The following is a 230,686-nucleotide window of genomic DNA, read 5'->3' on the forward strand; positions in this document are numbered from 1 at the left end:
CTTGTCATATTTATTAGTTTTGTATTCTCTAATGAAAGGATTTGTAAATCACCTGGAATACTTATACCTAAATCTAGTGCTTGTTGCATTATAGCTAGTGCTACTTCATCAAACATAGTAATTACTACTTCTGAATCGATATTACTTAATGCTTTATATAGTTTATTACTTTCTTTATATGTTCTATATCCATCAATTATGTTTTGTGGTTTAAACTCTACTTTTTCTGAAGCAAGGGCATCTTTGTATCCTTTTATCAGTCTTTGAGTTTTTTGGCTTTCGTATTTATCTATTACTAATGAAATTTTTTTAGATCCTTTTGCTAAAAATTCTTTCGTTACATCGTATGCTGCTTTTTCATAATCAATGTTTACTGCATAGAAATCAGAATCTGTTCCTAGGTTACCTGCTAAAACTACTGGTATTTGAATATCTTGTAAGTAATTTTTTGAACTATCTGATAGTGAATGACCTAAGTAAATAATTCCATCTACTTGTTTACTTACAAATGAAGCGAAGATATTTTTTTCAATTTCTTTATCATCACATGAGTTTGCTAAAATAATGTTATATTTATACATATTAGCTACTGATTCTATACCACTAACTATTTCTGCAGAAGATAAATCTGCAATATCTGGTAATACTATACCAATAGTTGTTGTTTTTTTACTAGCTAGTCCTCTGGCAACAGCGTTAGGTGTATATCTTAATTTTTTGATAACCTCTTGTACACGTAGTCTTGTATCTTCTTTTACATTTGGATTATTATTAACAACCCTTGAAACTGTCGCCATCGATACTTTTGCTTCTTTTGCTACGTCATATATCGTTATTGTCATAGTTTTTCTCCTCTACTTTTTTATTTTAAATTTCTTTGATAACTTTAAAAACCTTTTCATCCGTATATATTGTACCAAATTTTTTTCTATAAGTCTAGTATTTGAAAACATTTTTTTCTATATTTATTTATTTTCAAAAAACGTTTACTTCCCTTTAATATTAATATTCATTTTATTGAAATAATAAAAAAAAGAAGAGTTAAATTCTCCTTAAAAATTTAAGATTAGAATCTAACTCTCCTATAATTTTCTTTAAATTATGCTTCTAAAGATGCGTATGCTTTTTCTAAAGTTTCTTTTAATACTTTAGCAGAGTGTTGCATTTTAGCTGTTTCTTCTTCAGTTAAGTCTAATTCTACTACTTCACGAACACCTTCGCGTCCAACGATAGCTGGAGTTCCGATATATAATCCGTCGATTCCGTAGTGTCCATCACAGTATCCACTTACTGCAAGCTCAACGTTTTCGTCACGTAATATAGCTTTAACGATTGTGAATAATGCAAGTCCGATTGCATAGTAAGTAGCACGTTTACGGTTGATTACTTCGTATGCAGCACGCATAACTTTTTCTTCTACATCAGCGAAATCTTCTTTAGTGTATTTAGAAGTTTCTAAGAATTTATCGAATTGTTTTCCGTAAACATTTACGTTACTCCATGCAGCAAGTTGAGTGTCTCCGTGTTCCCCAATGATATATCCACGAACACTGCTTGGTGCTAATCCTAATTTGTCTCCTAAGATGTAACGGAATCTTGAAGAGTCAAGAGTTGTACCAGATCCAACGATTCTGTTTCTTGGGAATCCAGTGAATTTTTGTAAAGCGTTAGTTAATACGTCTACTGGGTTAGATGCAATAACGATAACTCCATCGAATCCAGAAGCAACGATTTGTTCTGACATGTCTTTAACAACTTTAATGTTTTTGTCAACTAGGTCAAGACGAGTTTCACCTGGTTTTTGTGGAAGACCTCCAGCGATTACGATAACGTCTGCATCAGCACATTGTTCATATCCACCTGAAGTTACTTTAATAGGTGGTACTAAAGCTCCACCGTGGTTAAGGTCCATTGCTTCACCTTCAGCTTTTTCAGCGAAGAAGTCGATTAATCCTAGTTCTTCACAAAGTCCGCTTGAATATAATTGATAAGCAAAGCTCATCCCTACCATTCCTGCTCCTATTAAAACAACTTTTCTATTTTTCGCTTTCATAAGAAAACCTCCATTAATATATATATAGTTTTAGATATTTTTTAAGTAATTATTTTTACTATTTTATTTTTATGGGATAAAATACTATAACAACTCTTATTAAAGTACGAATATCTCATTTCCCTTAGAATTATATCACACTATTGGAAAAAAAGAAAGTGTTTTTATTGCCTTTATTTATGCTATCTTGTTATTAATCTAAACAAATTTTCATATATTTTTTGAAATTTTTATAGTGTTTTATCTGCGAAAATTAAAGCGTTTTCCTTTTATTGTCTTTGTTTATGCATATACTTTTAGTACAAGATAATTTTCTAATTTTATTACAATTAGTACATTTTTTAAGGTTAAATTTTTTAAAAAAATTTTATTTATTTTCTTTATTTTTCTACTTGTACTATTTATATTTAATTTTCTGTATTTATGTTACATTTAAGTGTATTAGTTATTTACTATTATTTTTCTACTCTGTAATATTACAGTTTTACGTTTTTCTTCTTATATTCTATATTTCTCTATTCATTTTCATAGATAAAAGAGGCTCAAATCATTTTTGAACCTCTTTCTTAAGTTATTTTTCTATTATATTCCCTTTTGAACTACAGTGTACTAGTGTCACTAATAATACCGCAGCAGTTAAAATTAATACATATAATCCTTTATTCCAATCTGAAATATCTCTAATGTATCCTAATAATGGTGGGAATACTGCAGCTAATAAATATCCTCCTGATTGAGCTAACCCTGAAATATCAGCCGCTTCTCTTTCATTTCTTGATTTAGCAGAGAATAGATACATTACATAAGAGAATGATCCTCCTCCAGCTAAGGCAAAGATAATAATAAAGATTAACATTGTTGCGAAATTTCCACTTGTATATAACATTCCTACTAATGATACTAAGTATCCTATAGTAATAATTACAGGAATAATTAGTTTATTATGTAGTTTATCTGCTAAAATCGGTACGATAAATGTTGATGGAAATTGTGCAAATTGGCTTATTGATAATAATAATCCTGCAGTTTCTGGCGTGAAACCTTTACTAATCATTATTTCTGAAAACCAAGAAACACTACAATAAAATAGTGCTGATTGCAGCCCCATACTTAGCATAATAGTCCACACTTTCGAATGTTTAAAATATCCATGTACTTTCTCATGACTATCTTTCACTTCACTTACACGGCTATTTTTCGACATTGCTGTGTATACAAAAATATTAATTACAGCTATTACTAACCAAATATTAACAGCAAGACCTGTTGAGAATTTTTCTCCACCGATATTTGTACTTAAGATTGGGTAGCTAATACCAGCCGCAACTGCAGCTCCTACATTCATAACAACTGCATAAAAACCTGTCATAAGTCCTAATTTTTCTGGATAGTATTTTTTTACTAATCCTGGTAATAGTACATTACCTACAGTTATTCCTACTCCAATTATAAATGTCGTAAGAAAGAATACATACGTATTAATGTAAAATCTTAACGCTAATCCGATACTTATTGTAACAACAGCTAATAATAATGTTTTTTCTAATCCAGCTTTGTTTGAAAGTTTTGCTACCATAGGACTAAAAATTGCAAAAGCAATTAATGGGATTGTTGTAATAAATCCTGCCACTGTATTATTTATATCTAATATAGATTTTAATGGACCTAATATTGCCCCAACTGATGTTATAGGTGTTCTTAATATAAGACTTAAAAAGATAACACCAAGTATAATTAATATACTATTCGATTTTTTTGTCATTGTTCCTCCTTAGTTAACATAGAAAAAGGAGTGATTTTACTATTAAGAGTTTGGGATTAATTTAAAATCGATATTTTAGAAATATAATTTTATCGAATTTCCCTGTAAAGTTTATTAGATATCAATAAACTAATATATTTATGATTTCTCATATAAACTTTTCAGAAATTTAGTACTTTTATGTCAGCACCTTTCCCTTATTATGTAAAATCTCCCCTACACAGTTTATTAGATATCCAAAAAGTTGTTAAAAAACTTGTTGAATATCTAATAAATAACTACATTTTTATGTTTAAATCTAATTTTTATATATTATTAGTAAGTTCTTACTGGTAAAATTAATTCGATAATTTCTCTGTGGTAATCACTTGGTTGAATAATAAACGCTGTTAATTCTCCAGAGAACTTAACGATAATTTCTTCAGCTGCAACAGCAGATACCGCGTCTTTTAAATATTTACCAGATACAGAAATTTCAAATTTATCATCTTCTAACGTAGAAGAAACTTTTAATTCTTCTACAGCACTTCCTAAATCTTTTGATTGAGAAGAAACTTCTAATAGATTATCAGTAACTACTAATTTAATAATATCATCTTTATCTTCTCTACTCATTAATGCAACCCTATCTACAGCATTAAAGAATTCTCTACTATTAGCTACAAATGTACATTCAAAAACAGTAGGAATAAGTTTATTAGTATTTGGATAATTCCCGCTAATTAGTAATACTGTATAAACTACATTTTGGTAATAAAGAACTATTCTATTATTTTCATAGAAAATTTCTACTTGATCTTTTCCATTTTCTATCATTCTTTGGAAGTAAGTTAGAGCTTTTCTAGGAATAATTAAATTAAACTCTTTATTACTATCTTCATCATTAAGTGTAACTTGTCTTCTACTTAGACGATATGAGTCTGTAGCAGTCGCTGTTAAAATTTTGTTACTTAATGAGAAGTTAACTCCCTCTAAAATTGGTCTTTGATCATTAGGAGCTGTACAGAATACTGTTTCTTTAATAATATCATTAAAGATATTAGCTTCTAATTTAAGACTATTTTCTTTAGAAATAACTGGGAATTCTGGATAATCATTTGCATCATATCCTTTTACGTTAAATTCACTTTTTCCTGATTTAACTAATATGTTATTTTCTATTGTTTCAATTTCTATTAAATCAGTAGGTGCTTTTCTAATAATTTCTATAAAATTACGAGATGGTAATACTACTTGACCTTCTTCTTCAATAGTTATAATTTCTTTGTCATCTTCATAACTATTTATTGAATATTCAACAGATACTAAAGAATCACTTGCTTTTAATATAAGTTGATCTTTTTCTAATTCTATTTTTATACCTTTTAAAATTTCAAAAAGAGAATTAGGTGCTATTACTCTTGATACATGATTTAATCCATCAAGAAAATTTGATTTAGTTATAGTAAATTTCATTTTTTCTCCTTATATATAATATATATTTAATAAAATAATAATAATAATAAGGCCTGTAAAAACTGTGGAAAACTAAAGATAGCTCAAAAATATTGATTTTTTACTTGTTAATAACTTGTTAACAAAGTTTTGAATATCTATAGTAGAATTTAACAGGCTTCTAGATTTTTCCTAAACGTTCTTTTATCACTTCTATATCTTCAAAAATTTCAGGATTTTCATCTTTGCTAAGTTTTGCAATCTTATTAAATGAATAAAGAATAGAAGTATGATCTTTATTGAAGCAATCTCCTATAGAAGGGAATGATAAAGTAGTAAGTTCCCTACATAGATAGATAGCAATATTTCTAACCTGAACGACTTCCTTTTTACGAGAAGAAGATAATATATCATCAACCTTGATTTTATAGAAATCAGCACATACATTAATGATATTATCAGGTGAGATATTTTTTCTTGGTGAAGTTTTAGCACTTTTTAGTATTTCCTCGGCAATACTAAGTGAAGGTTGTTCATGTTTAGAAGTTGCTGTGAACTTAATGCGTTTAAGCACACCTTCAAGCTCTCTTATATTAGAAGAGACATTGCTAGAAATATAAGTAAGTGTTTCTTCATCTAGTTTAATATCGAACTGTTCGCATTTAAATTTAATAATAGCCATACGAGTTTCGAAGTCAGGTGGTGTAATATCTGCAGTTATCCCCTGACTGAATCTAGTAACCAATCTATCTTCCAAATCATTAAGTTGAGATGGAGAGCGATCACTTATAAGAACGATCTGTTTTTGATTCATTTGTAGTTCATTAAATGTATGGAAAAATGCGTTTTGTGTTTCTGTTTTCCCTGATAAAAATTGAATATCATCGATTAAAAGAGCATCTACATCACGGTATTTTCTTCTAAAGTCTTCATCCGCATTAGTATAATTGTTCTTGTCTTTCATCGGTTTAATAGAAGCAAGAAACTCATTTAAGAATTTCTCAGAAGATATACACTCTATTTTAAAATCAGGGAAATTAGCTTCCATTTCATTACCAATAGCGTGAAGTAAGTGAGTTTTTCCAAGTCCAACCCCTCCGTATATAAATAGCGGATTGTATATTCCACCAGGAGAAACAGCCACGTTCCAAGCTATATTATGTGTAAAAGCATTCCCTTCTCCTACTACAAAGTTTTCAAATGTATAGTTTTTATTAAGAGTAGGGTTTTTCTTACTTGCTATAATATTCTTATTTGGTTCAGGTTTTTTATAATCTTCTAGAGGGAAAGTTTGTTTTTGATAAAAATGTTGAGCTCCAGAAGGTTTGTCACCTTGAAGGAAATTCTGTCTAATTAAGTTTTCTGCTGCTGGTTTTTCATCTTCAACATGAGGAGTAATTAGAGGAAGACCATTATCAAGGGAAGTATATTCTATATTGAAATCAAATCCAGTATTTTTCTTTAGTATTTCTTTTAATTTTTGATCATAAGCACTTTGAATAAATTGAGAAATAAGAGCTTCTTTACTAGTAATAACGATAGATTTTTTCATAAAATCGACATTATCGATAGAAGCACTAGAAAACCATGTATCAAATACATGAGGATCTACAGTACTTTTTAGTTCGCGAAGAATTATTTCCCATAAGAAATTAGAATTACTCAATGAAATACCTCCTTAAAAAAATATATAAATAATTATAGCATAAACTGTTAATAAAATAAAATGATAGTTATTAACAAGTTGTTAACAGAAGTTTTTAACTATGTGAATAATATACTAGGAAAAAGCTGTGAATATGTTAAAAAGTAAAGAAATAAAAGAAGGAAGAATAAAATATCAATAAGTTTTTCACAAAGAGCAACATTGATATAAATATAGTTTATAAGTTTTTCACACACAATTAACAACTGTGGAAAACTTTTAAATGTGAAATTGTTAATAACGTTATAAATCTGTGAAAAACTAATAAGAAAGTAAAATTGAGATTTTAAAGTTATTTAAGTTATTCACAAAAAATTGTGGATAACTATTTAACAACTGTGGAAAAGTTAGTAGGAAATATACTTAAATATTTTTTTATAGTTTTTAAGTGATTATTAACAACTATATTATTTTTTTTGTACATTAAGGGGGATTTATATTAATAGGTTAAAAGAAATATTACTCATAAATAGTGCTAAAAAGACTGTCATTTAGAATATTTTTCTTTAAGAAAATATTTTTTTGAAAAAATAAGGTTTTTGCTTGATAAATTATTTCAGATATGTTAAACTAATTCAGTTATTACATCTATCTAAGTTAAAGAAAACTCGAGGAGGACAAAATGAAACGTACGTATCAACCAAATAAAAGAAAACATTCAAAAGTACACGGATTTAGAGCTAGAATGAGCACTAAAAACGGAAGAAATGTATTAGCAAGACGTAGAGCTAAAGGAAGAAAAGTTCTTTCAGCTTAATGTTTGCACTGAGGGTATCACGAAAGTGGTACCCTTTTTTTATTAGTCAGTCCTAAAAAATATGAAAGATAGTTGTAAAAAAGTAAATAAACTGTTAAAATATTAGTGTTAAGAAAGGTTTTAAAATGAAAAAAGAATATAGAGTAAAAAGAAGTCAAGATTTTGATAATATTATAAGAAAAAAACAATCTTTTGCGAATAGACAGTTTGTTATTTATTATCAAAAAAATAATTTAGACCACATGCGTTTAGGAATTTCTGTAAGTAAAAAATTAGGAAAAGCCTTCGAACGTAATAAAATAAAAAGATATATACGAGAAACTTTTAAAACAAGAAAAGAATATGTAAAAAACTATGATATAATAGTGATTGCAAGACCTGGTGCTAAAGAATTACCGTTTTTAGAATTTGGTAGTAGCATCGATCATGTTTTAAAAAGATCAAAACTTATGAAAGCGAAGAGGAGTTAAGAATGGAAAAAGAATATTATTATATTGGAGCTACTGTAGATGAGGCTATTAAAAAGGGGTTAAAAGACCTAGCTTTATCAGAAGATGCAGTGAAAATTGAAGTAATCGAAGGTGGTAGTACAGGTATCTTCGGATTATTCAAAAAAGAAGCAAAGGTAAAATTAATTCCATTAGATGAAGAATATAATAAAGATGAAGCTGTTGCTAAAGTTATTGAAGTAGAGAAAAAAGAAGAAAAAGTTGTTGAGGTTGAGGAAACAACTGAAAAAACAGAAGAAGTTTCAGTAGAAAAAGTAGTTGAACAAGAAGCTCGTGTTGAAAAAACAGAAATAGTTGAAGAAGAAACTGTTGTTGAAATTGAAGAAGCAGAAACAGCAGAAGAGCCGGTTAAAAAAGCTAAAAGAGAAGATTATATCGTAAAAAATCAAGACCGTATCGTAAGTTACCTACAAAATATCGTTATTGCGATGGGATATCCTGATGTTACTGTTGATTTTAGAGAAGATGGAAACCGTCACTTCACTTTAAATATTAAAACAGAAGAAAATACTAGCCTAATTATCGGGAAACGTGGTATAACTTTAAATAGTTTACAGTTTTTAGTTAATAACTTCGCTAAAAAATTCAGCTCACACTACTTCAGAATAGAAGTAGACTGTGACGATTATAGAGAAAATCGTAAGAAAACATTAGAAGACTTAGCATTAAACTTAGCTAAGAAATCTAAGAAAATTGGAAAACCAGTTGAATTAGAACCTATGACAAGTATTGAAAGAAAAATTATCCACAATGCTTTAACAGGTATTAAAAACGTTGAAACAGAATCACGTGGTGAAGAGCCACATAGATATTTAGTTATTACAGCTAAATAGGAGGTCTAATGAAGACAGTATTAATAGTTGATGATAGTTCTTATTATAGAAGCCGTGGTGCGGAAGTTGTTAGTCGTGCAGGATATGAGTATTATTTTGCAGAAAATGGAGAACAAGCTGTGCGAATGTATAGAAGAATAAAACCAGATTTCGTAACAATGGATATTTGCATGCCGATAATGGATGGCTTAGAAGCAACTAAAGAAATTTGTACGAAATTTCCTGGGGCGAAGGTACTTATCTGCAGTAGTGTTGGACATGTACCTGTGTACAAAAGACAGGCATTCGCTAACGGAGCATGTGGAGTACTACCGAAAGAATATGATTTAGATGATTTAGAATTCGCTATTTCAGAAATTGAAATTATGAATGAAGAGGGAGTGACTCAAAAATCGTGATTTCGTAGAAATCGATTTTGTCGAGTCACCCCCGCACAGTTTATTAGATATCTAAAAAGCTTTTATAAAGCGATTTTAGATATCAATAAACCACTGCGTCTATGAGTTCTCATATACACTTTGTTAAAATTTAAGTCTTTTGGGGGGCAATCCCTTTTCAATAAATAATAAAAATGAGTAGTTTGGAGATTTATCCAGGCTACTTATTTTTTAACGTTGAAATTTGATTTCAAGTAGTTAATAGTTAGCAGTATATAGTTCGGTCGTATATAGAGAAAATTTCAAAGGAATAGTGTATAATAAATAAGATATGAATTTTTTATTAATATAAAAATTTTAAAGGAGTTTGAACAATGAGTGAAACAATTTGTGCTATATCGACAGCTCTAGGAGAAGGAGCTATAGGTATTGTTAGACTTAGTGGTGACGAAGCATTTAGCATTGCCGAAAAAATAGTAAGACTACCAAAAGGAAAAACTGTAGAAAGTCTAGCTAGTCACACTATAAATTATGGAAATGTAGTTGATCCAACTACGAATGAAAAAATCGAGGAAATTATGCTTGTAAAAATGGTAGGTCCTCGTACGTACACTACAGAAGACGTTATAGAAATTAACTGTCACGGTGGTATTGTAACGATTCAAAAAGTACTGGCACTTTGCTTAGAACACGGTGCTAGAATGGCTGAGCCAGGAGAATTTACAAAACGTGCCTTCTTAAATGGTCGTATCGATTTAACGCAAGCAGAAGCTGTAATCGACTTTATTAAGAGTAAAACAGATGAGGCTAGTCAAATAGCTAATAATCAAATGCAAGGACGCTTATCAACGCTTATTAAACGCTTGCGAACTGAAATTTTAGATATCTTAACAGTTGTTGAGGTAAATATTGATTATCCTGAATACGATGACCTAGAAATAGAAACGACAAAAACTATTCTTGAAAAATCAACAAGTATTAGAAATAGTTTAGAAAGTCTATTAGAGACATCAAAACAAGGGAAAATAATTAAAGAAGGAATAAATACAGCGATTATTGGACGACCAAACGTTGGAAAGAGTTCGCTTTTAAATAACCTGCTGCAAGAAAATAAAGCTATCGTAACTGATATTGCAGGAACAACTCGTGACGTTCTAGAAGAGTATGTGAATATTAAAGGAGTACCTATTAAATTAATCGATACAGCAGGTATTCGTGAAACAGACGATATCGTAGAACAAATAGGTGTTAAACGCAGTAAAGAAGCTCTAGAAAAAGCGGATTTAGTATTATTCTTATTAAATAGTAGCGAAGAATTAACAGAAGACGATAAAGAGTTATTAAAACTAACAGAAGGCAAAACAACTATTGTAATATTAAATAAGCTAGATTTAGAGACAAAAATTGATATTGCAGAAGTTGAAAAATTAGCATATAACCACCCTATCATTAAAACATCTATGACAACATATAAAGGGATAGATGAATTAGAGAAAAATATAAGAGACCTATTCTTCGGTGGAGCTGCTCGTCCAAAAGATGCGACATATTTATCAAATACACGTCAAATCAATCTTATTCAACGTGCATTAGCTAGTTTAAACGATGCTATCGGTGCGGCTGAATTAGGATTAGAAGTAGACATGGTGTTAATAGACTATACGAATACATTCAATCTATTAGGAGAAGTTATCGGAGAAAACTCAGGTGATGAACTGATAAATGAATTATTCAGTAGATTCTGTTTAGGAAAATAAAATGTTTCACATGAAACATAAAATAAAAAGGAGAACGAAATGAAATGTATAAGTTTTAATGTCAATGGTCTTAGAGCGATTGTTGGTAAAAATTTTGAAGAAGATTTTAAGAAATTAGATGCTGATTTCTTTTGTTTACAAGAAACGAAGATGCAAGCAGGCCAATTAGACCTACAATTCAATGGATATTATAGCTATTTTAATTATGCTGAGCGTAAAGGGTACTCAGGAACTGCAATATATACTAAACACGAGCCGATAAATGTAACATATGGTATAGGAATCGAAGAACATGATACAGAAGGTCGTGTAATTACATTAGAATATGATAAATTCTTCTTTATTACAGTGTATACACCGAACTCAGGTAGTGAGCTTAAGAGATTAGAATACCGTATGAGTTGGGAAGAAGATTTTAAAAATTATTTATTAGAATTAAACAAAACTAAAGGTATAGTTGTTTGTGGAGATTTAAATGTTGCTCACACAGAAATAGATTTAAAAAATCCAAAATCAAATACGAAAAATGCAGGATTCACACAAGAAGAAAGAGAAAAATTCACGAAGTTATTAGATGCAGGGTTTATCGATACATTTAGATATTATAATCCAGATTTAACAGGTGCATACTCTTGGTGGAGTTATCGCTTTAATGCACGTAAAAACAATGCAGGATGGAGAATTGATTACTTCTTAGTAAGTCGTGACTTAGAAAAGTACTTAGAAAGTGCGGCGATTCACAATGAAATATTTGGTAGTGATCATTGTCCTGTTGAGCTTGTATTAAAAGACAATTTGTTGTAAAATAAAATATGCGTTATGGTAAATCATGACGTGTATTTTTAATGAACCAGATTCAAGTTTAATATTGTAAGCTGGTACTTTATAAATATTAAAGAATGAAAACAACAATTTAAAAAATATCATATAAAATGAACGGAGGCGACTTAATTAGAATAAACTATAATATTAGGTTGCATCCGTTATTAATTTTTTAGAAAAGAGGTAATTTATGGGACCAAAATTCTATATAGAAGACGTAAATGATTGTGATTCACAATATTCTATTGATTATATAAAATTCGATGAACTAGGAAAAATAGATATTGTTAGAGAAACATACGGACGAAATTATTTAGTAGAAAGAGATATACAGTTACCAATTTTTGAATCAGAATCTGAATATATCGATTATTTGATGGAAAAAGATATAATAGATCCATATTTAGCAGATGTATTGCATAGATTAGTTGGACATACACCTGAAAACATAGTAATTGATGAAGTATCTTTAAATAATGCATTATTTATAGGGGATGCCAGAGGCGCAGATAGACCTGGGGGATTTAAAGATGCCTTCGAACTACTTATGGAAGCTACGCTGATATGGGAATTTTCCGCTATAGAAGCGATGGAAAAAACTATGCAGGTAATAAGAACACTACTACGCGATAAAGAGCATAGATATCAAGAAAAACTAATTAGAATAAAATAGGTGAAACTATGTTAAGAACAACGAAAAAAGATGAATTAGAAGTTGTAATGAAGATAATAGAAGATGGTAGGGAGTTTTTAAAAGAACAAGGTGTGAATCAGTGGCAACATGGTGCACCTAGTCGAGATACGATTATTAATGATATCAACGAAGAAATATCATACATATACGATAAATCGGGTGAGATAGTTGCTACAGCTATGCTCACTATTTTTGATGCAGATTATGAAAACTTCCCTACTTTTTGGTCAGAAAATTTTAGTTATTTAGCTATTCATCGTTTAGCTACGGCTAAAAAATCTCGTCATCAAGGAATCGCTCGAGAATTTATGCAAGCTATTTATCTTTTTGCTAAGTCTCAAAAAATAAAATTTTTGAGAATAGATACGCATATAGATAATAAAATAATGAGAAAATTTTTAAGTCGATTTGGATTTGAAGAAAAAGGTATTATAAAATTAACTATGAAAAATATTTTAGATGATAAAGAAAGAGTTGCTTACGAATTAGAAGTAAGATAAAGAGCAATGTTTCATGTGAAACAAAAGTTTTAAAAACTACAATCTAGTTTCACATGAAACAATATACAAGGAGGAAAAACGATGAAATTTTATTCTTACGAATACTTACAAAGTAAAATAGAACAAAATAATATAGTAGGAATTGTAATAGTAGGATTACTACTTTTAGTATTGTTGTTCAGTTTAGTTAAATATTATAAGAATAAACAAGACACAAAATATAGAGAGTTATCAATAATACTTGTATTAGGAACAATATTAGCAGTAACCATAGGTATAGGAAATTATCAAGACAAAGCTATTTCTTCAAATCAATATAGGAGTTCGGTACAATTTATTGAAAAAATAGCGAAGCATTTAAATATAGAAAAAACACGTATCTATATTAATAGTGAAGCATCAATAGAGAATTCATTCGTAAAAATTGATGATACATATTATAGAGTAATAAGTAGTGGTAAAAAAGATGATTATCTATTAGAAAAAATTGATTTAGTAAATCCAGTAGTAGAAAAAGTGGAGGTGAAAAAATAATGCAACTTTCATACGTTGATATAGCAATTAAATTAGCACTTGGATTAATATCATTAGTGTTCGTAATTAATGTTTCTGGTAAAGGTAATTTAGCACCATCTTCAGCAAGTGATCAAGTGCAAAACTACGTACTTGGGGGGATTATTGGTGGTGTGATCTATAATCCAGCAATCTCAATCCTACAGTATATAAATATCTTATTAATATGGGTTATTTTAGTACTTATTCAAAAATGGTTGAAAACAAACAATATGTTCTTCAAAAAAATAGTAGATGGAGAACCGATTACTGTGGTGAAAAATGGAAAAATAGATGTAGAAGCTACAAGAAAGAGTGGTTTGACTGCTCATGATTTAGCGTTCAAACTAAGAAGTCAGGGAGTATATAGTATTAAAAAAGTTAAAAGAGCAGTGTTAGAACAAAATGGACAATTAATCATAGTATTAGAAGACGATGAGAATCCTAAGTATCCAATAATCACAGATGGTAACATTCAAATTAACACATTAGAATCAATGGATAAAACAGAAGACTGGCTAAAAGATACTTTATTAGAAATGGGATATGAAGACACCTCTAAAATATTCCTAGCAGAATACGACAAAGGGCAATTACATATTGTAGAATACTAAAATAATAATATTATTAAACAATATTACGTAAACATCTCTAGAATGTAAAATAAAGACAAAATATAAAAATAATAATATCAGTTAATGTTATAGAAAAGAAAAGCAGGAAATTGAAAAAATCAATTTCCTGCTTTTAAAAAACTATTTTTCAGCGTTAATAAAATCGAAAGAAGAATCTTCTTGGAATTTTTTAACGACATAAGAGCAAGTTGCGATAATTTTTTTGTTTTGCTCAGCCATATCTTTAACAAGCGCGTCTAACAGTTTCCCTGCTACACCTTGACCACGAAGTGATGAATCGACAAAAGTGTGATCAGCAACAACTACATTAGGATTGCTAGTAGTAGAATAAGTAATTTCAGCAATTACTCTACCCTGTTCATCATATTTAACGAAACCATTATTTGTTTTAGTAAATTCCATATAAACCTCCTAGAATAATCATATAGTAATATGAGTGTTATTACTGTTATTATATCATAAAAAAGAGGAAAAGATGTGTAAATTAATCGATGGAGAGACAGAGAATGTAAAAAAGGGAAAAGAGGTTTATGAAGAAGGGACAAAATGTATGTAGTTGGAAAGAAGCTTATTAAATAGTATTTTAGAGAAAAGGAGGTGCAATTTATGATTAAAGAAATAAAAGGAAATGAAGGAAAGTGTTAGAGTAGGAATAATATATTTCAATATCTAGTTAAAGCAACTTTTATCTGCTATCTTCTCATTTTTTCGCTCCTTGTGCAGGTATATATTCACTTTATTTTATATTCACCCTTTTTTTCTAGTTTTATATTGTTTTTTTTTGATATTTATATCCCCCCTTTTTCTTCACTCTTTTTCTCTTTATTTTTCAGTAAGTTTGCCCTTATTTTTAAATTTCACACGAAAAAATAAAAAATAATCATTTCTTAAATTAAAATAAATACTTTCACTAGATTTTTATTTTTAAAATAATAAATAAATTAAAATATTTTTATAAGATTTTTTGTTTAACATCTTTTTAACATCTTATAGAAGAAAAATAAAACGTTTTAAATTTTTAAAAAAAAGTTATTGACAAATATATAAAACGGGTGTATAATTAGTTAAATTTAATACACAAACGTTGAAAAGATAAGTAGATTAATACGTAGCTACAACAGAGAGTTGCTGTTTGGTGTGAAGTAACAAGGTGAAGATTAATTGAAAATGGTCTTAGAGTTTTGTTTATCTAATAGGTAAACACGTGAGCTGCACGATATAGCACACAGTATAAACATGTACTGAATAAGGTACTAATCGTAAGGTTAGTATAAACTAGAGTGGTAACGCGAATTAAGATACTCGCCTCTATTGCATAAGCAATAGGGGTGTTTTTTTATTATCTAAAACACAGAACTTATCAAAACGTAGAAAAGAGGAAATATATTATGACAAGAAAATTTAGTTTTGAAACATTACAATTACACGCAGGACAAACAGTTGGAGATACAAAAGCAAGAGCTGTACCGATTTATCAAACAACATCATTCGTTTTCGATGATATGCAAGATGCTGCAGATTCATTTGCATTAAGAAAAGCTGGGAATATTTATACTCGTATTACAAACCCTACTACGGCTGTTTTTGAAGAAAGAATCAATGCTTTAGAAGGTGGAGTTGGAGCATTAGCTGTAGCTTCAGGAATGGCTGCAACTACATATGTATTCTTAACATTAGCTCATGCTGGAGATCATATTGTATCTTCTAAAAATGTGTATGGAGGAACTTACAACCTATTAAAACTTACATTACCTCGTTATGGAGTAGATGCAACTTTTGTTGATCCAGACAACTTTGAAGAAATTGAACAAGCTATTACAGATAAAACTAAAGCATTATTTGTAGAAACTTTAGGAAATCCATTAGCAAACGTAGCAGATTTAGAAAAATGGGCTGAAATTGCTCACAAACACAAAATTCCATTAGTAGTAGATAACACATTTGCTAGTCCATACTTAATCAATGCATTTAGCCATGGCGTAGATATTATCGTTCACTCTGCGACTAAATTCATCGGTGGACACGGAACATCAATTGGTGGTGTTATCGTAGACAGTGGTAAATTCGACTGGGAAGGTAGTGGTAAATTCCCTCAATTAGTAGATGAAGATCCAAGTTACCACAACTTAAGTTATACAAGAGACGTAGGTGCTGCGGCGTTTATCACAAATGTAAGAACACAATTATTACGTGACACAGGAGCAGCATTATCACCATTCAACGCGTTCCTATTATTACAAGGATTAGAAACATTATCTCTAAGAGTGGAACGCCATGTAGAAAATACTAAGAAAGTATTAGACTTCTTAGCTAAACACCCTAAAGTAGAATCAATCAACTACCCTGGATTAGAAGGAAACAAATACTATGAATTAGCTAAAAAATACCTACCTAAAGGTAGTGGTTCAATCTTCTCATTCGATGTAGTTGGTGGAGAAGAAGCAGCCCGTAAAGTAATTGATAGTTTAGAAATATTCTCTAACTTAGCGAATGTAGCTGATGCGAAAAGTTTAGCAATCCACCCTGCTTCAACTACACACGGTCAATTAAGTCCAGAAGAATTACAATACACAGGAATTACTCCTGCGCAAATTAGATTATCAATCGGTCTAGAAAACGCAGATGACTTAATCGAAGATTTACGTTTAGCATTAGAAAATATTTAATACAGAAGAAACAAAAATGTTTTACGTGAAACATTTATAAGATTACTAAATACCGATTAACCTTAAAAAAATATATATTTATAGAGTATGTGCGGGGTTAAGACTCGACTTCTGATAATTTAATAACCGTTTATTTTTGTATTGTATATTTATAATAAACACGTCTTAACCCTCGCGAGTTTTCTCTTTTTGGAAGGTGATTAACAAAAGATAAATAATGATAAAAACAGTATCGACATTTATCTTTAGAGTTAATCACCTTCTTTTATATTCAGTTATAAAAAAGAGGGTATATAAAAAAAGTCTTTTTAGGGAAATATCCTAAAAAGACCTGTATAAAGGATAATAATTAAGTTAATAGGGTGAAAAAACTAACTTTTAGCTATTAACATATCACCTGAGGCAACTTCTTTACCATTTTCATCTTGAATCACAGCATTTACTCTTATAAGACTACGTAAACTAGACTGTAATTCACATATAATCTTTAATTGATCCCCAGCTGTTACTAGTCTTTTAAATTTAAAGTTTTTAACGCTAGCTAAATAACCAACATTATTTGTGACAGTTTCAAAATCAGTCTGTTCATTCACTTCTTCTACTCCTAAAGAGTCTAGAATACACAGTAAACCTGCAGATTGTGCTGCCATTTCAATCATTAAAACACCTGGTACAACAGGTTTTTTAGGGAAATGACCCTGGAAGTAAGGTTCGTTTATCGTTATATTTTTACGACATTCAATTGAGCCGGGTTTATAACTAATTACTTTATCTACCAATAAGAAAGGGTAGCCGTGAGGTAATAACTTCATTATAGTTTCAATATTAATCATGATAATAAAACTCCTTTTTGTGAAAAATTATTTCAATTCTTATTAAAAAATACCTTAAAATATTAAATATCTTTACTATATATAATAGAATTTTATTCCTCAATTGTCAAATTAAATAGAAAAATCGTTTGATTAAATAAACTATAATTTCTTAAGTTATTAAAACTAGTTAAAATATTTTTTTAGTGAATATATGCTGAAAGTAGAGTGAATTTAGAATAAAATACCTTATTTTCGTATACTCCCCTTCCCTTTTTTTTCTTTTTTTTTACATACCCTTCTCTTCCACCATTTTTTTAGGTGATTCCCCTCTTTTTTTACATAGATTTATTTCCTTTTCTTTAAAAATCACAATAAACTTTATATATTCATTTCTTTAATACGTATTTTACTACTAAATAATGAATAACCTCCCTCCTCTTTTTTACTTCTAGACTCTCTCCCCTCCCCTATCAGTATTTTATTATTTAAATTTTATTTATAAAAACAGTTAACTATAAGAAATATCGATTATAAAATATTAAGGTCAATTAATTTTATTATAAAAATTATAAATAACTTTAATATTTAAGGAAAATACTCCTCTTTTATATAAATTTAAGAATTAATTTCTGTTTGTTTACATTTTATGGTATAATTTTATTAAAGTTTTACAATAAGGAGGAGATAACGTGTATAAAGTAATGATAGTAGAAGATGATGAGATAATTTCTAACTCAATAGCTGGCTATCTTAATAAATGGCAGTACACTACATATGAAGTAAGTAACTTTCAAAATGTTATTACTGAATTTGTAGAAGAAAAGCCAGACATAGTGTTAATGGATATAAATCTCCCCTATTTTGATGGATATTATTTTTGTGAAGAAATAAGAAAAATATCTAAAGTACCTATTATATTTATTTCATCAGCTAGCGATGATATGAATATAGTTATGGCTATGAATATTGGTGCAGATGATTTTATAGAAAAACCTTTTAAACTAGTAGTATTAAAAGCTAAAATAGAAGCTCTATTAAGACGTGTTTATAATTTTAATAGTAGTAATTCGCTAATTGTTTATAAGGAAGTTATTTTTGATATAAATAAAGATGAAATTAAATACAAAGATAATATTGCAACATTAACAAAAAATGAAAGTAAAATTTTGACGATATTATTAGAAAATAGAGAAAAGATTGTTTCTAGAGAAGATATAATAGCCGCTTTATGGCAAAGTGATAACTTCATCGATGAAAACACCCTATCGGTTAACATAAATAGGCTGAGAGCTAAGTTAAAAAGTATAGGAATAGATGAATTTATTACGACTAAAAAAGGTAAAGGATACATCGTCTAATGGAAATATTAAAAAGTTATTTAAAGAAAAACATAAAAGTATATATTTTATTTATAGTTTTTATTCTAATATTTTTCATTATGTTTTATTTGTATAATTTACCACTTGAGGCGCTAATTTATACAGGAAGTTTTTGTTTTTTAGCAGCGCTTATAGCTAGCTTTTCTGATTTTGTTAATTATAAAGAAAGCTATAAGAAATTAAATTTCTTGGAGCAAAATATACTAAATGACCTAGAAGCTCTGCCGAAAAGTTTGGATATTAGAATAGACTATTATCATAAAATTATAGAGAAATTATATGAAGAGTTGGAGAAATTAACTCAGGAAAATCGACAAAAAAATACAGATATGGTCGATTACTACAGTATGTGGGTTCATCAGATAAAAACGCCGATTGCTGCGATGAATTTTCTATTGGATAATGAAGAAGTAGATCAAAAAATCTTACAGCAAGAACTGTTTAAAATAGAACGATATGTTGAGATGGTTTTAACGTACATAAGATTAGATAGCACGTCGTCGGATTATGTTATAACGAAGATTAATCTCGATGAAGTTGTGAAGGATACTGTAAAAAAATATGCAGCGTTATTCATTAACAAAAAGATAAAATTAAACTATGTTTCACATGAAACAATGGTGATTAGTGATAAAAAATGGTTGAGTTTTGCCTTTGAACAAATATTAGGTAATAGTGTGAAATATTCTAGCACGAATGGCGAGATAACTATTGAAACATTTGAAAACAAACTTGTTATAGAAGATAAAGGAATAGGTATTAAAGAAGAAGACTTACCTCGAATTTTCGAAAAAGGTTTTACAGGATTTAATGGAAGATATGAAAAAAAATCAAGTGGTCTAGGTTTGTATTTATGTAAAAAAACTTTAGATAAACTTGGTCATCATATAGAAATTTCTTCAACAGTTGGAAAAGGAACTAGAGTAGAAATTACATTCCCGAAAGAAGATACATTGAGGGATTAGATAAAGAACAAGGCAATAAAGAATCCTCTTTGGAGTTAGATTATAGATTTAACTTCTGAGGGGATTTTTTTATTTAAGGTGCATAGATATAAATTGACGGACTCCGAGCGTAAGTTAGCTATAAATTAGCTAAACCCTAAAAAACCTACTTGATATATATTATAATGTATATAAAATTATTTTCTAACTAATAAAAGAAATTATCTGAAAACTACCTTGTTTAAGTTTATTTTATTTGATAGAATAATAGTAAGGTGTAAGGAGGGAAAAGATGAAGCAGTATTTAAAGAAAAGATATTTAGAAAATAGTTTGTTACTTTTACTAATTATTTTTGGAGGAGCATGTAAGGTTGTCGCTGCGTATTTTATAGGGGATGGATTTAACGAATTAATTAAGTCAAATACCGATGGCTTTTTCTATAATATAGCCTATGCCGGTATAGTGTTTTTATTATATTTGGTTTCTCTTTATATAAAAATTCCGTATGAAAACTATGTGGTGCAAAAAATGATAACGGACATTCGATGTGATGTAGTCGATGCAATTTCTAAAAATAACTATGCTAATTTCAATAAGAAAAATAGCGGTGACTACATATCGTGGCTTAGTAATGACTTGATGATTGTTGAGGAAAAAGGATTTGGTAATTTTTATCAAAGTATTACAGCGATAATAGAGACTTTTTTAGCTATAGTTGGACTGTTTGCATTCCACTGGTCGATTATTGTCTTCTCGATAATAATGAGTGTTCTTACATTAGTTTTACCAGCTCTTGCGCAAAAATCTATCCAGAATAAAGCTCAGAGATATTCAGGTTCGTTAGAAAAATTAATAAGTAAAAATACAAATTACTTACAGGGATTTGATAGTTTACTATCGTTCAATAAATTAGGAATTTTGAAAAAAATTGTAGAAAGTTCTTCTAATGAAGTACTAAAAGAATCTGTGTCGCTAAGAAAAAGTGTCGGTTTAGCTGGAGTTCTAGGTGGTTTAGGTAACTTAGTAGGACAAGTTGGTGTAGTATTACTAACAGGAATACTAGCGCTAAAAAATATTGTTGGTTTTGGATCTATTTTAACGGTAGAATCACTAACCTCAACGATTTTCAACTCTGTAGGAAATATTATGAATATTACGGTAGAGTTAAATATCGTAGTGCCAATCTTTGAGAAATTTGAGAAATTTAAAGAAGAGGCTAAGGCAATTAATGAACAAGATACAAGTAAAAAATTATTAAATGAAGAAATTGAAACTATAGAATTAGAAGACGTTTCTTATAAATATGAAGAAAAAAGTATATTAAAAAATATTTCGTATTCATTTAATAAACATGGGAAGTACGCTATTGTCGGTGAAAGTGGTAGCGGAAAATCTACATTATTAAAATTATTGACTGGAAGAATAGAAAATTACGAAGGTTCAATTAAATTTAATGGAGAAGAACTAGAGAATCTTAATAAGTATAGCCTGTATGATAAGATGCTATATATTCCGCAAGAACCTTACATTTTCACAGAAAGTCTAAGATTTAATATTACGCTAGGTGATGAATATACTGATGAAAAAATCAAAGCTACCTTAGAAAGTGTAGAATTAGGAGAATTTTTAGCAGGTCTTGAGGACGGTTTAGATACTGAGCTTGTAGAAGGCGGTAAGAATTTATCAGGTGGTCAAAAACAAAGAATAGCCCTAGCTCGTGGAATTATTAGAGAGAAAAGAGTAGTACTGTTAGATGAGATAACGTCTAATTTAGATAAGGATAACGCAGAAAAAATAGAAGAACTTCTATTAACTAATCCAGAATTAACGGTAATTCTAATAACACACAGACTAGATAGCAATTCTGAACAAAGATTCACAGATGTATTGAGACTGTAATTTCCCAGGAAATAAAGTTGCTAGACATTCTTGAAATGAAATAAAAAGTAATAAATATCCCAATCTTACAAAAGTGTAAGGTTGGGACCTTTTTTGTAAGGAAAATCGATAGAATCTGTAAGAAAAGTAAGGTAGAATATAAATATAAACAACGAGGAAGTTGTAGAAAAGTTCGAACTAGGAAGATAAGATAAAAAGAATTCAGGAGTGATAAAAATGTTATTAGAAGTCAACAATGTAAGAAAAGTTTATACGACAAGATTAAGTACTCAAAGTACAGAAGCGTTAAAAAATGTAAATTTCGCAGTAGATAATGGTGAATATGTAGCGATCATGGGTGAGAGTGGAAGTGGTAAAACTACTTTATTAAATATTATCGCAACATTCGATAAAGCAACGTCAGGGAATGTGAATTTAAATAATTTAGATTTAAGTAAGCTGAAAGATAAAGATTTAGCGAATTTCCGCCGTGACAATCTAGGATTCGTCTTCCAAGATTTCAACCTACTTGATAATTTTTCTATAAAAGATAATATCCTATTACCGCTAGTACTAGCTAATAAAAAATATAAAGATATGGAAAAAAGGTTAGAGAAAGTAACTAAACCTTTAGGAATTGATAAATTAATCAATAAGTTTCCATATGAAGTATCTGGTGGTCAACGTCAAAGGGTTGCGGTAGCTCGTGCGATTATTACAAATCCAGCTCTAATCTTAGCGGACGAACCGACAGGAGCGCTAGATTCAAAATCAACAGATCAACTGTTAGAAGTATTTGAAAAACTAAATAATGCGGGACAAACAATTATTATGGTTACGCACTCTGTGAAAACAGCAGCTCGTGCAAAACGTGTATTATTTATTAAGGACGGAGTAGTTTTCCACGAACTTAGAAAAGGAAATGCGACTACTAGTGAGATGTTCCAAAAAATTAATGATACGTTAACTTTAATGCAGGCAGGTGAGTAAGATGAGCTTCTTTTATAGCAAATTTGCTTTAAACAACCTTGTAAAAAATAAAAAATTTATAATACCTTATGTGTTATCAGCAATTTTTACAATAATGTCATTTTACATACTATCATCTCTAGCCTTTGGGGATAATTTAGACAAACTTCCAAATGGTATCGATGCGACCAAACAGGTATTAAGTTTCGGGATTATTGTAATTGCGCTGTTCTCTGTAATTTTCTTATTTTATACTTACAGTTTTCTAGTAAAACGTAGAGTAAAAGAATTCGGATTGTATTCTGTTTTAGGTATGACAAAAAAACAAATAGCTAAAATCTTAGTGTTAGAAACAATTATTATCGCTGTAACTACAATAGTGTTAGGAATTGGATTAGGAATAATTTTTGATAAACTTATGCTGTTAGTATTATTGAAGTTATTCTCAGCGGGAGTTAGCTTTGGTTTCAGTATAACACCGATAGCTATAGTTTTCTCAGTATTATTATTTGGAGGAATATACTTCTTATTATTACTTTATACTGTTATAAAAATAGCTAGACTTAGAATTGTAGCCTTATTAAAAGATGAAAATAAAGGTGAAAAAGAACCAAAATCTAGATGGATTCTAGCGATAATTGGTTTAGCGTTAATCGGTTATGGATATTACACAGCACAAACTGTACAAAATCCTATAAAAGCAATATTAGTATTCTTTTATGCTGTAATTGCGGTAATTATTGGTACATATTTAGTGTTCATGGCAGTTAGTATAACAGTACTAAAAATTATGAAAAATAATAAAAATTTCTACTATAAACCTAAAAACTTCATCAGCGTTTCTGGTTTATTATACAGAATGAAAAGAAATGCAGTAGGATTAGCGAATATCTGTATATTATCTACTATGGTTCTTGTAACTATGGGATCAACATCGGCTTTATATGCAGGTATGGAAAAATCTTATAATGAGAGATTCCCAAGACAATTAATGATCGCAGGTTATCATTCTACTAGTGATAAACTAAAAGAAATCGAAAATAATGTAAAATTATCAGCTAAAGAAGCGGGAACTGAAGTACAAGATTTAGTATCATATAATTCATTACCTATGGTAGGAAGATTAGTTGAAGATAAATTTAATTTTGAATCATATGTAGGTGTAGACTTAAGTAATGTTAAAATGATAGTTGTTTTACAATTAAAAGATTATAATAAGTTCGCTAATAAAAATAAAACATTAGAAAGTAATGAGATTTTATTACATATCGATAAAAAAGGAAATTACAACTATAATAGTATTTCTCTAAATGGCAGTGAATATAAAATTAAAGAAAAATTATCAGAGTTTCCAGGAACAATAGGTTCAGATACCGCAAATATTATGGATACATATTATGCTGTTGTTAAAGATGAGAAAGAAGCAACTAAATTAGCTACAAAACTAACAGAGTTAAGTAGTAAAGAGTTAGAAAAAAGAGGGATTGGTTTACAATCAGGTGCTCCTACACTTCAAAACTACGTTGCATTCAATATTAAAGATACAGATAGAGAAGCTAAGGTAATCGAAAGTTTCAAAAAATTAGAAAAAGGAGAGAGTGTATCAATAGAAGGTAAAGAAGAAAACAAAATTACATTCAGAGGAGTATTCGCATCATTCCTATTCATCGGAGTGTTTATAAGCTTTATCTTCGTAATAAGCCAAGTGGTAATCATGTACTACAAACAAATCTCAGAAGGATATGAAGATAAAGGAAACTTTGAAATTATGAGAAAAGTAGGTATTACAGATAAACAGATTAAACAATCAATCAGATCACAAGTACTGTTAATCTTCTTCTCACCGCTAATTATAGCGACATTACACACGATAGTAGCATATCCATTTATTGAGAAAATATTAAGATTATTCTTAATAACAGATAGTAGCATATTTTTACAAGCACTCGCTGTGACAATTGTAGTCTTCGCAATCTTCTACCTAATAGTTTATGCGATAACATCAAAAATTTACTATAGAATTATAAAAGAATAGACAAAAATAAACTCCAGAGGAAAATTCTGGAGTTTTTTTGTTTTATCTACATTTGGACTTTTGTTCTTACAAAATGGGAGATGTAAGAACAAAAGTAAGCTAAAAAGTAGAAAGAAAAGCTATCTACTGTCTTTCTAAAGGAAACACAAAAATCAATAAATAGCGTCAAATTGTACATCTCACAAAAACAAAACTATGAAATACAAAGAGTTACCGAGAATAAGATGAAACTCCGTTTCCCGAACATTCTCTATATTTTTGAACATTTTCGTAACAATAAACAAGAAAGCTATCTTTTAATTTAGCTATATAGTATAATAATAATTGATAATATATATCAATAAAGGTAGCTAGAGCCTTTTTCTCAAAAAGAGTGAATGTTGGACTTTTATAAGAAACAACCTAGATCTGATACCATAATATTACTCTTTTTGTGTAAAAAATCTAAATTTGAAATTAAATAAGGAGATATTATGAAGATAGATGGTAGAGCGATGGCTCTCTTTAATATCAAAAGAGAAGTATATCTCGTAGCGATTCTTAAACTTGTTGCCTTTTGGTGCTCGCTATTTTTTATCTACAATTTCGTAGATTTTCTATTTTATTCACTAGGTGAAGAGAGTAGAAGCGGTGCTGTATTAGGGTTTATCTTGAAAACGGTAGTAGGTTTAGTAGTGTATTATGCAGCTACAACTGGGGATAATTACTTCAGTCACAAAATTTCTAAACAGGTTAGAAATACATTAAGAAAAGAAATTTACAACAAAGTAGAAAAACTTTCACTAAATTACACAGAAGCAGTAAATACTGGTAGTCTTCTTGTGATGAACTCTTCATCAATCGTGAATATTGAATTTTATTTCAATAAGTTTGTACCGCAGATGTTTGCGACATTGTTTATTGTGCTTAGCTCGTTTGTTATTTATGGGAAGATTCATATTCTGTTGTTTATAGCGATGTTATTACTATATCCGCTTATCCCTGTATCTATTATGATTATTATTAAGAAGTCGAAAAAGGCTAATAAAAAGAACTTCAGCGATTTCTTAAGCTTATCTGAAGTATTCTACGATAGATTATCAGGTTTCACAACGGCAAAAATTTATGGTAAAGAAGATAACGTAGCGAGTGATGTTGATACTCGTAGTGCAAAATATAGAAAATCGACGATGGCATTACTTCGTCACCAACTTAATTCTATTAATGTGATGGATGCTATTACTTATGTTTCTATTTTTATCTTATCAATTATTGCTATCTTTGCGGTGAAAGATCAGAAGCTTATAGTTTTTGTTATTGTTGCTACATTAGAATGTTTTAAACCATTACGTGCTTTAGGAGGATTGTTCCACATTTCGATGAAAGGGAATGTTGAGTTAGATAATATCTACAAACTTCTTGATCATCCGGAACAGGAAAAAGATGAAACTATCAAGGTTGAAGCTGGGAAAAATATTGTTCTGAACAATGTAAGTTTCTCTTATGGTGAGGAGACGACTTTAGAAAATATCAATATGCTATTTAAACCTGGTACGAAAACAGCATTAGTAGGAGAAAGTGGAAGTGGTAAGTCTACTATTATCAAACTAATCTTAGGTTTAAATTCTAATTATAGTGGAAGTATAAAATACGACAACTTCAATATTGATAGTATTCCTACTAGAGAGATGGCTAAAATTACGACACTTATTACTAATGATAGTTACTTAGTTAAAGGTACTGTAAGAGAGCATTTAAGTGTTCGCAAAAATATAACTGAAGAAGAAATGTATAATGCTTTAGAAAAAGTTAATCTTAAAGATTTTGTTGAAGAACACGGAGGTCTAGATTATGAGCTTGCGATAGGAGCTGCGAACCTTTCTGGTGGTCTAAAACAAAGGCTACTTGCAGCAAAAGCAATACTAAAAGATTCTTACTTGTATATACTTGATGAAGCTGTATCGAATATTGATGATTACAGTAAAGAAATCGTGCTTAATGCCTTCGATTCAATTAAAGAAGGAAAAATTATTATTGTTATTTCTCACGATTTAGAGACTGTGACAAATTCAGATAATATTTATGTTCTAAAAGATAAGAAAATTATCGAAGAAGGAACACATGCTGAGCTGATTGAAGAAAATTCTCTATATAGAAAATTATTCACAGATCAACAACAACTGAAATCAAAATTTTTAGCTAAGGAGGTAGAGTAATGACATCATTAAGAGAATTAAAACAACTTTTAGCTATCGCTCAAGAGTTTAAACGTCCATTACTTAGAGCGACTTTATTTGGAAGCTTAGGTCACTTAACACTTGTCGTATTTACCTACTTCATCTCGTTGTTCTTTTTAACAAAAATAACAACAATAGCAGCAATTTTATTTATCATAATTTTCGCTTTAGCTGTGTTAAAAGGATTATTTAGCTATACTGAGCAACTTTTAAACCATTATGTTGCGTTCAAAGTATTACATGCTTTACGTGTTAAAGTTTTAGAGAAATTCAAACGTATATCTGTCGATAGTTTTACAAAAAACACTTCAGGTGATTATATGACGATGATTACGACTGATATCGAATTATTAGAAGTTTTCTACGCGCACACGATAACACCATTTATGATCTATATCGTGCAAAGTTTAGTAGTTAGTATCTTCTTACTATTCTTTAGCGTGAAACTAGCGTTAGTAGCTTTAATAATCTATATCGTAATCGGACTTGTGTATCCACTAAGTTTTAGAAATGTCGGACAAGACGTTGGTGAAAATTATCGTCGTAAACTAACTCAAGTAAATAACAATTCATCAGAAGAAGCTTATGGAATTTTTGAAACATTACAATATGGAAAAATCGATGAGGCTAAACGTAATATCGATATGGAAACTGAGGAACTGACAAGAAGTTCGTATTTAAAAAACAAATTCTTAGTAGATTTAAATACTCTAAATGTTGTAACTTACAATATCGGGGTGTTGGCATTTATCTACGTTGCAGCTTCACTTGATAGTCAGTTCATAACTGTATCATTAGTTGCGATGTTTATCGTATCGTTTATTCCTATTTTATACATGGGGAATCTTGCTTCAACATTAAGTCAAACGATGGCTAGTGGGAAGAGATTTTTAGAACTTATGAATACGCCGGAAGAAGCGGAAAATAGAGGTGTAGTTGTTGATTTTAACGAACTTAAAGTTGAGAATTTAACATATCGTTACGCTGATAATACTGTAGTGGATAATTTAAGCTTTGATGTGAAAAAAGGCGAAGTTATAGGATTAAGTGGACCAAGTGGTTGTGGTAAATCTACAATAGCGAAACTTATTATGAAATTCATCTCAGATGAAAATATGGAAGGTAATATTACTATCGATGGTGTCGATCTAAGAGAGATAGATAATCGTTACTTTAGAGAAAATAGTTCGATAATACTACAAGATAGTTACTTATTCAATGCAAAAATTAAAGATAATATCACATTCTTCGAGAAAGATTTGGATAAAGAAGAGTTGGATGCATCATTAAGAAAAACTAATTTAAGAGGTTTTGTGGATAACTTGAAACGTCGTGAAAATGAAATCGTTGGTGAGAGAAGTTCGAATATAAGTTCAGGGCAAAAACAACGTTTATCAGTAGCGCGTTCATTCTACAATGACAGTAAACTTCTAATTCTAGATGAAGCAACAGCGAACATCGATATCTTCAGTGAAATCGAAGTGCTAAAAGCTTTAGAAGAAAGTAAAAAAGATAAGATAACAATAATAATTTCACACAATAAATCAACATTATCAATCTGTGATAAGGTGATTAGATTAGGTGAGTAAAAAGTGAGAGGAACTTGGAAAATACCAAGCTCCTCTTTTTTTATTATCGTGTTAAGTTTTTATAAATTTGTTGTTTAATAAATTGTAAATCATGCTCCTCAGTAGGACAAGGAACGTCTTCAAAAAGAATAAATCTTTGGACTGAGTAGGTACTGATAGGTCCTGCGAATGAACGAATAATTTCGGATGTTGATAAGTTCTCGTTAATTTCAGGATTAGTTTCTCTATATTTTTTTAATATAGCTTTGAAGTTTATTTTTTCAAATGTTATTTTTATAGAATCAATAAGTTGTGTTTTAAAATTTTCATTTGTTAATATTTCTGAGTATACTATTTTTATAGTATCCTTATTTTCTTTTAGGAAAACCATGCGATCTTCGACAACGTAACTGATTAATTCTTCAAGGGAGTTGGTATTTTGAGTTCTTTTTAGAAAATTTAAAAACAATTTAGGAATAACAGGGACTATTATTGAATATAATAAATCTTCTTTAGTTTTAAAGTATTTGAATACTGTTGCCTGACTAACGCCTGCTTCTTTAGCGATTTGAAGCGTAGATGTCCCATGGTATCCTTGTTTTGCGAATAATTTAATAGCAGCTTCTATTGTTTTTTTCTTACCGGGTGGGAAGGATTCGTCATGAGAAATGCTAAAGTAAGATTGTAAGATATTTTCAGTCATAAGGGTCTCCTATTGTTTTTTAAACTTTTCTATATCGTTTTAAGCCTAGAATATTAAGTATTATTAGAAGGATGCAAAGTGCAAGTAGAACAACGATATCAGTTTTAATTGCAAGAAGATTTTTACCTTCTAAAATTATTTTGCTTAAACCGTCACTAGCATACGTAACAGGTAGGATTTTACTAATATAAACGGCGATTTTCCCCATACTTTCAACAGATACTATTCCTGAAAAGAACATTTGTGGAATGATTATTACTGGAACGAACTGCATAATTTGGAATTCTGATTTTGCAATTGTAGAGATTAGTAAACCTAATGTTAAGGCAACCATTGCTAGTAATACATTAACTATTATAACATAAAATGGATTTCCAGCAACTTCAATATTTAATAAATATATAGATGATAAAGTGACGATAATAGTTTGAATTACAGCTAATGAGCTATAAGATAGCACATATCCTAGGACAACTTCACTTCTTTTTACAGGAGTAGCTAAAAGTCTATCTAGAGTTCCGCTAGTACGTTCTTTTAGTAGAGCCATACCAGATATTAGAAACACGAAGAAGAATAGGATATAGCCGATTAAAGTAGGTGCAACTTTATTGAAAAATGTTGAATCTGCATTACCGTAGTTATAATATTCTTTAACTTCAGGTTCTTGTTTGCTTTCACCTAATTTAGGATTTACTTTTTTAACAACTTCTACCAAGTTTTTTACTTCTGATGCTTTTATAGAACTTTTTAAAACTTGTTGAGCTTGCATAGTTTTAGTAGAATCTATGTTAGCATGAGTTACTGTATAAGTATTGTTATCGTAAGAAATTACAGTATCAATTTCATTATTTTTTAATTTTTCTTCAGCAACTTCTTTTGATTGATATTCCTGTAGATAAACGTTGTCGATATCTTTCATTACAGATACGACACTTTGAGGAGTATTTACAGAAGCTACAGTAATTTCAGAATTTGTATTTGCTGAAAAGACTATGCTGATTAACCACATTATAAAAATAGGAGCAACGAACATCATTGCCAAAGTTCTTTTATCTCTAAAAAACTCTTTAAAAACTCTTTTTGAAATAGTTAAAATTCTCATATTATTTTTCCTCCGCTTTTAAGAATACTTCTTCGATAGTAGCAACATTATTTTTTTCTTTTAGATTTTTTGGTGTATCAAAATCTATAATATCACCACGAAGAAGAAGTCCTACTTTATCGGTAAGTTCTGCTTCGTCCATTACGTGAGTCGTCACAAGGATTCCAACACCGTTATCCCTCTGCTTGAACAATTCTTTCCAAATGTTACGACGAAGGCTAGGGTCTATACCGACTGTAGGTTCATCGAGTATAAGTAACTCAGGGCTACCGATTAGCGCAATAGCGAGTGAAAGTCTGCGTTTCATCCCACCTGAATAATTCGATACTAATTTTTTTAAGTGATCGGTTAGATCAACAATTTTAGCTACATAAGCTATCTCTTCTTTTAGTTGTTTTGAAGAAACACCTTTCATTCTTCCAAAGAATTCTAAGTTTTCGCAGCCGGTAAGCATCTCATAAAGGGCATCGCTTTGTGCCATATATCCAATATTAGAAAGAATTTCTCTTTTTGGCATTTTGTTATCTAGAACAAGGGCTTCACCTTTATCCGCTTTTTCCATACCGAGCATTGTTTTTATTAATGTTGATTTTCCGGCTCCTGAAGGCCCGATAAGACCGATAATTTCACCTTTTTCTAGGTTGAAATCAATATTGTCCAGGACTGTTTGATCACCGAAACTTTTTGATAATGAAGTAATTTGTATTAATTTTTTCATAAGAATCACCTTTCTTCCTAAGAGTGAGTAAACACTCACTTTATAAATAAAAAAATATAGCTGAGATTATGTGAGAGATAATTGTCCCCCTAATTATTTTAGAACTAATATTATTAAAGAACAGTTTACGATAGGTGTAAGGAAATATCCCATTAGAAATATGATTTCAAACCTCTAGTGAGCAAACATTCACCTCACACTTAATATTATAGTGATTAATCACTCACTTGTCAAGAAGGAAAATTGAAAAGTTATAAAAAGGGGGATAAATGGCAAGTATTTTGACAAACCAAAATATTTGTTATAACATAAAAATAGAAGAAGTCTTATTGAAGTAGAAAAGGCTCTCTACACACTCTTTTATAGAGTACCTGAGATGATGGGTACGCCGTCTATCCTTTAAGACTCTTGTCAAAAAGTAAAAGAACATTCTTCGGAGTGTTCTTTTATTTTTTAAGATAAGTATTTCACAGATAATATGGTTTTGGAGATATTTATTAAAAATCTTATAATATAAACTTATATTAGAGTCACCTTAGTACAAGAAGTAATATATAGCATATAAATATGATATAATATTTATAAAATCAGAATAATAAAATATGAATCAAGTTTTTAGAAGATAAAAAGATAATAAATCATACGAGGGGGTTATTATACCTGGGGTATGTAGTAATTCAAGTGAAAAAAATTTTGTTAAGGGGGAGATACGTCATAATGAAAATACTTGAGGTTCTAAATGAGTTTTATGGTGATTTTGAATTCATTAAAGAAAAGTGGAATGAAAAATACGAAGGTATCCTTATCGAAATAAAGGAAGAGCAAGGCTATAAAAGATGTCGCTTGGCAAAAAAAACACCCAAAAAAGAAGGATATTTTACAGTCTTTTGGAAAAATGACTCAAGAAATAAAAACATTCCATATACTAATGAAGATCTAGGGAATGAACTCGTTATTGTTGTGATCGATAACGATAAAAGAGGACTTTTTATTATTCCAAATGATGAGGCTATCCGTAAAAAAATTCTCTCGACAAAAGACAGCAAAGGAAAAATGGCTATGAGATTTTATCCACCTTGGTGTACGGATTTAAATAAAACAGCTCTAGAAGCACAAAAATGGCAATTGAAATTTTTTAGAATAATTGAATCATAAGAATAATTTTTGGTGCTCTTGGCGAAAAATATTGATGAAATCTTTAGTGGATTCATATATACGCAAACGATTTGTTTTTTATGCTCGATAAGAATTTCACTGTTAATGTCATTTTTAAGATATTTATTATAAAATCTTATAATCTAAACTTAGTTTAAAGTCACCTGAGTAAAATAGTTAATATATATCACATAAGTGTGATATAATATTTATAAAGTCAGAATAATAAAATATCAACAATAAAGTCAGGAGGAATTTATTATGATAGATGGATTAAATAAAATATGGAATAAATTTCTTAATTTTTTAGAAGATAAAAAAATTTATAAATCATATGAAGGAGCTATAGTCTCTGGAGTATGCAGTGGTTTAAGTGAAAGATTTGGAATAAGTGCTAGTTTTTTACGAGTGCTATTCTTATTAGCGAGTATTTTCTCATTCGGTAGTCCGATATTGATATATATACTGTTATCGATAATAATGCCGGTAAAACCGATGAAAGAAAACTACAGAAAATCAAGCTACATCGATGGACGTGCTTGGGAAAAGTAATATAAAGAAAAGTTCTAATTGATCAAGTGTCAATTAGAACTTTTTGTTTATTTCACTGCATCGATAAATCTAGCTGCTATTTCTTTTGGACGGGTAATAGCTCCACCTACTACTACGCTGGATGCGCCTGCATCATAAGCTAATTTAGCTTGATTAGGGTAGTGGATGCGTCCTTCAGCTATGATTGGAACAGAAATAGTTTCAGATAATTTTTTGATAAGATCTAAATCTACTTCATTTGGTCTATCTTTTGTATTTTCTGTGTAACCACTTAAGGTAGTTCCTACAAAATCAACACCTATTTTTTCTGCATTTACACCTTCTTCGAAAGTAGCGATATCAGCCATTAAAATAATGTCAGGATATTTAGCTTTGATTTCTGCAACAAAATCATTAATAGTTGTTCTATCGAAACGAGGGCGTAAAGTACAGTCTAAGGCAATGATTTCACAACCTGTTTCTACAAGGGCGTCTACTTCTTTCATAGTTGCTGTGATGAATTGAGACATACCTTCATAACTTTGTTTGATAATTCCGATAACAGGTAAGTCTACTGTTTCTTTAATTTGAACTATGTCTGTAACACCTTGTGCACGAATACCAACGGCTCCAGCTTCTTTTGCAGCTAGTGCCATAAGTTTCATGATTCCACCTTCTTCAACATATAGTGGTTCTCCAGGTAATGCTTGGCAAGAAACGATAATGCCACCTTTTATTTGGTTTAAGATTTTTTCTTTTTTATCCATAGTTAACTCCAATCAGAGCTTAATCTTTAATGGTTAAGCTGTAGTATTTATAATTTATATATATTTTTACATATTCAAAAATTTTGCCGTCACCGAAGTAAGTGTACCTATCGAATTCAAAACAAGGTTCACCATCTTTTGCGATAAATTTGGCAATTTCTTCAGGAGTATCAACTATAACGTTCATAATTTTTTTAGATTTTTCTTGGTGAATATCTATACGATATTTTTTTCTAATCATAGTAGCAAGCTCTTTGAAACTATCTATATCATTAATATTAACGTCAGGTAAATATTTTATTGGAATATAGTTAGTTTGATGAGCCCATGCGATATTACCAATATATTTTATACGAGCTACTTTTAGAAGTTTTTGATTTTTTAATTTTAATTTAGAACAAAGTTCTTTATCTTGAATAATCTCAGCTTCGATAACTTCAGAGTGCTCAGATACTGATTCTTTAAAGTGTTTGTGGAAGTTGTTATTTTCTGTAACTAGAACTTTTTTGTTAACTAATGTTTTATTAACAAAACTTCCTTTACCTTGAATTCTGAAAATATAACCTGCAGACTCTAATTCATTTAGTACACGTACGGCAGTAGTACTACTAACATTATATATTTCTTTTATCTCTTTTTCTGTATAGAGTTGTTCACCTTCTTTAAAAATACCAGTTTGTATTTTTAAAATGATGTCATTTATAATCTTTTCGTATTTTTTCAAGTTGACTCCTCCTTGATTAATTAATATAAAAATAGACTTATTAAAATTTAATGTGTTAACTTAAACTTATATTATCACTTATCCTGAACTTTGTAAAGAAAAATTTTAATAATATTAGAAAAAAATTAAACGGTTGCATAAGTTGGAGTATTAGAACTAGAGAGATATTGATGAAAAAACAAGCCCCACCTTACTTTTTAGGTAAAGAGGGGATAAGTTTTAATATTTTATTTTTCTACAAATGGGCTGATTGCTCCATATAGAGCTGCATCGTTTCCTAGCTCAGCGGCTAAGAATTTAGTTTTGTTTATTTCGATTGGGTGTAGTTCACGTACTTTAGCTTCAAGTTTGTTTAATAAGTAATCACCTTGAGCAGATACGGCCCCACCGATTACGATGTATTTTGGATCTAAGATACATAGTAAGTTAACAATACCACGAGCAAGCTCGAATAACCATTCGTCTAGTACTTTTAATGCACTTGTATCTTCACGTTTACAAAGATCGAAGAATTCGATAACACTTAGACCTTCGTACATTTCAGATTTAATTTTTCTATCTAATGCAATAGTAGAAGCACGTTGTTCGTATGTAGTTTTAGTATCGAAATCGTAAACAGATTGTCCGATTTCCCCTACACCGAAGTTAGATCCGAAAGGAAGGCTGTTTAAGTAGTAAGCCCCACCGATTCCAGTTCCTAAAGCCATACAGAATACTTCATCAAGACCTTTAGCTCCACCAAGCCATTGTTCACCAAGTAAAGCACAGTTAACGTCGTTATCAGCATATACTGGAATACCTAGTCTATCTCCAAAATCACGTTTGAAGTTAGTTCCAAGGTAGTTTTTAATAGTTGGAGCAGCACGGATTACTTCCATGTGTACATTATCGATAACTCCAGCTGCAGAAATACCTGCTGCAGAGAAGTTGTAAGATTCACGGATTTTGCTTGCTATTCTGAACATTTCGTCAGTAATTTTTACAGTTACGTTGTCAGGTGTTTTACAAGTTTCGTAGTGGATGATTTTATAGTTATCATCAAATACAGCAAATTTTATACTTGTCCCACCGATATCAATTCCTAAATACATATTATACCTACTTTCTAAATAAAGACATATTGTTCTTTAAAATTTATTAATGTTAAAAAATCTTTACAACGATATATTACCATAAAAACGTTTTTTTGAAAATAAGTTATTGAAAAAAATATAAGGTATCTGTTATATAAAGTAACATACTTAGTGTATAATAAAAGCGTAGGTATATAATAAAAGGAGAAGAAAATGGATAAAATTATATTTTTAGAGCCTGTATTTTGTGAAAGAATATGGGGAGGACGCAATTTAGAAAGTTTTAATTTTTCTATTCCACAAGGAAATATTGGAGAAGCATGGGTAATTGCAGCTCATGATAATGGAAGTTCAAAAATAACAAATGGACAGTTGGCAGGATTGACACTAAAAGAGGCTTACGAGAAACAACCTACGTTATTTACAGAAAAAATTTATGATAAGTTTCCGTTATTGATTAAAATCTTAGATGCTAGTGATAATTTATCGGTTCAAGTGCATCCTGAAGACGACTATGCGCGAGTAAATGAGAATGGAGAGCTAGGTAAGACTGAATGTTGGTATGTATTAGATGCTAAAGAAGGTGCGAAATTAGTATATGGACATACCGCTAAAACAAAAGAAGAGTTTAATAGTAAAATAGACGCTGAGCAATGGAATGAGCTGTTTATTGAGAAAAATGTAAAAGCAGGAGATTTCTTCTATATTCCAGCGGGGACACTTCATGCGATTGGAGAAGGAATTTTAATTTATGAAGTGCAACAGAACTCTGATACAACATATAGAGTTTACGATTATGATCGTGTTGATAAAGATGGAAATGCTCGCGAACTACATATAGAAAAAACAAAAGATGTTACAAAAGTTCCTTTTGAAAAAGCTACAACAAGTCCTAAAGAGGAGAAGTTGGATGGAGCTACTATAACATACTTAGCAGATGAGAAGTATTTTTCTGTTTATAAAGTAGATGTTAAAGGTCAGGTTTCGCTAGATAAAACTGCGACAGGAAATTTATTTACTGTTCTTGATGGTAAAGGTAGAGTGGTAATTGATGGAACTAGTTATGATGTAAAAAAAGGAGATAGCTTTATTCTAACAACAGCTTGCTCATCATATACATTAGAAGGAAATATGTTCCTAATCGGAAGCTATGATAGATAGAATGTTCTAAAGAATGTGAATCTTAAAATAAGAGGGGCTGATCTAAAAGTCCTAGATTTTATAAAAAATTATATGAGAACGTATAGACGCAAGAGTTTACTGATATTTAAAGAAAGTTTTAATATCTAATAAACTTAGCGGGAGTGACTCGACAAAATCGATTTCTTTGAAATTATGATTTTTGAGTCGCTCCTTTTTTATATTTAAGAGTTTAATGCATTAATTAGATAATAGAAGACTAGACAAATACTAGATAAATAACGTATAAAACAACTCAACAATAATAATGATTGAATCATACCAGATATAGCTTAAAGGTTAACAGATAAAAGGGTTTCAAAAAATATTATAATTTTAATTTTTTCTATTGACAAACGATAGAAAACGTTTTACAATATAAGTGTGTTAAAATTTAATGTGTTAAATAAATACAAAAAATAAAAATAATAAAAACAAATAACGGAGGTTATAACAATGAAAGATTTAAAAGGACTTTATTCAGCTTTACTTATTCCATTTGACGAAAATGGTGAGGTTAAAGAAGAGGGACTAAGACAGGTTATTGAACATAACATCAATGTAAGTAAAATTGATGGTCTATATGTTAACGGAAGTAGTGGGGAGAACTTCTTATTAAACACTGCTCAAAAGAAACAAATTTTTAAATTTGTAAAAGAAGTAGTTGGGGACAGAGTTAAGCTTATCGCTCAAGTTGGATCTTTAGATTTAAATGAAGCTGTAGAACTAGCTAAATACGCTACAGAATTAGGATACGACTCATTATCAGCAGTTACTCCATTCTACTACCCACTATCATTCAACGAAATCAAACACTACTACAAAACAATCATCGATGCAACTGACAACAGCATGATTCTTTACTACATTCCATTCTTAACAGGGGTTAAAATTAGTTTAGATCAATTCGCTGAATTACTAGAAGATGAAAAAGTTATCGGTGTTAAATACACTGCAGCAGACTTCTATCAATTAGAAAGATTCAGAAAACGATTCCCTAACAAACTAATTTGGTCTGGATTTGATGAAATGTTAGTTCAAGCTGCTATTACTGGAGTAGACGGAGCTATCGGTTCTACATACAATGTTAACGGACAAAGAAGTCAAGAAATCTTCAGACTTGCTAAAGAAGGTAAAGTTGCTGAAGCTTATGAACTTCAACACGAAGCAAATGACGTAATTGAAAAAGTTCTTGAATTAGGATTATACCAAACACTTAAAGAAATCCTTAAAGTTAAAGGAATCGATGCAGGAACTTGTAAAAAACCTATGAAATCATTCGATCCAGCTAAATTAGCTGAAGTTGAAAAATTAGTTAAAGATTATAACCTATAATTTTTAAAAAAATAAGGGGTATATTAGGGGTAAGGAAAGAGGAGCCAAGCTCCTCCTTCCAAAATAAGAAGTAAATAAAATTAGGAGGAGAGTACCATGGACAAAATAGGATTTGGTACACTGAATAGTATAGTTTTAGCAGTTTATCTAATAGCTATGCTAGGTATAGGGGTGTATTTCACTAAAAAAGCAGGTGAAAGCACGGACGAATTCTTTAAAGCTGGTGGAAATATCCCATCTTGGGCAGTAGGATTCTCAATTTATGCAACAACATTATCAGCCATTACATTTATGGCGACACCGGAAAAAGCATTTAACGGTGACTGGACATATGCAGCAGGGAACTTTTCAATTATCGCGATTATTCCGATATTAATTCACTACTATGTTCCATTCTTTAGAAAATTAAATGTAACTACAGCGTATGAATATTTAGAAGAACGTTTTAATCCTAGTGTACGTGTAGTAGGAAGTGTGTTATTCTCACTATTCCATATTGGACGTGTAGCTATCGTTATTTATTTACCAACAGTAGCGATTACATCAGTATCGACACTTAATCCATTCTTAGTGTGTGCGGTAATCGGGTTACTTTGTGTAGTTTACTCATTCTTAGGAGGGGTAGAAGGGGTTATCTGGACAGACGTTATCCAAGGTATTATTTTACTTGGAGGAGCTGTTTTAGTAATAATCTTAGGAGCTTACCACGTAGGCGGATTTGGACACATTACTCAAGATGCTTTAGCAAATGGTAAAATTATAACTGCTGAGAAATTTAATTGGTCACTAACTGCATCTACTATTCCAATCATCTTCATTGGATCAGTATTTAACAGTTTACAACAATATACAGCTTCTCAAGACGTAGTTCAACGTTATAGTACTACTGAATCAGTTAAAGAAACTAATAAATCACTTTGGACTAACGGATTATTAGCATTCATCTCTATTCCAATTTTCTATGGAATGGGAACAGTTCTTTACAGCTTCTATAAAGGTAGCCACGCTGTAACTAAATTACCAGACTTCATGAATGCTGAAGTAGTAGGTAAAGCAGCTAACACAACAGCTTTAGTACCTTACTTCATCTTAACAGCATTACCAGCAGGTATCGCTGGATTAGTTATCGCAGCTATTTTAGCAGCTGCTCAATCAACTATCGCATCAAGCTTAAACTCAATTTCTGCTTGTATCACAGTTGATATTAAACAACGTTTCTTCGGACTAAGTAAAGATGCTAAACAAGACGTTCTATTAGCTCGTGTTATCATTATTGTAGCAGGGGTACTTGGAACAATTGCAGCATTATACTTTGTTAACACTAACCAAAAAGAAACTTGGGATTTATTCCTTAAATATATCGGACTTCTAGGAGTGCCTTTAGCTGGTACATTTGCACTTGGTATCTTTACTAAACGTGCAAACGGAGCTGGAGCATTATTAGGATTATTAGTAGCAGGTGTTGTATGTTGGTATATCCAAGACTACACAACTTATGCTAAACAAAGTCCATTTATCTTCTCAGGATTCTCATTCTTAAGTGCATTAGTATTCGGATATATCTGTAGTTTCTTCTTTAGATCTACAAAAAATATCACTGGACTTACTATTCATACTAAAGATCAAGAATACGTAAAAGAAGCAAAATAATAAGCAAAGACCTTAAATATAATATAACAAACTTACGAAGAACAACCCTCGATGTAAAAGTCGGGGATTGTTCTTTTTATAATAGTTTATTAGAGTTTTGAGACAGTGAGTTAGGATACTGTTTTTCTAAAGTTTGTTGATGTATAATTGTATTGAAATATAGGAGTTGGGAAGGTGAGAGAATGAAATTAGAGAAAGAACGAGAAGTAAATTATAAGGTTAGTATTTTAAAAGATTATGCTGAGATGCAATTATTGTCGATTGAATTTGATGCCATAGATAATTCAAAAATTTATGCTGAACTTGTTGTGAAAAAAGATAATAACAAAGGACTAATATTAGAAATTCCAGATTATGAGGAAGTGCCGAGTAGCGAGGTAAGTCTTATGAGGTACGGTGTGCTAGGATATAGTTGCGGATCGCTTCATGTGAGGGGAGACAGAGGGAGAAGTGAAAATAAGCAACCAGCTTCGATATATTTCCCATTTTTAAATAATAATAGTGAGGATGATTTATATTATAATTTTGCTTATCAAGATGGGATAGATTTAGTGAATATTCTTAAGAGGGAGTTTCCGGATTTGCAAGTGACGATTGTTGCTAAAGGTCAGGGGGCTGCTATCGGGATTGTCACAGCTGCAGTTGGTAAAAAAGTCCAAAATTTATTTATTTCAAATGTTCAAAATGCAGATTTCAAATTTATTTTTGATAATAATCTTGATGTAGGAGTTTATGATGGTATTCGAGAATATAATCGTAATTATCATGAAAAAGAGGAATACTTATTAGAGAAGTTAGGAAAAATTGATGTGTTAAATTATGCAGAGGATGTTGAAGCGGAAGTTAACTTCGGTTATTCAAGTTTAGATGATGAGCGAAATATTGTTATTAATAAAAAGTTAGCTAGTATATTTAAACGAAAGAAAGTTACAGTTTTTGAGTATGAAGATTTAAATATTCATAAGAAACTGATTGAAGAGTGGCTGATAAACTAGGATATGAACTAATAATGGATCTACGTATAAAATAAAATCCGAATCTAATAGTTACACAATCGCAAGGTTCAGGCTTGGGATAGTTTGTAACGTATTAGATTCAGATATTTTTATTATTTAAGTTTTTCTATTTCTTTAGTTAGTGATTCTTCAGTAACGCCTCCAGCGATTCTAGTTTCAAACGTACCATCACTATTGATTAAAATGTGAGTAGGGAATGAACGAATTGCGTAGTTTATGATGAAGCGGTCGTTAACATCGAAAAGAACAGGATAAGTTGCACCAAGTTCTTTTGCTTTTTTAAGAATTACATCTTTACTTTTATCCTGAGGACTTTTGTTTTTAAATTCTGCATCATTAGGTGAAGTCATTGACAGAAAGACAATATCTTTATTATCTTTATATTTTTGATAAACTTTTTCTAATTCTGGAATCTCTCTCATACAAGGTCCACACCAGCTTGCCCACATGTTAATATAGACTTTTTTACCTTTGAAATCACTAAGTTTTACAGTTTTTCCATCTTTATCCATTGCAGTAAAATCAAAAGCTTGAGTAGCTTTAGTTTCATTAGATGAAGATGTAGAAGTTTGTTTGTTTGTCTCTTCTTTTTTTTCAGAAGTGCTTGAGCATGCACTTAAAATTAAAGCACTACTAAGAAAAGTTGCGCTAAGTATTGTTAGTTTTTTCATATTAATTTCCTCCAGTTGAAATCACAAGTTTAAGTAAAGTATCTAGTTAAAGTGATAAATGATCCACTTAGGATTAGAACACCTATTAAGATAAGGATAATTCCTGAGATAACTTGTGTATATTTTAGAATGTTTGTATGTTTTTTGAATAGTTCTAATAATTTTGAAGCGAAGAATGCTACAAGGATGAATGGTAAGATAAATCCTAAGCAATAAGCAAGAATTAGAAGAACACTCATTATTCCAGTGTGACTAGATGCATATAAGAAAACACTAGCTAAGATTGGTCCAATACATGGAGTCCAAGAAAAGCTAAATGTGAATCCCATTAGAAAAGCAAGAATAGGAGTAGTTTTATTTCCTTTTCTCTTAACTTTATTTTTTATTGAGAATTCTTGTTTTAAAAATCCTATCTTGAAGACACCTAGTTGTAATAGTCCCATAAAAATAATTAAGACACCACTAACGATTTGTAAAGTTTTAATATTTTCGTTTAAGAAAATACTGATAAAACTAGTTGCAAAAGCTAGGATGAAGAAAGTTGAACAAATACCAAGTACGAATGAAAGTGTATTTGTAATAGTGTTACGTTTATTAAAAACTAGTTCTCCATGTTCATTCATTTCTTTTTTTCCAGCTAAAATACCGATATAAATAGGTAATATAGGTATTACGCAAGGAGAAAGAAAAGATAGTAGCCCTTCTAAAAAGACAAGGCCCATTTTTAAGACAGAACTAGCTGTATTAAAATCTGTCATAAACCCCCCTAAATATTAAATTTAAAATTACAGATTTACTATATTATAAAAACGTTTCAAATGCAATTAAATTGCTTGATAAAAGAATTAATATTACGATAATAATATAATGTAACAGGGAGTTATCGTTATTGTTACAAAACTGTTACAAGTATTGAAAAACCGATACATTCAACATATAATGGTATTACGTCGAAGTTATAAAGCAATCGAAGTGATTCGAAAGAAAATCTAGACGTTAGAAATTAGACATAAACATTAGAAATTAGACATAAACATTAGAAATTAGAAAATAGAAATTTAAATAGAATTTAGTAAAAAATGAGTCGCTTGACTCGAACTTAATTTTAAGGAGATTAGAATAGATGAGTAAATTACAAAAATTAGTAGCCGCTACGGCAATCGTATCAACAGTAGGTGTTGGTTTATCACAAATCGCTGATGCAGATACATATACAGTAAAAAAAGGTGATACTCTTTGGGATATCGCAATCAACAACGGAACAACTGTTGATCAACTTATGCAAGACAACAACTTAACAAGTTCATTAATTTTCCCTGGGGATAAATTAACTTACAACACAACAGTAGCTCAAGTAGCTCAAGCTAAAGAAGAAGGTTACTACACAGTAGTATTAGGAGATACTTTAGGGAAAATTTCTAACAGATTCGGTGTTTCAGTAGACCAACTTGTTAAATTAAACAAACTTGAAAATCCTAACTTAATTTATGTTGGAACAGTATTAAAAGTAAGTGAAAACGCAGCTACTAAAACTGAAGTTTCAGTACCAAAAGCAGAAGCAACAGTAGCAAAAGCAACTGTAGTAGAAAACACTGCAGAAAAAACTGTAGCTAAAGTAGACACAGTTCAAACTGTACCTGCAAAACCAGCAGCAGCTACTTCAAAAGTGGAAACTCCAGCAGTAGCACCAAAAGCAGAGGTTAAAAAAGAAACTCCAGCGGTAGCGCCAAAAGCGGAAGTTAAAAAAGAAACTCCAGCGGTAGCGCCAAAAGCGGAAGTTAAAAAAGAAACTCCAGTAGCAACAGCAGCACCGACAGTAGCAGCAAAACCAGCAGCTCCAGCGGCAGCAGCAACTACTCAAGCGGCTTCTTCAAACAAAGGAGCAGCAATCTACCAAGCGGCATTAGCTCAATTAGGTAGATACCAAGACTGTACAATGCTAGTAACAAATGCTCTTAAAGCAGTAGGAATCAACTTCCACGACTGGCCAGCAGGATATATGAGCTTAGGAACTGTAGTTCCAGCATCACAAGCTCAACCTGGAGACTTAGTTTACTACGCAAATGGTGGATTAGGAGCAGCTCACATCGCAGTTTATGCAGGTAACGGTCAAGCAGTTCACGGTGGATGGTTAGGTAACCAAACAGCGCTTAACTCTGCAAACGTTGGTAGTGGAGCAGTATACATCCGCGTTAAATAATTAAAAGAAATATAATAAAAAGTGATTGGAATTTTCCAGTCGCTTTTTTATTTTATGAGAATTTATCGTTTGAATAGATATGTAAAATAATCGGACTGATGGAAAAAATCAGTCCGATTGAATTATATAGATTTAAATCAATCTATAAATAATTATTCAAATTTTCCCCAGCTACTAGTTCTTCTATTTCCATCATGGGTTCCTGTAGCTAAGTAATGTCGTTCTTTTGAGTAAGAAATGTAGCTGATCCAAACAAAACCTTCCTTGATTACGTAGCTATCATAATATACTCGTTCACCTTCGTAATATGTATTAACAATTTTCCCTAGTTTGCTTGGTTTAACTCTGACATTTATTGACGAAACTCCTACAGTAAAATAACCGTTTTCTGGGATTCTAGACCATTCTTCACTGGAATCGTAACTAGGTCTTATGAACCCAACTAGATAAGTATCATCACGACTCATGATACGAGCGATACCTCCACGTTCTGGGGTACCATCAACATTTTGTTCTACAGAGGTAATAGTACTACCATTTACCTCAATAACTATTCCTACATGTCCGTACTTATCCCAATCTCCCCAGTGCCAGATTGCTATGTCTCCAGGAGCTACTTCTACATCCCCTTTGTAATATCTTTTCCAACCAGGAGGTATAGAGTTAGTTAGATAATCTATAGCGTTGCCGTATATTTGAAAGTTTGCAAAGTTTTTTACGTAGGCCATAGTAAGATCGACGCATTGTGCACCATACATACCATCCATATCAATCCATTTATATACATTATCTTTAGCCCAATTTACCATTGTTTGTTGACTTGTCATAATATTTACTCCCTTTATTTGTGTTATTTGTTGCTAATATCTAGATTTAATTTTGTTTCGATAATACGAGTAAGTTCGTTTAAATTTTTCCCTATGTTTTGCAGCGTATTGTCTAATTTCAATAAAAAGAATACTGCAACAAATATAGGAAATCCTACAGTATTAATGAAATTTAATATATCCATAAAAAAAGGTGCGGAATTAACCGCACCTCCCTCCCTTCTATTATTGAAGTTCGCTTGCTTCACGTGTAACGTAAGTAGCTTTTTTAAAACCTGTTAGAGTGTGTTTATCGTTGTTGAAAACTTTAGTATCAATAATTTTCTGAGCAACACCTTCCACAGTAGCTTTACTTAAGTTTTCTTTTGGATGTGATAAAGCGACGTGATAAGTTTTTTTGTTTTCTGTATTGAAATAAATGTTTAATTTTTTCTCCATAATGTGTTTTTCCTCCTAAATTATAGTGCCTCTTTTGTATTGGTTGTAATAGTATCAATATTTTTATCGATAAGTTTTTTTAATTCTTCCCCAACTTCTTTTAAAGTATTATCCTCAGTGTTTGGAGAAACCTCGAAGTTATAACTTTTAGTAACTTGTTTTTGGTTTTTTTCTTCACCATAGTTTAAATGTAAAACTTTTTTTAATATACTCATTTTGAAATCTCCTTTGTTGTTTGTTATTTGTCTTTGGCCGCTGACATTATATTTATCGAAATAACTGACCATGGTTTGTCAAAAATAATTCTTTTTCCTATTGATCAGTTTTAGTGAAAGTTTTAAGTACAATTTAATTTGAATAGAGTATAATAAAAAAGTAGTGGAAATATGCTAAAAATAGTATTATAATATATTAGTAACGAAGGAGGGGAATATAATGAAAGATAATAGATTGTTGAAAGTGTTATGGGGTATTGTATTAGCTATATTCTTATGTAGTGCGCTATTCATAGGGATAAGTTATTTTACTGGTGGAGATAGTTCGAGTAAGAAAAAGGATAATGATACTACAGATGTATCTTCATCGAAAACTAAAGACAAAGATGAGTCTAAGTCTAAATCAAAAGAGAAAAGTGATGAGGAGAAATATAGAGAAAACAAAGATTCTAATAATGGAAATAGTTCATCGTCTTCAAACTCTTCTAAATCAGAAAGTAACAAATCAAGTGATAATGACAGAGTTGTAAGTAATAGACCAACTAACAACAGTAATACAGCTTCAAATAGCAATGCTAATGTTACTAAGAAAGAAGAAGTGAATACTGAAAATAAAGAGGATAATAGTAGTTCATCTTCTAACAACACATCATCGCAAGGAACATATGGAAGTTCAGCTGATGCTAAAAAATATGCTAATGATGAAATAGCAAGATTAGCAAAAGAAAATAAAAAACACTATAGTTATACTGTAGATAGAAATAACAAAGGTGAATTTGTTGTAAATATTAAAGAAGGTTAGAATTTAAAAAGCACAATCTTTAGGAATACGTTAAAGATTGTGCTTTTATTGTGCGTAAAAAAGAGATAATAAATACCTGTTTATTTTAGCAAAATATTATAATAAGTGGTATAATATAGGGTAAGTATGAAAGAGGATATGAAAATTATGAAAAAAAATAAAATTATGATATATAGCATTTTATCATGTATTATTGCGATTATTATTTTTTTAACAATCAGTTATTTTGGTAAGGAGGAACCTGTTCAGAAAAAGGATTCATCACAAAGTGAAAAGAAACAAGAACAGGTGGAACAGACGAAAGACAATAAACATGATGAAGATAATAATCAATCTACAGAGGTAAAAAAAGAAGAAAACTCTGAAAAGAACGATGCTGAATCTAATAATGACAAAAAAGAAGTTATACAAAATAAGGAAAAAACAATAATTAGAAATAGTGGTAATGAATCTCAAAAAAATGCTAAGATCCAAGATTATAATGGGAAAAAACTTTCGGATTCAGAAGGTGTTGGAACGACTGGTAAAGTTTTTAATTCTCAAAAGGAAGCTTTAGATTTTGGAAAACAAGAGGTTAAGAAGTTAACTGAAGGAGATAAAAAACCTAGACAATTTTCTATAAGTAAGGTAACAGCGAAAGATGGAAGTCTTGTAGGATGGACTGTAGATATATTTGAAGATAATAGTGTTGAGAAAATAGTGTCTAATCCAACAGAGGACACTGAGAAGAACAAAGATAAAGAATAAGAAAAGCGAGGAGATTACTTAGTATTTAAAAGCATTAAGTAAAAAACTCGCTATCTTTATATTTATACAAAAATAGTAAAAAAGAGGTGGAAAAATGAGAATTGGAATAGTTGCAGAATTTAATCCATTACATAGTGGACATAGATATTTAATAGAATGTGCAAGGAAAATAGCTGATGAAAATAATGGAGAAGTAATTTGTGTAATGAGTGAATTTTTTACCCAAAGAGGTGAAGTTGCGATAGTAGATGGATATATTCGTGCTAAGGAAGCTGTTAGGTGTGGTTGTGATCTAGTCCTTGCGCTACCTTATCTCGGAAGTGTCGCGTATGGTGACGACTTTGCTAAAAAGAGTATAGAGATATTATTCGGTGCTGGGATAACTCATTTAATCTTTGGGACTGAAAATGAAGATGTAAGTATGTTTGAAGAAATTTACACAAAACAGCAAAATGAAAATGGAGAAGAATATAAAAAATTATTAAAAACTGGTAGTAATCACGCTAAGATTAATAGCATATTATATGGATTAGAAAATAATAATCCGAATTTCAGTTTAGCGTATAGTTATTATAAAGCTATTAGAGAAGCGAATTTAGATATTAAACTGATTCCTGTAAAAAGAGAAGGTCAAGGGTTAAATAGTGGTGACGTTTCTGAACAAGTGCATCTTAGTGCGACGGCTATAAGGAATAATATAAATGATGAAAAGATAGAAAAATATCTTTCAAGAGAGATGCTTGCTGATTTGAGGAAAGAAAATATAGCATCTGAAGCAGAGTTATTCCCATATTTAAAATATAAAATTTTAACCTTAGGTAAAGTGGGAATCGAGAAAATTTATGATGTTAGCGAAGGATTAGAAAATAGAATTTATGAAGCGGTGCTTAAGGCAGAGAATTATAATGATTTAGTAAATTTAATAGCGACAAAAAGGTATAGTAATAAAAAAATTCAGAGGGTACTACTTCATATTCTAACAAATACTACAAAAGAAAATTACAAAAAATATTTTTCTACTAATAATTTTAGAGTACTAGCTGTAAAAAAGGACAAAGCAGCTATTATTAGAGAGATTAATAGAGATGGTAAAATTAATCTTCATCCACTTTTGAATAGCAAAAATAGTATGAACTTCGAACAAGATATTAAAGTAGCTAGAATATACGAATTTTTGTTCAGTAAGAAAGATGTTTTTAGAGAAAATATACAAATAATATATTAATGATAAAGGGTTGACTCAACAAAATCAATTTTGCCAAGTCAGTCCCTTTCTTGTTGTAGATAATAAAAGTCTAATTTATGTAAATTCTAAAAAAGTTAACGCTAGTTTACATATATACTTTAACTAAAATTTATGTAACTATATTATAATATTTTATATTGGATTAATTATGATCGTTTTAACAAAACTATAATTGAAAAATATTTTTCAAATTATATGATTTATATAAACAAGTATAAAAGAAGTAAAAAAACATTAAATTTTAAAGAGAAAAGGATATTTTTCAAAGGTGATGAAAACTAATTTTTGTCATTATTTTTAAGTATTTTTGATAAAGTATATAAAGTGATAATGTTAATGATAATTTAGTTTGTTTATATCGGAAAATATATTTTGTAATTTAATATATATTGTACTATTTATGAGTGCCTATAATTTGAAAAAAGTTTTGGAACTTGATAAGATATTAGTTATAAAATAATGATTATAAAATAGGATAGTAATGCATATTTTTCTATGTTTTATTATTCACTAGAATAAAGAAAAAAGTTAGTTAAGTCGAAGCGATAAATTTTTAAGGAGGGATGCATCGGTGATAGGAAAAAATAATCAATATTTAAAGAAAACAAAAGAAGGAACGAAAGTAGAAACTTACTCGATCAAAAAATTCAAAATAGGTACTGCATCAGTAGTAATAGGTGCAAGTATCTTTTTTGGTGCTGGAGCAGTGGCACAAGCTAGTGAAGAAGTTTCAAAAAACACAACAACAGATAATTCAAAAAATGAAGGTGCGACATTAGGTGTCTCGATCTCTGAAAAAGTAGTTGGTAATTCAGTTGCCAAGGAAACAACAAAAGAGGAAGTAGCGGCAGGTGTAGCAGCAAAATTAGGAATAAAGGAAACTGAAAAAGTAGCTGAAAAAGATCTTGTAAAAACATTAGATAAAACACAACTATCAAGCTTTATTAGTGAAATCGAAGGAAAGATTTCAAGTGGGGCTTATGTGAACAAAACAGAAGAAAGTGTAGCTAATTTAGTAGCTGACTTAAATACAGCAAAAGTAACTTTAGAAAGTGCAAAAACACAAGAAGAACTAACTAAAACATATCAAAAGCTAGTGGTTTCTGTTAACTCGAAACTAAGAAATAAAACAGTTGAGAAAAAAGAAACTCCAGTAGTTGAATCTACAACTTCAAAAGAAACTGCAGGTAATAAAGAAGAAAACACGGAGAAAAAAGTTGAGAATAACTCAGCTGAAAATACGGAGAAAAAAGTTGAGAATAACTCAATTGAAAACACAGGAGCAAAAGATCCTGGTAATGGAAAAGAAATAGCGAAGAATACTGCATTCCGTGCAGCTGTTAACCAAGATCCAAAGGTAGATTTCACATTCTCGATTCCAGATGAGAAGAAAATCTATATCTATAACGAAGAGCACTTTTCATTGGAGATTCCAGTTTATTCTGAAACAGGAAAGATCCGTTATGCAACGATTAAGAAAGGATCAAGACAAAGATTCCCTAATGTTGCAGGTACGGATAATGACTTAGATGTTGAATTTGGATTTACAGCTACGGTAATAAATCGTGATGAAACAGCTGGTGTTACATCAAATGCGAGTCAAGCAAATCCTGCAAAAATCGTCATTACTGGTCGTCCAAATGACATACTAAAAAATATGCCGCAGTATACAAAACAAGAAAATCAAACATTAAACGTTGGTACTCGTTATGTACAGGTAGTTGATGATCAAGGAAGAGAGAATCTTAAAAAAGGTATGGATATAACAGATCCAGGATATTTCTACTTAGTATTAAAATCACAAGCGAAAAAGTATGCATTAAGATCTCGGGGTACTGATGAGAAAATTTCTGTAAGTAGTTTAACTAACCCAACAGCGGAAGATTTAAAGAAAATCAAAGATAGTATTCAATTAGAATATTCAACAACAAACGAAGATGCAAGGTTTGCAGATAAACGTGGAACTTTAGTAGAACATCCTGAGGATGTTATTCAATCGGTTAATATCGTTGGAAATAATATTGTTGTTACATTTACAGACGGTTCTACGAAGACAAAACCGGTAAGTGAAATTGTACAAAAGAATGTTCCTCCGGTCGTTAATCTGCCCTATTCAAACGAAGCGAACAGAAATATTTATATATATTCTGGAGAAGAGACAGATCTAACATTTACTGCAACGGATGAATCTAAGATTAAGGATCTAAAACTTCGTGGTCCTGGTGATATTAACTACAATAATGCAACTAGTTTTGGGTTAGCAGTAGGGAATATTGTTGATAGTGCAGTAACTAGTGGACAAGGTTCTGTGTCTGAAGATAAGAAAACAGCAACAATTAAAATGACTGGAACTACTAACTTAGGAGATGGTAAAAAGTGGACAAGTGTTATCGTTGCAAAAGATGACAACAATGGGGAAAGTGCACCTTTCAACGGAAGAATTAATGCAACTACTAATCCTGCAGAACGTCAAAAAATAGCGGGATATGTTGAATTCGTAGTGAAAAATCAAACTAAAAAATATGATATTAAAGCACCAGAAGGTACGGTAAGTGTAATAGATCCTGCGAATGTAACTGCAGAAGAATTTGAAAAAATTAAAGAAAAAGTAAAAATTGAATACTCTCAAACTAATGATGATGCAAATCTTACAAGTAAGAGAGGGCAAGCTGTAGACAATCAAGCGACAAGAATTTCTACAATTACAAAAGATGCTAGTGGAAATCTTGTTGTGACATATAAAGATGGTTCAACTGATACAAAACCTTTATCAGAATATGTAAGTTTAAATAAACAACCTGCAATTGATGCAATTAATACAGCTGCAAACAATAAAATTGCGGAAATTAATTCAAATACAAACGCAACTGCAGAAGAAAAAGCAGAAGCAATCGAAAAAGTTAATGCTGATAAGACAAAAGCTTTAACAGCAATTAATGATAACTCGGTAACGACAAAAGCTGCATTAGATAATGCAAAAACATCAGGAACAACTGCGATTAGCAATGATAACCCGGTAGTAACTAAGAAAGATACGGCAAAAGCAGCTATTGATACGGCTTTAAGAGAGAAAGAAGCTGCAATCGATGCGAATAATACTCTGACAACAGAAGAGAAGAATGCAGCCAAAGCAGATGCGCAGGCAAAAGCGAATGCAGCAAAAACAGCAATTGATAATGCGACAACAAACGCAGCTGTAGACTCAGCGAAAACGGCGGGAACAACGAGTGTAGGGTCAGTAAACCCAACAGCTGTAGCGAAACCAGCGGCTAAGAAAGCAATAGATGACGCACTTAAAACGAAAGAAGCACAACTTGATGGAAGAAATGATTTAACAACAGAAGAGAAGAATGCAGCCAAAGCAGATGCGCAAGCAAGAGCAACGGCAGCCAAAGCAGCTATCGACAATGCTACAACAGATGCAACTGTAGATAGTGCTAAAACAACAGGTGTTGCTGATGTTGAAAGTGTCAATCCACAAGCAAGTCAAAAGAAAAGTGATGCGAAAAATGCAGTTGATGAAGCGTTAAAAGTAAAAGAAGCAGCTATAGATGCGAATAACGACTTAACAGCGGAAGAAAAAGCAAAAGCTAAGGAAGATGCAAAAGCGAAAGCCGATGCAGCGAAGACTGCGATTGATAATGCGACAACAAACGCAGCTGTAGAACAAGCTAAGGCTGATGGAGCAACAAGTGTAGATTCAGTAAACCCAACGGCACAAGCGAAGCCAGCAGCTAAAAAAGCGATAGACGATGCACTTAAAGCTAAAAATGACGCGATTGATGCGAATAACGACTTAACTGATGAAGAAAAGACTGCGGCGAAAGCAGATGCAAAAGCGAAAGCCGATGCAGCGAAGACTGCGATTGATAATGCGACAACAAACGCAGCTGTAGAACAAGCTAAGGCTGATGGAGCAACATCAGTAGATTCAGTAAATCCAACGCCAGTAACGAAACCAGCAGCTAAAAAAGCGATAGATGATGCACTTAAAGCTAAAAATGACGCGATCGATGCGAACAACGACTTAACAGCGGAAGAGAAAGCAAAAGCTAAGGAAGATGCAAAAGTAAAAGCTGATGTAGCGAAAACAGCAATCGACAACGCTACGACAAACGATGCAGTTACTCAAGCTAAAAACGATGGAGCAACAAGTGTAGATTCAGTAAACCCAACGGCACAAGCGAAGCCAGCAGCTAAAAAAGCAATAGATGATGCATTAAAAGCTAAAAACGACGCGATTGACGCGAACAACGACTTAACTGATGAAGAAAAGACTGCGGCGAAAGCAGATGCAAAAGCAAAAGCTGATGCAGCGAAAACAGCAATCGACAACGCTACGACAAACGATGCAGTTACTCAAGCTAAAAACGATGGAGCGACATCAGTAGATTCAGTAAATCCAACGCCAGTAGCAAAACCAGCGGCTAAAAAAGCAATAGATGATGCATTAAAAGCTAAAAACGACGCGATTGACGCGAACAACGACTTAACTGATGAAGAAAAGACTGCGGCGAAAGCAGATGCGAAAGCGAAAGCCGATGCAGCGAAGACTGCGATTGATAATGCGACAACAAACGCAGCAGTAGAACAAGCTAAGGCTGATGGAGCAACATCAGTAGATTCAGTAAACCCAACGGCACAAGCGAAGCCAGCAGCTAAAAAAGCGATAGATGATGCACTTAAAGCTAAAAATGACGCGATCGATGCGAACAACGACTTAACAGCGGAAGAGAAAGCAAAAGCTAAGGAAGATGCAAAAGCAAAAGCTGATGTAGCGAAAACAGCAATCGACAACGCTACGACAAACGATGCAGTTACTCAAGCTAAAAACGATGGAGCAACAAGTGTAGATTCAGTAAACCCAACGGCACAAGCGAAGCCAGCAGCTAAAAAAGCAATAGATGATGCATTAAAAGCTAAAAACGACGCGATTGACGCGAACAACGACTTAACTGATGAAGAAAAGACTGCGGCGAAAGCAGATGCAAAAGCGAAAGCCGATGCAGCGAAGACTGCGATTGATAATGCGACAACAAACGCAGCTGTAGAACAAGCTAAGGCTGATGGAGCAACATCAGTAGATTCAGTAAACCCAACGGCACAAGCGAAGCCAGCAGCTAAAAAAGCGATAGATGATGCACTTAAAGCTAAAAATGACGCGATTGATGCGAATAACAACTTAACAGCGGAAGAAAAAGCAAAAGCTAAGGAAGATGCAAAAGCAAAAGCTGATGCAGCGAAGACTGCGATTGATAATGCGACAACAAACGCAGCTGTAGAACAAGCTAAGGCTGATGGAGCAACAAGTGTAGATTCAGTAAACCCAACGGCACAAGCGAAGCCAGCAGCTAAAAAAGCGATAGATGATGCACTTAAAGCTAAAAATGACGCGATTGATGCGAATAACAACTTAACAGCGGAAGAAAAAGCAAAAGCTAAGGAAGATGCAAAAGCAAAAGCTGATGCAGCGAAGACTGCGATTGATAATGCGACAACAAACGCAGCTGTAGAACAAGCTAAGGCTGATGGAGCAACATCAGTAGATTCAGTAAACCCAACGGCACAAGCGAAGCCAGCAGCTAAAAAAGCGATAGATGATGCACTTAAAGCTAAAAATGACGCGATTGATGCGAATAACAACTTAACAGCGGAAGAAAAAGCAAAAGCTAAGGAAGATGCAAAAGCAAAAGCTGATGCAGCGAAGACTGCGATTGATAATGCGACAACAAACGCAGCTGTAGAACAAGCTAAGGCTGATGGAGCAACAAGTGTAGATTCAGTAAACCCAACGGCACAAGCGAAGCCAGCAGCTAAAAAAGCAATAGATGATGCATTAAAAGCTAAAAACGACACGATTGACGCGAACAACGACTTAACTGATGAAGAAAAGACTGCGGCGAAAGCAGATGCAAAAGCGAAAGCCGATGCAGCGAAGACTGCGATTGATAATGCGACAACAAACGCAGCTGTAGAACAAGCTAAGGCTGATGGAGCAACAAGTGTAGATTCAGTAAATCCAACGCCAGTAGCGAAACCAGCAGCTAAAAAAGCGATAGAAGATGTACTTAAAGCTAAAAATGACGCGATCGATGCGAACAACGACTTGACTGATGAAGAAAAGACTGCGGCGAAAGCAGATGCAAAAGCAAAAGCTGATGCAGCAAAACAAGCGATCGATAACGCTACTACAAATGATGCAGTAACACAAGCTAAAAATGATGGAGCGACATCAGTAGATTCAGTAAATCCAACGCCAGTAGCAAAACCAGCGGCTAAAAAAGCAATAGATGATGCATTAAAAGCTAAAAACGACGCGATTGACGCGAACAACGACTTAACTGATGAAGAAAAGACTGCGGCGAAAGCAGATGCGAAAGCGAAAGCCGATGCAGCGAAACAAGCAATCGACAACGCGACAACAAACGATGCAGTAACTCAAGCTAAAACAGATGGAGCAACAAGTGTAGATTCAGTAAACCCAACGGCACAAGCGAAGCCAGCAGCTAAAAAAGCGATAGATGATGCACTTAAAGCTAAAAATGACGCGATTGATGCGAATAACAACTTAACAGCGGAAGAAAAAGCAAAAGCTAAGGAAGATGCAAAAGCAAAAGCTGATGCAGCGAAGACTGCGATTGATAATGCGACAACAAACGCAGCAGTAACTCAAGCTAAGACAAATGGAGCAACATCAGTAGATTCAGTAAATCCAACGCCAGTAGCGAAGCCAGCAGCTAAAAAAGCAATAGATGATGCATTAAAAGCTAAAAACGACGCGATTGACGCGAACAACGACTTAACAGCGGAAGAAAAAGCAAAAGCTAAGGAAGATGCAAAAGCAAAAGCTGATGCAGCGAAGACTGCGATTGATAATGCGACAACAAACGCAGCAGTAACTCAAGCTAAGACAAATGGAGCAACATCAGTAGATTCAGTAAATCCAACGCCAGTAGCGAAAACAGCGGCTAAGAAAGCAATAGATGATGCATTAAAAGCTAAAAACGACGCGATTGATGCGAATAACGACTTAACAGCGGAAGAAAAAGCTACAGCAAAACAAGAAGCACAAGCTAAGGCGACAGAAGCTAAGAACAACATCGATGCAGCAAGAACAAACGATGCAGTAACTCAAGCTAAGACAAATGGAACAACAGAAGTAAACAATGTAAATCCACAACCAGAAGCGAAGCCAGCGGCTAAAAAAGCGATAGACGATGCATTAAAAGCTAAAAACGACGCGATTGACGCGAACAACGACTTAACAGATGAAGAAAAAACTGCGGCGAAAGCAGATGCAAAAGCGAAAGCCGATGCAGCGAAACAAGCAATCGACAACGCAACAACAAATGATGCAGTAATTCAAGCTAAGACAAATGGAACAACAGAAGTAAACAATGTAAATCCACAGCCAGAAGCGAAACCAGCGGCTAAGAAAGCAGTAGAAGACGCACTAGCGGATAAGATTAAAGCAATTGATGCGAACAACGACTTGACTGATGAAGAAAAAACTGCAGCTAAAGAAGAAGCTAAAGCAAAAGCCGATGCAGCAAAACAAGCAATCGATAACGCAACAACAAACGCGGGAGTGGAACAAGCTAAGGCTAATGGAGCAACAGAAGTAAACAATGTAAATCCAACGCCAGAAGCGAAACCAGCGGCTAAGAAAGCAGTAGAAGATACATTAGCGGATAAGATCAAAGCAATTGATGAGAACAACGACTTGACTGATGAAGAAAAAACTGCGGCTAAGGAAGATGCAAAAGCGAAAGCCGATGCAGCAAAACAAGCAATCGATAACGCAACAACAAACGCGGGAGTGGAACAAGCTAAGGCTAATGGAGCAACAGAAGTAAACAATGTAAATCCAACGCCAGAAGCGAAACCAGCGGCTAAGAAAGCAGTAGAAGATGCATTAGCGGATAAGATCAAAGCAATTGATGAGAACAACGACTTAACAGATGAAGAGAAAGCTACAGCGAAACAAGAAGCACAAGCTAAGGCAACAGAAGCTAAGAATAACATCGACGCAGCGAGAACAAACGCAGAAGTAGAGACAGCTAAAACAAATGGAACAACAGAAGTAAACAATGTAAATCCAACGCCAGAAGCGAAACCAGCAGCTAAAAAAGCAATAGAAGACGCGTTAGCTGAGAAGATTAAAGCAATCGAAGCAAATAATGACTTGACTGACGAAGAAAAAACTGCAGCAAAACAAGAAGCACAAGCTAAGGCGACAGAAGTTAAGAACAACATTGATGCAGCAAGAACAAACGACGCAGTAACTCAAGCTAAGACAAATGGAACAACAGAAGTAAACAATGTAAATCCACAGCCAGAAGCGAAAACTGCGGCTAAGAAAGCAGTAGAAGACGCACTAGCGGATAAGATTAAAGCAATTGATGCGAATAAGGACTTAACTGATGAAGAAAAGACTGCGGTGAAAGCAGATGCGAAAGCAAAAGCTGATGCAGCAAAACAAGCAATCGATAACGCAACAACAAACGCTGGAGTGGAACAAGCTAAGGCTAATGGAACAACAGAAGTAAACAATGTAAATCCAACGCCAGAAGCGAAACCAGCGGCTAAGAAAGCAGTAGAAGATGCACTGAAAGCTAAGGAAGCAGCGATCGATGCGAATAACGACTTAACGGACGAAGAAAAAACTGTGGCTAAGGCAGAAGCTAAGAAGAAAGCCGATGCAGCAAAAGAAGCGATTGACAACGCGACAACAAACGCAGGAGTAGAACAAGCTAAGGCTAACGGAACAACAGAAGTAAAAGCTGTAGACCCACAACCGGTAGCGAAACCAGCGGCTAAGAAAGCGATAGAAGACGCATTAAAAGCTAAGAACGATGCGATTGATGCGAACAACGACTTAACAGACGAAGAAAAAACTGCGGCTAAAGAAGAAGCTAAAGCCAAAGCAGATGCAGCAAAACAAGCAGTTGATAAAGCGACAACAAATGCTGACGTTGAAAATGCAAAAACTACTGGGGTAGCAGATGTAAACTCATTGAATCCAGTAGCGGTTAAGAAACTAGAGGCTAAAAAAGCAATAGATGAGGCTCTTAAGGCAAAAGAAGCAGAAATTGATGCGAATAATGACTTGACAGCAGAAGAGAAACAAGCAGCTAAGGAAGAGGCTAAGAAAAAAGCAGATGCATCAAAAGAAGCGATTGACAATGCGACAACAAACGCAGAAGTAGACCAAGCTAAGGATAACGGAACAACAGAAGTGAAAGCTGTAAATCCACAACCAGTAGCCAAAACAGAAGCTAAGAAAGCGATCGACGATGCGCTTAAAGCTAAGAATGACGAGATCGGCGCACGTACAGACTTAACAGACGAAGAAAAAACTGCGGCTAAAGAAGAAGCTAAAGCCAAAGCAGATGCAGCAAAACAAGCAGTTGATAAAGCGACAACAAATGCTGACGTTGAAAATGCAAAAACTACTGGGGTAGCAGATGTAAACTCATTGAATCCAGTAGCGGTTAAGAAACCAGAGGCTAAAAAAGCAATAGATGAGGCTCTTAAGGCAAAAGAAGCAGAAATTGATGCGAATAATGACTTGACAGCAGAAGAGAAACAAGCAGCTAAGGAAGAGGCTAAGAAAAAAGCAGATGCAGCAAAAGAAGCAATTGACAATACGACAACAAACGCAGAAGTAGAGCAAGCTAAGACTGCAGGAACAACAAGTGTAGATTCAGTGAATCCAACGGCACAAGCAAAACCAGCAGCGAAACAAGCAATCGACGATGCTCTGAAAGCTAAGAACGATGAGATAGACGCACGTACAGACTTAACGGACGAAGAAAAAACTGCGGCTAAGGCAGAAGCTAAGAAGAAAGCCGATGCAGCAAAAGAAGCGATTGACAACGCGACAACAAACGCAGGAGTAGAACAAGCTAAGGATAACGGAACAACAGAAGTAAAAGCTGTAGACCCACAACCGGTAGCGAAAACAGAAGCTAAGAAGGCAATCGACGAAGCACTTAAAGCTAAGGAAGCAGCGATTGATGCGAACAATGACTTAACATATGAGGAAAAAGCAGCAGCTAAGCAAGAAGCGCAAGACAAGGCAGCTGCAGCGAAGACTGCGATCGACAATGCGACAACCAATGCAGCGGTAGAACAAGCTAAGGATAACGGAACAACAGAAGTGAAAGCTGTAGATCAACAATCAGTAGCGAAAACAGAAGCTAAGAAAGCAATCGATGATGCCCTAAGAGCTAAAAATGACGAGATCGATGCACGTACAGACTTAACGGACGAAGAAAAAACTGCGGCTAAGGCAGAAGCTAAGAAGAAAGCCGATGCAGCAAAAGAAGCGATTGACAACGCGACAACAAACGCAGAAGTAAACCAAGCTAAGACTAATGGAACATTAGACGTGACTTCAGTAAATCCACAACCAGTAGCGAAGCCAGAAGCTAAGAAAGCAATCGATGAAGTACTTAAAGCTAAGAATGATGAAATCGATGCACGTACAGACTTAACAGATGAAGAAAAAGTCAAAGCGAAAGCAGATGCGAAAGCCAAAGCCGATGCAGCGAAAGAGGCAATCGACAACGCGACAACAAATGCAGCGGTAGAACAAGCTAAGGCTAATGGAACAACAGAAGTAACTTCAGTAGATCCAGAAGCAGTAGCGAAGACAGAAGCTAAGAAAGCAATCGATGAAGCTCTTAAAGCTAAAAATGATGAAATCGATGCACGTACAGATTTAACAGAAGAAGAGAAAACTGCGGCTAAGGCAGATGCGAAAGCAAAAGCTGATGCAGCAAAAGCAGCAATCGATAAAACAACAACAAATGTAGAAGTCGATCAAGCTAAAACAACTGGAACAACAGAAGTAGCTGCAGTAAATCCAGAAGCGTTAGTAAAATCTGCTGCTAAGAAAGCTATAGATGATAAGTTAGCAGAACAACTTAAAGTTATAGCAAATACTCCGGACGCTACTGATGAAGAGAAAAAAGCAGTAGCTGACAAAGCTAAACAATTAGCAGAAGAAGCTAAGAAAGCTATTGATGCAGCTAAGACAAATGCAGATGTGAAAAAATTACAAGCTGACTCTGAAGCGGAAATTGAAAAAACGGTGCCGTTAGTAGAAGCTAAACCTAATGCAAGAAAAGCGATAGATGAAGAAGCGAAAGCTAAGAAAGCAGCTATTGATGCCAGAACAGATATTTCTGATAAAGTGAAAGAGCTTCTTAAGGCTGAAGTTGATGAAATTGTAACACAAGCTAAAAAAGCTATCGATGCAGCTTCAAGTGTTAATGAACTTAACAAGATAGAAGAAGCTAAGAAATCAGAAATCAAAGCTGTGGAAGAAGTTAGAGTTCCTGCAGAAAAAGTAATTGTAGCAGATCCAACTAAGTTAACGAATGAAGAAAAAGCTAAAGTATTAGCGGCTATTAGATCAGTAAATCCAGATGCAAAAGAAATAACACAAGATGAAAAAGGCAATGTTATAGTAGTGACTGCAAACGGTCATAAACAAGTTATTTCAGTTGCACAAGTAACAAAAACAGAAGCAGATCTTGTTAAAGAAAATGCTGGAAATGTAGTTAATACACCTGTAGCTAAGACGGCTGTAGCGGATGTAACAAAACTAACAGAAGCAGAGAAACAGGAAATCATAGCTAAAGTTAAGGCGGTAAATCCTGGAGCAACAGTAGCTATCGATGAAAAAGGTAATGTTATTGTAACTAATGGAGAAGGTTTAGTATTCGTACTTCCAGTTCTAGATTTAGTTATTCCAACGGATAAACTGACTGATATTACTGCGAATAGCAAGGTTAATACACCAGCAATAAGAACGTTAGTAGCGAATAAAGGAAGTTTAACATCAGAAGAAATAGCAAAAATTAAAGCAGCTATCAAAGAAATTAATCCTGGAGCGTTAGTTGTAGTAGATTCAAAAGGAAATGCCACTGTTACTACAAAAGATGGCAAGTCTACGACGATTTCTTCAGATGTACTAGTGAAAGATGCTGCAGATGTTAAGAATAATGGTGAAAATATTAATCTTGACTTTGATAAAGAGGTAGTTGCGGATATTAACAATCTAACTGAATCTGATAAAGAAAAAGGTAAGTTTAAGGTGTTAGGAGCTATAAGAGAAGCGGTAGAACTTGTCATTGATGAAAAAGGGAATGCTACTGTAATTCTTAAAGATGGTAGAATATTTACTATTCTAGCTAAAAATATCTTTGAACAACGTAAAGAAGTAACTGTAAACTTACCGGAAAAAGTTAAGGTAAAAGATGTTTCAAACCTTACAGAAATAGAAAAAGAAGCTGTTAAACAAGCTTTAATAACTACAAATCCAAATTTAAAAGATGCTAAAATTACTATTTCAAACACAGGAGAAGTGACAATTGTTTACCCTGATGGGCAAGTGGTAGTAATTTCAGCTGAAAACTTAGTAGTTGCTAAGAAAGTAACAAGTGTTATCGTTGAGGATAACGTAGGAACTTATACAAAAGAAGATAAGAAACCTATGGTAGATTATTCAAATGACAACACATCTAGATTCAATGCTAAAAAAGGTCAACGCCTAGCGAATACAGGAGAAGATGAGACTAATACTGGATTAGCAGGGCTAGGAATGGCGCTTTTAGGTGGATTACTTGTGGTAGCGAAACGTCGTAAGGAAAAAGAAGAATAAATATCTGAAAATCGATATCTAATAGTTTCGGTTATATACTAAATCCGGGGCATGGAAAAAATTCCAATCCCGGATTTTAATTTTATATGCCAAAAGACAAAGAGCAAAAAAATTCTAAGTAACAAATATTGATGTTACTTAGAATTTTTTATTAATGGCTTTAGCCAGTTGAGGAGGCAAAGTCTCCGAAACAAAAAACCACCCGCTATGCGGGTGCGAGATAAAAGTTAAACAATTGAAAAATCATCCTTTCTTGATAAAATAAGAGTAGTTCAAGCTCTAAAATAAAGAAAGGATGATTTTAATTATGGCAAACAAACATAATAGTTTATCGCATACAAAGTGGTTATGTAAATACCATATTGTATTTACCCCTAAGTATAGACGAAAAATAGAATTTAATCAATACAAACGAGATATAGTAGATATAATAAAAAGGTTATGTAAGTATAAAGGAGTGGAAATAATAGAAGGACATATAATGCCAGATCATATACATTTGCAGTTATCAATACCACCGAAATATAGTGTATCAAGTTTTATGGGGTATTTGAAAGGAAAAAGTTCACTCATAATATTTGATATGCATGCAAACTTGAAATATAAGTATGGGAATAGAAAATTTTGGGCAGAAGGATACTATGTAAGTACTGTAGGTTTGAATGAAAGTATAATAAGAAAATATATCAGAGAACAAGAAACTCATGACATTTCAATAGATAAATCGACAACAAAAGAATATACAAATCCATTTGGAAATAAGAAAAAGTAGATAAACCCGTTTAACGGGTAGCGGGCGTCAAAATACAATAGGGCTTAAACGAATGTGAAAGCCAGTGCCTTGAGGTGCGTGTTAGTAACAAAGGGTTATACCCGAAGAGAAAACCACCCCTTTTCAGGGGTGGTCATTATTTTTGTTATTTTGCTAAATTCACAACAGTTTTATTATTCTTGTTGTAAGAGATGTAAGTAAGAGTTAAGAATATTATTCCTAAAACAACTAAGATTAATATAGAGTTGTTGTAAATTCCATCAGTTAAACCACCAAGAACAGCGTGGCGAACTGCCATGTCACCGTAGTAAACAGGTGTGAACGGAATTAATCCACTGTATAGAGAAGGTAACATTTCTTTAGGGAAAAGTGGTGTAGTTAGAACGAATTGTAAAGCTACAAATCCGATACTAATAGCATTACCAACTTTTCCGAACGTGTATGATAAGAAGTGTGTTATTATCATAAACACGATACCTGAAAGTATTAATCCGAAGAAGTACATTCCGAAGTTTTGTATTCTAAAGTCGAATAATAATTTCATCGCTACAACTTCGATAAGTGTAGCTAATACTGCGAATGTAGACATTGATGCAAGTCTCGAAGTGAATAGACTATTTGTTGACTCTCCGTATTCTGCTTTACGAGCTGGGAATAGGATGTTAAATGCCGCAGCTGCAATTAGAAGTCCGAATACTAAGAAGAATGGAGCCATTGCGTTTCCGTAGCTAGTTTCTTCTGAGATGTCGCTAATATTAGTTTTGATTGGGTTAGACATCATGTCTACATTTTTGTCTCCAGTTTTAGCTGCTGATAGTTTATCAGCTCCGCTAGAAAGTTTATCTGCTAATAAACCAGACCCATCTTTAGCTTTATCTAATCCTGCGATTAACTCAGGAGCTTTAGCTTGCATGATTGTAAGAGCGCTGTAAAGTTTATCAGATCCAGCTTTTGCAGTGTTAAGTCCGTTAAGTAGTTCCGGAGCTTTAGCTTGCATAGCAGTAAGTCCGCCGTGAAGTTTGTTAGCTCCATCTTTAGCGCTATTAACTCCATTAATTAATTCTGGGGCTTTGGCTTGCATAGCAGCAAGTCCGTTAGAAAGTTTTTCAGAACCGTCTTTAGCAGTGTTAACTCCGCCTATTAATTCCGGAGCTTTAGCTTGCATTATTGTAAGAGCGCCAGAAAGTTTTTCAGAACCAACTTTAGCGTTGATAAGTCCGTTAAGTAGTTCCGGAGCTTTAGCTTGCATAGCAGCTAAACCGTTAGAAAGTTTTTCAGAACCATCTTTAGCAGTGTTAACCCCGTTGATTAATTCTGGAGCTTTAGCTTGCATAGCAGCTAAACCATTAGAAAGTTTTTCAGAACCCACTTTCGCAGCATTAACTCCATTGATTAATTCCGGAGCTTTAGCTTGCATAGCAGCTAAACCGTTAGAAAGTTTTTCAGACCCTTCTTTTGCAGCATTAACTCCATTGATTAATTCCGGAGCTTTAGCTTGCATAGCAGCTAAACCATTAGAAAGTTTTTCAGACCCTTCTTTAGCACTGTTAAGTCCGTTAAGTAGTTCTGGAGCTTTAGCTTGCATAGCAGCTAAACCATTAGAAAGTTTTTCAGACCCTTCTTTAGCACTGTTAAGTCCGTTAAGTAGTTCTGGAGCTTTAGCTTTCATATCTGTTAGTCCTTGATATAATTTTTTACCACCGTTATCAAGTTCTTTAATACCGATACTTAATTCTGGAAGTTTAGCTTGAAGTTTGTTAAGTCCTGCATTGATTCTTGCATTTCCGTTAACTAAAGCATCGATTCCACCAGCTAATTCTGGAAGTTTTTCATGCATTATGCTGATACCACCACCTAGTTTATCGAATCCGGCTTGTAGTTCAGATCCTTTAGCTGCAAGTGTTCCAACACCTTGTGCTAGCTCACCTGTAGTCATTGATGTAGTAAGAGCACTTACACCGTTAGTGTAATTTGTTACACCATCTTTAAGTTTTGGAGTAGCATTAGCAAGTTGGTTTAGACCGTTTGCTAAGTCCCCTGTTGTTAGAGAAGATACTGTAGCATCTACTCCACCTTTATATTGATTGAATCCTGCCATAAGGGTAGGAGTTTTTTCATTCATTATTGTTAGTCCAGCTTTTAATTGACCACTACCAGCAGAAAGTTTACCAACAGCGTCTTTGATGCTAGAAAAACCACTAATTGTTCCCTCAAGTTCAGAAGAAAGTGTATTTACATCGAATTTATCAAGTTGAGTTTGGATGTAGTTTAATCTTCCTACACGATATTTCATGCTTGAATATTTTGAGTTTGCGCTAGATACTGCTGAAGAAAGTTCAGCTTTAATCTGGCTATTGTTGTTACTGCTATTGTTTTGAACAGTAGTAGTTGGTTGAGCAGCAGGTGCTGGTGTAGCAGCAACATCGTTACGAGCGGCAGCAAGGATACTTGCTTTTTGCTCAGGTGTTAATTGCATTGATGATAATGTTTGCTCCAAGTTTGCAAAATTAGTGGCTGCAGGAGCTGGAGCAGGTGCTGCTGTAGTTGTAGTAGTCGTGGTAGATTGTGTTTCTATACGATCTACAAGAGCTTTTATAGATTCCAGTTGAGAACCTAATTCTGCAAAAGCACTGTTAAGTGGATTAAAATGTGTTCTATAAGTAAGTTTTAATCCTTTTAGTTTATCTAATGTAGAGTTTAGACTAGATTTCTTAGCTGCTAAATCACTACCACTAGGTAAGTTAGCGTTTAATGCGTTTAATCCTGTGTTTAGTTTATCAGCTCCATCGACAAGTTTTGGAGTATTTTCAGAAAGTTTAGCTACTCCATCACCTAATGCAGCTCCACCTGCAGTAAGTCTATTAAGATCATCTTTTTTAGCTGCAAGTCCAGAATTGATTTGTGAAATACCGTCTGATAATCTATCGATTCCATTGTTTAATGTAGCACTTCCGGCATTCAGTTTTTCTAAATCTTCTTTTTTAGCTAGTAATTTTTCATTAAGTGTAAGAACACCGTTAGTATATTTTAAAAGTCCAGCTTGGAATTCTTTACTTCCGTTATATAGAGAATTGAAACCAGAAGTAAGCATAATACTTTTAGCTTTAAATGTATCGAAACCGATAGTAAGTTTATTAGATCCTTCAGTAAGTTCATTTACACCGGAGATTAACGCGTCTTTTTTATCGTTTAATGAACTTAGTCCATCTGATAATCTTCCAGCTCCACTTTGTAATTGAGATACTCCATCACCAAGTTTAGCGCCACCTTCACTAAGACGAGAAAGTCCGTCAGTTAGGCGCTTAGAACCATCGGAAAGTTCGTTGACTCCATTGTTAAGTCTTTGCCCACCTTCACTAAGACGAGAAAGTCCGTCAGTTAGGCGTTTAGAGCCATCAGAAAGTTCATTAACTCCATTGTTAAGTCTTTGCCCACCTTCACTAAGACGAGAAAGTCCGTCAGTTAGACGTTTAGAGCCATCAGAAAGTTCGTTAACTCCGTTGTTAAGTCTTTGTCCACCTTCACTAAGGCGAGAAAGTCCATCAGTTAGACGTTTAGAACCATTAGAAAGTTCATTAATTCCATTGCCAAGTTTAGCTCCTCCATCGCTAAGGCGAGAAAGTCCGTCGGTTAGACGTTTAGAACCATTAGAAAGCTCGTTAATCCCGTTACCAAGTTTAGCACCACCATCGTTAAGACGAGTTAGTCCGTTAGATAGACGTTTAGAACCGTCAGCAAGTTCATTAATTCCGTTACCAAGTTTTATTCCACCATCGCTAAGACGATAAAGTCCAGCAGTCAGTCTCCATGATCCTTCAGATAGTTGGTTAATACCGCTGCTAAGTCTTATTCCACCATCGCTAAGACGAGTTAGTCCATTAGAAAGTCGACCAGAACCGTCAGCAAGTTGGTTAATACCACTGCTAAGTCTTTGCCCACCATCGCTAAGGCGACCAAGTCCATTTGAAAGTCGACCAGAACCATCGGCAAGTTGGTTGATACCACTACCAAGTTTTTGGCCACCTTCACTAAGACGACCAAGTCCGTTGTTCAGTGTATTTGAAGCATCGGCTGCTTTGTGAAGAGACTCTCCAATCTCAGAAAACTTACTGTATAAAGTAGCTGTATAAGTTTTTACAACTTGATCCTTAACTGTGTTTGTTAAGTTACTTGCTACAGTTTCCATAATTTTTTCACCATTTTTACTTTTTGTAAAATTGGTAGTAAAGTCGATGTTCATTTTTTCTGGGTTATCGTTTGATAAAGATGTAGCATTTTTAGAAAAGTTCTCTGGAATTGTAACTACCATGTAGTAGTCTCCTTCACGAAGTTCTTTATCAGCTGTATCTTTATCGACGAATTGCCAATTTACTTTTTTGTTTTCTTTTAGTTTATCGACCATTGAATTCCCGACTTCTAGAGTTTTTCCATTAAAATCTACTTTTTGGTCTAGATTAACAACCCCGACTTTCATGTTTCCAGTGTTGTCATATGGATTCCAAACGGATTTTAGGAAGGTTCCTGAATATAAAACAGGAACTAGAAGAACGGTAGCCATGGTAGCTTTTAAACCTTTGCTTTTTAAAAGGCTACTAAATTCTTTTTTTATCATAATTCCTCCTAAGAAATTTCGTCGGCGAAATTCCATTATATTGAATTTGGATGATATGAGTTCATATCACTTAAAATATTTTACAACCTTATAAACTAAAAGTCAAAATATTTTAAAGCAATAGTGAATTTATAATAATTAATATTGAAGTATATTATGTATAATGGGGATAGAAATTATAACTATTAAACAGGTGGTTCATCTGATAAAACCTTTTATTGTTGAGTTTATAGTGAATAATTTAATTATTATGTAACCTTATGAAAAAATATATATTAATTAAAATAATTTTGTTAATACATATTGTAAAAATCCTAATTAATGAAAAAATAAATTCACTAATAAAGAGAAAAATATTGGAGGATATTAAATTTAAAATGTGAAATTTATAGAAAAAATAGCTATAAATATTAAAAAAACAGCTATCTCTATTTGGTGGATAACTGTCTTTAAATTTAAATTACTGTTTATACTGTTGCGTGAGCTAGTTTATGCTCTAATAGATTACTAAAACAAATTTGTGCATCTTTTAAGTCTTTTGGATCTGGATGTTTTTTAGATTCTTTAACCATATCTACAAGATCTGGTGTAACCTTGTGAATGAAGTTAGGATCATGCCAAGTAAGAATTTTGAAAACTATCATAACCTTTGGATCAACTTTACCTTGACAAACAAATGTTTCGTGGATTCTATTGTTTCTTTCTTTCATAAATGCGATGTAATTATTAATAGAATCATCAGCGTGATAATGTTCACGAGGGACACCGCAAGTTAAGAATAGAGCGACATCTTTTCCGTGTATCTCTTGTTGATCTACAAAACGTTGCATATTTTTATTAGCATTTGTTTTATCTGTCCATGCTCCTAAAATATAAAAGTCGTATTCTTTCTCTAGTTTTTTTCGTTGTTTTTTTATGTCGAGTAGATCAACTTCCCCTTGATCTTTTATCTGTTCATAGATAGCCTCGGCTACTTTTTTAGTGTTTTTTGTTTTGCTAGAATAAGCAAGTAAAATTTTCATAATTTAGCCTCCTACTTAGGATGTGGAAATTATTATCCTATAAGTTGATTCCGTATTTATTAAATCTATACAATTATTATATCAAAAATAATTATTGATTTAAATAGCTAATTGAAAATCATAATCAATTATGATTCTGTCTTTAAAAAAAATCAAAAAAAATTGAAAACTTAACTTGAGAAAGTACTGTTCATAACGAAAAAATAAGAAAAAATTAATTGTTTGTGATAAAATACTTATTAAGAAATATTACGAGGATGGATAGAAATAGTAATGGATAGATTGTTTGAAGTGACAAGTTACGCATCGTTTATAGTGTATCATATAGAAGCGATGGATAAAATCAAAGTTCCCAAAAGAGTGATACGTGAATATGTAAATCTTCAAAAAACAGTAAATAACTTTCCGCAAGAGTTAGATTATATATGTAGTTTTTACGATGAAAAAACAGGGAGTAGCGGAACTTTGTTTGAAAATGTTGTAGAAGGGAATTATATTTTATCTTACACAGGCACGAATTTTTACTTTGATAGACAAAAAGATATGTATGCTGATGTTGTAGGGGTTTGTTTAGGTCAAGGGGAACATTTAACTCCGTGTTATAGATTTTATACAAGAATGAAGAAAAAATATGGTGATGATATCATACTAACTGGGCATTCTTTAGGTGGAAGTATTGTGCAGCGAGTTGCTATTGAGTATGATGTGAAGGAAAGTGTAGTTTTCAATGCTGCTCCTGTATATTTAATAAGTGGTATAGATATTTTTATGGATAAAGAAGTTGATGAAGAGTTGTACACTACGCGTATGAAGAAATATCTTAGAAATATGAAAAAAATTGCTATTAAGAAAGCTTTTTTTACAGGTTCTGTTAAAAGGGTTGTTTCGGAGTATGATATATTTACGCGTATAGCTGAGTTGCTTTCTATTGGTTATTATGTTGGTGATGAAATTATAGTTAAAGAAGCCGGAATGCACGGGATTAAGAGTTTTTTAGATATATATAAGAAGTCATTCGGAAGTTCTTTTGAGGGTGGAGAAAGTCAAGATGAGTATTTATCTTCAGAATATAAAGATTTTGGTTTGGCAGAGATAGGGATATTAAGTAATTTTTCTGAGGAACGAATAGTAGAGTTAGAAAAGCAATTGAATATTCTTCTTACTAGCGATACTGTAATCTCTAATTTGAATAAGAATCCATACAATGTTAACTTTGAATTTTTTATAAAAGCTATATTAAGAAATATTCAGAAAGCTAAAGAAAAACAATAATAGATTCCTTGTCTGACGTTTTTGTCAGATGAGGAGTTTTTTTGTATGTGTATAATGGCAGGTTTATGTGTTTTATAGGTTGTTATAAAAACTTTGTGTTTTCTCGTAAGTGATAGAGTGTTAATCGCTTGCTTAAAGTTGTAACTTATTGGAGAAAAATGATATAATGTAGATAGCTATATGCATTCTTGCGAACAAGTAAGAATATATAAAAATACTTAGTATTAATCTAAGGAGGAAGATGATGGCAGAATATAAAATACTAGTAGTCGATGATGAAGAACCGATTGCTAACATACTAGATTTTAATTTAAAAAAAGAAGGTTATGATGTAATAGTTGCTAATGATGGAGAAAAAGCGGTGGAACTTGCTTTTAGTGAAAATCCTGATTTGATTCTATTAGATTTGATGTTGCCGAAAAAAGATGGAATGGAAGTATGTAGAGAAGTACGTGCTAAAAAGAATATTCCAATTATTATGCTAACAGCAAAAAATAGTGAGATAGACAAGGTTTTAGGATTAGAATTCGGTGCTGATGATTATGTGACTAAACCTTTCTCAACACGTGAGCTTATGGCTAGGGTTAAGGTAAACCTACGTCGTGTTACTAAGCAACAAGAAGAAGTTGTAGAAGAGAAGAGTGGTAGTGACCTTGTAATCAAGGATATTGTAATTTATCCAGAAGCTTATGTTATTAAGAAAAATGGTGAAGAAATTGATCTAACACGTAGAGAATTTGACTTGTTCTACTATCTTGCTCAACACCGTGGCCAAGTTTTAACACGTGAGAACTTACTGCAAACAGTATGGGGGTATGATTATTTCGGAGATGTTAGAACAGTTGACGTGACTGTAAGAAGATTACGTGAAAAAGTAGAAGATGATTCATCACAACCAGAATATATAATGACACGTCGTGGTGTTGGTTACTTTATAGGTGAAGAGTAATGAGTTTTTTCGGTAAGAAATTAAAGAAAAGATTCTTTTCATCAATCCGAACTAAGTTCGTAATAGTATATGTATTAGTTAACATAATATCGTTACAATTAATCGGATTGTTCTTTACAACACAATTAAGAAACAGTAATATAAATACATTTGAACAAAATATTATCGAACAAGAAAAAATATTAAATTACCACATTCGTGAGGAGCTTGATAAGGATAGTACGAAGAGTGGAGAAGAGTCGACGGATGCGGAGAATAATCCTAGCCAAGATTCTACAAGCAATAATCGAGATTCGAAAAGTGGAATAGTAAAACTAGTTAGTGAATTTAATATCCAGAAATTATTACTTGTAAAAGTTATTGATAATAACTCGAAAATTTTAGCAAGTTCATCAAAAAATGGAAATGATGATTATCTTGCTAAAAGATCTTTTGATCCGCTTGTTAGTCAAGTTATAAAAACGGGTGAGAGTACTAAACAAATTCAGAACAATGCTGATAGTAATAAGCGTGTCTGGATTTATGTAAGTCCTGTGAAAAAAGATAACGAAGTTGTTGGTGTAATATCACTTATGGCAGATATAGAAAGTGTCTATCAAGAGGTAAGTAGTATTTCAAGATTGTTTATTGTAGGAACTATACTATCAATATTAATAACTACTGTGATAGGATTTGTCGCTTCTAAAACCGTAACGAGTTCTATTGAAAAAATGAGTTCTCAGGTTAAGAAGATGGCTTTAGGAAATTATGGTACTGTAGTTGGTATAGATACAGATGACGAGATAGGAGATCTTGCTAAAGTATTTAATCAGATTTCTAAGAGAATCGAAGAAGAGCAGGCTGTAACAGAGACGGAACGTAGGAAGCTTGCAACTATTATCGAGAGTATGATGGATGGGATTATTACCACTGATAATAATGGAAAAATAATCTTAATTAATACTAGTGCTGAAGATATGCTAGGCGGACGTGATGATGAAATTTTCATTGGAAAAGACGTTCTAAAGATTCTTAATATTACAGAATATGAAAGTATTGAGGAAATACTAGAAGCGGAAGACAGTCTTCTTGTTAATGCATCTAATGATAGTGATGAATTACTTTTACGAGCAGAAATCTCTAAGATAGAAAAAGAGGACAAAGAAGATCTAACTCAGATGTCAACTGAGCTAGAAGGATACATTATCGTTCTTTATGACGTAACAGATCAAGAGCGCCAAGAAAAAGAACGTCGTGAATTCGTATCGACCGTATCTCACGAACTTCGTACACCTCTAACGACTATGAATAGCTATATCGAAGCATTAGAAGAAGGTGTATTAGAAGATAAGGAACTGGCTCCTCAGTTTATTGACACTATTCATAAAGAAACTACTCGTATGATAAGAATGGTAAATGAACTTATGCAACTTGGGAAAATGGATATTAAAGAAGAGCATTATGAAAAAGAGTTCATCGATATAAATAAAATGCTTGAGCAGATTACAGATAGATTTGCACTAACGCATCCAGAGAAGAACTTTATAAAACATATTTCTAAAACGCCGATATTTGTCGAAGGAGATCAAGATAAACTTACACAGGTGTTTGACAATATTGTTAATAATGCTATAAAATATTCTCCAAACGGTAAGAATATTACTATAAGAGTTAGACAGAATTACCATCATAATAGGGTTAGTATTTCTATAAAAGATGAAGGGGTAGGGATACCTTTAGTTCACATTGATAAAATTTTTAATAGATTTTATAGAGTTGATAAAAGTAGACAAAGAAGTATGGGTGGAACTGGTTTAGGGTTAGCTCTAGCTAAGACTATAGTAGAAGCTCATAAAGGGCGTATTTGGGCACAAAGTAGAGAAGGTTATGGAAGTATAATTTTTGTAACACTACCTTGTGAACAAATAGATGATGAATGGTTATAGAGGTGAGTAATATGAGAAATAGAAAAAAGGAAACTGTAAAATCAGTTATTTTAGGTATACTTGTTTTACTAAGTTTAACTTTATCTTATCTTATTATTACTTACCAACCAGATTACGAAATTTTTACGAAAAGATCTACTCAGAAAACAGTTGATTCAAATAAAAATGATCTTCTGAACTTCCTTATTCCAGATAGTGTGGTGAAAAACCAAGAAGGAACAAGGGAAGAAGCTATAATTCAAAATACAATAACAAAAGTAGCTAGCGTAGAAGGAGTCAAAGATAAAAAAGTATTAAAAGAGTTATTGTCTCTTCTTTCAGATAGTGAGAGTACGGAATCAAGGGTTAGAAACCGTAACATAGAAGATATTACGACTAATAACGTTGAAAAAATATTGATAAATTATCAGGTTACTTTGGACTCGGCACTACTTAAACCGTTATTCTTTTCTGAAGACAATTCAAACGTAAGTTTAGAATTTGATACTATAGTTTTATTGAAAGATAGACCTAATATGATTTATCTATATAAAAAAGATGATAAAAACTATCTTCAAATTACTTTAAAACAAAATATATATGAAAAGATAAATAGTAAATTTAATGAGAAAAAGCAAAATTATGCCAAATATAGTTTAAATAATAAATTTATATACCTAAAAGAAGGTGATGAAGATAATGTTATTGATGAATATAGTGCTGAAGACGTTAGTTTAAATAAATTGGCGAGAGATATTTTTGAGAAAAAAGATAATCTTAGAATCAGTAATGAAGATGAAGTGACTGATGGTTATGGAATATTAAGATCTATAAATAACAGATTAGTATATACAAATCCATCTAATGAAGGTGGACGTGAAGTAGGAGCTACTATTGCTATAAATAATACTATTAGTTTCTTAGAGTTAGGTTATGTAGGAGATACTAATTATCAACTAACAACAGCTTTAGACGGGATTAGCATTTTCCAAGAAGCGTATAAGGACTCTATAGCCTTTAGTAAAGATGGTTTTGCTGATATAATATCAGAAGATAACAGTAGTGGAATATATAAACTGACATCACCGAAGAAATTGACTAAGACTTACCTTTCATCGAAAGAAGCGGAGTTATATTCTGTAGAAAAAACAGAGTACGTAATAAACTATCTTTATGAGAGGGTTAATCTAAAAGAAATTGGTGATATAGTTTTAGGTTATGATAAAACTTATAATAAAGACAGAAACAGTTTCAGTTATACTCCTGCATGGTATGTGAAGTATAATGATAGATATATGAGTTTTAAAAAAATAAAAGAAAAGATAGACAAGGGAGAGAGACTATGAATTGGGGCAAGATGAAAACATTATTTATTTATCTATTTGTCGCTTTAAATGCAGTCTTATTAACTTTTTATGTCTATACAGTTCAAAAGAATAAAACTGAAATAGTTCAAGAAAAAGAAATAATAGAACGATCTATGAAAAATGACAATATAACTGTAGAAGAAAACGCCACAAAACGTGATAATTTAGGTTATGTTAATGTAACTATTTCAGATTTGAAAGATTATAAAAAAGAAGAAAATGGATTGAGGATTGAAGTTGAAAATGTAGACAAAACATCAACTCTAAAGGTTAGTTCAGAAAATGCTATAAGTAATGTTAATAAAGGTAGTTATAGAGCGGAATTAGACTCATTTTTACTTGAAAAATTGAAGTTGAGTGCAAATTATGTATTCTCTAGTTATAATTCTAATAAAAATGAGGTTATTTATGAACAACAGATTGATAGTTTCAGAGTATTTTCAAATAAAAATGCTAGAATAGTTTTTGAAGTTGAAAGTAATGGAGATATCAAGCGGTTTACTCTAACAGGAGTTTCTAACATAAGAAAAGATAAAAACGAAACCTTAGTTACATCTAATCAAGCTATAAACAGGCTGTATCATGAAGACTTGATTCCAAAAAATTGTAGAGTTCGTACAACTTTAGGATATTATACTTATATTTCACAAACAGAAAATCAAGTATTAATACCGACTTGGAATGTTGAGATAAGTGATAAGGATGGACAGGTGATCAACTATTATGTAGATGCTATAAACCTAAACATCTTAAATAGAAAAGGTCGCAGTTCATAAACAAATATAAAAAGCTATCTATCGCAATAAAGCGATGGATAGCTTTTACTATATGTATTAGTCTGCTAGGTAAGAACGTAACATCCATACATTTTTTTCTAATTGAGTTTTTAGTCCTAATGCTAGGTCAGAAGTACCTTGATCTCCTTCATCTTCAGCTACACCCATAAGGTGAGTTAGATCGTTGATTAGTAATTCGAAATCGTGGAATACAGCTGCAACCATTTCTTTAGTTGTTTCTTTTTCAGTTGCTTCTTTGATTGTTGCGATTTCTAAAGCGCCTTTAAGTGTAGAAACTGGGCGTCCTCCGATAGCTAATAATCTTTCAGCAACTTCATCTAAAGATTCAGTTGTGTAGTTGTAATAATTTTCAAATACTTCGTGTAGTGTGTAAAAGCTGCGTCCAGTTACATACCAGTGGAAGCTGTGTAATTTTGTGTATAATACTGTTAAATTTGCTACAAGTTTGTTTAATTCTGTTGTACGTGTCATTTTAAATTCTCTCCTTTATTTTGTAATTTATGCTTAAATTATAGCACCATGAATACGTGATGTAAAGTTTATAGTCTTATAATAGTTATTGAGAATTATTATCTAAAATAAAGGTTGATTTATCAATGTTTTCCAAGGTGAAAAAATATAAACGATAATCATTATCGGTATATGTTTTTAATCTCATAGAGCAATAAGTTGAAATTGGGGAGGTGAATTGTTAAAATTAAATAGAAAGGAGTGCTTTTAATGGCGAAGTTATGTATATTTTTAATAAAATTGTATAGAAGGTATATATCTCGTTATACAAGACCGACATGTAGATTTTCACCGACTTGTTCGAGTTATGCAATGGAAAGTTATAAGAGATTTGGCTTTTTTCTTGGAACATACCTAACTATAAAGAGACTTTTGAAATGTCACCCTTTCTATAAGGGGGAGTATTTTGATAATGTTCCTTTATTTAAAAGAGAAATATTTAAATTTAATAGAAAAAAATAAAATAAAGAGGTAGCTGAAACGAGCTGCCTCTTTATTGGGCGAAATTGTTAATTTTGGATAAAAATTTGGAATATTGATTGATCTGTTGAAAAATAAATAAGGGGTTGTTTCAACAATATAACAATTAAAATATTATTTAATTAAAGTATTCGTAGATAAATCCTCATAATTATCCACAAATATTAATTTATATTGCAAAAGTGAGGTAAATCCTTATAATTATCCACAGATGCAATAGATAATGTTATTTATCAATGCTATTTCCAGCATCTAACCATGCGGCAATTCCGCCCGGGAATCTATAGACATTTTTATATCCTGCTTCTTTTGCTAATACTGCTCCGACGTGGCTTCTTTCACAAGCAACAAAACCACAATAGATAACAATTTTTTTATCTTTATCAGTACCTAAAGTTTTTAAGAATGCTTCTTTTTCTTCTGGTTTTAAATCTTTCATTTCCTTAGGTAAACCGGCATTTACAGCACCTTTGATTTTTGTTTTTTCAAAACGATCCGAAGGAATAGTGTTGATTAAAATCATATCTTCTTTGTTATCGATAGATTTTTTTAATTCATCAGCACTTATTAAGTTATAATCCCCAGTTTTTGTAGCTTTAACAAGTTTGATAGATGCTTTTTCCACTTCGTTTTCTTTTCCGTCTTTTGCAGAACGGTTAAGACCATCGCCACTACTGCAACCTACTAAAGATACAGAAAGTAATATGCTCGATAAAGCTAAAGTTATTTTATTTCTTTTCATAAATTTAATCCTCCTTTAATTTTCACTTTTATTATAACATAAAAAACGTTTGGTATAAACAAATTATATAATAAAATTTAATTATATTAAGATAAATGGTAACTGTTACTTCAATGTTATTTATATGTAAACTAAAAAATATACAATGGAATATATAAAAATTAATAAAAAATTAATATGTTTATTAATTTGATTTATAGAAGATGTAGATGGTTTTATTTATATTTTTTGTGTAAAAAATAACTCTATTACTAGCTAGTAGAAATAGAGTTATATCTTTTTACAGTATTTATTTATAAAATATTATTTTTAGCTGAATATACTTTTAACGAAATTAAGAATTTTAGCTTTACGGCTTGCTTCTTTATTGGCTAGCATTTTTTTAACGAAATCAGGCATTTCAGGTTTTTCGTCGTCTTTCTTGTTAGCCAGCATTTTTTTAACGAAGTCAGGCATTTCGGGTTTTTCACCATCTTTTTTATTAGCTAGCATCTTTTTAACGAAATCAGGCATCTCGGCTTTTTCTTTATCCATTTCGTTAAATGTTGTTTGTTCTGGATTATGATAGATAAAAGGATTATCTTTATTACCATTAACTGCAGAAACTAGAGCTTCTATTAAACGAGCGTCATAGTTTGGCATTGGTGGTCTATGATATGCTACTCCAAATTCTTCGCAAAGTTCACGACATTCAACATCATTGTCAAAAAGAACTTCAATATGTTCACTTATAAAACTAAGAGGTACAAATATATAGTGTTTTGGGTGTTCTTTTTGGTCTCTTAAATATTCTAGTACATCAGGTTTAATCCATGGCATACCAATATCGCTTTCACTTTGCCATGTGTTTGTATAGTTATCTTTATCAAGACCTATTTTCTCTGCAATTAGTTTGGTCATATCGAAGATTTGATCAACATAAGGATCGTTATATTTCAAAGCAATTTCAGGTACACTGTGTGCAGAAAAGATAACTTTAAAGCTATAATTTTTAACTTCTGTATCGATAATTTTTTTGATTTCATCAGCCCAAAATTCAATTAATTCTTCTTCTTTATACCACGATTTTATTATATTAAATTTGATTTTATCACTCTTAATAAATCTTTCATATCCCATAATAGAATAGAATGAATAATGAGGTTCTAAAATTAAACAAATACATTCTTCAATGTTGTCTTCTTCCATTTTTGAAATTACATTAGGGATATATGGAGAAGAGAATTTATTTGCGAAGTATACTTGATATTCATCTTGTACAGCGTCTTTTAACAAATTAACTTCTTTAAGTGTTATTTCTTGAAGGGGAGAACCTTCGATGCGAAGATAGTTTTTTAATAATAAGTTGATTTCATCATCGTTAGGACGAACTCCTCTTCTAATATTCGTGAAAAATTTAGCTACGCCTTCAAATGTATAATCCTCAGGTGTTCCATATGTCATAACCAAAATAGCTTTTTTCATTATTTAACCTCTCATAATTGTATAGTTATATACGATTATACCACTTTTTGTACTAAAACACACGTATTTTTATATTGTTACAGAAATTATTATCAATTACAATATCATATCGATTAAACTTAAATTGTTTAGACTGTTATAAATATGAAGAAATTATGACGAGATTGATGATAAAAGGAAGCAATGTATAAAGTACAAGAAAAGATTAAAATACTATTGCAAAAAACTCGGAAAAGTTATAATATATAAGATAACTAAAAAGTACACTAATAAGGGAGTTTTAAAATCTCCGATTGGTAGTTGTAAAAAGGAGGAAGTGTTTAAGTGAGAAAGAAAATATTAGGAGCAATAACATTTATGGCTGCTGTAGGTGGAGTTATTTATATGAAAAATAATCCTAAGTATAAAGAAATAGTTAGAGTCGTAAAAACTGCAGATGCACGTGGTTTTTATGAGAAAATAATTTTAGAAAAAGATAAATTGGCATTTACGGCGAAGTCGAAAATAAAAGATTATAAGATTGATTATGAGAGTATAAGAAGTGTTGGAGAAAAAATTTATGCTAGATTAATAGTTAATAATGATGAAAAATTAAATATTGATACGGTACTCGATGAAAAAGATGTGAATGTAGAAGAAGTAGCACATTCGGAAAAATTAGATGAACTATTGAGTGAATAAGATAATTGTAGGGTGTAAAAATAATTTTTGGAATAAAATATTCCCTAGGAAATAATAAAAAAGGAATCCTCCATTACAGTAAGGTGAATGTAATGGAGGAATTTTTCATGGTTAAATTAATTGTTTAGTTTTATTTTTATGCAAAACGACTGCGAATACTTGTTGGTATTGATTTATAAACACTCTTAGTAACGAAGAATAAGAATGTTATTAAAGCACCTTTAAGTAGGTTGAACGGAATAATACCAGCAGTTACAATAGTTTTCACGTTAGTTACGATATCAGCTAAATTCATGATGTATCCATATGCTGGAAGTAACACGAAGTAGTTAAGTAATGACATGAATAATGTAATAGCTAAAGTACCTAAGATACCACCGATGATTGTTTTTGCAGTACCTTTTTTGTAGAAGAATACGATAATGCTAATGAAAGTAAATTCTACAACGATATTAGCAATTGATCCGATTGGCTCATGTGATAATAATGCGAAGTGTAGGAAGTTTTTTAAGAATGACACTAAAAGTGCATCTTTATAACCTAATAATAACAACGCCATGAACAGCGGGATAAATGTGAAATCAAATTTTAGAAATGGTGGCAAGAATGGCACAGCAAAACTAAAAAAAGATAGAAGTAGAGCAATAACTGCAAGCATTCCACTTAAAACAAGTGAATGAACATTTTTTTTATACATATTAAATCCTCTTTCCTATCTTCATAGGCAAAAAATAACCGCAATACAATTTTTAATACGGTGAATTTCAAATCTATATCAGATATAAAAAACACCACTTTAAAAATTTTAAAGCGGGACTGAAAGGTATGAAAAATAAGCATTGCACAATACATTGTATGACAAATATACATACGTAGTAAGGTTATATGTGCAAGTTTATTAATTCTATATCTTCTATCATCCAGACTGTACTGTCGGTTTTGGAATTTCACCAAATCAGCTTGCGCTCGCGGACTTTAACCGCCGGTCGGGAATTTCACCCTGCCCCGAAGATAATTTAATTATTTATTATAGGTTTATTATAAACCTAAGACTAAAGTTTGTAAAGAGAAAAGGCTTAACTTTTTTGAATAGATAAAAGTAGCCCAGAAATAAATCTTCCGAGCTACTTAAATTATTTATTATTCTACTGTTACTGATTTGGCAAGGTTACGTGGTTTATCCACATCTAAACCTTTAGTATAAGCTGCATAGTATGCGAATAATTGTGTAACAACGATACTTGCGATTGGAGCAAGATCTTCGTTTACGTTAGGAATCGCATAGTCACCTTCACGTGCTAATTTTTCTAATGTAATGATTAGAGTATTAGCTCCACGGCTAGCTACTTCACTTACGTTACTACGTGTATTTAAGTCAAGTTTTGCACTTGTGATAAGAGCTACAACTGGTGTTCTTTCTTCGATAAGAGCGATTGTACCGTGTTTTAATTCTCCTCCGGCAAAACCTTCTGTTTGAATGTAAGAAACTTCTTTAAGTTTTAAAGCTGCTTCACATGCACTATAGTAGTCGATTCCACGTCCAATATAGAATGCATTACGTTCAGTGAATAAGTTTTTAGCTAAGTCTTTGATAGTTTTTGTATCATCTAAGATTGATTCGATTGCTGAAGTAATTACTGATAATTCTTGCTCGATATCAAATTTAGGTTGTTTTGAAAGTTGTTTTGCTACTTCGTAAGCTAGTATGCTTAATGTTGCGATTTGAGCAGTGTATGCTTTAGTAGATGCAACCGCAATTTCAACACCTGCGTGAAGTAATAATGTGTAGTCACATTCACGAGATAGAGTTGACGCATCAACGTTAGTAAGTACTAAGAATTTATAATCTTCATTTATGCTGCGTAATTTTGTTAATACTGCACGAAGGTCAGCTGTTTCTCCTGATTGAGAAAGGAAGATGAACATTGGTTTTTTAGATAATAATGGTACGTTATAAGCAAATTCTGATGCTAGGTGTACCTCTGTTGGGATACCAGCCCATTTTTCGAAGTAGTTTCTTCCTACTAAACCAGCGTTATAACTTGTACCACATCCGATGATGTATAGTCTATCCGCATCTTTTACGTTGTTAATAATTTCGCTGTCAATATTTACATCATGTCCATCAAAGTAGTGAGAGATGATATTACGCATAGCTCCTACTTGCTCATGAATCTCTTTAATCATGTAATGCTCGTGGATACCTTTATCAATTTCTCCAGCGTTTAAGTTAGTTGAGAAACTTTCACGTTCTACAACGTTACCTTCTTTATCTTCGATAGTTACGCTATCTTTTTTCACGATAACAATTTCACCATCGTTGATTTCTAAGAAGTTGTTAGTGTACTTAATCATTGCTAAAGCATCACTACCAACATAGTTTTTATTTTCTTCTCCTAGTCCAATAAGAAGTGGACTTTTGTTTTTTGCTACATATAAAGTGTCTTTATCTTCTGTGTCGATTAAACAAAGTGCATAAGATCCTTGTAATTTAGATACAGCTTTTTTGAAAGCTTCTTTAGTTTCAAGACCACGATCGCTGTATATTTGAACTAATTGAACGATAACTTCAGTATCAGTTTCAGAAACAAGTTCTACATCTTTGAAAAATCTATCTTTAAGTTCTTGGAAGTTTTCGATAACTCCGTTGTGAACTAAGATGAAACGTTTGTTAAAGCTTTGGTGAGGGTGAGAGTTAGTTACGTTTACTCCACCGTGAGTAGCCCAACGTGTATGACCAATACCTAATTCTAGGTGAAGATCTCCAGGGATTAGGGCTTCTAAGTTTTTAATACGACCAACAGCCTTTGTTACATTAGCCTTACCATCCACAACTCCTGCAATACCTGCTGAGTCGTATCCACGGTACTCAAGACTACTAAGTCCATCGATTAAAAATTTAACTCCATTTGCTTCTCCAACAAATCCTACAATTCCACACATATTAAAAATTCCTCGCTTTTTTCTTTATTTAATTAATCTCTCATAGAAAGTACTATGAAATTTATATTCACTCAAAAATATTATACTCCTCTTAGTTTATGTTAATCTAAAAGAAAGTAATATGGGTCTAATAGAGAGAGGATAATGATTTTAAGGGTTCTTATATCTAATACTGCGTTTCTCAGCTGTTGCATACGCTATATCTAAATATTTCATCGTCTCTTCGTTCCTAGAAATATTAAGATCTACCCCAGCAGTGGCAACTAAAGTTTTTTACGTCATTCTTCCTTAAAAACTAAGTTGCTGTTGCATACGCTGTAGCTATGAGTTAATCGTTAGGTTTCTTGAATCTAAAAGATGAAAAGAAACCTTATCGAGTAACTTAGACAACAGCTACTCAAAATATAAGGAATGTAATGACGAAATATTTTGTTAGTAGCCACTGTAAATATTTCGTCGTCTCTTCGTTTCTAGAAATATTAAGATCTACCCCAGCAGTGGCAACTAAAGTTTTTTACGTCATTCTTCCTTAAAAACTAAGTTGCTGTTGCATACGCTGTACCTAAGTATCTTGTCGTCACTGTGTTCCTAAAGATACTAAGGTGCACCCCATTGTACATTATCTAACGAAACTCTCTGGTTCCGAAAAAGCATCCGCCGAATTTTCGATAACTTTTTTCCTCGTCAACTAAGCTCAATTTAACCTTTAGAACTTAGTTCGGGCGCTATAATTATAAATTCAAATTACCTCCTAGTTATTTAATCGTCCATATTATTATACTAGATGAGAAGAGCGTTGTAAACTGAAAGGATATATTTACATAAACTCAAATATTAAAATAAAGTGTCTGAAAATTTAACTCTAATTTTTAGAATGATAGAAAAATAAGGTTCACTAATAAAAAAACCTACTTACTTTTACAGTAAGTAGGTTTTAATGTTATTAACGTCGAGAATTAGTAGCTACTTCTTTAGCGTTTTTCACTTCATCAGGAAGTTTAATTTCTTTAACGTTATTTACGTTAGAATATTTGATGATTTGTTTGATTTTCATTGTAGTTGGGTTTGAAGTATCTTTAGTTGCAAGTTCCATTGTCACTTCGTTGTTAACAGGTACGAAATCTTTAGTAACTACAAGTTTAATTGAAACGTTTTTGAAATCAACATTGTTAAATGCACTAGCAGTCACTTCGCTTCCTGAAGAAGCGTTAGCAACAGCAACCATAAGGTCTTTGAATTGCTCTCCATTTCCTGTATATGTTAGAACATAGTTTCCATTTTCTTCAGTTTTCTTGAAATCTTTAGCGATTTTTTTGTAGAACTCTAAGATTTGATCTGAATTAGCAATCTTTTTAAGATTTTCAAATTGTGCAGTTATATTGTTGTTTGAACTTTTAACCCACTCGTTTTGTCCTGTTGATTTTGCATAAGCTGTTCCATCTTTAATGTACAATTCTAATGTTTGGCTTTGTCCTTGAGCTTTTACATCAGTAGTTGCTTTCATTGCAAGTGGGTCCATGATTAATGAACCAGATACAGTATTTTCAATTGTTTGGTTTTGTTCACCAACTAAAATTTCAGATTGGCTTGTAGCTTCGAAATCTGTACTCTTAATATTTTTAGATGATTCTACTGATTTATTGACGATTTGTTCTGCAGAAGTTCCCATGCCACAAGCAGCAAGAGTAACCGAAAGAATAACCGTTGCAATAAGCAATAGATATTTTTTTAGTGATTTTGTCATGTGTCTCTCCTTAACTTTAATTAAAATAGATTGTTGTACAAATCTAGTTTCATAAATTTATTTTTATAGCATTATTCTATCATATTATAGCCAATATTACTACATTAATAAGTTATATTTTTAAAATATCTGTAATAAATAATATAGGCAATAAATAAGGAGATTACTTTTATTTAATATTTTTTGTGAAAATAATAAAAAATCTATTGACTTATATCAATGATTGATATACAATTATATTGAAGATAGATATATCAATGATGGATATAAATACAGAATATCTCTAATTAATTTAGGAGGGATAAAATGGCAAAGTTAAGCCCTTATGAAACGGGTGAATTAACGGATAGTATATTTTTTACACTTCTAGTTTTGACAGAACCTATTCATGGTTATTTAATAATGCAAAAGGTGGCAGAAATTACCGATAATAATATTATTATCGGCCCTGCGACAATGTATACGACTTTAGGAAAAATGGTTTCTGTTGGCTGGATAGAAGATAAAGAGATTGATAATTCGAAAAAAGAATATCATATTACTCCAAAAGGTATGGAAGTTTTGGAGAAAAATTTAAAACTTCGACAGTTTTTATTGGATGTAGCTAAGAAGTTTATAGGTGGTGGAAGTGATGAGTAAATATAAGGTGATACATACATTCGCTTTAACAAATAAAAGATTCATGAGAAAGTTAGAAAGATATAGTGCTAGGGGCTGGCATTTTAAAAAGTTTCTAGTATTCTTCATTTTATTAGAAAAAGGAGAAAAAATTAACTATAAATATGAATTGGTATATGATAAAAAGTTCGATGCTGAACGAGAAGATTTTTATAAGTTTAACGGTTGGAAAGTAGTTAGAAATAGTTTTTTCTGGCAAATATTACGCGGAGAACCTACGGCAACTACACTATATACAGATAATTTGAGTGAAGAATACATGTGGCTATATAGAATAAGATTTAATGGGAAAATCATGTTAGGATGCTTTTTTCTAGCTTTGATTACACATTTAATAAATAAATTTTTAATGCCATCTGAAGTAATTGATTTTATTACAGGAATGTCTTTTGGCTTTGGTCTAGGACTAGGTGCTGTAAATATAGCGTTCTTTATAAAATATTTATTTTTGAAGAGAAGAAAGGATTGAATTTATGAAGTATAAATATGTTCCTGTATTTATAAGTTATGATAAAGTAGCGGATAAAATGAATCGCTTTGCTGCTAAGGGATATGAATACGATAAAGAGGTTATAGTGGCAATTAGAATGAAGAAAGTCTCAGAGACTAGCGACAAGCAATACAAATTTATCTTTGATAAACAGTTTACACCTGAGATAGAAGAGTATTATAAAGCAACTGGTTGGAAGCTTCATAAGTTTCAATTTTATGATTTGTTTAGGCTAGCTGAAGGGACTTCTAGTTCGTATCCAATATATACTGATACCGAGACGGAATTAGAGTTTGTTAAGTATAGATTGTTAAGATTTATAGTTTTGTTTGTTTTAACAAATATAATAGGGGTATTGTATTTTACTAATATTAAATGGGTAATTAATAGTGGAATACCTGATTTATTAGCCATGTTAATAGGTGGATTAATAGGTGGTATATTTGGTTACTGTATAGGAGGACTTGGAATGTTTGTGTCGAAATATTTCAAGTTGAAAAAAGAAATAAAAAATAATGATGAATAAAAAAGGGATATAACTTTTAAAAAGTTAGGAAATGAGGTAAGGGCTATGATTTTAGAATTTAAAAATGTAGAGAAAAGCTTTGGGAATAAGAAGGTTCTTAAAGGTGTTAGCTTCACAGCGAAAAGTGGGGTAGCTAACGGATATTTAGGACGAAATGGTAGTGGTAAAACTACAAGTTTTAGAATTTTGTTAGATATATTTAAACCTGACAAAGGGGAGATTTTACTAGATGGGAAACCTTTAGATCACAATAAGGTAAAAATTGGGTATCTACCAGAAGAACGCGGAATGTACGATGGAGTTGGATTAGTAGATCAGCTTACGTACTTCGGAATGCTAAAAGGTATGAAGAAGAAAGCAGCACAAACAGAAGCGAAAAAATGGTTAGAGTACTTCGAATTAGAAGATAACAAACAAGCATTAAAAACATTATCTAAAGGTAATGCACAAAAAATTCAAATTATTCAAAGTGTTATGAATGATCCGGATATTCTTGTTTTTGACGAACCATTCAGTGGACTTGATCCGGTGAACGTATCAAAGTTAAAAGAAATAATTACAGACTTTATCAAAAAAGATAAACTAGTTATTTTCTCATCTCACCAAATGCCAGTTGTAGAAACTTTTTGTGAAGACATTAATATACTAGAAAAAGGGGAAATTACTTTAAGTGGAAATCTAGATTATATTAAAAAACAACTTGGGCATGGAAAAATGATTTTGAGTGTTAGTAATTTAGAAAAAGAAGAATTGCTTGCTAATCTAAGATCTATACCATTAGGTATCGAATACTCATTAGTACCAGAGGGAGTGCTTCTTGATTTTAAAGAAGAGGGATCTAAAAAAGAACTATTAGCAAAACTTGCAGGAAGTAGCTTTAATATAGAAGAATTTAAACTTTATAAACCATCGTTAGAAGATATATTCAAAGAACAGGTAGGTAAGTAGTTATGAAGAATTTTAGTACAGTATTTAATTTCGAGTTAAAACAATTTTTCGCAAAGAAAGCGACAAAAGTTATTATGGCAATATACTTCGTTATCGCTATAGGTATAACATTTGTACCATCGATTGCGAACAGTAATCTTTTCAAAGGTGATAGCAATGATAATTTCAATCGTAGTGCTTATGTTGTAAAAGATGTAAGTATAAAATTAGACGATTTGAAAGAAGCTAAAAAATACGACAATAAAGAAGCTTTAGAAAAAGATATTAAAGATAATAAACTTGATGAAGGTATCGTCTTAACAAAAGATAGTTATGAGTATTTATCTAAACAATCTATCTTTAGTAAAGGTGGTAGTGAATTCAAAGAAGCTTTTGGAAAAAATGTAGAAAAATTAGTCTATAAACAAAACGGTTTAGATTATGATAAAGTAAACAATGTGAAATCACATCTTCCTCAACCTGTACCTGTAAATGTAAGTGGAGATTCTGATGCTCAAACTCAAGCGGTGAATGTAGTAGTAGTTTATGTTCTTACATTTATCGTCTATATGACAGTAATTCAATTCGGTAGTGTTGTTGCGACAAACGTTGTTAAAGAAAAAAGCAATAGAGCGATGGAACTGTTAGTAGTTACTGTAAGTCCAAGAACACTTATCGTAGGGAAAGTACTAGCTTTATCAGTTGCGGTACTTATTCAAATGGGGTTAATAATTGGTGGATTATTCGCAGGTCTAAAAATTAATGGTTCTAAATATAGTGATAATATTAAACATATTTTACAAAATGTAGACTTAAAAGTTCTTGGTGTGGGATTAGCGTTCGCCTTAACTGGATTTGTGATGTTTATGTTTATGTACGCTGCATTCGCTTCACTAGTTAGTAAGATTGAAGATGTCAATGGAGCGATAACTGTGCCGATGTTACTGTTTATGGGAGCATTCTTCGTAAACTACTATATTATGGGTTCAACAGGAGATACTAAACTTGCAGAGATTTTATCATATGTTCCATTCACATCATACTTTGTAATGTTTACACGTTATGCGATAAGTCATGTTTCTATACATGATTTAGCAGTATCTTATGGTATTCTAGTCGCAAGTACATTAATAGTAGCCCTTCTTAGTGTTAGAGTATATAGACTAGCAACATTAAGATATGGTCAAAAATTAAACTTCTTCAAATTATTATTTGGTAAATAGGAGAATATACTGAAGAAAAGATTCAAATGTTGAGTCTTTTCTTTTTTCTTTTTACCTAATAAAAAGGTATAATATAAAAATAGAAAATTATAAAATAAGGAGGTTACTCTTATGAGTGAGTTGAAAAGAACGATAGGTTTTATGCCTGCCTTTATGACGGTTATAGGCTCGGTAATAGGAGCAGGTGTGTTTTTTAAAGCAGCTGTTATTTATAAGACTACAGGGACGATGAGTCTAGGGTTACTAGCGTGGATCCTTGCTGGTATTATTACGATTTGTGCAGGTCTTACAGTTGCGGAACTTGCAGCGTCTATTCCTGAAGTTGGAGGGATGGTCGTTTGGATAGAAAGAACTTATGGGAAAACTGCTGCGTTCTTATTAGGATGGGCGCAGTCGGTAATTTATTTCCCTGCGATGATTGCAGCACTTGCGGTTATTTTCTCTACACAAGTTTTAAACTTATTAAATTTAGATAAAGCATGGCATTTACCTATAGCTTTTGCAGCAGCTGCATCATTAATGTTTTTAAACTTTTTAGGTGGGAAAATTGGAGGGGTAATTCAGACAGTAGCTACTATTTGTAAATTAATACCGTTAATAGTAATTATTGCATTTGGATTATTCCAAAGCGATTCACAGCCGCTACAATTATTCCCTGTAGAAGCGGGGAAAGATATTTCATTTGCTAGTGGATTAGGTGGGGCTTTACTTGCTGCGATGTTCGCATATGAAGGATGGACTAACGTAGGAAGTATGGCAGGAGAGATGAAAAATCCTAAAAAAGATTTACCAAGAGCAATCTTCTTAGGTTTAGCTGTTGTTATGGCGGTCTATGTACTAATAAATGTAGCTTATCTTATGACTTTACCTTTAGATCATGTTGCAGGTAATCAAACTGTGGCTAGTGAAGTAGCTGCGAAGTTATTTGGTGGTATTGGTGGTAAGATTATCACTATTGGAATATTAATCAGTGTATATGGAGCGATTAACGGATTCTCAATGGCTGGGATTCGAGTACCTTATGCAATGGCGAAAAGTGAACAGATTCCATTTAAAAATGTATGGACGAAGTTAAACAAAGGTGCTGTGCCGGTGAATGCAGGATTATTACTTTTAGTAATAGCATTTTTAATGATGCTGACTGGTAGTTTTGATATGTTAACTGATTTATTAGTATTCGTAATGTGGTTCTTCTACACTGCAACATTCCTTGCGGTAATTATACTACGTAAAAAAGAACCAAAATTAGAAAGACCATATAGAGTACCTTTATACCCAATAGTTCCTATAATAGCTATTCTTGGTGGGGTGTATACTTTAGTAAGTACTTTAATCTCACAAACATCATTAGCTATGGGAGGAATAGCCCTAACATTAATAGGATTATTATTCTATACAGAATTACATAAGAAATTCAAAAAATAATAAAAAAAACATCGCATATTAGAGAACCTAGTATGCGATGTTTTGGAGTTATTTGTTTCTATTTTATGAATTTATTTTTTCAGAATATGTTTAATTTACGAATGAAATTTACTATTATTAACAAGTTGAAAACATTGATATAGCAACTCTCATAAATAGTTGATTATATATATTTAATTTGATATAATCAAAATCGGAGAGAGAAGTTAGGGAGCATTATAGTTTCCGATGAAGATGGTGGCTACTTCAATTTGAAAGGGGATGGTGCTATGTCCGCATACACTAAAATCTTGAAGAAAGGAGTAGCAAGTTGTCACCTTACGAAATAGTACAAACTATTATTGGTATAAATCTATTGATTGCAACAATAGTTGGAGTGTGCTTAACAGCGTTCAAAAATGACAATAAAAAATAACCATCTTTAACTTTAGCCGGTTAGATGGTTATTATTATAACTAACTAATTGAGCCACCGTCTTTAAAACGGCTCTCTCTTTTATGATTTTATTCTAACATAAATATCTAATAAGTTCAATGAATAAATAAGGTCATAGTTAAATTTATTGAAATTTGCTGAAATTAGTAATACTACTAAAGTAAATAATATAACATCGCATATTAGAGAACCTAGTATGCGATGTTTTGTTGTTATTTATTTCTATTTTCTAAGTAGTCTGCAATTGCGGCTACGTCTTTGTCTCCACGTCCAGATACGTTAACGATAATTATTTTATCTTTATCTAGTTTTGGAGCACGTTTGATTACTTCTGCAAGTGCGTGTGAACTTTCGATCGCTGGGATAATTCCTTCTGTTCTAGTTAATAGAAGTAAGGCATCGACAGCTTCATCGTCAGTTGCACTTACGTATTCAGCACGTTTTGCATCTTTTAGGAATGAGTGTTCAGGTCCGATACCTGGGTAGTCTAATCCTGGAGAGATTGAGTAAACAGGTTTTACTGAACCATCTTCGTTGAATAGTGCGTAAGTTTTCATACCATCAACAACTCCAACAGTTCCTAAAGTAAGTGTTGCTGCATGACGATCTGTATCAAGACCACGACCAGCAGCTTCAACTCCTAGTAATGCTACTTCTTCGTGAGGGATGAACTCAGCAAAAGCTCCGATTGCGTTAGATCCACCACCTACACAAGCTACTACTAAGTCAGGTAGACGTCCTTCTTTTTCTAGGATTTGACGTTTTGCTTCTTTACTGATAACTTTTTGGAAGTCTTTTACGATAGTTGGGTATGGGTGAGGTCCAACTGCTGATCCTAGTACGTAGAAAGTATCGTCGATATTTTCAATCCATGCTTTGAATGCAGCGTCAACAGCTTCTTTAAGAGTTTTTTCTCCTTCTTGAGCTGCGTGAACTTTTGCCCCTAGCATTTCCATTCTAAATACGTTTAGTCTTTGTCTTTCTACATCAAGAGCTCCCATGTAGATTTCACATTCCATACCGAATTTCGCAGCGGCAGCGGCAGTAGCTACACCGTGTTGACCTGCTCCTGTTTCAGCGATAACTTTCTTTTTACCCATACGTTTTGCAAGTAAAATTTGTCCGATAACGTTGTTAAGTTTGTGTGCCCCAAGGTGGTTTAAATCTTCACGTTTAAGGTAAATTTTTGCTCCACCAAGGTGGTTTGTTAAACTCTCAGCGTAGTATAGTGGAGTTTCACGTCCTGAGTAATCTTTTAAGTAGTGAGCGTATTCTGCTAAAAACTCTTCATCATCTTTATATTTGTCATAAGCTGCTTCTAGTTCATCTAGAGCTTTTTGTACAACTTCAGGTACGAAGCTTCCTCCAAATTCTCCAAAGTATCCTTTTAAGTTGTTTAAGTTATTTTCTAAGTTTGTCATAATTGTTTATTTCCTTTCGAATTGCCTATAAGATTTATTTAAATTTTTTATTTTACCCCAAAAAGAAAAGACCGTATAGAATTCTATACGGCCCTTTTGCGAAATTTAAAACGATTTTTCTACAGCCGACATAGACACTTTTTAGAGTACACTAAAGTTGTGTCTACGTCATAAAAACATACACACAACATTATCTACGCCAGTTTTGCCAAGATTTTAAAGTTGTTGTTTGTTTCATTTGTAGTTCCTCCTTTTCGTTTTTGTTGTTTTTATTATACACATGATTATCAGGAAAATCAATAATTATTTTAAAAATTTTCTGAAAATTATTAGAAAATCTTCTTGGGATAATGATAATTCTATAATAGGGTGTAGTATCTTGAATGAAATCTATATTATTGTAACAGATGTTTCAGTAAGTGTAATACAATATATATTTCAAAAAGATTTGTCTAAGAAATAGCGTTTTTATTATTTTTTTTATTAAAACAGCGATATTGTAATTTTTAAAACAGATTAAATAAGTTAAATTTATTACTATTTTAATGGTATATTTATTGATATTTCTTATTATTTATTATAAAATATCGATAGTGATAATTATTATCACAAAATAAAGAAAAGAGGTATGAATAAATGAGTAAAATTGTAGTAGTCGGAGCAAACCATGCAGGGACAGCATGTGTTAATAAAATTTTAGCAACATATGGTGATAAAAATGAAGTGGTAGTTTTTGACCAAAACTCAAATATTTCATTTTTAGGATGTGGAATGGCTTTATGGATTGGAAAGCAAATTTCAGGTCCAGAAGGATTGTTTTATGCTAGTAAAGAGTCTTTAGAAGAAGCAGGAGCCAAAGTATATATGAATTCTCCTGTTGAGTCTGTTGACTATGATAAAAAAGAAGTACACGTACTATTAGATGGAAAAACAAAACACGTTGAAGGTTATGATAAACTAATATTTGCGACTGGATCGACACCTATCTTACCTCCAATTAAAGGAGCAGAAATTGTGCCAGGGAACAGAGAGTTTAAAGCTACATTAGAGAATTTACAATTTGTTAAGTTATACCAAAACTCTGAAGAGGTAATTAATAAACTTAATGCTAATCCAGATATTAAACGTGTAGCAGTGGTAGGTGCAGGATATATTGGTGTAGAACTTGCAGAAGCATTTGAACGTTTAGGAAAAGAAGTAACTGTAGTAGATATAGTAGATACATGTCTTGCTGGATATTATGACCCTGAATTTTCTAATTTAATGAAGAAAAATCTAGAAGATCATGGTATTAAATTAGCGTTTGGACAAAAAGTAGAAGCTATTGAAGGTGATGGAAAAGTTGAAAGATTAATTACTGATAAGGAAACATTTGATGTAGATATGGTTGTATTAGCTGTAGGTTTCCGTCCAAATACTGCATTAGGTGATGGCAAAATTGAATTATTCCGTAATGGAGCATTCTTAGTTAATAAAAAACAAGAAACAAGCATAAAAGACGTATATGCTATTGGAGATTGTGCAACTGTATATGACAATGCAGTTGGTGATACAAACTACATTGCCTTAGCATCTAACGCAGTTCGTACTGGATTAGTTGCAGCTCTAAATGCTGGAGGTGATGGAGATGTAGTCGAATCAGCAGGTGTTCAAGGTTCGAATGGTATTTGTATCTATGACCTGAAAATGGTATCTACTGGTTTAACATTAGAAAAAGCAAAACGATTTGGTTATAATGCAGCTGTGACAGAATATACAGACTTACAAAAACCAGAATTTATAGAACATGATAACCATGAAGTAAAAATCAAAATAGTATATGATAAAGATAGTCGTGTAATTTTAGGGGCCCAAATTGCATCTAAAGAAGATATTTCAATGGGAATTCATTTATTCTCATTAGCCATCCAGGAGAAAGTAACTATTGAAAAACTTGCTCTTACAGATATTTTCTTCTTACCGCATTTTAACAAGCCGTATAACTATATAACTATGGCTGCTTTATCAGCAAAAGAATAGTAGATAAAAATTTTTAAAAAATAGTACCGTCTTAGAATTCTAAATTATAAAAAATTTATATAGGAATTCATAGATGTTGTGGTTTGTTGATATTTAAATTCGTTTTATAAAAACTGTATAGATATTTAATAAACTTTGAAGGGAGTAACTCGATAAAATCGATTTCTTTGAAATCGTAATTTTCGAGTTACTCCCATTTTTTTGATAGTAGGGATGATTTTCTCCATGAACTAGAGTCTTTATAGAAAAAAATATATATAGTAATTATAGAAAGTAAACTTTATATATGCTAAAGTATTTTTATCTTAAAAATTTTTTAAAAAAGTGATATAATGTAGCAGTACATAGTTAGATATGGAGGTGCAACTTGAAATTATCGGTATTAGCCAGCAGTAGTAGTGGAAATAGTATCTATATAGAGCATAATAATTTTAAATGTTTAGTAGATGCAGGACTGACTGGGAAAAAAGTAGTAGAGAACTTGGCGCAAATAGAGCGTGATATTAAAGATATCAATGCAATTTTTGTAACACATGAACATATTGACCATATAAAAGGAGTAGGAGTACTCGCAAGGAAGTATAATATTCCAGTTTATGCTAATAAACTTACTTGGCAAAACATGACTAAATGTGGTGAAATCAGCTCAGATCTTAAGTTTCATTTTGAAAAAGAAGAAAGCAAGATCTTTGATGATGTAGTTGTTAATAGTTTTGGAGTTAGTCATGATGCGATTAATCCACAGTTTTATACATTTGAATGTGAAGGAAAAAGGGTGAGTATTCTTACAGATACGGGTTATGTATCTGATAAGATGATAGATTATGTGAAAGATTCACATACTATTGTCTATGAGAGCAATCATGAAGAGAATGTTCTGCTTAGTGGGCCTTATCCATGGACGACTAAACAGCGTATATTATCAGACATGGGTCACTTATCAAATACAGATTCTGCTAATTATTTAACAAAAATAGTAGGAGATAGCACAAAAAATGTCTTTTTAGCCCACTTAAGTGAGCAAAATAATACGAAAGAACTTGCTCGTATGGCAGCTGACATGACTCTTAAAAATAAGGATATAGATTGTGTTCTAGAAGCTGATAAAACTATTGATTGTAATGATAAAATAATTATTATGGATACTGATCCAGTAGTTCCGACTAAGATAATAGAAATATAAAAATTAGTAAAAAAGCGACTTGATAAAATATTTTTTAGAAAATAAGATTTTGAGTCGTTTTTTTCGATATATTCAGAGGAAATTTTAGTAGTTTTATAGAGTGTTTTGATAAATATTCAGAAAATTCTAGATTTTTCTCTCTGAATTTTACTTTTTTATTGCTTTTTTTCTAAAAATTTTATAATATAGTATTATGCTGTTTTTATTTAAGGTTATGATTTATAAAAAAATCTGATTAGAAATAAAACAATATTAATTGAAAATGCAAAAGGAAATAAAGTTTAAATTTGTATTTATTATTGAAGTAAGTTATTTTTTGGAAGGAGATAGGTAAATGGAGAAACTATTAGAGATTAAAAATCTAGAAACAGCTTTTAGAATTAAAGACGATTACTTTAATGCTGTTGATAAAGTTAGTTTAGACCTATATAAAAACGAAGTATTAGCTATCGTTGGGGAGAGTGGTTGTGGTAAGTCGACATTAGCGACTACTATTATGCGTCTTCATAATGAAAATCTTACTAAGTCAACTGGAGAAATTATTTTTAATGGGAAAAATATTCTTGACTTAACAGAAGATGAGATGAATAAAATTAGAACAAAAGATATTGGAATGATTTTCCAAGATCCACTTTCTTCGTTAAACCCATTACACAGAATTGGAAAACAAATAGAAGAAGCCTTAATTTATCACACAGAATTAAGTGCAGAAGAAAGACAAAAGAGAGTTATCGAGTTATTAACACAAGTTGGTATCCCTAATCCTGAGCGTTGTGCAAAACAGTATCCACATGAGTTATCAGGAGGTATGCGTCAACGTGTTATGATAGCTATGGCGATGAGTTGTAAACCAAGTGTTCTTATCGCAGACGAACCTACAACAGCTCTAGACGTTACAATTCAAGCGCAAATATTAGACCTTATTAAAGGACTTCAAGCAGAGATGCATGCAGGAATTATCTTAATTACTCATGACCTTGGTGTAGTTGCTGAGATGGCTGATAGAGTAGCTGTACTGTATGCTGGAGAAGTAGTAGAAATTGGAACTGCAGAACAAATCTTCAAAAATCCAAAACACCCGTACACTCGTAGTTTATTACGTAGTATTCCTCAACTTGATGATGAAGATGCTAGTGATGACCTTTACGTTATTCAAGGGATGGTACCTTCTCTAAAAACATTAGACAGACAAGGGTGTCGTTTTGCTGATCGTATATCTTGGCTAAAAGATGAAGAACACGAACACAATCCAACTTTACATGAAGTAGAAGAAGGACATCATGTACGTTGTACATGCTATAAAAACTTTGAATTTGAAGGGGAGGAGAACAATGCTTAAAGTAGAAAATCTAAAAGTACATTATCCCATTCGCGGTGGATTTTTCAATACAATTAAAGATCATGTCTATGCAGTAGATGGGGTTGATATTGAAATCGAAGCAGGGAAAACTTATGGACTAATCGGTGAAAGTGGTAGTGGAAAAACTACTGTAGGTAAAGTAGTCTTAGGTTTAGAAAAAGCAACTGATGGACAAATTATTTACAAAGACGAAGATGTTACTAAAAAAGCAGCTCGTAAAAAACTAAAATATAATCGTGATGTTCAAATGATTTTCCAAGATGCAATGTCTAGTTTAAATCCTAAAAAACGTATTATAGATATTATTTCAGAACCTATTAGTAATTTTGAAAACTTATCTGAAGAAGATACTAGAAAGCGCGTATTAGAGCTTCTTAATATCGTAGGTATGGGTGAAGAAGCTATGTATAAATATCCATTTGAATTCTCAGGTGGACAACGTCAACGTATTGGTGTTGCACGTGCAATCGCGTGTAATCCACGTTTAATCGTAGCCGATGAGCCGGTATCTGCCCTTGACCTTTCAGTTCAAGCTCAGGTATTAAACTTTATGAAAAAAATCCAAAGAGATTTTAATATAAGTTATTTATTTATCTCTCATGACCTTGGTGTTGTTAAGCACATGTGTGATTATATTTATATCATGTATCGTGGTCGTATCGTAGAACGTGGAACTCGTGAAGATATTTACAATAATCCACAACACATTTATACAAAACGTCTTATTGCGGCTATTCCAAGTACTAACTTAGATAAAGCTAAAGAAGTAAAAGAAGTTAGACAAGCTGTTGAAGAAGAGTATCAAAAACATTATAATGATTATTTCGATAAAGATGGAAGAGTGTATCCACTTAAAAAATTAACAGATACACACTATGTAGCTATGAAAGGAGGAGAAGTATAATGTGGAAAGTAGTTTTAAAACGTTTTTTAGTAATGATACCACAACTATTCATCCTTAGTATACTAGTGTTTGGTCTAGCTAAACTTATGCCTGGGGATCCATTTAGTGGTTTAGCAGAAAATCCAAAAATATCTCAAGAACAAATTGAGGCGATTCGTCAAGCGAGTGGGTTCTATGAACCTTGGTATCAACAATACCTAACTTGGTTAAAAAACTTCATGCATGGTGATTTCGGATTAAGTTATACTACTGGTAAATCAGTAGGGACACTTTTAGGAGAAAGAATTTTCAATACATTCAACCTGTCATTATTTACTGCGGTAATTATGTATGCAATTGCTATCCCTATGGGGATGTATTCAGGTCGTTATAATGGTTCTAAATTCGATAAATTCGTAAACTTTTATAACTTCTTCTTCCTAGCGATTCCATCATTCGTATTATACTTATTCATGATTGCATTATTTGGTTTCGGTTTAGGATGGTTCCCAACAAGTGGATCTGTAGATGTTAACCTTGATCCAGGAACATTCACATACTATATTAATAAACTGCAACACTTAATCTTACCTGGTATCTGTTTAGCGTTATTATCAACAGTATCAACTGTTCAATATTTACGTAATGAAGTTATCGACGCGAAACAAAGTGATTATGTTAAAACAGCACGTGCTAAAGGTGTGCCAGTAAAAAAAGTTTATTCAGGACACATTTTTAGAAACTCTATCTTACCAATCGCAGCATTCTTCGGATTCTCTATTACTGGATTATTCAGTGGTGGTATCTTCGTAGAAACAATCTTTGGTTACCCTGGAATGGGACAATTATTCTATCAAAGTATTCAAGATAGAGACTACAGTGTTGTTACAACATTAATGTTATTCTCAGGATTCTTAACATTGCTTGGTAGTACTTTAAGTGATATTATCATGGCAATTGTTGACCCACGTATTAAATTAGACTAGGAGGAAGTTGAACAATGACAAAAGCAAAAGAAGAAAAAGTTATAACTAAAACTCCTTCTGGGTTTTCAGTTGTGGCTCGTGAATTTAAAAAGGATAAAGGTGCTTTTGCAGCTTTAATCACATTAAGTGCAATTTTAATTTTTGTAGTACTTTTCAATATTTACATTCGTGTGAGTGGAGTATATAGTACTTACTTTGATGTAGATTTATTAAATATTTTCTTAAAACCTGGTGAGGATGGATTCTTATTAGGTACAGACGTAGGTGGTCACTCAGTTTTTGGATGGCTAATGATGGGGATGCTTAACTCAATTCTTATCGCGGTTGCGGTAACAGCATTAACAATTGGGTTTGGTACAGCAGTAGGGTTAGTTATTGCATATTACGGAGGACGTGTTGATAATATTGTGATGCGTTTCGTAGACTTTATGGTAATTATCCCAACTCTTATGGTAATCATCGTATTCGTAAGTATTAAACGTGATTACGGACTTGTACTATTCATTCTGATTTTATCAGCGTTCGCATGGATGGGATCAACTCGTCTAGTACGTAGTAAAGCATTATCAGAATCACGTCGTGATTATGTTCTTGCTTCAAAAACTATGGGAACACCAGATTGGAAAATCATGTTACAAGGAATTTTACCAAATATCAGTTCTATCATTATCGTAGAAGCTACATTATCATTAGCTGCTAATATGGGTATCGAGGTAGGTCTGACATATCTTGGATTCGGTCTTCCAGCAGGAACACCAAGTATAGGTACAATGTTATCTTATGCAAAAGATGCAGACGTTCTTATTAACAAAATGTACATTTGGTTACCAGCAGCCCTTGCAATCTTAATCATCGTTTTATGTATCAACTCTATTGGTGGTGCATTAAGACGTAGTTTAGATGCTAGACAAAGATTATAATTTAGAGGTTGTATACTAAATCCGGGGCATGGAAAAATTCCAGCCCCGGATTTCAATTTTTATATACAAAAAGACAAATATCCAATATAATTAAGGTGTACAAAAATAATTAACTAAGAAAGGATATTTGTCATGTCTAATTTTATCACAAATTTACTATTAATAAAAGACCAAAATATAACTATGGATGATAAACTTGATTTAATTAATGTAGACGGTCAAGATACATTCGTATTTCATGGGACTTTATCATACAATCCAAAGTGTTGTACAAACTGTGGTTGTATAAAAGAAGGAAATAATATAGTTAAAAATGGATTCACAGATCCATTAAAAGTAGCTTTATTAAAGATGTCAGAATGCCCTACATATCTACGATTAAAGAAACAACGCTTTAAATGTAAAGAATGTAATTCTAAGTTTTGTGCTGAAACATCATTTGTACAAAAACACTGCAGTATATCTAAAAATCTTATATTCTACATTATGAAGAATCTTTCTAAGACAATATCATTTAAAGATATAGCTGAATTAAGTAATGTATCAGTATCTACAGTAGTAAGAGTAATGAAATCATGTAGAGAAGCCGTAGAAGTTAAGACTCATTCAACCCTACCAGAACACCTATGTTTTGATGAGATAAAGTCAACTAAAGACAGTAAAAATGGAATGAGCTTCGTATTCTTAGATGCTAAAACACATGATTTTATAGATATTGTAGATGGAAGAACTCAACATATATTAAAACAATACTTTATGAGATATCCAAGGAAAGTAAGAAAGAAAGTAAAAACAATCTGTATAGATATTTATCCTCCTTATATGAATATGATTAGAGAGATGTTCCCTAACGCTAAAATAATTATAGATAGATTCCATATGGTACAAAATATTAATAGAGAATTAAATAAAGCTAGAATAAAACTAATGAACCAATATAAGAATAAAAAAGGCTCTATTTACACTGTTTTAAAGAATTTTTGGAAAGTAATATTAGAAGATAGAGATAAAGTAAATTCAACAAAATCATTCTATTCTAGAAGCTTTAAACGCTATGTAACTAGAAAAGAAGTATTAGATTATATATTAGCTATAGATGATGAATTTACAGCTAGCTATGGGAGAGTGCATGAGATAAGAGAAGCTATTAAGGCTAAAGATTCTGTGGAATTAGAGAAGTATATAGATATGGATACTAGAGGATTATCTAAAGGTGTATCTAAAGCTATAAATACTATGAACAAGCACAAAGAGTATATGCTTAATGCTGTTAAATATAAGTATTCTAATGGTCCATTAGAAGGATTTAATAATAAAATAAAACTACTAAAGAAGGTATCATACGGATACTCTAGCTTTAGTAATTTCAGATTACGCATTTTAATTATGTCTAGATTATTTGTTTCTGAGTACAAAAATAATGTCAAACTTAAAGAAAACAAGAAAAAATCTAAGCAGCAAAATGCTGCCTAGATTTCATTTCCTATTTTTCTCCATGCCCCGAATTTGACAAAGAGCCAATTTAGAAAGTCATGTAGAAAGATTTCTACATGGCTTTTTTATTTTTTCTAATGAATTCTAGATTGGTATTTAGTTTGAAATAAATTATATAAATCTAATGGTATTCGTAATGAGTGTTATCGATAGATAATTAATATTTATATCCATTTCAGCGAAAATTAAAAAAATAGTGTAAAATTTTCTGACAATTACTTGACTACTATAAAATTCTCTGATATAATTGCTAAATATAACATTAAAGAAAGACTGTACAACGTACAGCATGGAGGATAAGATAATGGAAAAGAAAAAAATGTTAAAGGTAGTTAGTTCAGCTATGGCTCTCACAATGTTACTTGCAGGATGTTCAAGCGCAAGTAACAATTCTAAGGGAACAAAGGCAGCTGTAGAGTTTAAGACAGCCGTGGACAATGGTGGAAATGCGCTTAGTGGTCAACAACTTAAAGTTGGTATTGCTTCAGCAGATCCATTAACAGGGATGTTTAACCCAGTGTTTTATTTACAATCTACTGACAATGATGTAATGAAATATACAATGGCAGGAGCTTTCCCAACTGACGATGCAAACCGTTTAAAACAAGATGACAAAGAAGCACCAGTTATGTTCCACGTTGATCGCGATAAAAAAGAAGTTACATTAACTATTCATAAAGATCTTAAATGGAGTAACGGGGAAGACGTAAAAGCGGACGATATCGTTGCAACATATGAACTTATGGGTAATCCTAAGTACACTGAAAACGTTCGTTACAGTGATGAGTACGAAGTAATCGAAGGTATGAAGGACTATCACGAAGGAAAAGCAAAAAATATCTCTGGAGTAGTTAAAAAAGATGATAAAACTGTAGTACTTAAATATACAGAGATTAAACCAGCATTATTATGGGGTAATGGATTTATCGGAGAATTCTTAAACAAGGCTCAAGTAGAAGCTGCATCAAAAGACTTCACTAAATTTGTTGAAGCAGACTTAAACAAAAAACCATTATCTTATGGACCATATTACTTAGATAAAGTAGTAAATGGGGAAAGTGTATTAGCGAAAGCTAACCCTTACTTCTACAAAAAATCTGATGTAAAAATTCCAGAAATCCAATTTAAAGTTGTATCACCAGCTCAAGCAAGTGCTGTTCTTAAAAACGGTGATGTAGACTTAATGGATAGTTTGACTACAGGTATCTGGGACGGAACTAAAGATGCTAAGAACGGAACAATCTTAGGAGAATCTGACTACTATGTATCATATGTTGGATTCAAACTAGGTAAATTCAACAAAGAAAAAGGTGAAGTAGAAGTAGATCCAAACGCAAAAGCTGCAGATAAACGAGTGCGTCAAGCATTTGGATATGCGGTAGATTGGGATCAAATCAACGAAAAAATCTATAAAGGATTACGTTTCACACCAACTGGTTCTGGATTCTATCCACCAATCGTTAAAATGTTCCACAACAAAGATGGTGAGAAATATACTAAGAACGTAGAAAAAGCTAAAAAACTACTTGATGAAGCAGGTCTTAAAGATACTGATGGAGACGGATTAAGAGAAGATAAAAACGGTAAAAAACTTACATTCAACTTCGCTATCCGTAACACAGGTCAAGACTTCGACCAAACATTAGCAGATACATTCGTTAAATCTTGGAAAGAAGTAGGATTAGATGTTAAACTTGTAGATGGTAAACTTATGGCACCTAAAGATTGGTCTCAACGTGTGCAAGCAGATGATCCAGGAATCGACATCTTCCAAGGGGCTTGGGGATTAGGAAGTGATCCAAACCCAGGTGGATTAGTAAGTAAAACAACACCACTTAATTTACAACGTTACACAACAGAAGAATTAGAAAAATCATTAACTGCAATGGGAAGTAGCGATATGTTTGATGATGCTAAACTTAAAGAAGCATATCAAAAATTTGATAAACAATTCAGAGAAGAAGCTGCTTGGTTACCATTCAGTTGGCAACAATCTATGACATGGGTTAACAAACGTGTTAAAACACTTGACTTAGCGAAACTAAAAACTGGTGAACAAAAAGTTTACGGTTTAGAGTTAACTGCTGATGCACCAGCAAAAAATTAATTTAGTTTAGGATTGAGATTTAGCTAAGGGCACTTAGTTGAATTTCCCCCTAATAAACTTATATTTCATTTTATTTTCAATTAATTTTTGAGAGGGATGAAAAATTAGAATTTCAATAGAGGTTTCTAATTTAAGCCCTCTCATCTTTGAAAATATGAATATACTGTTTATATTATAGAAATATTAATAAAAAAAATAGATATAACTTTTAAATGAAAAATTAATTAACAAGGGTTGACTTGAAATTACGATTTTTGAGTTATTCCCATATTCTTAATAAAAATATGTAGAGCTACAAATTTACATAGATTTAAGGCGAAGTATCATGCTTTAATGTAGCAAAGATACCTCGCCTTAAATTTTGTCTTTATTAATTATTAATAAACTAGAGTTATATTGGAGGAAAAAATGAAGAAAAATAAATTTTTAAAAGTATTCAGTTCAGCAATGGCACTATCAATTATTTTAGCAGGATGTTCAACGTCGTCAAAATCATCAAAAGATGGAAAACCATCAGTAGAATTTAAAACATCAGTTGATAACGGTGGTAGTGCGGTAAGTGATTCTATATTGAAAGTTGGTATCCTTAGTGCCGATCCATTAACAGGGATGTTTAATCCAGTATTCCACCTGCAAGCAACAGATAATGCAGTAATGGAAGATACTATGGCACACACATTTGCTTTTGATCATTCATACAAATTAAAAGAAGATGATGAAGATGCACCGGTTAAGTTTCATCTAGATAAGGATAAAAAACAAGTAACACTTACTATACGTAAAGATTTAAAATGGAGTAACAATCAAGACGTAGTAGCGGATGATATTATCGCAACATACGAACTTATGGGTAACTCTAAGTATAAAGATAATATCCGTTATAAGAGTGAATTTGAAACAATAGAAGGTATGAAAGCCTACCATGAAGGTAAAGCTGAAAAAATCTCAGGTCTTACTAAAAAAGATGATAAAACAGTAGTAATTCAATACAAAGATGTAAAACCAGCTCTTCTATGGGGAAGTGGATTCATAACAACATTCCTTAACAAAGATCAAGTAGCTGCTGCATCAAAAGACTTTAGTAAATTTGTAGAAGCAGAATTAAATACAAAACCATTATCTTATGGTCCATACTATTTAGATAAAGTAGTAAATGGAGAAAGCGTACTTGCTAAGCAAAATCCATACTACTATAAAAAAGACGATGTAAAAGTAAAAGAAATCCAATATAAAGTAGTTGCGCCAGCTCAAGCAAGTTCTATAATTAAAAATGGTGAAATTGACTACATGTCACAAGTAACTCCGAATGTATGGAGCGCGGTAAAAGACTATTCAAACGGAACATTATTAGGACAGCCAGATTTCTATATTTCATATGTAGGATTTAAACTAGGTACATGGGACAAAGAGAAAAATGAAGTGAAAGTAAATCCAAATGCAAAAGCAGCGGATAAACGAGTACGTCAAGCATTCGGATATGCGGTAGATTGGGATCAATTAAATGAAAAAATTTACAAAGGACTACGATTCACACCTACAAACTCAGGTATTTACCCACCACGTTCAGAAGATTACTATGATAAAGATGGATTCAAGTATAAAAAAGATGTAGAAAAAGCGAAAAAACTTCTTGATGAAGCAGGACTTAAAGATGTTGATGGAGATGGATTAAGAGAAGATAAAGATGGTAAGAAATTAACATTTAACTTCGCAATCCGTAACACAGGTCAAGACTATGATCAAACTCTTGCTGATGCATTTATTAAATCATGGAAAGAAGTAGGTTTAGATGTAAAATTAGCTGATGGAAAACTAATGTCATCAAAAGACTGGACACAACGTGTAACAAGTGACGATCCATCTATCGATTTATTCCAAGGAGCATGGAGCTTAGGTACTAACCCTAACCCAGCACGTCTATTAAGCGATAAAGCTAAAGTTAACTATCAAAGATATATGAGTGATGTGCTTAAAAAAGACTTAGAAACAATCAATTCTAAAGAAATGTTAGATGATGCTAAGCGAAAAGAAGCATATAAAAAGTTCGATAAAGACTTTGCAGAAGAAGCGGCTTGGCTACCATTTAGCTGGAGTACAGATATTACATGGGTAAATAAACGTATCAAAAACTTCGATGTTAAAAAATACGCTTATGGTGAACAAAAACTATATGCATTAGAGCTTACTAATAAAGATAGTGCCAAAGGATAATCTAAAAATTTTATATTAAGTTTTAAAGAGGATTGGGAGTGACTCGAAAATCGTGATTTTTGAGAAAACGATTTTATCGAGTCACCTCCAGTCCCTTTTTTTGTATAAGAATAAATATATCGATTTAACAAAACTAAAATGAAAAGAATAGTAGGTTTTTGATATGAGATGTCACTGTTATGTAAGTAAAATAAGAAATATATATATTTGTAAAGTAATAAAGTATAATTTAGTTAACTAATATTAAATTTATATTTTTAAAATATCGAACAGAAATTTAAAAAGAGAATTTTGTTATTTTTATATTATTTTCTGAAAATTTACTTGACTTATCGTTAAAATGATGTTAGAATTATTTCATAAATAATTGAAAATAAGTTTTTATATATTATGGAGGAAATAAAATGAAAAAGAATAAGTTTCTAAAAGTATTTAGTTCAGCGATGGCTCTTTCAGTAATTTTAGCTGGATGTTCAACATCAAGTAATTCTGGAAGCAAAAACGCTCCTAAAGCAAAAGTAGAATTTAAAACAAGCTTTGATAATGGAGGATCAGCTGTAGATGGTGCTACATTAAAATATGGTATCTTATCAGCTCAACCATTAACAGGTCTTTGGAACCCAGTATTCTCTGATAAAGCAGAAGATCAATACGTAAACCAAGCTGTAATGGGTGGGACATTCCCTACTGATGAAGAAGGACGTGTTGTACAAGATGATGCTGATGCAGCAGTTAAATTCCACTTAGATCGTGATAAAAAAGAAGTTACATTAACTATCCACGATGGAGCTAAATGGAGCAACGGTGAAGCATTCACATCAAAAGATATCGTAGCTACATACGAACTTATGGGTAACCCTAAATTCACTACAAACACTCGTTATAATGATGCATACGAATTTATTGAAGGAATGAAAGAATTCCACGAAGGTAAAGCGAAAAATATCTCTGGTATCCAAGTTAAAGATGACAAAACAGTAGTACTTAAGTACACTGATGTTCGTCCATCATTACTATGGGGTGAAGGTTTAGTTACTGACTTCTTAAACGCGAAACAAGTTGAAGAAGCTTCTAAAGACTTCGCTAAATTTGCTGAAGCAGACTTAAACAAAAAACCATTATCATATGGTCCTTACTACATCACTAAAGTAGTAAACGGAGAAAGTGTTCTTGCAGAACAAAACCCTCACTACTACAACAAAGATAAAATGAAACTTAAAAAAATCGAGTTCAAAACAGTAGCTCCAGCTCAAGCTAGCCAAGTAATCAAAAATGGAGAAGTTGACTATATCGATAGCGTTACTCCAAGTGTTTACGAAGGAGCAAAAGACATCAAAAACGGAACATTCTTAGGTGATACTTCTCGTTACATGTCATATGTTGGATTCAAACTAGGTAAATTCGACAAAGCTAAGGGTGAAAACGTAGTTGATCCTAACTCTAAATTAGCTGACAAAAACTTACGTCAAGCATTCTTATATGCAGTTGACCGTGACCAAATCAATGAAAAAATCTTCAAAGGATTACGTTTCACTCCAACTGGATCTGGTATGTACCCAGCAGCTGTAGGTAAATTAGTAAACGAAAACGCAACTGCAGCTAAAAAAGATGTAGAAAAAGCTAAAAAATTATTAGACGATGCAGGATACAAAGATAAAGATGGTGACGGACTACGTGAAGATAAAAACGGAAACAAACTTTCATTCAACTTCGCAATCCGTAACACAGGTGCTGAATATGACCAAGCATTAGCAGACGTATTCGTTAAATCTTGGAAAGAAGTAGGATTAGATGTTAAATTAGTAGATGGAAAACTTATGTCTCCAAAAGACTTTGCACAACGTGTACAAGCAGATGATCCATCAATCGATATCTTCCAAGGTGCATGGCAATATGGAACAAACCCTAACCGTCAAGAGTTACTAGGTAAAAAAGCTCCATTAAACTTATACCGTTACACTACTGAAGCATTCGAAAACAGCTTCAAAGCTCAAGGATCAGCAGATATGTTTGACGATGCTAAATTAAAAGCAGCTTACAACAAATTTGACACAGAAGTAGCTGAAGAATTACCATTCTTCCCATTAAGCTGGGATACAAGTATCTCATTCTTCAACAAACGTGTTAAATCATATGATTTAGCTAAAGCTAAGAAAAATCAATTCAAACTTTATGACATTGAGTTAACAGCTAACGAAGGTGCTAAATAATAGAATTTAAAATGCGACATAGATAACTTAGGTTGTCTATGTCGTCAGATTGTTGACAAAACGACCAAAATATCAATGAACATATTGATGTTTTGGTCGTTTTTCAAAAAAAATAAGCCTTATGACTAAAGCATCAGTAGTATTAAGAGATGATTATACCTCTCTTAGTGCTATTGTTTTCATATTTTGAACGCAACAAGACAACCAAGCGTACGACTGTACTTTGGCTTTACCTCTATATTGTGCATATCTGTATCCATGATTTTGTTTTGAATCTGCAAAGCTACGTTCTATTGTTTCTTTTCTTCTCTTATACAATAGTTTTCCTTCTTTTGATATACGTCTTAATCTAGCTTCATCATAATAATCCGCATTTATATGGCGTCTTACTATTTTCTTCTCGTTTTTATCATCACTTTTATATTGTTTATATCCAGTTCTATCTATATTTCTGTATCTAAATATTTCTCCTGTTCGTTTATCCACATATATATCTTTTTCTGGTAAATATTTGAAATATTTTTTATCTTTTGATTTTGAGAATCTTCTATATCCTATTACTGAAAATATATTTTTTTTATCTAACTGTTTTAGTATGTCTAGAGAATAATATCCGCTATCTAACGCAACTTTTCCTGGTGTTAATCCGAAATTTTTTTCTATCTGATTTAATCTATCTATATATGGACCACTATCATGAACGTTTCCTGGAGTTATGTGACAATCCATGATTATATTATTTTTCCCATCTACTGTTCTATGGTCTAAATACATAAAACCTTCTTCTTTATGATCTCTGTGATAATAACCGCTATCCGGATCAGTTGTGTTAACTCGTTGTCTTTTTAGTTCTTCTTTTTCTTTATATTCAAAAGGCTTTTTTCCTATTTTTTCTCTCTCTTCGTTTATTTCTTTTTCTAAATCTAATTTTCTTTTTTTTATTTTTGTAGTTACTTCAACTTTGAATTTCTTTTTATTTGCGTTAGCTTTTATATGTGTTGAATCAGTAAAAAACTCAGTGCCTCCAACTAATTTTTTATCAATTGCTTGGTTCACTATATTTATAAATATTTGTTCGAATACATCAGTTCCTTGGAAACGTCGAATATAGTTTTGTGAAAATGTAGAGTAGTGTGGAACTGGTTTAGAAAATGGTATCCCTAAAAACCATCTAAATGCAGCATCTGTTTCTATTCTTTTTATTGTTTCTCTCATTGATTTTATTCCATAGAAATCTTTTAAAAACACTAATTTGAATAATACTACAGGGTCTAAACAATTTCTACCTGATGTGTGGCTATAGTATTCTTCTGTCAAATCATAAATAAATTTAAAATCAATAGCTTTATCTACTTTTCTTAAAAAATGATCTTTAGGTACTATTTCTGATAATGTCATTAGTATTATTTCATCTTTGATATTTTCTACTTTATTAAACATACTAAAACCTCCTTTGTATACTTATATTATACCATTTTAAGGATTTTATTTCAGTTAAAAAACAGGCTGTTGACCTATTTGTCAACAGCCTGAAAAAGTGTCTGAAAATATATTTTCAGACACTTTTTATATGCTATAACTTTCGTTAATATTATAACAAAGGAGAGCCTGTTAGTATTACTTTTTTTCATTATTAAAAGATATAAGAGAAAATTCAATTTTCATATCATTCTTAGTATCTTTATAATATAGTTCTGCTATATCTAATCCTATTTCATCTCTTGGCATCGGCTCTATTTGGGGCATATTATATAATGCTGTTGCCGGTATAAAATTATAGTATGAATTATACATTTCTTCAAATGCATTTCTATTGTTTATTTTATAATATCCATAGAAGCTTCCTATTAAAACTACTATTGTTATTATAAATATTTTCCATTTTTTACTTAGCTGTTTCATGAAAGCACCTACTTTTCATTATAGTAATCTTGTATGTCATTTTTATTATCTTCTAAACTTTTTATAAAGTTATAGGTTGGATGATGATTTTCTTTTATGTAATTTATATTACTTGGTACTCTTGCTATCCTTTTCCCCTCTACATCTACATATTTTTCACTAAGTTGATTGTAAATTTTATTTTTCATTTTTCAAGATCTATATTTTTTTAAATTCTTCTGCTCGATTGAGGATACCATTTTCAAGATTGTTGTAATATTCATTACTTACATTTATAAAATCAAGGTTTCTTTTTTTCATTATATTTATTATATTGACCGCATCTAAATCAGCCTTATAATCATCATTCCCTATACTTGGCTTAGTATCGGCTACATCTGTTGTATCACCTAACCACCCTGACATGTCATTTGTATTTTCATGTCCTCCACGCAAATCTGCAAGACGTGATTTTCCATACAGATGCGTAGCCATTGTAATATATTGATGAGAAAAGTCTGTTTTACCTTTAAACGCATCTATCTGTTTATTCCACAATTTTTCAAACTCATCCTCTGTTATTTCACGTCCTAATACCGTTTCCATAGTTTTTTTATATTGTGGAAGTAGTTCTTTTTGTATAGTATTATAGTAGCCATAATTTTCATGCTGTATTCTAACTTTATATTTTAAATATACGTATTCGCTTTCGGTTAGTTTGAAATTTATTGTCATTTGTTCCTTTATATCTAGATCTTTATACATTTGACCAGCTGTATTATTCCACATAAACCGTTTCAATAAACCGTTATCCTCATGACCATAACTCAACCCACCAAGTAATCTCGTAAACACATAGTCTTTTCTATCTTTTCTTATTTTAGGATTATTATAAATATTTCTTTTAAGCTTTACAATTATTCTTGCTGCTTTATCGTCAAAACCATATTGAACTTTTAAGGTCTCCTTATAGTCAAGCTCATCTTGGGTATAATCTCTTTCTTGCCATTTACCTTCTATTATATCCGTCCACTCCATCTCTTCTCTACTTGGTATTGAGAACGTTTTTGAAAAAGGACTCCATCTTTTTTCTGCTATTGCCATTCTTTGTTCAACTACATTCTCTAAAGCTTCTATGATTTTCCAAGTGTTATCCCCCCTATTAGAAATTGGGGGGGCATAGTTATTTTTTGACTCGAAAATTAAAAAATACAACGTCAATTTTCTTAACCGTGACCATTCTCTTTGATATGTTAATAGCCCTATTGTAGCATCTTACAACCATTTTGACTACTAAAAACAGGTCTTGTCTGACCGCAGATGACCGGCGATGACCGCATGGCTCCGATCATGCTATCGTCTATCTGCTAGACAAGACCTATGATTTTATATAAAGAGTTGATATTGCAATAATTTAACTTTTATGCTACAATGAGCATATACTAAATTTAGGAGGAGTCAAAATGAAAATACTAAATATTATCGTTGGTGTTTTTTACTTAATCTTCGGATTATTCTTATGGAATCATCCTTTAGATACAATTGCTACATATTCAATTGCATTTGGGATAACACAATTATTAGCTGCCAGTGCACTCTTAATTTATAGCTTATATAAAAAGGTAAAACCTATTCCTTGGGGAAATATATTAGTATCCCTTGCAATTGGACTAAGTATGTTCTTAGTACCATTTGTTTCATTAATAGTTATTTTATGGATATTTATTTTTAGTTTTTTAAGTATGTCAATATTTCACCTTCAAAGCCTACTTAGAAACAGGGACCAAAAATGGTATATGATACAGATAGCTCTAGCAGTTTTAGGTATCATTTATTCTTTTATTATGTTATTAAATCCTATTGTAGGATTTGCAACTATAGCTAAAATATTAGCATTTGGAGTCATAACAAACGGTTTATCATATATTTTTTCGTTAAATAAAAATTAGCATAAAAAGTGTCTGAAAATATATTTTCAGACACTTAGATTGTTGACAAAAATACCGAAATATCAAGCTAGTATTGATGTTATGGTATTTTTTTTCAAAAAAAATAAGCCTTAAGGCAAAAATCCAGTAGTATTTAGTAGTATTAAGAGGGTTTATACCTCTCTTAATGCGATTGTTTTCATATTTTGGACGCAACAAGACAGCCAAGCGTACGACTGTACTTTGGCTTTTCCTCTATATCGTGCATACCTGTATCCGTGATTTTGTTTAGAATCCGCAAAGCTACGTTCTATTGTTTCTTTTCTTCTCTTATACAATAGTTTTCCTTCTTTTGATATACGTCTTAACCTAGCTTCATCATAATAATCCGCATTTATATGGCGTCTTATTATTTTCTTTTCGTTTTTATCATCACTCTTATATTGTTTATATCCATTTCTATCAATGTTTCTGTATCTAAATATTTCTCCTGTTCGTTTATCCACATATATATCTTTTTCTTGTAAGTATTTAAAATATTTGTTATCTTTTGATCTTGAGAATCTTCTATATCCTATTACTGAAAATATATTTTTTTTATCTAACTGTTTTAGTATGTCTAGAGAATAATATCCGCTATCTAACGCAACTTTACCTGGTATTAATCCAAAGGTTTTTTCTATCTGATTTAGTCTATCTATATACGGACCGCTATCATGAGTATTACCTGGAGTTATATGGCAATCTATAATTATATTGTTTTTCCCATCGACAGTTCTATGGTCTAAATACATAAAACCTTCTTCTTTATGGTCTCTGTGATAATATCCACTATCCGGATCGGTAGTGTTAATTTTCTGCTTTTTTACAACTTGTTCCTCTTTGTACTCAAAAGGCTTTTTTCCTTTTTTGTTTCTCTCTTCATTTATTTCTTTTTCTAAATCTAATTTTCTTTTTTTTATTTTTGTAGTTACTTCAACTTTGAATTTCTTTTTATTTGCGTTGGCTTTAATATGTGTTGAATCAGTAAAAAACTCATTACCACCTACTAGTTTCTTTTCTATTGCTTGATTTACTATATTAATAAATATTTGTTCGAACACATCAGTTCCTTGGAAACGTCGAATATAGTTTTGTGAAAATGTAGAGTAGTGTGGAACTGGTTTAGAAAATGGTATCCCTAAAAACCATCTAAATGCAGCATCTGTTTCTATTCTTTTTATTGTTTCTCTCATTGATTTTATTCCATAGAAATCTTTTAAAAACACTAATTTGAATAATACTACAGGGTCTAAACAATTTCTACCTGATGTGTGGCTATAGTATTCTTCTGTCAAATCATAAATAAATTTAAAATCAATTGCTTCGGCTACTTTTCTTAAAAAGTGATTTGTAGGAACTAGTTCTGATAACGTCATTAATATTATTTCATCTTTGATATTTTCTTTTTTATTAAACATACTAAAAACCCCCTCTATATACTTATATTATAACATTTTCAGCACTTTTTCTCATTAAAATAGGCTGCTGACTCATGCAGTTTCTGCATTTGTCAACAGCCTGGCGACATAGATAACTTAGGTTGTCTATGTCGTTTGTTTTTTCTAAATTGAGAGAAAATTCAAAAAACTCTTGATTTTTTATACAATTAGTAGTAAAATAAATACAACAAAAGTACAAAAGATTTTTCATTATAACTAAAATGAAAAACTTAATGATTAGGAGGACTACCATGAGACAAAATTTCAATATTCAATCTTGGCAATGGCGTAGATAATATTGTGTGTATGTTTTAACGACATAGACACAATTTTAGCGTGCTCTAAAAAGTGTCTATGTCGGCAAGGTAGGAAATTTGTAATTATACAATGTACTAAGAATTCGATAGTGCCGCATAGTAAAGTAAACTATGCGGTATTTTTTTCTCTTTTTAGAGTAGGTTAAATATATAAACGTCTTAAAATTAACACTATTATTCAGGAGAAAATTAACTATGAAACAAAGAAAAATATTATCAGTATTCAGTTCTGTATTTGCATTATCAATTCTATTAGCAGGATGTTCTACAGGCTCAAACAGCAATAACCAAACTCAAACTAAAGCAAAAGTAGACTTCAAAGTATCTGCGGATAATGGAGGTAATACAGTTAAGGATGCTACATTTAAATATGGGATTCTAACAAATAGCCCATTTGTTGGATTATTCCATCCAGTACTGCACGCTAACAAGGCTGATGGAGTTATTACAGAAACAGTATTCGGAAAAACTTTCCCAGTAGATGATGCGTTGAAATATAAATTAGATGATAACGATGCACCTGTAAAATTACATATAGATAAAGATAAAAATGAAGCAACCTTAACGATTCACGATGGTGTGAAATGGAATAATGGTGAAGATCTTACATCAAAAGATATAATCGCTAGTTATGAACTACTAGGGAATCCAAAATACACAGAAAATGTAAGGTATAACGGTTCATTTGAGCTTATAGAAGGTATGAAAGATTATCACGAAGGAAAAGCTAAAACAATCTCAGGTATTCAAGCGAAAGATGATAAAACAGTAGTTATCAAATATAGTAAGTTATCACCTTCGATGTTATGGGGAGATGGATTTATCTACGCATTCTCTAATGCAAAACAAATTGCAAAAGTGACTGACTTTGCTAGATTTGGAGAAGCTGAATTAACAAAACGCCCATTATCATACGGTCCTTATGTAATAACAAAAGAAGTACAAGGTGAAAGTGTAGTAGCTGAAGCTAATCCATATTACTATAAAAAGGATGATATAAAAATTCCTAAAGTCGAATTCAAAGCAGTAGCACCAGCACAAGCTAGTCAAATACTTAAAAATGGAGAAATAGACTATCTTACTGATATCAATACAACAGTTTATGAAGGATTAAAAGATGCGAAAAATGGAGAGCTATTAGGACAACCATCTTCATTCATGTCATTTGTAGGATTTAAATTCGGTAAATACGATAAAGAGAAAAAAGAAAATGTACCTTTAGAAAATACTAAGTTTAATAATAAAAATGTAAGACAAGCCTTCTTATACGCAGTTGATCGTGATCAAATTAATGAGAAAATCTATAAAGGACTACGTTTCACACCAACAGGATCAGCTTTATACCCACCAACAGTAGGAAAATTAAGAAATGAAAAAGCGATTGTAGTTAAAAAAGATGTAGAAAAAGCTAAAAAATTATTAGATGAAGCTGGCTATAAAGATGTAGATGGAGACGGGCTAAGAGAAGACAACAAAGGTAATAAACTTGTATTCAACTTTGCCTTCCAAGGTGGAAATAACTACGACCAAGCGTTAGCTGATACATTTATTAAATCATGGAAAGAAGTAGGTCTAGATGTTAAATTACTAGACAATAAATTAATGGGTAAAAAAGAATGGGATCAACGTGTACTAGGAGATGATCCACAAATCGATTTATTCTTAGGTGCGGGTCATCACGGATCAGACCCAAGTCGTCAAGAACTATTTGGACGTAAGTCACAATTCAATTACTTCAGATATACTAGTGACAAAATCGATGAAGCATTCAAAGAGCAAAGGTCAGATGAAATGTTTGATGATAATAAATTAAAACAAGCATACAACAAATTCGATGACCTTATCGCAGATGAATTACCATTCTTTGGATTAAGCTGGGATACAGAAATCACTTATGTCAATAAGAGGGTAAAACACTTTAATGTTGAAGACTTCACAAAAGGACGTTTAAGTATAGAAAATCTAGAATTAACAAAAGAAGCTCCTGAAAAATAATACATAAATGATTGAATATGAAACTTGTTTTGAAAATAATAAATTAGATAAAAACTCATTTAAATAGATTTTTATGGCGTGTATAATTATTAAAATTAATAAATTGAGTTAGTATAATTTAGAGTGATTTAAAGATGGATATTTCTATGAAATTGAGGTCTTTAGGTCACTTTTTATTTATTAATAACTAAATAATTCAAGGATATTTCCAAGGAAATAGTGGTTGAGATAAGTTGTTCCTAAAATACATAATAAAAGGGTGCTAACAGTTGAATTTTTTAAGAATAACGTATAAAATTATAAAAGTATACTGTGTTTATTGCTACAATAATAAATACTTTTAGAATTTTAAATTCATAAAAATTTATAGGAAAGGTGTATTAATGAGAAAATTTATTTCGGAGTTATTATTAATAATTGTTACAATTATTTGGGGTCTGGCTTTTATTTGGCAAAATATAGCAAGTAAAGTTCTAGGACCGTTAACAGTTGTAGGTATAAGATCGATAATTGCAGTAGTCTTTCTTATTGTTATTGCATTGCTAGTGCCGAGTTTGTATAAGAGTCAAGCTCCGAAAGTGTTAGCTGAGGCTATAACAAAAAATAAAAGTTGGGTGCTTGGTGGTATTTGTGGAATTGTACTATTTTTTGCGATGTATATTTCGCAAATCGGTATTGGTATGACAACTGCAGGTAAAGCCGGATTTATTACAGTATTGTATATTTGTATAGTACCATTTATAGGTGTTTTCTTAGGGAATAAACTTAATAAATTCTTTATTATAGGATTGGTTTTATCTGTAATTGGTTTTTATTTCTTATCTGTAAAAGAAGAATTTTCTTTAGAAATGGGAGATATTATAGTCTTAATTAGTGCGGTTCTATTCGGGATTCATATAATAGTTATTGATTATTCAGCAGCTAGAGTTAATTCGATGTTCTTATCTATTGTACAATTAGGAGTAGTATCAATATTAAGTTTATGTTTAGCAGCATTTAAAGAAACAATAGTTTTTGCTGATATAATGAGTGTTATTTGGCCGTTACTTGCGATAGGTGTACTTTCGAGTGGAGTAGGTTATACTTTACAGATTGTAGGTCAAAAAGATGTTCCACCACACACAGCGTCTCTAATATTAAGTTTAGAGTCTGTTGTAGCAGCAATAGGTGGAGTGCTTATCCTTGGGGAACATATTGGGATAAGAGAAGGAATCGGTATGCTTATTGTATTTGTAGGGATTATCGTTTCTCAATTGCCCGATAAGAAGAAAGATAAATAGTATATAACGAAAAGCATTAGGGTGCGACTCGAAAATAGTTTTTTATCGAGTCCCCTTTTTTATGAGGTTAATGATGAAAAAAATATTAAAAATAGTTGTTAGTTTAGTATTAGTAGTGGCTTTAGGTTTTGCAGGATTAGTTGGCTATTTATGGGCGACAGAATATAGTCCTAATGGAGTGGAGAGCCTGCAGGTTACTAAGCAAGGTAACTCAGAAATAGCAAAAGTAGGAACAGAATATAGTGCCCTTAACTGGAATATAGGTTATGCAGGGCTTGATAAAGATGAAGATTTCTTTATGGATGGTGGAAAGATGGTGTTACCTCTTGATAAAGCTCATGTAGAGGAAAATCTAAAAAATATTACAGAAATAGTTAAAAATGAGAAAGCCAATGTTAATTTTATTCAAGAAATTGATGAAGATTCAAAACGTAGTTATAATATAAATCAAGTTAGAGCGTTTGATGAAACTCTTGGTTTAAACAGTATTTTAGCTTATAATTTCAAGGTTAGATATATACCATATCCATTACCACCATTAGGAAAGGTGAAAAGTGGTATATATACTGCGACTGATTTTAAAATAGAAAATGCAAGAAGATTCCAAATGGCAATTCCATTTACTTTCCCTGAAAGACTAGCTAATTTAAAACGTGGATTTTCTGTTATTTATACAAAAGTAGAAAATAGTGATAAACATTTAGTGTTAATCAATGCGCATCTTGATGCTTATGATAAAGGTAATTCTGGTAAAAAAGCTCAGATGAAGCAACTGCTTGAATTTATTGATTATGAGTATAAAAAAGGTAATTATGTATTGGTTGGGGCAGACTTTAATCAGTCGTTAAAAACTTTAACACAAGATGAGATTAACGTTGTTCCAAAAGAATTATGGCGTGCTGAGAATTTAGATAAGAGTTTATTACCAGTAGGATTTAAGTTAGTTTATGATGAAAGTAAAAATTCTGCCAGACTTAACAATAAACCTTATGTGAAAGATAGTGAAGGTACTTATGGCTTTATTATCGATGGGTATATAGCAAGTGATAATATTGAAGTACTTGGAGTAGAGACGCTAAATCAAGAGTATAGATATAGTGATCATAATCCGGTAAAATTAAGATATAAATTAAAATAGAATAAAAGAAGCGGCTCGGAGATTAGGTCAAGGAGCTGCTTTTTTGTTAAGTATTATTCGATAACCTACTGTTTTAATGTAGCTTTAGGAGCCTACAATTCTTTTGCTGTGCAAAAGGACTTTCCGGCTAAAATCAAAGCCTGTGGTCTTTGATTTTCTAAGTAAAACTATAAGTTTTACTGCAGCACTATAAACAGTAGGTGAATTTAATTATATTATATAGTTAAAAGGATCTTTGGAATTATAAAGAACAGATGAATATATAGTTATTTCTTTTTAACAAAGTAAATTCTATCGACACTTGTTCTTTTGATTGTGGTGCGAGACGTCTATAACCAATATTTTTTTAACAATGAAAAATCCCACAAACTTATGTTTGTGGGATAATTTTTTATGCTTTTTGTTCTTCGTCCTTTTTGAAGAATATTCTATTTAATCTATCAACAATTGCTGATAAAGCTCCATCTCCAGAGATGTTACATGCAGTTCCGAAGCTATCTTGAGTAATGTATAATGCGATCATTAGAGATAACATGATTTCGTTGAATCCAAGAACTGATTGTAATAATCCAAGAGCCGCCATAACTCCACCACCTGGGACCCCAGGAGCAGCTACCATTGTTACACCTAGTAATAGGATGAATTTAATCATTACTGCAGCTGATGGGAATGTAGCACCGTGTTGTAACCAGAATACTGCAGACGCACATGTAGTTAATGTAATTGTACTTCCTGATAAGTGGATAGTAGCGAATAATGGAATTGTGAAGTTTGCAATGTTTTTATCAACACCCATTTTTTTAGTACTTCTTAGTGTTACTGGGATAGTAGCAGCTGAAGATTGAGTACCAATCGCTGTCATGTATGCAGGTAAGATGTTAACAAGCATCTTGAATGGGTTTCTAGCGTTAAGTGTTCCAGCAACAAAGTATTGGATAATAATGATTACTACGTGCATAATAATAATTAATACGAATACCATTGCGAAGATTTTTAAGATTTTGAATACTTCACCAGAAGCTGTGATGTTCATGAATACACCTAGGATGTAGAATGGAAGAAGTGGAATAATTACTGAAGCAAGTAATTTTTCAATAATTTCTCCGAAGTCTGCGAATCCTTGTTTAAGTCCTTCTGATTGAGTTGCTGAAATTCCGATTCCTAAGATGAATGAGATAATAAGAGCAGTAGTAACATCAAAAATTGGAGTCATTTTAAACTCGATGAAAGGTTTTAATAATAAATCCTCTGGGTTTTTGAATGATTGTAATGTAGCGTTAGCTAAGATGTTTGGTAATACTGCTTCAGCTGTTAAGAATGCAAATGTTCCTGCAATAATTGTAGAAATATATGCAACTCCTGTTGAAAGTCCAAGTAATTTACCAGCGTTGTTTGAAACTTGGCTAATACCTGGTACGATAAATCCAACGATAATAAGTGGGATTGTGAATCCTAAGAATGAGCTGAAAATTGATGAGAAAGTAACGAAAACTCTAATAATAGACGTCGATAGAGTACTTCCTAAAACTATCCCTAATGTTACAGCGATAATAAGTTTTACTATTAATGGAATTCTTTTATATAAACTCATTGTTCGATCTCCTTTTTTTATTTTATTGTATTTTTTAAAAAGACATGTGTACATTATACAAGAAAACTGTTGCTTTGTAAAGGTATTGAGTTATATTTTTTCAATTATTTGAAAATTTTATATATTTATATAGAAGAAGTTCTAATAAAATAAATAAAAAAAGCTTAAAACCTCAAATGATTATTGAGATTTTAAGCTTTATGCAGTTATTAGATTAATTTGAATACATCATTTAAGTTTTCAGCCATTGTTGGGTGAGTGAAGATTTGATCTCTGATGTAAGTGTAAGGAATTTTGTTATCAATTGCCATTTTAATTAGGTTGATAGTTTCTTCTGAGTTTTTACCGAATAGAGTAGCTCCAAGAATTAAGTTAGTGTCTTTGTCTACAGTTACACGGAATAATCCACGTGGGTCTTGGTTAACAGCTCCTCTAGGCATGTTAGCAACAGGTAATGATGCTACTGCAACGTTAGGGTAAGCTGCCTCAGCTTCTTCTTTGTGTAATCCAACGTGAGATAATGCTGGAGAGATGAATGTTGAGTAAGGTACGTTTTTACGGTCAGCAGTTGTGTATTCTTTGTTACCGTGTAAGTATCCGTTAACTACTCTGAAGTCGTCTAATGATACGTAAGTGAATTGCAATCCACCGTTAACATCACCGACTGCGAATACATTTTCTACAGATGTTTGACAGAATTCGTCTACTACGATTGTTCCGTTTGGACGTAATTCGATGTCAGTGTTTTCTAATCCTAATCCTTCAGTGTTAGCACGGCGTCCAGTTGCGTGTAATACTGCTTCGAATTCTAGTGGACCATATTTTTCTGTATCAACTACAACAAGTTCTCCGTTGTTGCGGATTTCTTTTGTTGCAGTTCCTAATTTGAACTCGATTCCTGCTTCTTCTAAGTATCCTTGAGCAAGTTCAGCGATATCTTTGTCTTCTCTTCCTAAGATTCCAGGAGCGAAGTCGATTACTGTAACTTTAACTCCAAGACGAGCGTAAAGGTTAGCGAATTCTAATCCGATGTTACCTCCACCAATAATTCCTAGAGTTTTAGGAGCTTTTTCTAATTTTTGGAATTCAGTGCTGTCGTAAACATTTTTAGATGTTGTTAATCCTGGAATTGGTAATACATTGTTTTTAGCTCCAGTGTTAATTACTACGATTTCACCTTCAAGTTGTTTAGTTTCTCCGTTAGCAGAAATTTCTACTACTTTGTTAGAAACGAATTTAGCGTGAGCTGTATAAACATCAATGTTTGGACTATTGTCTAACATAGCGAAGTTTTTAGCGTTAAGTTTAGATACAACTGCGTCTCTTGTAGCTTTAGCTTCTGCGAAGTCTTTTTTGTTATCTGCAGCTACAATTAAAGTTTTAGTTGGAATACATCCGATGTTAATACAAGTACCACCGTACATTGCACTGCTTTCTTCAACTACTGCTACTTTTTTTCCTTCTTTAGCGAATGTTGCTGCTAAAGTTTTTCCGGCTTTACCGAATCCTACTACTAATAAATCATATTTAACCATAATTTAATTCCTCTTTTGTTTTAAATTTATATTGTTTATATTTTATATTTTTTAAATAAATATAAGATGAAAACTCTTTAGTTCATATTTTACTCCTACTTTTTCAAAATTTCAAGTACTTTGCCTACAAAAGTAGACGATTTTTTTAAAAAAATTTTAGGATGGAATATATTACGGTTAAAATCGTTATAATACCAACGTTTTCAAGAAAATAATTTTTGATATTGTTTTGATATTGCTTCTCATTATGGTATAATATCCTTTGTACAAATATGAAATTTTATGGAGGAAACAAATGACATTACCTAATTGTCCAGAATGTAAAAGTGAATATACTTATGAAGATGGAAACATGCTAGTATGTCCTATGTGTGCTCACGAGTGGTCACCAGAAGATACTAGTGGAGCAGAAGAGGAAAAAGTTTACCGCGATGCTAATGGAAATGTACTTCAAGATGGAGATACAGTTTCTGTAATTAAAGATTTAAAAGTTAAAGGTAGTTCTTCTACATTAAAACAAGGAACTCGCGTTAAAAATATCAGATTAGTTGACGGAGACCACAATATCGATTGTAAAATTGATGGTTTCGGAGCTATGAAACTAAAATCTGAATTCGTTAAAAAAATATAATACAAAAAGAGCTGACTCAATAGTATGATTTTGATGAAATCATTAAGAGTATAGCTCTTTTAATTTTTATATATATTTTTCATTTGTTCTTTATAGTGGTGGGAATAAAATGCTGTTGAATTTTATCGAGGAAAGGGAGTGATTCAAAAATCGTGATTTCGGAGAAATCGATTTTATCGAATCACCCCCGCACAGGTTATTAGATATCTAAAAAGCTTTTATAAAGCGAATTTAGATATCAATAAACCATTGCGTCTATGAGTTTTTATATAAACTATTTTTAAGAAATTTAAGACTTTTAGGTAAACCTTTTTAGTCGAAAAACAATCTTTTCTTTGAAAAGTTGGTTGAAGACGTCTCGCACCACAATCAAAAGAACAAATGTTTAAAAAATATACAGTGAGTAGATTAGAATAAATAAACAGTCTGTAAACCATAGTGATTTACAGACTTGTTTTTTATCTTCTTATTAATTTCAATATTTTTCTTCTTAATGGTAATCCGTAGTTGTACATTAAATTGAATACATGAGAGACTACTAAATCGAACTCTCCGTAGTATTCTACGATATTTGGAGCGAATTTTGATTTAAATCCAAGTAGACTATCGTTTAGATCTCCTTCGATTCCACCCATAGACACTTCTTTAACACCCATTTCTTGAGCTTTTTTCATCGTATCAGAAAATACCTTATATTGTGCAGGAAGTTTCGCGAAGGCTTCATTCATACCAGCGTAAATAATTTCTGCATGGTTACCATAAGCGATAGTAATCGCAGCGCTTATTACCTGATCCTTGCTCTTATCTTCGATCTCTAAGCTATCAAATAGAACGATTAGCTTTTCAATTCCAGCTACTTGTTCAAGAAGAGTACGTTTTTTCTTCGGAGATTTTTCTCCAAGAGCTTCAATTTCATTCTCAAGAGCTTCTTTTCTAGAATGGCATTCTTTTACAGCTTTTTCTACGTTTATATATGAAATGTATAATAAAGCATTGTCTCCAAAAGTATCTAGTAAGTTTTCAAAATACTCACGTCCACGAAGAGAGATGTTTTTTCTTTTTTCAGTACAAGCTAGGGCAAAAAGGAAGTCATCAAGATTTTCTTTACCACAACGTCTAACTTCAACGAATTTCTTCTCTGCATCACGAATTAAGCGACGTGTATCTTTCGGGAAAAGATCAGGAACTTCTTGTTCAAGTTTTGTAACTGTGTTAAAACGTGGTTGAATAGTACTGCTCATATCAAGGCTGAAACCTTTGTGCTTATAACCATTATCCTTGAATACTTTAATAAGAGTGTTGTTCTCTCTATTTACCTCAACATCCTTAAACACTGCAAGTTTTTCATCTTTTATCGCAGTTGGAATGTCTAGTTTAACCATTTTAGCACCTTTTTCTTTGGCGAATTTTTTAAGGTTAGTTAAAAAGAAGTTTAGTAGATTGGCATCAGTATAATCAAGAATTGGACCACGAGGAGCGTACCACAATCCTTGGCGAGTTAGTATTTGAACAGCAGCTATAATATTGTCATTGTCGTCTGCGACAGCTACTCTTACAGCCCCCCAAGTGTTTTTAATGTGAGACCACTCGATAGCTTGCATCATATTACCATGTTTGTGATTTTTTATAAATTCAGTATATTTTTCATCGTTAATATTTGTTAAAAATTTCATTATTCAATAATCCTTTAACTAAAGTACACTTAATAATAACAAATTATAGTAAAAAAATCAATTTTCAGAGGAGATGAGCGATAAATAAGTTAATTACACTTTAATTTTTTTCTGGAACTTACTTTGGGAATTTATCAATAACTTAATTAAAATGTTTACAACTGCATACAAAACTTATATAATTAATGTATAAAATAATTTAAAGGAAGTAATTGCGATGAACATGAATACATTGTACATCATGCTTGGATTTATATTTGTCTATGCGATGATTGCTAACGTGAGAGATAAAATAAAAAAACGTGATGAAAAGAGTAAAGAAGCATTTGAAAGACTTCAAAGTGCGTCTTATAAAAAAGAATTAGAAAAGGTTATAAACTTAAGCCAAGACGATGCATTTAATATTGCAGCATTAAGAAAAGCATACTTTTTAAATGGAAAAGATGCAAAAAAACTAATAGAAATTGTAAAAAAGAGTAAAGGAATTTAATTATGAAGATAGCATTAATTATTATTTTAGCAATAGCGATTTTTATGTTTTTTTCAACTAGGAACAGTAAGTCAAAAGAAGAATGGGCAGAAAAACAAAAAGTTAGTAAAGAAAAATTTAATGAACTTGTGAAAGATAGCAATAGAGAGGAAGTACTTTCAGTAGTCGATGCTTCTAAAGGAGATATTCATAATGTTAAGATGATAAGAGATAGATATACAGATCTAGTACTGTATGATGCAAAAGCATTATGGGAAGCTGTAAAAGAAGATGCTTTAAACAGACGCACATTACAAGTTAAAGAGCTAATTGCTAGTGATTATACTGATATAAAAGAAGTTGTTAATCCAGATGTTGGTGATATTGCAAATATTAAAATTATTAGAGAGCACTATGGTTTAGATTTAGTGCAAGCAAAAGAACTATGGGATAGCATCAGAGATGAGGTTAAACAATAATATTTCAAGATATGAATAAAAGTTAACCCCAAGAGTTAGAATACACTAACTTTTGGGGTATTTTATATTCTTTATTTTCCTTCGATTGTAATCATCCATACTTCACTACGAGCTGTAGTTTTGAAAGGTGGTCCCCAGAAACCATAACCTGCAGAAGTGAAGAAATGTTTACCATTAATCTTTGCGTAGCCATGATCTAGGGTATAAACTACATCTGTGATGAAGTTTAACGGCCATAGTTGTCCGCGGTGAGTATGTCCAGAAAGTTGAACATCTATAGGTAAGGTAGCGTGATAATCAACAGCATCAGGTTGATGATCGATAAGAACGATAGTCTTGTTTAAATCAACGCTCTTAAGCAGGTCATCTGTATCTAGTCTATCACGACTGACACTCTTATCTTTACGCCCTACTAATGTAATATCGTTATTAAGTGTAATACTTTCATCAAACAGTGGGATTATCCCTGTCTTTTTAACCTCGTTTACTATTTCTAGTGCGTCACGGTCGTGATTTCCCATTGTAGTGTAAACGCCTAGAGGAGCTTTTAGCTTGCTTAGGCTTTCTTGCATATTACGTTTCTTGTACATAACCATATCATCATCCATAAGGTCTCCTGCGATAACTACAGTATCTGGCTTCTCTTCGTCAACAATCTTATTCAGTTTTTCAAGTTGAGGATTTGAGAAAAATGTCCCAAGATGAAGATCGGATACCATGGCAATTTTAATAGGTTTTTCAATGTGTTTATCTACCTTAATAGTCTTATTAATCACAGTAGGTGAGTATGCCCAAAATAATCCTAGAGCAGTCATACCTAATAAATATAGAGTAGTTATACTTAAACTAATTCCTTGATTAAGGTTTAATTTGAAGATTTTCAGTAATAACTTAGCGATTAATAAGATAACACCTATGACTGTGCCATTCAAGAAGTAGAAGTACCAGATGTTCCCATAATTTACCCACGGTGCACCTAATCTTAGCATATAAGCTATAATAGAAAAGTTAGCAATGATAAATAGTGTGATAGCAATAGCTAATTTAACCTTAGCTGGAACGAAAGGTGAGATCATCCATTTTAAACCTAGACACATCAGAAATACTAGTATTTCATATACTGCGAATACCCCAATGAAGCCGGCTATAAGTTTCCAATTATTCAACATCAATTCTCCTTTAATCTATTTAATAACAAATGTAAGGGAGTGACTCAAAAATCATGATTTCGGAGAAACAAGATTTTGTTGAGTCACCCCTGCACAGTTTATTAGATGTCTAAAAAACTTTTACAAAGCGAATTTAGATATCAATAAACCACTGTGTCTATGAATTATCATATACACTTTTTTAAAATTTAGGACTTTTGAGTTAGCCCTAACAGAGTGCTTTTCATTATACATTATCTAGCTTAAATTGTCATTAAATTAGGTTGGGAAGGAGATGAGATAAACTAAAAAAACAAAAAGCCATCATACGACAGCTTTTTGTTTATCTATGTAATTATTTACCTAATTTTTCTAAGTGTTTAGCTAGGCGTTCGTTAACGAAATCCCAGTTTACAACACGGAAGAATTCTTTAATGTAGTCTGGACGACGGTTTTGGTAGTTTAGGTAGTATGCGTGTTCCCAAACGTCTAATCCAAGGATTGGAGTAAGACCTGTTAAGTATGGAGAGTCTTGGTTAGCTGTAGAAGTAACTACTAATTTACCTTCTTTATCTAAAGCTAGCCATGCCCAACCACTACCAAATCTTGTAGCAGCTGCAGCTGAGAAGCTCTTAACGAACTCTTCGTATCCACCAAGTTCAGCTTCAACTTTTTCTTTTACTAATCCAGCGAATTCAGAAGAATCTGCTTTAGTTAGAGATTTCCAGAATAGGCTGTGGTTGTGATGTCCACCACCGTTGTTGATAACAGCTTGACGGATGTCAGAAGGTACGTTATCAATGTTTTTTAGTAAACCGCAGATGCAGTTAGCTTCGAATTCTGGGTGTTTTTCTAAAGCTGCGTTTAAGTTGTTAACGTAAGCAGCGTGGTGTTTGTCGTGGTGAATTTCCATAGTTTTAGCGTCGATAACTGGTTCTAAGAAATCGAATCCATAAGGTAATTCAGGTAATTTAAATGTCATAGTAATAATCCTCCTAGGGTTTTTATAAATATATAATAATTATAAGAAAAATATTAAAAATAAACAACAAAAATGCTTACAAAAAATTTTTTTTCCGATAAAAAACTATTTTAATCGTTGTAATAACAACTAATTAAAACTAAATAAAAGTTAATAAAGTTTGAAATGGAAATAAGGTTGACCCAAAAGTCCAAAAATTTAACAAGGTTCATATGAGAACTCATGGACGCAGTGGTTTATTGATATCTAAATTCGCTTTAAAAAAGCTTTTTAGATATCTAATAAACTGTGCGGGGGTGACTCGACAAAATCGATTTTGATGTGTACCCAAAATTCTGGACACATATATATTTAGTTTAGACAAGTGGATGTTATCCTGTATTGTACAGGAGGCATCCATTTTGTTTTTGATTGAATTCTCTTGTTGTTGTAATAATTTATATATTCAGATACAGCTTTACTAAACTCTTCAAATGACATATAAACCTTTTCATAACCATAATATATCTCCGTCTTCATTCTTCCAAAAAGTGATTCCATGATACTATTATCATAACAATTTCCCTTTCTAGACATCGATTGAATGATTCCATGTTTTTTTAACTCACTTCTATAGTATGAATGTTGATACTGCCACCCTTGATCCGAATGCATAATTAATCCTTCTGTTTTTGGAAATTTATTAAATGCTTGTTCTAACATCCTTTTTATCTGATTTAAATTTGGATGTAAAGATAAATCATATGATATTATTTCATTTGTATGCATATCTAGAATCGCTGAAAAATAGCACTTTCCCCATGAAAAATTGAATTGTGACACATCTGTAGTCCATTTCTGTAAAGGAGCAGTTGTACTAAAATCTCGATTTATTATATTATTAGCGACTTTTCCTACTGTTCCCTTCTATGAATGGTATCTTTCTTTAGGAGTTTTCCCTTTCAATCCTTCTTTATGCATAAGACTTTGTACTCGTTTCTGATTTACTTTAAAACCTCTATTAATTAGTTCATTGTGAACTCTACGGACACCATATAGTCCTTTATTTTCGGTAAAAATAATTTTAATTTCTTTTAACACTGGTTTATTACGAATAGCCACAACATCTATTTCTTCCTTATTTACTAAATAATAATATGTTGATTTTGCCATTCCTATTTCTTGTAAAAGGCATTTTAATTGATATCCTTTTTTTCTAAGTTCTTTGATGATTGCTGCTTTTTCGCCTTGAGTTGCGCAGCCCATTTTTCTCGCCTCAAGGCTATTAATTTTTTTATTATTTCTTTTTCCGCTTTAATATTTTCGATTTCCGTTTTTATAAATTTATTTTCTGCACGTAATCTAATTAATTCTTCTCTTTCTGATTCTTTTAATGGTTTAGGACTACTGTTTTCTTTCATGATAGGTACCTTTCTTGGTCTTTCTTTCTTTTCATCTACAAGTCCATTATAACCTTTTTCCTTATATTTTTGAACCCATTTATACAGTGTCCTATAGTTAATTCCATTGTCTAGTGCAACGGAATTATATGAATAACCAGCTAAAATTTTAGAAACTAATACTAGTTTTTCTTCTGGATTCCACTTCTTATTTTTTGTTTTATGTCGCAAGACACTTACTCCTAACGAATCAACCATTCTTTTCCATTTTCTAATAGTATCTTTAAATTTTCTAGTGGTTATTCCGTTCGGTGTTTCTGGATATTCCCCTCTTTCATACATCTCAACACATTTTACTTTAAATTCAAAACTATAACGCATAAAAATACCCCTTTCACTGGTTTGTCCAGTAAAAGGGGTACATATCATTTCTACGAAATCACGATTTTTGAGTCACTCCCATTTATATTTTATAATTGATAGACCTAAGTTCTGTAATTTTTAATGGCTATCTATGGACTAATTCATGAAAATTTTATACAATAGTATTTGCATGAATTATTTTAATCATGATAGGAAATATATGGCTGTTAGACTTTAATTTTTAATAGTTTAATAGTATAATTATAGTTGGAAAAAATTGTATAGATGAATGATTCGAATTTTAATCGAAAGGAATTTGATAATGAAAATAGGAATAGATAAAATTGGTTTTGCAATGCCAAATTATTATTTAGATATTCGTGATTTAGCCGCAGCGCGTGGAATAGAACCAGATAAATTTACAAAAGGTTTATTACAACTTGAAATGAGTATTCCACCGGTATCTCAAGATATCGTAACTCTTGGGGCACAAGCTGCATATGAAATATTAGATAAAGATGATTTAGAAAAAATTGACATGATTATCGTAGGAACTGAGTCTGGAATCGACCAAAGTAAAGCTTCTGCGGTATTTATTCACGGTCTTTTAGATATTCAACCATTTGTACGTGCTATTGAGGTAAAAGAAGCATGTTACGGGGCAACAGCGGCATTAGATTTTGCAAAAAATCATGTAATGAATAATCCAGAATCAAAAGTACTAGTTATAGCTAGTGATATAGCGAAGTATGGAGTTAAATCATCTGGTGAATCGACACAAGGTGCAGGAAGTTGTGCGATGTTAGTTAGCAGTAACCCTAGAATATTAGAACTTAACAACGATAATGTTTGTTTAACTCGTGATGTTATGGACTTTTGGCGTCCTAATTACTCGCACTATGCCTTTGTAGAAGGAAGATTCTCAACAGAACAATACCTTGATTGTTTAACAACTACATGGGGAAGATTCTCTGAAAAGTCGAAACAGAATCTTAATGATTTTTCTGCAGTATGTCTACACTTACCATATCCTAAATTAGGATTAAAAGGTTTAAGTTTATTATTAGAACAAGCTGAAGAAGATAAAAAAGAAGAATTACTTGCTCATTTTAATGAGTCTATTTTATATAGTCAACGAGTAGGTAACATTTATACAGGATCATTATTCTTAGGACTGTTATCTTTACTTGAGAACAATACTACTTTAGAAGCGGGTAATAAGATTGCATTATATAGCTACGGAAGTGGTGCTGTTGCGGAAGTATTTAGTATGACTTTAGTTGATGGTTATAGAAAACAACTAAGAAATAATCGTTTTGACGATTTTGACAGTAGAACACGTATTTCAATTGATGAATATGAGAAAATGTTCTTTAGAGATACTACAGTTGATGAAGAAGGAAACTTAGATATTTCTGACATTCAAGATGAAAGCAGATTTGTTTTAGAAAAAATTGAAAATCACAAGAGAGTTTATAAAAAACAATTTTAATAGAGGGAACTATGGAAAAAATTTGGAGTGGATTTTATAAGAAAAATATTGATGAACGCTTAGAAGTTATTGAACAAGCTGATATTTTAAGTAAGGAGCATCTTGAACTTCTTAAAAATAATGAAGTATTAGACTTTGATACGGCTAATAACATGGTAGAGAATGTAATAGGAACTTTCTCATTACCTTTTAGCGTTGTGCCAAATTTTACTGTTGATGGAAAACAGTATGTAGTACCATTTGTTACAGAAGAACCATCGGTAGTTGCAGCTTGTAGTAATGCCGGGAAGATAGTAGCGAAATCTGGTGGTTTCAAAACGGAAATCCTTGATAGAAAAATGATTGGTCATGTTGCGTTATACGATGTAGCAGATACTACCTTAGCTGTAGAACGTATTTTACAGAGTAAAGAACTTCTTCTAAAAACAGCTAACGAAGCATATCCATCTATCGTAGCTCGAGGTGGTGGAGCTTGTGATATTGAGGTCAAAGTTCTATCAGAAGAAGGTGTAGATTTTGTAGTAGTTTACCTTATCGTCGATACTTTAGAAGCGATGGGGGCAAATATGCTAAATACAATGCTAGAGGCTCTTAAAGTTTCGTTAGAGTCATTAACTGAGGGTGTAGCTCTTATGGCGATTTTATCGAATTATGCGACACGTTCACTAGTTACAGCAGAATGTTCTATTCCATTTGAAGACTTAGGAGAAAATGGAGAGTATTTAGCTAAAAGAATTGAGCTTGCGAGTAAATTTGCCAAAGCAGATGTCTACAGAGCTGCTACTCATAATAAAGGTATATTTAACGGAATTGATAGTGTTGTAATAGCGAGTGGTAATGACTGGCGAGCTATAGAAGCGGCATGCCAAAGCTATGCAACTAAAGATGGTAACTACAAAGGGCTTTCTACTTGGCGTTGTGATGAAGCGTCTAAGGAGCTTGTAGGAGAAATCGCGTTACCGATGCCGGTTGCTAGTGTAGGTGGATCTATCGGAATTAACCCTACTGTAAAAGTTGCACGAGGATTACTAAATAATCCAGACGCGAAAACATTAGCGAGTATACTTGTTTCTGTCGGGTTAGCTCAAAACTTAGCAGCATTAAAAGCGTTGGTAGGAGACGGTATTCAAAAAGGTCATATGAAGTTACATGCTAAATCTCTAGCGATTTTAGCTGGAGCTACTAATGAAAATATTGAATCAGTCGTAGAAGAGTTAAGAAAAGAAAAACATATGAATTTAGCTAGTGCTAAAAAAATAGTAGAGAAATACAATAAATAACGTTTAAGAGAGATTAGGATTCCTAGTCTCTCTTATTTGATAATTTAAGTAAGTTCTACATACTCTATGAATAAATCTAAAATAGATTAATAAATTTAATCTCAATAAACTGTTAAAAAAGAATAGAAGAATCTGTTTATAGTAGAAATATTTAAAAAATAAATTTAAATTGCCGTTGTTATAAGATTTTTTATTATTGTATAAATATAGTAAAAATTCTGTTTCTAGCAAGTGTTTAGGCTGTTTCATGATAAAAAATAAAATTTTTTTAATTCTGTGAGCAATTAGATTGATTAATAATTTAAAATGATATATTATATAGTGTATAGAAATTAACAAATTAATATCTATAAAAAATATTTAAAGAGAAGTATATTTAATTTCGATTTATAGAAAAATTGATAGGTAATATACAGGAGGCAAGATTATGTCATTAGAAAACAAATTCGACGAAATCAAAGGATCAGTTAAAGAAGGTTTAGGAAAATTAACTGGAGATAAAACGTTAGAAGGTGAAGGATTAGCAGAACAAGTAGTTTCTAAAGTAAAAGAAGCTGCAGAAGGTGCTAAAGATGCAGTAGAAGGCGCTATCGACAGTGTTAAAGACAAATTAAAATAAGACGAATGTTTATTGAATTCTTTTGTTAGGATATGGATAAATTGAAGTAACGAAGGAAGAGATTCAATATTTTTGTACTATAGGTGATTGACGGAAGTAAAGAAAACTTGGCCAATCACCTATTTTTTTATACAGTTTTTTAAAGTGTGATAAATAATTATATTAATTACAAATATTTCTAAAAAATATTTATAAATTAAAATCAACAAAACTGTTCTATATATAGAGTTGGAATTTGTTTCTACTTAAAATATTAAAAATGATAATTTAAAATATGAATAAACTTTATTTTTATAACAAAATTTAATTTATTTTTTGAAATATATATTTATGTAAAAATCTGTGTTAATCATTGATTGATTAGTGATTTAACATAAATTATAAAACTTTTTTAAATTTTGTGAGCAGTTATATTGATTTAAAATTAAAAGTGATATATCATATCCATAATAAATATTTGTTATTAGTATATAAATATTTATATAAAATAATTAAGGAAAGGAGAAATAATTATGATTTGGTCAATTATAGTAGGTGGTTTCATAGGCTTTGTAGCTGGAGGAATCACAAAAAAAGGTGGAGCCATGGGTATCGTTTCTAATGTTATCGCAGGTTTAGTAGGTTCATCAGTAGGACAATCATTATTTGGAGCTTGGGGTCCAAGCCTAGGTGGAATGGCGTTAATTCCTTCTATCTTAGGTGCGGCAATTGTAGTAACTATAGTATCAATATTCTTTGGGAAAAAATCTTAAATAATTTTTTTCTAAAATGAATAGTCAATTTTTGAAAGGAGGTTTAAAATGTCTAAAACAAAAAAAATAATTTCTATTATTGTTTGTCTATTAGTTTTAACGGTTATGGTTCCTATTATGATAGAGTATCATAATGTTAGCGGATTAGATCCACAATTTTTAGATTTACAATTATTCGATTGGAAACAATTTTCTTTCTTAGAATTTTATCTTTCTAGATATATTTTCTGGGGAGCATTAGTATTATCAACATTGATAATTCTTTCAATATTAGTAATAGTATTTTATCCTAAACAACATTTAGAAGTAAAACTATCTGATAAAGGTGGTAAATTATCACTAACAAATTCAGCTATTGAAGGATTTGTTAAAAATTTAGTGATTGAGCAAGGATTAATTAATAATCCGTCGGTAAAAATAAATAATAGAAGAAATAAATGCCGTATTAATATAAAAGGAGAATCAGCTTCTTCAGAGAGTATTGTTCAGAAGAGTGATCAGATTCGAGATGGAATAAAAAATGGATTGGTTGAGTTTTTCGGTGTAGATAAAGCTGTAAAACTTAAGATTTCTGTTTCAGATATTCAGAAAAAAGTAACTAAAAAGAGTACAAGTCGTGTAAAGTGAGGACATAAATTATGGAATGGCTAAAAAAACATCAATACACTGTTGTATCAGGATTATTGGGAGCATTTCTAGCTTGTTTAATTCTGTTCTTAGGATTTTTCAAAACTATTTTTGTTTTGATTTTCGCTGCACTAGGAATTGTAACAGGATATTATATAAAGAATAAAATATAAAAATTTGTAATTAGGAGAAAAGATATATGTCTAATCCAAATGAAAATAATGTAGAAAAAAAAGAATTAACTACAAGTAATAGTGAAGCTAAAGGTGAATTGACATTTGATAATGATGTAATCAAAAAAATTATTGGTCAAGCTTTAGAAAATGTTCCAGGATTACTAGCAGTTGATGGTGGTTTTTTCTCGAATTTAACAGATAAATTAATTAATACTGATAATGTTACATCAGGTGTTAATATTGAAGTAGGTAAGGAACAAGTAGCTGTTGATTTAAATATCATAGTAGAGTATAAGAAAAATGTTCCTGAAATCTTTGAGGAAATTAAACGAGTGATTACAACTGATATTGATGAAATGACAGGGTTAGAGGTTGTAGAAGTTAATGTCAATGTAATCGATATTAAAACTAAAGAACAACATGAAGCAGACTCAGTAAGTTTACAAGATCGTGTATCTAATGTTGTTGAATCAACAGGAGAATTTGCATCTGATACCTTTACAGCAGCTAAAGCAGGTATAAGTGATGGATTTTCAACAGTTAAAGAGAAAGTTGGAGATGCAACTGAAGTAGTTGTAGATAAGGCTGTAGATGTGAAAGATGCAGTGGTAAACAAAGCTGTAGATGTAAAAGATGCAGTAGTGGAAAAAGCAGTAGATGTAAAAGAAGCGACTGCAGACAAAGTAGAAGAAGCGAAAGAAGTAGCATCGGAAGCTAAGGAAGCAGTAGTAGAAAAAGCAGAAGATGTAAAAGAAGCAACTGCAGACAAAGTAGAAGAAGCGAAAGAAGTAGCATCGGAAGCTAAGGAAGCAGTAATAGACAAAGCAGAAGATGCAAAAGAAGTGACTGCAGACAAAGTAGAAGAAACAAAAGAAGTAGCATCAGAAATTAAGGAAGCAGTAGTAGAAAAAACAGCAGATGCAAAAGAAGCGACTGTAGACAAAGTAGAAGAAGCGAAAGAAGTAGCATCAGAAACTAAGGAAGCAGTAGTAGAAAAAGCAGAAGATACAAAAGAAGCGACTGCAGATAAAGTAGAAGAAACAAAAGAAGTAGCATCAGATAAAGCAGCTGAAGGATTCGCAGGAAAACTATTTTCAAAAGTGAAAGAAGCCGCAGAGGATACTAAAGATGCCGTAGAAGATGCTTATGACGGCGTAAAAAACATGGTAAAAAAAGATAAATAAAAAGTAATATTTAGGAGGCACTATTATGTCATTAGAAAACAAATTTGATCAATTAAAAGGTTCAGTAAAAGAAGGATTAGGAAAATTAACAGGTAACGAGAAATTACAAGCTGAAGGATTCGCAGAAAAAGTAGTTTCAAAAGTAAAAGAAGCAGCAGAAGATGCATTTGATGGTGTAAAAAATGTAGCTAGTGTAGTAGCTGATAAAGCAGCGGATGTGAAAGATGCAGTAGTAGAAAAAGCATCAGAATTAAAAGATGCAGCAGCAGATAAAGCGGAAGATGTGAAAGATGCTGTAGAAGACAAAGTAGAAGATGCAAAAGAAGTAGCAGAAGACGTAAAAGACGCAGCAACAGACAAAGCAGAAGATGTAAAAGATGCTGTAGAAGATAAAGCAGAAGATGTGAAAGATGCTGTAGAAGACAAAGTAGAAGATGCAAAAGAAGTAGCAGAAGACGTAAAAGACGCAGCAACAGACAAAGCAGAAGATGTAAAAGATGCTGTAGAAGATAAAGTAGAAGATGCAAAAGAAGTAGCAGAAGACGTGAAAGACGCAGCAGCAGATAAAGCAGAAGACGTAAAAGATGCTGTAGAAGATAAAGTAGAAGACGTAAAAGAAGTAGCAGAAGATGTGAAAGATGCTGTAGAAGACAAAGTAGAAGATGCAAAAGACGCAGCAGAAGATGTGAAAGATGAAGCAGCAGATAAAGCAGAAGACGCTAAAGAAGCTGTTGAAGAAGAAGGATTCGCTGGAAAACTATTTTCTAAAGTAAAAGAAGTGGCAGGAGATGTAAAAGAAGCAGCAGAAGATGCTATTGAAGATGTAAAGAAAATGGTTAAATAATAAGACTAATATTTAGTAAATCCGTTCATTAGGAAACTAGTAAATCTAAATAATATTAAATAAAAATTTATATAGGCAACTGACTAAAGTAGAACTTAAGTCGGTTGCCTGTTTTTATATTAAGTAGCTCCGCTGGATATCGATTTTAGTTTAACACAAAAAAACATCGCCATGTGAAATGACGATGTTTTTATGTTCTTTTAATATAATTCAAATCTTTCTACGTAGTACATTGTTCTATTAGCTCCGCTAGTATAATTTTTATTGTTCAAGCGAAGAGTCATCATACCTACAGGTTTTCTTGTAGCAACATTTACGTATGGGATAAGAACTCTATCACCTTTAATATCCCATTTTTCTACTGGCATAAAGATTGCATCAGTAGCACCACCGTAGCCAATATCACTTTTTGCTAGGAATACTTGATCTTTTGCGAAGTACACTACTTTATTTTTGTGATTCATTAATTTTTCTAAGTTTTCTTTATTGTAATCAGCAACATGGTTGTTTAATTGTACAAATTCAATTTCTTTATCGTTTTGTAATCTTTGTAATACATCTTGTTTTTGGAATGTTTGAGCGTTATATGTATTTAGTAAATCTAATACTTTAGTTAAGTTTATTTGTTTTACTACATTATCGCTACCATCATTACTAGCGATGTATCTTACAACATTTGCAGTGCTGCTTCCTTGTAAGTTTAACATTCCATAAGCCATAGGTTGTAAAATTTCCCCAGCTTTAGCTAAATTATGTTTATAATCTTGAGTATTATTGTTTTGAATATTTTGTTTAGAAGGAGTAGTTACTTTTGTTGTAACTTTTTTATTTATATCATTATTAGTATTGTTATTATCTTTAATATTATTGTTATTATTGTTAACTTGAGTAACATGTTCAACTTCTTTTTGTAAATTAGCTAAAGAAGCTGGACTTTCCTCAGTAGTTTTTACCTCAGTAGTAATATTGTCATTAGTATCTACTTTTTTTGCTACTTTATCTGTGCATCCTGTTAATAATCCAATTCCTAAAATAAATATACCTGTTGTTTTTAGAAGTTTGTTCATGTTATTCACCTTCTTTTTGTATAACTTCTTTATATTTATATTATACATTTAAAAATTACAAAAATCAACCTTTTATTACAAATATATTACATTTACATTACAAATAAATTTAGGAAGTGTTACAAAATGAAAATTTCGATAAATATAGTCTAGTGTAGACAATATTTGAACAACGTTAGTTTTTATAGTAAAATATACTAGAAAATCAAATTAGGAGATAAAATACATGAATAGAGTTGCTATTGTAAGTGCAAAAAGAACTGCTATAGGAAGTTTTGGAGGGAGTTTAAAAGATGTTTCTGCTGCAAAAATCGGTGGAGAACTTGTAAAACAATCATTAGAAGGTATAAATCTTAATCCAAGTCTAGTTGATGAAATAATATTCGGTAATGTTTTACAGACGGGCTTAGGGCAAAATGTAGCACGTCAAATCGCAGTTAATGCAGGTATTCCAAAAGAAAAAAGCGCTTTTGTTGTAAATAAGGTTTGTGGATCAGGGCTGAAAAGTGTTGTTCTTGGGGTACAATCAATATTACTAGGGGATAATGATGTAGTAGTTTGTGGTGGTGTTGAGAATATGAGTGCAGCACCTCATTATACAAAGAATGCTCGTTTCGGACAAAAACTAGGTAGTTTTGAATTAGAAGATACTATAATAAACGATGGTCTTACAGATGCGTTCGAAAACTATCATATGGGTATTACTGCCGAAAATATTGCAGAACAATATAGTATAACAAGAGAAGAACAAGATGAATTTGCTCTTTCAAGTCAGAAAAAAGCAGCCGCAGCTATTGAAAACAATCAGTTCACTAACGAAATAGCACCGATAGTTATTAAAACTAGACGAGAAGAAATTATTTTTGATACAGATGAATTTGTTCGTCCGAATACAACATTAGAAAGTTTAGCTAAATTACGACCAGTCTTTAAAAAAGATGGAACTGTAACAGCAGGAAATGCATCGGGGATTAACGATGGTGCAGCATGTGTTATTTTAATGAGTGAAGCTCGTGCAAAAGAGCTAGGATTAGAAGTTCTTGCTTATATTGATGGTTATGCTTCGGCAGGATTAGATAATAAGGTGATGGGCTTAGGTCCAGTTCCTGCGACACAAAAAGTGTTAGAGAAATTGAATTTAAACATAGAAGATATAGATTTATTTGAAATGAATGAAGCTTTTGCTGCCCAATCAATAGCTGTAACTCGTCTATTAAATCTAGATCAAAACAAAGTAAATACGCGTGGAGGAGCTATTTCACTAGGACATCCAATCGGAGCTAGTGGATGCCGAGTTTTAGTTACTTTAGTTCATGCGCTAATAAATGATGATAAAGAAAAAGGTGTCTGTTCGCTTTGTATTGGAGGAGGACAAGGGATAGCTATGGTGATTTCTAGAAACTAATTATATGATTTATATAAATATATATTTCTAAGAAAAGCCTAATATTTCAATAAAATTAAAGTTATTTATGAAAATAATTGTTTATTAGTGAAGAAAGTGTTAAAATAGATAAGTGATTATTTTTAAGGGGAAATATTGTGAATAAATTCATAAAAGAACATGGACAAGTTATTTTGTGGTTTATCTTTCTAGTGTTTATGATAATATCACTTAGTATGGTTTTTACACATGGTATTAGATATGCAGTAATAGTCTTTGTACTAAGTTTAATATTATTATATCCACCTATTGTAAAATTAATTCAGCGTAAAACGCGATTGAAAAAAGTAGTATTGGGTGTTGTAAGTGCACTTGTAATGATGTTAACTATGTTAATGACGAATCATTTCAGTGAAGCTAGAAAAGAAGAACAAAGAAAAACTGTCCAAGAGAAAAAAGAAGAACGTGATAAAAAATTAGAAGAACAGTCTTCAGAAGAGAAAAAAGAAGATAATTCTGATGAGAATAAAGAACAACAACAAGTTCTTCCACCTCCTGCTTCTAAGAAAAAAATTGATGAACAGGATGGAACAAAAAATGAGACTGTTCAATTAACTCAAACTCAACAAAATAAACAACAACAACCTAAAAAGGTAGTAGTAAGAGCTAGTAAAAAGAGTGGAGTTTATTACACACCGACACATCCTTCTTATAACAATGTTGCAGCAAGAAATCTATTAGTCTTCAGTTCAGAAGAAGCTGCTCAAAGAGCAGGATATAGAAGAGCTGCATAAAAAAATCTCAGACATTTATTGTCTGGGATTTTTTGTTTAAACATAGAAATAATGTAAAATAAAAAAACGTGTTTGGGGAACACGTTTTTTTAGTGAACTAAATTAAGTTCTAAGCAATTTCTTGCTTGTTTATATCTAATCTTATATACTTATAGACGTTATTTAAAATACTATTTCTATACTTTCCAAAACGTTGATATTATTATATTTTGTTTTTTTACTCTTTTCTAGTTATAACCAAAATATGCTAACTTTTCGGAAAGTCAACGGAAACTATACAGCAATTTTAGTACCAGTGGTTTTATAAGTTAATAAGGTATGTGTATTTTTTGCACTAACCACTTTTAAGGACGTTTTTTTAACCGTCTTTTTTTAGGGGTTGGAAATGTTGGTATGTTCTTTTTTAGGGTCTCCAAAATCTCCATATTGTTATGATTATTTAAAATATACACACTGTATTTTACGTCCTAAGCGTTCTGATTATACTTTCCCTTGTGATTGTACCCTTGACCTCTTACAAAGCAAATAAACGCTTATATATGTTTACTGCATTAAGAAGCGGTATTCATGGTATTACTTTATAGGTTATAAATTTCAAGTTTTTTCAAGTTTTGTATGTTATTTCATCTTTTAAAAATAAATGTAGTAATTTGTAGTATCTTCTTATCACTAACTATTCAAATAAATTGTACAGTTACTTTCCTATCACTCTATTTTATTCTTATTCAGAAGCGGTACAATAGTTTTTGGTTTTACTTTCCTATACAGCTAATTTATTCTTATCAAAAACTAGCACAATGATTTAACTAAAGATAATGCTGTTAACCTTATATATTCTTATCTAAAATCATTACAACAAATTAGCTTCATTAATTCTTATTCCTGTTTTTTATTCTTGTTAAAATCTTTTGCAATGATTTTCGTTTAAATATTCTTATCTACGTTATTTTTTCTTATTAAAAATTGTCACAACGATTTCACTTATACGCTTCTTATCATCTCATTTTATTCTTATCACAATTTGTTACAACGATTATTAAACTAAACTTCTTATCATTAAATAATTTTCTTATCAAAAACTATAGCAATAATTTAGCGTTGTATCTTCTTAAACGTAACTTTTTATCCTATTAAAATCTTTCAGAACAGTTTTATAATTTACATTCTTATCTATATTATATTTTCTTGTTAAAATTCATTACAACAGTTTTATTAGATTTATTCTTACCGCTTCTTATTATTCTTATTTCTAATTGTGAAAAAAGATTATCCATTTACCGCTATATCAGTTTTTATTTTTCTTATCACAAATCATTAAAACAAATTTTAGTTTTACTTTCTTATCACTCTATTTTCGCCCTATCACATACTTTTATAACAAATATGCTTTTTGCAACCTTATAAACCTTATTTATTCTTAGCATAAATTGTTGTAATAAATTTAAGCTGCAGGTTGCTATCTTTGTAAATTAATCTGATTACAAATCTTCACAACAATTTTATCATTTTTCACCATATAAACTCTAGTTCTTCTTATTACAAACTATCTCAACAATATAGTTATATATATTCTTATACTTAATATTTCATCTTGTTAAAATCTCTTATAACGGTTTTTGGGTTTATATTCCTATCAATATAAATAATTGCTGTTAAAATCTTTTCTAACAATTTAACTAATTACTTTCTTCTTTATATATTTTCATCTTCTCAAAAATCATTACAACAGTTCTTGTATTATTATTCCTAACGCTTCTAATTCTTCCTATCATAAATCACTGAAACAATTTAGCTATTATACTTCTTATCGCTTATTATTATTCTTATTAAAATCTTTAACAACTATTTAGGGTTATTACCTCTTATCACGCTACCTTATTACTATAACGTTTTGTATCAGTTACCTATATATAAATTAATCTGAGGTTTTCTGAGGTTTTTAATGCTATATATCTTTAAATGCCACTAATTGCCACTAATTTATATATAGTTTTCAATGTAGTATTTTGTAGTAATTATATATAGGTTTTATACTCACATTTTCCAACATTTTTACTTATACAGAATTTTATTCCAACATTTTCCAACAATTTAACTTTCGCACGAAAAAATATGTACAGTGACGGCGTGAAGGTCGAACAACATAGTAGAGAGGTACTATCCCCCCTTTTAAAACTTCTTTTTGCTCTATATGTTTTTTTATCTAAGGTTTTATAAGGTTTTTGAAAACTCCTTTAAGACAGCCGAAACAGCCGATTTTAAAGATATATAGATTTTTATGCCAACATTTGCCAACATTTCTATATATGTTTTCATCTTAGGATTTCTTAGTAATTTTAATATCATATATGTTTTTATACCAACATTTACCAACATTTATAGGTTTTATTTTCAAGTTTTGTCAAGTTTTGACAAGTTGGTATATCTATATATAGAGTTTTATTCCCGTATTTTCCAGTATTTTACACTATACCTTATAGGATTTTATGCCACTAAAAGCCACTATCTCAACATTTACTATATATGTTTTTATACTCTCATTTTCCAACATTTTATGTAAAAAAACGTTATTTTTACCTCTAAAAATGATAGTTTTTGTTAGTAAAAAGTAGTTTTTTCATACTGCTGTTTAAAAGCTGTTTAACGTGTTTCAACTTAATTTAGTGTAATTATATCTATTTCCACACAGAAGCGGTCTAATAACTGCATATTACCGCTCATAAGGGAAAAGAAATAGTCACTGTTCATTATTATTGTTTTTTCTCTATATACATTTCAAACCTTAGCATTTCTTAGCATTCTACCTTAGTAATTTATACCTTTTACCGCTTCTAAAAATAGTGTATTTTATGAATTTTTTCACGCTTCAATATAATTTTATCGAGAAAAAAGACACCTAATCAATAGATGTCTTGGTTGTGTATATCAAGTTTTGTTCTTTGTTCATTCATTGTTCAATAGGTTTATATATCCAGTTTTTCAAGATACTCATTATGTAACTTCATACAGTAACGTTCACTTTTTAAACCTACCAGTCTTGCTACCTTTTGCCATTCTTCTAACATATAGTATCTCCACCAAAATATATACCTTATTCGTATATCTTCTATTTGGTCTATAACGCTTGATAGGTATTCTCTTTCTTTCTCTATTGCTATTTTGAGTTTACTTATCTTATTTTCAGTATCTTGTATTTTAGCTAATAGATTAGTACCTGTAAAATCATAGTTAGTTCTACTGCATGTTATTTTTACTTTTGTATAGTCCATGGTCTGAACATGTGATTTACTATGTTGTTTTTCTTGCAACTCTTCTACTAAGTCGTATAATCTATATAACTGTTCTGTTAAGGCTCTATACCTATTTAATTTTTGCTTTTTATCATTGTTCAATCTTTGTTCAACTCTTGGCTGGGTCTTAACTTTTATATATCCTTTATCAGATAGTAGACTGAACAACTTCACTTTATGTTCATTAATAATCTTGTTTTCTTCATCAGTTGCCTTACGTGAAAAATTAAAGTATACAGCTATCAATAATTCACGTTCTAAGCTGTCTATTTTGTTTAGGTAGGTTTCTATAGCTACCGCTTCTTTAGAGGTCGTATCGTCCACATAACGCTCTATTATAAGGTCTAGTTTAGATAGTTCTTCTCTTGATAACTGCATATTGTTTATTACTCCTTAATTAGTTTTGCTATGTGTAAGTAAGCTAAGGTAGGATATTTTGAAGAAAGCTCATTATCTTTAAAATACTCTATGTTTAATAAAAATTCATCTTCTTGTAATTCTTCATTGATGTATTTGTTAATATTAAAATTTATGGGGTTTAATGTGTTTCTTGATACTTCTACTACTCTAGTTATTTTATACATTGTTTTAACTCCTTTAATTAAATTCTACTGGCAACCATTGTTCATACGGTTTATAACGTTTATACACTGGTAGCAATAATATTTTCTTACGTTTATAATATAAAATCTCATCAGTTGGCTTCATATCTATTAATTCACTTTCTAGCAATTCTTGAATTATATCGCTTGCGGTTTCGTTCCAGTTATCCCAGATTATTATGTTTTCATTATATCCACATATCGTATAATTACCGTTATAGTTAAAGCCAATTTCATTAAAATAGTTTTCTATATCTACTAATGTAACGTTTTTCTTACGCTTAATTAATTTCACTAAGTCTAACTTTATTTTATCTATGTTCATTTTCTAACCTCCTAATTTAGATTTTTTGGTCGCTTGCTTTTATTTATTTAGTTCTTTTCAAATTTATTGCCGTAAACTGAAAAGATATATTGTGTATACCATACATTTTTCTTTTTTTTGGTCGGTGAATTTAGGTTTTTGTTATCTTAATTTTAATTTGTTATCTTAATGTTAAACTAATTTTTTGTTAGCGTAACAGGAAAAACTGCATAATGGCGTGGGTGTTTTAAATCTGTTACGTTGTTACGCTAATTTCGATGATTTTTCTTTTATATATGTGTATATATAGAATTATATATATTGTTACTTTTTTTATAAAAAATTTAATAAAATAACGTAACAACGTAACAAGGTACTATAAACACTTGATACAATAACCTCTTGCTGTTACGTTAATAGAAAAAATAACGTAACACAAGATAACATAAGATAACAAAGTTATTGTTGTTCATTTACTACTTGCTTAATGGCTCTACCAACATGTCCCTCTAACGGTTGAATATTTCTACCATAAATATTTAATTCATCTGTATTTTCTTTTGTGAACCTATGATTTTTTAATTCATATGAGTAATTACTGGTTGTTAGATTATCGTTTAAATGTTTAGTGAATGCATTACCTATCCTTTTTCTTGTATTATATCCATTCTCATAACAAAAATTCTCATAATCATCAGTTAAGTAGCGAACAGGAAAACAACTCACATGATGATAACCTTTATCTTTATAATAAAGCATAAAACTGAATACACTATCATTTTCTTGTTTGTAATTAAGTAATTGCTTTTTAACCGCTTCAGGTATTATAAATTTATCAAAATCAAGATGTAAAGCTGTATATAAGATATATTCCAGTATTATTTTATTGTTTAGCTTCTCATCTTTGATACTTTCATCTTTTACACCTTCAAAATTTGCTTTAAATGGAATTATTAATAACCTGTTTAGTACTGCGTCAGATTTATCTTTAATGGGTGGTATCTCATTTGAATTAAACATTAATAACGTTTTAAAATCATAGTTTCTTACATCTTTGTTTTTACGTTCATAGTTAACACTTTCACCACTTGAAATACTTTTTAATTTATCCATTTCATCTAGTGGCTTTGTACCTACCTCATCACCATAATTACATATTTTGCCCTCAAGGGAAGTCAAACCAAAACGGCTTTGTAATTCATGTGGTGTTGATACTGAAATATTAATATCACCTATTAAATTAATCATCATTTGCCTAAAGGTACTTTTTCCGTTTGTTCCATTACCTAACATTATAGCTATTTTTCTTCTAGTCTTATTTGGGTTTATCGCTTCATTGATTAATTGCCATAGCAACGTAACAATTTCATCATCATTACACGCTATCGACTTCAACCATTCATCAAAATTAAAATAGGTGTTTTTAATAAGTTCATAGTTTGTTAAAGCTTTAGTATTATAATTAGTATCTACTTTAGCTGTAATAAAGTGTTTAGGGTCGAACGGCTCTAATGTTTTAGTTTTAGTATTAAATAAGCCGTTACCAACTGCAATTAGATAATCTAACCTCTGTGGCTTCCTAAATCTTGTATTTGCTCGTAAGTCTTCTGTAACGTCCTTTAATTTAGTTAACTTATACCTTATTTCTATTTTCTTAATACAAGTCTTTATATAATCATCATTTGATGTATATATACCTTTTGAAAAATCATAGAAAAATAACAATGCTGTATCTTCATTCGCTCCACTTTTTATAATAGGTATATGAGTAAGTAAGAATTTAGCTATTACATAAAATGGTACTTGTGGAACAGTAACCTTACCAGTCTTTTCGTTTACGGTTGTGTTTTCTATTCTCCATTGTTCGCCTGCGGTGTATAACCTCCAGTGAAGCTCTCCAGTGTTTAAAATAGGTTTATTTAGCTTATATCGTACTAAATATGAAAAGTTTTTGTCTTTCTTATTTCCCACGATTTCAAACCTTTGTAACATTGAATAACTTTTCTCATTATCAAAATAATTAGGGTTATTTTCCCAACTCTTGATAGCGTGGTTTATTTTGTCTTGGTTCTCTTGGCGGTATTTTTCGGGGTTTTTTCCTATGTTTGCTAATAAGTCAGAACACTCACAAGCAACATCATAGCTTATTATGTTGTAACAAAAATCATAGGTTATTGATAACAATATCCCTAATGCTTTGTTATAGTTGTTTTCATCAGAGTTGATATTTTCATAATCTAACTCTAAATACCTTTTAAACATTTCTGTATATTCTTCATCAGTTAATAAGGTGTTAGTATCAGAAGCGGTATAATTAGTAATAACTTTCTTTTCTTCTTTAACCGCTTCTTGTACTGGATAAGGTAAGCCGTCTAGGTGTTTAATGAATATAAACTCATTATCACGTACAGCAATAGGTAAGCCTTGTAATTGTGACCATGTACAGCTACTTTTATCATACTTGATGTTCAGAAGCTGTATAACGTTCTGTATAGTCGGTTTATATTCATCTTTGACAATATCCCTACTAGGTTCTAATACAAGCCTTAAACGTGGGTTATTTGGCTTATGTGAGATAGTTGAGTATAAAAGGTATTTATAACTAGCTAACTTCTCTTGTATGATAGTTTGTACCTCTTGAGAACTTAAACCTGTATCTTCAATATCAATTACAATTAAATTTCTTGTTTTTAGGTTGCTATCATTCCTTGTATAGCTACCATCTTCATTAGGTGGAATATCTCCACTGATGAAATAAAGCATACTTTTATCTTTATATAGCTTGATGTCTTCATCATTGCTTATTGTTTGGGCGTTAGTGCTTGCTAAGGTTTCTAAGGCTGTTTTATCAGTATTAATAAGGTTTAATACATTGCTTTTAAGTCCTATTTGTCTATAAATCAATTTACATCACCTCTTTTACATTTCAATACGTAAAGTATTTTCATCTTTACTGTATGTATCTTTTAGTTTTTCTAGTACTTTAACCGTCATTTCTAAAGTACTTTTAATTTGCATTTTTAAAATTTGTAAGTCAGTAGGTTTTCCAGTAATTTTCCCAACGTCCAACATTTCGATATATCCTGTTAAGCCTTTTACTTCTCTATCAATGATTTTATTTCTAAAGGTTTCACTATCTTTAATTTTTTGATACTCTGTAACCATATCTTTAAAGCTTGGTGCTATTGTGAAATATGTTCCAACAAACGTTAGCAATAATTCATTATCTCGCTGTAAGGTTTCTAAGCTATCTGTATTGTTATTACCTTGATGTGGGTTTAAAGATACAGAACTATTACTCTTATCAACTATCTTACTTGCTATCTTCTCTAATAACTCTAAACCGTTATAAACCATTTCTTCTATTGTCCCGTCTTTTATTACCTTTATTTCCATTCTTATTATCTCCATTCTATTTTATTTTTTGTAGTGCTTCTTTCACTTCTTCTAGAGCGTCATATATTAAATAACCTAACTCGTTTGATGAATGAATAGCAAAGTCTTCTGTTAATAAGTGCAAATTTTTACCGTTTCGCACCTTATCCCAATATTTCAACAATTCTTCTTCCGTTATTTTTAAGGTTTTAAACTCATCTGTTGAGAGTGTTTGGATTGTTGTGCAATGCGTAGCTAATATTTGCAGTGAAACGTGTAAGCTTGCTAACCTTTGTCCTATTTCCTCTATACTTTTTATGATTTCTGATTTATCCATTCTTATTATCTCCATTCTGTTTTTATTTTAAGAAGCGGTACTATAACTGCCTTTATTAATTTATAAAACTACTGGTACTGTATTTTTATTATCTTGTTTTCAAAGTGTTTAGTATTTCGTTAACATCTTCAATATCAAATAGATGTTTATTACCTAATACTGCATATCGTAAACCGTGTTGCTTTAATATCTCCATGCTTGCTTTTCCTATTCCTAAGAATTTTTGTAATTCAACTCTTGTTAAATACCTTTTGTATGGCTCTATCTGTTCAATACGGTTTTTAATAACTTCATCAATTAAAATGTTTAATTGTTCTTTTATCTTTTGGCTTTGGGCTTCTGACAAAACTACTTCCATAACGTCCACGCCCCTTTAATAAATGCTATCCATTAGTCTGGCCACAAAATATATAAATGCTGTTATGATTGGTATAAATACCACTGCACAACAAAAACTATTAATGTATAATTCTTTGTTTTCCATTGTCTTAACCTCTCTTAAGTTTTTCATCTAGTATAGTTAAAGCTAGCTTTGTAGTTGCTCGTTTACGTTTTGGGTTCTTGTGTTGTTTTGCTATCTCCAGTAAGTGGTCGACTGTTTTTCTAATGATATGATTTTCTTTATCTATTAAGTCGTTATTTTCATCAATTGAATTATTAATATTATAATTTAAGATAATATCATCAAGTTTAGCTATATTTTCATGTGATGGGGTCTTTTCTCCTTTTTCCCAACGTGCTATAGTGCTTTGATTTACGTTCATCAAGTCAGCTAACTCATATTGACTTAAATTGTACTTTTCTCTAAAACTCTTAATGTAATTACTTTTAAAATTCATTTCTAGCATTCTTTTATACCTCTTTTTCCTTTAATTTATAATATTCAACTGCATGTTGATTATTTTCGTACTTATATTCACGTTGCCTTAATTCAATAGCTTTTAGCTTATCCCTTGTACTGGTAGCATTATTAAATATTAGCTTATCTAACTCATCAATGATTTTTAGATGTAAAAATATAGCGTTACGCTCCATTTCATAAGTAAGCTGTTTAGTATTTATCTTGTTTAAAAACTTCTTATCTATGATTTCAATATTAATAATATCTTGACCAACTCTTTCGTAATTGATTTTATTAGAGCGTTTAAACTTCAACATCTTTCTATTAATGCTGTACCAGTCTTCAAAGTCAATGTTTAATACCTCCAGTATTTCTCGTATAGAAGCGGTGGGGTTATCCTTTAACACGCTGTATATTTTTTCTAAAGTTAAATGGTTTTTCTTGTTTTCCATGTTATAAAGTCCTTTCTTATGTTATAATGAAAGAAAGTATTTTTGTTAAATACTTGTCTTTAAACCTTTTAAGTAGTAGTTGGTAGCTAGGAACTTGAAAGGTTTTTTTGTTTTTCTAAAGTTCACTTTTCTGAACATAAACATTAAAAAAATATTCTTGTACTTTTTCTAGTGGGATTTCTAGTAATTCACAAGCCTTTAACATCTCGCTATCAGAAAAATTACTTTTATTGTTTAATCTTTCCGACAATGCGGTTCTACTTATCCCTAATTCTCTTGAGAAGATAGTTAAAGTGCTATACTTTTCTTTAATCTTCCCTCTTAATTTAGCATAATTAAAAATGGTTTTTGTCATTATTTTATTTCCTTTCGCTTTATTTTAGGTTCACTTTTCTGAACTCCACAAGATTTAGTTTAACATTGTTCTTTTTTGTTGTCAATACTTTAGTTCAGAAAAATAAACAAAATGTATTTTATTTCTTTCAAATTGTTGTTTTTTCTGAACATTAATGATATTATATTATTAAGATTAAAACATTTAGAGGTAAATAAAATGGAAACTTTTGCGGTTAGATTAAAAAAATTATTAAAAGAAAAAAAGATTTCTCAATCTGAATTATCAAAAAGAACACATATCGGAAAATCTTCTATAAGTACATATTTAAAAGGTGGTTATATTCCTAAACAGGATAAAATATACTTAATAGCAAAAGTTCTCGATGTATCGGAAAGCTATTTAATGGGGTGGACTGATGAAAAAGAACGAAAACAAACGCCCCCACCGTCTTTTAATTTATCAGATATTAAACCAATAGTAAAAACTGTAAAAATTCCCTTAATAGGTGTGATATGTGCAGGTAATGGAATATATGCTGATGAAAACCTTGAAAGAATGTTAGTAGTCGATAGCAACACTATAACTGCAGATTATGCTTTAACCGTTAAGGGTGACAGTATGATTGATGAAAATATCCTTAATGGTGATATTGCTTTCTTTGAAAAAACTTTTAACTTTGAAAGTGGGAAAATATATGCTTGTATAGTTAACGGAGAAAACACTGGAGCAATTAAAAAAGTACATCAACAAGGTAATAAAATCATTCTAGAAAGTGCAAATAAAGACTATACACCGCAAATATATGATATAGATGATGTTCATATAGTCGGAAAGTATAAAGGCTTATTACGTACAGAATAAACAACACTATAAGTAACTATCAACTAATAGTTAACAGTTCAAAATGGAAAATTACACTATTTTTTCCACTTTGCTTACTGGTTATCAACTAATAGTTACCTACCACTCAAGAAGCGGTATACTGCATTGTTTTATAGGGATATTTAACAACTTAATAAAATATAAAAACTTGATAGTAAATATTTGATAATTATTTAAAATAATACTAAGATGTACATAAGAGATAAGCATATAGGTAGCCTACTTTTAACATGAAAAGGGGTTCTATGTGTGCAATACACCGTGTATATTTTAGATATATGCGGTGTTTTTGTTTTATTAGGGATAGAAAAAAGCACCAGTATATATTACCAGTGCTTTTAAGATTTAATAAAAATGAAAATTATATAAAATGATTTATTACATAGTTTCTATATTAAAGAATATAATAGTATTATACCATACAAATACTGTTATATCAAGGTTTCCGCTTCTTACTTAAAATTAAAAGCCATTTAAACCGCTTCTAAGCGTTCTAATTATTAAAAGGTGTAATTACATTACCTAACCTTTAAAAGTCTTACCACGTCCATTATATGAGGTGATTTTTACCTAATCATTTATTAATTTATAAAACTACTGGTACTAGTGAAAGGATTGATAAAAATGATTAAAGAATATATAGACAAAGACAATAAGAAGTATTATGAGGTGAAAAATCATTATATTGGTAAAGATGTTTTTACCGGGAAAGAAAAAAGGATATCAAAGAAAGGTTTCAGAACAAAAAGAGAAGCGGAAAACTACTGCATTAAGTTAAAAAGTGAGTTTTTAGAGGTTGGCTTTAAGTCTAATCAAGATTACACATTTCAAGATGTATATGACTTATTTGATGAGCAATATAAACGTAAAGTAAAAGATACTACTTACTATAGAAATACATTACATTTTAACAAACATATATTACCATTTTTCGCTTGTATGAAAGTAAAAGATATTAAGTTAGTAGTTTGTCAAAAGTTCATTAATGGTTTATCAGAAAGTTTTAAAAAAGCAACAGTTAAACATTATAGTATATTAGCTAGTATGATACTAGATTATGCTGTTAAACTAGAAATAATAGCTACTAATTACATGAAATATACTGAAATACCACGTATGAAAGAGGAAACAAAGCAAGACAACTATTATACAAAAAGTGAATTACTTGAATTTTTAGAGGTGGTAAAAAATAACTATTCTTTAGAGTTATACTGCACTTTTAGAGTTTTAGCTTTTACTGGTATTAGATGTGGCGAGTTATGTGCTTTAACGTGGAAAGACTTCGACTTAAAAAACAAAACTCTATCAGTAAATAAAAATCTAACTTATGTAAAAGGTGGTTATACTGTATCTGAAACTAAAACAAAATCAAGTAATAGAATTATCTACCTTGATAATGAAACAGTAGAGGTACTTAAACAATTTAGAAAACAAAGGTCTTTTGTTCCTTTAGATACTTCTGTTTTTAATAAAAAGCCTGAATTACTTAAATACTATTTAAACGGTATTTGTGCTAAGAAACCTAATCTAAAAAGAATTACATTACATGGTTTCCGCCATACTCACGCTACTTTATTATATGAAAGTGGTATTGATGTTAAAGATATTTCAAATAGGTTAGGTCACTCAAATATTAAAACAACATTAGATATATATACACATCTTACAGAAGATAAAAAGAAAGATGTTACAGATAAATTCAGTAAATTTATGAGTATGTAAGGATAACGGAAAGCCAACGGAAAGTAAAATAAATAGAGCCTTATATATCAAGGCTCTATACATATATTTTTATTTTATATACAAATAACAAAAGAGTCTCTTAACTCTTTAAAAGGGAGAATGGCTTGCCTAGGGAGCGACAAGCCACATTATGAAAAAAATTAAAAAGTTTTATTATCTGTTAATATCATAAAGAATTAACCGAAATATTGGTTTAAACAAAAATAATTTCAAACTTAAAAGGGAGAAACGACAAGTGTCGTTAAGAATGAAATATTATTACTTTTGTTCAGGTAATTATTATATACCTTGTACTTAAAATATACTTAAAATTTTTCTTGATTTTTAAAAAAATGAAATTTACTCGTTTGTTCTCATTTTTAATTCAAAATTTATAGTTTCTCTATCATTTTCAGCTAAATAACTGTTAATTTGAGAGAAGACTTTACTTCCAAAAAAGCCACGGTATGCGGATAGTGGACTTGGATGAGCTGATTCAATAATTTTGTGTTTTGAAGGATCAATTAGTTTATTTTTGCTTCTTGCATAGGCTCCCCATAAAACAAAAACTACATTTTCATTTTCTTCTGAAATTTTTTCAATTATGTAATCCGTAAAATCCTCCCAGCCCATTTTACTGTGACTTGCTGGAGAATTTTTTTCTACCGTTAGCACAGCGTTTAGTAAAAATATACCTTGCTTGAACCAAGATTCTAAGTTCCCTGTTTTTGCTGGTATAATACCTAAGTCATCATGTAGTTCTTTATAGATATTTATTAAACTTTTAGGTAGTGGAACATCATCGTTTACCGAAAAACTTAAACCACAGGCTTGATTAGGATTGTGATAGGGATCTTGTCCTAATATTACGACTTTAATATCTTCTAATGGTAGATCAAAAACTCTAAAAACTTGTTCTTTTGGCGGATAGATAGTTTTAGTAAGACGTTGTTCATCTATTTCTTTTATCATGTTATTTAATTCATCTATTTTTGGATAATTATTGAATATTTCTTCCCAACTGCTGTGCATATAAAACTCCTTTGAATAACTACTTGTTATAAAAGTATAACACAGTTAAATTTTTATTAAAATAGTTCTGATTGAACTTGTCTAAAACATAAGTGTTTGGAGTATGATATAATGTTATTAACAAATACTCAGGAGGAATATGTATGAAATTAGGTTTTATCGGTGTAGGAAATATGGGAAAAGCTATCTTAGAAGGACTACTTCGAAGTGGTAAAGTTAGTAGTACTGATGTTTTTGTGAGAAATTCTTCGGATAAAAGTACTAGAAATGTTGCTGAAGAAACAGGTGCTGTATTCTGTAAGAGTCTAGAACAAGTCGTAGAAAACAGTGATATTGTATTTTTAGGGGTGAAGCCATATTTAGTAGGGGCGGTGCTGGATCAAGTGAGCCTTAGTTTGAAGAATAAGATTGTTATTTCAATGGCAGCAGCTGTTGAAATAAATGATTTAGAAGAGAAACTTCCAGGGACTAAAATAGTTAGAATTATGCCGAATACACCCGTAAAAATAGGGAGTGGTGTAGTAGGTGTTGTATTTAATTCTTTAGTAAATGCTGAAGAAAAAACATTAGTATTAGACCTATTAAATAATTTAGGTATTTCCGAGGAAATATTGGAAAAAGAGATGGCAGCTTTAACAGCTTTAAGTGGTTCAGGTCCTGCGTATGGATATTTATTTATAGAAGCATTAGCTGATGGTGCTGTACTAAATGGATTAAAGCGTGATGTAGCTTATAGACTAGCTGCAAATACAGTTTTAGGTGCTGCGAAGATGGTTTTAGAGACTAAAGAACACCCAGGTAAGTTAAAAGATGATGTATGTTCACCAAGTGGAAGTACTATCGAAGCTGTGAGAGTTTTAGAAGAAAAGAATTTCCGCAGCGCAGTTATAGAATGTGAAAAAGCCTGTTTCAATAAATTAGATAGAATGAAATAGAATATAAGAGTATGATTAAAGGTTGACCAAAAAAGTCCTAAAATTTAACAAAGTTTGTATTAGAATTCATAGACGCAGTGGTTTATTGACATCCAAATTCGCTTTAAAAGCTTTTTGGATGTCTAATAAACTGTGCGAGGGTGACTCGACAAAATCGATTTCTACGAAATAACGATTTTTGAGTCACTCCTTATTTATTTAATTCATCTGTTAAGTTATAAAGTTCGTCTACTAGGTGACCAACATAAGCGATGGCTTCTTTAAGTGGTTCATCAGTGCTTACATCACAACCTGCAAGTTTAGAAAGATCTAGTGCTGACATGCTGCTTCCTTTAGAAAGAACATTTAACCAAGTGTCGGCATAAGAACTGTCATTATCGATCTTATTAGCAATAGCTGTACCGATTGTTAATCCTGCAGAGTAAGTGTATGGATATAGTCCCATGTAGTAGTGAGGTTGTCTCATCCAAGTAAGTTCCGCACCTTCATTAACAACTAAACTATCTCCGAAGAACTCTTCCATAATATCGCGTTTAACTTTAGAAAGAACGTCAGCGTTAAGCATTTCGTTGTTATCTACCATTTTGTAGATTCTATCTTGATAAACAGCTTCTAAGTAGTGTGTTACCATATTGTGGAAGTATGTTCTACTAATCATGTTGCTGATAACCCAACGTTTGAAACGAGCATCAGTGTTAGTTTTTAGTAGGTAGTTAGATACGATAACCTCGTTACAAGTCGATGGAGCTTCAACGAAGTAAAGTGGGCAATCGTTGTTTAACATTGTTTGGTGTTTCCCTGTACTCATGAAGTGATATGCATGTCCAAGCTCGTGAGCAAGAACGAAAACTTCATTCATTTTTCCAGTCCAAGAAAGTAGGATAAATCCAGCTACATTAGGAACTGTTGCGCAGAATCCACCAGTGCTTTTCCCGATATTTTGAGGGAAGTCAGTCCAACGTTTGTCATAACTTTCATCGATCATATTAACGTAGTCTTCACCAAGAACACCAAGTGCTTTTTTAAGGTAAGAACGAGATTCGTCGATAGTCATATCAACTTCGAAATCTGGATCAAGGTTAATTTTACAGTCTGCAAACTGCATATCTTCAATTTTGTGCTCGCGCGCTAGAAGTTTGATGTAACGGCGAATATGAGGTGCTAAATCTGTCATAAGAGTACGGATTTGACGGTCATATAATTCACGGTTACCATCTTGAGCAGCTAGTAGGTAGTCGATAACACTATCATAACCACGCATTGTAGCAAGCATTTTTTCTTTTTTGATTTGTGATATATATTCATTTGCTGAAGTGTTTTTATAAGTATTTAATGTTTTATAGAAGCTTTTCGCAGCATTGCGACGCACCTCAGTATCATTATCCATTTCGTGTAAGTTTTCATATAAAACAAAACTATTTTCGAAAGTTTTTCCATTTGCTTCAAAGCTGTCGAATTGCATATCTTCGTGCTTAGTTACCTCATATAGATTGTAGTAACCAGGAAGACTCTCGTAATTTGCGATTACTTGTTCAGCTTCTTTAGATAATGTATGTTTTTTCTCCTGAACGATTTTTTCAAAGTAGTATTCTAAATCAGGGCGATAGTTTTTCACGAAATCTTTAATGAATTGTTCATCTAGTTCTACAAGTTCAGTATCGAAGAAACTTAAATTCCCAGCCCATAAAGTAGAAACATCTTCAAATAGTGTTACATTTTGTACTACATTGTCATTAAATCTATCCACTGCCATCGGTAATTCAGCATAGTGAGATAGTTTATAATATTCTTCATAAAGTTCTTCGTATTTTTTAACAGCAGTATCTAAAGTAGTGTAATCAGCTAATTTACCTTCGTAAGTAGCCTTAAAATCTAAGATTTCTTTTTTAATATTCTCTAGGCTCGCTTTAAAATCTTCATCAGTTTTGTATAGAAGAGTCATATCCCAAGTATATTTCTCTTCGACTTCATTTCTTGGTATTAATTTCATTTCAGTCATAGTTTACCTCCTGTGTAAATAAGTCGAATTATATCGATTAATAGTTGCCTATAAGCAACTTAATAATAATTATAATACATAATAGTAGATAGGTAAAGCTAATTATTTGTTTTAGGATAGAATGAATGAAGTGTCGATAAATAGCGCGAGAGAAGTCGATACAAGGTGAACAGGAATAGCGTAAAATAGAACACTAATTTCAAATAATAAGTGAGTTTGTAGTTCTATCGTTTATGGCGAGAAGTATGGTATAATTGAAAAAGAATAATATATATATATAGAAATACAAAACATATTTCCACGCAATAATTATAAAGGGTGACTATGGTTAGAAAAGTTAGTAGAAAAGGAAGGATAGGAAAATGAAGAAAGTATTGATAAGTATAATATCGGTAATAGCAATAATAGTGATATTAATAACAGGTGAAAAATATTGGAATGAATATCAAGTGAAAAAACATGAAGATCAAGTAGAAAAGATGATACATGGAGAAGAGGTAAAAACAGAGCTAGAACATATCCTAAAATTATTGGATAAAAAAGCTCTGACACCAGAAGGGAAAATAAAAAGTTATAAAATAGATGAGGATTATTCAAGAGTAGATTCCGGAGATGATGTAGCTATAAAAGTGATAATAAATGATGATAAAGATCTTACTGTTAAGACAGCTCTATATAAAGATTCTAAAAGAGGTGCTTTAGAGCATAGAGCTATTCTAACATCTGAAAAATTATCAGGACTTTTATCGGATAATGGAAGGTAACAGAATAAAAAAAAATAAGAGTAAATAGAAAAAATATTCCTTAATAGATGAGAGTAGAGAGGGTGATATCTGTATTTACTCTATAAATTTTTTGAGTTATAATTTTAATTAGTAGATTTATTAAACAAAAAGCGAGGTATCTTATGAAAATAGCAGTAGTAGGTGGGGGAATAGTAGGAGCTACATGTGCTTATTATTTGTCAAAAGAACAACGAAATGAAATAGTAGTTTTCGATTATGGTGTAGGTCAGGCTACAAAAGCATCGGCTGGGATTATAAGTCCGTGGTTTTCTAAAAGACGTAATAAACCTTGGTATAAGATGGCTAGGTTAGGTGCGGATTTTTATTTGAAATTAGTTAAAGACTTAGAAGTTGATGGTTATAATACTGACTTTTATTCACAATGTGGAGTATATTTACTGAAAAAAAATGAGGATAAGTTACCTGAGTTAAAAGAACTTGCTGAAAGTCGTAAAGAATTATCGCCGATGATAGGAGACTTAGAGATAATCTCAAAAGAAGAAGTTCAAAAAATCATTCCTAGCTTTGATAACAATGGAGACGTACTGTATGCGAGTGGCGGTGGACGAGTAGAGGGGGAACGATTCGTTAATACTTTACTTTCTGCTTCGAAAGCCAATGTCGTTAAAGAAAAAGTTAGTCTAAAGGTTGTGGGAGATAAGTACGAGATTAATGGACAGGCTTTTGATTTAATCGTACTTGCAACTGGTGCGTGGTTAAAAGATATACTAGAACCGCTTGGCTTTGATGTTGATGTTCGTCCGCAAAAAGGTCAACTAAGGGATTACAAAGTTTCTGATGAAAATACAGGATCTTATCCAGTTATTATGCCTGAGGGTGAATTGGATATTATTCCATTTGAAAAAGGTGTTGTTAGTGTTGGAGCAACACACGAAAATGATATGGGCTTTGATTTAACTATTGATAAACAGCAACTCGATGCTTTTGGTGAAGAAGCGGAGAACTTCTTAGGTGAATTAAAAACTGCACAGATAATAAATGAACGAGTTGGAATTAGGGCTTATACTAGTGATTATTCTCCGTTCTTTGGTGAGGTTCCAACATTGAAAAATATTTATGCGATTAGTGGTCTTGGTTCTTCAGGGTTAACTACAGGTCCGATAATTGGCTATAGTGTAGCGAATATAATTTTAGGAAATGATATAGAATTAGACCCACAAGATTACAATATCGCAAATTATATAAAAATTAAAAATAATTAGAGCATTTTTTAGTAGTATATTATTGATTTTATAAAATCTGTAAATTAATTATAAGATATTTTACAATAATGATATTGTAATTTTGATATAAATGAAATAATAATTCTAAAAGTTTGAAGCAGATTCAAAAGTTCTAAATTTTTAACAAAGTTTATATAAAAACTCATAGACACAGTGGGTTATTGATATCTAAATTTGCTTTATAAAAGCTTTTTAGATATCTAATAAACTGTGCGGGGGTGACTCGACAAAATCTTGTTTCTTAAGAAATCACGATTTTTGAGTCACTCCCTTTTCTTTTATAAAAAAAAATAGCACAACGTTTGCATTTTATGATATAATTGAAAGTGGACTGTTGTACGCATTAGATGTTGTTTTGCGTGCTGACGATATTATTAATCAAAGGAAGGAGATTATTTATGATAGCTGAATACTTATCAGAAGTAAGTACTCTTACACTAATTATTCATTTATTGGATATATTATTAGTTTGGTTCTTAGTTTATAAATTACTAAGTTTATTAAAAGGTACTCGTGGTATGCAACTTGTTAAAGGTATATTAATCGTTATTGGATTGAAAATATTCTTTAACTTTATTGGATTCAAAACGATGACATATATATTTGAACAAGTGGTTACTTGGGGAGTACTAGGAATAATGATTATATTCCAACCAGAATTAAGACGTGCTCTTGAATACATAGGAAGGGTACAGCTATCGAATATCTTCAATATTAATTATAAAGATGTACAAAAAAATTCTACTGAACATATAATCAAAGCTGTTGTTGATTCATCAAGACATATGGCACGACGAAGAATAGGTGCACTTATAGTTTTAGAAAATAACACAGGACTTGATGAGTATGTAGAAAGTGGTATTACAGTTAATGCTGAGGTTACAAATGAACTTATAATTAATATATTTATTCCGAATACACCATTACATGATGGTGCAATGATAATTGATGAAAATAAAATTCGTGCTGCCAGTTGTGTACTTCCTCTATCGGATAATAGATCTATAGCTAGTAGCTATGGGACAAGGCACCGTGCAGCTCTAGGGTTATCTGAAGTGACAGATGCTATAGTAATTGCTGTGTCAGAAGAAACAGGAAAAATTAGTGTATGTCAAAATGGTGTTTTAACTTCAGATTTTTCGACAGAAGATTTAGCAAAATATTTAGCTAAAAACTGGAAACAGCAAGATAAAATAATTAAATAAGAGGTGATATTATGCAACTAAAAGAGAATAATAAGTTAAAGTTAATATCATTTTTAATAGCGATACTATTGTTCTTATCAGTTAATGAAAATTTCAAGAATTTCTCAGTTCTTGGAGGTGATACGAACGATAATGCTACTGCATGGGTTAGTGATATCCCACTTGAAGTTGATTATGATAAAGATAAATTGTATGTGGTAGGTATTCCTAATACAGTATCTGTTAAATTAACTGGATCACAGACGAAAGTCCAGAAAGAAAGTGTTGCTAAGAACTTCAAAGCGAAGTTGAATCTTAGAAATGCTCAAATTGGTGATGATCAAAAAGTTAAAATTGAAATAAATGGACTTGAAAAAGGTGTAGATGGGACTGCAGAACCTTCTACAATAACTATATCTATTAGGGAAAAAGCAACTAGAGAGTTTAGAGTTACGCCGATAGTTAAAAAAGAGAGACTATTGATTGGATATGAAGTAGATAAACTTAGCGTTACGAATGAAACTGTTAAGATTTCTGGAGCAATCGAAAGCCTTAATAGAATAAATGAAGTTCGAGCTGAGAGTGATACTCGTACGAAAATTAATAGAAACACTAGAGAAGAGGCTAAATTAGTAGCTTACGATAGTGATTATAATAAAATAGAGGATATTCAAATAGAGCCGAACTCAACTCTTATGAGTATTGAATTAAATAACATTGAAAAAGAAGTGCCATTAGAAGTAAATACTATAGGTAGCCTACCTTCAGGATATGAGTTAGTTAGTGCTACTGCCGATGTTTCTAAGGTAACTATTAGGGCGGAAGACGCTAATGAATTAGCAAAAATTAATGAAATGTTCGTTGATGTTGACTTGAGTGATGTTAAAGAAGAAACAGAAGAGCGTAGTAATCTAAAAATATATCCAAAAGAAAATATAAGAATAGCGACAGATACGCCGATTGTTAAAGTAACAATCAAGATAAGGAAAAAATAAAGATGACAGACAAAAAATTGATGTTTTTAGCTATTAATATGCTTATAACGGTTTTCAGCTTAGCTATAATAATAGGAACTATGTTTATAGAAAACCAAAGCGTCAAAAAAACAGCTATTTTTGTGGCGATAACGATATTAATAGTTCAGAAGTTAGTAGAGATAAAAGTAATTGAAGAGACCCGAAAAGTCAGTATTGTCATATTACTTATAATTATTGCAGCTGCAGGGTACTTCGGTTATAGATTATATTAAAATATAAAGAGCTTGGGGGAAGATTTGGAAACCTGATTAGAATTCATGTTTTTAAATCGCCCCCGCAAAGTTTATTAGATAAGTAAAAGCTATGATTTCGTAGGGTATTTATTTGTAAACTATTGCGACATAGTATGTAGTTAAGTTTTATCTTGATTATATAAATTAACCCCTTTGCTCATTTAAAGAATTAGTAGGAGATGTTATGGATAAATTATTTTCATCAAAAATATATATAAATCATAGATTTAAGCTAATTATGGCATTGGATTTATTGACAGTAATATTGGGAGTTGTAGCATCTATATTTTTGGGTAAGGCTTCGGATCCATTTTCTATGTTGAATGACCATCACGTAGAAATAGCCGAATTTTTAGTGATTTCACTTGTGGTTTATACAATTAGTTTTTATTTGTTTGGTACTAATAAATCACTATGGTCTTACTTAGGTGTAAATGAAATAGTAAATATCTGTTTTTCAGTAGTACTAGGGGATTTAATCACTAGTATTTTATACCAATATATGCTTCCTGATACATTTTCAAATGTTAGGTTTGCAATTTTTTCACCGTTATTAATAATCGCAGGAATGATGTTTATAAGAATGCTTTACCGTGCTTTACGAGAAAGAGAAGCGGGTAAATATGGTGCTAATTCTTATAAGAACACATTTATAATAGGCGCAGGAGATGCTGGGTATATCTTGTTAAAAGAACTATCTAAAAACAATATTTTCCGTGCCAATGTAGTTGGGCTTATCGATGATAACAGAAAAAACTCTGTAATTAGTGGGGTTACTGTTGTTGGAACAACATATGATATGCTAAAACTTATTCCGAAATACGAAGTAGAACAAGTATTTTTAGCTATTCCTTCAATTGGAGCATATGATAAAAATAGAATATTAAACGTACTAAAAGAAGCGAATGTTACTGTTAAAGTAATGAGCTCAGGTATTGCTGTAGAGGATGGAGAAAGTATTTCTAAACACTTAAAAGACGTGTCTATTGAAGATTTATTAGGACGTGGTGAAGTGAAACTGTCTCAAGGTGAGATTCGTTCATATATTAAAGGGAAGAGTATTCTTGTTACTGGTGCTGGTGGTTCAATCGGAAGCCAAATTGTTCGAGAAATATTTAAATTCAAACCTAGTCAACTCGTTTTAGTAGATGTTAATGAGAATGCATTATACATGCTGGAGCGTGATTTAGATTTTGAAAAATCACATAGTAAAGAATATAACGATATACAATATATTTCAGAAATAGTAAGTATTCGTGAGAAAGCAGCTTTAGCTGAGGTGTTTGATAAGTATAAACCGGATGTAGTGTTCCATGCGGCAGCACATAAACACGTTCCTTTAATGGAACGCCGTCCACAAGAAGCGATAAAAAATAATGTTTTCGGAACGAAAAATGTTATGGATGTGGCGATTGAAAAAGAAGTAGAAAGATTTATTATGATTTCAACTGACAAGGCTGTAAATCCAACGAATGCGATGGGAGCTTCGAAACGTTTAACAGAGATTATCTTACAATCAAAAGGTAATAAGTATAAAACAAAATTTGCTGCGGTTAGATTTGGTAATGTACTAGGTTCTAATGGTTCTGTAATTCCTATCTTTAAAGAACAAATTAAAAAAGGTGGACCTATCACAATTACTCATAGAAATATTATTCGTTACTTCATGACGATTCCAGAAGCTGCGCAGTTAGTATTGCAAGCTGGGTATTACGCAAGTGAAGGTGAGATTTTCCTACTAGATATGGGAGAACCCGTAAAAATAATAGATCTTGCGACAAACTTAATCAAACTATCAGGATTAGAACCATATAAAGATATCGATATCGAAGAAATCGGTCTAAGACCTGGTGAGAAGATGTATGAAGAGTTATCATTAGACTACGAAAGTAGTGAAAAGACTGATAACCAAATGATTTATAAAAATACAACTTTAGACATTGATGTAGACGAATTAGATAGAAAACTAAACGAATTAAAATCAATGTTAGGACATTCAACAAATGAAGAAATACGTAGCAAGTTGTTTGAGATAATAAATTGTTATAATGGATAAAAAAGAGAGCGATTCAAAGATGATTTTGAATCGCTCTCTCTAGCCATAGGAATGACTCGAAAATCAAGATTTCGAAGAAATCGATTTTATCGAATTCCCCACTAGCTAGTGGTAGAGAGTGGCATTTTTATTTTTCTAAGTTTTTAGTTTTTTTATCTATATAGTTAGTTAGAGCCCAAGATAATACTATAGGTAAGATTGAATAAACAAATTGGAACACTGATAATATGGTTTTATATTTTTGTGTAAAATCCGGACTAACTGCTCTATCTAATATTAATAATAGTACGATACCAAATAACAGATAGAATACTAGAAATATATAATATCTTTTTTTAATTTTTTCTGTGTTAAACATAAGATACCCCCTGAAACGCAATTGTGTTTTAATTACCAACAACATTATGAAAGAATTATCCTCCGCACTTTTAACATAACACAAAATATTAAAAAATAAAAGACTGATAAAATCATTGTTTTTATGGTATAACGAAAGTTAGTGATGTTATTTGAAGAGGTAGTCAACATAACGTTACTTAAAAGAAGATATAATGATTGAGCACTGATTTCAAAAGAGTAAACTTTTGAAGTTGGTGTTTTTTAGTTGTTTTAATTTGATATACTGTTTAAAGAAACTAATACTGTGTTGTAGTTGTTAAATTAATACTATTTAAGTTATAATAATATTGTAAGAGATTTAGAGGATGGGGGAGTATTTATGGAATTTAGACAGTTAAACTATTTTATTACAGTTGCGAATAAAAGAAGTTATTCTTTAGCGGCCAAGGAATTATTTGTCACACAGCCTACATTAACGTTGGCAATAAAGAAATTGGAAAAGGAATTTAAAACTACTTTATTTGAGCAAAATAATAGACGTTTAGAGCTAACAGAAAGTGGGCAAATGCTCTATGAGAAAGGTATTGTTTTATTGAAATCATATAATAATTTAATCGATGAAATGAATGCATCTAGTGAAGAAAGTAGAGAGGTGCTGAAGGTAGGTTTAACAGTATTATTTGCAATTCAATACATGGAAGAAATTTCAAGTTTTATAGCTAGACATCCAAAGGTTGAGTTGAGTCTAATTCAACATGGTTCGAAACAATTACAAAGGATGGTTGCTAATGGTGATCTAGATTTAGGATTACTTTCTTTTCCACAGTATGAGAAAGATATTGTTATGAAACCTATTGAAAGAAAAAAGGCTTCGTATGTTGCTGCGATTGTAGTTCCTTCTAATCATCCTTTGGAAAATAAAGAAGAGATTACTATTGAGGATCTAAAGGATGTGAGAATAAGTTCACTTACAAAAAATTATGTCCTAGGAAATGAAATTTGTGTGAAGTGTAGGGAGAGGGGTTTTGAACCGAACATTGTTTTTGCCGATGATAATTGGACTGTTCTTGTAAAGAGTATTTCGATTTTTGATAGTGTGGCTATATTGCCTGCTGAGTTCGAAGATATTAGTCAATTCCAAAATACGAAGTGGATACCGTTAGCGGAAAAGATGGAGTACAAGGTAGGAATTGCTCATAAAAAAGATGAAGATGTTTCTGATATAGGAAAACTATTTATAGACTATATACTCTCAGAAAATATAAAGAAAAAGTAGAAAACATAGAAAAAGGAAATGGGGTTGACCCAAAAGTCCTAGATTTTAAAAAAAAAGTTCACGAGCAAACTCATAGACGCAGTGGTTTATTGATATCTAAATTCGCTTTATAAAAGCTTTTTAGCTATCTAATAAACTGTGCGGGGGTGACTCGACAAAATCGATTTCTACGAAATCACGATTTTTGAGTCACTCCCACTACCCTTTTTATAGACCATACACATAGTAGTTTAAAGTATAGTAGTTCTATTTTTCGAAGATATTATATTTTTCTTCGTTATTAAGAACTCTCAGTGCGCCTGATGCTAGAGCCTGCATTTCTTTTTCACCTGGGATAATGAACAACGGAGCGATAAATGTAACTCTTTCTCTAACTTTATCTGAGATAAAATTAGAACGTGCTATTCCACCGGTAAGAATAATAGCATTCACTTTTCCTTTTAATACCGTAGCTAATTCACCTATAGCTTTTGCTATTTGATAAGCCATTGCTTCTAATACTAGTTTTGCTTTTTCATCACCATTATCCATAAGTTCATGGATTTTTCTGGCATCATTTGTTCCGAAGTATGAGACAAGACCACCTTTTTTACGTGTAAGTTCTGTCACTTCAGATTTAGTTTTTTCATAGCATAAGTTAATATATTGTTTAAGTGGGATTCCACCAGTACGTTCGCTAGAAAACATTACTTCGTCATCCGAAATAACATCGACCATACGTCCATTTTCATGCGCACTAGAACTAGAACCACCACCGACATGAACGACTATAAAGTTTCCCGATTCGTAAGGGATATTTAACTTATTGGCCACATCATGAGCAACAGCTCGCATATTAAGTGCGTGGCCGACACTTTTTCTATTGATTAGGTTTGAACCAGAGATACGAGCAACATCATTCATTTGATCGACGGTAACAGGATCATATATGAAAGAAGGTGCAGACTCAACACCAAATTTTTCCGCAACACTCTTAGCAAGTGATGCACCTAGATTAGAGGCGTGTTCTAATAGAGGTCTATTTTTTAAACAATCTATAAGATTCTCATCTACAAGAATAGCCCCAGCATCTACTGGTGGAAGAAGACCACCACGCCCCACAACTGCATCAAACTTATGATTAGGTATCTTCTCTTTAATTAGTAATTCAATATCAGTTAATCTAAGAGGTAGTTGCTCGAAAATATTATTAAATGGCTTTAGTTGTTCTAATGAATAGGTAATCTCATGTGAGAAGATTTCTGTAGTGTTTTCATAGTATGCAACCTTAGTAGAAGTTGCTCCTGGATTTATAACGAATATTTTTTTCATATTAATTCTCCTTATCTGCTAGTAGTGCTAGAATTAACGAGTATTTTTTTTCGGTATCAGAAGCGGAGCGTGATGTTAGTACGATTGGAACAGTTGCTCCAAGTATCAATCCAGCCATTTTGGCTTCTGCCATTAGTATTAGTGATTTAGAAATACCGTTACCAGAAACTATGTCAGGAACTACTAGAACATCAGCGTCTCCTTGGATATTCCCTGCATACTTTTTCTCTTGTGCAATATTTTTATTAAGTGAGATATCGAGTGATAATGGTCCCTCAACAATTAGTGTTTCATTATTTTTGAAGTGTTTAGAAATTTCATCAGCTTCTACCGAAGATTTTTGTTTAGGATTCACTACCTCTGCGGCAGATAACAGACTGAATTTTATTTTTTCATAACCAAGAGATGTAAAAATTTTAGAAGTTTCTTCGATTATTTTTATTTTCTGTTCTTCAGAAGGTTCAAGAATCATTCCGCCATCAGTTATACCTAGAAGTTTATTATATTTTGGAATATCTAGTAATGCTAAGTGGAAAAGGACAGAACTTTTTTTAATTCCTGTTTCTTTATTTACTACTTCTCTTAAAAGCGTTGAAGTAGGAAGATTTCCTTTCATAATAAAGTCAGCTTTCCCCTTTCTAACTAACTCTATACCTTTTTTTGCAGCAGATACATCATCTTCTATATCTATGATTTCAAAATTACTGTTTTTAGTATTTATATCTAGTAATAATTCATCTATTTTTTCTTTAGAATCTATTAGAATAGGCACTAAATAGCCTTTGTTAGCAAACTCAAAAACGCTATGAAGAGCATGATCTTGAGCAGCTTTTATAACGACGATTATTTTAGGTTTAGTTATTTTTGTTTTAAAAATGTCATCTAGTTGATTAAAACCTTCTAACATAATTTTCTCCTTTCTTTATGAAGAAAGAAACAGAGAAGTTAAACATCCCTGTTCTTTCTTTAAAAGTTAAATTTTAGGAATGAATTGCTTTTTTTAGAATGATATCGGCTGCTTCAACCACGACTTCATTAAGTGAAGGGTGTCCGTGGATAGTTAGAGAAATATCATCAACTGTCAGTCCTTGTTCTACCGCGAGAGCTAATTCTGCGATTAGATCACTAGCTCCTGGACCAACGATAGCTGCACCGATAATTTTATTGGTGTTTTTTATTGCGACTATACGGACGAATCCTTTACTTTGAGAAATCGATAAAGATCTTCCGTTATGTCCGAATGAATATTGACCAGTTACTACTTCATAACCTTTTTCTTGTGCTTGAGCTTTTGTATATCCTACGAGTGCTATTTCAGGTGTAGTAAAGCATACTGTTGGGATGGCAAAGTAGTCGACTATTGCCGATTTGTCTCCATTTAATGCTTCAGCAGCGATTTTTGCTTCATACATTGCTTTATGAGCTAATGTAGGGCCTTCTACGATATCACCAATAGCAAATATATGTTCTTTAGTCGTTCTACGTTGTTCATCAACTTTAATTAATCCGCGATCTGTAACTTCAACGCCGGCATACTCTAAGCCAAGTTCGTCGAATTTTGCTTTTCTACCAACAGATACCAAAACATAATCTGATTCTATAGTAAATTCTTTTCCATCAACAGAGTAGTTCGTGATGACAGAATTGTCAGTGCTTTTTGCGTTATTAGCAGTGGCATTCGTGATAATTTCTACACCTTTATTTTTTAGTTCTTCAATTACTACATTGGCTATATCGTCTTCAAAAACTCGTAAAATTTTTTCTGTTCCTTCAATGATAGTAACTTTTGAACCAAGTGAAGCATATGCTCCAGCTAATTCAATACCAATGTAGCCACCACCGATAACAACTAGTGATTTGGGTACTTCAGTAAGATTTAAAACTTCAGTAGAACTAAGTATGCGATCTTTGAATTTAAATCCTTTAATTTCTATCGGTTGTGTTCCAGTTGCGATAATAGCTTCTTTAAAATGATAAGTATTATTATGGAATTCGTCTAAAATTACGCTGATAGTTTTATCGTCTATAAAATTAACCTCACCATAAATTACATTAACACCATTCTTTTTCAATAAGCCTTGAACACCTTTGTGTAAAGTTTCTACAACTTCTTCATTTTTCCAATGTTGCGTCTCAACAAAGTCTATTTCTGCATTATCAACTTTTATTCCACGAGATGATTTTTTTATTTCTTCAAATTGATGTCCTACAGATATGAGAGCTTTTGAAGGGATACAACCACGATGTAAACAAGTTCCGCCCACTTTTTCTTTCTCGAATAGGGTAACTTTTTTACCTAGTTGAGCTAATTTAATAGCTGCGACGTAACCACCAGGGCCGCCACCAATGACAATAGTATCTAGTTCTTGAATAAAATTTCCTACTACCATAATTATCCCTCCACTAACAATAAGTCAGGCTCTGCTAAATATTCTTTAACAGTATTTAGTGCACGTTGTGCCGTACCACCATCTACGATTCTATGGTCAAATGAGAATGAAAGTTTAAGCATTGGGACAAGTTTTGGTTGTTTGTTTTCATCTGGGATGAATGTTTCTTCGAAACGACCAAATCCTAGTATAGCTACTTCAGGTTGATTGATGATTGGTGTAGCCCAGACCCCACTTGTAGCAATTGCTCCAACATTTGTAATAGTCATAGAACCATCAGTTTGTTTATCTCTGCCTAATTTTCCAGCATGAGCAAGAGCTGTGTTCTCATCTAATTCACGAGCTATTTTGAATAGACTCTTGAAGTTAGCGTCCTTAATGTTTGGTACGAATAAACCATGTTCAGTATCGGTTGCGACACCAATATTAATGTAATTCTTATATATTATCTCTAATTTTTCGTTATCTACAGAGGCGTTTAACTCTGGGAATTTTGCAAGAGTTGCTGCCACAGCTTTTATGAAGTATGCTGTGTAAGTAAGTTTAATATCTCTATCTTTTGCTATTTGTTTCATTCTATTTCTATGTTCAACAAGTTTTTCAACATTTACTTGGTCTAGAACTGTTACGTGAGGTGAAATAGCCTTACTGTTAACCATTGCACGTGCAATAGCTTTTCTGATGTTTGTCATAGGTACTCTTGTAGTATTGTTAGTACTATTTGAAGGAGAAGGTTCAAATTTTGGAACTGCTGCCACCTCAGTTTTTTCGCTAATAACTTCGCTCACAACTTGAGGTTGCTGAACTGGTTCAACTTCTTTAACAGTACCGTTATTAAGGTAATTTTCAATATCTTCGATTGTAACCAAACCGCGCTTACCAGTTGCAGGCACTAGTCTAAGATCGACACCTTTGTCTCTAGCATATTTTCTTACTCTAGGGATGGCTAATAATCTAATATCAACATCAGATGAATTATTTTGTTTTTCTACGGATTTAATAGTCTCGCCAGTTTTATTATCTTCAACTACGGCAGTTTCTTGTTCCTCATGTTTTTCTACATTTTGATCTGTTTCAATATCAACGATAACTGAACCAACCTTAGCCATTTCCCCAACTTTTGCATAAATTGTTTTGATTGTTCCAGAAACAGGAGACGGCAGGGCAACAACAGCTTTATCACTTTGAATTTCTACTAAAATATCATCTTCTTTTACAGTTTCTCCGACTTTAAAACCCCATTGAATAATTTCACTTTCATGAAGACCTTCTCCACTATCTGGTAAAATAAATGAATAAATCATATTAAGTCCCTCCATTCATTAAAAGTCATAGACTTCTTTAACTTTATTAACGATGTCTGCTGGAGTAGGTAGCCAATATTCTTCGGCTAAACCAAATGAAAATGTAGTATCGGGTGATGTAACTCTTCCAACAGGCGCATCTAAATACATAAATGCACGTTCAGAAATTTCTGATAGAAGTTGTCCAGCAACCCCAGCTTGACGTTGCGATTCTTGAACTACTATTACACGTCCTGTTTTCTTAACAGAAGATATAATAGTTTCCATATCGACAGGAGAGATAGTTCTAAGGTCAACAACTTCAACAGAGATACCTTCTTTTTCTAATTGTTCAGCAGCTTTTAAGCTATAGTGAACCATAAGACCGTATGTAATGATTGAAACGTCTGTTCCTTCTCTAACAACACTTGCTTTGTCTAATGGTACACGATATCCTTCGTCTGGAACTTCGCCTTTAATTGAGCGATACATTCTAAGATGTTCTAGGAATATAACTGGATCATTACTTTCGATAGAAGAAATTAGTAAACCTTTTGCATCATAGGGATTACTAGGAATTACTACACGAAGTCCAGGGATTTGAGCTAAAATTCCATCTAAACTATCTGAGTGTAATTCAGGAGTATGGACAGGCCCTCCGAATGTAGAACGTATAGTAACTGCCATGTTTCGAGTATTTCCTGAACGATATCTAAAACGAGCTAATTGAGAGTATACCGCATCGAAACCTTCTAAAATAAAACTTAGAAATTGAATTTCAGGGATAGGTCTAAATCCTTCAGCAGCTAATCCAATAGCAAGTCCCAAGATACCTGATTCAGCTAAAGGAGTATCTAATACTCTTTTATCTCCATATTTTGCCTGTAAACCATCTGTAATCCTAAAAACTCCACCGTTGACCCCGACATCTTCACCGAATATTAAAGTTTTTTCATCAGTTTTTAATTTGTAATCAAGTGCTTCTGTGACTGCTTGCGCAATAGTTTTCTCAGACATATTAGTTCGCCTCCCTTTGTTTGTATATCTCGATTTGTTCTTTAATGTTTTGGGTAGGAATTTCAAACATATTTTCTAAAAATGTTGAAACTTTTTGTTTTTCAGCTTTGTTTATTGCAACCATCGCTTCTTTAATTTGACGTTTTACATCATCGATGGTTTCTTCTTCTATTTCGCTATTCCATAATCCTTTTTTCTCAAGATATTTTCTTAATCGAATTAGTGGATCTTTTTTCTGCCATGATGATACTTCTTCATCAGTACGATAACGAGTTGGATCATCTGACATAGTGTGTGGTCCTAGACGATAAGTAAATGCTTCGATTAAAACTGGTCCATGCTCAATTGCGTATTCGCGTGCTTTAGTTACAGCGGCATACATAGCTAATGGATCCATACCATCTACTTTTATACTAGCAATACCAGCAGCAACCCCTTTTTGTGCTAGAGTTATTGCTTTAGTCTGTTTAGATATAGGAGTAGAGATACCATATCCATTATTTTGTAAAATAGTAATTAAAGGAGCATTATACACTCCAGCAAAGTTTAATCCTTCATAGAAGTCTCCTTGAGAAGATCCACCATCTCCACAAAATGCTAGTACAACATTATTTTCCCCTTTTAGTCGTTTTCCAAAAGCAACCCCAGCAGCATGTGGCATCTGTCCACCTACAATAACTTGAGGAGAGAAGGCGCATAATGATTCAGGATATTGGTTAGCTTTTAAATGACCTTTATACCATAAAAAAGCTTGTTCTATTGTTAAGCCGCGAATAAGTAGTGGCGGAATATCACGATAGGTAGGAACAAGAAAATCATTTTTTTCAAGGGCGAAGGTTGTCGCTAATTGACTAGCTTCTTGACCACCGGCAGGTGGGTAGTTACCTAGAGCCCCTTGTCTATTTAAAATAATTACTCTCTCGTCATATGTTCTACCAAAAACTAGAACTTTCATTAATTCCACTAGTTTTTCATCACTAATATCAGGAAATAAATCTGGATTAGTAACTTCACCATCTTCGTTTAGAACTTGATACATAGGGAACAATTCAGCTGGTTTCTTTATCGAATCTTCGAATGTAAATGGTCCTTGTTTAACAATTTTCATAATTTATCACTCCTTAAATTTCGTATTATTGAAAACGATTTCTATACTTTAATTATAATGGATTTATACAAAATTTACTAATTGTATTTTTTTATAGTAATATTAAAAAAATTTATATTAATTAATTGTTACTTAATGATACAGATTAATATTTTTGAGGATATAGCTTTGAATTATCTTTGATATTTCAATAGATGAATAGAGTGTGGTATAATATTTAAGTGAAACAAATAGGAATGATTTACGAGGTTTAAACTATTAAGATTATATAGTTTACATCTAAATTGATAGCGAGGTGATTGAATGAGTAAAGTTTCAGGAAAGGTAACAAAGGTTGAAAGTAAAGGGCTGTATATAAAACTAGAAAATGGTAAAGATGCATTTTTACCTAAGGAAAATATGTTTATAGGTAAAAAGAAAAAGTTAGAGGAAATTTTTTCAGTTGGTTTTGTTATTAAAGCTGAGGAAAAAAATACAAAAGATTCTTTAGTGATCTTAACACAAAAAGAGTTAAAACAAGTCGAAGGTGAAAAGAAAAAAGTAGAGAAAAACTCAAAAGAAAAACAGAATAAAAAGAAAAATAAGCTGAAGACGCCAATTAAAAAAGAAGTTAAAGAACAACCAGAGATTCAGAAAAAACAGGAAGTACAGGAAGAAAAACAGGAACCTAAACAGGAGACAAAAACTTTAAAAGACTTGAAAAAACTTCAATTCATAGGAAACATGAAGATTTCTGTAGGAAAAGGTAAGAAGAGTAATATTACCGAGCTGTCTGAGGAAAAAGAAGAGAAAAAAGAAATTCTACCAGCCCCAGAAGGGTTACTAGAAAATATAATCTCAACGACGAAGCAAGCTGAAGATAAGTTTGAAAAAATAAAGAAAGGTCTTCAAGAGAGAGGTTATCTAGATGGACATTAATATTTTATGGCGAAAAACTGATAAAATAGCACTAGGTCTGTCAGGAGGGGTAGATTCTATTGTTCTGTTTCATCTACTTGTAACGAAGTATAAAGAAAGCTATAAGGAACTGGTAGTATTCCATATAAATCATGGTTTAAGAGAGCAATCCTATGAAGAAGCTGAATTTGTAGAGAATTTCGTTAAAAACTATAACGTGAAGTTCTACAAAAAAGAGCTAAATATGAATGAACTGGCAAGAGATAGCCACACATCAGAGGAAATGCTCGCAAGGAAACTACGTTATGAAGCATTCGAGGAAATGTCTTCATTAGAGGGTGGAGTGAAGTTAATAACTGCGCACCATAAAAATGATCAGGTAGAAAATATTCTTATGAGACTCCTTAGCGGGCGTAGTATGGATTATAACTTAATGATAGAAGAACAGACTACTATTGGAGAGTTAGAGGTTTATCGTCCATTATTAAGTGTTTTAAAGGCTGAACTTGAGCAGTACGCTGATGAAAATAACTTGAAATACTACGTTGATTCAACAAACTTCGATACAGACTACACTAGAAATAATATAAGGCACAACATCGTACCTCTATTAAAAGATGTGAATGCTGCAAGTTTTGATAATTTAATCAATTTTTCTAGTTATTATCAAAATGTTAATACTGAATTAAGAAATAAAGTATTAGAAAACAAAGCTGACTATGTGATTTTTGAAGCAGAAGGTAAGGTCGCATTAAACAAAGAAAAATTATTAAAAAATACTAAAGAAGAAGTTTATTTCTTACTAAGAGATATATTAGCAAATAATTTTAGTATTTTCGATGTGAAACAAAGAGCGCTATTTGCAATAATAGAAGACTTAAAAAGTAGAAATAACAACAAAAGTTATGATTTAAAAAATAATTTAAAAATAATTAGCGAATATAATAGTATTTATATTCATAAAATCGAAAAAAAATGTTATAATGATAGGATAGAATTAATAATAGATGAAGTAGATATTAATAAAGTTTATACATTTCATCAGAGTAATTTTCTAATAACGACAACTAATAACTCATCAGAAGTAGGATTTAACAAGGAAGACTTACCGCTCGTAGTTACGACTAAGAGAGATGGAGATAGGATTCAAAGAGGTAAAGTTAGTAAAAAACTTTCCCGTCTTTTTATCGATGAAAAAATCCCTAAAGAACTTAGAGATAAACTTCCAGTAATTCGCAATAAAGATGGGGTTTTAGGAGTTTTAGGAATAAATACTAAAGTCAACAAAAATAAAAAATATGATTATTATATAAACATGAAAGGATAAAACAGTGGAAAATTTATTAAAAGATATCGAGAAAGTTCTATTTACACACGAGGAAATCGTAGTTGCTAGTAAAAGAATCGCTAAACAAATTGAAGAGGATTATAAAGATAAATGTCCTGTTCTAATTTGTACATTAAAAGGCGCATTACCTTTTATGGCAGAACTTATGAAGCATATTGATATTCATGTAGTTACAGACTTCATGGATGTATCTAGTTATCACGGAGGAACTGAATCTTCTGGTGTAATTAAAATCAAAAAAGATTGTGGAATGGATATCGAAGGTCGTCACGTAATTATCGTTGAAGACATCGTAGATACAGGAAGAACTCTTAAAGCTCTTATTGAAAACCTAAAAGGAAGAAATGTTGCTTCTGTAGCATGTGCTTCACTAGTAGATAAACCTGAAACTCGTGTAGTTGATGTTGAAGCTGATTACATCGGAATAGTTTCACCAAATGAATTCCTAGTAGGGTTTGGTTTAGACTATGATGAGAGATATAGAAACTTACCTTATATCGGTGTTCTAAAAGAAGAAATTTACTCATAATAATATTTTAATCAAAAAAGGTCAAAATATTAGTCAAACTTTAGTTACATATGGTAAAATAAATTATGTTTAGAAAAATGATAGGAGGAAAATTGTCTATATGAATAATAAAAAAAGACAAAACCCTATCCTTGGTATGCTTGCGTTAATCGTTATTGCGATTGGATTATTTGCTTATTGGCAGCAAGACTTACCTGGGACAACTGAAAAAATAGACTATGCTAAACTTGTTCAGACTATTAAAGATGACAAGGTTAAAGAAATAAGTCTACAAAGAAAAGATGAGAACTACAATGTTAAAGGTACATACTCAGAAGGAAATAAGAACTTCGAGAGTGTAGTTGCAGCATCTGATTCTGAAGTACAAAAACAAATTAATGAAAAAGCTAAAGATGGAAAATTAAGTGTAGTAGAATATAAACCAGCTGAAAAAACTGGAGCAATCTTATCATTCTTAGGTAATATTATTCCATTTATCTTAATGATGGGGCTATTAGTTTTCTTTATGTCACAAATGCAAGGTGGCGGTGGAGGTAAAGTAATGAGCTTCCAAAAATCTAAAGCTAAAAAAATCGATGGCGGAGAAGCAAAAGTTACATTCAAAGATGTAGCTGGAGCTGATGAAGAAAAACAAGAACTTGCAGAAATGGTTGAGTTCTTAAAAGATCACCGTAAATTCACTAAAATGGGTGCTAGAATCCCTAAAGGTGTCTTACTTGAGGGGCCTCCAGGGACTGGTAAAACTTTACTAGCTCGTGCTGTAGCTGGTGAAGCAAAAGTACCATTCTTCTCAATCTCAGGATCTGACTTCGTTGAGATGTTCGTAGGGGTTGGGGCTAGTCGTGTTCGTGACCTATTCAAAGAAGCTGAAAAAAATGCGCCATGTATCATTTTCATTGATGAGATTGATGCTGTAGGACGTAAACGTGGAAGCGGAGTAGGTGGAGGAAATGACGAACGTGAACAAACTCTTAACCAACTTCTTGTTGAAATGGATGGATTCGATGGTGAAAAAGGTATTATCGTAATTGCAGCTACTAACCGTGCTGACGTATTAGATAACGCCCTTAGAAGACCAGGTCGTTTTGACAGACAAATTAAAGTTTCTACACCTGATGTAAAAGGTCGTGAAGCAATTCTTAAAGTACATGCTAAAAATAAACCACTTGCTAAAGGTGTTGAACTTCGTTCATTAGCAGAAAAAACTCCAGGATTCTCTGGTGCGGATCTTGCTAATATCCTTAATGAAGCAGCGTTATTAGCAGCTCGTGAAAACAAATCTAGTATTGATAAAGAAGATCTAGATGAAGCTATGGACAGAGTAATCGGTGGTCCAGCTAAACGTAGTAGAGTATATACTCCAAAAGAAAAACGTTTAGTAGCTTATCACGAAGCAGGTCACGCAATCGTGGGTATGGTACTTGATAGTGCCGATAAAGTGCAAAAAGTTACTATTATCCCACGTGGTGATGCTGGTGGATACAACCTTATGATTCCGGAAGAAGAAAAATACTTCCAAACTCGTACAGATTTAATCGACAAAATTTGTGGATTACTTGGTGGACGTGCTGCAGAGCAAATCTTCTTTAACGAAGTGTCTACAGGTGCTCACAATGACTTTGAACGTGTAACAGCTATTGCACGTGCGATGGTTACAGAATATGGTATGAGTGAAGCTGTAGGTCCAATGCAAGCTCCATTCCACGATCCATATGGTGGACGTCAACTTTCAAGTATCGGTAACTATTCAGAAGAAATGCTGAAAGAAATCGATAAAGAAGTTCGTAAAATTATTAATGAATGTTACTCAAAAGTTCTTCACATTATTGAAACTCACAGAGAACAATTAGAACTTATTGCACAAACTCTTATCGAAGTTGAAACAATCGATAGAAAAGAAATCGTTGCTCTTTACCAATTTGGTAAAATGCCAAAAGACTTAGACGAAAGAGAAGCAGAACAACTAGATAAAGTAGTTAATAAGAAATATTACGAAGAACAAGCTCGTAAAGCCAAAGAAGAAGCTGAGAAAAAAGCTCAAGAAGAAGCTGAAGTAGAAAAAGAAAAAACTGACTCAAACGAGGATAAATCTTTAGAGGAAGAATAATAAAGAAACCCTAGATTTGGAACTAACCAAGTCTAGGGTTTTGTTATGTTCTTTTGAAAAGTTATTATATCAATGTTTAGGTGATATTCACAATCTAAAGTGAGCGATAAATGAGCGATAAAATTTCTATTTTCTTCTCGTAAAGAAGTGAACTGTTGAGATTACGAGCGCAAGTATGACTATATAAATTACTTGAGAAAATACTAATGGTGTAAAGTAATTTTTCAAGATAAATATATTAACTCCTACTCCTATAATTGCAGCTATACTCAACAGAGAAAGTAGTGCGATTTTATATTTATTAAGAGGTAGGCTAACTTTAGCAACCATACAAAGTCCGTTTATTAACGCAAGAAGGAAACAGATGAATTTCGCTTGTGAATTGTCTGTGATAGCAAAGTTTGTCAGTAGCACTGTAGCTACTAAAATACCACCACCGATTGCAGCGTTTGTCAGTATATCCTTCATGAAGTTATTGCTTACCTTTTCCTTATTCGCTTCAAAAGTCAGGAAGAAGGATGGAATACCGATTGTTATCGCTGAAATTATCGTGAACTGAATCGGAATAAATGCGAACTCCAAGGCGAAGATTACACTAAGTATTGAGAAGACAATCGAGAAGAATGTCTTTGTTAGGAATAGGGAAGCCACCTTTTGAATGTTATTAATAACACGACGACCTTCCATAAGTATATCGTAGAATACTCCGAAGTCATCTGTTAAAAATACGATGTTTGATACGCTTTTTGCGGCGCTGGTAGCACCATTCATAGCAAAACTAATATCAGCCTTTTTTAAGGCAAGAACATCGTTAACACCGTCGCCACTCATAGCGACAGTCTTACCAGCCTTTTGTAATACGGCTACCATTTTTTGTTTTTGTTCTGGAGTAACACGTCCAAAAATATCATTCTCAAGAACAGTTTTTTCGAACTCCGCATCAGTAACTTTAGTCATATCGATAGCCTTAGCATTTTCTTTGAAACCAGCTTTCTTAGCGACACCGTACACGGCTACATGGTTGTCTCCACTAATTATTTTTACTTCAACACCTTGAGATTCAAAGTATTTGAATGTTTCTTTTGTATTTTCTTTTATTTCATCCGATAGAACTACATGTCCTATAAGTTTCATATTAGTAGGGACGTTTGTACTGTCTTCAGTATAGGCTAATGATAATATTCGATAACCTTCTTTTTTCAGATTCTCGTAGTATTTATTCATTTCATCTGAGAAACCTAAAAATTCATATGCCCCGAAGAAATATGTTCCACCATTTTTTAGTTTTATAAATGAGTATTTATTTTTACTAGAAAAGGCTCCTAATTCCTCTACATCCCACTGTTTTTCACATGTTAAATAATTTTTTAAAGCTCTAGAAGTCGAATTTTCATCATCGAAGTATGCAAGATAACTTGATAATTTTTCTGCAACTTTATCATCAATTTCTACAACGTTCATATTACCTGTAGTAATAGTTCCTGTTTTATCGAAACAAAGAACATCTACTCTAGCAAGAGTTTCCACGCAGTATAGTTCTTGAACTAAAACTTTCTTTTTAGCAAGTTTCATCGCAGCAACCGCAAGAGAGACGCTGACAAGAAGTATTAAACCTTCTGGAATCATACCTACTAAAGCTCCAGCACTACGTAGGACTATTTCTACATAACCACGTCCTAGACTAGCACCACGGATGTATAGCATAATTGCGACAGGTACTAATAGAATAGATATAACTTTTAAGATCTTATCCATATAGTCACGAAGTTTCGATGGATATTTCTTAAATTCTTTAGTGCTTTTAGCAAGTTTGTTGATATAACTATCCTCTCCGACAGCAATAGCCTTTACTAAACAACTACCACTAACTACGTTACTACCACTCATTACTTTATCACCAGCAGTCTTAAAGATATTGTCACTTTCACCGGTTAATAGTGATTCGTCGACCTCGATACTACCTTCGATGATTTCAGCATCAACAGGAATCTGATCACCGAGATTTAAGTGTAGATATTCTCCAAGGACGATTTCTTCAGAATCTATATTTATTATTTCATTATCACGGTTTACTCGGTATTTACTTCTACCTAGCAAACTCAACTTCTCAAGGGCATTTTTCGAACGAACTTCTTGAAAAATACCAATTGCAGTATTTATAGTAATTACACCTAAAAACAACATATTTTCAAATCTAAGTGTCGTGGCTATAAATGCTGCTAAGACCAAGTTCATAGCATTGAAAAAAGTAAAGATATTAGAAAAGATAATCTCTTTAGTAGTTTTATAAGGTTTTATTTCACTAATATTTTTTTTCGCTTTAGTTACTTCTTCACTAGTTAAATATTTCATTCTACCTCCGCCATAACTATAATTTTTATTAGTTTCTATTTTATCACACTTTAGTATAGTTTGGAAAATTAAAGAATACTGTATTAAAGATTATAGTGTTTGTAAAATTTAATTGGGGTAGAGTAATGAAAACAAATTAGAAACGCAAGATCTATTAGTTAATTTTACTTGTATATCTGAATATTGATTTTGATTTTCAGAAATTATATGTTAAAATATAGAAATATACTTTAAATATATTTAAAAAGATAGGAGATGAAGAAATGAAGCTGGCTAAAAAAACAGCAGTAAGTGTGCTAAGTGCAGCATTACTACTAGGAAATATCAGTACATTTAATTATGGAGTATCATCAAAGATAACATTAGCTCAAGAAGAAAAAAAAGATGAGCTATCAAATGTTTCAAAAAGTGAAGAACATAAGTTCCAAAATGATGATAAGGTAAAAGTTATTGTTAAATTAAAAGGTGATGTTGATCCTAATAAGTTAAAAACTAAAGAAGGAATTAAAGAAGTTACGGAATCAACAAAAGCACCTAGGGAAAAGGCGTTAAAAGATATTAAAGATAAAGGTATCGATTATGAAAAACTGTTTGAGTACGATACATTGATGAATGGTTTTGCCTTAGAGACTACATTCTCGAATGCTAAAAAAATTCAAGAGTTAGACTTTGTAGATACTGTTGAAATGAGTGTCAGCTACAATAAACCAGAAAATGTAGCAAGCGAAGAGGAGAAGAAAGACAGCACTGAAGCTAATGATTTTTCTAAAGCTTTAGACAGTTATAATCTTATTAATATACAACCTCTTTGGAATAAAGGATATAGAGGACAAGGAAAAGTTGTCGCAGTATTAGATTCTGGACTGGATCCTAATCATCCTGTGCTTAGATTATCAGATAATTCAAAATCTAAATACAAATCTAAAGATAAAATTGAAAAAATAAAAAAAGAAGCGGGTATAGACTACGGTAAGTGGTATAGTGAAAAATTACCATTTGCATTTAACTATAACGACTGGAATAATGATATTAAACAAAGTGCTTATAAATCACATGGTATGCACGTTGCTGGGACTGCTGTAGGTAATCCTAAGGAGAAATTTACAAATGGTGATTACGTAACAGGTATAGCCCCTGAAGCACAGTTAATTTTTATGCGTGTATTCTCAGATACTAAAAATGCTGGAACAGAGTCTTATATTTATACAAAAGCGATAGAAGATGCTATTAAATTAGGCGCAGATACGATAAACCTAAGTTTAGGTTCACCAGCTGGTTCAGTAGTAGAAGTGGGTGATGGTTTAGTTCGTGCAATGGATGTTGCAAAAAAAGCCGGAGTTAATATAGTCGCAGCGGCAGGAAACAATGCATTCTTTGCTAGTGGACAAACAAATCCAAGTGCAGCTAATCCTGATTACGGAACTGTAGGAAGACCATCGGTTTCTGAAGATGCAATTTCTGTAGCGAATATTAGTAATAGTGTTCTTAACAGAGAAATAGCAAATATCGAGCAGCTTAAAGATAATGCTGATTTTGATAATGGAAAAATGCCAATTTTTAGTTATACTAAACAATTTGAGAAAAAAGCATATGATTATGTATATGTTGGAGTTGGTAAAGCTGAAAACTATGCTGACAAAGATTTAACTGGGAAAATTGCCCTTATCCAACGTGGTGGAAATAGCTTTGAAGAAAAAGTTAAACTAGCTAAACAATACGGCGCAGCGGGAGCGGTAATCTACTTCAATGAAGGAGATACTATTTATAATCTAACATTAAATGGTCAGGATAAAGATTTCCCTGTAGTAACAACATACTATAAATTTGGTAATGAACTTTCTACTCATGAAGGGGAATATAAAATAACATTTAATGGAACATGGGATAAACAAGATAATCCTAAGAAAAGTGAATTCGATGAATCTACTGGTTGGGGAATGAGTGTTGATGGATACTTAAAACCTGACGTAACAGCGCCAGGAGGAGATATCTTATCATCTTATAATGATGGAAGATATGGTCTAGATAGTGGAACAAGTATGGCTTCACCACACGTTGCGGGAGCTATAACTCTTGTGAAACAAGTATTATCAGAAAGATTCCCGAACTTAAGTGCAGAAGAAATTCAAGGATTAGCGAAGAGATTAATCATGAGTACAGCAAATCCTCAGGTATATTCTGATGGATACACAACAGCATATAGATCACCACGTCTTCAAGGTGCAGGTTTAATAGATGCGAATAAAGCAGCATATGGAGACCTTTATGTAACTGGAGAAAATAACTATGGAAGTGTTTCTTTAGGAAATGTTGGAGATAAATTTACTTTTAAATTAGTATTACACAATCTATCAGACAAAGCTCAAAACCTACAATATGCAGCTCACCTTACTACAGATAATTATTATGGTGAAGATGCAGGGGCTGACTGGAGTGGAAGACTGACAATGACACCTAAGAAGTTAGTGACAACTGATTGGGCTACAGTAGAAGTTCCAGCGAAAGGTGAAAAAGAAGTTGAAATTACAGTTGATGCTACGAACTTCAAAGAAGAATTGGAAAAAGTATTCACTAATGGATATTATCTAGAAGGATTTGTAACTTTTTATGATGAAGAAAGTGCATTAAAAGCAAGTATTCCATTTGTAGGATTTAAAGGTCAGTTCCAAAATCTACCAGTGTTAGAAAAACCAATCTACTCTATGAAAAATGGAGAAAAACCAACATATGAATATGGTTATACTTCAAATCCTAATAACTGGGATTCATTAACGGAAATGAACTTCACTGGAATGTTAACAACATACAAAGAAGATAAAAAAGATAAGAGAACACTAGCAGGAGCGTATGTAAATCCTGTTACTGGTGAAAGATTCTTTACTGATAAAATTTTCTTCTCACCAAATGGTGATGAAAATTATGATGAAATAGGAATGAGAGGGGTATTTTACCGTAACTTCGAAAACCTAAAACTTTCAGTATATGCTAAAGATGATGTAGAACGTAAAAATCCACTTTACCAAAATGGTAATGGTTCTGGTAACAAAAACTTCTACAATAACACAAGTAAAAAATACACATCATTAACTATGACAAACTGGAAAGGTGTTGATAATAATGGTAACCCTCTTCCAGATGGAGAATACCAATATGTAGTTTCTTATAGTGCAGCAGTAAGTGGTGCAGATATGCAAGAGACAACATTCAATGTAGTAATTGATAGAAAAGCTCCAAAAATCACAGGTGCTAACGGTGGTTACTACGATGAAGCAACTCGTAAATTCACACCATATCCAGTACTAGAAGATGGAAGTGGAGTATTCTACAAAAAATTAAGCTATGGTAAAAATACTATTGCAGCAAATGAAGACGGAAGTTACACAATTCCAGAAGGCGTAGAATTAAAAGATCTTACTTTTGAAGTAAAAGACTTCGCAGATAACAAAGATAGCATTAATTTATCAAATGTTGAAGGTAATGGTAAAGGAAGTCTAGAAGTAGAAGTTAAGAAAGGTGATGGAACTGGAAACAATTCACGTCGCTTACGTTACAAAATCACTAATGAAAAAGGTGAAATCGTAGGGGAAGACTTCTCTAGAAATAAACGTACATACCAGGCATTACCGTTTGGTAAATACACTGTTGAAGTAGTTATGGTTGATGGAGAGTACAAACTACTTACACCATCAAAAGTTGACTTTGAAATAACTAAAGATAAACCAACAAAAGAAGTTGAATTTAGAGTAGATGAAATTAGCAGAAATGCTACAGAAATCAGCTTTGACAAACAAGTTCCAGCAGGAACAAAAGTTTACGCAGTAGCTCAAGACGGTACTAAAGTATCACTTCCAAGAAGTTTATACGGAAAAAATGCCTTCCAGAAAAACTTAGAAAATGGAACATACACAATTCAAATAGTAACACCTGAAGGATATATTCCGGCAGAAAACAATTTTGAATTAGTAGTAAAAGATGGTCATAATAAGAAACAAGTTGTTCTAAATGTTGCAGAAAAAGTAGCAAGTGTAGGAAGTACTGAGAACTCTAAAGCACAAGGTACAGTAGATTTCACTGAGAAAAAACTTTATAATAATTACAAACTTGTCGTAACAGAACCAACTGCAGAAGAGAAAACAAATATCCAAAAACAATTAACAGAAGGTAATGTAGACTTAAGAAAATATGATGTTGAATACTTTAACATTCATATTGTAGATGAAACAGGAAAAGAAGTTAAAGTTCCTGGTGATAGAAGTGTAACTTTAGATTTAGCAAAAGCTCCAGAAAGATTCTTCCATGAAAAAGATGGAAAATTAACAGCTGTAAGCAGTGTTAATTATGCAGATGGTAAGCTAACATTTACTACTGATAGCTTCAGTAACTTCGTAGCATTAACTCCGAAAAATGCTCCAGTAGAAAAGAAAGCGGAAGTGAATAAAGCAGAGCTTCAAAAAGCAATAGAAGCGGATAAAGCGTTAGATGAAACTAAAGAGTATAAAAATGCAACTATCGAAGCTAAAGATGCATATAACAAAGCATTAGAGGCAGCTAAGAAAGTTCTTGAAAATGAAAATGCAACTCAAGAAGAAGTAAATAGCACAGTAGCAACTCTAAACGCAGCTAAAGTAACATTAGCTAATTCACAACAACAAGAAGTTAAGAAAGAAGTAGACAAAGCTAAATTAATTGAAAAATTAAAAGAAACTGAAAAACTTCAAACTGAGGTTAAATTCAAAAATGCTGGACAAGATAAAAAAGATAACTTCGTAAATGCTATAAAAGAAGCGACAGTAGTTCTTGATAACAAAGATGCAACTGTAGAAGAAGTTAAAGTAGTGTTAGAAAAATTACAACAAGCTGAAAACGCTCTTGATGGTAAAGAAGTAGAAGCTCCGAAGCCAGCAGTTGAGGCACCAAAAGAAGCTCCGAAACCAGCAGCTGAAGAACCTAAGAAAGAGGAGCCAAAACCAATGACTGAAACTCCTAAGAAAGAAGAAGGAAATAAACCTCAACCTGAAGGACCAAAAGTAGATAAGAAAAAACTAAATGAACAACTAGGTCATTTAGCAGAGGTTAAAGAGAAAGATAGTTTTGAAAGTGCAAGTGCAGAAGATAAGAAAGCTTATCTAGATGCAGTTCAAAAAGCACAAGAGCTATTAGCTTCAGCTACAGCTACTCAAGAAGAAGTAGATAAAGCATTAGAAACATTAAAAGAAGCGGAGAAAAAAGTCTATAAAAAATCAATTAAAGATATTCTAGGTGGTTTTGTTGGAAAAGAAACTAAGAAAGAAAATACATTTAATGTAGATGAAGATTTCGGAAAAGTTTCAAAATCTAATTCATTATTGGCGAAAACAGGATTAGATAATAATGCGACAGCTTACGCTGGAATTGCAGTTCTAGTTTTAGCAGGACTGACTGTTTATGTAAAACGTCGTAGACAAAAATAATATAACATATATCGACTTCAAAAGTTAGAGTTTATTCTCTAATTTTTGAAGTCGTATTTTTATATTAATAAATCATTACGACTATGAGTTCTTATATAAACTATTTTAAAATTTAGGATTTTTTGTTAGTCACAAAAAAGAATTATAGTATGTCTCAATTATAGACATACATCTAAGTAAGATATATAATAATAACAGGCGATACGGAGGAAGTATTTAAATTATGGAAAAACTAGATTATTTAATAAAAACACTAAATTTAGAGATAGAAATACCAGAGGGTAAACAACAGAAGAAAGATTTATTTAGAACACTGATGAATACATGGAAGGTGTCGGAGCTACCGAGTGAATTCTATGAAGTGCAAGACGAATACTTACAAGAAGTTCTAAAAAATAAAGGAATAACAAAACTAGAAGAATTAACTGAAATTGAAAAAGATATTTACGTGTGGCAAGGAGACATTACTACATTGGAAGTAGATGCGATAGTTAATGCGGCGAATAAAGCGTTACTAGGATGTTTAATTCCGCTACATAGATGTATCGACAATGCTATACACTCGCAAGCAGGATTACAACTTAGAAAAGAATGCGATGAAATAATAAAAGAGCAAGGAAGTTTTGAAAAAACAGGACAAGCCAAAATAACAGCGGGATATAATCTACCAGCTAGACATGTTATTCATACTGTTGGGCCGATAATTTATCGTGTTGTTGAAGATGATGATAAGGAACTACTCGCATCATGTTATAGAAATTCTCTAAAACTAGCTTTAGAGAATAATCTTAAAAGTATTGCTTTTTGTTGTATAAGTACGGGAGAATTTAGATTCCCGAATGACCTTGCTGCAGGAATAGCAGTTGCTGAGGTTAAGAAATTCTTAAGTGAAAACCCTAATGCTAATTTAAAAGTAGTATTTAATGTATTTAAAGATTTAGATAAAAAATTGTATGAGGACATATTAGGTTAAGAGAATCAAGAGATAACAAGATTTTTGATTTAAATGTAGATTTGTGTTAAAATGTGAATGTAAAAGTGACCGTTTGCACTGACTTTACTAATAATTTCTTGACTCACTACGTTCGTAGAAATTATAGTAGTCGTAGTATAAATTATTCGTAATATTTTTCTTCAGTCTTTGACTTTGAAAAATAAACGACTAACTTAAAAGACGGTAGCTCGTATTTAAGATTATATTAAATAACCATCTACTCGGCTAAAGTAAAGATGGTTATTTTTTATTGTCCTTTTTAAGTGCTGAGATGCACACGCCAACTATTGTAACAATCAAAAGATTAATTCCAATAATTGTTTGTATGATTTCATATGCAGACAACTTGCTACTCCTTTCGTCCAGATTTTGTTACTTATGAGCATAAGCACCATCTCCTTCCATAGAAAAGTAGCCACAGCAGTGGGAACTAGAAAAAGAAGATGCTAATTTTTAGCACCTTCTTTTTAAGTTCCTGTTGCATACGCTATTCGTAATATTTTTCTTCAGCCTTTGGCTTTGAAAAATAAACGACTACCGCAATCCTTATTAGAAGTATTATACCCCCTAACTTCTCTCTCCATCTTTGATTATATCAAAAGATAGATTGGGTTTCAAAGAAAATAAGGTAATTTTAAAGTATTATTTTAAGACTATTTCTAAGCAATCTTTTCGTATTCTGATATTCTATTCTTCCGCAAAAATCTGAGTTGCTTTTACCGCACGTTTCCAACCTTTATATAGTTTTTCACGTTCTTCTTTGTTCATAGTAGGAACGAATAGTTTTCCTGCTGTATTTAGATTCTTCAGTTCATCTAAGTTTTTCCAATAGCCAGTAGCAAGACCTGCTAAGAATGCAGCGCCTAATGCTGTTGTTTCTAAGTTTTCAGCACGTGCAACTTTAACACCTAGAATATTAGCTTGGAATTCTAGAAGGTAATCGTTGTTTGCAGCGCCTCCGTCAACTTTAAGAAGAGGTATTTCTACATTAGCATCAATCTTCATAGTATCGATAATATCGCGTACTTGGTAGGCGATAGATTGTAATGTAGCTTTAACCAAATCTTCTTTTGATGTGGCACGAGTTAAACCAAAGATAGTCCCACGAGCATTTGGATTCCAATAAGGAGCACCTAATCCTGTGAAAGCTGGCACTAGATATACTTCGTTGTTATTTTTAGAATTGTATGCTAATGATTCTGTTTCAGATGATTTTTTAATTAAACGTAAACCATCTCGTAGCCATTGAATGGCACTTCCTGCGATAAAAATAGAGCCTTCTAAAGCGTAATAAACTTTTCCATTTATTCCAAAACCAATAGTTGTTAATAGGTTGTTTTTAGAAAGTTCCATATTTTCTCCAGTATTCATAATAATGAATGAACCTGTACCGTATGTATTTTTTATCATTCCTTTATCAAAGGCAAGTTGTCCGAATAGAGCAGCCTGTTGATCCCCGGCAAGACCACTAATTGTAACTTCGCCACCGTAGAAATGATAATCTATAGTTTTTCCGTATACTTCTGAATTAGATTTTACTTCAGGTAGAAGAGATTCTGGTATATTTAGAATTTCTAAAATTTCTTTATCCCAAGCTAAATCTTTAATATTAAATAACATCGTTCTAGCTGCGTTTGTATAGTCAGTAATGTGAGTTTTTCCACCTGTAAGTTTCCAAACTAGCCATGTATCGATAGTTCCAAACAGTAGTTCGCCATTTTCAGCTCGTTGTTGAGCTCCAGGAACATTATCTAAAATCCAACGTATTTTAGTAGCCGAGAAATACGCATCAACTACTAAACCAGTCTTTTTATGAATCATGTCTTTGTAACCATCGCTAACAAGCTTATTAGCTATATCGGCACTTTGTCTACTTTGCCAAACTATCGCATTATAAATAGGTAGTCCAGTGTTTTTATCCCAAATTACAGTAGTTTCACGTTGGTTTGTAATACCGATACTATCAATTTGGTTAGGTTTTATTCCGCTTTCGATAAACACTTCTGCGATTACTGATTGTATAGAATTCCAAATTGCATTAGCATCATGTTCAACCCATCCAGACTGTGGGAAAATTTGCGGAAACTCTTTTTGACTACTCGCTATTATTTCTGCTTTCTTGTTAAAAATTATTGCCCTAGAACTAGTAGTACCTTGATCTATTGCCATTATGTATTTTTTCATACTCCACCTCGAAATAGTTATGTCACTAATATTATATCATTTTCTAATAATGTTTAAAAGCTGAAGACAATGGATAATTGTATATTGAAAGCAGGGATCTCAGTAAGAAGAGAATAGATTATTACATAGCGTATTATTAGCGTTTTTCGTGTTTTTTTTATAAAATAGAGAATGATAGTTTTTAAAATAATTTATTATAAAATAAAGGAGAAATATAATGGATAGTTTACACAAATCTTTAACAGTGTTACTAGAAAAATTAGAGGAAAATGGTGTTTTACAAAAAGAAAAATTTAATACAGTGGCTCTTAAAACAGAGGAGCTTGCGAAACATATTCGCGATCGTTTCGCTAAAGAACATGCCGATTTAGAAATTCGTAGACTTTTAGAAAAAGTACACTACGCGAATACTTATGAGGATAAAGTGCTTAAAGAAACAGCATTTTTAGTTGATGAAATTAGTGAATATATGTTCAAACTTGAAGTTGCAAATCGTGATTTCGTAGTAGGTTACTTCAATACTTTAATTATTAATCCTGCTATAGAAGCAACAGAGTACAACTTCGTGTTAATGGAAGTAGAAAGCTTAATCGAAAATAGCTTCTTAGAGTTACCTGAAGAAGAGGAATAATAATGAAAATTTTAATTCCGACAGCTAAAGAACTAAACAAAAAAGCAGCGCCGCAAGAAGCGTTAGAACTTAGTGAAAAAAGTAATGAAATAGTTGCTGAATTCGCTAATTTTAGTGCCCAAGATTTAGCTAAAGTTTATAAAATTAAAGAAGATAAGGCGATAGAAGAATTTGCTCGCTGGCAAGATATAAAAAACAACACAGCAAAAAGTTATAAAGCATTAGAATTGTTCAATGGTTTAATGTATAGAAACATAGATCGCGATAATTTTGATGAAGCTGATAAAAAGTATATAGAGAAAAATGTATTTATTACAACGTCGTTATATGGTGTAATTGGTGCTTATGATTTGATTCAAGAACATAGACTAGATTTTTTACAAAATGTAAAAATTTCAGGAGAGTCTTTAAAGAATTTCTGGCGAACTAGTTATGATGAAAGTGTAAAAGATGAAGACATTGTTGTTTCATTATTATCTAGTGAGTTTGAAGAAGTTTTTTCAAAGAACCAAAAAGAGAAATTTATTAAAGTTAGCTTTATGGAAGAAAAAGAAGGAAAGTTAAAAGTACATTCGACGATTTCTAAGAAAGCAAGAGGTAAATTTTTAATAGAACTCGTAAAAAACAAAGTCTCATCAATTGAAGAAATGAAAAAAATAAAGTTTGATGGATTTGAATTTAGTAAAGAACATTCAGAAGAAAAAGTATTAGCTTTTATAGCTAAGAGATAGAATAAATAAGGTAGAGTGTAATATGAAGGAAAAAATAAAGAGGATAGAGGAAGATGAAATTAGAAACTAAAACCAGTAAATTATATTACGGATTTCCAGTAATATTAATAGGATATAAAGATAAAAAATGGAGATACAATGTGACAGCTTGTAGTTCATCATATTCTTTAGGTGATATGATTACAGTTGGACTTTCGACAGATAGCAATGCGGTCGATAATATTAAAGAATATGGAGAATTTACCGTTAACGTACCGTGTCAACAAATACTTAGCAAGGTTGAGATTGCTGGTTTCCATTCAGGTCAAAATAAAATTGGAATGGCGGATATGACATATGATCCAGCAAAATACATTGATGCACCGATAATGGATGAGTGTATTTTATCGCTTGAGTGCAAAGTAGAGAGTGTTTTAGAATATGGGAAATATACGAATTTTGTAGCTTCTATAAAACGCAGAGTAGTTTGCGAGAATCTTTTAGACGAAGAAGGGAATATGAAATATACACAGTTTAACCCAATTTACTTTATGGGTGATGATAATAAACGAGTATATCGATATTTTAATGAACAAAGTAAAAATCATGGAGAAAATATGGGATGTTCTTCAGAAGAAGACGAATATAATCCACTTTGCGGATAATATCGATTAAACAGAATTAGAGAATATTGAGGAAAGGAGGATATTAGTATGTATTACAATTTGCAGGTGCATAGTGCCTATGATCTTTTGAACAGTACTATAAAGTATGAAAGTCTGTTTTTGAAATTAGCAAGAGATAATCAAAGGTCTGTTGTTATCGTTGATCCGAATATGTATGGAGCGATAAAAGCATATAAAGAATCTAAGAGAGCTGGAATTAACCTTATTCAAGGATTAGAAGTAAGCTTAGGATATGGAATTGGTTTTCTTAAATTTAACATACTGTGTAAATCTGAGAAGATGTTCTATAAATTATTAGAGATTTCTACTAAGTTTATGAATGGAGAAGAGTGGACTATAGAAGATTTTTCTAGTGAGATGAAAGAATACAGTGATGACTTTGTTTTAATAGTTGTTGATGAACTTAGAGATAGTATGGAATTTTCATACTTAAATAATCTTTTTAGCAATTATGATTTTTACTTCGGTTTTAATGAAAGTTTTCAAGTAAGTCCTTATAGTTTTTATGAAAATATTGTTTATACGAAACCTAGTTACTATCTTAATAAAGAGAACTATCAGCAAGTCATTGTTAGTCGTGCTATTCGAGATAATAAAAAGCTAAATATACAAGAACTAACAATAATTTCAGGAGATGAATTTGTAAGAAAGCAAAAAGACTTTGAAGAAATATTAGCACTTGGCGACGAAGAATTACAAATGATTTTTAAGAAGTCATTTGAAAATCAGCAAAATATTGTTGATAAGTGTCAATATGAGTTGAACTTTTCGGGTTATCATCTTCCTAAGTATGTTTATGGAGAAAAAGAAGACATATATTCTAAGTTTTCATCAAAAGAGTACTTGCATTTCTTAGTTCAAAAAGGTGTAAAAGGAAAGTTAGTTGGTAAAGATTTATATCCTTATAAAAAACGTTATAGTTATGAACTTAAGATTATCGATGAAATGGGCTTTAATGATTATTTCTTAATTGTTTATGATTTTGTGAAGTATGCGAAAGATAATGGCATTCTAGTAGGTGCTGGACGTGGTAGTGCTGCGGGAAGTTTAGTTTGTTATTTATTAGATATAACAGAAGCGGATCCACTAGAATACAATCTTCTGTTCGAAAGATTTTTAAACAAAGAGCGTATATCTATGCCCGATATCGACATCGACTTCCAAGATACTAGACGTGATGAAGTTATAAAATATGTAGAAGAGAAGTACGGTCAGGATAAAGTTGCGCAAATTATTACTTTTACAACATTTCAATCGAAAAGTGCTGCACGAGAGTCGGCGAGAATATTGCAGTTTGATGAACAGACTTTAAAATTTATTAGTAGTAATATTAGTTCGACAAGAACATTGAAAGAATGTTACGAAATGTCAGAAGAGTTAAGGGCATTTATTAATCAGAGTAATATTAATAAACGTTGGTTTAGCATAGCGCTGAGTTTAGAAAACTTACCGAAGAATCCATCGGTGCATGCAGCTGGGATAGTAATAAGTGATGATAAACCGCTGGTTAATTATGCTCCGCTTGCAGAATCAAATATGACGAAATATTTAACGCAATGGACGATGGATGATGTTGAGAGTGTTGGTTTATTAAAAATAGATTTCTTAGGTATTAGATATCTTACGATGGTATCGAGTGTTGTTGAAGAGGTAAAAAAAGAAAATCCAACATTTGATATAACGAAGATAAATTACCAAGATCCTAAAGTGTATGAACTATTTGCTAAAGGTAAGACAGAAGGTATCTTCCAGTTTGAATCTAGTGGGATGAAAGAGAAACTGAATCTCTTGAAACCTACTGAATTTAATGATATTGTTGCGATGAATGCTCTTTATAGACCGGGGCCAATGGCTCAGATTGAAGTCTACGTGCGAAGAAAAAATAAAGAAGAGCAAGTGGTATATCCGCATCCTCATTTAGAGAAAATATTAAAAGATACTTACGGGGTAATAGTCTATCAAGAACAGATTATGCTGATTGCGGTGAATTTCGCTCATATGAGTTTGAATGAAGCGGATAATATGAGAAGAGCTGTAAGTAAAAAGAAAAAAGAAGACTTAGAGTACTATGGACGTATCTTCGTAGAGAAGAGTGTTGCTGTAGGATATGATCTGCAAGTAGCTAAAAAACTTTTTGATCTTATCGTGACTTTTGCGAACTATGGTTTTAATAAGAGTCACGCGGTTGTATACAGTATGCTTGCTTATCGTTTGGCGTACTTAAAAGTTTATTATACTAAGTATTTTATGACAGCTTTATTAAACAACGTAATTAGTAGTGAGAAAAAAATTAACGAGTATAAGCAAGAACTTAATAACCTAGGAATAAATCTGGTAAAACCTGATGTGAATAGAAGTTTATCAAATTTTAGCGTTTATAAGAATGATATTGTGTTCGCTTTAACTGCGATTAAGAATGTTGGCTATAGAAGTGGGTATGAAATAGTACAAGATAGAATAAATTTTGGACGCTACTTAGATATAGATGATTTCTTAAAACGTATGAATAAAAAAGTAGACTATCAAGCGGCGGTTTCTTTAGTTAAGGCGGGAGCTTTGGACACTTTTGGATATAATCGTGCTACGTTAATGAAAAAAGTTGACGATTATTATTCAGATAATAGGCAGTATATTAATAATGTACGTGTTGCCTTATCTGCAGAAAGTGGTTTAACGTTAAAGGTAGAAGAAGTAGAAGATTATTCTATTACTGAAAAAATTCAGATGGAAAAAGAAGTAACGGGTACATACTTTTTAAAACATCCCGTTCAAGTTGAAAAAGAGAAATATTCTTATCTGCCATTACAGTATATAGGAGCTGAGCTTAGTGATAGTTATGTAGAGATAATCACAAGAAAAGAAATTAAGACTAAAAACGGTGATTATATGGCATTTTTAACTGTAAATGACGGGAAGAATGACTATGATGTTACTGTGTTCCCAAGTGTTTATAAGTACGCTAATGTATTTATAAAAGTAGGAAGTTTTGCGGTAATGACATTGAAAAAACAGCTTCGAAATGGAAGGGAACAGTATATCTTAGAAAAGATTGCAAGTCTTAGAAATTATAGAGAGTACTGCCTTAGTAATATAAAAATTATCTATACGATAGTTGATGAAGAAATACTTAAATTTTTAAATGAGTACAAGTCTGAGGTAGGTAGAGTAAAGGTTGTAGCTCTGCTGAACAATGATTCTAACAGAGGTAAAACGATATCAATAGAAAACGAACAGGAATTTGTTCAGAAATTTTTTGAAAATTTCCCAGGAAAACGTATCAAAATAGCATACTCTTAAAAAAACAAAAAAATTCGAACAAAAATTAAACAAAATTATGTTTTTACTAGAAAAAATAACAAAAATATGATATTGTTGATAAGTAAATTAAAAAATAATTAATAACAAATACGAGGAAGGTAAGACTACATGAAAAAAATAGCAGTTTTAACAAGTGGTGGGGATGCACCAGGAATGAACGCAGCTGTGCGTGCCGTTGTAAGAACAGCAATCTATAATGGATTAGAAGTTTATGGAGTATATCAAGGATACAAAGGATTAGTAGAAAACAACATTAAAAAACTTGAAGTTGGAGATGTTGGTAACATCATTAACCGTGGAGGAACAATGCTTTATTCAGCTCGTCTTCCAGAATTCGCTAACCCAGAAGTTAGAAAAGGTGCTATTAAAAACTTAGAAGCATTAGGAATTGATGGATTAGTAGTAATTGGTGGAGATGGTTCATACCGCGGAGCTATGGCTTTAAGTAACGAAATGAATATCCAAACTATCGGAGTTCCAGGAACAATCGATAACGATATTTGTTGTACGGATTACACAATCGGATTCGATACTGCGCTTAACACAATTGTTGATGCTATTGACAAAGTTCGTGATACAGCGTCAAGTCACGAGCGTGCATTCATTATCGAGGTAATGGGGCGTAATGCAGGGGACTTAGCATTATTCGCTGGTATAGCTGGAGGAAGTGAAAGTCTTCTAATTCCAGAGAAAAAAGAAGATATCGAAGAAGTTGTTGCACGTATTAAAGCTGGTGAAGATCGTGGTAAAAAACACTCAATCATCGTACTTGCTGAAGGTGTAATGGGTGGACAAGAGCTAGCTGCAAAACTTAAAGAACTTACAGGAGAAGAAGTAAGAGCAACTATTTTAGGACACATCCAACGTGGTGGTACTCCAACAGCTCAAGACAGAGTATTAGCATCTCGTCTAGGTAATTATGCTGTTCAACTATTATTAGCTGGAGAATCAGGACGTGCAGTAGGTATTCAAAATAACAAACTTGTAAGTACTAAATTCGAAGACGTATTTAGTGATGTTCACAACGTGGATCTTTCAATCTACGAAGTTTCTAAACAACTTTCAATTTAGTTTGAAAAACGTTTTCTTTAGATGAAAACAGTATTATTCAAGAAAATATTTGAAAACATAATGAAAATGAGTTAAAATATTAAAAGATAAAAAATTAAGAGGTATATTTATGATACAGAAAAAAACTAAAATAATTTGTACAATTGGACCTAAGTCTGAAGATAAAGCAAAACTTATTCAAATGGTAGAATTAGGGATGAACGTATGTCGTCTTAACTTCTCACACGGTGACTACTCAGAACACGGAGCAAGAATTCAAACTATTAAAGAAGTAAGAGAAGCTACAGGAACTAACTTAGCTATCCTTTTAGATACTAAAGGACCTGAAATCAGAACTAACAACATGGAAAATGATGCAATCATGTTAGAAACTGGAAAAGACGTTATCGTTTCTATGACAGAAGTTCTAGGAACTCCAGAAAAATTCTCAATCACATATGGAGAATTAGTACACGACGTTAAAGCTGGAGACACTATCTTACTTGACGACGGATTAATCGGATTAACTGTAAACAGCGTAGACGCTGAAGCAGGATTAATCTACACTACAGTACAAAACGGTGGAGTACTTAAAAACAAAAAAGGAGTTAACGTTCCAGGTGTATCTACAAAATTACCAGGTATTACTCCAAAAGATGAAGAAGATATCCGTTTCGGATGTAAAAATGATATTGACTTCGTTGCTGCTTCATTCGTTCGTACTAAAGAAAACGTACTAGAAGTTAGACGTATCCTTAAAGAAGAAGGATGCGAACACGTTCAAATCATCCCTAAAATCGAATGTCAAGAAGCTATCGATAACATCGATGAAATCATCGAAGTATCTGACGGTATCATGATCGCTCGTGGTGACCTTGGGGTTGAAGTACCAGCAGAAGAAGTACCAATTATGCAAAAAGATATTATTGCTAAATGTAATGCAGCTGGTAAATTCGTAATCACAGCTACTCAAATGTTAGACTCAATGCAAAAAAACCCACGTCCAACACGTGCCGAAGTATCTGACGTAGCTAACGCAATCTACGATGGAACTGATGCAATCATGTTATCAGGAGAATCTGCAGCAGGTGCTTACCCAATCGAATCAGTTCGTACAATGGCTACAATCGCTAAACGTACTGAAGAAATGCAAGATTACTCTCGTATCTTAAAAGATCGTTCTAAAAAAATTGTTTCTAAAGATATCACAAACGCAATTGGAGTATCTGTAGGATACACAGCTCTAAACTTAGACTTACACACAATCGTAACTTACACTGAATCAGGACAAACAGCTAGATTAATTTCTAAATACCGTCCAAATGCAGCTATCTTAGCTGTAACTCCAAGTGAAAAAGTTGCACGTGGATTAAGCTTAGTATGGGGTGTAGACGCTCAAATTTCTGAACAAGTTAAATCAACTGACGAAATGTTAGATACAGCTAAAAACATCGCAGAAACTTCAGGATACGCTAAAAAAGGTGATGCTATCGTAATCACTGGAGGTATCCCAGTAAACACTTCAAGAAGTAATGTTGGATCAACTAACTTCTTAAAAGTTTCAGTAATCGACTAATAGTAAATAAAATAAGAAGAAGTAGGATAAATTCTTACTTCTTCTTTTTCGTCATATAAAAAACTAAGATAATGAATACGATGTTGAATAAAAAAACAAAAAGTGGCCCGTAATGGACCGCTTTTCGTTATATGAACACAAAATAAGAATTTAGGGTAAATTGTTATTTTGTAGTAATCGGAATTTCTTCCGATATTAAATTAAAAGTTTTATTGTTAAATAAATTTAACAATCGAAAGGAAATTATGACTATAACTAGTATAGCCGTAAAAATGGAAGAATAATATACTTCCACAGTTTTAAGAACAATCTAGACGATTGTATGAGGCATATAGACATATCCTCTTCTATCTATTATCTCATATAATGCTTATCATATGCTATTAAGAAATTTTTCAAAATTTACGTTTAAGATGATGTGGATTTTTTGAAGAACTTCTGAAACGATATTTTAGTAATAATTAATATCAAAATGCAACAAATAGTATAATCGAAAAAAATATAAATAATATTAATTATACTAAGATATTTTAATGATAAAATTATCCTACTAACTGTTTACATCTTTATTGTAACAAAATGAGTGTAGTTGTCAAATGAAATAAGGTTTTACAAAAATAGTTGATGTAAATATATTTCTATATTTAAATATGTATATACAATATAGAATGTTATCATATAGTTAATAGATAAAAATATTTAGGTTATGCAAACTTACAGATAATATCATTTGAATAGTCACAAAAATATAAAAAGGAATAACCAATAAACATTATCAAGTATATTCCTTTTTATGAAAAGATTTAGAATCAATGAATATAATACAAACTATCTGTTGACAATATTAGGAGAATCTCCAGTAGTAATTACTTCTACTGCAGCGTTTAATGCACCTTCTACAAGATTTTTAACTGCTGTTTCTGTGTAGAATGCAGTATGTGGAGTATAGATGATATCATCTCTATCTATTAATTGTTGCATTAATGAATCATCGAATTCTTTATTTGAGAAATCTTTAGGAACATAATTTCCTTCGTTTTCATATACATCAAGGCTAGCTCCTAATAATTTTCCACTATCTAGAGCGCGAATAACAGCTTTAGTATCAACAAGAACACCACGAGCAGCATTCGCAAAGATAGATCCATCTTTCATTTTACTGAAGAAATCATCATTTACCATGTGAGTATATTCTTTTGTAGCAGGTACATGAATAGTTACAACATCAGATTGAGCTAGTAATTCGTCGATGCTGTCAACATACTCTAAAACTTCACGAGCAGCGTCAGAAGGATATAAATCATAACCAATAACTTTGCAACCTAGTCCTTTAAATAGAGTTGCAGCTTGGCGTCCAATGTTCCCTGTTCCTAGGACCCCTACAGTAAGAGTTTTTAGTTCTCGAGAAATAATATTTTTATTCCATGTGAAATCATGTTTCTCAACATTGTTAAGTATTTTTTTTATATTTCTACTAATATATAAGACAGTAGTGACAACATGTTCTGCAATTGCGTTAGGAGAATATCGAGGAACGTTAGTCATGCTAATTCCTAATTCGCGCATATATTTTATATCATAAATATCAAATCCTGCCATTCTGTTTGCGATAACTTTAACACCTTGTTCTTTTGCATAATCGTATACTTCTTTAGCAAATGGTCTATTTTGGAACATTACTGCTCCTTGTTTCCCTTCTAATAAGTGTTTTGTTTCTGCTTGAAGTTCTCCTTCATGAAGATCAATCTCTACTTCAGGATGTTCTTTTAACCAGGCATCAACAAATGGTCTTTCATCTTCTCTCAAGTTAAATAGTGCTAATTTCATAATATAATCTCCTTTTAATTTTTTTATATTCTAGATGAATAGTAGATTAAAATAACGTATTAAATTATCATTTTTGGCATCTAGTATTCATCTAAAATATAATATATAAATATAGTACAACAGATTATAGATAACGCTTACAAATATTATTTTAAAGAGAATAACAAAGTTTGTCAACAGTGTTAAATGTATAGTACAGATAATATATTCCATAAAATTAATACGCTTTTAAAGTTGTTGTTGTAATATTTGCTTGAAAATTTTAAATGAAAACGTGTTTGATGTAGAGTGTAATTGTATAATAGATATTAATTATAATATCATATAGATAAATATAATCTTATTATTTAAAAATATAATCATAAAAATATTGTAATTTATAGTACAGATGATAGGTTGTGTTTAACAAATTCTAGAAACTATTTAGAAAATTTTCTAAATAGTTATTGACTTCAATATGAAGTAGAGTTATAATCTATTTAGAAAGATATCTAAATAGAATTGCAGTTCAAATTTTAAATGGGGTGATATAAATGGGATGAGTGAAACTTTAAAAGCGATATCTGATCCAGTAAGAAGAAATATTTTGGAATTGTTAAAAGAAGAGAAGAAAAGTGCTGGAGAATTAGCTTCGGAATTTCATTTAACAGGAGCTACTGTATCGTATCATCTAACACAATTGAAAAAAGCGGGATTAATATTAGAATCTAGACATAAGAATTTCATATACTATGAATTGAACGCCAGTGTATTCGAAGAAGTACTAGTTTGGATCTATGGTTTAGGAGGAAAAAACGATGAGAGTAGATAAAAAAAGTTTGTTTCTAAGTGTTGCTATTTGTTTATTGCCGATATTGATAGGAGTTTATTATTATAATGTATTGCCTGAACAAATAGCTGTGCACTTCAATTTTAATGGAGAGCCGGATAAATTTGTAAGTAAAACACATGCGATCATCGAGCTTCCGATATTTTTTACGGTAGTACAGATTATAATTTCGCTAGTAGTGGATTTTGATAAAACACCTAAAAAAGGTGCGCTAATAATTAAGGGGATTACCCCTATAATAAGTGTCCTAGTTCAAGGTGGTCTAATAGCTTATGCCTTAGATAATAATTTTAATGTAACGAAATTAACAGCTCTTGTTATCGGGATATTGTTTATTGTACTTGGTAACTATCTGCCTAAAAAAGAATTTTGGGGAAAATACAATTTTAATCTTTTTGGTTTAGAAAAAGGTGTCAATGAGCAAAAAGTGATTAGAGCCTATGCATTGCTTATGACCTTTAGTGGAGTTGCTATATTTATTAGTGGATTCTTTAGTTCAACAGTAGCGTTAGTTTTAATAGTTATTTTTGCAATTGTCTCTACAGTTTTACCTTTTTACTTGGTTAAGAAATATAAAGATTAGAAACTTATTCTATTTTAGACTCTTAAAGTAGATTTTAGCTGAAAATTATTATTAGGTTAAATTCCAGTTTTTTATTTGAACTGGAATTTATTTTGGAGATTAACTTAAAATTTATTTTATGTTTAGCCGCTTAGGATATTACTTTTAGGGATTAGAGGTTTGTGTTATAATTGAAACTATAAAAATAATTTATGTAAACTTATTTTTGTTTTCAACAATTCTAGATTAGGAGGTACAAAGTGTTAGAACTTAAAAATATAGTTAAGAAGTATAATACTGGTGGTAGTGAAGTAGAAGTACTAAAATCTGTAAATATTCATTTTAGAGAAAATGAATTTGTATCGATTTTAGGTGCTAGTGGAAGTGGAAAGACGACGTTATTAAACATTATAGGTGGGTTAGATAAATATACATCTGGTGATATGGCGCTTATGGGACGTTCTACTAAAGAATTTAAAGATAGAGATTGGGATAGTTATAGAAATGGGACTATAGGTTTTGTCTTTCAAAGTTATAACTTAATATCGCACTTAAGTGTAATTGAAAATGTAAAACTAGCTTTGTCTATTTCAGGGCATTCTAATTCAGAAAATCATGAAAAAGCTAAGAAAGTATTAGAAGATGTTGGCTTAGCGGAGCATCTTTATAAAAAGCCTAATCAACTTTCTGGAGGTCAGATGCAAAGGGTGGCGATTGCTCGTGCATTGGTTACTGATCCAAAGATTATTCTTGCTGATGAGCCCACAGGTGCGTTAGATAGTAAGACTAGTGTTCAAATTATGGAGCTTATTAAAGAAATAAGCAAGACGAAGTTAGTTATAATGGTAACGCACAATCCAGAACTATCGAAAAAATATAGTGATAGAATAGTACGAGTTAAAGATGGTGAGATTCAAGAAGATACAAATCCTTACGTAGCTGAAGAGGTTTCTGAAAATGGATTTGCTTTGAAGAAAACTGCGATGGCATTTAGTAGTGCGATTAAATCAAGTTTTAAAAACCTTCTTACGAAAAAATTTCGTACGTTTATGACGGTTGCTGCTAGCAGTATAGGTATTATTAGTATAGGTTTAGTGTTGTCTATTTCATCTGGTATGGATAAGTATATTCAAACGATGCAAAATGAGAATTTATCGTCTATGCCGATTATGATTAGTGCAAATCAGGTAAACTTTGGGCTTAGTGTTGATGATGATAATTCTGAAAAAGATTCTAATGGTTCAGAGTTAGTTCCTAAGTCTAGCCGTGATGTACATAGAAACCTGTATTCGGTGGACGCATTAGGAAATGGAGAAACATTTATAAACTATATTCAAAATAATGCGAAGGATTATTATTCTGCGATTGATTTTACTCAAGGATATACAATTCAAGCGTTGACTAAAAATGCAAAAGGTGATGTAATTGCTGTAAAACAAGATCAAGATGCATTAGGTGATAGCATTTTTGGAGTATTACCAGAAGATAAGAATATGATTATGAATCAATACGAAGTGGTAAAATCATCTAAAGATAATTTTGAATATCCTAGCGATAATGAAGTTGTGTTATTTACTGCGAAGAATAACGAAATCGATAAATCTACGTTGAAAGCATTAGGTTTTGATGAAAATTCAAAAGTTAAGTATGAAGATATTATTGGAAAAGAATTTAGCGTTATAGATAATAATAACTATTATAGAAAAATCGGTGATGGTTTTGTTCCGCGTGATGTTGATACTAAGATGTATGATTCGGGAACTAAGGTTAAGGTAGTAGCTATACTTAAAGCTAAAGATAGTTTCACTAGACCTCAGATGACAATCGGATATGCAAAATCATTGCAAAATAAGATGCTGGAAAAAGAGGTAAAATCGGATATTGTAGTTGCGCAAGAAAAGGACAAAACTGTAAATGTTGCGACGCGTCAGAAAATTGATGCGGATATGGCTGATCAGATTCTTGCGACAATAGGTGGGAAATCTACGCCAAGTGCAATTATGCTTTATCCAAAATCTTTTAATGATCGTGACAAAATAGCAGAGGTTATTAATAATTTTAACAAAAAAGTGGCTGAGAAATACGGATCAGACAGTGCAGATTATCGCAAATATAGTATCACATATGCGGATATGGCGAAGCAGATGACAACGATAATGTCACAGATGATTAATACAATTTCATTAATCTTATCAGCATTTGCGGGAATCTCGCTAATCGTGTCATCTATTATGATTGGGATACTGACGTATGTATCTGTAGTGGAAAGAACGAAGGAAATTGGTATTTTACGTGCGATCGGTGCTCGTAAAAAAGATATTACAAGAATCTTTATCGCAGAGGCAGGATTAATCGGATTTATTTCTGGAACTGTAGGTGTAGTGGTGACTATGCTTCTATCTATTCCTATTAGTAGAGTAGTTGCTAAGGGATTAGAAGTGGAGAGCTTCACTGCGTCATTAAATGCTCAAGCATCAATAGGGTTAATAGCTCTTAGTTTAGTACTAACACTTATAGCTAGTATCATTCCATCGAGAATAGCTGCGAAGAAAAATCCAGTAGAAGCGTTGAGAACGGAATAGTGAATAATATGAGGAATAGTAGATTGTGTTATAATCGCGAAGTTGTGAACAAATGTAACTTTTTGTTATTATAATGAATCTAATATTCCTCGTTTTTATATTTATTGTTAAGGTAATTTTAAGAGGTGTTTTTAGACATGATTGACACTTAGATTATATTTGCAATATAATCTATAATATACATATGCAAGAAGGAGGTTTTTATGGTAATAGGTTCTTTTATTGTATTCGTGGTATTTCTGTTGCTGTTCTTATCGGTTTTATACTTGGATAGAAGAAATCTATTTTTAGGAATATTTTTTATAGCGACAGGTTTAAGTTTTATTTTTTATATAATGACTCTTATTACTAATAATGCAACAGATAATAACTTTGTTTATAATTTAGGTGTAGTATTACTTGTTATTGCAATTGTGATATTCACACTATTACCAATTGCAGTAGTAATAATGTTTTTATACAATTCATTTATGCTTATTAAAAGAGAAGGTTTGAGAGTAGGTAACTTGCTGAGCCTAGCTACATTTTTCTTGCTTGTAGGTTATATAGTTTATTGGCCACGTGTTGCTACTTATACACGTGATAATATTGCGTTAAACACACTTTATGTTTATGTTAGTTTAGTAGTTTTATATTTCCTATGTATAGCAATGTCTTACTTGGTGTCCAGTGTTTTAAACTTCATTAATATCTTACCGAGAAAGATTGATTATGTAGTAGTCTTAGGTGCAGGATTGATTGGGGAGAGAGTAACTCCACTTCTTGCTAGTAGAATTAGAAAAGGGATAAAAGTTTATAAATCTAATCCTGGAAGTAAACTAATTATGTCAGGAGGTCAAGGTCCTGATGAAGTAGTATCTGAAGCATTTGCGATGAAAAATTACGCTCTTGAGCAAGGTGTTGATGAAAAAGATATAATTTTAGAAGATAAATCGACTTCTACAGAACAAAATATTATTTTTTCAAAGAAATTTATTCCAGCAGATAAAAGTTTTGCTGTGGTGACGAATTATTATCACGTTTATCGAGCATTAGTTCAAGCAAGAACGCTAGGATTTAGATGTATTGGTTATGGATCACCAACAAAGTTCTATTTTTCACTGAATGCATTTATTAGAGAATTTATTGGATATCTATATTTCAAAAGAAAAACACACGCTATAGTCCTAGGTTTGTTAACATTCTTGTTTATAGCAGCTGTTTTATTTGTGGAGATATATTATTAGATTAATTATCGTTAGAATTTAAGAGTATTGACTTAACAAAATTAGTTTTAAAATTGTTTTTGTTAAGTCTTTTTTTATTTAATTGATGTTGGTAACTTTATAATTTACCACTCCTAATGATTTCTAAATATGATATAATTAATTGAAAAAGTATTTGTGGAAGGATGTAGTGGTGTGAAAGATCATTCTTATTATATGGAGATGGCGCTAGAAGAAGCGCGGAGAGCGTATGCTAAAGGAGAAGTCCCAATTGGTGCTGTGTTGGTTGTTGATGGTGAGGTTATTGCGAAAGCTCACAACACTCGTGAGGAGCATCAACAGGCTTTGAATCATGCGGAGATGTTAGCTATAAAAGAAGCGTGTGAAAAACAAGGTTTTTGGAGATTGGATAATAGTTATTTATATACTACGGTAGAGCCGTGCGTTATGTGCAGTGGAGCTATTGTCCAAGCTAGAGTTGAAAATGTTATTTATGGTGCAAGTGACCCTAAATATGGGTGTTGTGGGAGTTGCATTGATTTAGTAGGCGAGAACAAGTTTAATCATCAGGCAGAAGTTATTTCAGGAGTGTTAGAAGAAGAGTGTTCGATGCTTATGAAAAACTTTTTTAAAGAACTTAGGGAAAAGAAAAAGAAACAATGATTTAATATATTAGGGTTAGTCCAAAGATCTTAAATTTTATAAAAGTTTATATGAAATCACATAGGTGCAATAGATTATAGATATGTGAATTCGTTTTGTAGAAGCTTTTTAGATATCTAATAAGTTTCGCGATGATAACTCGGTAAAATCGATTTTTCTGAAATTATGATTTTTGAGTCTCTTCCATATAAAATAATAAAAAATATTAATATATAAATATAATGACGATAAAAACATTTTATTAGGAGATGTCGTCATTTTTTATTTTAAAATAGTGGGATGGAATCGGTAATTACTTAATAAAAATAAACTTTAGAAAGAAACTGAAAAAGATGAAATTTTCTAATATTTAAGTCGTTTTTTGCTACCATTCTTAAATGAAATTTGATACAATTAACTTAGAAAGTATAGAGGCGTTTTAATGAAAATAGAAAATGTAATAAAAAAGTTTAATCAAGAGGAAATATACCTTTGTCCAAAGTGTTTATCAGAATCTCACATAGAGGGTATCAGTCTTGTTTGTAATGAAAATCATCGTTATGATTTTTCAAAAAAAGGCTATATTCATCTGATAAATAATTATAAACCGACGAAATACAGTGAGGATTTATTTAAAGCTCGTAGCGAAGTCTTTAGTAATGGTTTTTATGAAAATGTATTAAAGAATATTCAAAATTTAATTGAAAAGTATGCTAAAGATGTTGTGTTGGATATTGGTTGTGGAGAAGGATATTATATTAAGAAATTAAAAACAGTATTTCTTGAGAAATATTTCTATGGTTTGGATAATAGTAAAGATGCGATAGAGTTAGCTGTTAGAGAGGATAAATTGAATCCTTATATGGTGGCTAACTTAGCTAATCTTCCGTTTAAAGATGGAAGTGTCTCGTGCATCCTTAACATATTAACCCCTGCTAATTATGAGGAGTTTTTTAGGGTGTTAGGCGACGAAGGGTATTTGATAAAGGTTATTCCAAACGCAAAATACTTAAGAGAGATTAGAGAGTTGATCGGGGGGAAGGAATATACTAATAGCGATACTGTAAAATTGATTGAGGAAAATTGTACCATCGTAGAAAGATTAACTGTAAATGATACATTCCAATTGACTAAGGAACAAGCTGCAAGTTTTCTGAAGATGACACCTTTAACATTTTCTAAAGAAATTACAGATTCGGATATTAATAGATTAAAAGAAATCACGATAGATTTAGAACTTTTAGTTTGTAAGAAGTAGTATATATAGAAAGTACGAAGTACATTAAAAGGAAATTATGAAGGAGGATAGAGTATGAATATTGAAAAATATAATCAAGTTGTTGAAGTGAAAAAATATGTTAAAAAACCATGGACAACAAGTTGTCTTGATTTTTCTATAAAGGATGAAAATACATATCTTATGAGAGAAGCTAGCATTCGTCAGACAAATTATTATTTATGTAAAAAAGATGACAAAGTATATCTAGTGGATAGTGATAACCATAAAGATGAAATAAGCTGGGTGAACCTAGATAAATTTGTTGAAATAGAAGAAGGTGATGCAACCTATAGAAGGTATAGGGTATTAAAGTAAATTGATAATTGAATAAGTAGACGTTAGTTATAGTTTGTAAGTGTAGTACAGAAAAAAGAGGAGAAACATTATGTACGTGGCATACGATAGTAAGGATGAAGTTTTTAATGCATTGGATAAAGATATAGAAAAAAATAGAGAGTATCATTGTCCTATATGTGGGGGAAGAGTAATTTTTAAAAAGGGAGTAAAGATACAGTCGCATTTTGCACATGCTAAAAATTGTTCATGCGAGTTTGAGACTTATAAAAAAGAGAGTAATGAACACCTTGAAGCGAAGAAGAATCTTTATGAACATTTTAGAAAAAGATATCGTAATGTGGAAGTCGAACATATTTTTAAAACAGGGGAAAACGATATTCAGATAGCGGATGTATTTATTAAAGATAACAGTATAGCTTTTGAATATCAAAGATCAGTTATTCCTTTTGAACTTATTAAGGCGAGAACGAGAGGATATATGAAAGCTGGATTAAAATTAATCTGGTTAATTGATACAAACAAATTTATAAAAGAATTGAAGAGTTATGATGGTATAAGTTATATTAGATATGCGCCATTCGTGGATAATTTTTTAAATTATTATCAAGGAAAGGTATTCTTTTACGGTTGGGATAATATAAATAAAAAATTTGAATTTTACCAAATTTGGGCTCATAATTTGAAAAAACGAAATGCTGTTTGTATAAAAACTAGTTTGAGCATTGATGAGTTTGATGTACCACTTGATTTGAAACTGCTGGATAAAGATTTAACGTCTAAGTTATATCCAGAAGATGTTGAAAACTATGTCTACGAACAAATAAAATATGATAAAACTGTAAAAAATAAAGTTTTGAGTATGTTTTATAATCAACATATAGAGTTGAATAATATACCTGAAGTAATAGGTGTGAATATGTTGGAACAAGTTCTTATTAGAACTCCACTTGTCTACTGGCAAGGGTTGATGTACAGATTTTATAAAGAAGGTAAGAGTTATTCTGATCTTATAAGAATAATGAGTAATATTATAGAGTTTAAAGATAGTATATATATTAACAATGTTCAACAAGGGGAGATTTTTTTAAAAGTATTTAAAGCATACTATGCTTTATTAGTTGAAAATGAAAAGTAAGAGGATAAAACTATGGGGGAGTATAAAGGTAGTTTTACAGAAAAAGAAAAAAAGGTATTACTTTCGTTAATAGCGATTGAGAGAATTACAACACTCAAGTTGCATAAAATTTTCAAGGATTTAAATAGTATAGAAAAAATTCTCGAATTATCTATACCAGAGTTAGCTGTATATTTTGGTGATAATGCTGAGGAGGTTTATACTAAGCTACATAATAATATGGAGTTTGATTTTGAGGGTTATTTTGAGTTTTATAATGTAAAGTATATGTTTTGTGATGATATTTATTATCCGAAAGAATTATTTAGGATCTATGATTATCCATTTGTTATATTTTACAGGGGAAATAAAGATTTGCTTCTATTTAGAAGGAAAATATCTATAGTAGGAAGTAGAAATAATACCTCGTATTCAAAAGATGCCTTAGAAAGTATAGTGCCATATTTGACTATGAATAATTTTGTTATAGTTAGTGGCCTTGCGATTGGTGTCGATAGTCTTGCTCATGAGGGCGCTCTAAAAAGTAAGGGGTACACCATCGGTGTAATAGCTCATGGGCATAATATAATTTATCCGGAAAAAAGTTATAAACTTTATAAGGAGTTAGAACGAAACCATCTTATTATATCTGAGTATTTTCCAACTTCACCTATAAGAAAATATAAATTTTTAGAAAGGAATAGGATTGTTGCTGGTCTTTCTAGTGCATTATTAGTAACGGAAGCGGCAAGAAGAAGTGGAACACAAAGGACGGTGGATTTTGCTTTGGATGTAGGCTCTGATGTATTCTGCCTGCCGGGGAAATTTGACGATAAGATGAGTTATGCAATGAATGAATACATTAAAGAGGGGGCGATACTTGTAAATAAATTAGAGGATTTTGGTAATGAATTAGGATTTTAGTGTAGATATTTGAGAGGATGATTAATATGACAGATATCTTATTTATTAATCCACTAGGTTGGGATAGATGTATTTGGGCGAGAGTCTTAGAAAATATGCCAGACCAAACCTTTGATTTTATTGAATTTACCGAAGAGAGTTTTAAATCTATATCAAAAAAAGAAATTGAGAAGGTACTATTAAATAAAATGACAAAAGTAAGAAGAGGGGGCTTTATAGTTGCTGCTTCTTATGGTACGGTCGTTTTACTTAACGGTTTAGAGATTTTTAGTGAATACCTTGATGGTGTTAATTTGATTATCATCGAGGGCTTAGAACCTATACCTCCTGAATCGGTGTTAAAAACATATTTTGAACCAGAGATAAAGTTCACTGGTAAAGAAGAATATCTATCAAAGACACTTAGTGTAGAAGAGATGCAAGATGAGTTTTTAGTGGAATTAATTCTAAGAAAACTCAAAAAAGAAGGTAGTGAATATATGGTAAGGCCGAACTCGCAAATAGAGTATAATTATTTATCTTTATATGCGGGGGTAGATAATTTAGAACTATTAAAAAGAAGTAGAAATATATTTAATAAACTTTCAGTTTTTTCTTACTTCAAGTTAGTAGGGATGAATTATACACAAATAGAGGAGTCGGATCATCTTCTTATGGTTACTAAACCGCAGATGATCTTGGATATATTATTAGGGAAATAGAGAATAATGACATATTTTATAATGGAAAGTTTATTAATGTGTAAGAGGAACACATTATTTAGATATAAAATAATTATATAAGGCAAGTAGCTGATTGAAATATTATTGGCTACTTGTTATTATAGATAGATAAAGTATTTAATTAGGAGGAGTATTATATTGAGGAAAGTATTAGTATATTTATTAGGGGTGCTGAGTATTTGCGGTATTATTTTTTCGTGTATTTACTTTTTAACGACATCGGATAAAGAAGGGGGGACTCAAAAAAAGGAAAGTGACTCGAGTGTGAAAACTGCGCGAGTGGTAGCTAATGGGGATATTCTTATTCATGATGCACTTTATTATACTGCTAAAAAGGAAGATGGAAGTTATGATTTCAATCCATTCTTTGAATATGTTAAGCCTTGGATTGAAGGTGCTGATCTGGCGATAGGGGATTTCGAAGGTACTATTAGTGACCGTTCTCCATTAGGGGGATATCCGTTGTTTAATGCTCCTGTTCAAATTGCAGATACAATGAAAGAAGTAGGGTATGATGTTGTTGATTTAGCTCATAACCATATATTGGATACAGGTTTGTATGGGTTGAAGTATACGGATAAAGTTTTTAAAGATAGAGGTCTTGATACTGTTGGAGTTCACGCTGATAAAAAGCGTTCGGAAGATAGAATTCTTATTAAGGAAGTTAACGGAATTAAAATAGCGATTTTAGCCTATGCTTATGGTTATAATGGAATGGATGCTAATTTAACTGCGGAGGATAGAAATAACTATTTATCAGATCTTGATGAAGAGAAGATGAAAGAAGAAATCCAAAGAGCTGAGAAAGAAGCGGATGTTACAGTAGTGATGCCTCAGAAGGGGGTCGAGTATAAGTTAGAACCTACAGAAGAACAAAAAGCTCTTTATCATAAAATGATAGAATGGGGTGCGGATGTAGTATTCGGAGGACATCCTCATGTTATAGAGCCTGCTGAGACTATAGAAAAAGATGGAGATAAGAAATTCATAATATACTCTATGGGGAACTTCGTTTCAAACCAACGTATGGAAAGAATGGAAAACAAATGGCCTGAGAGAGGTTTATTGATGGATGTTATATTTGAAAAATCAAAAGATAAAACAACTGTTAAAACTGTGAAAGCTCATCCAACACTAGTTTATTCTAAACTAAATGGTAGAAATATAAATGGAGCTCCGTTGTATGACTATAAAATTATGGTATTAGAAGATTTCATTAACGGTGGAAAACTTAGAGATCAGCTTGATGACAAAATGAAGGAAAAAGTAGATATCTCATATAAGGAAATAACAGAACACGTTAATTTAAAATGGGAATAGAATGCTATACGGAGCGTGTAGCAAATAACGATTTTTATAAATTATTTCTGCTAGAGCCTTTTGTTTGATAATAATTCTCAAGTATAGTAAAATTATTGAGTTAATTACTTGAAGAAGGAGGAAATCTAGTGAGGAAATTTTTTGGTACTCTATTAGGTAAGAAAAGGCCAGAGTTTTTTGAAGTGATAAAAGGAAGAAAATCAGTTAAGTATTTTGATCCGAATGTCAAAATTAAACGTGAAGAAATAATAGAAATGTTGAATGAAGCTAATCTTGCTCCATCATCATGCAATTTACAACCTTGGAGATACATTGTTGTAGATACACCAGAAGGAAAAGAAAAATTAGGAAGTGCTAATTATAATAAAATTCAAAATGATACATCAGCTGCTATGATTATAGTCTTAGGTGATTTAAATCACTATAGTAAATTTGACGAAATTTATGGAGAAGCTGTCGAAAAAGGTTATATGACTGAAGAGGTAAAAGATGGTTTTGAAAAAGGAATGGGACCTCAATTAGAAAACTTGCCAATTGATAAAAATAGAGAAGGTGTATATTTTGATTGTGGATTGTGGACTATGCAGTTCGCAAACATTGCTTATGCTAAAGGATACGACACTAATATTATTGGCGGATTTATTAGAGAAAAAGTAGCTGAATTATTTGAATTAGAAGAAAACTTGATTCCTGTGATGTTTATAGCTCTAGGTAAAAAAGAAAAAGATGCAAGACCAACTGTAAGGATGAAGGCAGAGAATCTTGTAAGATTTGAATAATAGTTTTTAACTGAAGCAACTAATGTTTGGTGTGCTAAAGTTAAACTTAGATAAATAAAAATATACAGAAAGAGTGCTTAATCATAATTATTTGTGGTTATGGTGCTCTTTTTGTCCAAATTACTTTGAATTTTGTTAGTTACATTATAAAATAGTAAATATATGTATAAATAATAAAAGGAGAAATAAAGTGGAAAAACTAGAGGCGGTTATTTTTGATTTTGATGGAACGATAGTAGATACAGAGAAAGTTTACTATGAAAATATGCGTGATTTAACAAAAGAAGTGTTAAATGAAAAATTAGATAAGATGGACTATATAAAAAACGTTTCTGGAACGAATGAAGAAACGAGTAGAAAATATTATAATGATACATATGGTATGTCTAGTGAAGATTATGATAAATTCGAAGCAGAGATTACAAAGCGTATACTAGATAATTATCATAATGCACCAGTGCTACCAGGAATTGCTGAGGTGATGGAGTATCTATATAATCATGGAATAAAGATGGCTGTTGCTTCAAATGGAAAGAGAGAACATATTGAGACAGGACTTCGAAGAAAGGGTTTTGAGAAATATATTTCAGCAATTGCAACAAAAGAAGAAGTAAAGAATCCTAAACCTGCACCAGATATTTATTTACTAGCGGCAAAAAAACTAGGTGCGGATATTAATAATACAATTGCAGTTGAAGATTCACGACCGGGAGCGTTAGGAGCTGCTGCTTCAGGTGCAACGTTAATACTTCAGACAAATGATATTACTAAATATATGGATTTCACAGGTGTGAGCTATAAGTATAAAGATGTAGATTTAGTAGAAACAGTTAGAAGTATAGTCAAGAAAAAATAGTGTACAAATATTTAGTGTAAGAGTATAATAAACTTATTAAGAATAATCTTAAAATCATATATACAAAGGGAGACTGTTATGTATACGTCTAATTTAAAAATTAAAGAAGGTTTTACTTCACATGCAACTACACCGCTTGGTGGAGAATATAAAATGTTTATAGAAGAAAGTAAAGATGGTCCTATGGATTTATTTGCTACAGCATACAACGGATGTGTAAGTATGTGTGCAAAAGGATATTTCTTCAGAGCATATGAATTAGTAGATCTAGCGATTGAAACTGAACTAGTTGTGGATTATGATAATAAAAAAATTGTAGCTAATGTTCATGTAGATCGAACTGAGGAACAACTTGCTGCAGGAGATAGACAAGGGGTATTAGATAATATTAAACTTCGTTGTAAAGTTTCACATTTATTGTCTTCTGATTTAGAAATTCAATATAATATTTTACCTTTAAAATAAATTAGAAATTAAAAATACTTAGGGTGCAAAAACTCTAAGTATTTTTAATTATTCTAAAGAAAAATAAATTTTTTCTTCTATATAATATAGATAAAATTAGAAAGTAAATTAAAGGTTAAAAAGAAAGTAAAAAATAGAAAACATATTCATAAATTTTTTAAAAAATTTTTCGTTAAAATACTTGCAATATATGCTTTTACCATGTATAATAATAAATGTTGGTCTTGCAAAAGACTTGCGTTGAAGCGAAAGGTTACTGACACGCCCGGCCGCTTTGCCATGGCATGGCGTGCTGGAGAACTTTCGTGGAGAAGTTGCTACTAGATAGCAGCGAATAAATGTATAGGAGGAGAAATGATGGCAAAACAAAAAATTCGTATTCGTCTTAAAGGATATGATCACAGATTAGTAGATCAAAGTGCAGAGAAAATTGTTGAAACTGCAAAACGTTCTGGAGCAAAAGTTTCTGGACCAATTCCATTACCAACAGAAAAAGCAGTTTACACAATCTTACGTTCAGTTCACATTTACAAAGATAGCCGTGAACAATTCGAACAACGTACACACAAACGCCTAATCGATATTATTGAACCAACACAAAAAACAGTTGACGCTCTAATTAGCTTAAACTTACCATCAGGTGTTGACATCGAATTAAAATTATAATTATAGGAGGTGACTTTCGATGACCAAAGGTATCTTAGGAAGAAAAGTAGGTATGACTCAAATCTTCGCTGAAAATGGAGAATTAATCCCAGTAACAGTAGTTGAAGCGAAAGGTAACGTCGTATTACAAAAGAAAACAGAAGAAGTTGAAGGATACAACGCAATCCAATTAGGATTCGACGACAAACGTCCTTACGATAAAGAACGTAAAGACCGTTTAGTAAAAGTTGCGAACAAACCTGAACAAGGTCACGCAGATAAAGCTAACACTGCTCCAAAACGTTTCGTACGCGAAATCAGAGATGCAGAAGTTGCTAATTATGAAGTAGGTCAAGAAGTCCAAGTTGATATTTTTGCAGCAGGGGACTTAGTTGACGTAACAGGAGTAAGTAAAGGTAAAGGATTCCAAGGGGCAATCAAGCGTCATGGACAAAGCCGCGGACCAATGGCTCACGGTTCTCGTTACCACCGTCGTCCTGGGTCAATGGGACCTGTAGCACCTAACCGTGTATTCAAAGGTAAAGCATTACCAGGTCAAATGGGTGGAGTTACAGTTACTACTCAAAACTTAGAAATCGTAAGCGTAGATGTAGAAAATGGATTAATCCTAGTTAAAGGATGTATTCCAGGATCTAAGAAAAGCTTCGTAAAAATCCAATCAGCAGTTAAATCTGGTAAATAATCGGAAAATATACGGAAGGAGGAAAATAGATAATGCCACAATTAGATTTATTTAAACAAGACGGTACTAAAGTTGGTGCAGTTGAAGCTAGTGAAGCAGTATTCGGGATTGAACCAAATCAACACGTTTTATTCCAAGCTGTAACATTACAAAGAGCATCACTTCGTCAAGGTACACACAAAACAAAAGGACGTTCTGAAGTTTCAGGTGGTGGTCGCAAACCATGGCGTCAAAAAGGGACAGGTCGTGCTCGTCAAGGATCTATCCGTTCACCACAATGGCGTGGAGGTGGAATTGTATTCGGACCTACACCACGTAGCTACAGCTTCAAAATGCCACGTAAAATGCGTCGTTTAGCATTACGTTCTGCTTTATCTTCTAAAGTAGCAGCTAACGAAGTATTTGCATTAGAAAGCTTATCATTTGATACAATTAAAACTAAAAACTTTAAAGAAATGTTATCAAACCTTAGCCTAGAGAAAAAAGTATTATTCGTAGTTACTGAACTAGAAGAAAATACTGTTTTATCAGGAAGAAATATTCCAGGAGTTGAATTCGTTGAAACAACTGGTCTTAACGTATTAGACATCTTAGGAAGCAACAAAGTTGTATTCACTAAAGATGCAGTAGAAAAAGTTGGGGAGGTATTAGCATAATGGAAGCACGCGATATTATCAAACGCCCAGTACTAACTGAAAAAAGTTATTTATTAATGCAAGAAAATAAATACACTTTCCTAGTAGACACACGCGCTCACAAAACTCAAATTAAACAAGCTATCGAAGAAATCTTCGGAGTTAAAGTTGAGAAAGTAAACGTAATGAACTACAAACCAAAATTCCGTCGTGTTGGAAGATACGGTGGTTACACTAACAAACGTAGAAAAGCTATCGTTAAGTTAGCAGAAGGACAAACAATCGAAGGATTATTCGCTTAAGAATAACAAATACCACTAAGGAGGAAAAATGACAAATGGCAATTAAAGTATATAAAGCTATAACTAACGGTCGTCGTAACATGACATCATTAGATTTTGCAGAAATTACAACTAACAAACCAGAAAAGTCATTATTAGCGCCGCTACCGAAAAAAGCGGGAAGAAATAACCAAGGTAAAATTACAGTTCGTCACCACGGTGGAGGACACAAAAAACAATACCGTATTATTGACTTCAAGAGAAATAAAGACAACGTACCAGCAAAAGTTGCTACTATCGAGTACGATCCAAACCGTTCAGCGAACATCGCTCTATTACACTATGTAGATGGAGAAAAAAGATACATCATCGCTCCTAAAGAATTACAAGTAGGACAAATCTTAGTATCTGGTGAAACTGCTGATATTAAAGTTGGTAATGCATTACCACTAGCAAACATCCCTGTAGGGACATTAATTCACAACATCGAACTTAAACCTGGTAAAGGTGGACAATTAGTACGTTCAGCTGGAGCAAGTGCTCAAGTACTTGGTAAAGAAGGTAAATACGTATTAGTACGTCTTAAATCAGGAGAAGTTAGAATGATCTTAGCAACTTGCCGTGCTACAATCGGTGAAGTTGGTAACGAACAACACGGACTAGTAAATATCGGTAAAGCTGGTAGAACTCGTTGGTTAGGTAAAAGACCAACTGTACGTGGATCTGTTATGAACCCGAACGATCACCCACACGGTGGTGGTGAAGGACGTACTTCAATCGGACGTAAATCACCTATGTCACCATGGGGTAAACCTACTCTTGGTAAGAAAACTCGTTCTAAAAAAGCTCGTTCAAACAAATTTATCGTACGTGCTAGAACTAAATAATAAAATTAATCAAAGGTTAGTTGGTGAGGAGCAAGTGCTCTTTACCAAACCCTTAAGTATGCAAAGTATCGGAAAGGAGATAACACAATGGCTCGTAGTTTAAAAAAAGGACCATTCGCTGATCACCACTTATTAGCAAAAGTTGAAAAAATGAACGAACAAGAAAAGAAACAAGTAATTAAAACTTGGTCTCGTCGTTCAACAATCTTCCCAACATTCATAGGACTTACTTTTGCAGTATATGACGGAAGAAAACATGTACCTGTATATGTGACTGAAGATATGGTAGGACACAAATTAGGTGAGTTTGCACCAACAAGAACTTACAAAGGTCACGCTGCAGACGACAGAAAAACAAGAAGATAATTATAGAAATTAGTAAAATCAAGGAGGCACATTCATGGAGTCAAAAGCAATCGCTAAGACAGTCCGCATCGCTCCTCGTAAAGTAAGACTAGTATTAGACTTAGTACGTGGAAAAAAAGTGGGCGAAGCATTAGGAATTTTAGAATTCACAACTAAATCAGCTTCTTTACCAGTAGCTAAAGTTATTAAATCAGCTGCTGCTAACGCTGAACACAACTATGGAATGAATGTAGAAGACTTAGTAGTATCACAAGCATTTGCAAATGAAGGACCAACTCTTAAAAGATTCCGTCCAAGAGCAAAAGGTGCTGCAAGTTCAATCAACAAAAGAACAAGTCACATCACTATCGTTTTAAGTGATAACAAATAATAAAAATTAAGAAATTATAAAAGCTAAACTAGTAAAAGGAGGCTACAAACTGTGGGTCAAAAAGTACATCCAATAGGCTTACGTGTTGGAGTTATTCGTGATTGGGATTCAAAATGGTATGCGGAAAAAGATTTCGCTGCTAACTTACACGAAGATTTCAAAATCCGTGAGTTCATCAGTAAACAATTAAAAGACGCTTCAGTTTCTAAAGTAGAAATTGAAAGATTTGATAAGAGAGTAAACATTTCAGTACACACTGGTAAACCAGGTATGGTTATCGGTAAAGGTGGTTCTGAAATCGATAAATTAAGATTAGAATTAAACAAATTAACTGGAAAAAGAGTACACATTAATGTAGTTGAAATCAAAAAAGTTGATATCGACGCTAAATTAGTAGCTGAAAACATTGCTCGTCAATTAGAAGCTCGTGTATCATTCCGTCGTGCTCAAAAACAAGCTATCCAAAGAGCTATGAGAGCAGGAGCTAAAGGAATCAAAACTCAAGTATCAGGACGTCTTGGTGGAGCAGATATCGCTCGTGCAGAACACTACTCAGAAGGTTCAGTGCCACTACACACATTAAGAGCAGACATCGACTACGCTCACGAAGAAGCAGATACAACTTATGGTAAACTTGGAGTTAAAGTTTGGATTAACCGTGGTGAAGTATTACCAACTAGAAAATCTGAAAAAGGAGGTAACTAATTTATGTTAATGCCTAAACGTGTTAAATATCGTCGTCAACACAGACAATCAACAAAAGGTAAATCTAAAGGCGGAAACGTAGTAGATTTCGGTGAATATGGATTACAAGCGACTACTGCAGCAAGAGTTACTTCTCGTCAAATAGAAGCTGCTCGTATAGCGATGACTCGTTATATGAAACGTGGTGGTAAAGTTTGGATTAAGATCTTCCCTCACATGCCTTACACTAAAAAACCATTAGAAGTACGTATGGGATCTGGTAAAGGTGCAGTAGAAGGATGGGTTGCAATCGTTAAACCAGGTAGAGTGATGTTCGAAGTTGCTGGAGTAAGTGAAGAAGTTGCACGTGAAGCTCTAAGACTTGCATCTCACAAGTTACCTGTTAAATGTAAATTTGTAAAACGTGAAGAAACAGGTGGTGAAGCATAATGAAAACAAATGAATTCAAATCAATGATTAGAGAATTAACTTCACAAGAGTTAGAAGCAAAAATCAAAGAATTAAAAGAAGAGCTTTTCAACTTACGCTTCCAATTGGCAACTGGTCAATTAGAAAATACAGCTCGTATTAGTCAAGTTAGAAAATCAATCGCTCGTATGAAAACTGTTATTCGCGAAAGAGAATTAGCGAATAAATAATAATAGGAGGCAAACATGACTGAGAGAAATGATAGAAAAGTTTACGTTGGAAAAGTAGTTTCTGATAAAATGGACAAAACAATCACAGTTTTAGTAGAAACTTACAAAAAACATCCTCTATACGGTAAACGTGTAAAATATTCTAAAAAATTCAAAGCACATGATGAAAACAATGTTGCTAAAATAAATGATATCGTTAAAATAATGGAAACTCGTCCATTATCTGCAACTAAAAACTTCCGTTTAGTAGAAGTAGTAGAAGAAGCAGTTATAATCTAATAAAACTAGGATAAACCCTAAGAAGGAGGCAAAAAGCGCATGATTCAACAAGAAACACGCTTAAAAGTGGCTGATAACTCAGGAGCAAAAGAAGTTTTAACAATTAAAGTTCTAGGTGGTTCAGGACGTAAAGTTGCTAACATAGGTGACGTAATTGTATGTTCTGTTAAAAAAGCAACACCAGGTGGAGTTGTTAAAAAAGGTGAAGTAGTTAAAGCCGTAATCGTTCGTACAAAAACAGGAGCTCGTCGTAACGACGGTTCATATATTAAATTTGATGAAAATGCTTGTGTAATTATCCGTGATGATAAGAGCCCACGTGGTACACGTATTTTCGGACCAGTTGCTCGTGAATTAAGAGACGGTAACTACATGAAAATCGTATCACTAGCTCCAGAAGTATTATAATATAAAAAAAGTACAGTAAAGAAGGAGGTTAACAAGAAATGTTCATTAAAAAAGGTGATAAAGTTGTAGTAATTACTGGTAAAGACAAAGGTAAAGTTGGTACAGTAATCGAAGCTCAACCTAAAAAAGATCGTGTTGTTGTAGAAGGTGTTAACATCATTAAAAAACACGTTAAAAATTCTCAAGACGCACCTCAAGGTGGAATCGTTGAAAAAGAAGCAGCAATTCACGTATCAAACGTAATGTTACAAGATCCTGAAACTGGAAAAGCGACAAGAGTACGTTTCGAAACAAAAGATGGTAAGAAAGTACGTATCGCAGTAAAATCAGGAAAAGAAATATAATAATAGTTGAAGAAAGGAGGCACTATTTTAGATGGCTCGTTTAGAAGATAAATTTAAATCTGAGATAACAAAAGAATTAATGACAAAATTTGAGTACAGCAGTGTAATGCAAGTACCAAAAATTGAAAAAATCGTAATTAACATGGGTGTAGGTGATGCTGTGCAAAACTCTAAAGCCCTAGACAACGCAGTAGCAGAATTAGCTTTAATTTCTGGTCAAAAACCATTAGTAACAAGAGCTAAAAAATCAATCGCTACTTACAGACTTCGTGAAGGTATGCCTATCGGGGCTAAAGTTACTTTACGTGGAGAAAGAATGTATGAATTCTTCGACAAATTAGTAACTGTAGCACTTCCACGTGTACGTGACTTCCACGGTGTTTCTAAAAAAGCATTCGATGGTCGTGGTAACTACACACTAGGTGTTAAAGAACAATTAATTTTCCCTGAAATTGATTACGATAAAGTAAGTAAAGTACGTGGTATGGACATCGTTATAGTAACTACAGCTAACACTGATGAAGAAGCTCGTGAGTTATTAACACAATGTGGAATGCCATTCGCAAAATAAGAAAGGTGAGGTAAAAGACACATGGCTAAAAAAGCAATGGTAGAGCGTGAATTAAAACGCCAAAAATTAGTTGACAAGTATGCAGCTAAAAGAGCGGAATTAAAAGCTAAAGGTGATTACATCGGACTTAGCAAACTTCCAAAAAACTCAGCTCCAGCTCGTCTACACAATCGTTGTAGCATAACTGGACGTCCTCACGGATACATTGGAAAATTTGGAATCAGCCGTATTAAATTCCGTGAATTAGCTTACAAAGGACAAATTCCTGGAGTTAAAAAAGCAAGTTGGTAATATATTAGTAGAAGAAAGGAGGATTTATCCTAATGACAATGACAGATCCTATCGCAGATATGCTAACACGTATTCGTAATGCTAACATGGTTAAACACGAAACATTAGAATTACCTGCGTCAAATATTAAAAAGCAAATTGCAGAAATATTAAAACAAGAAGGTTTTATCAGCGATGTAGAATACATCGAAGATAACAAACAAGGAAAACTTAAACTTACTCTTAAATACTCAAAAGGTGAAAGAGTAATCAAAGGAATTAAAAGAATTTCAAAACCTGGTTTACGTGTATACGCTAAAGCAGATGAACTGCCAAGAGTATTAAACGGACTAGGAATAGCAATTGTATCAACTTCAACTGGAGTTGTAACTGATAAAGTTGCTCGTAAAAATAACACAGGTGGAGAAGTATTAGCTTACATCTGGTAATATTATAAGGAGGTGCCAATTAAATGTCACGTATAGGTAATAAAGTTATTACAGTACCTGCAGGGGTTGAAGTTAATATCGTTGATAACTTCGCAACAGTTAAAGGACCTAAAGGTGAATTAAAACAACAATTTGATAAAGACATGACTTTCAACATTGAAGGAAGTGAAATCACAGTAGTACGTCCATCTGACTCAAAACGTCACCGTACAGTACACGGAACAACTCGTGCTATCTTAGCAAACATGGTTGAAGGTGTATCAGCTGGATTCAAAAAAGAACTTGAATTAATCGGGGTTGGATACCGTGCTCAAATGCAAGGTAAAAAATTAGTACTAAGTGTTGGATATTCTCACCCAGTTGAATTCGAAGAAATCGATGGAATTACATTAGGTGTTGAAGGAAACACTAAAGTTAGTATCGAAGGTATTAACAAAGAAGTAGTAGGACAATACGCAGCTAAAGTTCGTGCAGTACGTCCTCCAGAACCTTATAAAGGTAAAGGTATTCGCTACGTTGGTGAATATGTTCGCCGTAAAGAAGGAAAAACTGGTAAATAATAGATAACAGAAAGGAGTGTTTCAAATATGATTACGAAACTTGATAAAAATAAAGTTCGTAAAAAAAGACACGCAAGAGTACGTGTTAAAGTTCAAGGAACTACAGAAGTTCCACGTTTAAACGTATACCGTTCAAACACAAACATTTACGCACAAATTATTGATGACACTAAAGGTGTTACATTAGCATCAGCTTCTTCATTAAAACTTGAAAATGTTTCTAAATCAAGTGTAGAAGCAGCTAAAGAAGTTGGAAAATTAATCGCAGAAGTAGCTAAAACTAAAGGAATTGAAAAAGTTGTTTTCGACCGTGGAGGATACCTATATCACGGACGTGTTAAAGCATTAGCTGAAGCAGCACGTGAAAACGGACTTGTATTCTAATAAAGGAGGGAAATAAGTAGATGCGTCAAGAAGAAATCAAAAAAGAATTTGAAGAACGCGTAGTTGCCATTCGTCGTGTAGCTAAAGTTGTTAAAGGTGGACGTCGTTTCCGTTTCTCTGCTTTAGTAGTAGTAGGTGACAAAAATGGTCGCGTAGGATTTGGTACTGGTAAAGCTCAAGAGGTACCAGATGCAATCAGAAAAGCAGTTGAAGCTGCAAAACACAACTTAATTACTGTACCAGTAGTTAACGGAACAATACCTCACGAAATCATCGGGCAATTTGGAGCAGGTTCAGTATTAATTAAACCAGCTGCACCTGGTACAGGGGTTATCGCTGGGGGACCAGTTCGTGCCGTATTAGAATTATCAGGTATTTCAAATATCTTATCAAAATCTCTAGGTTCAAACACACCAGTAAACATGGTTCGTGCTACAATCGAAGGATTAACAAGATTACAAACAGTTGAACACGTAGCAGCTTTACGTGGTAAATCTGTGGAAGAATTATTAGGATAAGAGGAGGGAAAAGAACATGACATTAAAAGTAACCCTAACTCGTAGTACTATTGGTCGTCCAAAGAATCAAAGAAAAGTAGTTGAAGCTCTTGGTCTTAAAAAAATGCACCAAACAGTTGAACACAAAGACAACGCTGCGATTCGTGGTATGATTAACAAAGTTTCACACTTAGTAACAGTAGAAGAAAAATAAGAATTATTAATACAAGGAGGTGCTAGTCTAAATGAAATTACATGAATTACAACCAGTTGAAGGTTCTCGTAAAGAGCGTAACAGAGTAGGTCGTGGGATTGGATCAGGAAATGGTAAAACTTCAGGACGTGGTCAAAAAGGACAAAAAGCACGTAGTGGCGGTGGAGTTCGCCCAGGATTTGAAGGTGGACAAAACCCATTATTCAGACGTATTCCAAAACGTGGATTTAACAATGTAAATAGAAAAGAATTTGCAGTTGTTAATCTTAACGACTTAAACAAATTTGAAGATGGTACTGTAGTATCACCTGCTCTATTATTAGAAACTAAAGTTATTAAAAAAGAACTTTCAGGTGTTAAAGTATTAGCTAACGGTAAATTAGAGAAAAAATTAACTGTACAAGCTCACAAATTCTCATCTTCAGCGAAAGAAGCTATCGAAGCAGCTGGAGGAGTTTGCGAGGTGCTGTAGTATATGTTTAGTGCATCGCTAAATTTATTTAAAGTTAAAGAAACTCGTAACAAAATCTTATTTACCCTATTTGGTATATTATTATTCCGTATCGGTTCTTATTTACCGGTACCTGGGGTAGATGCAGACGTCCTAAAAAACCAAGACTCATCTGGATTATTCGGAATATTTAACACATTTGCAGGAGGGGCTTTACAACAGTTTTCTGTATTTGCTATGGGTATTATGCCCTACATTACAGCATCTATCGTAATTCAACTTATGCAAATGGATGTTATTCCTTCATTAACAGAGTGGTCTAAACAAGGTGAAGTTGGACACAAGAAAACTCAAAAACTAACAAGAGTCTTAGCAATTATCTTAGCATTTATCCAATCGCTAATTATGTCTTATGGATTTAATAATGCATACCAAGGATTAATTAAAGATACTTCAATTCTAGGATTCATTACAGTAGCCGTAGTATTAACAGCTGGTACAGCATTATTACTATGGATTGGTGATCAGATATCTCAATATGGTGTTGGTAATGGTGTATCTATCATTATCTTAGCGGGTATTATTGCTCGTTTACCAATGGAATTTATACAAGTTTATGAATCTCAAATTAAAGATGCTGAAAATCTAACTTTAGCAATTTTAAAAATTGTTATTGTAGCAATTATTGTAATAGGTATCGTTGCTGCTGTAGTATATATACAAGAAGCAAACCGTAAAATTCCTATTCAATACTCTCAAGCGAGAGCAGGTCGTAGAATGTTAGGAGCAAGATCAACTTACTTGCCTCTTAAAGTGAATAGTGCAGGGGTTATCCCAGTAATCTTCGCTATCGCATTCTTACAATTACCTAGAACTATTGCGATATTCGCACCTAATAACGAAAAGTTACAAAAAATTGTATCATATTTCGATTTCAGTCATGTTCTAGGATTAACATTATACGTAGTATTAATTATTGCGTTCTGTTACTTCTATGTAATGGTTCAAGTTAACCCAGAAAAAATGGCTGATAATTTAAGAAAACAAGGAAGTTTTGTTCCAGGGGTTAGACCAGGTAAAAAAACTGAACAATACATTACAGGTATTTTATACAGACTAACGTTTGTAGGTTCAATATTCCTAGCAGCTGTTTCGGTTCTTCCAACAATATTCACAAGCATTGCAAAATTACCAGCATCTGTTCAAATTGGTGGTACAAGTTTAATAATTGTTGTCAGTGTAGCGCTAGAGACAGTTAAACAACTTAATACTCAATTAACAGAGAAGAACTATAGAAGTTTTATTACAGGACGAAAAGGTGGTAAATAATTATGATGAATATTATTTTAATGGGATTACCAGGAGCGGGTAAAGGTACTCAAGCAGAGCAAATTAAAGCGAATTATCCAATTCCGCATATTTCAACGGGAGATATGTTTAGAGCTGCTATTAAAAATGAGACTCCGCTTGGAAAAGAAGCAAAAAGTTATATTGATAAAGGACAACTTGTTCCTGACAGTGTAACTATAGGATTAGTTGAAGAAAGATTGAATCAAGAAGATGCAAAAGAAGGCTTTTTACTTGACGGTTTTCCAAGAACAGTAGAACAAGCTGAAGCCCTTGATCAAATTTTAGCAAAAACTAATAGAAAAATCGATAAAGTATTAAACATCGATGTAGATCCAGCTATTCTGTTACCTCGTTTAACAGGTAGAAGAATCTGTAAACAATGTGGAAACACTTATCACTTGATTTTCAACCCTACAAAAGTTGAAGGTGTTTGTGATAATGATGGTGGTGAACTATACCAAAGAAGTGATGACAACGAAGAAACAGTTGGAAATCGCTTAGAAGTTAATATTAAACAAACAAAACCTCTTTTAGACTTCTACAGTCAAAAAGAAGGTGTAGTTGAAAATATTAATGGTGACCAAGACATCAAAGTAGTTTTCCAAGACGTACAAAAAATATTAGACAAACTGAAATAATCAGGGAGGAAAAGTATGGCAAAAGATGTCATTGAAGTAGAAGGTTTAGTAGTAGAAAACTTGCCGAATGCAATGTTTAAAGTAGAATTAGAAAATGGTCATATTATTTTAGCTCATGTTTCTGGAAAAATCAGAATGAATTATATAAGAATTTTACCAGGTGATAAAGTTACAGTAGAAATGAGTCCGTATGACCTGACAAAAGGTAGAATAACTTATAGATTCAAGTAAGTTATAAACTCAAGGAGGAAATAACGATGAAAGTAAGACCATCAGTAAAAAAAATCTGTGACAAATGTAAAGTAATTCGTCGTGGTGGTAAAGTATTAGTGATTTGCGAAAACGCAAAACATAAACAAAAACAAGGATAATTAATTAGGAGGTGCAAACTTAATGGCACGTATAGCAGGAGTCGATATTCCACGTGAAAAACGCGTTGTTATATCACTAACTTATGTATATGGTATAGGTTTAAAAACTTCTCAAAAAATCTTAAAAGAAGCTGGAGTTTCTGAAGATGTGAGAGTTAAAGACTTAACAGGTGAACAACTAGATAAAATTCGTGAAATCGTAGATAACTACAAAACAGAAGGTGACTTACGTCGTGAAGTTTCATTAAACATCAAACGTCTAATGGAAATCGGATGTTACAGAGGAATCCGTCACCGTCGTGGACTACCAGTAAGAGGACAAAATACTAAGAACAACTCTCGTACTCGTAAAGGTCCTAAGAAAACAGTTGCGAACAAGAAAAAATAATTAGGATAGGAGGAGAAACACAACTATGGCTCGTAAACAACAATCACGTAAACGTCGTGTGAAAAAAAATATACAAAATGGTGTTGCACACATTCGTTCTACATTCAATAACTCAATCGTAACAATTACAGATGAACATGGTAATGCAGTATCATGGTCAAGTGCAGGAGCGCTAGGATTCAAAGGTTCTAGAAAATCTACTCCATTCGCAGCACAAATGGCAAGTGAAGCAGCAGCTAAACAAGCTATGGAACACGGAATGAAATATGTAGATGTAACAGTTAAAGGTCCAGGTGCAGGACGTGAAGCAGCAATTCGTGCATTACAATCTGCTGGATTAGAAGTTACATCAATCAAAGACGTAACTCCAGTTCCTCACAATGGATGTCGCCCACCTAAACGTCGTCGTGTATAATAATAACATAGACAAAATTTAGGAGGTTTAACATAATGTTAGCAATAGAAAAACCAAAAATTCAAATCATTGAAGAATCATCAGATAAGAGATTTGGTCGCTTTGTAGTTGAACCACTTGAACGTGGATATGGAACTACATTAGGTAATTCATTGAGAAGAATGTTAATCTCATCATTACCAGGAGCAGCAGCAAGAAGCATCGATATTGAAGGAGTTCAACATGAATTCCAAGCAATTAAAGGTGTTGTAGAAGATGTTACTGAAATCATTATGAACGTTAAAAACATTGCTTTTGTAGTTCATTCTGAAGAAGAAAAACAAGTTTCAATCAGTGTTAAAGGTCCTGCGGTTGTTACTGCAGCAGACATCGCTATCGATTCTGATATCGAAGTAGTAAATACTGATCAACACATTGCAACAGTATCAGAAGGTGGACAATTTGAAATGATTATTTACGTTGGAAAAGGACGTGGATTTGTACCAGCTGATGGAAACAAAAAACGTGACTTACCAATCGGAGTTATTCCAATCGATTCAATTTACACACCAGTATCAAAAGTTAACTATACAGTAGAAAAAACTAGAGTAGGTCAAAGCACTGACTTTGATAAACTAATCTTAGATGTTACTACTAATGGTTCAATTACAGCTAACGACGCTTTAGCATTAGCATCAAAAATTCTAATTTCACACTTAGAATTATTTATGGAAATGTCTGAAGAAGCAAAAGCTGCTGAAATATTGGTAGCTAAAGAAGAAGATAATAAAGTTCAAATGTTAGAAATGACAATTGAAGAATTAGACTTATCAGTACGTAGTTACAACTGCTTAAAACGTGCAGGAATTAACACAGTACAAGAATTAGCTAGCAAAACAGAACAAGAAATGATTAAAGTAAGAAACTTAGGTCGTAAATCTCTAGAAGAAGTTAAAATTAAACTTCAAGAGTTAGAACTAGGATTCAAAGAAGAATAAAACTAACAAGGAGGCACACTAATGGGTTACAGAAAATTAGGACGTACATCAGCTCACCGTAAAGCGATGTTAAGAAACTTAGTAACTGCTCTACTAGTACACGGTAGAATTGAAACAACTGTTACAAGAGCGAAAGAAGTTCGTTCATTAGCAGAAAAAATGATTACATTAGGTAAAAAAGGTGATCTAGCAGCAAGACGTAATGCAGCTAAATTCATCCAACCTGTTGCAGTAGCAACTGAAGAAGGTAAGAGTCAATTAGCTCTTAAAAAATTATTTGAAGAAGTAGCACCTAAATATGCAGACCGTAACGGTGGATACACTCGTATTCTACGTGTTGGACCACGTAAAGGTGATGGTGCAGAAACAGCTATTATAGAATTAGTTTAATAAAAATTTTTCATACAACAATAACATACTACATACACACACAACTAAACAACACATACAACAAGAATTTAAACTAATTTTTTTGGCAAAAGAGTGCTTGAAATGCGTAGGAAAAGGCTACGTCGTCTAGCTCTAACGTATCCTAGCTTCTCGCTAGGATACCCTTTTGTCCCTTTAAAAATTAAATCTAATTATACTTTAAAAGATTACCAGGCAAGGTAGTCTTTTTTTGCTTTGTACGTTTGGATTTCTAGTGCCAAAGGGTACGACGAAATCCTTACGTACAAAGTACGCAACGAAGACTTACTTTTAGAGGAACGAAGTGACGAATAAAAGTAGCAGTGATAACTACTAACCATCTTAGTCGCGTTGCTTCTGATGATTAGAGTTATTGTTGCATAAGTTACTCGATAAAATTTCTCTGCATCCTTTGGATTTGTGAAATTTAACGATTAACTCATAGTCAAGACTGCGAGGCAGTGTTAAGATTTTTAGAATCTTTGATTCGTAAAAATCATTACGTGCAAAATACGCAAAAGGAACTAAATTTCTGAGGAACAAAGAGATGAAAGAAATTTTTAGTTCCAACTGCGAAGTGACAATGAAATTATAAGAAACTTTGTAGAAGTATTATTTAACGTTAGGTACAACGTACGCAAGGACGTACCAAGAAGCAAGACGTTAGTCGCAGATGATTAGATTACGTCTACTGCGAAATAACGTTGAGATTTTTAGAATCTTCGATTCGTAGAAATCATTACGTGCAAAATACGCAAAAGGAGCTAAATTTCTAAGGAACGAAGAGACGAGAGAAATTTTTAGTTCCAACTGCGAAGTGACAAAGTAGAATTTGAAAATTATGAATTAGCATACGTTAGGTACAAAGTACGCAACGAAGACTTACTTTTAGAGGAACGAAGTGACGAATAAAAGTAGCAGTGATAATTACTAACCATCTTAGTCGCGTTGCTTCTGATGATTAGAGTTATTGTTGCATAAGTTACTCGATAAAATTTCTCTGCATCCTTTGGATTTGTGAAATTTAACGATTAACTCATAGTCAAGACTGCGAGGTAGTGTTGAGATTTCTAGAATTTTCGATTCGTAGAAATCGTTACGTGCAAAATACGCAAGGACGTACCGAGCAAAGGGATAGTTAAAACTGATTGAAATACGTCTATTGCGAGAGTTGTTAATATTTCTAGTTGCAATGATATTATAAATAAATTAGTCGAAGTATCTGTTTCTCTGTTAAATTCGCTTTATTATGAAAATAAGGAGAAAGCTATGCTATTTTAATAGTAGAATAGCTTTTTTTATTTTATTTCTCTTTTTTTGAAGGTAACAGTAACAACTTGATAATATTTAGAATTTGATTATCGTAAAATGATATTTAAATGATGAATATAGGGAGTATCTACTATAGAGGGTACTATAATCATAAGAAGTATATTTGATATCTTTATTTATGCTGTTGATTATTTCTGAAAAATTATTAGTTAGAACATTATTATACATTGTATTTTACTCTGTCTTTTATATTTCTTGAATGTTTTTTAATAGCCTTTAATATATAAGTTAAAGATGATTAGCGTAAATTTAAGGCTTGAATCCATCAGAATTACTATTATTAGAACTCTAAAAAAATAACTCTTATATAACTGAAAATCTTGATTAATTTAGATTTAAAGTTTTGTATAACTCTTTATCTTTTTTTTAATACTGTTTATAAATAAAATCTTATATTTACTAGAATTTTTATTTACTAATTGAATAATTATATATATATCAATAATTATCTTTATAATTGTAAAGAATACTCTGATTGAAGTCTCTAATTAAGAGTTTTGTGAACGTATGCAACTTAAATTTAAAATATATAGAATCGCTATTTTAAAAAAATTAACTTAATTAATAATTTTAAAGGAGGCTATTTTCCTAATCTTTCCTCTAAATAAGCGATAATTGATATCACTTAAAAATTGATTTATAAAATGAAAAATATGTTTTATTGATTGAATAAATAAAAAATAAATTTTTATGTTTAAGAGTTTACATAAACTAAATTTCACCTATGTATATAGGAATAATAAGTATTTATAGATAGACTTATTTTATAAATATAATATATCTATTATATAAAAATATTATAAGAGTATTAAAAAAACGCGGGGTTGTTTTATTGAAAGGGTTATTATTGTATATTATAATGAACTTGGTCGTTTCTATATAAAATACAAAAAAATAAAAAAAAATATAAATTAAAGGAGAAGTAACATGAATAAAAAGAAATATATTTCAGTGTTTGCAGGTTCCATATTATTATTCAATGGAGTTTTTGTTTCATTAAATGTTCCTAATTTAACAACTAACTCGATAGTAGTAGCAGCCGAAGATGAACCACCTGCTGACGAGGAAATTCCAGATGCTGAACAGCTAGGATATCAAAAACAGCTTAAAAAATTACTTGATGAAGCTGACGGATATATTAATGATAATGATCATGAGAGTTTTGATCCATTCTTTGAAGAAGAAGCTGAGACTCTTAGAAATTTAGTGACTTCTATTAAAGATGAATATAAGGTTCAAAAGAATATATTAATTAATCGTTATAATAAAGTTTTAGAATTTGCTGGAAGATCATCTGAAAAAGTTCCACTAGTAGGAGGAGAAGAAAATAAACCTACCCCACCGGCAGTGACAGAAGTAGAAAAAGAATTCACAGAAACACGACCAATTCCATTCGAAACTGTTAAACAAGACGATGCAACTTTAGACAAAGGTGTAGAGAAAGAAAAAACAGCAGGAGTAGAGGGAGTAAAAACCATCACTTACAAAGCTAAATTCAAAGAAAATAAAGAAGTAGCGAATACTAGAACGAAAGTAAAAGAAGAAGTAACGAAACAACCAGTAAACAAAGTAGTCCTAGTAGGAACAAAACCAGTGGTGACAGAAGTAGAAAAAGAATTCACAGAAACACAACCAATTCCATTCGAAACTGTTAAACAAGACGATGCAACTTTAGACAAAGGTGTAGAGAAAGAAAAAACAGCAGGAGTAGAGGGAGTAAAAACCATCACTTATAAAGCTAAATTCAAAGAAAATAAAGAAGTAGCGAATACTAGAACGAAAGTAAAAGAAGAAGTAACGAAACAACCAGTAAACAAAGTAGTCCTAGTAGGAACAAAACCAGTGGTGACAGAAGTAGAAAAAGAATTCACAGAAACACAACCAATTCCATTCGAAACTGTTAAACAAGACGATGCAACTTTAGACAAAGGTGTAGAGAAAGAAAAAACAGCAGGAGTAGAGGGAGTAAAAACCATTACTTATAAAGCTAAATTCAAAGAAAATAAAGAAGTAGCGAATACTAGAACGAAAGTAAAAGAAGAAGTAACGAAACAACCAGTAAACAAAGTAGTCCTAGTAGGAACAAAACCATTGGTGACAGAAGTAGAAAAAGAATTCACAGAAACACAACCAATTCCATTCGAAACTGTTAAACAAGACGATGCAACTTTAGACAAAGGTGTAGAGAAAGAAAAAACAGCAGGAGTAGAAGGAGTAAAAACCATCACTTACAAAGCTAAATTCAAAGAAAATAAAGAAGTAGCGAATACTAGAACGAAAGTAAAAGAAGAAGTAACGAAACAACCAGTAAACAAAGTAGTCCTAGTAGGAACAAAACCAGTGGTGACAGAAGTAGAAAAAGAATTCACAGAAACACAACCAATTCCATTTGAAACTGTTAAACAAGACGATGCAACTTTAGACAAAGGTGTAGAGAAAGAAAAAACAGCAGGAGTAGAAGGAGTAAAAACCATCACTTACAAAGCTAAATTCAAAGAAAATAAAGAAGTAGCGAATACTAGAACGAAAGTAAAAGAAGAAGTAACGAAACAACCAGTAAACAAAGTAGTCCTAGTAGGAACAAAACCAGTGGTGACAGAAGTAGAAAAAGAATTCACAGAAACACAACCAATTCCATTCGAAACTGTTAAACAAGACGATGCAACTTTAGACAAAGGTGTAGAGAAAGAAAAAACAGCAGGAGTAGAGGGAGTAAAAACCATCACTTATAAAGCTAAATTCAAAGATAATAAAGAAGTAGCGAATACTAGAACGAAAGTAAAAGAAGAAGTAACGAAACAACCAGTAAACAAAGTAGTCCTAGTAGGAACAAAAGAAAAAACTATTGCTCCAGGCGGAACAGTAGTAACACCGACTCCAACACCTGATTTTAAACCAGTACCAAGGGAGAAATTCAGTGTAACACCTGAAGAAGGGGTACAAAATCTTGTAGAAGAGAAACCAAGATTAGAAATTTCTACAGAAGAAATCCCATTTTCTGTAGAAAAAAGATACAATAATAAGTTAGAAAAAGGTGTACAAAGAGAAATTGCTTCTGGAGAAAATGGAACACGAAAAGTATTTTCTAAAGTAGAAATGATTGCGGGGAAAGAAAAAAGAACAGTTGTATCTACTGAGATCGAAAAAGAGGCTAAAAATCAAATTTTAGAAATTGGAACGTTAGATCCAAAAACAAATACAACTCGTAATGAAGAAAATTCAAAAGTTAAAGATATCAATAAAGATCAAAAAACTGAAAGTATTAAAGGTACATCAGTTAAAGATATCAATAAAGATGCAAAAATTGAAAGTAATAAAGGTAAATTACCGTTAACAGGTATTTCACAAATTAATACATTCATTGCAGGTGTATTTACATTAATAATAGCAGGTGTACTTACAATATTCAAACGAAAAAAAAGATAGAATAGAGGAGTAGACATGTCAAAGGAAAGGTATATTTTTAAAAGAAAAGATTTAAGAAAACTGTTTAAAGTATTCTTAGCACTATCTGTAATATTTACGTTGTTTTCCCCGTGGCTAAAGACAACACAACATATAGCACGAGCTGTAAATGACGATTTAATACATAATATTCAATCTTTAGGTGATAATATTACAGTAGCACAAAAAGGGTGTGATATTGTAGTTAAGAAAAAAGATAAAACCCATTGGGCGGTCCCAAGAAAGCCGATAGATCTTGTTATTCTACAAGATGCTAGTGGATCGTTTGAAAATACAATTGGAAATGTTAAAGCTGCTCTTTCGCAATTAACAACTCCAGTAGATGCAATTAATTATGATCCTGATAATCCTCGTTTAGTATTTACAGGTGACCCAGATACTACTGACCGTGTAATGGTAGCGAGTTTCAAAGATTTAGACGGATATAGACTTTATGATAAACAACAGCAACCATCAGCTAGTTCATATGTAGATGCTAGTGGAAGAAATTATGATCCGGAAAAAAGAACTTGGTATTCTTATTCAGGTAATGATATTTACTGGTGGAATAGCTCTATAAACAACTGGGTAACTAAATATGAAGCTGATACTAATTTTACTGGGGATTATCAAGAAGGTACATGGGATGGAAGTAAGTATACTCTAGAATCTAGTAATTTAACAAATGATAAAACTGCTATCCATAACTTTATTAATTCTATTACAACACGTGGAGGAACTCCAACTGTTCCAGCTATTGAGGATATAATAAATAAGTATAATAGCGTAAAAGGGAATATGAATAATGATAGAAAAACAGTATTCCTTCTTATTACAGACGGAGTAGCCAATGGTGTTCGTAAAGATGGTAAAGTTGTTATTGAATATTCAGGTAAGAGAAATGATAAATTATTAGAAAAATATGGTATTGATCCACTATCATATCAACAAATGGAAGGATCTTCAAATATCCTAGCAAGAGCTGATGAACTTACTAAAGTAGGTGCTAAACTTAAACAAGCTGTAGGAGAAAAAGGTTCTGTTGTAGTAGGTTTCTGGGAAGATTTAAATAAATTAACTACATATGGACAATATTATAATATTTATGATAATGGTTTTAGAGACACTGGAATAAATTTTGGTGATAATAGATCTGTTCGTGAAATATTCTCAACAGCACTTAGAAGTTTAGCTTCTCCTGATAAAGTAATTAACGGGAAAAATGCAACATTCTATGTTAATGAACAAAATGATATTCAAGCATTTTCTAATAAAGTATTAGCTTCTGTAGGTAATGCGTTGATTAAGGAAAATGTACAAGGTGATTTTACAGTCACAGAAGGTTATAGAGTAAAATCAGTGAGTATAAACCATAAGAAAGTAGTCGACAAGGAAACTATTGATAAAGAACATGAAATTCGTGGAACTATAAAACAAGATGGTAATAATGTCACTATTTCAGTACCTGATGCAGCTTTTAATCCAGGAGAAAATAAATTTGATTATGAGTTAGTAAATACTGTAGAACAACCTAACCTGAGTGAAGATGAGGAAGTACCGCCAGCTGATGATTATACTCCTACAACAGAAGATAAAAAAGTTGGTGAGTTAGTAGGACGTTTCCATGTAGGGAAATACCAAACAGATTTAATCGGTTCAAAAGAAGAACGAACAGTAAAAGTTAATTCATTGAAATATTGTTATCCAAACGTTAAAAAAGCAATTAAAGATAAAAATACTACTAATGACAAAGCAGATATCGATGATCCTGTTTTAGAAGGAAAAAAATCTTATGGAGCAGTACTAGATGATGTTCGAGAAGAATTTGATTATACAGTTGATTACAGAATGAATCATATTCCACTTAACTTTGAAAAAAATGCTATGCTTATAGATCCAATAGATTATCGACTTGATGTAATTGATGCGTATGTAACCGAAACGGGATCAACTCAAAGATTAACTGACTTTACAATTAGGAAAGTTAATGAAACTGATTCTGTCACTAAGAAAGAACGAACAGTTGTAGTAGCTGATATTCCTCAAAAACCGGGAACAAAAACAGACAGTGTAGATGAAGGAAACTATGGAGGACATAAGTTTAAAAAATACACATTACATGTGAAAGTTAAAATAAAAGATGAATATCCGTATGAAAAGAGTCAAAAAGACTATATTAAAATTCTTCAGGAAAACGATGGACATGGATTAAGAAACCAAGCCTCTATAAAATGGAATGGAGAAACGAATAATCCAAGTGATGACACAGCACAAGTAAGACGTTCAAATAACGTGTTTGTTGTACCACCGGTAAAAACAGATATAGATAAAAAAGTACGTGGCGAAAGCGAAACAGTGGATCAAGGAAGAGAACATTATTACTTACCACAACGTTATGATAAGTTTATCTATGATATTAAATCTTCATGGCCAGGACTAATGGATAGCTATTCTATTGAAGACCAACTTGAACCTGAATTAGAAGTAAATAAAGCTGACATTAAGGTAATGGTTAACAATAAAGAAATTACAGATTTAAAAGATCATATTACTGTAGAAAATAACTTAGTAAAATTATCATTGGTTAAAAATGATATCACACCTAAGTTAAACAGAGCTATTCAAAATGCGAATAAAGGAAACAATGGCCCAGCTCAAATTCATATTGAAATTAAAGCGAAAATTAAAGATGGTGCAAATATAGATAGATTTAAAGATGATAATGGAGTTATTAATGTACCTAATAAGGCTACTGTAAAATTAAATAATCAACCAACAGAATCTAAAACAGTTTATGTAACACCAAATGAACCAACTGTTACGAAAAAAATCAATAACACGTTAGATCATTTAAATATTCCATCATGGGATAAAAAAGATAATGCTTATAATTATAATATTAAAACTACATTACCAGGTAATATAGATGCCTATAATATATACAAAATTGAAGATGTTTTAGATCAAGATTTAGAATTACAAGAAGGTAAGAATCCAACTATTAAAGGTGAAGTTGCAGAACATTTTGACGTAAGTTATGACAGTACAACTAGAACAGTGACTGCCAAAGTAAAAGATGGTCATTTCAATCAATTAACAGGTAAGAGTATTATAGAGTTAGAAATTCCAGCAAAAATAAAAGATGGAGTTTCTCGTGAAAAAATACCTAATATAGCCAAAGTATTTTATAATACAACAAATGCAACAGGTGAACCTAAGAAATTAGAAACGCCACCTGTAACAGTAACACCACCACCAAGTGCACCAACTAAGAAAATTAATGAAACATTAGATGATTTAGTAATAAACTCAGCAAGTGAAAATGCCTATAACTATAATATAAAATCTAAGTTACCAGGTAATATAGCTGAATATAAACAATACGGTATTAAAGATAAATTAGATGATAGACTTGAATTACAAGAAGGAAAACAAGCATCAATAAAAGGCGAAAATGCAGAACATTTCGATGTAACATATGATAAAGCGACTAATACAGTAGTGGCAAAAGTAAAAGAAGGTCATTTTGAAAATCTAAAAGGAGTTGCAGAAGTAGAATTAGTAATTCCAGCAAAAATAAAAGATGGAGTAACAGAGAAAAAAATACCTAATGAAGCAACAGTAATTTTTAATCAAACAGACGCTAATGGTGAACCAAAAGAAACACCAAAAACACCACCAGTAACAGTAACGCCACCGCCACCAAGTGAGCCACCAATTACAAAAACAGTAAATGATAAAACTCATGAGGATTTAACATCGTTAACACAAGAATTTGTTTATAAAATTGAAACACAAGTTCCAAAACATGCGACAGCATTTGAAGTAACAGACACTATAAAAGATGTGTTAGAGTTTAAAGGTGCAGCAGATATAGAAGCAACTGTAGACGGAGAAACAATTACTGATGTTAAGACTGAAGGTAAAACTCTTACTGTCAAATTATCAGATGACCAAGTGAAAAACAAAGCTGGTAAAAATGTAGTAGTTAAATTTAAAGCAAGACTTAAAGATAATTTGAAAGCAGAAGAATTAACAGAATTCACTACAGAAGATGTGGTTAGAGTTCCAAATACAGCTAAATATAAAATTAATTTAAGTGATGAACCAAAATTTAATAAAGAATCACAACCAGTAACGGTTACACCACCAAAACCAAATGAGCCAGGTATTACTAAAAAAGTAAATAACCAAGGACATGTTAATTTGACTGAGCCAGAAGAAGTATTCACTTATAAAATTGAAACAACAGTTCCAATGAATGCAACTGAATTTTCTATCACAGATACATTAGTAGATGAATTAGAATTCGGAAATAATGGTACTCCAGTTTCAGCAAAAGTAGAAAATGATTTTATAGATAATAGTAATATTACTATAAAAGGACAAACATTAACGGTTAAATTATCAGATGAGCAAGTTCGAACAAAAGGTGGAAAAGCAGTAGTAGTAGAATTTGTTGCTAAAGTAAAACAAGGAGCTAACATCTCTAAATATACAGAGAAAAAAGTTCCTAATAAGGCAACATATCATATTGATAATAAATTCAATAAAGATTCAAATACAGTAACAGTAACACCACCACCAAGCAAACCGGAAATTTCTAAAAAAGTAAATGAAGCGAATCATTATGACTTACCAAACCGTAATGATGAGTTTACATATACAATAACTACGCAAATGCCTAATAATGCTAACATATTTGAAATTACGGATGAATTAAAAGAAGTATTACAATTTGTAGGAGAAAAAGGTAATACAGTAGTAAAAATTGATGGTAAAGATGCTGGAAATAAAGCGACTATTAATATAAAAGGTCAAAAACTGCAAGTTTCATTTACAGAGGAGTCTGTAAAAGGGGATGCCGGAAAAGTAATTGAAGTAACATTCAAAGCCAAAATTAGAGAGGGAGCAAACCTATCTAACTATATAACTAGTGATAAAATACAAGTACCAAACAAAGCTTCATATGATATTAACAATGATCCAAAATATCATAAAGACTCAAACGTAGTACCAGTAACACCACCAACACCAAGCGAACCAGAGATCAAGAAAGATGTAAATGGAAAAGCAAGTGAAACATTACAAAATCGAGATGAAGAATTCACATACAACATAACTACAAAAGTACCAGAAGACGCAACAGCGTTTGAAGTACACGATACAATAGAAGGAGTATTAGAATTCTCAGGAGATAAAGGTGGAGCGAAAGCAACACTAAATGGAAAAGACTTAGCCGCTGAAAGAATTACAACAGATGGACAAACAATCAAAGTAACTCTAACAGAAGACGAAGTAAAAGCCAACGGCGGAAAAGAAGTAAAACTAAGCTTCAAAGCCAAAATCAAAGCAGGAGCGAACCTATCTGGATATGTGACTAAAGAAGGACAAACACAAGTACCAAACAAAGCACAATACAGAGTAGACCTTCCAAACAAACCAGGTGTAACAAAAGACTCAAACGTAGTACCAGTAACACCACCAACACCAAGCGAACCAGAGATCAAGAAAGATGTAAATGGAAAAGCAAGTGAAACACTACAAAATCGAGATGAAGAATTCACATACAACATAACTACAAAAGTACCAGAAGACGCAACAGCATTCGAAGTACACGATACAATCGAAGGAGTATTAGAATTCTCAGGAGATAAAGGTGGAGCGAAAGCAACACTAGATGGAAAAGACTTAGTCGCTGAAAGAATTACAACAGATGGACAAACAATCAAAGTAACTCTAACAGAAGACGAAGTAAAAGCCAACGGCGGAAAAGAAGTAAAACTAAGCTTCAAAGCCAAAATCAAAGCAGGAGCGAACCTATCTGGATATGTGACTAAAGAAGGACAAACACAAGTACCAAACAAAGCACAATACAGAGTAGACCTTCCAAACAAACCAGGTGTAACAAAAGACTCAAACGTAGTACCAGTAACACCACCAACGCCAAGCGAACCAGAGATCAAGAAAGATGTAAATGGAAAAGCAAGTGAAACATTACAAAATCGAGATGAAGAATTCACATACAACATAACTACAAAAGTACCAGAAGACGCAACAGCGTTTGAAGTACACGATACAATAGAAGGAGTATTAGAATTCTCAGGAGATAAAGGTGGAGCGAAAGCAACACTAAATGGAAAAGACTTAGCCGCTGAAAGAATTACAACAGATGGACAAACAATCAAAGTAACTCTAACAGAAGACGAAGTAAAAGCAAA

The 230,686-nt window shown here is 32.0% G+C and carries 202 protein-coding genes, 1 pseudogene, 1 riboswitch and 1 other annotated feature (2 of these 205 only partly in view); of the genes and pseudogenes, 138 read left to right on the forward strand and 65 right to left on the reverse strand.

What is annotated here, in order from left to right; translation table 11 throughout:
* The 5 genes from FOC48_RS08365 to dnaA form a co-directional block, all read right to left on the reverse strand.
* Positions 1-842, reverse strand: partial view of a LacI family DNA-binding transcriptional regulator gene (locus FOC48_RS08365; RefSeq protein WP_003147418.1) — the 5' portion only. Its footprint begins 199 nt before the window's first position; only the first 842 of its 1,041 coding nucleotides appear in the window; its start codon is at positions 840-842; the stop codon falls past the left edge of the window.
* A 257-nt stretch (positions 843-1,099) separates the two neighbouring features.
* The gene (locus tag FOC48_RS08370) at positions 1,100-2,053 is read right to left on the reverse strand and encodes an L-lactate dehydrogenase (RefSeq protein WP_003147419.1); all 954 of its coding nucleotides are present in this window, start codon (positions 2,051-2,053) and stop codon (positions 1,100-1,102) included.
* Between the two features lie 571 nt (positions 2,054-2,624).
* Positions 2,625-3,815 carry a CynX/NimT family MFS transporter gene (locus tag FOC48_RS08375; RefSeq protein WP_003147420.1) on the reverse strand — a complete coding sequence of 397 codons (1,191 nt, stop codon included), beginning with the start codon at positions 3,813-3,815 and terminating at the stop codon, positions 2,625-2,627.
* Positions 3,816-4,130: 315 nt separating this feature from the next.
* Positions 4,131-5,270: a DNA polymerase III subunit beta gene (gene dnaN, locus FOC48_RS08380; RefSeq protein WP_003147421.1), complete on the reverse strand. Its 1,140-nt coding sequence runs from the start codon at positions 5,268-5,270 to the stop codon at positions 4,131-4,133.
* Positions 5,271-5,430: 160 nt separating this feature from the next.
* The gene (gene dnaA, locus FOC48_RS08385) at positions 5,431-6,915 is read right to left on the reverse strand and encodes a chromosomal replication initiator protein DnaA (RefSeq protein WP_003147422.1); all 1,485 of its coding nucleotides are present in this window, start codon (positions 6,913-6,915) and stop codon (positions 5,431-5,433) included.
* A gap of 661 nt (positions 6,916-7,576) precedes the next feature.
* On the opposite strand from dnaA, the gene rpmH reads away from it, so the two are divergent.
* From rpmH to FOC48_RS08435, 10 genes are all read left to right on the forward strand, one after another.
* Complete coding sequence (rpmH, locus tag FOC48_RS08390) at positions 7,577-7,711, forward strand: 50S ribosomal protein L34 (RefSeq protein WP_003144116.1); 135 nt, start codon at positions 7,577-7,579, stop codon at positions 7,709-7,711.
* Between the two features lie 125 nt (positions 7,712-7,836).
* Complete coding sequence (gene rnpA, locus FOC48_RS08395; protein WP_003147423.1) at positions 7,837-8,181, forward strand: ribonuclease P protein component; 345 nt, start codon at positions 7,837-7,839, stop codon at positions 8,179-8,181.
* A 2-nt stretch (positions 8,182-8,183) separates the two neighbouring features.
* Positions 8,184-9,053, forward strand: coding sequence for an RNA-binding cell elongation regulator Jag/EloR (gene jag, locus FOC48_RS08400; protein WP_003147424.1), 870 nt, complete (start codon positions 8,184-8,186; stop codon positions 9,051-9,053).
* 8 nt (positions 9,054-9,061) lie between these two features.
* Complete coding sequence (locus tag FOC48_RS08405) at positions 9,062-9,451, forward strand: response regulator (protein ID WP_003147425.1); 390 nt, start codon at positions 9,062-9,064, stop codon at positions 9,449-9,451.
* Between the two features lie 353 nt (positions 9,452-9,804).
* Positions 9,805-11,187, forward strand: a complete 1,383-nt coding sequence (mnmE, locus tag FOC48_RS08410; protein ID WP_003147426.1) for a tRNA uridine-5-carboxymethylaminomethyl(34) synthesis GTPase MnmE — start codon at positions 9,805-9,807, stop codon at positions 11,185-11,187.
* Positions 11,188-11,226: 39 nt separating this feature from the next.
* Positions 11,227-11,991 (forward strand): exodeoxyribonuclease III, encoded by a 765-nt coding sequence (locus FOC48_RS08415; RefSeq protein ID WP_003147427.1) that lies wholly within the window; start codon positions 11,227-11,229, stop codon positions 11,989-11,991.
* Positions 11,992-12,199: 208 nt separating this feature from the next.
* On the forward strand, positions 12,200-12,682 hold the full coding sequence (locus tag FOC48_RS08420) for a hypothetical protein (RefSeq protein WP_003147429.1): 483 nt from the start codon (positions 12,200-12,202) through the stop codon (positions 12,680-12,682).
* 8 nt (positions 12,683-12,690) lie between these two features.
* Entirely contained in the window at positions 12,691-13,203 is a 513-nt protein-coding gene (locus FOC48_RS08425) for a GNAT family N-acetyltransferase (RefSeq protein ID WP_003147430.1), read from the forward strand.
* 81 nt (positions 13,204-13,284) lie between these two features.
* Complete coding sequence (locus tag FOC48_RS08430; RefSeq protein ID WP_003147431.1) at positions 13,285-13,737, forward strand: DUF3290 family protein; 453 nt, start codon at positions 13,285-13,287, stop codon at positions 13,735-13,737.
* Entirely contained in the window at positions 13,737-14,369 is a 633-nt protein-coding gene (locus FOC48_RS08435; RefSeq protein ID WP_003147432.1) for a DUF421 domain-containing protein, read from the forward strand. Before FOC48_RS08430 ends, FOC48_RS08435 begins: the two co-directional genes overlap by 1 nt.
* Before the next feature lie 141 nt (positions 14,370-14,510).
* On the opposite strand, the gene FOC48_RS08440 is transcribed toward FOC48_RS08435, so the two are convergent.
* The gene (locus FOC48_RS08440; protein WP_003147433.1) at positions 14,511-14,792 is read right to left on the reverse strand and encodes a GNAT family N-acetyltransferase; all 282 of its coding nucleotides are present in this window, start codon (positions 14,790-14,792) and stop codon (positions 14,511-14,513) included.
* Between the two features lie 673 nt (positions 14,793-15,465).
* Positions 15,466-15,703, forward strand: a binding site (T-box leader).
* 75 nt (positions 15,704-15,778) lie between these two features.
* On the opposite strand from FOC48_RS08440, the gene FOC48_RS08445 reads away from it, so the two are divergent.
* Positions 15,779-17,056, forward strand: a complete 1,278-nt coding sequence (locus FOC48_RS08445) for an O-acetylhomoserine aminocarboxypropyltransferase/cysteine synthase family protein (RefSeq protein WP_003147435.1) — start codon at positions 15,779-15,781, stop codon at positions 17,054-17,056.
* Between the two features lie 371 nt (positions 17,057-17,427).
* Here the strand turns inward: FOC48_RS08445 and fabZ are convergent, their stop codons facing one another.
* Complete coding sequence (fabZ, locus tag FOC48_RS08450) at positions 17,428-17,889, reverse strand: 3-hydroxyacyl-ACP dehydratase FabZ (protein ID WP_003147436.1); 462 nt, start codon at positions 17,887-17,889, stop codon at positions 17,428-17,430.
* A 671-nt stretch (positions 17,890-18,560) separates the two neighbouring features.
* Here fabZ and FOC48_RS08455 point away from each other — a divergent pair.
* From FOC48_RS08455 to FOC48_RS08485, 7 genes are all read left to right on the forward strand, one after another.
* Positions 18,561-19,229: a response regulator transcription factor gene (locus tag FOC48_RS08455; RefSeq protein ID WP_003147437.1), complete on the forward strand. Its 669-nt coding sequence runs from the start codon at positions 18,561-18,563 to the stop codon at positions 19,227-19,229.
* Between the two features lie 80 nt (positions 19,230-19,309).
* Positions 19,310-20,215, forward strand: a complete 906-nt coding sequence (locus tag FOC48_RS08460; RefSeq protein ID WP_254263176.1) for a sensor histidine kinase — start codon at positions 19,310-19,312, stop codon at positions 20,213-20,215.
* Between the two features lie 271 nt (positions 20,216-20,486).
* Entirely contained in the window at positions 20,487-22,094 is a 1,608-nt protein-coding gene (locus FOC48_RS08465; protein WP_003147440.1) for an ATP-binding cassette domain-containing protein, read from the forward strand.
* Positions 22,095-22,310: 216 nt separating this feature from the next.
* Positions 22,311-23,063, forward strand: a complete 753-nt coding sequence (locus tag FOC48_RS08470) for an ABC transporter ATP-binding protein (RefSeq protein WP_003147441.1) — start codon at positions 22,311-22,313, stop codon at positions 23,061-23,063.
* A gap of 1 nt (position 23,064) precedes the next feature.
* A complete protein-coding gene (locus tag FOC48_RS08475) occupies positions 23,065-25,077 on the forward strand; it encodes an ABC transporter permease (RefSeq protein WP_003147442.1) in 2,013 nt (670 codons plus the stop codon).
* Positions 25,078-25,550: 473 nt separating this feature from the next.
* A complete protein-coding gene (locus tag FOC48_RS08480) occupies positions 25,551-27,272 on the forward strand; it encodes an ABC transporter ATP-binding protein/permease (RefSeq protein ID WP_003147443.1) in 1,722 nt (573 codons plus the stop codon).
* Positions 27,272-28,882 carry an ABC transporter ATP-binding protein gene (locus FOC48_RS08485; protein WP_003147444.1) on the forward strand — a complete coding sequence of 537 codons (1,611 nt, stop codon included), beginning with the start codon at positions 27,272-27,274 and terminating at the stop codon, positions 28,880-28,882. Before FOC48_RS08480 ends, FOC48_RS08485 begins: the two co-directional genes overlap by 1 nt.
* Positions 28,883-28,925: 43 nt before the next feature.
* On the opposite strand, the gene FOC48_RS08490 is transcribed toward FOC48_RS08485, so the two are convergent.
* The 3 genes from FOC48_RS08490 to FOC48_RS08500 are packed head-to-tail and all read right to left on the reverse strand — an operon-like array spanning position 28,926 to position 31,384.
* Positions 28,926-29,564, reverse strand: a complete 639-nt coding sequence (locus tag FOC48_RS08490; RefSeq protein ID WP_003147445.1) for a TetR/AcrR family transcriptional regulator — start codon at positions 29,562-29,564, stop codon at positions 28,926-28,928.
* Between the two features lie 19 nt (positions 29,565-29,583).
* Positions 29,584-30,666 (reverse strand): ABC transporter permease, encoded by a 1,083-nt coding sequence (locus FOC48_RS08495; RefSeq protein WP_003147446.1) that lies wholly within the window; start codon positions 30,664-30,666, stop codon positions 29,584-29,586.
* A gap of 1 nt (position 30,667) precedes the next feature.
* On the reverse strand, positions 30,668-31,384 hold the full coding sequence (locus tag FOC48_RS08500) for an ABC transporter ATP-binding protein (RefSeq protein WP_172497930.1): 717 nt from the start codon (positions 31,382-31,384) through the stop codon (positions 30,668-30,670).
* Between the two features lie 717 nt (positions 31,385-32,101).
* Between FOC48_RS08500 and FOC48_RS08505 the strand changes: the two genes are divergently transcribed.
* A complete protein-coding gene (locus FOC48_RS08505; protein WP_003147449.1) occupies positions 32,102-32,539 on the forward strand; it encodes a MepB family protein in 438 nt (145 codons plus the stop codon).
* Between the two features lie 261 nt (positions 32,540-32,800).
* The gene (locus FOC48_RS08510; RefSeq protein WP_003147450.1) at positions 32,801-33,091 is read left to right on the forward strand and encodes a PspC domain-containing protein; all 291 of its coding nucleotides are present in this window, start codon (positions 32,801-32,803) and stop codon (positions 33,089-33,091) included.
* Positions 33,092-33,138: 47 nt separating this feature from the next.
* Here the strand turns inward: FOC48_RS08510 and FOC48_RS08515 are convergent, their stop codons facing one another.
* From FOC48_RS08515 to FOC48_RS08525, 3 genes are all read right to left on the reverse strand, one after another.
* Positions 33,139-33,837 carry an N-acetylmannosamine-6-phosphate 2-epimerase gene (locus FOC48_RS08515; RefSeq protein WP_003147451.1) on the reverse strand — a complete coding sequence of 233 codons (699 nt, stop codon included), beginning with the start codon at positions 33,835-33,837 and terminating at the stop codon, positions 33,139-33,141.
* Between the two features lie 19 nt (positions 33,838-33,856).
* Complete coding sequence (locus tag FOC48_RS08520) at positions 33,857-34,561, reverse strand: GntR family transcriptional regulator (RefSeq protein WP_003147452.1); 705 nt, start codon at positions 34,559-34,561, stop codon at positions 33,857-33,859.
* A 227-nt stretch (positions 34,562-34,788) separates the two neighbouring features.
* Positions 34,789-35,652: an ROK family protein gene (locus FOC48_RS08525; protein ID WP_003147453.1), complete on the reverse strand. Its 864-nt coding sequence runs from the start codon at positions 35,650-35,652 to the stop codon at positions 34,789-34,791.
* A 195-nt stretch (positions 35,653-35,847) separates the two neighbouring features.
* Between FOC48_RS08525 and manA the strand changes: the two genes are divergently transcribed.
* The 4 genes from manA to FOC48_RS08545 all read left to right on the forward strand — a co-directional run bounded on the left by manA (position 35,848) and on the right by FOC48_RS08545 (position 40,793).
* A complete protein-coding gene (gene manA, locus FOC48_RS08530) occupies positions 35,848-36,795 on the forward strand; it encodes a mannose-6-phosphate isomerase, class I (RefSeq protein ID WP_003147454.1) in 948 nt (315 codons plus the stop codon).
* Between the two features lie 474 nt (positions 36,796-37,269).
* Positions 37,270-38,148 carry an N-acetylneuraminate lyase gene (locus tag FOC48_RS08535; protein WP_003147455.1) on the forward strand — a complete coding sequence of 293 codons (879 nt, stop codon included), beginning with the start codon at positions 37,270-37,272 and terminating at the stop codon, positions 38,146-38,148.
* 96 nt (positions 38,149-38,244) lie between these two features.
* Positions 38,245-39,798: a sodium:solute symporter family protein gene (locus FOC48_RS08540; protein WP_003147456.1), complete on the forward strand. Its 1,554-nt coding sequence runs from the start codon at positions 38,245-38,247 to the stop codon at positions 39,796-39,798.
* Positions 39,799-39,980: 182 nt separating this feature from the next.
* Positions 39,981-40,793 (forward strand): acetylxylan esterase, encoded by an 813-nt coding sequence (locus tag FOC48_RS08545; RefSeq protein ID WP_003147457.1) that lies wholly within the window; start codon positions 39,981-39,983, stop codon positions 40,791-40,793.
* Positions 40,794-40,906: 113 nt separating this feature from the next.
* Here FOC48_RS08545 and FOC48_RS08550 read toward each other — a convergent pair whose 3' ends face one another.
* Positions 40,907-41,485: a TlpA family protein disulfide reductase gene (locus FOC48_RS08550; protein WP_003147458.1), complete on the reverse strand. Its 579-nt coding sequence runs from the start codon at positions 41,483-41,485 to the stop codon at positions 40,907-40,909.
* 29 nt (positions 41,486-41,514) lie between these two features.
* Positions 41,515-42,243 (reverse strand): cytochrome c biogenesis CcdA family protein, encoded by a 729-nt coding sequence (locus FOC48_RS08555; protein ID WP_003147459.1) that lies wholly within the window; start codon positions 42,241-42,243, stop codon positions 41,515-41,517.
* Between the two features lie 365 nt (positions 42,244-42,608).
* On the opposite strand from FOC48_RS08555, the gene FOC48_RS08560 reads away from it, so the two are divergent.
* Positions 42,609-43,685, forward strand: coding sequence for a LysM peptidoglycan-binding domain-containing protein (locus tag FOC48_RS08560; RefSeq protein WP_003147460.1), 1,077 nt, complete (start codon positions 42,609-42,611; stop codon positions 43,683-43,685).
* 152 nt (positions 43,686-43,837) lie between these two features.
* Here the strand turns inward: FOC48_RS08560 and FOC48_RS08565 are convergent, their stop codons facing one another.
* From FOC48_RS08565 to FOC48_RS08575, 4 genes are read right to left on the reverse strand one after another with little or no spacing between them, the layout of a single operon-like run.
* Positions 43,838-44,512, reverse strand: a complete 675-nt coding sequence (locus FOC48_RS08565) for a CHAP domain-containing protein (protein ID WP_003147461.1) — start codon at positions 44,510-44,512, stop codon at positions 43,838-43,840.
* 23 nt (positions 44,513-44,535) lie between these two features.
* Positions 44,536-44,697 (reverse strand): YvrJ family protein, encoded by a 162-nt coding sequence (locus tag FOC48_RS10185; protein WP_155801239.1) that lies wholly within the window; start codon positions 44,695-44,697, stop codon positions 44,536-44,538.
* Between the two features lie 40 nt (positions 44,698-44,737).
* Positions 44,738-44,950, reverse strand: a complete 213-nt coding sequence (locus tag FOC48_RS08570) for a DUF2922 domain-containing protein (protein ID WP_003147462.1) — start codon at positions 44,948-44,950, stop codon at positions 44,738-44,740.
* A gap of 20 nt (positions 44,951-44,970) precedes the next feature.
* On the reverse strand, positions 44,971-45,165 hold the full coding sequence (locus FOC48_RS08575) for a DUF1659 domain-containing protein (protein WP_003147463.1): 195 nt from the start codon (positions 45,163-45,165) through the stop codon (positions 44,971-44,973).
* A 220-nt stretch (positions 45,166-45,385) separates the two neighbouring features.
* Here FOC48_RS08575 and FOC48_RS08580 point away from each other — a divergent pair, with 220 nt between their 5' ends.
* The 5 genes from FOC48_RS08580 to tnpA all read left to right on the forward strand — a co-directional run bounded on the left by FOC48_RS08580 (position 45,386) and on the right by tnpA (position 61,405).
* Positions 45,386-45,967 (forward strand): hypothetical protein, encoded by a 582-nt coding sequence (locus FOC48_RS08580; protein ID WP_003147464.1) that lies wholly within the window; start codon positions 45,386-45,388, stop codon positions 45,965-45,967.
* Positions 45,968-46,114: 147 nt separating this feature from the next.
* On the forward strand, positions 46,115-46,714 hold the full coding sequence (locus tag FOC48_RS08585) for a sarcalumenin (RefSeq protein WP_231291950.1): 600 nt from the start codon (positions 46,115-46,117) through the stop codon (positions 46,712-46,714).
* Positions 46,715-46,808: 94 nt separating this feature from the next.
* Positions 46,809-47,939 carry a nucleotidyltransferase family protein gene (locus FOC48_RS08590; RefSeq protein ID WP_003147466.1) on the forward strand — a complete coding sequence of 377 codons (1,131 nt, stop codon included), beginning with the start codon at positions 46,809-46,811 and terminating at the stop codon, positions 47,937-47,939.
* Positions 47,940-48,531: 592 nt separating this feature from the next.
* Positions 48,532-60,633, forward strand: coding sequence for a sialic acid-binding adhesin (locus FOC48_RS08595; RefSeq protein ID WP_172497932.1), 12,102 nt, complete (start codon positions 48,532-48,534; stop codon positions 60,631-60,633).
* A gap of 307 nt (positions 60,634-60,940) precedes the next feature.
* Positions 60,941-61,405, forward strand: coding sequence for an IS200/IS605 family transposase (gene tnpA / locus FOC48_RS08600; protein ID WP_172497934.1), 465 nt, complete (start codon positions 60,941-60,943; stop codon positions 61,403-61,405).
* A 145-nt stretch (positions 61,406-61,550) separates the two neighbouring features.
* Here tnpA and FOC48_RS08605 read toward each other — a convergent pair whose 3' ends face one another.
* Positions 61,551-66,017 carry a YhgE/Pip domain-containing protein gene (locus FOC48_RS08605; protein ID WP_172497936.1) on the reverse strand — a complete coding sequence of 1,489 codons (4,467 nt, stop codon included), beginning with the start codon at positions 66,015-66,017 and terminating at the stop codon, positions 61,551-61,553.
* Between the two features lie 467 nt (positions 66,018-66,484).
* Complete coding sequence (locus tag FOC48_RS08610) at positions 66,485-67,039, reverse strand: flavodoxin family protein (RefSeq protein WP_003147478.1); 555 nt, start codon at positions 67,037-67,039, stop codon at positions 66,485-66,487.
* A gap of 273 nt (positions 67,040-67,312) precedes the next feature.
* Here FOC48_RS08610 and FOC48_RS08615 point away from each other — a divergent pair, with 273 nt between their 5' ends.
* The 5 genes from FOC48_RS08615 (at position 67,313) to yycI (ending at position 73,307) form a co-directional block, all read left to right on the forward strand.
* Positions 67,313-68,311, forward strand: coding sequence for a Tle-like phospholipase domain-containing protein (locus tag FOC48_RS08615; protein WP_003147479.1), 999 nt, complete (start codon positions 67,313-67,315; stop codon positions 68,309-68,311).
* A gap of 244 nt (positions 68,312-68,555) precedes the next feature.
* Positions 68,556-69,260, forward strand: a complete 705-nt coding sequence (yycF, locus tag FOC48_RS08620) for a response regulator YycF (protein ID WP_003147481.1) — start codon at positions 68,556-68,558, stop codon at positions 69,258-69,260.
* Positions 69,260-71,185 carry an ATP-binding protein gene (locus FOC48_RS08625; RefSeq protein WP_003147482.1) on the forward strand — a complete coding sequence of 642 codons (1,926 nt, stop codon included), beginning with the start codon at positions 69,260-69,262 and terminating at the stop codon, positions 71,183-71,185. The genes yycF and FOC48_RS08625 overlap by 1 nt, the downstream gene beginning before the upstream one ends.
* Before the next feature lie 11 nt (positions 71,186-71,196).
* Positions 71,197-72,510 (forward strand): two-component system activity regulator YycH, encoded by a 1,314-nt coding sequence (yycH, locus tag FOC48_RS08630; protein ID WP_003147484.1) that lies wholly within the window; start codon positions 71,197-71,199, stop codon positions 72,508-72,510.
* A complete protein-coding gene (yycI, locus tag FOC48_RS08635) occupies positions 72,507-73,307 on the forward strand; it encodes a two-component system regulatory protein YycI (protein WP_003147485.1) in 801 nt (266 codons plus the stop codon). Before yycH ends, yycI begins: the two co-directional genes overlap by 4 nt.
* 57 nt (positions 73,308-73,364) lie before the next feature.
* Here the strand turns inward: yycI and FOC48_RS08640 are convergent, their stop codons facing one another.
* Complete coding sequence (locus tag FOC48_RS08640; RefSeq protein WP_003147486.1) at positions 73,365-73,799, reverse strand: Dps family protein; 435 nt, start codon at positions 73,797-73,799, stop codon at positions 73,365-73,367.
* Between the two features lie 249 nt (positions 73,800-74,048).
* Here FOC48_RS08640 and yidD point away from each other — a divergent pair, with 249 nt between their 5' ends.
* The gene (gene yidD / locus FOC48_RS08645) at positions 74,049-74,300 is read left to right on the forward strand and encodes a membrane protein insertion efficiency factor YidD (RefSeq protein ID WP_003147487.1); all 252 of its coding nucleotides are present in this window, start codon (positions 74,049-74,051) and stop codon (positions 74,298-74,300) included.
* 244 nt (positions 74,301-74,544) lie between these two features.
* Here the strand turns inward: yidD and FOC48_RS08650 are convergent, their stop codons facing one another.
* Both FOC48_RS08650 and hemH read right to left on the reverse strand, forming a co-directional pair.
* Entirely contained in the window at positions 74,545-75,060 is a 516-nt protein-coding gene (locus FOC48_RS08650) for a rhodanese-like domain-containing protein (RefSeq protein WP_003147488.1), read from the reverse strand.
* Positions 75,061-75,369: 309 nt separating this feature from the next.
* Positions 75,370-76,524 carry a ferrochelatase gene (hemH, locus tag FOC48_RS08655; protein WP_003147489.1) on the reverse strand — a complete coding sequence of 385 codons (1,155 nt, stop codon included), beginning with the start codon at positions 76,522-76,524 and terminating at the stop codon, positions 75,370-75,372.
* Between the two features lie 324 nt (positions 76,525-76,848).
* On the opposite strand from hemH, the gene FOC48_RS08660 reads away from it, so the two are divergent.
* Positions 76,849-77,205: a DUF1310 family protein gene (locus FOC48_RS08660; protein WP_003147490.1), complete on the forward strand. Its 357-nt coding sequence runs from the start codon at positions 76,849-76,851 to the stop codon at positions 77,203-77,205.
* A gap of 136 nt (positions 77,206-77,341) precedes the next feature.
* Here the strand turns inward: FOC48_RS08660 and FOC48_RS08665 are convergent, their stop codons facing one another.
* From FOC48_RS08665 to FOC48_RS08675, 3 genes are all read right to left on the reverse strand, one after another.
* Positions 77,342-77,902: an ECF transporter S component gene (locus FOC48_RS08665; protein ID WP_003147491.1), complete on the reverse strand. Its 561-nt coding sequence runs from the start codon at positions 77,900-77,902 to the stop codon at positions 77,342-77,344.
* A 207-nt stretch (positions 77,903-78,109) separates the two neighbouring features.
* A riboswitch (FMN riboswitch) is annotated at positions 78,110-78,222 on the reverse strand.
* A gap of 123 nt (positions 78,223-78,345) precedes the next feature.
* On the reverse strand, positions 78,346-80,148 hold the full coding sequence (glmS, locus tag FOC48_RS08670) for a glutamine--fructose-6-phosphate transaminase (isomerizing) (protein ID WP_003147493.1): 1,803 nt from the start codon (positions 80,146-80,148) through the stop codon (positions 78,346-78,348).
* A 943-nt stretch (positions 80,149-81,091) separates the two neighbouring features.
* A complete protein-coding gene (locus FOC48_RS08675; RefSeq protein ID WP_003147495.1) occupies positions 81,092-81,892 on the reverse strand; it encodes a DUF6612 family protein in 801 nt (266 codons plus the stop codon).
* 306 nt (positions 81,893-82,198) lie between these two features.
* Here FOC48_RS08675 and FOC48_RS08680 point away from each other — a divergent pair, with 306 nt between their 5' ends.
* The 7 genes from FOC48_RS08680 to FOC48_RS10190 all read left to right on the forward strand — a co-directional run bounded on the left by FOC48_RS08680 (position 82,199) and on the right by FOC48_RS10190 (position 87,576).
* Complete coding sequence (locus FOC48_RS08680) at positions 82,199-82,531, forward strand: PadR family transcriptional regulator (protein ID WP_003144244.1); 333 nt, start codon at positions 82,199-82,201, stop codon at positions 82,529-82,531.
* Positions 82,524-83,039 (forward strand): DUF2812 domain-containing protein, encoded by a 516-nt coding sequence (locus tag FOC48_RS08685; protein WP_003147496.1) that lies wholly within the window; start codon positions 82,524-82,526, stop codon positions 83,037-83,039. Before FOC48_RS08680 ends, FOC48_RS08685 begins: the two co-directional genes overlap by 8 nt.
* Before the next feature lie 4 nt (positions 83,040-83,043).
* A complete protein-coding gene (locus FOC48_RS08690; protein WP_003147497.1) occupies positions 83,044-83,586 on the forward strand; it encodes a DUF2812 domain-containing protein in 543 nt (180 codons plus the stop codon).
* Positions 83,587-83,631: 45 nt separating this feature from the next.
* Positions 83,632-84,534 (forward strand): ABC transporter ATP-binding protein, encoded by a 903-nt coding sequence (locus FOC48_RS08695; RefSeq protein WP_003147498.1) that lies wholly within the window; start codon positions 83,632-83,634, stop codon positions 84,532-84,534.
* Positions 84,535-84,536: 2 nt separating this feature from the next.
* Positions 84,537-85,736: an ABC transporter permease gene (locus tag FOC48_RS08700; protein WP_003147500.1), complete on the forward strand. Its 1,200-nt coding sequence runs from the start codon at positions 84,537-84,539 to the stop codon at positions 85,734-85,736.
* 111 nt (positions 85,737-85,847) lie between these two features.
* The gene (locus tag FOC48_RS08705) at positions 85,848-87,161 is read left to right on the forward strand and encodes an APC family permease (RefSeq protein ID WP_003147501.1); all 1,314 of its coding nucleotides are present in this window, start codon (positions 85,848-85,850) and stop codon (positions 87,159-87,161) included.
* A gap of 310 nt (positions 87,162-87,471) precedes the next feature.
* The gene (locus tag FOC48_RS10190; protein WP_331271069.1) at positions 87,472-87,576 is read left to right on the forward strand and encodes a putative holin-like toxin; all 105 of its coding nucleotides are present in this window, start codon (positions 87,472-87,474) and stop codon (positions 87,574-87,576) included.
* A gap of 232 nt (positions 87,577-87,808) precedes the next feature.
* Here FOC48_RS10190 and trpB read toward each other — a convergent pair whose 3' ends face one another.
* Entirely contained in the window at positions 87,809-89,017 is a 1,209-nt protein-coding gene (gene trpB / locus FOC48_RS08710) for a tryptophan synthase subunit beta (RefSeq protein WP_003147503.1), read from the reverse strand.
* Between the two features lie 636 nt (positions 89,018-89,653).
* Between trpB and nox the strand changes: the two genes are divergently transcribed.
* The 10 genes from nox (at position 89,654) to FOC48_RS08760 (ending at position 104,390) form a co-directional block, all read left to right on the forward strand.
* A complete protein-coding gene (gene nox / locus FOC48_RS08715; protein WP_003147504.1) occupies positions 89,654-91,036 on the forward strand; it encodes a H2O-forming NADH oxidase in 1,383 nt (460 codons plus the stop codon).
* A gap of 367 nt (positions 91,037-91,403) precedes the next feature.
* On the forward strand, positions 91,404-92,219 hold the full coding sequence (locus FOC48_RS08720) for an MBL fold metallo-hydrolase (protein WP_003147505.1): 816 nt from the start codon (positions 91,404-91,406) through the stop codon (positions 92,217-92,219).
* 334 nt (positions 92,220-92,553) lie between these two features.
* Positions 92,554-93,558 carry an ABC transporter ATP-binding protein gene (locus tag FOC48_RS08725; protein ID WP_003147506.1) on the forward strand — a complete coding sequence of 335 codons (1,005 nt, stop codon included), beginning with the start codon at positions 92,554-92,556 and terminating at the stop codon, positions 93,556-93,558.
* A complete protein-coding gene (locus FOC48_RS08730; protein WP_003147507.1) occupies positions 93,551-94,483 on the forward strand; it encodes an ATP-binding cassette domain-containing protein in 933 nt (310 codons plus the stop codon). Before FOC48_RS08725 ends, FOC48_RS08730 begins: the two co-directional genes overlap by 8 nt.
* Entirely contained in the window at positions 94,483-95,448 is a 966-nt protein-coding gene (opp4B, locus tag FOC48_RS08735) for an oligopeptide ABC transporter permease (RefSeq protein ID WP_003147508.1), read from the forward strand. The genes FOC48_RS08730 and opp4B overlap by 1 nt, the downstream gene beginning before the upstream one ends.
* A gap of 14 nt (positions 95,449-95,462) precedes the next feature.
* Positions 95,463-96,368, forward strand: coding sequence for an ABC transporter permease (locus FOC48_RS08740; RefSeq protein WP_003147509.1), 906 nt, complete (start codon positions 95,463-95,465; stop codon positions 96,366-96,368).
* A gap of 132 nt (positions 96,369-96,500) precedes the next feature.
* A complete protein-coding gene (locus tag FOC48_RS08745) occupies positions 96,501-97,841 on the forward strand; it encodes an ISL3 family transposase (RefSeq protein WP_003147511.1) in 1,341 nt (446 codons plus the stop codon).
* Between the two features lie 325 nt (positions 97,842-98,166).
* Positions 98,167-99,969, forward strand: a complete 1,803-nt coding sequence (locus FOC48_RS08750; RefSeq protein ID WP_003147512.1) for an ABC transporter substrate-binding protein — start codon at positions 98,167-98,169, stop codon at positions 99,967-99,969.
* Positions 99,970-100,377: 408 nt separating this feature from the next.
* Positions 100,378-102,180 (forward strand): ABC transporter substrate-binding protein, encoded by a 1,803-nt coding sequence (locus FOC48_RS08755; protein WP_003147513.1) that lies wholly within the window; start codon positions 100,378-100,380, stop codon positions 102,178-102,180.
* A 404-nt stretch (positions 102,181-102,584) separates the two neighbouring features.
* Entirely contained in the window at positions 102,585-104,390 is a 1,806-nt protein-coding gene (locus tag FOC48_RS08760) for an ABC transporter substrate-binding protein (protein ID WP_003147514.1), read from the forward strand.
* A gap of 153 nt (positions 104,391-104,543) precedes the next feature.
* Here the strand turns inward: FOC48_RS08760 and FOC48_RS08765 are convergent, their stop codons facing one another.
* The 4 genes from FOC48_RS08765 to FOC48_RS08780 all read right to left on the reverse strand — a co-directional run bounded on the left by FOC48_RS08765 (position 104,544) and on the right by FOC48_RS08780 (position 107,375).
* Positions 104,544-105,830, reverse strand: a complete 1,287-nt coding sequence (locus FOC48_RS08765; protein ID WP_172497796.1) for an IS1182 family transposase — start codon at positions 105,828-105,830, stop codon at positions 104,544-104,546.
* Positions 105,831-106,007: 177 nt separating this feature from the next.
* The gene (locus tag FOC48_RS08770; RefSeq protein WP_003147518.1) at positions 106,008-106,292 is read right to left on the reverse strand and encodes a TipC family immunity protein; all 285 of its coding nucleotides are present in this window, start codon (positions 106,290-106,292) and stop codon (positions 106,008-106,010) included.
* 8 nt (positions 106,293-106,300) lie between these two features.
* Positions 106,301-106,480: a hypothetical protein gene (locus tag FOC48_RS08775; RefSeq protein WP_003147520.1), complete on the reverse strand. Its 180-nt coding sequence runs from the start codon at positions 106,478-106,480 to the stop codon at positions 106,301-106,303.
* Between the two features lie 10 nt (positions 106,481-106,490).
* The gene (locus FOC48_RS08780) at positions 106,491-107,375 is read right to left on the reverse strand and encodes a hypothetical protein (protein WP_231124726.1); all 885 of its coding nucleotides are present in this window, start codon (positions 107,373-107,375) and stop codon (positions 106,491-106,493) included.
* 359 nt (positions 107,376-107,734) lie between these two features.
* On the opposite strand from FOC48_RS08780, the gene FOC48_RS08785 reads away from it, so the two are divergent.
* The gene (locus tag FOC48_RS08785; RefSeq protein WP_003147523.1) at positions 107,735-108,220 is read left to right on the forward strand and encodes a DUF308 domain-containing protein; all 486 of its coding nucleotides are present in this window, start codon (positions 107,735-107,737) and stop codon (positions 108,218-108,220) included.
* A 152-nt stretch (positions 108,221-108,372) separates the two neighbouring features.
* On the opposite strand, the gene FOC48_RS08790 is transcribed toward FOC48_RS08785, so the two are convergent.
* Complete coding sequence (locus tag FOC48_RS08790; protein WP_102170455.1) at positions 108,373-109,659, reverse strand: IS1182 family transposase; 1,287 nt, start codon at positions 109,657-109,659, stop codon at positions 108,373-108,375.
* 533 nt (positions 109,660-110,192) lie between these two features.
* On the opposite strand from FOC48_RS08790, the gene FOC48_RS08795 reads away from it, so the two are divergent.
* The 3 genes from FOC48_RS08795 (at position 110,193) to FOC48_RS08805 (ending at position 114,410) form a co-directional block, all read left to right on the forward strand.
* Complete coding sequence (locus FOC48_RS08795) at positions 110,193-111,992, forward strand: ABC transporter substrate-binding protein (RefSeq protein WP_003147527.1); 1,800 nt, start codon at positions 110,193-110,195, stop codon at positions 111,990-111,992.
* Positions 111,993-112,375: 383 nt separating this feature from the next.
* A complete protein-coding gene (locus FOC48_RS08800) occupies positions 112,376-113,272 on the forward strand; it encodes a DMT family transporter (RefSeq protein WP_003147528.1) in 897 nt (298 codons plus the stop codon).
* 73 nt (positions 113,273-113,345) lie between these two features.
* Positions 113,346-114,410 (forward strand): exonuclease/endonuclease/phosphatase family protein, encoded by a 1,065-nt coding sequence (locus FOC48_RS08805; RefSeq protein WP_003147529.1) that lies wholly within the window; start codon positions 113,346-113,348, stop codon positions 114,408-114,410.
* A 391-nt stretch (positions 114,411-114,801) separates the two neighbouring features.
* On the opposite strand, the gene FOC48_RS08810 is transcribed toward FOC48_RS08805, so the two are convergent.
* Positions 114,802-116,001 carry a dicarboxylate/amino acid:cation symporter gene (locus FOC48_RS08810; protein WP_003147530.1) on the reverse strand — a complete coding sequence of 400 codons (1,200 nt, stop codon included), beginning with the start codon at positions 115,999-116,001 and terminating at the stop codon, positions 114,802-114,804.
* 209 nt (positions 116,002-116,210) lie between these two features.
* Complete coding sequence (locus tag FOC48_RS08815; protein ID WP_003147531.1) at positions 116,211-117,536, reverse strand: FAD-containing oxidoreductase; 1,326 nt, start codon at positions 117,534-117,536, stop codon at positions 116,211-116,213.
* Positions 117,537-117,831: 295 nt separating this feature from the next.
* Between FOC48_RS08815 and FOC48_RS08820 the strand changes: the two genes are divergently transcribed.
* Positions 117,832-118,167, forward strand: coding sequence for a zinc ribbon domain-containing protein YjdM (locus tag FOC48_RS08820; RefSeq protein WP_003147532.1), 336 nt, complete (start codon positions 117,832-117,834; stop codon positions 118,165-118,167).
* 458 nt (positions 118,168-118,625) lie between these two features.
* Here the strand turns inward: FOC48_RS08820 and FOC48_RS08825 are convergent, their stop codons facing one another.
* Positions 118,626-119,840, reverse strand: a complete 1,215-nt coding sequence (locus tag FOC48_RS08825; protein WP_003147533.1) for a lipid II:glycine glycyltransferase FemX — start codon at positions 119,838-119,840, stop codon at positions 118,626-118,628.
* A 241-nt stretch (positions 119,841-120,081) separates the two neighbouring features.
* Here FOC48_RS08825 and FOC48_RS08830 point away from each other — a divergent pair, with 241 nt between their 5' ends.
* Both FOC48_RS08830 and FOC48_RS08835 read left to right on the forward strand, forming a co-directional pair.
* Positions 120,082-120,330, forward strand: a complete 249-nt coding sequence (locus FOC48_RS08830) for a hypothetical protein (protein ID WP_254263177.1) — start codon at positions 120,082-120,084, stop codon at positions 120,328-120,330.
* Positions 120,331-120,332: 2 nt separating this feature from the next.
* Positions 120,333-120,788: a hypothetical protein gene (locus FOC48_RS08835; RefSeq protein ID WP_003147535.1), complete on the forward strand. Its 456-nt coding sequence runs from the start codon at positions 120,333-120,335 to the stop codon at positions 120,786-120,788.
* 71 nt (positions 120,789-120,859) lie between these two features.
* On the opposite strand, the gene FOC48_RS08840 is transcribed toward FOC48_RS08835, so the two are convergent.
* The 5 genes and pseudogenes from FOC48_RS08840 to FOC48_RS08860 form a co-directional block, all read right to left on the reverse strand.
* Complete coding sequence (locus FOC48_RS08840) at positions 120,860-121,957, reverse strand: metallophosphoesterase (protein WP_003147536.1); 1,098 nt, start codon at positions 121,955-121,957, stop codon at positions 120,860-120,862.
* Positions 121,958-122,291: 334 nt separating this feature from the next.
* Positions 122,292-122,918 carry a superoxide dismutase gene (locus tag FOC48_RS08845; RefSeq protein ID WP_003147537.1) on the reverse strand — a complete coding sequence of 209 codons (627 nt, stop codon included), beginning with the start codon at positions 122,916-122,918 and terminating at the stop codon, positions 122,292-122,294.
* Positions 122,919-123,269: 351 nt separating this feature from the next.
* A pseudogene (locus FOC48_RS08850) lies at positions 123,270-123,809 on the reverse strand (IS3 family transposase); the annotation flags it as partial.
* 15 nt (positions 123,810-123,824) lie between these two features.
* Entirely contained in the window at positions 123,825-124,163 is a 339-nt protein-coding gene (locus FOC48_RS08855) for an IS3 family transposase (RefSeq protein WP_172497938.1), read from the reverse strand.
* Positions 124,094-124,678: a transposase gene (locus FOC48_RS08860; protein WP_172497837.1), complete on the reverse strand. Its 585-nt coding sequence runs from the start codon at positions 124,676-124,678 to the stop codon at positions 124,094-124,096. The genes FOC48_RS08855 and FOC48_RS08860 overlap by 70 nt, the downstream gene beginning before the upstream one ends.
* A gap of 304 nt (positions 124,679-124,982) precedes the next feature.
* On the opposite strand from FOC48_RS08860, the gene FOC48_RS08865 reads away from it, so the two are divergent.
* The 8 genes from FOC48_RS08865 to FOC48_RS10040 all read left to right on the forward strand — a co-directional run bounded on the left by FOC48_RS08865 (position 124,983) and on the right by FOC48_RS10040 (position 131,634).
* Positions 124,983-126,152, forward strand: a complete 1,170-nt coding sequence (locus tag FOC48_RS08865) for a hydroxymethylglutaryl-CoA synthase (RefSeq protein ID WP_003147542.1) — start codon at positions 124,983-124,985, stop codon at positions 126,150-126,152.
* A gap of 11 nt (positions 126,153-126,163) precedes the next feature.
* Positions 126,164-127,432, forward strand: coding sequence for a hydroxymethylglutaryl-CoA reductase, degradative (locus FOC48_RS08870; protein WP_003147544.1), 1,269 nt, complete (start codon positions 126,164-126,166; stop codon positions 127,430-127,432).
* Between the two features lie 427 nt (positions 127,433-127,859).
* Complete coding sequence (locus tag FOC48_RS08875) at positions 127,860-128,051, forward strand: CsbD family protein (protein WP_003147545.1); 192 nt, start codon at positions 127,860-127,862, stop codon at positions 128,049-128,051.
* Positions 128,052-128,563: 512 nt separating this feature from the next.
* A complete protein-coding gene (locus tag FOC48_RS08880) occupies positions 128,564-128,803 on the forward strand; it encodes a GlsB/YeaQ/YmgE family stress response membrane protein (RefSeq protein WP_003147546.1) in 240 nt (79 codons plus the stop codon).
* Between the two features lie 48 nt (positions 128,804-128,851).
* On the forward strand, positions 128,852-129,430 hold the full coding sequence (amaP, locus tag FOC48_RS08885) for an alkaline shock response membrane anchor protein AmaP (protein WP_003147547.1): 579 nt from the start codon (positions 128,852-128,854) through the stop codon (positions 129,428-129,430).
* Positions 129,431-129,441: 11 nt separating this feature from the next.
* On the forward strand, positions 129,442-129,603 hold the full coding sequence (locus FOC48_RS08890) for a DUF2273 domain-containing protein (protein ID WP_003144288.1): 162 nt from the start codon (positions 129,442-129,444) through the stop codon (positions 129,601-129,603).
* Positions 129,604-129,629: 26 nt separating this feature from the next.
* Positions 129,630-130,790: an Asp23/Gls24 family envelope stress response protein gene (locus tag FOC48_RS08895; RefSeq protein WP_172497940.1), complete on the forward strand. Its 1,161-nt coding sequence runs from the start codon at positions 129,630-129,632 to the stop codon at positions 130,788-130,790.
* 25 nt (positions 130,791-130,815) lie between these two features.
* The gene (locus FOC48_RS10040) at positions 130,816-131,634 is read left to right on the forward strand and encodes a CsbD family protein (RefSeq protein ID WP_254263178.1); all 819 of its coding nucleotides are present in this window, start codon (positions 130,816-130,818) and stop codon (positions 131,632-131,634) included.
* A gap of 200 nt (positions 131,635-131,834) precedes the next feature.
* Here the strand turns inward: FOC48_RS10040 and FOC48_RS08905 are convergent, their stop codons facing one another.
* The gene (locus tag FOC48_RS08905) at positions 131,835-132,701 is read right to left on the reverse strand and encodes a protein kinase family protein (protein ID WP_003147553.1); all 867 of its coding nucleotides are present in this window, start codon (positions 132,699-132,701) and stop codon (positions 131,835-131,837) included.
* Between the two features lie 226 nt (positions 132,702-132,927).
* On the opposite strand from FOC48_RS08905, the gene FOC48_RS08910 reads away from it, so the two are divergent.
* Both FOC48_RS08910 and FOC48_RS08915 read left to right on the forward strand, forming a co-directional pair.
* Complete coding sequence (locus FOC48_RS08910) at positions 132,928-134,106, forward strand: acetyl-CoA C-acetyltransferase (protein ID WP_003147554.1); 1,179 nt, start codon at positions 132,928-132,930, stop codon at positions 134,104-134,106.
* 137 nt (positions 134,107-134,243) lie between these two features.
* Positions 134,244-134,879 (forward strand): sunset domain-containing protein, encoded by a 636-nt coding sequence (locus FOC48_RS08915; RefSeq protein ID WP_003147556.1) that lies wholly within the window; start codon positions 134,244-134,246, stop codon positions 134,877-134,879.
* A 2,963-nt stretch (positions 134,880-137,842) separates the two neighbouring features.
* On the opposite strand, the gene FOC48_RS08920 is transcribed toward FOC48_RS08915, so the two are convergent.
* The 10 genes from FOC48_RS08920 to FOC48_RS08965 all read right to left on the reverse strand — a co-directional run bounded on the left by FOC48_RS08920 (position 137,843) and on the right by FOC48_RS08965 (position 144,435).
* Positions 137,843-138,547 carry a hypothetical protein gene (locus tag FOC48_RS08920; protein ID WP_003147558.1) on the reverse strand — a complete coding sequence of 235 codons (705 nt, stop codon included), beginning with the start codon at positions 138,545-138,547 and terminating at the stop codon, positions 137,843-137,845.
* Positions 138,548-138,555: 8 nt separating this feature from the next.
* Positions 138,556-138,753 (reverse strand): hypothetical protein, encoded by a 198-nt coding sequence (locus tag FOC48_RS08925; RefSeq protein ID WP_003147559.1) that lies wholly within the window; start codon positions 138,751-138,753, stop codon positions 138,556-138,558.
* A 13-nt stretch (positions 138,754-138,766) separates the two neighbouring features.
* The gene (locus FOC48_RS08930) at positions 138,767-139,096 is read right to left on the reverse strand and encodes a hypothetical protein (RefSeq protein ID WP_003147561.1); all 330 of its coding nucleotides are present in this window, start codon (positions 139,094-139,096) and stop codon (positions 138,767-138,769) included.
* A 438-nt stretch (positions 139,097-139,534) separates the two neighbouring features.
* Positions 139,535-141,979 carry a DNA primase family protein gene (locus FOC48_RS08935; protein WP_003147562.1) on the reverse strand — a complete coding sequence of 815 codons (2,445 nt, stop codon included), beginning with the start codon at positions 141,977-141,979 and terminating at the stop codon, positions 139,535-139,537.
* A gap of 15 nt (positions 141,980-141,994) precedes the next feature.
* A complete protein-coding gene (locus FOC48_RS08940; RefSeq protein WP_003147563.1) occupies positions 141,995-142,471 on the reverse strand; it encodes a hypothetical protein in 477 nt (158 codons plus the stop codon).
* Between the two features lie 16 nt (positions 142,472-142,487).
* Positions 142,488-142,787 (reverse strand): hypothetical protein, encoded by a 300-nt coding sequence (locus tag FOC48_RS08945; RefSeq protein ID WP_003147564.1) that lies wholly within the window; start codon positions 142,785-142,787, stop codon positions 142,488-142,490.
* Positions 142,788-142,875: 88 nt separating this feature from the next.
* Positions 142,876-143,145 carry a hypothetical protein gene (locus tag FOC48_RS08950; protein ID WP_003147565.1) on the reverse strand — a complete coding sequence of 90 codons (270 nt, stop codon included), beginning with the start codon at positions 143,143-143,145 and terminating at the stop codon, positions 142,876-142,878.
* Positions 143,146-143,275: 130 nt separating this feature from the next.
* Complete coding sequence (locus FOC48_RS08955) at positions 143,276-143,635, reverse strand: helix-turn-helix domain-containing protein (RefSeq protein ID WP_003147566.1); 360 nt, start codon at positions 143,633-143,635, stop codon at positions 143,276-143,278.
* Positions 143,636-143,639: 4 nt separating this feature from the next.
* Complete coding sequence (locus tag FOC48_RS08960) at positions 143,640-144,080, reverse strand: hypothetical protein (RefSeq protein WP_003147567.1); 441 nt, start codon at positions 144,078-144,080, stop codon at positions 143,640-143,642.
* 115 nt (positions 144,081-144,195) lie between these two features.
* The gene (locus tag FOC48_RS08965; RefSeq protein ID WP_003147568.1) at positions 144,196-144,435 is read right to left on the reverse strand and encodes a DUF739 family protein; all 240 of its coding nucleotides are present in this window, start codon (positions 144,433-144,435) and stop codon (positions 144,196-144,198) included.
* A gap of 198 nt (positions 144,436-144,633) precedes the next feature.
* Between FOC48_RS08965 and FOC48_RS08970 the strand changes: the two genes are divergently transcribed.
* Entirely contained in the window at positions 144,634-145,278 is a 645-nt protein-coding gene (locus FOC48_RS08970) for a LexA family protein (protein WP_003147569.1), read from the forward strand.
* Between the two features lie 645 nt (positions 145,279-145,923).
* Positions 145,924-147,021, forward strand: a complete 1,098-nt coding sequence (locus FOC48_RS08975) for a site-specific integrase (RefSeq protein ID WP_003147570.1) — start codon at positions 145,924-145,926, stop codon at positions 147,019-147,021.
* Between the two features lie 360 nt (positions 147,022-147,381).
* On the opposite strand, the gene ung is transcribed toward FOC48_RS08975, so the two are convergent.
* A complete protein-coding gene (gene ung, locus FOC48_RS08980; RefSeq protein WP_003147571.1) occupies positions 147,382-148,053 on the reverse strand; it encodes a uracil-DNA glycosylase in 672 nt (223 codons plus the stop codon).
* Positions 148,054-148,196: 143 nt separating this feature from the next.
* Here ung and proC point away from each other — a divergent pair, with 143 nt between their 5' ends.
* Positions 148,197-148,988 carry a pyrroline-5-carboxylate reductase gene (proC, locus tag FOC48_RS08985; RefSeq protein ID WP_003147572.1) on the forward strand — a complete coding sequence of 264 codons (792 nt, stop codon included), beginning with the start codon at positions 148,197-148,199 and terminating at the stop codon, positions 148,986-148,988.
* Between the two features lie 190 nt (positions 148,989-149,178).
* Here proC and pepF read toward each other — a convergent pair whose 3' ends face one another.
* A complete protein-coding gene (gene pepF, locus FOC48_RS08990) occupies positions 149,179-150,987 on the reverse strand; it encodes an oligoendopeptidase F (protein WP_003147573.1) in 1,809 nt (602 codons plus the stop codon).
* A gap of 362 nt (positions 150,988-151,349) precedes the next feature.
* Between pepF and FOC48_RS08995 the strand changes: the two genes are divergently transcribed.
* The 6 genes from FOC48_RS08995 to FOC48_RS09020 all read left to right on the forward strand — a co-directional run bounded on the left by FOC48_RS08995 (position 151,350) and on the right by FOC48_RS09020 (position 157,526).
* The gene (locus tag FOC48_RS08995; protein ID WP_003147574.1) at positions 151,350-151,751 is read left to right on the forward strand and encodes a DUF1310 family protein; all 402 of its coding nucleotides are present in this window, start codon (positions 151,350-151,352) and stop codon (positions 151,749-151,751) included.
* A 143-nt stretch (positions 151,752-151,894) separates the two neighbouring features.
* The gene (locus tag FOC48_RS09000) at positions 151,895-152,995 is read left to right on the forward strand and encodes an NAD(P)/FAD-dependent oxidoreductase (RefSeq protein WP_003147576.1); all 1,101 of its coding nucleotides are present in this window, start codon (positions 151,895-151,897) and stop codon (positions 152,993-152,995) included.
* 419 nt (positions 152,996-153,414) lie between these two features.
* A complete protein-coding gene (cdaA, locus tag FOC48_RS09005; RefSeq protein WP_003147577.1) occupies positions 153,415-154,221 on the forward strand; it encodes a diadenylate cyclase CdaA in 807 nt (268 codons plus the stop codon).
* A gap of 11 nt (positions 154,222-154,232) precedes the next feature.
* Entirely contained in the window at positions 154,233-155,195 is a 963-nt protein-coding gene (locus FOC48_RS09010; RefSeq protein ID WP_003147578.1) for a CdaR family protein, read from the forward strand.
* A gap of 2 nt (positions 155,196-155,197) precedes the next feature.
* Positions 155,198-155,449 (forward strand): hypothetical protein, encoded by a 252-nt coding sequence (locus FOC48_RS09015; RefSeq protein ID WP_003147579.1) that lies wholly within the window; start codon positions 155,198-155,200, stop codon positions 155,447-155,449.
* A gap of 205 nt (positions 155,450-155,654) precedes the next feature.
* A complete protein-coding gene (locus FOC48_RS09020) occupies positions 155,655-157,526 on the forward strand; it encodes a polysaccharide biosynthesis protein (protein ID WP_003147580.1) in 1,872 nt (623 codons plus the stop codon).
* Between the two features lie 127 nt (positions 157,527-157,653).
* Here FOC48_RS09020 and FOC48_RS09025 read toward each other — a convergent pair whose 3' ends face one another.
* Positions 157,654-157,884 (reverse strand): hypothetical protein, encoded by a 231-nt coding sequence (locus FOC48_RS09025; RefSeq protein ID WP_003147581.1) that lies wholly within the window; start codon positions 157,882-157,884, stop codon positions 157,654-157,656.
* 360 nt (positions 157,885-158,244) lie between these two features.
* Between FOC48_RS09025 and FOC48_RS09030 the strand changes: the two genes are divergently transcribed.
* Entirely contained in the window at positions 158,245-159,141 is an 897-nt protein-coding gene (locus tag FOC48_RS09030) for a LysR family transcriptional regulator (RefSeq protein WP_003147582.1), read from the forward strand.
* A gap of 246 nt (positions 159,142-159,387) precedes the next feature.
* Here the strand turns inward: FOC48_RS09030 and buk are convergent, their stop codons facing one another.
* The 6 genes from buk to pdhA form a co-directional block, all read right to left on the reverse strand.
* Positions 159,388-160,452 (reverse strand): butyrate kinase, encoded by a 1,065-nt coding sequence (buk, locus tag FOC48_RS09035; protein WP_003147583.1) that lies wholly within the window; start codon positions 160,450-160,452, stop codon positions 159,388-159,390.
* Between the two features lies 1 nt (position 160,453).
* Positions 160,454-161,359, reverse strand: coding sequence for a phosphate acyltransferase (locus FOC48_RS09040; protein ID WP_003147584.1), 906 nt, complete (start codon positions 161,357-161,359; stop codon positions 160,454-160,456).
* Positions 161,360-161,432: 73 nt separating this feature from the next.
* On the reverse strand, positions 161,433-162,842 hold the full coding sequence (gene lpdA, locus FOC48_RS09045) for a dihydrolipoyl dehydrogenase (protein WP_003147585.1): 1,410 nt from the start codon (positions 162,840-162,842) through the stop codon (positions 161,433-161,435).
* 2 nt (positions 162,843-162,844) lie between these two features.
* A complete protein-coding gene (locus FOC48_RS09050) occupies positions 162,845-164,146 on the reverse strand; it encodes a dihydrolipoamide acetyltransferase family protein (protein ID WP_003147586.1) in 1,302 nt (433 codons plus the stop codon).
* 18 nt (positions 164,147-164,164) lie between these two features.
* Complete coding sequence (locus tag FOC48_RS09055) at positions 164,165-165,142, reverse strand: alpha-ketoacid dehydrogenase subunit beta (RefSeq protein WP_003147587.1); 978 nt, start codon at positions 165,140-165,142, stop codon at positions 164,165-164,167.
* A gap of 1 nt (position 165,143) precedes the next feature.
* A complete protein-coding gene (pdhA, locus tag FOC48_RS09060) occupies positions 165,144-166,250 on the reverse strand; it encodes a pyruvate dehydrogenase (acetyl-transferring) E1 component subunit alpha (RefSeq protein WP_003147589.1) in 1,107 nt (368 codons plus the stop codon).
* 303 nt (positions 166,251-166,553) lie between these two features.
* Between pdhA and FOC48_RS09065 the strand changes: the two genes are divergently transcribed.
* The 4 genes from FOC48_RS09065 (at position 166,554) to ftsH (ending at position 171,131) form a co-directional block, all read left to right on the forward strand.
* A complete protein-coding gene (locus FOC48_RS09065) occupies positions 166,554-167,168 on the forward strand; it encodes a S1 RNA-binding domain-containing protein (protein ID WP_003147590.1) in 615 nt (204 codons plus the stop codon).
* The gene (tilS, locus tag FOC48_RS09070; RefSeq protein WP_003147591.1) at positions 167,158-168,474 is read left to right on the forward strand and encodes a tRNA lysidine(34) synthetase TilS; all 1,317 of its coding nucleotides are present in this window, start codon (positions 167,158-167,160) and stop codon (positions 168,472-168,474) included. Before FOC48_RS09065 ends, tilS begins: the two co-directional genes overlap by 11 nt.
* Positions 168,475-168,478: 4 nt before the next feature.
* Positions 168,479-169,024, forward strand: coding sequence for a hypoxanthine phosphoribosyltransferase (hpt, locus tag FOC48_RS09075; protein WP_003147592.1), 546 nt, complete (start codon positions 168,479-168,481; stop codon positions 169,022-169,024).
* A gap of 100 nt (positions 169,025-169,124) precedes the next feature.
* Positions 169,125-171,131 carry an ATP-dependent zinc metalloprotease FtsH gene (gene ftsH, locus FOC48_RS09080; protein ID WP_003147593.1) on the forward strand — a complete coding sequence of 669 codons (2,007 nt, stop codon included), beginning with the start codon at positions 169,125-169,127 and terminating at the stop codon, positions 171,129-171,131.
* 126 nt (positions 171,132-171,257) lie between these two features.
* On the opposite strand, the gene FOC48_RS09085 is transcribed toward ftsH, so the two are convergent.
* Positions 171,258-173,483 (reverse strand): HAD-IC family P-type ATPase, encoded by a 2,226-nt coding sequence (locus tag FOC48_RS09085; protein WP_003147594.1) that lies wholly within the window; start codon positions 173,481-173,483, stop codon positions 171,258-171,260.
* 263 nt (positions 173,484-173,746) lie between these two features.
* Between FOC48_RS09085 and FOC48_RS09090 the strand changes: the two genes are divergently transcribed.
* Positions 173,747-178,933, forward strand: a complete 5,187-nt coding sequence (locus FOC48_RS09090) for a S8 family serine peptidase (RefSeq protein WP_003147595.1) — start codon at positions 173,747-173,749, stop codon at positions 178,931-178,933.
* Between the two features lie 223 nt (positions 178,934-179,156).
* The gene (locus FOC48_RS09095; RefSeq protein WP_003147596.1) at positions 179,157-179,906 is read left to right on the forward strand and encodes a protein-ADP-ribose hydrolase; all 750 of its coding nucleotides are present in this window, start codon (positions 179,157-179,159) and stop codon (positions 179,904-179,906) included.
* A 261-nt stretch (positions 179,907-180,167) separates the two neighbouring features.
* Here FOC48_RS09095 and FOC48_RS10195 read toward each other — a convergent pair whose 3' ends face one another.
* Both FOC48_RS10195 and glpK read right to left on the reverse strand, forming a co-directional pair.
* A complete protein-coding gene (locus tag FOC48_RS10195) occupies positions 180,168-180,272 on the reverse strand; it encodes a putative holin-like toxin (protein WP_271987493.1) in 105 nt (34 codons plus the stop codon).
* A 342-nt stretch (positions 180,273-180,614) separates the two neighbouring features.
* Positions 180,615-182,111 carry a glycerol kinase GlpK gene (gene glpK / locus FOC48_RS09100; RefSeq protein ID WP_003147597.1) on the reverse strand — a complete coding sequence of 499 codons (1,497 nt, stop codon included), beginning with the start codon at positions 182,109-182,111 and terminating at the stop codon, positions 180,615-180,617.
* A 217-nt stretch (positions 182,112-182,328) separates the two neighbouring features.
* Between glpK and FOC48_RS09105 the strand changes: the two genes are divergently transcribed.
* The 6 genes from FOC48_RS09105 to pyk all read left to right on the forward strand — a co-directional run bounded on the left by FOC48_RS09105 (position 182,329) and on the right by pyk (position 190,082).
* On the forward strand, positions 182,329-182,742 hold the full coding sequence (locus FOC48_RS09105; RefSeq protein WP_003147599.1) for a hypothetical protein: 414 nt from the start codon (positions 182,329-182,331) through the stop codon (positions 182,740-182,742).
* Positions 182,743-182,744: 2 nt separating this feature from the next.
* Positions 182,745-183,473: a peroxide stress protein YaaA gene (yaaA, locus tag FOC48_RS09110; protein ID WP_003147600.1), complete on the forward strand. Its 729-nt coding sequence runs from the start codon at positions 182,745-182,747 to the stop codon at positions 183,471-183,473.
* 53 nt (positions 183,474-183,526) lie between these two features.
* Entirely contained in the window at positions 183,527-184,117 is a 591-nt protein-coding gene (locus FOC48_RS09115; RefSeq protein WP_003147602.1) for a flavin reductase family protein, read from the forward strand.
* A 48-nt stretch (positions 184,118-184,165) separates the two neighbouring features.
* Positions 184,166-187,435 (forward strand): DNA polymerase III subunit alpha, encoded by a 3,270-nt coding sequence (locus FOC48_RS09120; RefSeq protein ID WP_003147603.1) that lies wholly within the window; start codon positions 184,166-184,168, stop codon positions 187,433-187,435.
* A 129-nt stretch (positions 187,436-187,564) separates the two neighbouring features.
* The gene (gene pfkA / locus FOC48_RS09125) at positions 187,565-188,527 is read left to right on the forward strand and encodes a 6-phosphofructokinase (protein ID WP_003147604.1); all 963 of its coding nucleotides are present in this window, start codon (positions 187,565-187,567) and stop codon (positions 188,525-188,527) included.
* A gap of 109 nt (positions 188,528-188,636) precedes the next feature.
* Positions 188,637-190,082, forward strand: a complete 1,446-nt coding sequence (gene pyk, locus FOC48_RS09130) for a pyruvate kinase (RefSeq protein WP_003147605.1) — start codon at positions 188,637-188,639, stop codon at positions 190,080-190,082.
* Positions 190,083-190,910: 828 nt separating this feature from the next.
* Here the strand turns inward: pyk and FOC48_RS09135 are convergent.
* Positions 190,911-191,909 (reverse strand): D-2-hydroxyacid dehydrogenase, encoded by a 999-nt coding sequence (locus tag FOC48_RS09135; RefSeq protein WP_003147606.1) that lies wholly within the window; start codon positions 191,907-191,909, stop codon positions 190,911-190,913.
* Positions 191,910-192,447: 538 nt separating this feature from the next.
* Here FOC48_RS09135 and FOC48_RS09140 point away from each other — a divergent pair.
* From FOC48_RS09140 to FOC48_RS09360, 45 genes are all read left to right on the forward strand, one after another.
* Positions 192,448-192,720 carry an autorepressor SdpR family transcription factor gene (locus FOC48_RS09140; protein WP_003147608.1) on the forward strand — a complete coding sequence of 91 codons (273 nt, stop codon included), beginning with the start codon at positions 192,448-192,450 and terminating at the stop codon, positions 192,718-192,720.
* Entirely contained in the window at positions 192,707-193,321 is a 615-nt protein-coding gene (locus FOC48_RS09145; protein WP_003147609.1) for a DUF1648 domain-containing protein, read from the forward strand. Before FOC48_RS09140 ends, FOC48_RS09145 begins: the two co-directional genes overlap by 14 nt.
* Before the next feature lie 239 nt (positions 193,322-193,560).
* Positions 193,561-195,882: an ABC transporter ATP-binding protein/permease gene (locus FOC48_RS09150; protein WP_003147610.1), complete on the forward strand. Its 2,322-nt coding sequence runs from the start codon at positions 193,561-193,563 to the stop codon at positions 195,880-195,882.
* Positions 195,883-196,085: 203 nt separating this feature from the next.
* Positions 196,086-197,108, forward strand: a complete 1,023-nt coding sequence (locus FOC48_RS09155; RefSeq protein ID WP_003147611.1) for a YdcF family protein — start codon at positions 196,086-196,088, stop codon at positions 197,106-197,108.
* A gap of 174 nt (positions 197,109-197,282) precedes the next feature.
* Entirely contained in the window at positions 197,283-197,750 is a 468-nt protein-coding gene (gene tadA / locus FOC48_RS09160) for a tRNA adenosine(34) deaminase TadA (RefSeq protein ID WP_003147612.1), read from the forward strand.
* A gap of 421 nt (positions 197,751-198,171) precedes the next feature.
* Complete coding sequence (locus FOC48_RS09165) at positions 198,172-198,987, forward strand: methyltransferase domain-containing protein (protein ID WP_003147613.1); 816 nt, start codon at positions 198,172-198,174, stop codon at positions 198,985-198,987.
* A 54-nt stretch (positions 198,988-199,041) separates the two neighbouring features.
* Positions 199,042-199,323 carry a hypothetical protein gene (locus FOC48_RS09170; RefSeq protein WP_003147614.1) on the forward strand — a complete coding sequence of 94 codons (282 nt, stop codon included), beginning with the start codon at positions 199,042-199,044 and terminating at the stop codon, positions 199,321-199,323.
* A gap of 70 nt (positions 199,324-199,393) precedes the next feature.
* Positions 199,394-200,440 (forward strand): competence protein CoiA, encoded by a 1,047-nt coding sequence (locus FOC48_RS09175; protein WP_003147615.1) that lies wholly within the window; start codon positions 199,394-199,396, stop codon positions 200,438-200,440.
* Between the two features lie 12 nt (positions 200,441-200,452).
* Complete coding sequence (dprA, locus tag FOC48_RS09180) at positions 200,453-201,343, forward strand: DNA-processing protein DprA (protein WP_003147616.1); 891 nt, start codon at positions 200,453-200,455, stop codon at positions 201,341-201,343.
* 26 nt (positions 201,344-201,369) lie between these two features.
* Entirely contained in the window at positions 201,370-202,044 is a 675-nt protein-coding gene (locus tag FOC48_RS09185; protein ID WP_003147617.1) for a hypothetical protein, read from the forward strand.
* A gap of 159 nt (positions 202,045-202,203) precedes the next feature.
* Entirely contained in the window at positions 202,204-203,385 is a 1,182-nt protein-coding gene (locus FOC48_RS09190) for a CapA family protein (protein WP_003147619.1), read from the forward strand.
* 128 nt (positions 203,386-203,513) lie between these two features.
* Positions 203,514-204,164 (forward strand): nitroreductase family protein, encoded by a 651-nt coding sequence (locus tag FOC48_RS09195; protein ID WP_003147621.1) that lies wholly within the window; start codon positions 203,514-203,516, stop codon positions 204,162-204,164.
* A gap of 190 nt (positions 204,165-204,354) precedes the next feature.
* On the forward strand, positions 204,355-205,020 hold the full coding sequence (locus tag FOC48_RS09200) for an HAD family hydrolase (RefSeq protein ID WP_003147622.1): 666 nt from the start codon (positions 204,355-204,357) through the stop codon (positions 205,018-205,020).
* 78 nt (positions 205,021-205,098) lie between these two features.
* Complete coding sequence (locus tag FOC48_RS09205) at positions 205,099-205,485, forward strand: OsmC family protein (protein ID WP_003147623.1); 387 nt, start codon at positions 205,099-205,101, stop codon at positions 205,483-205,485.
* A gap of 357 nt (positions 205,486-205,842) precedes the next feature.
* A complete protein-coding gene (gene rpsJ, locus FOC48_RS09210) occupies positions 205,843-206,151 on the forward strand; it encodes a 30S ribosomal protein S10 (protein WP_003147624.1) in 309 nt (102 codons plus the stop codon).
* A gap of 19 nt (positions 206,152-206,170) precedes the next feature.
* On the forward strand, positions 206,171-206,833 hold the full coding sequence (rplC, locus tag FOC48_RS09215) for a 50S ribosomal protein L3 (protein ID WP_003144195.1): 663 nt from the start codon (positions 206,171-206,173) through the stop codon (positions 206,831-206,833).
* 32 nt (positions 206,834-206,865) lie between these two features.
* Entirely contained in the window at positions 206,866-207,489 is a 624-nt protein-coding gene (gene rplD / locus FOC48_RS09220; protein ID WP_003147625.1) for a 50S ribosomal protein L4, read from the forward strand.
* Entirely contained in the window at positions 207,489-207,770 is a 282-nt protein-coding gene (gene rplW / locus FOC48_RS09225; RefSeq protein ID WP_003144216.1) for a 50S ribosomal protein L23, read from the forward strand. The genes rplD and rplW overlap by 1 nt, the downstream gene beginning before the upstream one ends.
* A 35-nt stretch (positions 207,771-207,805) precedes the next feature.
* Positions 207,806-208,636, forward strand: a complete 831-nt coding sequence (rplB, locus tag FOC48_RS09230) for a 50S ribosomal protein L2 (RefSeq protein WP_003147626.1) — start codon at positions 207,806-207,808, stop codon at positions 208,634-208,636.
* An 87-nt stretch (positions 208,637-208,723) separates the two neighbouring features.
* Positions 208,724-209,002, forward strand: coding sequence for a 30S ribosomal protein S19 (rpsS, locus tag FOC48_RS09235; protein ID WP_003147627.1), 279 nt, complete (start codon positions 208,724-208,726; stop codon positions 209,000-209,002).
* Between the two features lie 34 nt (positions 209,003-209,036).
* Positions 209,037-209,372, forward strand: coding sequence for a 50S ribosomal protein L22 (gene rplV, locus FOC48_RS09240; protein WP_003144105.1), 336 nt, complete (start codon positions 209,037-209,039; stop codon positions 209,370-209,372).
* Between the two features lie 51 nt (positions 209,373-209,423).
* A complete protein-coding gene (gene rpsC, locus FOC48_RS09245) occupies positions 209,424-210,077 on the forward strand; it encodes a 30S ribosomal protein S3 (protein WP_003147628.1) in 654 nt (217 codons plus the stop codon).
* 3 nt (positions 210,078-210,080) lie between these two features.
* Positions 210,081-210,506, forward strand: a complete 426-nt coding sequence (gene rplP / locus FOC48_RS09250) for a 50S ribosomal protein L16 (RefSeq protein WP_003147629.1) — start codon at positions 210,081-210,083, stop codon at positions 210,504-210,506.
* Positions 210,506-210,715: a 50S ribosomal protein L29 gene (gene rpmC / locus FOC48_RS09255; RefSeq protein WP_003147630.1), complete on the forward strand. Its 210-nt coding sequence runs from the start codon at positions 210,506-210,508 to the stop codon at positions 210,713-210,715. The genes rplP and rpmC overlap by 1 nt, the downstream gene beginning before the upstream one ends.
* A 15-nt stretch (positions 210,716-210,730) precedes the next feature.
* Positions 210,731-210,994 (forward strand): 30S ribosomal protein S17, encoded by a 264-nt coding sequence (gene rpsQ / locus FOC48_RS09260; protein WP_003147631.1) that lies wholly within the window; start codon positions 210,731-210,733, stop codon positions 210,992-210,994.
* 39 nt (positions 210,995-211,033) lie between these two features.
* On the forward strand, positions 211,034-211,402 hold the full coding sequence (gene rplN / locus FOC48_RS09265; RefSeq protein WP_003144098.1) for a 50S ribosomal protein L14: 369 nt from the start codon (positions 211,034-211,036) through the stop codon (positions 211,400-211,402).
* Positions 211,403-211,440: 38 nt separating this feature from the next.
* Positions 211,441-211,746, forward strand: coding sequence for a 50S ribosomal protein L24 (rplX, locus tag FOC48_RS09270; protein ID WP_003144415.1), 306 nt, complete (start codon positions 211,441-211,443; stop codon positions 211,744-211,746).
* Between the two features lie 31 nt (positions 211,747-211,777).
* On the forward strand, positions 211,778-212,317 hold the full coding sequence (rplE, locus tag FOC48_RS09275; protein WP_003144426.1) for a 50S ribosomal protein L5: 540 nt from the start codon (positions 211,778-211,780) through the stop codon (positions 212,315-212,317).
* Between the two features lie 21 nt (positions 212,318-212,338).
* The gene (gene rpsN, locus FOC48_RS09280; protein ID WP_003144337.1) at positions 212,339-212,608 is read left to right on the forward strand and encodes a 30S ribosomal protein S14; all 270 of its coding nucleotides are present in this window, start codon (positions 212,339-212,341) and stop codon (positions 212,606-212,608) included.
* A 32-nt stretch (positions 212,609-212,640) separates the two neighbouring features.
* A complete protein-coding gene (gene rpsH / locus FOC48_RS09285) occupies positions 212,641-213,036 on the forward strand; it encodes a 30S ribosomal protein S8 (protein WP_003147632.1) in 396 nt (131 codons plus the stop codon).
* A 23-nt stretch (positions 213,037-213,059) separates the two neighbouring features.
* The gene (gene rplF / locus FOC48_RS09290) at positions 213,060-213,596 is read left to right on the forward strand and encodes a 50S ribosomal protein L6 (RefSeq protein ID WP_003147633.1); all 537 of its coding nucleotides are present in this window, start codon (positions 213,060-213,062) and stop codon (positions 213,594-213,596) included.
* Between the two features lie 27 nt (positions 213,597-213,623).
* Positions 213,624-213,980, forward strand: coding sequence for a 50S ribosomal protein L18 (gene rplR, locus FOC48_RS09295; RefSeq protein WP_003147634.1), 357 nt, complete (start codon positions 213,624-213,626; stop codon positions 213,978-213,980).
* Positions 213,981-214,000: 20 nt separating this feature from the next.
* A complete protein-coding gene (gene rpsE / locus FOC48_RS09300) occupies positions 214,001-214,498 on the forward strand; it encodes a 30S ribosomal protein S5 (protein ID WP_003144191.1) in 498 nt (165 codons plus the stop codon).
* A 16-nt stretch (positions 214,499-214,514) separates the two neighbouring features.
* Positions 214,515-214,691, forward strand: coding sequence for a 50S ribosomal protein L30 (gene rpmD / locus FOC48_RS09305; RefSeq protein WP_003144406.1), 177 nt, complete (start codon positions 214,515-214,517; stop codon positions 214,689-214,691).
* A 31-nt stretch (positions 214,692-214,722) separates the two neighbouring features.
* Positions 214,723-215,163: a 50S ribosomal protein L15 gene (rplO, locus tag FOC48_RS09310; RefSeq protein ID WP_003147635.1), complete on the forward strand. Its 441-nt coding sequence runs from the start codon at positions 214,723-214,725 to the stop codon at positions 215,161-215,163.
* Between the two features lie 3 nt (positions 215,164-215,166).
* Complete coding sequence (gene secY, locus FOC48_RS09315; protein WP_003147636.1) at positions 215,167-216,471, forward strand: preprotein translocase subunit SecY; 1,305 nt, start codon at positions 215,167-215,169, stop codon at positions 216,469-216,471.
* A gap of 5 nt (positions 216,472-216,476) precedes the next feature.
* Positions 216,477-217,130: an adenylate kinase gene (locus tag FOC48_RS09320; RefSeq protein ID WP_003147637.1), complete on the forward strand. Its 654-nt coding sequence runs from the start codon at positions 216,477-216,479 to the stop codon at positions 217,128-217,130.
* A 15-nt stretch (positions 217,131-217,145) separates the two neighbouring features.
* Positions 217,146-217,361: a translation initiation factor IF-1 gene (gene infA / locus FOC48_RS09325; protein WP_003144387.1), complete on the forward strand. Its 216-nt coding sequence runs from the start codon at positions 217,146-217,148 to the stop codon at positions 217,359-217,361.
* 26 nt (positions 217,362-217,387) lie between these two features.
* On the forward strand, positions 217,388-217,501 hold the full coding sequence (gene rpmJ / locus FOC48_RS09330; RefSeq protein ID WP_003144208.1) for a 50S ribosomal protein L36: 114 nt from the start codon (positions 217,388-217,390) through the stop codon (positions 217,499-217,501).
* A gap of 22 nt (positions 217,502-217,523) precedes the next feature.
* The gene (gene rpsM / locus FOC48_RS09335; protein ID WP_003147638.1) at positions 217,524-217,889 is read left to right on the forward strand and encodes a 30S ribosomal protein S13; all 366 of its coding nucleotides are present in this window, start codon (positions 217,524-217,526) and stop codon (positions 217,887-217,889) included.
* A 25-nt stretch (positions 217,890-217,914) separates the two neighbouring features.
* A complete protein-coding gene (gene rpsK / locus FOC48_RS09340) occupies positions 217,915-218,304 on the forward strand; it encodes a 30S ribosomal protein S11 (protein WP_003144405.1) in 390 nt (129 codons plus the stop codon).
* Positions 218,305-218,339: 35 nt separating this feature from the next.
* Positions 218,340-219,281: a DNA-directed RNA polymerase subunit alpha gene (locus FOC48_RS09345; protein WP_003147639.1), complete on the forward strand. Its 942-nt coding sequence runs from the start codon at positions 218,340-218,342 to the stop codon at positions 219,279-219,281.
* Positions 219,282-219,302: 21 nt separating this feature from the next.
* Positions 219,303-219,671: a 50S ribosomal protein L17 gene (gene rplQ / locus FOC48_RS09350; RefSeq protein WP_003144119.1), complete on the forward strand. Its 369-nt coding sequence runs from the start codon at positions 219,303-219,305 to the stop codon at positions 219,669-219,671.
* Positions 219,672-221,948: 2,277 nt separating this feature from the next.
* Positions 221,949-224,447, forward strand: a complete 2,499-nt coding sequence (locus FOC48_RS09355) for a G5 domain-containing protein (RefSeq protein ID WP_172497942.1) — start codon at positions 221,949-221,951, stop codon at positions 224,445-224,447.
* Between the two features lie 15 nt (positions 224,448-224,462).
* Positions 224,463-230,686: the 5' portion of an isopeptide-forming domain-containing fimbrial protein gene (locus FOC48_RS09360; protein WP_172497944.1), read on the forward strand. It continues 5,446 nt past the right edge of the window; 6,224 of the gene's 11,670 nt are visible here — the first part of the coding sequence; its start codon is at positions 224,463-224,465; the stop codon falls past the right edge of the window.

The organism is Gemella haemolysans (assembly GCF_012273215.1).
Lineage (GTDB): Bacteria > Bacillota > Bacilli > Staphylococcales > Gemellaceae > Gemella > Gemella haemolysans_A.

Excerpts from the sequence above, each read along its gene's own strand:
- FOC48_RS08570 (WP_003147462.1), bottom strand. The coding sequence starts at position 44,950 with ATGGAGAAAAAATTAAACATTTATTTCAATACAGAAAACAAAAAAACT.
- FOC48_RS09050 (WP_003147586.1), bottom strand. The coding sequence starts at position 164,146 with ATGATTTATTCATTTATTTTACCAGATAGTGGAGAAGGTCTTCATGAA.
- FOC48_RS08425 (WP_003147430.1), top strand. The coding sequence starts at position 12,691 with ATGTTAAGAACAACGAAAAAAGATGAATTAGAAGTTGTAATGAAGATA.
- FOC48_RS09120 (WP_003147603.1), top strand. The coding sequence starts at position 184,166 with ATGTATTACAATTTGCAGGTGCATAGTGCCTATGATCTTTTGAACAGT.
- FOC48_RS08580 (WP_003147464.1), top strand. The coding sequence starts at position 45,386 with ATGAAAGATAATAGATTGTTGAAAGTGTTATGGGGTATTGTATTAGCT.
- FOC48_RS08945 (WP_003147564.1), bottom strand. The coding sequence starts at position 142,787 with ATGGATAAATCAGAAATCATAAAAAGTATAGAGGAAATAGGACAAAGG.
- FOC48_RS08590 (WP_003147466.1), top strand. The coding sequence starts at position 46,809 with ATGAGAATTGGAATAGTTGCAGAATTTAATCCATTACATAGTGGACAT.
- FOC48_RS08820 (WP_003147532.1), top strand. The coding sequence starts at position 117,832 with ATGACATTACCTAATTGTCCAGAATGTAAAAGTGAATATACTTATGAA.
- FOC48_RS08640 (WP_003147486.1), bottom strand. The coding sequence starts at position 73,799 with ATGACACGTACAACAGAATTAAACAAACTTGTAGCAAATTTAACAGTA.
- FOC48_RS10185 (WP_155801239.1), bottom strand. The coding sequence starts at position 44,697 with ATGGATATATTAAATTTCATTAATACTGTAGGATTTCCTATATTTGTT.
- rpmH (WP_003144116.1), top strand. The coding sequence starts at position 7,577 with ATGAAACGTACGTATCAACCAAATAAAAGAAAACATTCAAAAGTACAC.
- FOC48_RS09155 (WP_003147611.1), top strand. The coding sequence starts at position 196,086 with ATGGTAATAGGTTCTTTTATTGTATTCGTGGTATTTCTGTTGCTGTTC.
- FOC48_RS08460 (WP_254263176.1), top strand. The coding sequence starts at position 19,310 with ATGTTTTATTTGTATAATTTACCACTTGAGGCGCTAATTTATACAGGA.
- yycF (WP_003147481.1), top strand. The coding sequence starts at position 68,556 with ATGGCAGAATATAAAATACTAGTAGTCGATGATGAAGAACCGATTGCT.
- FOC48_RS08845 (WP_003147537.1), bottom strand. The coding sequence starts at position 122,918 with ATGACATTTAAATTACCTGAATTACCTTATGGATTCGATTTCTTAGAA.
- FOC48_RS08770 (WP_003147518.1), bottom strand. The coding sequence starts at position 106,292 with ATGAAACAGCTAAGTAAAAAATGGAAAATATTTATAATAACAATAGTA.
- rplR (WP_003147634.1), top strand. The coding sequence starts at position 213,624 with ATGATTACGAAACTTGATAAAAATAAAGTTCGTAAAAAAAGACACGCA.
- dnaN (WP_003147421.1), bottom strand. The coding sequence starts at position 5,270 with ATGAAATTTACTATAACTAAATCAAATTTTCTTGATGGATTAAATCAT.
- FOC48_RS08430 (WP_003147431.1), top strand. The coding sequence starts at position 13,285 with ATGAAATTTTATTCTTACGAATACTTACAAAGTAAAATAGAACAAAAT.
- FOC48_RS08740 (WP_003147509.1), top strand. The coding sequence starts at position 95,463 with ATGACAAAAGCAAAAGAAGAAAAAGTTATAACTAAAACTCCTTCTGGG.
- FOC48_RS09175 (WP_003147615.1), top strand. The coding sequence starts at position 199,394 with ATGTACGTGGCATACGATAGTAAGGATGAAGTTTTTAATGCATTGGAT.
- FOC48_RS08475 (WP_003147442.1), top strand. The coding sequence starts at position 23,065 with ATGAGCTTCTTTTATAGCAAATTTGCTTTAAACAACCTTGTAAAAAAT.
- FOC48_RS08970 (WP_003147569.1), top strand. The coding sequence starts at position 144,634 with ATGGAAACTTTTGCGGTTAGATTAAAAAAATTATTAAAAGAAAAAAAG.
- cdaA (WP_003147577.1), top strand. The coding sequence starts at position 153,415 with ATGATAGCTGAATACTTATCAGAAGTAAGTACTCTTACACTAATTATT.
- FOC48_RS08420 (WP_003147429.1), top strand. The coding sequence starts at position 12,200 with ATGGGACCAAAATTCTATATAGAAGACGTAAATGATTGTGATTCACAA.
- rplQ (WP_003144119.1), top strand. The coding sequence starts at position 219,303 with ATGGGTTACAGAAAATTAGGACGTACATCAGCTCACCGTAAAGCGATG.
- rpsE (WP_003144191.1), top strand. The coding sequence starts at position 214,001 with ATGCGTCAAGAAGAAATCAAAAAAGAATTTGAAGAACGCGTAGTTGCC.
- FOC48_RS08665 (WP_003147491.1), bottom strand. The coding sequence starts at position 77,902 with ATGTATAAAAAAAATGTTCATTCACTTGTTTTAAGTGGAATGCTTGCA.
- FOC48_RS08575 (WP_003147463.1), bottom strand. The coding sequence starts at position 45,165 with ATGAGTATATTAAAAAAAGTTTTACATTTAAACTATGGTGAAGAAAAA.
- FOC48_RS08485 (WP_003147444.1), top strand. The coding sequence starts at position 27,272 with ATGACATCATTAAGAGAATTAAAACAACTTTTAGCTATCGCTCAAGAG.
- FOC48_RS08765 (WP_172497796.1), bottom strand. The coding sequence starts at position 105,830 with ATGTTTAATAAAGTAGAAAATATCAAAGATGAAATAATACTAATGACA.
- FOC48_RS08805 (WP_003147529.1), top strand. The coding sequence starts at position 113,346 with ATGAAAAAAATATTAAAAATAGTTGTTAGTTTAGTATTAGTAGTGGCT.
- FOC48_RS08675 (WP_003147495.1), bottom strand. The coding sequence starts at position 81,892 with ATGACAAAATCACTAAAAAAATATCTATTGCTTATTGCAACGGTTATT.
- ung (WP_003147571.1), bottom strand. The coding sequence starts at position 148,053 with ATGCACAGCAGTTGGGAAGAAATATTCAATAATTATCCAAAAATAGAT.
- FOC48_RS08755 (WP_003147513.1), top strand. The coding sequence starts at position 100,378 with ATGAAGAAAAATAAATTTTTAAAAGTATTCAGTTCAGCAATGGCACTA.
- FOC48_RS08940 (WP_003147563.1), bottom strand. The coding sequence starts at position 142,471 with ATGGAAATAAAGGTAATAAAAGACGGGACAATAGAAGAAATGGTTTAT.
- FOC48_RS08415 (WP_003147427.1), top strand. The coding sequence starts at position 11,227 with ATGAAATGTATAAGTTTTAATGTCAATGGTCTTAGAGCGATTGTTGGT.
- FOC48_RS09205 (WP_003147623.1), top strand. The coding sequence starts at position 205,099 with ATGTATACGTCTAATTTAAAAATTAAAGAAGGTTTTACTTCACATGCA.
- FOC48_RS09140 (WP_003147608.1), top strand. The coding sequence starts at position 192,448 with ATGAGTGAAACTTTAAAAGCGATATCTGATCCAGTAAGAAGAAATATT.
- FOC48_RS08565 (WP_003147461.1), bottom strand. The coding sequence starts at position 44,512 with ATGACAAGTCAACAAACAATGGTAAATTGGGCTAAAGATAATGTATAT.
- proC (WP_003147572.1), top strand. The coding sequence starts at position 148,197 with ATGAAATTAGGTTTTATCGGTGTAGGAAATATGGGAAAAGCTATCTTA.
- infA (WP_003144387.1), top strand. The coding sequence starts at position 217,146 with ATGGCAAAAGATGTCATTGAAGTAGAAGGTTTAGTAGTAGAAAACTTG.
- FOC48_RS08440 (WP_003147433.1), bottom strand. The coding sequence starts at position 14,792 with ATGGAATTTACTAAAACAAATAATGGTTTCGTTAAATATGATGAACAG.
- FOC48_RS10040 (WP_254263178.1), top strand. The coding sequence starts at position 130,816 with ATGTCATTAGAAAACAAATTTGATCAATTAAAAGGTTCAGTAAAAGAA.
- pepF (WP_003147573.1), bottom strand. The coding sequence starts at position 150,987 with ATGACTGAAATGAAATTAATACCAAGAAATGAAGTCGAAGAGAAATAT.
- FOC48_RS09030 (WP_003147582.1), top strand. The coding sequence starts at position 158,245 with ATGGAATTTAGACAGTTAAACTATTTTATTACAGTTGCGAATAAAAGA.
- FOC48_RS09355 (WP_172497942.1), top strand. The coding sequence starts at position 221,949 with ATGAATAAAAAGAAATATATTTCAGTGTTTGCAGGTTCCATATTATTA.
- FOC48_RS08830 (WP_254263177.1), top strand. The coding sequence starts at position 120,082 with ATGCTTGGATTTATATTTGTCTATGCGATGATTGCTAACGTGAGAGAT.
- FOC48_RS08560 (WP_003147460.1), top strand. The coding sequence starts at position 42,609 with ATGAGTAAATTACAAAAATTAGTAGCCGCTACGGCAATCGTATCAACA.
- FOC48_RS08780 (WP_231124726.1), bottom strand. The coding sequence starts at position 107,375 with ATGGCAATAGCAGAAAAAAGATGGAGTCCTTTTTCAAAAACGTTCTCA.
- rplN (WP_003144098.1), top strand. The coding sequence starts at position 211,034 with ATGATTCAACAAGAAACACGCTTAAAAGTGGCTGATAACTCAGGAGCA.
- FOC48_RS08685 (WP_003147496.1), top strand. The coding sequence starts at position 82,524 with ATGAGTAAATATAAGGTGATACATACATTCGCTTTAACAAATAAAAGA.
- FOC48_RS09085 (WP_003147594.1), bottom strand. The coding sequence starts at position 173,483 with ATGAAATATTTAACTAGTGAAGAAGTAACTAAAGCGAAAAAAAATATT.
- FOC48_RS09320 (WP_003147637.1), top strand. The coding sequence starts at position 216,477 with ATGAATATTATTTTAATGGGATTACCAGGAGCGGGTAAAGGTACTCAA.
- FOC48_RS09165 (WP_003147613.1), top strand. The coding sequence starts at position 198,172 with ATGAAAATAGAAAATGTAATAAAAAAGTTTAATCAAGAGGAAATATAC.
- FOC48_RS09345 (WP_003147639.1), top strand. The coding sequence starts at position 218,340 with ATGTTAGCAATAGAAAAACCAAAAATTCAAATCATTGAAGAATCATCA.
- tilS (WP_003147591.1), top strand. The coding sequence starts at position 167,158 with ATGGACATTAATATTTTATGGCGAAAAACTGATAAAATAGCACTAGGT.
- FOC48_RS09135 (WP_003147606.1), bottom strand. The coding sequence starts at position 191,909 with ATGAAATTAGCACTATTTAACTTGAGAGAAGATGAAAGACCATTTGTT.
- FOC48_RS09025 (WP_003147581.1), bottom strand. The coding sequence starts at position 157,884 with ATGTTTAACACAGAAAAAATTAAAAAAAGATATTATATATTTCTAGTA.
- manA (WP_003147454.1), top strand. The coding sequence starts at position 35,848 with ATGGATAAAATTATATTTTTAGAGCCTGTATTTTGTGAAAGAATATGG.
- FOC48_RS08750 (WP_003147512.1), top strand. The coding sequence starts at position 98,167 with ATGGAAAAGAAAAAAATGTTAAAGGTAGTTAGTTCAGCTATGGCTCTC.
- FOC48_RS08540 (WP_003147456.1), top strand. The coding sequence starts at position 38,245 with ATGGACAAAATAGGATTTGGTACACTGAATAGTATAGTTTTAGCAGTT.
- ftsH (WP_003147593.1), top strand. The coding sequence starts at position 169,125 with ATGAATAATAAAAAAAGACAAAACCCTATCCTTGGTATGCTTGCGTTA.
- FOC48_RS08840 (WP_003147536.1), bottom strand. The coding sequence starts at position 121,957 with ATGTTGAATAATTGGAAACTTATAGCCGGCTTCATTGGGGTATTCGCA.
- glpK (WP_003147597.1), bottom strand. The coding sequence starts at position 182,111 with ATGAAAAAATACATAATGGCAATAGATCAAGGTACTACTAGTTCTAGG.
- FOC48_RS08435 (WP_003147432.1), top strand. The coding sequence starts at position 13,737 with ATGCAACTTTCATACGTTGATATAGCAATTAAATTAGCACTTGGATTA.
- FOC48_RS08800 (WP_003147528.1), top strand. The coding sequence starts at position 112,376 with ATGAGAAAATTTATTTCGGAGTTATTATTAATAATTGTTACAATTATT.
- FOC48_RS08505 (WP_003147449.1), top strand. The coding sequence starts at position 32,102 with ATGAAAATACTTGAGGTTCTAAATGAGTTTTATGGTGATTTTGAATTC.
- FOC48_RS09145 (WP_003147609.1), top strand. The coding sequence starts at position 192,707 with ATGAGAGTAGATAAAAAAAGTTTGTTTCTAAGTGTTGCTATTTGTTTA.
- FOC48_RS08605 (WP_172497936.1), bottom strand. The coding sequence starts at position 66,017 with ATGATAAAAAAAGAATTTAGTAGCCTTTTAAAAAGCAAAGGTTTAAAA.
- FOC48_RS09115 (WP_003147602.1), top strand. The coding sequence starts at position 183,527 with ATGAAATTAGAAACTAAAACCAGTAAATTATATTACGGATTTCCAGTA.
- FOC48_RS08975 (WP_003147570.1), top strand. The coding sequence starts at position 145,924 with ATGATTAAAGAATATATAGACAAAGACAATAAGAAGTATTATGAGGTG.
- buk (WP_003147583.1), bottom strand. The coding sequence starts at position 160,452 with ATGAAAAAAATATTCGTTATAAATCCAGGAGCAACTTCTACTAAGGTT.
- FOC48_RS08905 (WP_003147553.1), bottom strand. The coding sequence starts at position 132,701 with ATGAACAAACTTCTAAAAACAACAGGTATATTTATTTTAGGAATTGGA.
- FOC48_RS08895 (WP_172497940.1), top strand. The coding sequence starts at position 129,630 with ATGTCTAATCCAAATGAAAATAATGTAGAAAAAAAAGAATTAACTACA.
- FOC48_RS08695 (WP_003147498.1), top strand. The coding sequence starts at position 83,632 with ATGATTTTAGAATTTAAAAATGTAGAGAAAAGCTTTGGGAATAAGAAG.
- FOC48_RS08730 (WP_003147507.1), top strand. The coding sequence starts at position 93,551 with ATGCTTAAAGTAGAAAATCTAAAAGTACATTATCCCATTCGCGGTGGA.
- FOC48_RS08705 (WP_003147501.1), top strand. The coding sequence starts at position 85,848 with ATGAGTGAGTTGAAAAGAACGATAGGTTTTATGCCTGCCTTTATGACG.
- FOC48_RS09000 (WP_003147576.1), top strand. The coding sequence starts at position 151,895 with ATGAAAATAGCAGTAGTAGGTGGGGGAATAGTAGGAGCTACATGTGCT.
- rpsS (WP_003147627.1), top strand. The coding sequence starts at position 208,724 with ATGGCTCGTAGTTTAAAAAAAGGACCATTCGCTGATCACCACTTATTA.
- rplP (WP_003147629.1), top strand. The coding sequence starts at position 210,081 with ATGTTAATGCCTAAACGTGTTAAATATCGTCGTCAACACAGACAATCA.
- nox (WP_003147504.1), top strand. The coding sequence starts at position 89,654 with ATGAGTAAAATTGTAGTAGTCGGAGCAAACCATGCAGGGACAGCATGT.
- FOC48_RS08515 (WP_003147451.1), bottom strand. The coding sequence starts at position 33,837 with ATGGATAAAAAAGAAAAAATCTTAAACCAAATAAAAGGTGGCATTATC.
- FOC48_RS08855 (WP_172497938.1), bottom strand. The coding sequence starts at position 124,163 with ATGGGCTGCGCAACTCAAGGCGAAAAAGCAGCAATCATCAAAGAACTT.
- rpmJ (WP_003144208.1), top strand. The coding sequence starts at position 217,388 with ATGAAAGTAAGACCATCAGTAAAAAAAATCTGTGACAAATGTAAAGTA.
- FOC48_RS09020 (WP_003147580.1), top strand. The coding sequence starts at position 155,655 with ATGGATAAATTATTTTCATCAAAAATATATATAAATCATAGATTTAAG.
- FOC48_RS08555 (WP_003147459.1), bottom strand. The coding sequence starts at position 42,243 with ATGACAGATTTTAATACAGCTAGTTCTGTCTTAAAAATGGGCCTTGTC.
- rplW (WP_003144216.1), top strand. The coding sequence starts at position 207,489 with ATGGAAGCACGCGATATTATCAAACGCCCAGTACTAACTGAAAAAAGT.
- rpmC (WP_003147630.1), top strand. The coding sequence starts at position 210,506 with ATGAAAACAAATGAATTCAAATCAATGATTAGAGAATTAACTTCACAA.
- FOC48_RS08490 (WP_003147445.1), bottom strand. The coding sequence starts at position 29,564 with ATGACTGAAAATATCTTACAATCTTACTTTAGCATTTCTCATGACGAA.
- rplB (WP_003147626.1), top strand. The coding sequence starts at position 207,806 with ATGGCAATTAAAGTATATAAAGCTATAACTAACGGTCGTCGTAACATG.
- FOC48_RS08815 (WP_003147531.1), bottom strand. The coding sequence starts at position 117,536 with ATGGTTAAATATGATTTATTAGTAGTAGGATTCGGTAAAGCCGGAAAA.
- FOC48_RS08480 (WP_003147443.1), top strand. The coding sequence starts at position 25,551 with ATGAAGATAGATGGTAGAGCGATGGCTCTCTTTAATATCAAAAGAGAA.
- FOC48_RS08795 (WP_003147527.1), top strand. The coding sequence starts at position 110,193 with ATGAAACAAAGAAAAATATTATCAGTATTCAGTTCTGTATTTGCATTA.
- rpsN (WP_003144337.1), top strand. The coding sequence starts at position 212,339 with ATGGCTAAAAAAGCAATGGTAGAGCGTGAATTAAAACGCCAAAAATTA.
- FOC48_RS08825 (WP_003147533.1), bottom strand. The coding sequence starts at position 119,840 with ATGAAATTTTTAACAAATATTAACGATGAAAAATATACTGAATTTATA.
- FOC48_RS09065 (WP_003147590.1), top strand. The coding sequence starts at position 166,554 with ATGAGTAAAGTTTCAGGAAAGGTAACAAAGGTTGAAAGTAAAGGGCTG.
- FOC48_RS08920 (WP_003147558.1), bottom strand. The coding sequence starts at position 138,547 with ATGCAGTTATCAAGAGAAGAACTATCTAAACTAGACCTTATAATAGAG.
- FOC48_RS08535 (WP_003147455.1), top strand. The coding sequence starts at position 37,270 with ATGAAAGATTTAAAAGGACTTTATTCAGCTTTACTTATTCCATTTGAC.
- secY (WP_003147636.1), top strand. The coding sequence starts at position 215,167 with ATGTTTAGTGCATCGCTAAATTTATTTAAAGTTAAAGAAACTCGTAAC.
- FOC48_RS08500 (WP_172497930.1), bottom strand. The coding sequence starts at position 31,384 with ATGAAAAAATTAATACAAATTACTTCATTATCAAAAAGTTTCGGTGAT.
- FOC48_RS09010 (WP_003147578.1), top strand. The coding sequence starts at position 154,233 with ATGCAACTAAAAGAGAATAATAAGTTAAAGTTAATATCATTTTTAATA.
- FOC48_RS08995 (WP_003147574.1), top strand. The coding sequence starts at position 151,350 with ATGAAGAAAGTATTGATAAGTATAATATCGGTAATAGCAATAATAGTG.
- lpdA (WP_003147585.1), bottom strand. The coding sequence starts at position 162,842 with ATGGTAGTAGGAAATTTTATTCAAGAACTAGATACTATTGTCATTGGT.
- pfkA (WP_003147604.1), top strand. The coding sequence starts at position 187,565 with ATGAAAAAAATAGCAGTTTTAACAAGTGGTGGGGATGCACCAGGAATG.
- rpsK (WP_003144405.1), top strand. The coding sequence starts at position 217,915 with ATGGCTCGTAAACAACAATCACGTAAACGTCGTGTGAAAAAAAATATA.
- trpB (WP_003147503.1), bottom strand. The coding sequence starts at position 89,017 with ATGACAAACTTAGAAAATAACTTAAACAACTTAAAAGGATACTTTGGA.
- FOC48_RS08960 (WP_003147567.1), bottom strand. The coding sequence starts at position 144,080 with ATGGAAAACAAGAAAAACCATTTAACTTTAGAAAAAATATACAGCGTG.
- hemH (WP_003147489.1), bottom strand. The coding sequence starts at position 76,524 with ATGAAAAAAGCTATTTTGGTTATGACATATGGAACACCTGAGGATTAT.
- FOC48_RS09095 (WP_003147596.1), top strand. The coding sequence starts at position 179,157 with ATGGAAAAACTAGATTATTTAATAAAAACACTAAATTTAGAGATAGAA.
- FOC48_RS08965 (WP_003147568.1), bottom strand. The coding sequence starts at position 144,435 with ATGACAAAAACCATTTTTAATTATGCTAAATTAAGAGGGAAGATTAAA.
- rpsQ (WP_003147631.1), top strand. The coding sequence starts at position 210,731 with ATGACTGAGAGAAATGATAGAAAAGTTTACGTTGGAAAAGTAGTTTCT.
- FOC48_RS08680 (WP_003144244.1), top strand. The coding sequence starts at position 82,199 with ATGGCAAAGTTAAGCCCTTATGAAACGGGTGAATTAACGGATAGTATA.
- FOC48_RS08700 (WP_003147500.1), top strand. The coding sequence starts at position 84,537 with ATGAAGAATTTTAGTACAGTATTTAATTTCGAGTTAAAACAATTTTTC.
- rplO (WP_003147635.1), top strand. The coding sequence starts at position 214,723 with ATGAAATTACATGAATTACAACCAGTTGAAGGTTCTCGTAAAGAGCGT.
- yidD (WP_003147487.1), top strand. The coding sequence starts at position 74,049 with ATGGCGAAGTTATGTATATTTTTAATAAAATTGTATAGAAGGTATATA.
- FOC48_RS08930 (WP_003147561.1), bottom strand. The coding sequence starts at position 139,096 with ATGAACATAGATAAAATAAAGTTAGACTTAGTGAAATTAATTAAGCGT.
- FOC48_RS08775 (WP_003147520.1), bottom strand. The coding sequence starts at position 106,480 with ATGAAAAATAAAATTTACAATCAACTTAGTGAAAAATATGTAGATGTA.
- FOC48_RS08725 (WP_003147506.1), top strand. The coding sequence starts at position 92,554 with ATGGAGAAACTATTAGAGATTAAAAATCTAGAAACAGCTTTTAGAATT.
- FOC48_RS09105 (WP_003147599.1), top strand. The coding sequence starts at position 182,329 with ATGGATAGTTTACACAAATCTTTAACAGTGTTACTAGAAAAATTAGAG.
- FOC48_RS08650 (WP_003147488.1), bottom strand. The coding sequence starts at position 75,060 with ATGAAAAGAAATAAAATAACTTTAGCTTTATCGAGCATATTACTTTCT.
- FOC48_RS08375 (WP_003147420.1), bottom strand. The coding sequence starts at position 3,815 with ATGACAAAAAAATCGAATAGTATATTAATTATACTTGGTGTTATCTTT.
- rplF (WP_003147633.1), top strand. The coding sequence starts at position 213,060 with ATGTCACGTATAGGTAATAAAGTTATTACAGTACCTGCAGGGGTTGAA.
- jag (WP_003147424.1), top strand. The coding sequence starts at position 8,184 with ATGGAAAAAGAATATTATTATATTGGAGCTACTGTAGATGAGGCTATT.
- rplV (WP_003144105.1), top strand. The coding sequence starts at position 209,037 with ATGGAGTCAAAAGCAATCGCTAAGACAGTCCGCATCGCTCCTCGTAAA.
- rplC (WP_003144195.1), top strand. The coding sequence starts at position 206,171 with ATGACCAAAGGTATCTTAGGAAGAAAAGTAGGTATGACTCAAATCTTC.
- FOC48_RS08470 (WP_003147441.1), top strand. The coding sequence starts at position 22,311 with ATGTTATTAGAAGTCAACAATGTAAGAAAAGTTTATACGACAAGATTA.
- FOC48_RS08950 (WP_003147565.1), bottom strand. The coding sequence starts at position 143,145 with ATGGAAGTAGTTTTGTCAGAAGCCCAAAGCCAAAAGATAAAAGAACAA.
- rplE (WP_003144426.1), top strand. The coding sequence starts at position 211,778 with ATGGCTCGTTTAGAAGATAAATTTAAATCTGAGATAACAAAAGAATTA.
- FOC48_RS08545 (WP_003147457.1), top strand. The coding sequence starts at position 39,981 with ATGAAATTAGAGAAAGAACGAGAAGTAAATTATAAGGTTAGTATTTTA.
- pdhA (WP_003147589.1), bottom strand. The coding sequence starts at position 166,250 with ATGAAAATTGTTAAACAAGGACCATTTACATTCGAAGATTCGATAAAG.
- FOC48_RS08890 (WP_003144288.1), top strand. The coding sequence starts at position 129,442 with ATGGAATGGCTAAAAAAACATCAATACACTGTTGTATCAGGATTATTG.
- FOC48_RS08865 (WP_003147542.1), top strand. The coding sequence starts at position 124,983 with ATGAAAATAGGAATAGATAAAATTGGTTTTGCAATGCCAAATTATTAT.
- rpsM (WP_003147638.1), top strand. The coding sequence starts at position 217,524 with ATGGCACGTATAGCAGGAGTCGATATTCCACGTGAAAAACGCGTTGTT.
- FOC48_RS09040 (WP_003147584.1), bottom strand. The coding sequence starts at position 161,359 with ATGTTAGAAGGTTTTAATCAACTAGATGACATTTTTAAAACAAAAATA.
- FOC48_RS08955 (WP_003147566.1), bottom strand. The coding sequence starts at position 143,635 with ATGCTAGAAATGAATTTTAAAAGTAATTACATTAAGAGTTTTAGAGAA.
- opp4B (WP_003147508.1), top strand. The coding sequence starts at position 94,483 with ATGTGGAAAGTAGTTTTAAAACGTTTTTTAGTAATGATACCACAACTA.
- FOC48_RS08610 (WP_003147478.1), bottom strand. The coding sequence starts at position 67,039 with ATGAAAATTTTACTTGCTTATTCTAGCAAAACAAAAAACACTAAAAAA.
- FOC48_RS08370 (WP_003147419.1), bottom strand. The coding sequence starts at position 2,053 with ATGAAAGCGAAAAATAGAAAAGTTGTTTTAATAGGAGCAGGAATGGTA.
- FOC48_RS08445 (WP_003147435.1), top strand. The coding sequence starts at position 15,779 with ATGACAAGAAAATTTAGTTTTGAAACATTACAATTACACGCAGGACAA.
- FOC48_RS08465 (WP_003147440.1), top strand. The coding sequence starts at position 20,487 with ATGAAGCAGTATTTAAAGAAAAGATATTTAGAAAATAGTTTGTTACTT.
- rpmD (WP_003144406.1), top strand. The coding sequence starts at position 214,515 with ATGACATTAAAAGTAACCCTAACTCGTAGTACTATTGGTCGTCCAAAG.
- FOC48_RS09015 (WP_003147579.1), top strand. The coding sequence starts at position 155,198 with ATGACAGACAAAAAATTGATGTTTTTAGCTATTAATATGCTTATAACG.
- glmS (WP_003147493.1), bottom strand. The coding sequence starts at position 80,148 with ATGTGTGGAATTGTAGGATTTGTTGGAGAAGCAAATGGAGTTAAATTT.
- FOC48_RS08615 (WP_003147479.1), top strand. The coding sequence starts at position 67,313 with ATGGATAGATTGTTTGAAGTGACAAGTTACGCATCGTTTATAGTGTAT.
- FOC48_RS08690 (WP_003147497.1), top strand. The coding sequence starts at position 83,044 with ATGAAGTATAAATATGTTCCTGTATTTATAAGTTATGATAAAGTAGCG.
- FOC48_RS09090 (WP_003147595.1), top strand. The coding sequence starts at position 173,747 with ATGAAGCTGGCTAAAAAAACAGCAGTAAGTGTGCTAAGTGCAGCATTA.
- yaaA (WP_003147600.1), top strand. The coding sequence starts at position 182,745 with ATGAAAATTTTAATTCCGACAGCTAAAGAACTAAACAAAAAAGCAGCG.
- FOC48_RS08585 (WP_231291950.1), top strand. The coding sequence starts at position 46,115 with ATGAAAAAAAATAAAATTATGATATATAGCATTTTATCATGTATTATT.
- rpsJ (WP_003147624.1), top strand. The coding sequence starts at position 205,843 with ATGGCAAAACAAAAAATTCGTATTCGTCTTAAAGGATATGATCACAGA.
- FOC48_RS08495 (WP_003147446.1), bottom strand. The coding sequence starts at position 30,666 with ATGAGAATTTTAACTATTTCAAAAAGAGTTTTTAAAGAGTTTTTTAGA.
- FOC48_RS09170 (WP_003147614.1), top strand. The coding sequence starts at position 199,042 with ATGAATATTGAAAAATATAATCAAGTTGTTGAAGTGAAAAAATATGTT.
- rpsH (WP_003147632.1), top strand. The coding sequence starts at position 212,641 with ATGACAATGACAGATCCTATCGCAGATATGCTAACACGTATTCGTAAT.
- FOC48_RS08835 (WP_003147535.1), top strand. The coding sequence starts at position 120,333 with ATGAAGATAGCATTAATTATTATTTTAGCAATAGCGATTTTTATGTTT.
- FOC48_RS09055 (WP_003147587.1), bottom strand. The coding sequence starts at position 165,142 with ATGTCTGAGAAAACTATTGCGCAAGCAGTCACAGAAGCACTTGATTAC.
- FOC48_RS08880 (WP_003147546.1), top strand. The coding sequence starts at position 128,564 with ATGATTTGGTCAATTATAGTAGGTGGTTTCATAGGCTTTGTAGCTGGA.
- FOC48_RS08785 (WP_003147523.1), top strand. The coding sequence starts at position 107,735 with ATGAAAATACTAAATATTATCGTTGGTGTTTTTTACTTAATCTTCGGA.
- FOC48_RS08925 (WP_003147559.1), bottom strand. The coding sequence starts at position 138,753 with ATGTATAAAATAACTAGAGTAGTAGAAGTATCAAGAAACACATTAAAC.
- FOC48_RS09185 (WP_003147617.1), top strand. The coding sequence starts at position 201,370 with ATGACAGATATCTTATTTATTAATCCACTAGGTTGGGATAGATGTATT.
- rplD (WP_003147625.1), top strand. The coding sequence starts at position 206,866 with ATGCCACAATTAGATTTATTTAAACAAGACGGTACTAAAGTTGGTGCA.
- FOC48_RS08525 (WP_003147453.1), bottom strand. The coding sequence starts at position 35,652 with ATGTATTTAGGAATTGATATCGGTGGGACAAGTATAAAATTTGCTGTA.
- FOC48_RS08550 (WP_003147458.1), bottom strand. The coding sequence starts at position 41,485 with ATGAAAAAACTAACAATACTTAGCGCAACTTTTCTTAGTAGTGCTTTA.
- FOC48_RS08875 (WP_003147545.1), top strand. The coding sequence starts at position 127,860 with ATGTCATTAGAAAACAAATTCGACGAAATCAAAGGATCAGTTAAAGAA.
- yycI (WP_003147485.1), top strand. The coding sequence starts at position 72,507 with ATGAATTGGGGCAAGATGAAAACATTATTTATTTATCTATTTGTCGCT.
- rplX (WP_003144415.1), top strand. The coding sequence starts at position 211,441 with ATGTTCATTAAAAAAGGTGATAAAGTTGTAGTAATTACTGGTAAAGAC.
- FOC48_RS08760 (WP_003147514.1), top strand. The coding sequence starts at position 102,585 with ATGAAAAAGAATAAGTTTCTAAAAGTATTTAGTTCAGCGATGGCTCTT.
- FOC48_RS08860 (WP_172497837.1), bottom strand. The coding sequence starts at position 124,678 with ATGCGTTATAGTTTTGAATTTAAAGTAAAATGTGTTGAGATGTATGAA.
- FOC48_RS08810 (WP_003147530.1), bottom strand. The coding sequence starts at position 116,001 with ATGAGTTTATATAAAAGAATTCCATTAATAGTAAAACTTATTATCGCT.
- FOC48_RS08510 (WP_003147450.1), top strand. The coding sequence starts at position 32,801 with ATGATAGATGGATTAAATAAAATATGGAATAAATTTCTTAATTTTTTA.
- FOC48_RS08405 (WP_003147425.1), top strand. The coding sequence starts at position 9,062 with ATGAAGACAGTATTAATAGTTGATGATAGTTCTTATTATAGAAGCCGT.
- FOC48_RS08870 (WP_003147544.1), top strand. The coding sequence starts at position 126,164 with ATGGAAAAAATTTGGAGTGGATTTTATAAGAAAAATATTGATGAACGC.
- tnpA (WP_172497934.1), top strand. The coding sequence starts at position 60,941 with ATGGCAAACAAACATAATAGTTTATCGCATACAAAGTGGTTATGTAAA.
- mnmE (WP_003147426.1), top strand. The coding sequence starts at position 9,805 with ATGAGTGAAACAATTTGTGCTATATCGACAGCTCTAGGAGAAGGAGCT.
- FOC48_RS08745 (WP_003147511.1), top strand. The coding sequence starts at position 96,501 with ATGTCTAATTTTATCACAAATTTACTATTAATAAAAGACCAAAATATA.
- rnpA (WP_003147423.1), top strand. The coding sequence starts at position 7,837 with ATGAAAAAAGAATATAGAGTAAAAAGAAGTCAAGATTTTGATAATATT.
- fabZ (WP_003147436.1), bottom strand. The coding sequence starts at position 17,889 with ATGATTAATATTGAAACTATAATGAAGTTATTACCTCACGGCTACCCT.
- yycH (WP_003147484.1), top strand. The coding sequence starts at position 71,197 with ATGAGAAATAGAAAAAAGGAAACTGTAAAATCAGTTATTTTAGGTATA.
- FOC48_RS08790 (WP_102170455.1), bottom strand. The coding sequence starts at position 109,659 with ATGTTTAATAAAAAAGAAAATATCAAAGATGAAATAATATTAATGACG.
- amaP (WP_003147547.1), top strand. The coding sequence starts at position 128,852 with ATGTCTAAAACAAAAAAAATAATTTCTATTATTGTTTGTCTATTAGTT.
- dprA (WP_003147616.1), top strand. The coding sequence starts at position 200,453 with ATGGGGGAGTATAAAGGTAGTTTTACAGAAAAAGAAAAAAAGGTATTA.
- FOC48_RS08910 (WP_003147554.1), top strand. The coding sequence starts at position 132,928 with ATGAATAGAGTTGCTATTGTAAGTGCAAAAAGAACTGCTATAGGAAGT.
- FOC48_RS08625 (WP_003147482.1), top strand. The coding sequence starts at position 69,260 with ATGAGTTTTTTCGGTAAGAAATTAAAGAAAAGATTCTTTTCATCAATC.
- pyk (WP_003147605.1), top strand. The coding sequence starts at position 188,637 with ATGATACAGAAAAAAACTAAAATAATTTGTACAATTGGACCTAAGTCT.